Raw genomic sequence first — 227728 nt, 5'->3', positions numbered from 1 at the left:
GGCCAAAACGGTGACCGACGAGCTGGAGCAGCAGCTGCAGCTGTTGCTGCTGCCGAAAGATCCCGACGATGAGCGCAGCTGCTTCCTCGAAGTGCGCGCCGGCACCGGCGGTGACGAGGCGGCGCTGTTCGCCGGCGATCTGTTCCGCATGTACAGCCGTTATGCCGAGGCGCGCCGCTGGCGGGTCGAGGTGATGAGCGCCAACGAAGGCGAGCACGGCGGTTATAAAGAAGTGATCGCCAAAGTTTCGGGCGAGGGCGTATATGGCCTGCTGAAGTTTGAGTCGGGCGGCCACCGCGTGCAGCGTGTGCCGGAGACCGAATCCCAGGGGCGCATTCACACCTCGGCCTGCACCGTCGCGGTGATGCCAGAGGTGCCGGAAGCCGAACTGCCGGACATCAACCCCGCCGCTCTGAAAATCGACACCTTCCGCTCCTCCGGGGCCGGCGGTCAGCACGTTAACACCACCGATTCGGCGATTCGTATTACCCACCTGCCGACCGGCATCGTGGTGGAGTGCCAGGACGAACGTTCACAGCATAAGAACAAAGCGAAAGCGATGTCGGTGCTGGGCGCACGTATCCGCGCCGCCGAAGTGGCCAAGCGCCAGCTGGAGGAGGCGTCAACCCGTCGCAACCTGCTCGGCAGCGGCGACCGTTCCGACCGTAACCGCACCTATAATTTCCCGCAGGGCCGCGTGACCGACCACCGCATTAACCTGACGCTCTACCGGCTGGACGAGGTGATGGAAGGGAAGCTGGATATGCTGATCCAGCCGATCGTGCAGGAATATCAGGCGGACCAGCTGGCTGCGTTGTCCGCCGAGCAAGAGTGATGGATTATCAAGGCTGGCTGAAGGCCGCCGCCGCGCGGCTGACGGAGAGCGACAGCGCCCGGCGGGATGCGGAAATTCTGCTGGGTTTTGTCACCGGTCGCGCCAGAACCTATCTGCTGGCGTTTGGTGAGCGCAGCCTGACTTCGCAGGAGATCGCGCAGCTGGAGGCGTTGTTGATGCGCCGGGCGCGCGGCGAACCGATTGCCTATCTGGTGGGCGAGCGCGAATTCTGGTCGCTGCCGCTGTCTGTTTCCCCCGCAACCCTGATCCCACGGCCGGACACCGAGTGTCTGGTCGAACAGGCGTTAGCGCGCCTGCCTGCAGGCGGTTGCGCCATTCTTGACCTGGGCACCGGCACCGGCGCCATTGCGTTGGCGCTGGCCAGCGAACGTCCTGATTGCACGGTAACCGGCGTGGATTTCCAGCCCGAAGCTGTGGCGCTGGCGCGCCATAACGCGCAAAAACTGGCGATTGCCAATGCGCAGTTCGTACAGGGCAGCTGGTTTGCGCCGCTGGCCGGACAGCGTTTCCAGCTGATTGCCAGTAACCCACCCTATATTGACGCCGCCGATCCGCACCTGTCGCAGGGGGATGTCCGCTTTGAACCGGGCAGCGCGCTGGTGGCTGAAGAAAACGGCCTGGCAGACCTGCGTACCATCGTGCGTCAGGCGCCGGCGCACCTGTTGCCGCACGGCTGGCTGCTGCTGGAACACGGCTGGCAACAGGCGGCCAGCGTGCGTGAGCTGCTGGCCGAGGCGGGCTTTAGCGCCGTGGAGAGCTGCCGCGACTACGGCGGCAATGAACGCGTAACGCTGGGGCAGTATCTGCCGACGCAAGAATAATCACTGGAAACAAAAGGGAACGATTATGGCCGCCTACGCCGCGTTGAAAAATTTGCATCTGCTGACGGTAACCATCAGTATTGTTTTGTTTGTATTGCGTTTTTTCTGGAAATGGCGTGATTCGGCGATGATGAACCGGCGCTGGGTGAAAATAGCGCCGCATATTAATGACACCGTGCTGTTTCTGAGCGGTATTGCGCTGGTGGTGACGTTCCAGTTTTATCCGCTGCTGGGTATGGACTCCTGGCTGACCGAGAAGCTGTTTGGCGTTATTATCTACATCCTGCTTGGCTACGTCGCACTGAGCAAGAACGTCCGCAGCGCGGGGTTACGCACGTCGGCATTTATTCTGGCTTTAGGCTGCCTTTACCTGATTATTAAACTTGCCACGACGAAGATACCGTTTCTGATGGGATACCTATGAGTAGCATTGCTGATTTCGAATTTAATTCCTCAACGCTGAGCGCAGGCGTCATCTTGGTGTCTCAGCGTGTGCGGCGTGATTTCCCCGCCGTCGAGGTGGCGCGCCAGCTGCAGCGATTGTCGGAAGAGGCGCGGGCGGCGGTGCCGGACGACCTCAGCCAGGAGCAGCAATTAGAAGCACTCATTGAGCTGTTTTACCACACCTGGGGGTTTGGCGGGGCGAGCGGCGTTTACCGCCTTTCCGACGCCATCTGGCTCGATAAGGTGCTGGAAGGCCGTCAGGGTACGCCGGTATCGCTGGGCACCATCTTTTTGCACATCGCTCATCAGCTCGGTTTACCGCTGATGCCGGTTATTTTCCCGACCCAGTTGATCCTGCGGGCCGACTGGATGGATGATGAGATGTGGCTGATTAATCCGCTTAACGGCGAAACGCTCAGCGAGCATACGCTGGAGGCCTGGATTAAAGGCAATCTGGGGTTGTCCGCCGAACTGGAAGATGACGACCTGGACGAAGCGGAAAATAATATGGTGGTGCGCAAGATGCTGGATACGCTGAAGGCCGCCCTGATGGAAGAAAAGCAGATGGAAATGGCGCTGCGCGCCAGCGAAACGGTGCTGTGTTTTGACCCGGATGACCCCTATGAGATTCGTGACCGTGGTCTGATTTATGCGCAGCTGGACTGCAACCACGTGGCGATTTCCGACCTCAACTATTTTATCGAGCAGTGTCCGGAAGATCCGGTCAGCGAAGTGATCAAAGTACAGATCCACGCGATCGAACCCAAACAGGTGACGCTGCACTAATTTTGGCGACTTACCCTCAATAAAGGCGAAAGCATGAAACAGAAAGTGATTAGCATTGGCGACATCAACGTAGCGAACGACCTGCCGTTTGTGCTGTTCGGTGGTATGAACGTGCTTGAATCGCGCGATTTGGCGATGCGCATCTGCGAACACTACGTCACGGTGACGCAAAAGCTGGGTATCCCTTATGTCTTCAAGGCCTCGTTTGATAAGGCCAACCGCTCTTCCATTCACTCTTACCGCGGGCCGGGCCTGGAAGAGGGGATGCGTATTTTTGAAGAGCTGAAGCAGACCTTCGGCGTGAAAACCATTACCGACGTGCATGAGGCCGCCCAGGCGCAGCCGGTGGCGGAAGTGGTGGATGTGATCCAGCTGCCTGCGTTTCTGGCGCGTCAGACTGACCTGGTGGAAGCGATGGCGAAAACCGGCGCGGTGATCAACGTTAAAAAGCCGCAGTTCGTCAGCCCGGGCCAGATGGGCAACATCGTGGAGAAATTCAAAGAGGGCGGCAACGACCAGGTAATTCTGTGCGATCGCGGCAGCAACTTTGGCTATGACAACCTGGTGGTCGACATGCTGGGCATCAACGTGATGAAGAATGCCACCGGCGGTCATCCGGTGATTTTCGACGTGACCCATGCTCTGCAGACCCGTGACCCGTTTGGCGCGGCCTCCGGCGGTCGTCGCGCTCAGGTTACTGAGCTGGCGCGCGCCGGGATGGCGGTGGGTCTGGCCGGTCTGTTTATTGAGGCGCACCCGGATCCGAACAACGCGAAGTGCGACGGCCCATCGGCCCTGCCGCTGGATAAACTGGAGCCGTTCCTGGTACAGATGAAGGCGATTGACGATCTGGTGAAAAGCTTCCCGGAACTTGATACCAGCAACTGATTTTCAGCTGCCTGAATGGAAAAAGCCCGACATGACGTCGGGCTTTTTTATTGCTGGCGTTGAGCCGGATTCAGACCGCTGCCAAATGAGCACGCTGAGTGATACCTGCCAATCCTGTCGCGGGGGCTGGCAGGGGAATAGTTTTTAGGTCGCTGATGTTAAAACCCGCAGCTGATTTTCCCGGTAAATACAGATTCGGGTGTTGACCTTCGGCGCGCATCACGGGCTGCCGAACAAGGAGCCTGAGCCAGGGGCAACCGGACAGGGATGTCCGGTTGAGGCGGCACAGGCAGGGAAGCCTGTAGAGCCGACCCGCCCGGCGACGGTGACGCCGTGAGGGTAACCCGAAGGGCAGAACGTGCCTAAGCGCGGGCGCGGGTGAAGGGGCCGCGCCTACGGCCCCTTCAATTGCCGTTCTCCGTTATCGCAGAGAAGTACCGCGCGTGTACGGCAATTCTCATTACTCAGTGCTAACAGAAATTGTACATAACAAAAAAGCCCGAACGCGAGTTCAGGCTTTTTCTTGGAATAGGACGGTGAGGGAGGGATGCATTCGCTGCGCTCACCCTGCGGGCAGCCTTCGGCTGTGCAAAACGCTGCCGCGTTTTGTCGAACCCTGTCGAGGGTTCTCACCCTCCCGGAGCGGGGAATATAAAGCAAAAAAGCCCGAACGTGAGTTCGGGCTTTCTCTTGGAATATGGCGGTGAGGGAGGGATTCGAACCCTCGATACACTTTCGCGTATACACACTTTCCAGGCGTGCTCCTTCAGCCACTCGGACACCTCACCATATTGTCTGTCGTCAGCGCCTTGCGTTGTCGACGGGCGCTAATGTAGGAGAAACTGATCCCAGCGTCAACACTCTTTTTACGCTTTCCGTCCGTTTAGCCAAACTTACAGCAATTTGCTGATTTCACGCGCAATAATCAGCTATTTATTCTTCACCTGCATGCAGAACGTGGCTGATAAGGTGTTGATAAATGCTGGTGGTATATTATTTGAGCGTCCAGCGTATCGGTAGATTAATATTCCACCAGTTCGCGCCGATGCTTTGCCGATGTATTCATTAATACTGGATTATTAGTCAAATATGCCGCTAAATGGAATGGCGAGCGTACGGAGACTTTTGCAAGGAAATACCCACCTTCGAGACGCTTGCCGCGCGATTTATGCCGATTTCACCGGTTGCACCGGCTCTTTACCGAGCGCGGCGCCGGCGTAGGGCTAAGAGCGCAGACAGGGATAAAACCATCAAATAATAATGCGGTAGAGGTTTGCTTTGACTGACTCGGATTCCACACTGGCAGCGCCGTCGCGCTATGCCACCCCCTCCGGCGCGGGAGCGCTGTTCTTTATTCAAATCTTCGCCACGCTGGGCTTTGCCGTGCTGTACTCCACGCTGGTGCTGTATGCCACCAAGCGTCTGGGGTTCAGCGAAAGCAGCGCCAACGCCATGATGGGCGTATTCGGCGCCTTTAACTATGGCCTGCACCTGTTTGGCGGCTACCTGGGCGGGCGCTATCTCAGCAACCGCAACCTGTTTGTGCTGGGGATGGTGCTGCAGGTGGCGGGATGTGCGCTGATTGCGCTGGCCGGCGTCTGGGGGCTGTATTGGGGGCTGGCGATGTTCCTTACCGGCAGCGGGCTGAACGTCACCTGCATTAATATGATGCTGACACAGCGCTTTAAACCCGAGGACGACCGGCGAGAGTCGGCATTTTTGTGGAACTACGCCGCGATGAACCTGGGCTTTTTTGTCGGTTTCAGCGCCGCCGGCTATTTCCAACTGACGGAAAATTACCGTGCGCTGTTCCTGTTCGCCACGCTGGGGAATGCCGGGGCGATTATCGTGGCGGCGCTGCGCTGGCGCGTGCTGGGCGATCTCAACACCCCATTGCTCAATGCGACGCCGGCGCAGTATCGTCGGCGCCTGCTGGCCGGCCTGGCGGTTCTGGTGATTCTGGTGCCGGTGATTCGGCTGATGCTGACCCATGCCGAGTTCAGCGGCTACTTTGTGATTGGCGTGGGGTGCGCCGTTTTCCTGCTGCTGTGCCTGATTACCCTGCGTCACCATCCGCATGACGAACGCCGGCGGATGAGCGCCTACCTGATTCTGGCTCTGGGATCGCTGGTGTTCTGGATGCTGTATCAGCTGGCGCCGATGGGGCTGATGCTGTTTTCTGAACACAATATCAACCTGAACCCGTATGGCATTCATGTTGCTCCGCAGTGGATCCAGAATATCAACACGCTGGTGATCGTCATCGGCGGCCCGCTGCTGGCCTGGTGGTTTAACCGCCTGCGCGCCCGCGGCTGCAATATTGATATTCCCCTGCAGTTTTCCGGCTCACTGTTCTGCATGGGGCTGGGGATGCTGGTGTTACCGCTGGGCATCAGCCTGGCGGGCGGTGACGGGCTGGTGGCGTTTAAATGGATCGTTATCAGCTATGTGCTGCAGAGCATCGGCGAATTGCTGATCTCGCCCATCGGTTACGCGATGATCGGCAAGCTGGCGCCGGCGCGCTATCAGGGCGTGATGATGGGGTGCTGGATGATGGTGACCGGCGTCGGTTCGGTGCTGGCGGGTTATGTGTCCGGCCTGATGCCGGAAAACAGCGGCAGCACGCCGCTGCTGACCAATCCCGGCTATAGCCATATCTTCAGCCTGCTGGGCTGGGGAGCGGCCGGCGTAGGCGTGGCGCTGTTGATTCTGATCCCGCTGCTGCGCCGCCTGATCCAGCGCGCCTAAAGGCGCAGCGATGCTTTTCTGCGTGAAACAGCCCCACTGGTCGGGGCTGTTTTTATTTGTCGGTTTTACTCTTGCATCTTCTGCCGATTCGCGGAACCCTGAGGGGACAATAACAGCAACCCTGCAGGAGCCTCTCTTTTCATGAACATCATGTTTTACCATCCTACGTTTAATGCACAACAGTGGCAGGCCGGCATGCAGCAGCGTTTACCCGGTTCGACGCTGCGTATCTGGCAGCCGGGAGACGACCGCCCGGCGGACTACGCGCTGGTCTGGCTGCCGCCGTATGAGATGCTGGCCGGGCGCCATCAGCTAAAAGGCGTGTTCGCGCTGGGGGCCGGCGTTGACGCCATTTTACAGCAGGAGCGGCAGCATCCTGGCACCTTGCCGTCCGGCGTGCCGCTGCTGCGGTTGGAAGATACCGGCATGGCGCAGCAGATGCAGGAGTATGCCCTGAGCTACGTCCTGCGTTATTTTCGCCGTTTCGACGAGTACCAGCAGCAGCAACAGCAAGGGCTGTGGCAGCCGTTGGAGCCGCATCAGCTGCAGGATTTCACCATCGGCATTCTTGGCGCCGGCGTCCTGGGTAAAGCGGTGGCGCAAAAGCTGGTGGACTTCGGCTTTAACGTACGCTGTTGGAGCCGCAGCGCCAAGCAGATTGACGGCGTGAGCAGTTTTGCCGGTGAGGCGCAGCGGCCGGCATTTCTGGACGGCGTTAAACTGCTGATTAACCTGCTGCCCAACACGCCGGAAACGCAGGGGATCCTCAACGGTGAGATGTTTGCCCATTTAGCGCCGCAGGCGTACCTGATCAACCTGGCGCGCGGCGCGCATCTGGTAGAGGACGATCTGCTGGCAGCGCTGGAACAGGGGCAGATAAAAGCGGCGACGCTGGATGTCTTTGTGCAGGAGCCGCTGCCGCCGGCACACGCCTTCTGGCGTCACCCGGCGGTGACGATGACGCCGCATATCGCCGCGATTACCCTGCCTGAACAGGCGATGGATCGGGTGGCCCAGAATATTTTAGCGCTTGAGGCCGGGGAGACGCCGACGGGGATTGTGGATATTCACAGAGGTTATTAATGAGCCGGTTAACTGCTATGCTAAGGCGAAACTGCGTCAGCCGCTTGTTGCGCATGGCGGTTGACCCAAGAATAAGGAGAAACAATGTACCCCGTTGATTTGCACATGCATACCGTTGCCAGCACCCACGCTTACAGCACGCTGCATGATTATGTCGCCGAAGCCAAGCAGAAGGGCATTCAGCTGTTTGCCATTACCGACCACGGCCCGGACATGGCCGACGCGCCGCACTACTGGCACTTTATGAACATGCGCGTCTGGCCGCGTCTGGTGGACGGCGTCGCCATTTTGCGCGGCATCGAGGCCAATATTAAGAACCTGAACGGTGATATTGACTGCACCGGCCCGATGCTGGACGCCATTGATGTGATTATTGCCGGTTTCCACGAGCCGGTGTTTGCGCCGCAGGATCGCGCCGCCCATACCGAGGCGATGATCGCCGCCATGGCGCAGGGCGACGTGCATATTATCAGTCACCCGGGCAACCCGCGTTATCCGATTGATATCCCGGCGGTTGCCGCCGCCGCTGCGCGTTACAACGTCGCGCTTGAGCTGAATAACTCGTCGTTTACCCATTCACGTAAGGGCAGCGAAGCCAACTGTCGGGCGATCGCCGCCGCGGTGCGTGACGCCGGTGGCTGGCTGGCGCTGGGTTCAGATTCGCATATTGCCTTCTCACTGGGCGGTTTTGAGCACTGTGAACGCATCCTGGCCGAAGTCGAGTTTCCGCAGGAGCGCATCCTCAACGTCAGCCCGCGTCGTTTGCTGAATTTTCTTGAGCAACGCGGTAAACCAGCGATTGCGGAACTGGCCGATCTGTGACATCGTCACGGCAAAAATTTCGCCTTTGCATAGGATGTCATCATGAATGAGTTTTCCATCGTCTGCCGCGTGCTGGGGACGCTGTTTTACCGTCAGCCGCAGGACCCGCTGCTGGTGCCGTTGTTTAGCCTGATTAAAGAGGGCAAACTGCAGCAGCACTGGCCGCTGGAGCAGGATGAGCTGCTGCAGCGTCTGCAGCAGGGCTGCGAACCGCACCTGTTGGCCGCCGACTTCAACGCGCTGTTCGTCGGCAGCGAATGCAGCGTATCGCCGCTGCGTTCAAGCTATGTCGAGGGCGCGACGGAAAGCGAAGTGCGCAGCTTCCTGCAGCAGCGCGGCATGCCGCTTGGCGAGGCGCCGGCGGATCACTTCGGCTCGCTGTTGCTGGCGGCGTCCTGGTTGGAAGATCAGTCACAGGAAGATGAAGCGCAGGCGCAAATCACGCTGTTTGACGATTATCTGCTGCCATGGTGCGGACGCTTCCTCGGTAAGGTTGAAGCTCATGCGACCAGCGGTTTTTATCGCACGTTAGCAGCGATTACCCGCGACGCGCTGCAGGCGATGCGTGATGAGCTGGCGGAGTATGAAGAGCAGGACGGTTCTGACGACGAACAGCCGTAAACCATGTCGGGCGCAGCGGGCGCTGCGCCTTGATACGGTGAGTTAATCGGTAAACGGAATCACCAGTTCACCCGGCTTCACTTCCAGCCCTTTGGCCAGTTTGCGCGCCATGGCTTCGGTTTTACTCTTGTCCGGGTTCAGCACGTAGGCCGGCTTCTGGTTGAAGTAGCTTTTCAGCGACTGGTCCAGATAAGGCGAAATTGCCTTCATCACGGTATTCATTTTTTCCGGCTGTACTTTATAGTCGGTCAGTTCCATATCCTTGAGGAAAATGGCCCCTTTTTCGCGGTCATAGGTCGGCTGCGCCTTCAGCGTCAGCTGCATGTCCGCCTGCTGCGGCCCCAGGATCGAGGTGATGTCCACTTTGGCGTTGCCGGAAAGGGTAACCTTGCCCGGTTCGCTGCGGCCGATCTGGCTCTGCAGCTGCGTCAGCACGATATGCGCATCCACCAGTCCCGGCACGCCGATTTGTTTCTGGTAATCATTATGTTTCTGCAGGTAGTCGTTAACTTCCTGTTCGCTGAGCGTGTACTGGGTCAGCTTGTTGCAGCCGGCCAAAGCACCGACAAACATCAGGGCGGCTGCGCCCATAACCATCTTTTTCATACGTGCCTCATAACTACTGCTAATAAAAAATGCTGATAATGAATTGATTATCATTATAAACATGCGCATATCCGTAACCCAAGTGATAAACCCTGCGCGCGTTGATAGTGCGCGGGAATCGCCGGGACGCCTATCGGATAACGCCGAATCTCCCGCGGCTCAACGCCGCAGCCGCAGCGCCAGCAGGACGATGCCGCCAAGGCAGGCCAAACCGCCGAGCAGCGGAAACAGCGGCACGCCCCACAGCCGCGGCGAGGCCTGCATCAGGTAGGGCGCCAGGCCGAGCGCAAAGGCGGCGGTGACAATGGCGATGGCTAGCGTCAACGCCGACCGTTCCAGCGCCTTGCTCAGTTGGGCGAGGTTGCTGACGTTGATGTCGGCGTTAAGCTGGCCGCGCGTCAGGCGCCGCAGCAGCAGGCGCAGGCTTTGCGGCAGTTCGTCGCCGGCATCCAGCGCGTCGGCGCCCAGCGCCAGCATGCGCTGACGCAGCGCCTCCGGCGCGTAATGCTGCAGCATCAGCTGTTGCAGCATTGGCTGTAAGGTGCGGATGATATCGAAGTTCGGATCCAGCCGGTGCAGCACGCCGTCGGCGGTGATCAGCGCTTTAAACAGCAGCGCCAGATCGGGCGGCAGTGCCAGCCGGTGTTCGCGGGACATGGCCAGCAGGTCGGTCAGCGCCTTGCCAAGCGTTAAGGTGCCGAACCCCTGTTTATCCAGGAAGTTTTGCGCCGCCAGCTCCAGATCCTGTACGTCGGGGTTATGGCTGTCTGACCAGGCGAGCAGCGTGCTGACGATGCCTTCGCTCTGCCGTTCGGCAATCGCCTGCAGCACGCGCAGCAGCTGATTGCGCCGCGTTGACGACAGCTGTCCGACCATGCCGAAGTCAATAAAGCCGACGCGGTTGCCCTCCAGCGCCATCACGTTGCCGGGGTGCGGGTCGGCGTGATACAGCCGGTGTTCCAGCACCATGCGCATAAACGCCTGCGCGCCGCGCTGCGCCAGCAGCGGGCCGTCAAGGCCTGCCTCCGCCAGCTGCTGCGGGTTTTCCGGCGCGATGCCGGGTAAAAATTCCTGCACCAGCAGCCGCTTGCTCGACCACTGCCAGTAAATCTGCGGGATTTTTACCTCCGGCTGTTCGCTAAAGCGCCGGGCGACCTGTTCACAGTTGTGACCTTCGTGGGTCAGATCCAGCTCGTGATTCAGCGCGGTGGCCAGCGCCTGCACCATCTGCACCGGACGGTAGCGCGCCAGCGCCGGGCTTTGCTGCTCCACCGTTTCGGCCAGATAGCGCAGCAGGCGCACATCGGCCTGAATGGTTTTTTCCAGCCCGGGGCGCAGCACTTTGACGATTACCGCTTCGCCGCTGTGCAGCCGGGCGCGGTAAATCTGCGCCATGGAGGCCGCCGCCAGCGGTTGGCTGTCGAACAGTGCGAAGATCTGCTGCGGGTCGCCGCCGAGATCGGCATGCACCTGGGCGGCCAGCGTCTCCCAGGGTAGCGTGGATGCCTGACTGTGCAGCTTGTCCAACTCGCGGGTCCAGCCGGCGTCGAGCAGATCGGCGCGGGTTGCCAGTATCTGGCCGAACTTAACAAAGGTCGGCCCCAGCGCCTCCAACGCCGCACGCAGACGCTCGGGCAGTGAGAGCGCGCCGTCGTCCGCCTGCGGAGCGCCTTTGCCGCCGGCTAGCAGCGGGCTTAATCCCAGCAGACGCACCACATCCTGCAGGCCGTAGCGGATCAGCACGGCAGAAATCTCGGCCAGCCGCGCCCGATCGCGCGCGGTGACGAACACCATTTTCAACATCTGTGCGCTCCTCCTTTGACCGCAGCAGCGGCGCTTACTGTTCCATGTCCAGCAACAGTGGGATATCGCTGCGCTCGGCCATGCGGTTACGGTAGGCTTCAACCGGCTCCGGCAGCGTGACGCCGGCGACGATGGACAGTGAGCGCAGCAGCGGGAACAGGTGGATATCATCTTCCGACAGCGTGCCGTTGACCGCCTCCGGTGAGACGATCAGCGCCGCCAGTGCCGGCAGATCTTGTTCCAGCCGGGCGATCAGGTCGGCGCTGTTCGCCAGATGACGGGAGAAGTCGCCGATTGCCGCCTGCTTCTTATTAATAAAATACTGACGGGCGCTGTCGGTAGCGAACTCTTCAAAGTCGGCCTGGGCGAAGCGCGGCAGCAGCAGCTGCGGCGTATATTCCGCCGCCTGTGCCAGCCATTGGCCAAGGACCGGGTTGCCGGGGCCGGTCAGCAGCGGCTTACCGTCCAGCCGATCGATATAGTGCACGATGTCCATGCTTTCCGGCAGATAGCTGCCGTCGTCTTTTTGCAGAATCGGCGCCATCTTTTTACCAATCATGGTGGTCGGCGTGATTTCATCGTCGTTCAGCAGGGTGACTAGACGCACCGGTTTACCCTGCAGGCCGAAAATCATGCGCGCCTTAACGCAGAATGGGCAGTGATCGTAGATAAACAGTTTCATACTCGCTCCCGTTGTCAGGTGATTGCCGCAATAATTAGCACAGCTTACCGATGCTGTCGCACGCTATTCTTGCGGGAAGGTGCCTAATCCGGCACAGTCCACCGTACCACGGCAGATTGTGACCGGGGAGCGATTATTCCTCTTTGGCGGGAAGGGCATTGAACACGTCAATCAGATGCTGGCGCGCCTGTTCCAGGTCGACCTTATCGCGTTCGGTAGCGGCGTTAACCTGCTGCAGCTGTTCAATTACCTCGTTTTTCAACGCGCGGTTATCCGCCAGAATGCACGCCACGGCTTTTTCCATCAGCGTGGAGCGGGCATAGATCATACGCAGATTTAAAACCATATGTTCCAACAGCTGGGGCAGGTGATTATTTTCTTCGGACATGCTGACGACTCCTGAGGTGAATGTACTACCAGAATAGCAGCTGATATAAATATTGCTGATTTTCTGGTGACTTAGCGCGTTTTTACGCCTGGTTGCCGATACGTTGACCGGCAGTCGCGGCAGAAGAGTGATGCAATAACGGGAGCGAGCCGACAAAAGTGCGGGAAAAAAAGCTGACCGCTTATTTACTGAGCGCCTGGGGTTTTACCTGTGAGGCCGGCTACGGTTATATTCAATAACGGGGAAATTCGGCGTATGCCGTTTGATGCGTAGGGCGCAGTCCCGGCACTCTCTTTTTATCGAACCGTTCCGAATCGCGGGGGAAATGATGTTCGGCTATCGCTCTGCATCACCAAAAGTACGTCTTACCACCGACCGTCTGGTTGTCCGTTTAGTGCATGAACGTGATGCCTACCGTCTGGCGGACTATTACGCGGAAAATCGCGCGTTTCTCAAGCCCTGGGAGCCGGTGCGCGACGAGAGTTACTGTTATCCTTCCGGCTGGCAGGCGCGGCTCGGCATGATCATGGAAATGCAGAAGCAGGGGAGCGCCTACTACTTCATGCTGCTGGATCCGGATGAGCATGAGGTGCGCGGCGTCGCCAACTTCAGCAATGTTTTGCGCGGCTCCTTTCATGCCTGCTTCCTGGGCTACTCCCTCGGTGAGAAGTGGCAGGGGCAGGGATTGATGTATGAAGCGCTGCAGTCGGCGAATCGCTATATGATGCGTCAGCAGCGCATGCACCGCATTATGGCAAACTATATGCCGCATAATCAGCGCAGCGGCGCGCTGTTGGCGCGTTTGGGCTTTGAGCGCGAAGGCTACGCCAAGGACTATCTGCTGATCGACGGTAAGTGGCAGGACCACGTGCTGACTGCGTTAACCAACAAAGAATGGCTGCCGCCACGGTGAGAAAACGAGCATGAAATATCAATTAAGCGCGCAAGAAGCGCGGGTAATCGGCTGCCTGTTGGAAAAACAGGTGACGACGCCGGAGCAGTATCCGCTGTCGCTGAACGCCATCACGCTGGCCTGTAATCAGAAAACCAACCGTGAACCGGTGATGACGCTGAGCGAAAGCGAGGTTCAGGATGTGCTGGACGAACTGGTGAAAAAACACTTTCTGCGTACGCAAAGCGGCTTTGGCAACCGGGTGGTGAAATATGAACAGCGTTTCTGCAATTCCGAGTTCGGCCAGCTGAAACTGAGCGACGCGGAGCTGGCGCTGGTTGCCACCTTATTGCTGCGCGGCGCCCAGACGCCGGGCGAACTGCGCATGCGCGCCGCACGGCTGCATGATTTTAACGACGTCGCCGAGGTGGAGCAGCAGCTGCAGCAGTTGGCCGAGCGGGAAGACGGGCCGTTTGTCCGGCGTCTGGCGCGTGAACCCGGCAAGCGCGAAAGCCGCTTTGTGCATCTGTTCGGCGCCGAACAGGCCGCGCCGGAGGGCGTTGATGCGCCGCAAGAGCAGGAGGCGTCATTAAGCCAGCGCGTCAGCGCATTGGAACAGCAGGTAACGGTGCTGACGCAGCAACTGCAACAACTGATGGCGGAGCAACAGCATGACTAAATTACGTATCGGCGTGGTCGGCCTGGGCGGCATTGCGCAGAAAGCGTATCTGCCGATCCTCAGCCACGCCGCCGACTGGCAGCTGGTGGGCGGCTTTTCACCGAACCGACAGAAGGCGCAGCCGCTGTGCGACAGCTACCGGATGGCCTGCTTCTCGCGGCTGGATGAGCTGGCGCAGCAGTGCGATGCGGTTTTCGTACACAGCAGCACCGCCAGCCACTTTAGCGTGGTGAAAAGCCTGCTGGAGCAGGGCGTGCATGTTTACGTCGATAAACCGCTGGCGGAGACGCTGGAGCAGGGTGAGCAACTGCTGGAGCTGGCGCAGGCGCGCGGCAGGGCGCTGATGGTGGGCTTCAACCGCCGCTTTGCGCCGCTGTACGGGCAGCTGCAGCAGCAGATGCGCCAGCTGGCGTCGCTCCGCATGGAGAAGCACCGCGCCGACAGCGTGGGGCCGAACCTGCTGCGCTTTACCCTGCTGGATGACTATCTGCACGTGGTGGATACCGCGCTGTGGCTGGCCGGCGGCGATGGCCGGCTGCTGGGCGGCCGGCTGAGCGTCAATGACGCCGGTGAAATGCTGTATGCCGAGCACCATTTCCGCTGCGGCGAGACGCTGGTGACCACCAGCATGCACCGCCAGGCGGGCAGCCAGCGGGAAAGCGTGCAGGCGGTGACCCGCGGCGCGCTGTATCAGCTGGACGATATGCGCCGCTGGCGGCGTGAAGACCGCGACGGCGTGCTGGAGCAGCCGGCGCCGGGCTGGCAGACCACGCTGGCCCAGCGCGGTTTTGAGGGCGCGGTGCGCCACTTTATTCAGTCGGTGGCGAATCAGACGCCGCCGCAGACCGGCGGCGAACAGGCGATTTACGCCCAGCGGATGATTGAACAGATACTGCGCGACGCGGATTTTCCAGGTAACCCCATGTAACATATGGCGTTGGCTATTCTGCCGCGGATGCGTAAACTGAAGCCGTTTCTTGACTGACGCCTGCTGCCGCAGGCGTTGATATTTACACGTAGTACTCACCAGAAAAACCACATGAACCTACTAAAATCACTGGCAGCCGTCAGCTCGATGACGATGTTCTCCCGGGTGCTGGGCTTTGCGCGTGACGCTATCGTCGCCCGCGTTTTTGGCGCCGGCATGGCGACGGATGCCTTCTTCGTGGCGTTCAAACTGCCGAACCTGCTGCGCCGTATCTTTGCCGAAGGCGCGTTCTCACAGGCCTTTGTGCCGATCCTCGCCGAATATAAAAGCCAGCAGGGTGAAGAGGCGACGCGCACCTTTATCGCCTATGTCTCCGGCCTGCTGACGCTGGTGCTGGCGTTGGTGACGGTGGCCGGGATGCTGGCGGCGCCCTGGGTGATCTATATCACCGCGCCGGGCTTTACCGACACGCCGGACAAATTCGCGTTAACCTCGTCGCTGCTGCGCATTACGTTCCCTTATATTTTGCTGATCTCGCTGGCCTCGCTGGTGGGGGCGATCCTCAATACCTGGAACCGTTTCTCAATACCGGCGTTTGCGCCGACGCTGCTCAACGTCAGCATGATCGGTTTTGCCCTGTTCGCCGCGCCTTACTTCAATCCGCCGGTGCTGGCCTTGGCCTGGGCGGTGGTGGCCGGCGGCGTGTTGCAGCTGGGTTACCAGTTGCCGCACCTGCGCAAGATCGGCATGCTGGTGCTGCCGCGCATCAAGTGGCGCGATGCCGGCGTATGGCGGGTGATGCGTCAGATGGGGCCGGCGATCCTCGGGGTGTCGGTCAGCCAAATTTCACTGATTATCAACACTATCTTCGCCTCGTTTCTGGTCTCCGGTTCGGTGTCCTGGATGTACTACGCTGACCGCCTGATGGAGTTTCCTTCCGGGGTGCTGGGCGTGGCGCTGGGCACCATTCTGCTGCCGTCGTTGGCGAAGAGCTTCGCCAGCGGCAACCATGATGAGTATTCCCGCCTGATGGACTGGGGGCTGCGCCTGTGCTTCCTGCTGGCGCTGCCGAGCGCGATAGCGCTGGGTATTTTGGCTAAGCCGCTGACCGTATCGCTGTTCCAGTACGGCAAGTTCAGCGCCTTTGATGCGGCGATGACGCAGCGCGCGCTGGTGGCCTACTCCGTTGGCCTGATGGGGCTGATCGTGGTGAAGGTGCTGGCGCCGGGCTTCTACTCGCGCCAGGACATCAAAACGCCGGTGAAAATCGCCATTGTCACGCTGGTTATGACGCAGGTGATGAACTTGGCGTTTATCGGCCCGCTGAAGCACGCCGGGCTGTCGCTGTCTATCGGCCTGGCGGCCTGTCTGAACGCCTCGTTGCTGTACTGGCAGCTGCGCAAGCAGGATATTTTCCGTCCGCAGCCGGGTTGGGCGCTGTTCCTCACCAAGCTGGTGGCGGCGGTGCTGGTGATGTCGGCGGTGCTGGTCGGTATGCTGTGGCTGATGCCGGCCTGGGACAACGGCAATATGCTGGAGCGTCTGCTGCGTCTGGCGGTGGTGGTGGTGGCCGGCGTGGTGGCCTACTTCGGCGTGCTGGGCGTGCTGGGCTTCCGGCCGCGGGACTTTGCCCGCCGCGTTGCCTGACAGCGCCGCGTGCCAGAACAATAAAAAAGGGTCGCCTCTGGCGACCCTTTTGCTATGTGAGAACCGGCGATTACATCCGCTCGACGGTCTCGATCCCCAGCGTATCCAGACCGGTTTTCAGCGTTTTGGCGGTCAGCAGCGCCAGCTTCAGGCGGCTCTGACGCGCTTCTTCGCTGTCGGCGTTGAGGATCTGGCAGTGTTCATAGAAACCGGAGAACAGGCCGGCCAGGTCGTACAGGTAGCTGCACATCACGTGCGGGGTGCCTTCGCGCGCCACGACGGTGATGGTCTCTTCAAACTGCAGCAGACGGGTCGCCAGCGCAATCTCACGCTCTTCGGTCATCGCCAGCGGCAGCGTCAGGTCGCTTTCGTCGACGCCGGCGCGTTTGAATACTGAAGCCACGCGGGTATAGGCATATTGCATATAAGGCGCGGTGTTGCCTTCGAAGGACAGCATGTTGTCCCAGTCGAAGATATAGTCGGTGGTGCGGCTTTTCGACAGGTCGGCGTATTTGATCGCGCCGATACCGACGGCGTTGACCACCTTTTGCAGTTCATCGGCTGGCATATCCGGGTTTTTCTCGGCGATCAGCTTGCCGGCGCGCTCAATGGCTTCATCCAGCAGGTCGGACAGCTTGATGGTGCCGCCGGAGCGGGTTTTAAACGGCTTACCGTCCTTGCCCAGCATCATGCCGAACATATGGTGTTCGAGGGAGACCGACTCCGGCACGTAACCGGCTTTGCGCACGATGGTCCAGGCCTGCATCAGGTGCTGGTGTTGGCGGGAGTCGATGTAGTACAGCACGCGGTCGGCGCCCAGGGTTTCGTAGCGGTATTTGGCGCAGGCGATATCGGTGGTGGTGTACAGGTAGCCGCCGTCCTTTTTCTGGATGATGACGCCCATAGGATCGCCATCTTTGTTTTTGTATTCGTCCAGGAACACCACGGTGGCGCCTTCGCTTTCCACCGCCAGCCCCTTGGCCTTCAGGTCAGCCACGATGCCCGGCAGCATAGCGTTGTAGAGACTTTCCCCCATTACGTCGTCTTCAGTCAGCGTGACGTTGAGGCGTTGATAGGTTTTCTGGTTCTGCGCCATGGTGATATCCACCAGCTTGCGCCACATTTTCAGGCAGTAGTCATCGCCACCCTGCAGCTTGACCACGTAAGCGCGCGCACGCTCAGCGAACTCGGCATCTTCGTCGTAGTGACGCTTGGCTTCACGATAAAATTGCTCCAGATCCGACAGCTCCATTTCGTCGGCGTGCTCGTTCTGCACTTTTTCCAGATAGGCGATCAGCATACCGAACTGCGTGCCCCAGTCGCCGACGTGGTTGGCGCGGATCACCTTATGGCCGAGGAAGCTCTGAGTGCGGGCGGCAGCGTCGCCGATAATGGTGGAGCGCACGTGGCCGACGTGCATCTCTTTCGCCACGTTAGGGGCGGAGTAGTCGATAACGATGGTCTGCGGCGCTACCGGCGCAATGCCCAGTTTCGGCGCGCGCAGCACGGCGTCGGCCTGCTGGGCGACCCAGGCGGCGTCAAGGAAGATATTGACGAAACCCGGGCCGGCGATTTCGACCTTGCTGGCAATGCCGTCCAGCTGCAGCAGCGCAACGACTTTTTCTGCCAGCTGTCGTGGCGGCATGCCAAGCTTTTTGGCAACGGACATGACGCCGTTGGCCTGATAATCACCAAATTGCGCTTTAGCAGATTGACGGACCTGTGCTTCGCAATCGGCAGGTGCGCCTGCGGCAATCAGCGCCTGGCTGACTTTATCTGAGAGAAGTGCCTGAATATTCACCGGGATACCTTAAATAACAGATGCAAAGACGCCTGTTGCGCCTTTACGGATTCAACGGTGGCTCTGGGGGGACGTCACGTCCGCAGCCAACCACAAAACAGCCTGCAATTGTAACCGATTGATGACCTCGCGTCAGCAGTTGCGGCGGGGATGGGGGATAAAGTCTGAGAGGAACGATGGGCAACAAAGGGAGAACGTCACCCACTGTTTGCACAAGTGGGTGGCCGGATTCACAGGTCTTGTTATCGGGGGGATAAAAAGAGTACGGGAAAGCTTCCGTTACTTCTTGCGACGACGGCCATCGAACGCACTGCCACGGCGCGTTTTGAAATGGCGTAAAATTGCATAAACGGCAATAACGATGAGTACTACAGATATCGTTAAAAGAAACATAATCATTTTCTCAGCTATAACATGGTGTCAAGCTAACTTAATTACTATGCTGAATCAATTAATGAGGGGTTATTTAAGATAAGTCTCAGGAGTGTGTGTTGGAAAATGCCTTTTTAAACAGTGAGATGTATTAGTGTTGCGTGCAAATAATAAGCAATGACAGCGCATTGGAATACTTTATGGAAATGCTATTGTAGAACAGGGCTAGAACAAGTAAAAGTTATTTTTATTGTTTTAATTTGCATGCAAAATTCGAATATTGTGCTTCTGGGTAATTATACTATTTTTCTTATGGGAAAAATCCTAAAAAATATATGAAGCACGAATGGTTAATTGATGGGGAAATAATTCCTCCGGCGTGTTTTCTCTTGCCGGTCGCTGCCGTATTGCGCATTGGCGGCGGCGTGATGATTTCCGCGCCGGCAGATGTAGCTCTCGGCGCCCAGGCGCGGTAAATTACGCCCCTAAAAACAGCCTTAGCGGACAATAATGTTATGAATCCTTTATCCACCATCGCCGAGTTGCAGGACCTGGCGCAGGATTTACCTCGTTTTGAACAAACACTGACGCAGTTCGCCCAAACGCTGCAGCTTGATTTATCACAGTTTGAGGCTGACCATATTTCGGTACGCTGCCATCAAAACGCGACGGCCGAACGCTGGCTCCGCGGCTTTAAGCAGTGTGCCGAGGTGATGTCTGACGCGGTCATCAACGGGCGGCCGATTTACCTGTTTGATTTGCATCAGCCGTTACAATTGGGGCCATGGCGGATTGACTGCATTGAACTGCCGTTCCCCGGCGACAAGCGTTACCCGCATGAAGGGTGGGAACATGTTGAACTGGTGATCGCCGGGGACCCGAAAACGCTGTATGCGCGCGCGCTGGCGCTGTTGCCGGACGCCGCGTTGCTGACGCCGGGCATCAAGCTGAAACAGAGCGCGCCGCAGGGGGAAGGCGAACGCCTACCGAACCCGACGCTGGCGATTACCGACGGCAGCGTCACCATCAAATTTCACCCGTACGCCATTCGCGATATCGTCGCCAGCGAGCGCGACTAAGCGGACAGGGCGCGTACCGCACGCTCGATCCGCTCCAGCGCGCGTATCAGCAGCGCGCGCTGGCAGCCGAAATTCAGGCGTACGAAGCGGCGGTCGCCGAAGTCCAGTCCGGGGCTCAGGCCGACGCCGGCCTGCTCAAAGAAGGCATGCGGGTTATCGACCGGCAGCCCGCTGCAGTCAATCCATGCCAGATAGGTGGCTTCAATCGGCGCCAGATGCAGGCCCGGCAGGGCATTGATGCGCGTCATCACCAGATCGCGGTTGGCGCGCAGGTAATCGAGCTGCCGATCGAGCCACGGCTGTCCATCCTGATAGGCGGCCTGCGCGGCGACCAGCGCCAGCACGTCGACTTCCGGCACCATGCCGCGACGCGTACGGCACAGCGTGCGCCGTAGATGCTCATTGGGGACGATCGCCATTGACGCGCCAAGCCCGGCGATATTGAAGGTTTTTGACGGCGACATCAGCGTGACGCTGCGCTGGGCGGCGTCTTCGTTCAGGGCGGCGAAGGGAATATGCTGCAGGCCGGGTTCCAGCAGCAGGTCGCAGTGGATCTCGTCGGAACAGACAATCCAATCATGCTGTTGGGCAAACTGCTGCAGCGCCAGCAGCTCATCGCGGCGGTACACCGTACCGCCCGGATTGTGCGGATTGCACAACAGCAACAGCTTCTCCTGCCCCTGCAGTCGTGCGGCGAGCGTCGGCAGATCGGGCAGCCAGCGCTGGTTTTGCAAACGCATCGGTATCGACAGCTGGCTGCGTTCGGCAAACTGCGCGGCTTTACGAAACGGTGGATAAATGGGTGAAGGCGCAATGGTGCCCTGGTCCTCGCGGGTAAATGCGCGTACGCACAGATTCAGACCGCAGACCAGCCCGGGCAGAAATACCAGCCATTCAGGGCGGATGTGCCACTGGTAACGTTCCGCCATGCGTTGCACAAACAGCGTAATTAGCGCCGGGGAAGGACGCCCGTAACCGAATACGCCGTGGTCGACGCGCCGATGCAGCGCCTCGATCACCGCCGGCGGCGACTGGAAATCGGTATCCGCCACCCACAGCGGAATAATATCGCGATCGTGATATTTCTCCCATTTCACGCTGTCACTGTGACTGCGGTCTATCCATTGATCAAAATTGAATGCCATAGTTACTCCCTGAATGGTTTTTCGCTGATACTTGCAGCCTACGCGACAAGTAGGCGGATTAACAAGACGGGGAGTAAGTTGGCCGTCATCTGGAGGTGACCATGATTAAACTGGAAGTTTGTTGCTATAGCGTCGATTGTGCGCTGACGGCTGAACGCGCAGGAGCGGATCGGATCGAGTTGTGCTCCAGCCAGAGTGAAGGGGGCCTGACGCCCAGTTACGGTTCATTAACGCTGGCGCGGGAGAGGCTGGCGATTCCGGTGCATCCCATCGTCCGGCCGCGCGCCGGTGATTTCTGCTATAGCGCCGTTGATTTCAGCGTGATGAAAAACGACGTGGCACAGATGCGTGACCTGGGGTTCCCCGGCGTGGTGATCGGCATGTTGGACGAAGAGGGGCACATCGACCTGCCGCGCATGCGTGAGGTGATGGCGCTGTGCGGCGGTATGGCGGTGACCTTCCACCGGGCGTTTGATATGTGCCAAAACCCGATGCAGGCGCTGCAGCAGCTGACCGATTTGGGCGTGGCGCGTATTTTGACCTCTGGCCAGCAGCAGAATGCCGAGCTGGGATTGCCGCTGCTGCGAGATTTGCTGCAGGCCAGTCAGGGGCCGGTGATTATGGCCGGCGCCGGCGTGCGCTTAAGTAATCTGCATAAGTTTGTCGATATCGGCATTCGGGAGCTGCACAGCTCTTCCGGGCATACCGTACCGTCCACCATGCGCTACCGCAAAGCCGGCGTCACCATGTGTGCCGACAACGAGTTTGACGAGTTCAGCCACTATTGCGTTGACGGTGAAATGGTGGAAGCGATGAAAGGCGCCCTGGAGTTGGTCGATCCGCTGGCGCAGAGCGCATAGTTTTATCCTGGAGAAAACTGGTCAGTATGTATGTCGCCCGGCCTTTGCCGGGTTTTTTTATGCTCTATAAACGCTTAACTAAGATTTTTCCTGTGATATATTCCTGCCGCAACGTTAATTTTTACATTATTAGGCAATATGATTAACCCGATAGTCACGCAGTTGAAAATAGGGTGCGCGCGTTTGTGGCCGCATCCGTTAGTCGCAGGGAATAAAGAGATTGCGCTCGCCAGCCTTGGCGCCGGTCTGGGGCTGATGGTCGCCGGCTGGGTCAGCCACTGGATGCTGGGCAGCGTCAATTTATGGTTTGTCGCGCCGATGGGCGCCTCGGCGGTGCTGCTGTTTGCCGTGCCGGCCAGTCCGCTGGCGCAGCCGTGGTCGATTGTCGGCGGTAACCTGGTGGCGGCGCTGATTGGCGTCAGCTGCGGCAAGCTGATCGGCGATCCGGGTATTGCCTGCGGCGTGGCGGCGTGCCTGGCGATCGGCGTAATGTTTAAGCTGCGCTGCCTGCATCCGCCGAGCGGGGCGGTGGCGCTGACGGCGATCCTCGGCGGCGAAGGGGTGAAACAGCTGGGCTATGCGTTTGTCTGGTCGCCGGTGCTGCTTAACTCCGTGCTGATGGCGCTGCTGGCGATAGTGTTTAATAACCTGCTGGGCCGACGCTACCCGCATGCGTTAGCGCCCGACGAGGTTAAGCCGGAGCCGGTGCCGCTTGAGGTGCCGATTAGCCGCGCCGATCTGCACCAGGCGCTGATGGACGGCGATTTTCTGGATATTGACGAAGACGACCTGCAGGCGTTGCTGCAGCGTGCGGAACGGCTGGCGCAGCAGCGTCATCGCGCCGGCGCTTAATGCCTCAAAATACCCGGCGCTCGTCGGGTATTGAAATAGTGAATCCCGCATGGCCAAGCCATGCAGGGTTTTCCGACGGCGTTACGGCTTTCTCGCCACCAGCACGGCGCGGCGCGGCGCCGGGTAGCCTTCCCGGGTTTTCGTTGGATCGTCGGGGTCGAGGAAGTCGGCCAGCGATTCGCTGGTCATCCAGCCGGTGCGGCGCTGCTCCTCAAGGCTGGTGACGCAGACGTCGGCCACCTTCACATCGACAAAGCCGCATTTTTCCAGCCAGCCCTTCAGCGCTTCGGTGGACGGGATAAAGTAAACGTTACGCATCTGCGCGTAGCGGTCACCCGGCACCAGCACCTGATGGCGATCGCCTTCCACCACCAGCGTTTCCAGCACCAGCTCGCCTTCGCGCACCAGCTGATTTTTCAGCTGATACAGGTGATCCAGCGGCGAACGACGGTGGTACAGCACGCCCATCGAGAACACGGTGTCGAAGGCCGCCAGCTCCGGCAGCTGCTCAATGCCGAGCGGCAGCAGATGCGCGCGCTGGTCGCCGCCCAGCAGCTTGCGCACCGCCTCAAACTGGCACAGGAACAGCTGCATCGGGTCGATGCCCACCACAAACTGCGCGCCGGCGCCGACCATCCGCCACATGTGGTAGCCGCTGCCGCAGCCGACGTCGAGCACGGTGCGACCCGCCAGCGGCGAGATATGCGGCAGCACGCGGTCCCACTTCCAGTCGGAGTGCCATTCGGTGTCGATATCAATGCCGTACAGGGAGAACGGCCCCTTACGCCACGGCATCAGCGTGCGCAGCATGGTTTCAATGCCTTCGAGCCGGCCGGCGGACAGCGGCTGCTGCATGTCGGCCTGCACGCCGTGCAGCAGGTCAAGCCGATCCGGCGTCAGCAGCGGCAGGTGTTCCACCGCGTTAAACCACTGTTTGAATTTGCCGTGCAGCGATTCGCGCTGCCAGGCGCTGAGCTGCGCGGGCAGGGTATCCAGCCAGTGGCTGAGCGGGCTTTTGGCTATCTGCTGATAAAAGTCACCGAACTCGATCATGCGCTTTCTCCCGCTTTCAGGGCGATCAGCGAGCCGAAGTTAAAGCACTGGAACCACACTTCCGCGTGTTCAAAGCCGGCCTGCTGCAGACGCGCCTTATGGGCTTCAACCGAGTCGGTCAGCATCACATGCTCCAGCATGCTGCGCTTCTGGCTGATCTCCAGTTCGCTGTAGCCGTTGGCGCGCTTGAAGTCGTGATGCATATTGAACAGCAGTTCGCCGACCGGCGCGTCCTCAAAGCTGAATTTCTCCGACAGCACCAGCGCACCGCCCGGGCGCAGGCCGCGGTAAACCTGCTGCAGCAGGCGCAGGCGATCGGCCGGTTCGAGAAATTGCAGGGTGAAGTTCAGCACCACCATGGAGGCGTTTTCGATGTTGATATCGAGAATATCGGCCTCAATCACCTCGACCGGCGTCTCGGCGCGGAAGGCGTCGATATGGCGCCGGCAGCGCTCGACCATCGCCGGTGAGTTGTCCACCGCAATGATTTTGCAGTCCGCCACGCTGATATTCCGCCGCATCGACAGCGTGGCCGCGCCCAGCGAGCACCCCAGATCGTAGACCTGGCTGCTTGGCTGCACAAAGCGCTCCGCCAGCATGCCGATCATGGAAATAATATTGGAGTAACCGGGCACGGAGCGCTGGATCATGTCGGGGAACACTTCGGCAACGCGTTCATCAAAGGTCCAGTCGCCCAGTTTGTCGATAGGGGCGGAAAACAGAGTATCGCGGTTTGGCATAGCGGCAAAAAATCAGGTCAGAATTCGAAGGGGCGTATTCTAACAGATATCGCCGGCAGAGATCACATTATCGATGTGGAAACAGGCGGCGTCGCCGCCTGGAAAGGGGGGGATCAGTGCAGCGTGAAGATCAGCTCCCAGGGCAGATAGTAGGTATTCGCCAGCACCATCAGCACCAGGGAGATATAGGTAGCGATCATGCCTGAGGCGCGCCAGCGGGCTTCGCGGTTGCGCAGACCGTAGAAATGCACCAGACGTCCGGCGATCAGCAGCAGGCCGCTAAGGTGGATCAGCCACACTTCCGCGCCGTTCATTTCCATCAGCACCAGCAGTACGGCGGCGATAGGAATATATTCCACGGCGTTGCCGTGCACGCGGATGGCGGTCTGCAGTTCGTAAAAGCCGCCGTCGCCGTAGGCGACGCGGTACTGCATCCTGAGTTTGACTACGTCATAAGAGAGTTTGATCAACAACAATGCGCCGAGCACCACATAGAGCGCGCTTACCATTTTTAACTCCATTCCCTAACCAAAAACTGGCCCCTGCATAATAGCCGCCATTTGTACGACTGTCGCGGAGAAAAATCTGATGTAATACGCCAGATTAATTGGTTAAAACAGTGAGTCTTGTTCGGGCCAGTCGGGCGCGGCCGGTAGCGACGGGATGTTTTCCCGCAGACGCTGCCAGATTTTTTGCGCCTGCTGCGGGGAGTCGCCGTTATCCGGGGTATGGATAAACAGATAGGGCGTATGCTGCCGCCAGTCCGCCAGTTTATGTTGCCAGGCGTTGAACCAGCGCAGGTTGTCGTCCAGTACGTCGCCGCCGATAAAGCGCACCAGCGGATTGGTGGCGGTCACCAGGGCGTGTACCGGCAGCTTCGGCTTTTTTTGCTGGGCGTCGCGCACTGCCGCGCTGTGCGGCGCGGCGTGGTGCACCGGCCGGCTGTCGAGGATCACCCGGTTAATGCCGCGCTGGTGCAGCCCCTGATTCAGCAGGCGCTCTTCCTCCCCTTTGGCGAAAAAAGCGGGGTGGCGTACTTCGACGCCGTAGGTGAAAGCGCCGGGCAAGGCGTCGAAAAACGTCCACAGCGCCGGCAGCTCCGCCGGGCCAAACGCCGCCGGCAGCTGCAGCCACAACTGGCCGATACGCTGCTCCAGCGGCGCCAGACACTGGTAAAAAGCCTGTACGTCGGCGTCGCAGTGTCGCAACGCCGCCTTGTGACTGATTTCAGCGGGAAATTTAAAGCAGAAGCGAAAATCGTCGTGGGTCATCGCGCGCCAGCGCTGTACGATCTCTGCTTTCGGCAGGGCATAAAAGGTGGTGTTGCCCTCGACGCAGTTAAAATAACGGCTGTAGTCCGCCAGGTCCCGCAGTCCGATGCGGTTCCAGGCGGGGTGGTGCCATTGCGGTAATCCGATATACATCCGTTCCTTCGCCAGTTACCGGCTGCCCGGCGGGCAGCGCAAAAATAGAAAGCGTCTACGTTAACCCGTCGCTTACAGCGCGGCAAGAATTTCGCTGGTGCTGCGCACGCGCGCCAGGCGTGGGAAGATATACTTGAAGGCGAACTGGTGCATGTCCGCGTTCGGCGCGCTGCACATATCTTCGGCGACCACCAGTTCGAAGCCGCGCTCCCAGGCGTCGCGCGCGGTGGATTCCACGCCGATATTGGTGGCGATGCCGCCGAGCACGATGCTTTTGATGCCGCGGCGGCGCAGCTGCAGCTCCAGATCGGTGCCGTAAAACGCGCCCCACTGGCGTTTGGTGACCAGAATATCGTTGTCGCTGACCGCCAGCGTTTCCGGGAAGGTCCACCAGTTATCGGGCAGGCCGCCGACCGGCGGCGGAGACGGTTGGTCAACCGGCTGTTTCAGCGCTTCGTCGAAGCCAGCCGACCAGCCGACGCGCACCAGAATCACCGGCGCGCCCAGGGCGCGAAAGCGTCCCGCCAGATGGGCGGCGTGGGTGACCACCTGTTCAGCGCTGTGCGGGCCGCCGGCAAACGGCAAAATGCCCTGTTGCAGGTCAATCAGCACCAGCGCGGTGGTTGAAGTATCAAGTTTCAGCATGGTGTTGCCTCATATAGGAACGGGGATGGGGGCGGCTCAGCCGCATTCAAGCGTAAACCTAGGCTACGTGAATATTTGCGCCGCTGTTAACGGGAAATTTGTTAATCAATGTGTGGTTCGGACAAAAAGGCATCATTTAGTCGCAGAACAATACGCGCTTCGCACTTATCGGGCGGATGAATTTCCTTTATAATGGCCGCCTTTTTTCAACTCTCTTTAATCCAACGACCTATGCCGATTTACGAATATGCATGTGGTGCTTGCAATCATCGATTAGAGAAATTGCAGAAATTTTCCGATGCGCCGTTGACCGACTGTCCGGCGTGTGGGCAGCCTGCGTTGACAAAATTGATCTCCGCGGCCGGATTCCAGCTGAAAGGCACCGGCTGGTACGCGACTGATTTTAAACCGGGCAACAAGAGTTCATCAGATAACAGCGGCGCCCAGGGCAACACGTCCGGCGCGGCATCGGCTGAGTAAAAGGATAGCGTATGCGTACTGAATATTGCGGGCAGTTGAATCTGTCCCACGTGGGCCAGGAAGTGACTTTGTGCGGCTGGGTAAACCGCCGCCGCGATTTGGGTGGCCTGATCTTTATCGATATGCGCGATCGCGAAGGCATCGTGCAGGTGTTCTTCGATCCGGATAAAAAAGCAGCGTTCGACAAGGCGTTCGAACTGCGCAACGAATTCTGCATCCAGATCGTCGGCACCGTACGTGCGCGTCCAGACAGCCAGATCAATAAAGATATGGCCACCGGCGAAGTGGAAGTGTTCGCCCATGCGCTCGAGATTATTAATCGTTCCGAGCCGCTGCCGCTGGACGCCAACCAGACCAACAGCGAAGAAGCGCGTCTGAAGTACCGCTACCTGGATCTGCGTCGTCCGGAGATGGCCGACCGCCTGAAAACCCGCGCCAAGATCACCAGCTTTGTCCGCCGCTTTATGGACGACCACGGCTTCCTGGATATTGAAACGCCGATGCTGACCAAAGCGACGCCGGAAGGCGCGCGTGACTATCTGGTGCCGAGCCGCGTGCATAAAGGCAAGTTTTACGCGCTGCCACAGTCGCCGCAGCTGTTCAAACAGCTGCTGATGATGTCCGGCTTTGACCGTTACTACCAGATCGTCAAATGCTTCCGCGACGAAGACCTGCGCGCCGACCGTCAGCCTGAATTTACCCAGATCGATGTCGAAACCTCCTTTATGAGCGCCGAGCAAGTGCGCGCCGTGATGGAGCAGCTGGTGCGCGAGCTGTGGCAGGATGTGAAGGGCGTGGATCTGGGCGATTTCCCTATCATGACCTTTGCCGAAGCGATGCGCCGCTACGGTTCCGACAAGCCGGACCTGCGTAACCCGCTGGAGCTGACGGACGTGGCCGATCTGGTGAAAGACGTCGAGTTTAAAGTGTTCTCCGGCCCGGCCAACGACGCCAAAGGGCGCGTGGCGGCCATCCGCGTACCGGGCGGCGCGCAGCTGACCCGTAAGCAGATCGACGAATACGGCGCATTTGTTAACATCTACGGCGCCAAAGGGTTGGCGTGGCTGAAAGTGAATGACCGCGCTGCGGGGATGGACGGGGTACAAAGCCCGATCGCCAAATTCCTCAGCGCCGAGGTGCTGGAAGCGATGCTGGCGCGCACCGATGCGCAAAGCGGCGATATTCTGTTCTTCGGCGCCGACAGCAGCAAAATCGTCACCGATGCGATGGGCGCGCTGCGTCTGAAGCTGGGCCGCGATCTGCAGCTGACCAAGCTGGACGCCTGGGCGCCGCTGTGGGTGGTTGACTTTCCGATGTTCGAAGAAGACGGTGAAGGCGGCCTGGCGGCGATGCACCATCCGTTCACCGCGCCGCGCGACACCTCACCGGAAGCGCTGGCGCAGGCGCCGACCGACGCCATCGCCAACGCTTACGACATGGTGCTGAACGGCTATGAAGTGGGCGGCGGCTCGGTGCGTATTCACCGTAGCGAAATGCAGCAGACGGTGTTCGGCATTCTGGGCATCGACGAGCACGAACAGCGTGAGAAATTCGGCTTCCTGCTGGATGCGCTGAAGTACGGTACGCCGCCGCACGCCGGCCTGGCCTTCGGCCTGGACCGCCTGGTGATGCTGCTGACCGGCACGGAAAATATCCGCGACGTGATCGCCTTCCCGAAAACCACCGCGGCCGCCTGTCTGATGACCGACGCCCCGAGCTTCGCCAACCCGGCGGCGCTGCAGGAGCTGTCCATCAGCGTGGTTAAAAAGGGCGCGGCGGACGACGCTAACTCAGAGAACGCGTGATGAACTATAAACGCCCCGAGTCGGTTCTGGTGGTGATTTATGCGCGTTCCAGCGGCCGGGTGCTAATGTTACAGCGGCGGGACGATACCGAATTCTGGCAGTCGGTGACCGGCAGCCTGGAGGCGGATGAATCGCCGCTGCATGCCGCGCAGCGTGAAATCAAAGAAGAAGTCGGCATCGACGTGTTGGCGGAGAATCTGCCGCTGTTCGATTGCCAGCGCTGCGTGGAGTTTGAACTCTTTGTCCACTTGCGACATCGCTATGCGCCGGGAACCACGCGCAATAAAGAGCACTGGTTCTGTCTGGCGTTGCCCGCAGAGCGCGATCCGGTGATTACCGAGCATCACGCTTACCAATGGCTTGAGGCGGCGGACGCCGTAAAACTGACCAAGTCGTGGAGCAACCAGCAGGCGATTGAAGAGTTTGTGATTAATTCAGTCCAGTAGTTTTTTTTGGAGATTTTTTATGGCAGGTCATAGTAAGTGGGCCAACACAAAACACCGTAAAGCGGCGCAAGACGCCAAACGCGGTAAGATTTTCACCAAAATTATTCGTGAACTGGTCACGGCGGCCAAGCTGGGCGGCGGCGATCCTGATTCCAACCCGCGCCTGCGCGCGGCGATGGACAAAGCGCTGTCCAACAACATGACGCGCGACACCATGAACCGCGCCATTGCCCGCGGCGTCGGCGGTGAAGACGACAGCAACATGGAAACCATCATCTATGAAGGTTATGGTCCGGGCGGCACCGCCATCATGATCGACTGTCTGAGCGACAACCGCAACCGCACCGTGGCGGAAGTGCGCCACGCCTTCACCAAGTGCGGCGGCAACCTCGGCACCGACGGTTCCGTCGCCTACCTGTTCACCAAAAAAGGCGTGATCACTTTTGCGCCGGGCCTGGATGAAGACAGCGTGATGGAAGCGGCGCTGGAAGCCGGCGCGGAAGATATCGTGACCTACGACGACGGCGCCATCGACGTGTTCACCGCCTGGGAAAACCTCGGCGAAGTCAAAGACGCGCTGGCGAGCGCCGGCTTTACCGCCGAGGCGGCGGAAGTGTCGATGATCCCGTCGACCAAGGCCGATATGGATGCGGAAACCGCGCCGAAGCTGCTGCGCCTGATCGATATGCTGGAAGACTGCGACGACGTGCAGGAGGTTTACCACAACGGTGAGATCTCCGACGAGGTGGCGGCTACGCTGTAATGCGTGGTCAATCTGGCGCTGTGGCAACGCAGCGCCTGACGCCGTGGGCGGGCAAGACGGAGCGGACGATATAATGGCGATTATCCTTGGTATCGACCCCGGCTCGCGCATTACCGGCTACGGCCTGATTCGCCAGCAGGGGCGTCAGCTGTCGTATATCGCCAGCGGCTGCATCCGCACCGTGGTGGACGATATGCCGACGCGGCTGAAACTGATTTACGCCGGCGTCAGCGAGATCATTACGCAGTTCCAGCCGGACTTTTTCGCCATCGAACAGGTGTTTATGGCCAAGAATCCGGACTCGGCGCTCAAGCTGGGGCAGGCGCGCGGCGTGGCGATCGTCGCAGCGGTCAACCAGAACCTCGAAGTGTTTGAGTACGCCGCCCGTCAGGTTAAGCAAACGGTGGTCGGCACCGGCGCTGCCGAGAAGGCGCAGGTGCAGCATATGGTGCGTTCATTGCTCAAGCTTTCCGCCAGCCCGCAGGCGGATGCCGCCGATGCGCTGGCGATTGCCATCACCCACTGCCATCTCAGCCAGAACGTGCTGCGGATGAGCGAAGGGCGCTTAAGCATGGCGCGCGGACGTTTAAAATAAGCGTTATCCGGCTGCGGAGGGATAACGGGCGGATAACGAACGGGCTGGATATTCATCCAGCCTTTTTTATGTTATAAGCTTAGCAGCATGGCATGGCCGCGGGTCGTGAACAAGAATTGAAGCTGGAGGGTAAATGATAGGTCGTCTCAGAGGGAATATCCTGGAAAAACAGCCGCCGCTGGTGTTGCTGGAAGCGAACGGCGTCGGTTATGAAGTGCATATGCCGATGACCTGCTTCTACGAACTGCCGGAACTGGGGCAGGAAGCGATCGTATTTACCCATTTTGTGGTGCGAGAAGACGCGCAACTGCTGTATGGTTTTAACGATAAGCAGGAGCGCGCGCTGTTCCGCGAGCTGATCAAGGTTAACGGCGTGGGGCCGAAGCTGGCGCTGGCGATCCTGTCCGGCATGTCGGCGCAGCAGTTTGTCACCACGGTAGAGCGTGAAGAAATTACCGCGCTGGTGAAATTGCCGGGCGTGGGCAAAAAGACCGCCGAGCGTCTGGTGGTGGAAATGAAAGACCGCTTTAAAGGACTGAACGGCGACCTGTTCGCCAACAGCAGCGAAATCAACCTGCCGGCCCGCGCCGGCAAGGCGTCCGAAGCGGATATCGAAGCCGAGGCCGCGGCGGCGCTGGTGGCGCTGGGGTACAAACCGCAGGAGGCCAGCCGCATGGTCAGCAAGGTCGCCAAGCCGGGCGCCGATTGCGAAACCCTGATCCGCGACGCGCTGCGCGCGGCCCTGTAACCGTCGGGAAGGATAAAACATGATTGAAGCTGACCGCCTGATCTCAGCCGAGCCGATCACGGAAGAAGAGGTGATCGACCGCGCCATCCGCCCCAAAATGCTGGCGGAGTACGTGGGGCAACCGCACGTGCGCGAGCAGATGGAAATCTTTATTCAGGCGGCCAGGTTGCGGGGCGACGCGCTCGATCACCTGTTGATTTTCGGGCCGCCGGGGCTGGGCAAAACCACGCTGGCCAATATTGTCGCCAACGAGATGGGCGTCAACCTGCGCACCACCTCCGGCCCGGTGCTGGAGAAGGCCGGTGACCTGGCGGCGATGCTCACCAACCTTGAACCGCACGACGTGCTGTTTATCGATGAAATTCACCGGCTGTCGCCGGCGGTGGAAGAGGTACTGTATCCGGCAATGGAAGACTATCAGCTGGATATCATGATCGGCGAAGGGCCGGCGGCGCGCTCGATTAAAATCGATCTGCCGCCGTTCACTCTGGTGGGCGCCACTACCCGCGCCGGCTCGCTGACTTCGCCGCTGCGCGATCGCTTCGGCATTGTTCAACGGCTGGAGTTTTACCAGGTTGCCGATCTGGAGCATATCGTGTCGCGTAGCGCCAGCTGCCTGGGGTTGACGCTGTCGCCTGACGGCGCGCATGAGGTGGCGCGGCGCGCACGCGGCACCCCGCGTATCGCCAACCGCCTGTTGCGCCGGGTGCGCGACTTCGCCGAGGTGCGCGCCGACGGCCAGATGACCGGAGAGGTGGCGGCGCAGGCGCTGAATATGCTGAATGTGGATGCGGAAGGGTTCGACTATATGGACCGTAAGCTGCTGCTGGCGATTATCGATAAGTTCACCGGCGGGCCGGTGGGGCTGGATAACCTGGCGGCGGCGATTGGTGAAGAGCGTGAAACGATCGAAGACGTGATTGAGCCGTTCCTGATCCAGCAGGGCTTTATTCAGCGCACGCCGCGCGGACGCATGGCGACCAATCACGCCTATAAGCATTTTGGCATTGAGCGCGAAGAGTAAGCCAGCGGACGAACCGGCGGAAAACAAAAGGGTCGCGTTAAGCGACCCTTTTTACTGACTGTGACCCGTCCTAAATAACGTTGACACATTTTACTCACGTACAGAGGAAAATGTGATGAACCAGTATGTTAAACGCACACAACGCGATTACTCTCTATCCTTTAAGTTAGCCGTTGTCGAACAGGTCGAAAAAGGTGAAATGACTTGTCGTCAGGCCGCAGACCGTTATGGTATCCAAGGCAACGCAACCGTCATGAACTGGCTGCGCAAATACGGTCAACTTGACTGGCGGACTTCTCCTTCCCCCCAAAAGTGCGGAGGCAACATGCCCAAACTTCCCCTGACGCCCGAACAGCGAATTAAAGAACTTGAGCAGCAACTGGCTGAATCTGAAGTCAAAGCCCAGTTCTTCGAAGCCGTCGTCAAAGTGATGAATACCGACTTTGGTGCTACGCTGACAAAAAAGCAGTTAACCGCCTTATCGCGCAAACACAAGTACCGGGACTCACAGTAACGCGGGCCTGCCGATGGATGGGCATCAGCCGACAAGCGTGGTATCAGTCTCTGCAGCGAGAGGCAGGCAGAGAGGAGCAGGCCCGGCATCTCGTCGCACAGGTAACGGCTATCCGCTTGCATCAGCCCCGACTGGGGACGCGTAAGTTGCATCACCTGTTGCGGCAACGCCCGGAACCGGCGTTGCATGTGGGCCGCGACCGGCTGTTCAGTATCCTGCGCTGCGCGCGGTTACTGGTGATGCCTAAACGGGCATATCACAAGACGACGCACAGCCATCATCGTTTTTATCGCCATCCCAACCTGCTGAAAGCAGGAGACAATCAAGTAATAGCCAGCCGTCCGGAACAGGTGTGGGTGGCGGATATCACCTACCTGCCGCTGAGGACGGGAACGGCGTATGTCAGCCTGATAACGGATGCCTGGTCGAGAAAAATCGTGGGGTATCATGTACATGACAGTCTGCATACCCGACACGTCGCCTGCGCGTTCAAAATGGCGCTGGCCGGCAGACGCACGACGTTGCCGCTGGTGCACCACTCGGATAGGGGTATCCAGTACTGTTCGCAGGAATATCAGGCGTTACATCAAAGGTATGGTGTCACTTGCTCGATGACGGACGGGTATGACTGTTACCAGAATGCGCTGGCGGAACGGGTAAATGGGATACTTAAAACGGAATATCTGCTCGGCAGGCCAGAAGACATCGTACAGGCAAAAAAGATGGTCAGGGAGTCGGTGAACATCTACAACACACAGCGGCCGCACCTGTCGCTGAAATACAAAACGCCCGATGAGGTTCATCGGGCGTTATCCGGCTGAAAAGTGTCAACCTATATCAGGACTAGTCACTGCGCGGCGGTGATTACGCCTGCTGCTTTTTAGCCAGGCTGAAAACAAACAGCATGGCGGCGCACAGCACCACCGACGGGCCGGCCGGCGTATCGTAAAATGCCGAGAAAGTCAGGCCGCCGGTTACTGCCAGCATGCCGATCAGCACGGCGATGCCCGCCATCTGCTCCGGCGTGCGGGCAAAGCGGCGTGCGGTGGCGGCCGGAATAATCAACAGCGACGTGATAATCAGCGCGCCGACAAATTTCATCGCCAGACCGATGGTTAGCGCGGTCACCATCATCAGCACGATGCGCGTGCGCGCCAGATTCACGCCGTCAACGTGCGCCATCTCCGGGCTGATGGTCATCGACAGCAGATTACGCCACTGCCAGTAGAGCACCAGCAGAACGATCGCCACGCCGACGGCAATCATCATGATGTCATCCGTGGTGACCGACAGCAGATCGCCAAACAGGTAGGCCATCAGATCGACGCGCACATCGGACATCAGCGCCACCACCACCAGGCCAAGCGACAGCGCGCTATGCGCCATAATGCCCAGCAGGGTATCGAGGGAGAGCTGCGGACGCCGCTCCAGCCACACCAGCAGCAGTGCCAACAACAGGGTCACGGCGATAACCGCATAGAACGGATTAATATCCAGCAGCAGGCCGAAGGCGACGCCCAGCAGGGAGGCGTGCGCCAACGTATCGCCGAAATAGGACATACGGCGCCAGACGACAAATGAGCCCAGCGGCCCGGCGGCGGCGGCCAGCAGAATACCGGCCAGCCAGCCCGGTAATAACAGTTCGATCATGCGTCACGACTCCCGGTTTTCTTCAATACGATACGTCCCTTTAAATCGTGACGGTGGTTATGGTGGTGGCGGTAAATGGCCAACTGCTCTGCGCCGCGGTTGCCGAACATGGCGATAAATTCAGGGTGCGTTGACACCACTTCCGGCGTGCCGGAACAGCAGATATGCTGGTTCAGGCACAGCACCTCGTCGGTTTTTGCCATCACCAGATGCAGATCGTGGGAAACCATCAGCACGGCGCAGTCCAGCTCATGACGCAGCCGATCGATCAGATCGTACAGCGCCAGTTGGCCGTTGACGTCGACGCCCTGCGTCGGTTCATCCAGCACCAGCAGCTGCGGGCGGTTTAACAGCGCCCGGGCCAGCAGCACGCGCTGGGTTTCGCCGCCGGACAGCTTTTGCATCGGCTGCTCCAGCAGGTGCGCCGCCTGTACCCGTTTGAGCGCCGGCAGAATATCCGCCTTTTTGACCCCGGGCTTGAGGCGCATAAACCGGCTGACCGTCAGGGGCAGGGTGGCGTCCAGGTGCAGCTTTTGCGGCACATAGCCGATGCGCAGGCCCGGCTGACGCTCAATGTCACCTTTGGTCGGCGCAATCAGCCCCAGCACCACCCGCACCAGCGTAGACTTACCCGCACCGTTCGGCCCCAGCAGCGTCAGGATGCGGCCGGGTTGCAGGCTGAGAGACACGTTCGACAGCACGTTGCGGTTGCCGAACGAGACGGAGATATTTTTTAACGTTGTCAGTGTAGACATTTCTGATTACATCTTGCAGAACTTACCGAATGTTATAATATCACGCTTCGCTGACAAACACGACGGGATAACACACGATGATACAGAAAAAAAAATGGCTGCAGCGCGCGCTGCTGGCAAGCACCCTGATGATGGCCGGCAGTGCGACGGCGGCGGTGGTGACATCGATCCGGCCGCTGGGGTTTATTGCCTCCGCCATCGCCGATGGCGTAACGGAAACCGAAGTTTTACTGCCGAACGGCGCGTCGCCGCATGATTTCGCGCTGCGTCCTTCCGACCTGCGGCGCCTGCGCTCGGCCGACCTGGTGGTGTGGGTCGGCCCGGATTTAGAGGCGTTTCTCAGCAAACCGCTGCAGCCGATTGACGCGCAAAAGCAGCTGTCCGTCGCCGCGCTGCCGGCGGTGAAGCCGCTGCTGCAAAAAGATGCCGAAGGGGGGCACGACCATGAAGGCCACGGCGACGAGCACGAACACGATCATGGGCACCATCATGGCGAATACAATATGCACCTCTGGCTGTCACCGGAAATGGCAAAAGTGACTGCGATCGCGATTCATGACAGATTGTTGGAACTTATGCCGCAAAATAAAGACAAACTAGACGCGAACCTGCGTCAATTCGAGAATCTGCTGACGCAAACTGACAAAAATGTTGGTAAGATGCTTACGCCTGTGCAAGGTAAGGGATATTTTGTTTTTCATGATGCTTACGGCTATTTCGAAAAACACTACGGCTTGAGCCCACTGGGCCATTTTACCGTTAACCCTGAAATCCAGCCTGGAGCACAGCGCTTACACCAAATTCGAACACAGTTGGTTGAGCAGAAAGCAGTATGCGTTTTTGCTGAGCCACAATTCAGGCCGGCCGTAATCAATGCCGTTGCCAAGGGTACCAAGGTGCGTTCCGGAACGCTGGACCCGTTAGGTAGCGGCATCGCATTGGGGAAGGACAGCTACGGGAACTTCCTGACTGCGCTGTCGAACCAATACGTGAGCTGCCTGAAGTAAAGCTTATGAGGATATCCAAGAGTGCAGCAGATAGTCCGAACTATCGCTCTGGCGTATAACAACCTGCCACGGCCCCACCGCGTTATGCTGGGGTCGCTGACAGTCGTCACATTGGCCGTTGCCGTCTGGCGGCCTTTTGTTTATCACCCAGACCATAATCCCATCGTTAAAAACGTCGAGTTAGAATCCAGCCAGTTACATTCGCTGCTGCCTGAGGCCAGCGAACCCATCGATATTGATCAACCCACCCCGGACGATGACATCCCGCAAGATGAGCTGGACAAAAAGATCGCCGGCGAGGAAGGGGTGCATGAATACGTGGTCTCTACCGGCGATACCCTGAGCAGCATTCTGACGCAGTACGGCATCGACATGTCGGACGTCACGCTGCTGGCCTCGCAAAACCGCGACCTGCGTAATTTGAAGATTGGTCAGCAGCTCTCCTGGACGGTGAACGACACCGGCGATCTGCAAACGCTGACCTGGGAAGTTTCCCGCCGCGAAACCCGCACCTATGAGCGCGTTGGCAATAATTTCAAATCCAGCGAGGAAACGCAGGAAGGCGAGTGGAGCAACAAGGTCATCAGCGGCCGGTTGAACGGCAGCTTTGTCGCCAGCGCTTCCGCCGCCGGGCTGAGCCGCTCTGAAATCAGCGCGGTGACCAAGGCGCTGCAGTGGCAGTTGGACTTCCGCAAGCTGCGCAAAGGCGACCAGTTTGCGGTGCTGATGTCGCGCGAGCACTTTGAGGGCAAGCGTGAGCAGAGCCAGCTGCTGGGCGTACGTATGCGCACCGGCGGTAAAAACTACTATGCGATTCGCGCCGAAGACGGCAAGTTCTACGATCGTCAGGGCTCCGGCCTGGCGCGCGGCTTTATGCGTTTCCCGACCATCAAGCAGTTCCGTATCTCCTCCAACTTTAACCCGCGCCGCGTTAACCCGGTCACCGGACGCATTGCGCCGCATAAAGGCGTCGATTTTGCCATGCCGGTCGGTACGCCGGTGCTGGCGGTGGGCGATGGCGAAGTGGTTATCGCCAAGCGCAGCGGCGCAGCGGGCAACTATGTGGCGATCCGCCACGGCCGCCAATACACCACGCGCTATATGCACCTGAAGAAACTGCTGGTGAAGCCGGGTCAGAAAGTGAAACGCGGCGATCGCATCGCGCTTTCCGGCAACACCGGGCGTTCCACTGGGCCGCACCTGCACTATGAATTCTGGGTTGGCCAGCAGGCGGTTAACCCGCTGACGGCAAAACTGCCGCGTTCCGAAGGCCTGAGCGGTAAAGATCGCCGCGAATATCTGGCGCAGGTAAAAGAAGTGGTGCCGCAGTTGCAGTTGGACTAAGCCTGTCGTCACGCGTTATTTATTGGCCCGATCCGCGATCGGGCCTTTTCCGTATCTGGCGTTTCGCCGTGGCGAATTGCAAATTCATCATCTGCAATTATTATACCCAATAGCCTTTGAACGGCGCGCACGTGGGGAAACCGCAGCGCAGCGCGCATGTCTGGGATAATAGCCGAGCCGCTAAGTTAAGAGTTGGTGCATGCAAAACGAAAAAAAATCGAACGTAGAATTTATCCCGCAGTTTCAAAAAGCCTTCCTTCATCCGCGCTACTGGGGCGTCTGGCTGGGAACGGGGCTGATGGCCGGCGTATCGCTGGTACCTGCGCGAGTGCGCGATCCGCTGCTGGGCGGATTGGGGCGGGTCGCCGGCAAGCTGGCGAAGGGCGCCCGTCGTCGCGCCCGCATTAATCTGCTGTACTGCCTGCCGGAGGTGCCGGAAAGCGATCGCGAGCACATCATTGATGAAATGTTCGCTACCGCGCCGCAGTCGATGGTGCTGATGGCGGAGCTGGCCTGCACCAACCCGCAGCGGGTGCTCAAGCGCGTGCGCTGGCATGGCGAAGAAGTGCTGGATAAAATCCGCGAAGAAGGGCGCAACGTGATTTTCCTGGTGCCGCACGGCTGGGCGGTGGACGTGCCGGCGATGCTGATGGCGGCGCGCGGTCAGCCGATGGCGGCGATGTTCCATAACCAGCGCAACCAGCTGGTGGACTACCTGTGGAATGCGGTAAGGCGCAAATTTGGTGGCCGCATGCATGCGCGCAACGACGGCATCAAACCGTTTATCAGCTCGGTGCGGCAAGGGTACTGGGGCTATTACCTGCCGGACCAGGACCATGGCGCGGAGCACAGCGAGTTTGTGGATTTCTTCGCCACCTATAAGGCGACGCTGCCGGCGGTCGGGCGCCTGATGAAAGTGTGTCGCGCGGCGATCGTACCGCTGTTCCCGGTGTATGACGGTAAAACCAGCATGTTGGATATCTATATTCGCGAACCGATGGATGACCTGGCGCAGGCTGATGACCATCGCATCGCGCGGCGGATGAACGAAGAGGTGGAGAATCTGGTGGGGCCGAATCCCGAGCAGTACACCTGGATCCTCAAGCTGTTGAAGACGCGCAAGGAAGGGGAGATCGAACCCTATTCGCGCGATGATTTATACCGCTGATGTCGACGTAACCCTGATGTAAAAAGGCGCCATCATGGCGCCTTTTCATCATCGGTGGGGCGTAACCATCACTCGGATGGTGTTTGCTCGAAGATCACTCGATACGCAAGATACGGCTGGTATTGGTAGTGCCGACGGTGCCCATCACGTCGCCCTGCGTGACCAGCACCAGATCGCCGGACAGCAGGTAGCCTTTGTCGCGCAGACGGTTGATGGCGTCATTGGCGGCGGCAACGCCGTCGGTGTGGCTGTCGAAATAGACCGGCGTGACGCCGCGATACAGGGCCGCCAGGTTTAACGTATGCTCATGGCGCGACATGGCGAAAATCGGCAGGCCGGAGCTGATACGGGACATCATCAGCGCGGTGCGGCCGGATTCGGTCATGGCGATAATTGCGGTTACCCCTTTCAGGTGATTGGCCGCATACATCGAAGACATGGCGATCGCCTCTTCGATATTGTCGAACTGCACGTCCAACCGATGTTTGGAAACGTTGATGCTGGGGATTTTTTCTGCCCCGAGACAAACGCGCGCCATGGCGGCGACGGTTTCCGCCGGGTATTGGCCGGCCGCGGTTTCCGCCGACAGCATCACCGCATCGGTGCCATCCAGGACGGCGTTGGCCACGTCCATCACTTCCGCACGGGTTGGCATCGGGTTGGTAATCATCGATTCCATCATCTGGGTGGCGGTGATCACCGCGCGGTTCAGCGTACGGGCGCGACGGATCAGCGTTTTCTGAATGCCGACCAGCTCCGGATCGCCGATTTCGACCCCGAGGTCGCCGCGTGCCACCATCACCACGTCAGACGCCAGGATAATATCGTCCATCGCTTCTTCATCACAGACGGCTTCCGCCCGTTCAACCTTGGCGACGATTTTGGCATTACAGCCGGCATCGCGCGCCAGGCGGCGCGCATAGTGCAAGTCTTCGCCGGTGCGCGGGAAGGAGACGGCCAGATAGTCCACGCCAATCTTGGCGGCGGTGACGATGTCGGCCTTGTCTTTTTCGGTCAGCGCAGCGGCTGACAGGCCGCCGCCCAGTTTGTTGATACCCTTGTTGTTGGACAACGGGCCGCCGACGGTCACTTCGGTAAACACCTTCATGCCCTGAACTTCCAGCACTTTCAGCTGCACGCGCCCGTCGTCGAGCAGCAGCACATCGCCCGGTACCACGTCGGCAGGCAGGCCTTTATAGTCGATACCGACTTTTTCTTTATCGCCTTCGCCTTTCGCCATTTCGGCATCAAGCAGGAATTTATCACCGACATTCAGGAAGACCTTGCCTTCCTTGAAGGTGGATACACGAATTTTTGGACCCTGAAGATCGCCGAGAATAGCCACGTGTCGACCCAGCTTGGCGGCGATTTCGCGGACTTTATCCGCGCGCGCCAGGTGGTCCTCTGCACTGCCATGGGAAAAATTAAGCCGAACTACGTTGGCGCCGGCAGCAATGATCTTTTCCAGATTATTGTCGCGGTCGGTAGCCGGACCCAGTGTAGTAACGATTTTGGTTCTTCTGAGCCGTCTGGACATGTATTACTCCGTTGACTGGTGAAGCAAATAAAAAAGTGTTGCGATAAGCATCGGATAACGCGAACCGGCGCGAAACGTCATCATAGCCACGCTTCATGACGCCGGCGTCACACCCGGGTTATCCGCAGGAACGTGTTACACGGTACAACCTATAGTGCCGCCGATCAAATCGCCTCGCAGAGGCTGTCCGGCGGCGAATGAGGGCCGTTTCGATTATGACTCGAAACTGTTGGGAATCTCTACGTCTTTATCAAAGCGCGATTCTTTCAACGCTTCCTTGACGCGCTTCAAGTTATCTCTGAATTTATCCCCGCGGCGCAGGGTAAAACCGGTCGCCAGCACGTCAATCAGCGTTAACTGGGCGATGCGCGACACCATTGGCATATAGACGTCGGTATCCTCCGGCACGTCGAGCAGCAGCGCTAGAGTGGCTTCACGCGCCAATGGCGAATCGTGGGAGGTCACGGCGATCACCGCGGCATCGTTGTCGCGTGCAAGACGCGCCATTTCCACCAGGTTCTTGGTGCGGCCGGTGTGTGAAATCAGCACCACCACGTCGCCTTCACCGGAGTTCATGCAGCTCATGCGCTGCATCACGATGTCGTCAAAGTAGGCGACCGGGATATTGAAGCGGAAGAATTTGTTCATGGCGTCGTGCGCGACCGCCGCGGAGGCGCCGAGGCCGAAGAAGGAGATTTTTTTCGCCTGGGTCAACAGGTCAACCGCACGATTTATGGCGGCGATATCCAGATTTGCCTTTACTGTATCCAGACTGGCCATCACCGATTCAAAAATTTTACTGGTGTAGGCCTCAACGCTGTCGTCTTCCTCGACGTTGCGGTTGACGTAGGGCGTGCCATTCGCCAGGCTCTGCGCCAAATGCAGTTTAAAATCGGGAAAACCCTTGGTTTCAAGGCGGCGGCAAAAGCGGTTTACCGTCGGCTCGCTGACGTCGGCCATACGCGCCAGCGTGGCGATGCTGGAGTGGATCGCCGTTTGCGGCGATGCGAGGATCACCTCGGCGACTTTTCTTTCGGATTTGCTCAGTTGCTCTAAATGGCTCTGAATTTTTTCCAGCGTGTTCATATAACGGGTGTCACTCATGGGTTTTTACCCTGCAAATTTCCGGTTGCCGATACGCCAAAAACGCGTCTGATGCGCGGTGAGCGGCGTGCATTGCCGGCCGGCGTCAGGTTGCAACAAGAAATCAATTGGGTATATCGATTTCAATCAAAGGAGAAATCAATGCCAGTTTAATGAAAATATACTACGTGCTGGTAACCGTTGGCAGTCTCGACAGAGCGTTTGCTGGGATTTTTCACCAGAATATGAGCTGTGTCTAACTTTCATAATGGTAAAAGAGCGACAAAAAAGACAGAAAATTACAGTTGGTGTCAACGCGGGCGGTATCGACAGGCGTTTGGCATATAGCCATATGGTTTCTGGCGTTTTTCTGCTTTTAATCCGGGTTTACTGGCCGTAGGTAAAGAGAGTACATTAGTAATGTAAGAAAATTACAAATATCCTGCAACGAGGAGATGAACATGGCGGTAACCTCTACAGCCCAGGCGTGCGACCTGGTAATTTTCGGCGCGAAGGGGGATTTGGCGCGCCGTAAGCTGCTGCCTTCCCTGTACCAATTAGAAAAAGCCGGACATATCCACCCGGACACCCGCATTATCGGGGTGGGCCGTGCAGAGTGGGATAAAGACGCTTATACCAAGGTCGTCAAAGAAGCGCTTGAAACCTTTATGAAGGAAAAGCTGGATGACGAACTGTGGGCTACGCTCAGCGCGCGATTAGATTTCTGTAATCTTGATGTCAACGACAGCAAGAATTTTACCAAACTGGGCAAAATGCTGGATCAGGAAAGCCGCACCACCATCAACTACTTCGCGATGCCGCCAAGCACCTTCGGCGCGATCTGTAAGGGGTTGGGGCAGGCCAAGCTGAACAAGGAGCCGGCGCGCGTGGTGATGGAGAAGCCATTGGGCACCGACCTGGCCTCCTCACGGCTGATCAACGATCAGGTTGCCGAGTTCTTCAATGAGAGTCAGGTGTACCGCATTGACCACTATCTGGGCAAAGAGACGGTATTGAACCTGCTGGCGCTGCGTTTTGCCAACTCGCTGTTCGCTTCCAACTGGGATAACCGCACCATCGACTCGGTGCAGATTACCGTTGCGGAAGAGGTGGGCATCGAAGGGCGCTGGGGTTATTTCGACCAGGCCGGCCAGATGCGCGATATGATTCAGAACCACCTGCTGCAGGTGCTGACCATGATCGCCATGTCGCCGCCGGCGGATCTGACCACCGACCGCATTCGCGACGAGAAGGTCAAAGTGCTGCGTTCGCTGCGCCGCATCGACCAGCGCAACGTGCGTGAAACCACGGTGCGCGGCCAGTATACCTCCGGTTTTGTGCAGGGGCGCAAAGTGCCCGGCTATCTGGAGGAAGAGGGCGCCAACAAGAGCAGCAACACGGAGACCTTTGTCTCTATCCGCGTGGATATCGACAACTGGCAGTGGGCCGGCGTGCCGTTCTATCTGCGCACCGGCAAACGTCTGCCGGCCAAATGCTCCGAAGTGGTGGTGTACTTCAAGAACCCGCCGCTTAACCTGTTCAGCGACTCATACCAGCAGCTACCGCAGAACAAGCTGACCATTCGCCTGCAGCCGGATGAAGGGATTGAGATCCAGGTGCTGAATAAAGTGCCGGGCCTTGACCATAAGCACCATCTGCAAACCACCAAACTGGATCTGAGCTTCTCAGAAACCTTTAACCAGGAGCACGTTGCCGACGCCTACGAGCGTCTGCTGCTGGAGAGCATGCGCGGCATTCAGGCGCTGTTTGTCCGCCGCGATGAGGTGGAAGAAGCCTGGAAGTGGGTCGATTCCATTATGGACGCGTGGAAAGCCGACAACGAAGCGCCTAAGCCTTATCAGGCCGGCACCTGGGGGCCGGTGGCGTCGGTGGCGATGATCACCCGCGACGGCCGTTCCTGGAACGAGTTCGAATAAGTCGTGATGCCGGCAGCGAGTCTGCCGGCTTTTTTTTGCCTGTCGATCGGGCTGAGGGTACGGCCGGACTTTTCAGACCCTGGTCTGAAAGCCCTGTGGCAGGGGCGTGCCATACACTAACCTCAATGTGGAGAAGAAAACGATGAATCACTGGAAAACCAGCGCGCAGCAGATCCTGACCGCGGGCCCGGTTGTACCGGTTATTGTGATTAACAAGCTGGAGCATGCGGTGCCGCTGGCGAAGGCGTTGGTCGCCGGCGGCGTGCGGGTGCTGGAAGTGACATTGCGCACCGAGTGCGGGCTGGATGCCATCCGCGCCATTGCCAAAGAGGTGCCTGAGGCGATTATCGGCGCCGGTACGGTGATCAACCCGCAGCAGCTGCAGGCGGTGACCGAAGCAGGCGCGCAGTTTGCCATCAGCCCGGGGCTGACGGCCGATCTGCTGCAGGCGGCGACCGCCGGCACGATTCCGTTGATTCCGGGCATCAGCACCGTCTCGGAACTGATGCTGGGGATGGATTATGGTCTGCGCGAGTTCAAATTTTTCCCGGCGGAAGCCAACGGCGGCGTGAAGGCGCTGCAGGCGATCGCCGGCCCGTTCCCGCAGGTGCGCTTCTGTCCGACCGGCGGGATCTCGCCGGGTAATTATCGCGACTATCTGGCGCTGAAAAGCGTGCTGTGCATCGGCGGTTCCTGGCTGGTGCCCGGTGATGCGCTGGAACAGGGCGACTATGCGCGCATCACCGAACTGGCGCGCGAGGCGGTAAACGGCGCGCGCGGCTAAGCCTTGCCGCACCTGGATTTGCCGCAACGTTGAACAATGCCGTTCCGCTAAAGGCTCAACCATTTGTTGAGCCTTTATTTATTTTCAATTCATATAACTTTCTTATTTATAACCTATTTTTCCGCTGTTTTTAATGAAAATGGCGGTTTGCTTTATTTTTAAGCCTATGGTACAACTCTCTGCGTTAAACTTTTCCATATTGAGGGTATTGAGCAAACCGTACGAATTTTGTGATAGGTGCGGCTGAAGATAGCGAGATAACTATGATGACAACAAATAAAAACCCCCTTAGAACCTCTACCTGTCAGCTTTTTCTGTCTGCCATCCTTGCCAGTGAGCATCACTGGTGCAGTGAGCTATAGCGTCTTTCTCCCTTAACCGGTCGCGGTAAGGCTGGATTTTCCTGGCTTTATCTTCGCATCACCGGGCACTCTTTTTTTATAACGTTTGGGTCAGTTTATCCCCAGGGATCTCTGCGTCCTAATGCGGCCAAATGCCGCGCGGACGAGATAAATCGGGATAAATATGCCTTTGCGTGCGTTATTCGCCGTTTGGGAGAAAAATCATGATTTATTGGCTTTTTTTAGGGTTGGCTATCGCCACCGAGATTATCGGCACCTTGTCGATGAAATACGCCAGCGTCAGCGGGGGCGTAATGGGCCACATGGTGATGTATGTGATGATCACCGCTTCGTATATTCTGCTGTCCGTCGCCATCAAGCGCGTCGCGCTGGGCGTGGCCTACGCCTTATGGGAAGGCATCGGTATTCTGTTTATTACCCTGTTCAGCGTGCTGTGGTTCGATGAGCCGGTTTCCATGCTGAAGCTGCTGGGGCTGGCAACGTTGATCGTGGGCATTATGCTGGTGAAGTCCGGCACTCGTAAGGCGCCGCAGGCCGATGATGCGCGAGGTGAACATCATGCAACAGCTTGAGTGGGTTCATATCGGTTTTCTGGTGCTGGCGACCGCGCTGGAGATTGTCGCCAACATTTTTCTGAAAATGTCGGACGGCTTCCGCAAAGTATGGCTGGGCCTGCTGTCGTTGCTGTCGGTACTGGCCGCCTTTAGCGCATTGGCGCAGGCGGTTAAGGGGATCGACCTGTCGGTCGCGTATGCGCTATGGGGCGGTTTTGGTATCGTCGCCACCGTGGCTGCCGGCTGGATCCTGTTCGGTCAGCGTCTCAATGGCAAAGGCTGGCTGGGAATTATGCTGCTGCTGACGGGGATGGTGCTGATCAAACTAGCATAAAGGCGCCGCAGCGGCGCCATGGCCATCGTGCCGCGGTCTGAAAGGCCCGCGGCATAAGCATTACTGGGCGGCGATGATTTTGATTTCAACCTTGTATTTCGGGTTCATCAGCTTCGCCTGCACGGTGCAGCGCACCGGCGCGCTGCCGGGCACTACCCAGGCGTCCCAGGCGGCGTTCATGGCGGCAAAATCCGCCGCGTCGGCGAGAAATACGGTGGCGTCCAGTACGCGGCTTTTGTCTGAGCCGACGCGCGCCAACAGGACGTCAATCGCCGCCAGGGCGTTGGCGGTCTGTGCCGTCGCATCCTCATCCAGGTTTTCCGGCACGCTGGTGTAATAGACGGTTTCGTTATGCACTACGGCTTCCGACCAGCGCTGTTCAGGATCAATGCGTTCGATATTCATTCAGTTATCTCCATATTGTTGGCCCGCTTAGGGTAGCACAGCATGACGTCCGTTGCTGCCTCTGCACGGCGCGGCGGAATGTGTATATAATCACAGCTGAATTTTTTGGCGGTGAGGCAGCGTGGCAGACGATTTCGCAACAGACGGCGCATTGGCGCAGGCAATTACAGGGTTTAAACCGCGTGAAGCGCAGCGGCTGATGGCCGAAGCGGTCGCCGAGGCCATCAACTTTAAGCAGGAGCTGGTGGTGGAAGCGGGCACCGGTACCGGGAAAACCTTTGCCTACCTGGCGCCGGCGCTGCGTGCGAATAAAAAAGTGATTATCTCCACCGGCTCCAAGGCGCTGCAGGATCAGCTGTACGCGCGCGATCTGCCGAGCATCGCCAACGCGCTGCAATTCAAGGGTAAGCTGGCGCTGTTGAAAGGGCGCTCCAACTATCTGTGCCTGGAGCGTCTGGAGCAGCAGTCGCTGGCCGGCGGCGAACTGGCGGGCCAGACGCTGATCGATCTGGTGCAGCTGCGCGGCTGGTCGTCGCAAACCGTGGACGGCGATATCAGCAGCTGCAGCGACGTGGCGGAAGACAGCTTTGTCTGGCCTCTGGTGACCAGCACCAATGACAACTGCCTGGGTAGCGATTGTCCGCAATATCAGGATTGCTTCGTGGTGAAAGCTCGTCGTAAGGCGATGGACGCCGACGTGGTGGTGGTTAACCATCACCTGTTTCTGGCGGATATGGTGGTGAAAGAAAGCGGTTTTGCCGAGCTGATCCCCGAAGCGGACGTGATGATTTTCGATGAGGCGCACCAGATCCCGGATATTGCCAGCCAGTATTTTGGCAAGCAGCTGACCAGTCGCCAGCTGATGGATCTGTCCAAGGATATCACCATTGCCTATCGTACCGAGGTGCGCGACGTAGCCCAACTGCAAAAAAGCGCCGACCGTTTAAGCATGAGTACCCAGGATTTCCGGCTGGCGCTGGGGGAGCCGGGGTTCCGCGGCAACCTGCGCGACGTGCTGAACCAGCCCAACGTGCAGCGCGCCTTGCTGCTGCTCGATGATGCGCTGGAGCTGTGCTACGACGTGATGAAACTGTCGCTCGGGCGTTCGGCCTTGCTGGACGCTGCGTTTGAACGCGCAAGCCAGTACCGCACCCGCCTGAAGCGCTTGAAGTCGGTGAACGAACCGGGCTTTAGCTACTGGTATGAGTGTAACGCGCGTAACTTCGTGCTGGCGTTAACGCCGCTGACGGTGGCGGAGCGTTTTCGTGAACTGCTGGATGATAAGCCGGGCAGCTGGATTTTCACCTCGGCAACGCTGTCGGTGAATGAACAGCTGGGGCACTTTACCGAGCGGCTGGGGCTGAACAAGGCGAAGACGCTGCTGCTGCCCAGCCCGTTTGACTATGCCAACCAGGCGCTGCTGTGCGTACCGCGTTTTTTGCCATCGCCGAATCAGCCGGGCGGGGCGCGCCAGCTGGCGCGGATGCTGCGCCCGATGATTGAGGCCAACCAGGGGCGCTGTTTCTTCCTGTGCACCTCGCACCAGATGATGCGCGAGCTGGCGGAAGAGTTTCGTGCGTCGATGACGCTGCCGGTGCTGGTGCAGGGCGAAACCAGCAAGGGGCAACTGCTGGCGCAGTTCGTCGAGGCGGGCAACGCGCTGCTGGTGGCGACCAGCAGCTTCTGGGAAGGGGTGGACGTACGCGGCGATGCGCTGTCGTGCGTGATCATCGATAAACTGCCGTTTACCTCGCCCGACGATCCGTTGCTCAAGGCGCGCATTGAAGACTGCCGCCTGCGCGGCGGCGATCCGTTTAACGAGGTACAGCTGCCGGACGCGGTGATCACCCTCAAGCAGGGCGTCGGCCGCCTGATTCGCGATACGGACGATCGCGGGGTGCTGGTGATTTGCGACAACCGACTGGTGATGCGCCCCTACGGTGAAGTCTTTCTCAACAGCCTGCCGCCTACGCCGCGCACGCGCGATCTGGGTAAGGCGATCGCCTTTTTGCAGCAGGAATAACCGGCCCGCCGCGCCAGTGCGGCTGCGGCTATGCCGGTAATCCGGGCTGTGCTACAATACGCGCCCTGTAAAAATACTGATATTTCCCGCCTGAGGTTTGGCATGTCCACGCGAATTTTAGCGATCGATACCGCAACGGAAGCCTGTTCCGTTGCCCTCTGGAATCAAGGCGAAACCCACGCCCTGTTTGAACTGTGCCCGCGTGAACACACGCAGCGTATTCTGCCGCTGGTGCAGCAGGTGCTGGCCGAGTCCGGCGTAACGCTTGGTGAACTTGATGCGCTGGCCTTCGGGCGCGGCCCCGGCAGCTTTACCGGCGTGCGTATCGGCATCGGCATTGCGCAGGGGCTGGCGTTAGGCGCGGATTTGCCGATGCTGGGCATTTCCACCTTGCAGACCATGGCGCAGGGCGCGTGGCGAATGACCGGCGCGCAGCGCGTGCTGGCGGCGATCGACGCTCGCATGGGCGAGGTGTACTGGGGCCAGTTTGAGCGTCAGCCTGATGGTCAGTGGCTGGAAAGTGAAGGCGAGGCGGTACTGTCGCCGGAGCAGGCGCTGGCGCGCGCGCAACGCCTGCAGGGCGACTGGGCGCAAGCGGGTACCGGCTGGCAAACCTACCCGGAGCTGGTGGCCGGCGCGCCGATTACGCTGCATGACGGCCAGATGCTGTTGCCGCAGGCGGAAGATATGCTGCCGCTGGCGCTGCACGCCTGGCGGCAGGGAAAGGCCTGCCGCGTCGAGCAGGCGGAACCGACCTACCTGCGTAATGAAGTTACCTGGAAAAAACTGCCGGGGCGTGAATAGTCCGGTGTACGTTATGTGCGCTTTATTCGGCACAGGGAAGTAAGATTCTGCAACTTGCGGCGTAAATAACGGTCGAAGTGACAGAAATTTCAGGAGATTGCGATCATGTTAATCCGTACTGTCATTCAACGATGCACGCTGCCGGCGCTGGCCGGCGGCGTTTTGATGCTTTCCGGCTGCGTCACCGTTCCCGATGCGATTAAAGGCTCTTCGCCGACGCCGGTCACGGAACTGGCGTCGGTGCAAAATGCGCCGAGCCTGTTTAACGGCGCGGAGGCCCGTTTTGGCGGCAAAGTGGTGAACGTGGCGAATGAGCAGGGCAAAACGCTGCTTGAAATCGCCGCGGTGCCGCTGGATGACGGCGCCCGGCCGATCCTCGGTGAGCCGTCGCGCGGGCGGGTGCTGGCGACGGTCAACGGCTTCCTTGAGCCGACGGATTTCAAAGGGCACCTGGTCACGGTAGTCGGGCCGATCACCGGCGTGAAACCCGGCAAAATTGGCGCGACGCCGTATAAATTCGTCACCATGAACGTCAGCGGTTTTAAACGCTGGCGGCTGACGCAGCAGGTGGTGATACCGCCGGCGCCGATGGGGCCATGGGGCTGGCGCAGCGGCCCGTGGGGACCGGACTGGGGGCCAGGCTATGGTTGGTACAGCCCCGGGCCGGCGCAGGTGCAAACGATCGTTACCGAGTAAGTTACGCGAAAATTCAATAGATTCTGAAGGCGGCTTATTAGCCGCCTTTTCTTTTGGCGCAGGGAATCGCCGGTAATTAGTGACACGCATCGCAACCTGAAAATTGTTTAAAACCCAAACTGGTCTGCTGAGTTAAAATATTGTTATAACCTGGCTGGGCGTTTAGGGGATGCGATGATAATGAGAAATGATTTCGGGAGTAATACCTTGGAAAAGGTCTGGTTAAAACGTTATCCGGCAGATGTGCCAGCAGAGATTGACGCCGATCGCTATCCGTCATTGGTGGAAGTATTTGAAAATGCCGTGCGGCATTATGCGGATCAGCCCGCGTTTATCAATATGGGCGAGGTGATGACCTACCGCAAGCTGGAAGAGCGCAGCCGGGCATTCGCCGCCTATTTGCAAAATGAGCTGGGGTTGCAGAAGGGCGATCGCGTCGCGTTGATGATGCCAAACCTGCTGCAGTACCCCATTGCGCTGTTTGGCATTCTGCGCGCCGGCATGGTGGTGGTTAACGTGAACCCGCTCTATACGCCGCGTGAACTGGAGCATCAGCTCAACGACAGCGGCGCCAGCGCCATTGTTATCGTCTCCAACTTTGCCCATACGCTGGAAAAAGTGGTCTTCAAGACCCAGGTCAAGCACGTGATCCTGACGCGGATGGGCGATCAGCTCTCGGCGGCCAAAGGCACGCTGGTCAACTTTGTGGTGAAATATATCAAACGTCTGGTGCCCAAGTACGATTTGCCGGACGCCATCTCTTTCCGCACGGCGCTGCAGCGCGGCCGCCGCCTGCAATATGTCAAACCGGACATCATTAACAGCGATCTGGCCTTTTTACAGTACACCGGCGGCACCACCGGGGTGGCGAAGGGCGCGATGCTGACCCATCGCAATATGCAGGCCAATCTGGAGCAGGCCAAGGCGGCCTATGCGCCGCTGTTCCGCGCCGGACAAGAACTGGTGGTGACCGCGTTGCCGCTGTACCACATCTTTGCGCTGACGGTGAACTGTCTGCTGTTTATCGACCTGGGCGGTCGCAATCTGCTGATTACCAACCCGCGCGATATTCCCGGCCTGGTGAAAGAGTTGGCTAAATACCCGTTTACCGCCCTGAGCGGCGTCAATACCTTGTTCAATGCGTTGCTCAATAACGAAGAGTTCCTCAAGCTGGACTTCTCGACGCTGCGCTTCTCGGTCGGCGGCGGCATGGCGGTGCAAAAGGCGGTGGCGGACAAATGGGAGCAGACCACCGGCAAGCATCTGCTGGAAGGCTATGGCCTGACAGAGTGCGCCCCGCTGGTGGCCGGCAACCCGTACGATCTACAGCATTACAGCGGCAGCATCGGTTTACCGGTGCCGTCGACCGACGTACGTCTGGTGAATGACCAAGGCCAGGATGTTGCCCCGGGCGAGCCGGGCGAACTGTGGGTCAAAGGGCCGCAAGTTATGTTAGGCTATTGGCAACGTCCTGATGCCACGGATGAAGTGCTGAAAGACGGCTGGCTGGCGACCGGCGATATCGTTACGGTGGATGAGCAGGGCTTTATCCGCATCGTCGATCGTAAAAAAGATATGATTTTGGTGTCGGGTTTTAACGTTTATCCGAATGAAATTGAGGATGTCGTCAGCCAACATGCTAAAGTGCTGGAGTGCGCGGCGATTGGCGTGCCGAGCGACGCCTCCGGTGAAACCGTGAAAATTTGCGTGGTGAAGAAGGATCCTTCGCTGACCAAGGAAGAGTTGCTGACCCATTGCCGTCGGCACCTAACCGGGTATAAAGTGCCTAAAATTGTTGAGTTCCGCGACGAGTTGCCGAAGTCGAACGTCGGCAAAATTCTGCGACGAGAACTACGTGACGAGCAGACGAAGCCCAAGGCGGCTGACGCCGCCTGACGTTGTCTGGTCACACTTACTTATCAACAGCGCCGGTGAATGCCGGCGTTGTTGTGTTTGGCTCATGAAATAAGAGAATGAAGTTTTGAATTATACGTTGATCACTACCGATGCCGGATTGCAGCAGGTCTGCGAACAGGCCAGAACACATGCTCAGATCGCGCTTGATACCGAATTTGTCAGAACGCGCACCTATTACCCGCAGCTTGGCCTTATCCAGTTATACGATGGTGAACAACTCTCCCTGATTGACCCCTTGCCGATTACCCGGTGGCAGCCGTTTATTGACCTGTTGAGCGATAAGGCGGTAGTGAAATACCTGCATGCCGGCAGTGAAGATCTTGAAGTGTTCCTGAATGCGTTCCAAACCTTGCCGACGCCGCTGGTGGATACCCAGATCCTGGCGGCGTTTACCGGCCGGCCGCTGTCGTGCGGGTTTGCCACGCTGGTTGCCGCGTATATGCAGGTGGAGTTGGACAAAAGCGAGTCGCGCACCGACTGGTTGGCCAGGCCGCTGACCGAGCGCCAGTGCCAGTATGCCGCGGCCGATGTGTTTTATCTGCTGCCGATGGCCGGGCAATTGGTGCAGGAAGTGGAGCAGGCCGGCTGGACCGAAGCGGCGAGCAACGAATGCCTGCTGCTGTGCCAGCGTCGCAGCGAAACGCTGGCGCCGGAGCTGGCCTACCGCGAAATCAATAACGCCTGGCAGCTGCGTCCGCGTCAGCTGGGCTGTTTGCAAAAGCTGGCCGCATGGCGGCTGCAGCAGGCGCGCCAGCGCGATCTGGCGGTTAATTTCGTCGTGCGGGAAGAGAACCTGTGGGCGGTGGCGCGTCATATGCCGACCTCCATGGGAGAGCTGGATGCATTGGGCCTGAGCGGCCCGGAGATCCGTTTTCACGGGAAAACGCTGCTGGCACTGGTTGCCGAGGCCAACGCGCTGGATGAGGCTGCGCTGCCGCCTCCGGTCGCCAACCTGGTCGAGCATCCGGGTTACAAGAAGGTGTTTAAGGAAATCAAAGCGGCGATTGCCGTTGTCAGTGAGCAAAGCGGCTTAAGCAGCGAGCTGCTGGCGTCGCGTCGCCAAATTAATCAGTTGTTGAACTGGCATTGGAAACTGAAAAACAGCGACTGCCAGCCGGAATTAATCAACGGCTGGCGTGCGGGATTATTAGCCGAACCATTATTGGCAATCCTACAGAGTTATTAATCTAACGGAAACGGATGCGGGGCAGGGGAAAAGGAAACTGCTCCGTTATTGCGGGATGGATTTTATTTCAGATAATACTGGCGCCAGTATTAAGTTTAAAGAACATCACTACCAGATTAATTGGGATTAATCTCAAACGGTAAAAATAGCGCTTTTGCTGTTTTCCCGTGCAATGTCTGGACGCATATACAGTGTCCCCCTGCAAAAAATACAGGGGGAGATTTATTGTGTCGCGATCATTTAGCGGCTTCTTCTGACTCCGGCAACGTGACGTTGAGCTCCAGAACCGAAATATCGTCTCCTTTCTGCTCAAACTGAAGGTGCAGCATCTCCGGGTCAATCTGAATGTACTTACAGATGACGGCCAAGAGGTCACGCTTCATATCGGGCAGATACGGGGGTTCACTGTCCCCCTTGCGACGCTCTGCAACGATAATCTGCAGCCGCTCCTTGGCTACAGAGGCTGTACTTTTTTTGCGGGACAGAAAGAAGTCTAACAAAGCCATGGTTTATCCCCCAAAAAGGCGTTTCAGGAAGCCCTTCTTCTCTTCTTCGATGAAGCGGAATGGGCGTTCTTCTCCTAACAAACGGTTAACGGTGTCGTCGTATGCCTTGCCGGCATCGGACTCGAGATCCAGAATCACAGGTTCACCCTGGTTGGATGCGCGCAGTACGGACTGGTCTTCCGGGATAACCCCGACCAGAGGAATGCGCAGAATTTCCAGCACGTCTTCCATGCTCAGCATGTCGCCGCGGCTGACGCGGCCCGGATTGTAACGGGTCAGCAGCAGGTGCTCCTTGATCGGATCCTTGCCCTGTTCGGCGCGGCGCGATTTGGAGGACAGGATGCCGAGAATGCGGTCGGAGTCGCGTACCGAAGACACTTCCGGGTTGGTGGTAATGATGGCTTCATCCGCGAAGTACAGCGCCATCAGCGCGCCGGTTTCAATACCGGCCGGTGAGTCGCAGACCACGAAATCAAAATCCATCTCGCCAAGTTCGTTGAGCACTTTCTCAACGCCTTCGCGGGTCAGCGCGTCTTTATCGCGCGTTTGAGATGCGGGCAGAATGTAGAGGTTTTCGGTGCGTTTGTCTTTGATTAACGCCTGATTCAGCGTGGCGTCACCCTGAATTACGTTAACGAAGTCATAAACCACGCGACGCTCACAGCCCATAATCAAGTCAAGGTTACGCAGACCGATATCGAAGTCGATAACGACGGTTTTCTTGCCTTGCTTGGCCAGACCGGTCGCGATGGCTGCGCTCGAGGTGGTCTTACCAACCCCCCCTTTACCCGATGTAACAACAATAATGCGTGCCATGAAGTGGTTCCTTGTCAAAAGGGCTCAATTTAAAGGTTGTATGGTTAAAGCGTTATCCAACAGGCTGAGTCGTACTGCCTGCCCGAACGAATCGGACGGGATCTGGTCGCTCAACCAGTACTGCCCTGCGATAGAGACTAGCTCAGCGGCCAGATGGGTGCAAAAAATCTGACATGAGGCATCGCCCGATGCGCCAGCCAGCGCACGACCGCGCATCATGCCGTAGATGTGAATATTGCCGTCGGCAATCACTTCTGCACCGGCGCTGACGCTGCTGGTCACGATCAAATCGCAGTTGCGGGCATAAATCTGTTGGCCGGAACGGACAGGCGTACTGATGACGCGTGTTTTGGCGGGCGCGTTGTCGGCTGCCGGCTCGGGAGTCGGCGCCGGCGCTTCGGCGGCGGCCACCTTGTGGCCTTTGCCTTCACTCAGCAACGGCAGACCGGCACGGGCAACCGCCCGTTTTTGCCGTTCGTCTTTGCAACCGCTGATGCCAACTACCCGCAGACCTGCCGCTGCGACCGCCTGTTGGAGTTCTTTCCAGTTTGCGTCGCCGTTAAGCGCTGCAATGTTGATAACAACAGGGGCGTTTTTCAAAAAAGCGGGAGCTTGTTCCACCTTTTCTTGCAACGCCTCGCGAATTACCCCGGGTTCTGAATTATGCAAATGAACAACCGATAGGGTAAAACTGCTGCCTTTTAGCTCAATTGGCGATTGTGACATCTATCCTGACTCAGTTTCAGCAACTTTAAATCCCCGGAATTCCACTCGGGGTGCGATATTCCGATGTACTAGAAGCATGTTATAGTCAGAGTTATATCCAGGCAAGACACTGTCCCAATTAAATAGAGTTAAAAATATGCTTTGTGTGATCTATAGAAGTTCAAAACGCGATCAAACTTATCTTTATGTCGAAAAAAAAGACGACTTCTCGCGCGTGCCGGAGGATTTGCTGAAAAGTTTTGGCGTCCCGCAGTTCGCCATGTCGCTTAATCTGGACGAACGGAAAAGATTAGCCAATGCGAATATTGATAAGGTGAGAGAAGCCCTGAAGGACGAGGGGTTTTATCTGCAGGTGCCGCCGCCGGTAGAAAATTTATTGAGCCAGCATTTGAGCGGCGGAAAATAATTGTCGTTCGCCCCGCGGGTTGAGCGGGGCGGAATTGAATTGCAGAAAAGGACACCGCGATGAGATTGTCGACCACGGCGTTGACGCTGACTACCTTGATACTGGCCGGCTGCGCCAGCCACCACAACCCGGCGCAGGCGGCGTCTGCAGCCGCGCCGTCCGAGTCGGAACGGCTGCTGAAGCCCGGCGTCGCAACCCCTCAGGCGCCGGCCGCCAATACGCTGGCCGCAACCGGCCGCGATCCGGCGCAGTTTCCCGCCTATGTAGAGCAGCTCAGGAGCGAGGCGCTGGCGCAGGGACTGAGCCAGCAAACGGTCGACGGCGCTTTCGCCAATGTTCATTTTGTCGATCGGGTGATCAAATCCGATCGTAATCAGCTGGAAAAGAAAATCACCCTGGATGTTTACCTGCAGCGCGTGCTGTCGGCCGGTAAAACGCGGCAGGGGCGCGAGATGATGCGCAAGTATCAGCCGCAGCTGGCGCGGGCGACGGCGCGCTACGGCGTACCGGAGCGCTATATCGTGGCGCTGTGGGCGATGGAAAGCCATTTCGGCAAGATTCAGGGTAAGGAAGACGTGGTGTCCGCGTTAGCGACGCTGGCGTTTGAGGGGCGCAGAGAGGCGTTCTTCCGCAAGCAGCTGCTGGCGGCGTTGCAAATTATCGAACAAGGGCATGTGACGGCCGGGCAGCTAAAAGGCTCGTGGGCGGGCGCGATGGGGCAAAGCCAGTTTATGCCCAGCTCTTTCCTGACCTATGGTGCGGACGGCGATGGCGATGGACGCATTGATATCTGGAACAATGTTGATGACGTTTTCGCCTCAACCGCCAACTACCTGGCGACCGAAGGCTGGCAGGCGGGCAGCAGCTGGGGACGCGAAGTCAAGTTGCCGGCAGGCTTCAGCGCCGGCGATCTGGGGCTGAAGACCCGCGGCCGCACGGTTAATCAGTGGGCGGCAATGGGCGTTACGCAGCCTGACGGCGCTGCGCTGCCGGATGCGACGCTGCGCAGCTGGGTGATCACACCGGACGATGCGCAGGGGCGCGCGTTCCTGGTGTATGATAACTTCCGTACCATCATGCACTGGAACCGTTCATATTATTTTGCCATCAGCGTGGGTATGATGGCGGATGCCGTTGGGCAATAAGCCGCAGCGGCGGGCCGTCAGCGATACGGCGCTAACGTCACGACAACGGGCCTGGCCTGCGGGCCGAGCCCCTACATGATTTGTAGGGAGAAACGGAATGTATCAACATCGAGACTGGCAGGGGGCCTTACTGGATTTCCCGGTAAGCAAAGTGGTGTGCGTAGGCAGTAATTATGCTGACCATATCAAGGAGATGGGCAGCGCCAAGTCCGCGGAGCCAGTGCTGTTTATCAAACCTGAAACCGCATTGTGTGATATCCGCCAGCCGGTGGCGATCCCCAAAGATCTTGGCGCGGTGCATCATGAGGTTGAGCTGGCGGTACTGATTGGCACGCCGCTAAAGCAGGCGAATGAAGATCGCGTGGCGCGGGCGATCGCCGGTTACGGTATTGCGCTCGATCTGACGCTGCGTGACCTGCAGGCAGGGTTCAAGAAGGCCGGCCAGCCTTGGGAAAAGGCCAAAGGCTTCGACGGTTCTTGTCCTATCTCCGGCTTTATTCCGGTCGCTGAGTTTGGCGATGCGCAAAATGCCGAGCTGACGCTGAACGTCAACGGCGAGATCCGCCAGCAGGGCAATACGCGCGATATGATCACGCCGATCCTGCCGCTGATCGCCTATATGAGCCGCTTCTTCACGTTGCGCGCCGGCGACATCATTTTGACCGGCACGCCGCAGGGCGTCGGGCCGATGGCCTCGGGCGATATGCTGAGCCTCTCCTTGAATGACAAAACGCTGACCACGCGCGTGATTTGATCCCGTCGGCCGCCGTGTAAAAACGGCGGCAATGCTTGCATCTGCCGGCTAAAATGTCTATATAGTGCCCCTCGCAGTCTGTATGCAGGCTAAAATTCATTTACTTATCCTTAATGCCGAGCGCGCAGCCCGTCGGGCTTGCCGAGAGCATTAAGGGGTTATACCGGATTTCAACATGTCACAACGTCCTTTTTGGCAGAGCAAAACGCTGGCGGAAATGTCAGAAGAAGAGTGGGAATCGCTGTGCGACGGTTGTGGGCAGTGCTGTCTGAATAAACTGATCGACGAAGATACCGACGAAATCTACTTTACCAACGTTGCCTGCAACCAGCTGAATATTAAATCCTGCCAGTGCCGCAATTATGAGCGTCGCTTCGAACTGGAAGAAGACTGCATCAAACTGACGCGGGAAAACCTAGTGACGTTCGACTGGTTGCCGCCTACCTGCGCCTATCGTCTGATCGGCGAAGGCAAGCCGCTGTACTCTTGGCACCCGCTGATCAGCGGTTCCAAGGCGGCGATGCACGGCGAGCGCATTACCGTCCGCCATATTGCCGTGCGTGAAAGCGAAGTGGTGGATTGGCAGGACCATATCCTCAATAAGCCGGACTGGGCGCGCTGATTGTATTGAAAGAGGGCGGGAAATATGGGCGGCAGGAATGCCGTTCAGAACCGCCGGTAGCTCATCGCGCTGCCATTAGTGCGGAACAACTCAAATCAGCCGGATGTCCGTCGGTCTGCGCTAATCTCCCGCTTTTTTCTCACATGCCTCTCGCCGTAACGCAGCGGCTTTTTTGTCGCTTTTATAGCCATATTCAATGCGCCGGGTGTCAGCGGTATTATCGCCATGCAGTCGCTTTATTAGCGTAGTTTTATCCGCGAACTGTACACCGGCTCTTCGGCAACCACCTCATAACGACTTCTGCTGCGACGCATGACGTCACCCGATTTGGAAAACAGCAGGGTGGTGAGAATGATGCAGACCACCACCAAGGCAATTTCAATTCTGTTCATAGTTTCTGTTGCTGGATAACCAAGAGTTATGTGCTCGTCCGGCCCTGGCCCAGGCGCCAGTTACCCCGTTAAGGCAAGGTGCTTTCTGCCACTCTGGCAGAACCGATGGCGCAACATACCCGGCTAATCGGCAAGAGTAAACATGTTGTCGCAGCGGCAGGAAATGTGGTGGTCGATGAAAAAATGCACAAACCATTAACCAGCCTTATTAATAATGTTTCATTTTATGTGTGGCTATTGATGTGGGGGCCATCATTGCCTAAGTTTGAAAGGCGTACTTAACGAGGGGTGCAATAAGGGGAGTGAAGTATGTCTGATGAAAAACGTCTTAATCTGCTGGAAAAAGTAGCTATTGTGATGTTCGCAGCATTGATTGCCTATTTTGTGCTGACGTTTGGTCTGTCGCTCTCAGGGCTGGATCATTCTTGGCCCTATCCAATGAGATAGATGCTTACGTCTTTACCAGGGAAACATATAATAAATAGGCATATACACTATTACTTGCGCAGTAGATTCACCGCATTACAGGGGGGGACCTGCAATACGGTGAGGATCTAAGCTAGGTTTCATTCAGCGCGCATTTTCTACACATTGGCAGTGTGAATTTTCCCTGGCGCACTTCTTTGCGCAGCCGGCGAAAATCCTCACTGTGCCAGATCTCCAACAGACTTTGCTCCTTCACATTACCGAAGCTGTGGGTGATATGGTAATCGTTGGTGCAAACCACTTCGCCGGTATAGGTAATAGAAATCTCATCCGACACGTAATGGCAGTGCTTCATTTTCCGCTCTTTTTTGGGTTTAACCGTACCGCCGCGGTTAAATAGCGTCAGCCCGTCAAGCGAACGGATTTTGATCTCCCCATGTTTGACATAGTCGCTGTCTACCATGCTGGTCAGCTTCTTAGGCAAATTCTTGGTGTGTTTGGTAACCAGAAAACCGCTGACGCCGGCCTGCATACATCTGTCGTACAGTTCTTTATCCAACAATAATCCGTTGGTATGGATAATAATTTCGGCATTAGGCAGTTTTTTCCGGGCATAGGCCATCAGCTCTGGTAAGCGTTGATCCAGTAATGGCTCGCCAAAAAAGTGGGGGGAAATACGGCCTTTATAATTTATTGCCGACAGATCATCAATTGCCTTTCTGAAAACCTCCTCCGGCATATAATTAACCCCGCGTCCTCCGTTGAATGACGTCGGGCAGTAGCTACATTTGAGATTGCATTGTGAATTGATTTCAAAATCGAGTGCGGTGAAGATATCTCTGTTTTTATAGCCGTAAGTCAGCACCTTATTAAATGCGTTATACCATCCTCGCAGAGTAGGTTTAATCGGTTCTGGCATATTTTGCGCCATTAGCCGGTAGAATGAATTAAGAACCAAGGGTAACCGCATAATATTCTCCTGCCATTGCTCAAAATTTTAGGTATAGCAGATGAGATGAGGAAATCCAGGTGACGGGTATTTAAAGATGCAGGAAACCTTGCGGGGAGGAATATTTATTGTTGGATTGCTTGATGTTACTTTGTTGTTAAGATTTATCTTAAATAAAACATGGGCGCAGTGCGCCCATGTTTCAACGTGTTATGAATCTCCGCGTTTATAGAGCGTGTGGAATTTGGCCGTCATAAACAATATAGATCCCCCCGACGCGCCGAAGAGCAGCGGGTTAACCGAGCCGGAAAACAGCCACATAGCCAAGAAAATGAGCGGCATCATAAACGTGAAGGCGCCGCTGCTCTCTTTGGATACGGCCTTCAGACAGGTGAAGGCGATCAGCAACAGCAGGCCGGTGCAGCCAATGATGCCCAAGGACATCAGCATGGATAACGTTTGGCTTTCATAAAGATATTTCGTGGTTTCTGAACGCAGGGCGTTCGGAATGTAGTAACCGATACCATGACCAAAAATCGGCATTTCCATAAAGGAATTATAGAGCGATCTGTTCTGCCATTCACGGTAGGAGTCAGATACCGAGTTATTGGTGTTATTACCGAAGCGCGTTTCGATAACTTTGAACAGCATATCCCCAACTGGCGTGAATATAATAATAAAGGACAGGATAATTGCTGTAATGATGCTGATTTTAAATATTTTAGATGCCTTGGCCTCAATGAAAATGGCAGCAAACACCATGAATAATGTCTCCGCCCAGAAGGCGCGCGACAGTGTCAGGATCATGGAAATCATCAAGAGGACAAAGGTTATCGACGTTTTTAACTTGTTGTCTTCGTTATGAATCAGTTCACGGGTAACAAAGTATAAAAAAAACGGCACTGCGGAATCCAGTGGGATCTGCAGACGGGCAAGGACGGTATCTTCAACGCCCAGCGACATCATCTGAATATTCCACGTGTCACGCAACCAGGAGATAATATCATTAACGCTGATGCCTGCCACCACGGAAAGAACGATAATGAATATCTTGGCTATGGCGACATAAACAAAGCAGTACTTTAAGGTGCGGTATATCAGCGTTCTGTTAGCTTCGCTGATATCACTGCTGGCGAGCAGGAAGACGGCAACCACAATCGCCAAGAAAATATCTCTGGTCTGGCCAATAATATTGCCAAATTCATTACCCATAATAATGGAGTAAATATCTGCGGCTAACAGAAAGAGGATAAAAGGGACCAGTTTTAAAATTGAACGCTGTAACATCTCCTTGCGCGTGAGCATATATAGCGCCATGGTGACAATGATCAACGGGCTTCTCAATGCCATCAGATAGATTGACATCTTGATATAAATTGACTTGCTTATCTTCATATTTCCTTGCCAACCTGAATTTTGATTAACATATGCTGTTTTCGCCGTGAATTTTTCAGATTATCGCTACTCACCGGTGCTGTCTACAGGCGATGTGAGCATTTTGGAGCAGGCGAGCGCTGGACGGCCTGAGGCCGTTGACTGCGTATTTGCGGAAGCAACCCTAGCAATGTTGCTGGGCCGATCATGACAGGGAAAGTTGTTTTTATTCACTTGGTTAACCTATTGACGGTGTGAGCATCGTCGGAGCTCAGGTTGATCATCATGGTATTTTGGCATTCAACCATGATTGTTTCACGCTTTTTGCTGCAATTTAGAGTTTTCCGACTGACGAGTAATGAGTGACGCATAATCAGAAAAATTACGCTAAAACGTGCTGTATTGATACGAAAAAAGGCGCCGTCAGGCGCCTTTCAGATTGATGCCGATGCTTTATTCAGCGTTAACCTGGCTGACGTGAACGCATCGCCTGGCTGAGCAGTACGATCGCGGCGACCAGCAGATAGGCGGCGAAGATGCCGACCAGCCACTGCGGCATTTCCAGCGTCAGGAACTTCCACTGGCTGACTGAGCAGTCGCCGGAGGCATGAAATACGGCCGGCATCCATTTATCCAGCGGCAGCCAGGAAGGGAAGCTGACGAAAAAGTCGCAGGTATTGAATGGTGAGGGGTGCAGAATCAGCATGGTATGGTCCCATGCCAGCTTCACACCTTCCCAGGCGCTGTAGATCCACAGCAGAATAGCGGCATAGCGCAGCGGTGTTTTCGGCGCGATAGCGCCCAGCAGCGAGGCTCCCAGAATGCCAAACAGCGCACAGCGCTCATAAATACACATCACGCAAGGTTGCAGCAGCATAACGTGCTGGAAATAGAGCGCGGTCAGTTCCAGCGCCAGCGCGGTGATGGCCATCAGCAGCCATGCGCGGCGTCCTTGTGAGCAGCGCTTAAAGAATCGCAACATATCTTGAGTCTTCCATGCAGTAACCAATTGAACCGGCAGTGTAAACCAATTCAACCGCGTTGCCAGCCATCAGATACCCTTTTCGCGGTAACAAAGTATGGCTGGCAACGGGGACGGCGTACTGAATCAGTGTTCGACGGCATCCAACGGTGGCAGCGTGAGCCAGTGCCACTGCGTCAGCAGGTCGGTAACGGGCGCCAGGGTAAACTCGACGCACAGCAGTCCGACCAGCGCCAGTACAATGGTATACGGCAGCGCCATCCACACCATGCGGCCATAAGAAAGGCGCACCAGCGGCGCCAGCGCCGAGGTCAGCAGGAACAGAAATGCCGCCTGTCCGTTTGGCGTGGCGACCGACGGCAGGTTGGTGCCGGTGTTGATCGCCACCGCCAGCATTTCAAACTGCTTCAGCGAGATGGCGCCGCTGGTGAGGGCGGCTTTGGCTTCGTTGATGTACACCGTGCCGACGAAGACGTTATCGGAAACCGCCGACAGCAGGCCGTTAAACACGTAGAACAGCATCAGCTGCGCCGACGGCTCTGCCTGCAGCACAAACGCGATAACCGGACTGAACAGATGCTGTTCGATGATCACGGCGACCACGGTGAAAAATACCGTCAGCAGGGCGGTGAACGGCAGGGCTTCCTGGAACGCCTTGCCGATGGCATGTTCGTCGGTCACGCCGCACAGCGAGGTGGCGAGAATAATGACCGACAAACCAATCAGGCCGACTTCCGCCAGATGCAGGGCGAGCGCGGCGACCAGCCAGATGCCGATTAGCGCTTGCACCACCAGTTTGATTTTTTCCTGGCGGTTGCGCTTGGCGCTGGCCTGGCGGTCAAACTCGGTTAACACCTCGCGCACGCGTTCCGGCAGCTGCGCACCGTAGCCGAAGACGCCAAAGCGCTCTACCAGTAGGCACACCAGCAGCCCACAGACAAAGACCGGTAGGGTGACCGGCGCCATGCGCAGGAAGAAGTCAATGAATCCCCAGCCGGCGCTTTTGGCGATAATCAGGTTCTGCGGTTCGCCGACCATGGTCATCACGCCGCCGAGCGCGGTGCCGACGCCGGCGTGCATCAGCAGGCTGCGCAGAAAGGCGCGGAACTGTTCCAGCGTCTGTTTACGATCGTCGCCGTCGATGCCGCTGTCGTCGTTGACGTTATGCGCGTCTTCCGGCTGGTTGGAGGCGACATTATGGTAGATAGAGTAAAACCCGCTAGCGACGCTGATCACCACGGCGACGACCGTCAGGGCGTCAAGAAACGCCGAGAGTACCGCCGCCGCCAGACAGAACGCCAGCGACAGCAGCATCTTGGAGCGGATATTCAGCAACAGCTTGGTAAACACGAACAGCAGCAGCTGCTTCATAAAGTAGATGCCGGCCACCATAAAGATCAGCAGCAGCAGCACTTCAATATTATTGGCAATCTCTTCACCGACGTGCGCCGGGCTGGTCATGCCAATGGCGACCGCCTCCAGCGCCAGCAGGCCGCCGGGCTGCAGCGGGTAGCACTTAAGCGCCATCGCCAGGGTGAAGATAAATTCCGCCACCAGCAGCCAGCCGGCGGCGAAGGGGCTTACCAGGAAAAAGACCAGCGGATTAACCGCCAGAAATATCAGGATGGCTAACTTATACCAGTCAGGGGATTGGCCGAGAAAATTTTTCACAACGGCGCTGCGTGTTGTCATTTCCATATTATATCTTGCTACCTTGAATAAAAATTGCTGCTACCCTACCAACGCCGGCGGTTGCGATGCAACCACGGCAGAAATTTCAACCTAAAATTCATGGGTTTCGCCGTTTTCGGCTGTTTTTTGCCAGCTTATGCACACTTTCGTTTATAGTTTCCCACTCGTACTATGTCATACCAGCATGATCTGGTATGATCAGCTGACTACTATTAATTATATCGTTGCAACGGAACGTCAAACACATGGTCATTAAGGCACAGAGTCCAGCCGGTTTTGCGGAAGAGTACATTATTGAAAGTATTTGGAATAATCGCTTCCCTCCTGGCTCTATTTTGCCCGCGGAGCGTGAGCTATCTGAACTGATTGGTGTCACGCGCACCACATTACGCGAGGTTTTACAGCGTTTGGCGCGCGATGGCTGGCTGACGATTCAGCACGGCAAGCCGACCAAAGTGAATAACTTTTGGGAAACATCCGGCCTCAACATTCTGGAAACGCTGGCACGCCTCGATCATAACAGCGTCCCGCAACTGATCGACAACTTATTGTCGGTGCGCACCAATATCGCCTCTATCTTCATCCGTTCAGCGGTGCGTAACCACCCTGAGGAAGCGCAGGCCGTGCTGGCGAAGGCGTCGGAGGTTGAAGATCAGGCTGAGGCGTTCAATACGCTGGATTATGAAATTTTCCGCGGCCTGGCCTTTGTGTCCGGCAACCCGATTTACGGACTGATCTTCAACGGCCTGAAAGGGCTGTATACCCGCGTTGGTCGCTACTACTTCTCCAACCCGGAAGCGCGCAAGCTGGCGCGTACGTTCTACAGCAGGCTGTCGATGCTGTGCCATGAGAAAATGTACGACCAGGTGATGGAGACGGTGCGTAACTATGGCAAGGAGAGCGGTGCGATCTGGCAGAGTATGCAGGGCACCATGCCGAGCGATCTGACTGAAGTGCGCCGTTAACCACAACGTGGCGTAGGCAGATAACCAAAGGGCGCATTTTGCGCCCTTTTTGCTGCGCGCTAAAGCGTACTGGGGCGCGGCGGGCAGCGCTCCAGCAGTTCGACGCTGCCGTCTTCGTTCTGCTGCTCCAGGATTACGTCAAACCCCCACAGCCGGTACACATGCTTCATCACCTCACGGCGGCTTTTATCCAACGGCGCGCGCTCCTGCGGCACGTAGCGCAGCGTCAGCGAACGGTCGCCGCGCAGATCAACGTTCCACACCTGAATATTGGGTTCGTGGTTGCTCAGGTTGTACTGCGCCGACAGCTCCTGACGAATCGCCCGGTATCCCGCCTCATTATGGATGGCCGAGATTTCCAGGTAGTTGTTGCGGTCGTCGTCCAGCACGGTGAACAGGCGGAAATCGCGCATCAGCTTCGGTGACAGGAACTGGCTGATAAAACTTTCATCCTTGAAATCGCGCATGGCGAAGTGCAGCGTTTCCAGCCAGTCTTTGCCGGCAAAGTCCGGGAACCAGTAGCGGTCTTCTTCCGTCGGCGACTGACAGATGCGCTTGATATCCTGGAACATGGCGAAGCCGAGCGCATAGGGGTTGATGCCGTTGTAATAGGGGCTGTTATAGGGCGGCTGGTATACCACGTTGGTGTGGCTGTGTAAAAACTCCAGCATAAAGCGTTCGCTGACGCGCCCTTCGTCATACAGATGATTGAGAATGGTGTAATGCCAGAAGGTGGCCCAGCCTTCATTCATCACCTGCGTCTGCTTTTGCGGGTAGAAATACTGGCTGACCTTGCGCACAATGCGCAGGATTTCCCGCTGCCACGGCTCCAGCAGCGGGGCGTTTTTCTCCATAAAGTAGAGAATATTCTCCTGTGGCTCGCTGGGGTAGCGACGCTCTTGCTCCGGCGCATCTTCGCGCTCGACGCGCGGCAGCGTTTTCCACAGCGAGTTTACCTGGCTTTGCAGATACTCTTCCCGGCTTTTCTGGCGGGCTTTCTCTTCCTGCAGCGAAATCTTTTGCGGACGCTTATAGCGGTCTACGCCGTAGTTCATTAGCGCGTGGCAGGAGTCGAGCAGCTTCTCCACCTCTTCGACGCCGTAGCGTTCTTCACATTCGCTGATGTAATGGCGGGCGAACAGCAGGTAATCGACGATGGAACTGGCGTCGGTCCAGCTGCGAAACAGGTAGTTGTTCTTGAAGAATGAGTTGTGCCCATAGCAGGCATGCGCCATCACCAGCGCCTGCATGGTGATGGTGTTTTCTTCCATCAGGTAGGCGATACACGGGTTGGAATTGATGACGATTTCATAGGCCAGCCCCTGCTGCCCATGCTTGTAGAGCTGCTCGGTCTCGATAAATTTCTTACCGAATGACCAGTGCGTGTAGTTAATCGGCATCCCGACGCTGGAGTAGGCATCCATCATCTGCTCAGAGGTGATGACCTCGATTTGGTGCGGATAGGTATCCAGTTTGTAATGCTTGGCGACGCGGTCAATCTGATCCAGATAGACCTGCAGCAGCTCAAACGTCCAGTCTGGTCCATCGCTCAGACGTTTTTCATCCATAATTTGATCATGTGTTGAAGTTGTCATCAGCGCACCCTCATTGTGTACGGGCCATGCTCATTACGGCGGCCCTTCATCAATCGTAGCTCAAAAAAGAACAGGGCGAGGGGGTTATAAAGTCTAAAAATTCAACGTCCTGTCTGAGTTCGCCGGAGAGAGGGGGATGAAGGACGAGTTTTTTCTGCTGTTTCACTGCCGATCTCGTGTCGCATGATGTGTTGAGTTTTGCCGGTAAAAGCAGATTAATGCTCTGTTTTGTTTGCTGGGGTTGATTTTATATTCTGTTAACGAGCTGTTGCACATTAGGCCGGTTTTTAATGACTGCATTGCAGTCATTGATTGCGATCCTGGGCGGTATTCTCTCCCTAAACCGGCTTTTACCGCAGCTTATCGCTATTTAAATTCGGCTATTGCAAAAGGAAGCGGCTTGAACGATAAATTAATTGTGAAATCTGTCACGATTAAAAATTAATTTGTTGGATGGTTTTTTCCACTGAGTTAATTTGCCGTCAACAGAAGATTATGCTTTGTTAAGCCTCGGGCTGGAGTCAGTGATGCGAGTGTTGATTTTAGGTAGTGGAGTGGTTGGCGTCGCCAGCGCCTGGTATCTGGCGAAAGCCGGACATGAAGTGACGGTGGTCGATCGTCAGCCGGGGCCGGCGCTGGAAACCAGCGCTGCCAACGCCGGCCAGATCTCGCCGGGTTACGCTGCGCCGTGGGCCGCGCCCGGCGTGCCGCTGAAGGCCATCAAATGGATGTTCCAACGCCATGCGCCGCTGGCGATCCGCCTGGATGGCACTGGCTTCCAGATCAACTGGATGTGGCAGATGCTGAAGAACTGCAACACGTCACACTATGCGACCAACAAAGGGCGGATGGTGCGTCTGGCTGAGTACAGTCGCGACTGCATCAAGGCGCTGCGTCAGGAAACCGGTATCGAATACGAAGGGCGTCAGCGAGGCACGCTGCAGCTGTTCCGCTCGCAGCAGCAGTTTGAGAACGCGGCGAAAGATATCGCGGTGCTGGAAGACGCCGGTGTCCCTTACAAACTGCTGGAGTCCAGCCAGTTGGCCACGGCGGAGCCGGCGCTGGCGCAGGTGGCGCACAAGCTGACCGGCGGCCTGCAACTGCCGAATGATGAAACCGGCGATTGCCAGCTGTTTACCCAGCGTCTGGCCAAGATGGCGGAGCAGGCGGGCGTGACCTTCCTGTATGACCAGCACGTCGATCGTTTGCTGGTGGACGGCGATAAAATTACCGGTGTGCAGTGCGGTGGGCAGACTCTGACCGCGGACAGCTACGTAGTGGCCTTCGGTTCCTATTCGACCGCGCTGTTGCGCGGGCTGGTGTCGATCCCGGTATATCCGCTGAAAGGCTACTCGCTGACCATTCCGATTACCGATGAAGCGGCGGCGCCGTACTCCACGGTGCTGGATGAAACCTATAAGGTTGCTATTACCCGCTTTGATCAGCGTATTCGCGTCGGCGGCATGGCCGAAATCGTTGGTTTTAATACCGAGCTGGAGCAGAAGCGGCGCGAGACGCTGGAGATGGTGGTGCGCGATCTGTATCCCAACGGCGGTCAGGTTGAGCAGGCGACATTCTGGACCGGCCTGCGGCCGATGACGCCGGACGGCACGCCGATTGTTGGCCGCACCTCGTTAAAGAACCTGTACCTCAATACCGGCCACGGTACGCTGGGCTGGACAATGGCCTGCGGTTCTGGCCAATTGCTTGCCGACCTGATTTCCGGCATTACGCCGGCGATCCCGTTCGACGATCTCTCCGTGGCGCGTTACAGTGGTGGCATGACCCATTCGCAGCGCACACCGCTGAACGACGCGCATCCGGCGCGTTAACCCTCTCGGCCGGCCGCAGGGCAGACTGCGGCCGGCGTCAAAACGGCTGAAGGAGAGCCCATGCCCCGCCCAATTACCGCAACGCTGCACCTGGCGGCGTTCGACAACAACTTACAGGTTATTCGCCGTCACGCGCCCGGCGCGAAAGTGTGGTCGGTGGTGAAGGCGAACGCCTATGGCCACGGTCTTAAATACGTCTGGCGCAGCCTGGCGAATACCGACGGTTTTGCGTTACTGGACCTGGCGGAAGCGGTGCTGCTGCGCGAGTCCGGCTGGCAGGGGCCGATTCTGCTGCTGGAGGGTTTTTTTCAGCCGGAGGATCTGGCGCTGGTCGATCGCTATCAGCTGACCACCGCCGTACACAGCGACTGGCAGCTGGCGGCGATTGCCGATGCGCGTCTGACGGCGCCGCTGAATATCTATCTGAAGCTGAATAGCGGGATGAACCGGCTGGGCTTCGCACCTGACCGGATACGCAGCGTCTGGCAGCAGGCGCAGGGGATTGCCAATATCGGCGCCATGACGCTGATGAGCCACTTCGCCACCGCCGATGAGGCGCGCGGCGTGACACAGCAAATGGCGACCATCGACAGCGCGGCGGCGGATCTGCCGCTGCCGCGCTGCCTGGCCAACTCGGCGGCAACGCTATGGCACCCGGATACGCACGGCAGCTGGGTGCGGCCGGGCATTATCTTGTACGGCGCGTCGCCGAGCGGCAATTCGGCTGATATTGCCGCCACGGGGCTGCAGGCGACGATGTCATTGCGCAGCGAGATTATTGCCGTGCAGACGTTAAAATCCGGCGACTGCGTCGGCTACGGCTGGCGTTATACCGCCAGCGCGGTTCAGCGGATCGGCATTGTCGCCTGCGGCTATGCCGACGGTTATCCGCGTCATGCGCAAAGCGGCACGCCGGTTTGGGTTGACGGCGTACTGACGCGCACCGTCGGCACGGTATCGATGGATATGCTGGCGGTGGATCTGACGCCGTGCCCGCAGGCGGCCATCGGCGCGGAGGTAGAGCTGTGGGGCCGGCATTTGCCGGTGGACGACGTGGCCGCCGCAGCCGGTACGCTGGGATACGAGCTGCTGACGGCACTCACGCCGCGGGTGCCGGTGGAGGCCGGCGCATAACATTAACTGACCCGGTTTAACTGGCCTTTTAACTGTTTACTGCGCTGCCGGGCGTGCAGCGCCAGTAAACAGCCAGTCGCCATCACCAGCGCCAGCGCCATTTTCGGCTGCAGCGGCAGCGCCATCGCCAACAGTCCCAGCGCCGCGCCGCCGGCCATCTGCACAAAACCCACCAGTGCCGAAGCCACGCCGGCCTCATTGGAGTACGGCTCCAGCGCATAGCTGGTGGCCGGCCCCATCACAAACGCCAGTCCGGCGCAGCCGATGGCAACCGGCAGCATATAGGCCAGCCAGTGGGCTTGCGCCGCCGGTGACAGGAAGGCGATGTCAAACAGCAGGGCCGCACATCCCAGTCCCATCAGCACGCCGCCGGTCGCCAGGCAAAATGGCCGGCCGACCTTGCGGATCACCCGGTTGACGAAAAAACTCACCAGCATAATCCAGAAGCCATTGGCGCCGAACGCCAGGGAAAACTGCAGCGGCGTCAGGCCGGCGGTGCCCATCAGCACATTCGGCGCCAGCGAGACGTAAGTGAGCGCCATGCCCATGGCGCCCGAGTTGACCACGGCAAAAGAGACAAAGCGTGACTGACGCAGGATCCGTGCATACTGGCGTACGGGAAGACCTTTTACCGGCCGCGTATCCGCCGGTCGGGTTTCCGGCAGGCGCAGGGCGATCAGCACCAACACCAGCAGCGCGTAGAGGACCAGGAACCAGAAGGGGGCGCGCCAGCCGAATGCTTCCGCCAGCAAACCGCCCAGCAGCGGCGCCAGCGCCGGGATAATATTCAGCGTACCGTTGAGGAAGCCGAAGGCGCGCGCGGCGTCGTCGCCGTTCATGCGGTCACGCACGCCGCTAAACGCCACCACGGCGGTGCAGCAGACCGCGACGCCCTGCAGCAGGCGTGAGGCGATAAACAGCGTCGGGCTGTCGGCCAGCGCGGCCATTGCTGCGCCGATCATATACAGGATAATGCCGGCCAGTGCGACCGGCTTGCGGCCATAGTTATCCACCAGCGGGCCGGCGACGACCTGGCCCAGCCCCAGCACCAGAATAAACAGCGAAATAGTGGATTGGATCACCGCTTCGCTGCTGTTCAGGCCCAGTGCGATAGCCGGTATGGCCGGCAGATAGAGGTCGATGCCTAGCGGTCCCAGCAAGACCAGGCTCAGCAGGAGAAAGAGAAACTTTTGCATAATAAAAAAATAGCACATCCGGGTGGCAAAGTGGCTTAGGGTAGTGCCTCCGCGGGGAAATGGAAAGGGCGGCGCACCATGTTGTTATACCGTCAGCGCGACCACGGCGCTAACGGCCGTGCTTACGCGCCCGTCGTGGCTAGGGCAGCGGTGCGGCGTCGTGACGAAAATAGCAGTTGGCCACCACGTCGGCGACGTATCGGGCCTGATGCTTGGCATCGTCCAGCGCCCGGTGCGGCGTGCCTTCGAACGGCCGGCTCTTTTTAGGGTTAAAGCCGTGCAGATCCGCCAGCGTTACGAGGGTGCGAACGTCCTGCGTATGCCAGAACTTCCACGGGCAGGGCATCGCCAACTGCTGAAAAGCGTGCTCCAGAATGGCGCAGTCAAACTCTTTGCCGTTGCCCCAGACCTTGACCGTATCGGTGCTGTGCATATGCATAAAGCGGCTCAGGTTGGTCAGCACGCGTTTTAGGCTATCGCTGCCGTTAAAGGCGGCCTTGCGCGCCTCATCGGATTGTTTGGCCCACCAGGCGACGGTGTCCAGACCGATCGTTCTGCCGTCCTGTTCTTTTTGCGGGCTGACGGCCGCTTCAAATTCCTCGCCCAACTGACCGGTTTTCGGATCGAAAAATACGGCGGCAACCACCAGTATGACCGCGCTTGGCTTCACATCCAGCGTTTCTATATCCAACATCACATGGTGCATCAGGTTTCTCTGCTCGCCAAAACGTGATCACAGGATACTACAAAGCCGGCATGGTCGCGCAGCATCAATTCAGGGCAGGCGTAAAAGGGGGAATCACGCTATGATATGCCTAGATTTTGCTGGAGGTAGCCGCCGGAGTGAGAACGCTGATCTTTATTTGTTGCATGCTGGGGTATGCGCTGGTGCTGGGGTACCTGGGCACCTTTGTGGCAGACAAAGTCTGCGAGGGCTACAGCAACTACAGCAAAATCTGCCGTATGGTGGATATCTCCGAGCCGCATATTTCTGACGCGCTGCCGCCTCCGGCCAGATAATCGCCGATTTATCCCCTTTCTCTGCTGTTATCCACCGGATACCGTCGCCAGTTTTCCTGCTGGTGAACGCCGAGCATGCTTGAACTTCCCACCCATAAAAGATAATAATTATCATTGTTATTATCTTTACAGTTATTTCCACTTGCTTAACACCAGCGCACCGCATCTCGCACTGACCGGACGGTCATCGAAACCGTTTGGTCTCTTTGCGGTGTAAATTTTATGGCTTCCAATAGGAATTACGGCTATGTCTGGGATTTTTCCTGTCAAACGCTCCCGTTTGTTCTGCGCCATCGCGCTGTTTTTACCGCTCTCTTCCTGGGCGGAGGATACGCTGCTGGTGACCGCCGGGCCGGCGGACACGGCGGACTCCGCCACCCACGGCTACACCGCCGGTACCAGCCAGGGGGCGACGAAAACCGACCGTCCGCTGATTTTGACCGGGCAGGCGGTGTCGGTGGTGACGCGTCAACAGATGACCGACCAGAATGCATTAACGGTTAACGATGCGCTGAAGTATACGCCGGGGGTATTCACCAATTTTTCCGGCGGGGCGACGCGCTATGACACTATTGCGCTGCGGGGCTTTCATGGCGGCGATGTGAATAACACCTTTCTGGACGGGCTGCGTTTACTGAGCGACAGCGGCAGCTACAACGCGCTGCAGGTCGATCCCTGGTTCCTGGAGCGGGTTGACGTGATTAAAGGGCCGTCTTCGGTCATGTATGGCCAAAGTATCCCCGGCGGTCTGGTGGCGCTGACCAGCAAGCGGCCGCAGTTCGCCACGGAAGGGCATCTTAACCTGACGGGCGGCAATCACCATACCCAGGGCGGGGCGTTTGACGTGACCGGCGCGCTGTCGGATCAATGGGCATACCGGCTGACGGGCATGACGCGCAGCAGCGATACCATGTATGACCACCAGCGCGAAGAGCGCTACGCGATTGCGCCGTCGCTGCTGTGGCAGCCGAGTGAAGACACCTCGCTGCTGCTGAAAGCCTACCTGCAAAAAGATCCGTCCGGCGGCTATCACAGCGCGGTGCCGGCGGACGGCAGCCTGTATGCCAGCCAGGGCGACAAGCTGGGGCGGGGATTCTTTGACGGCGACAGCCGCCATAATGTGTTCAAGCGTTGGGAACAGATCTACAGCTACGCCTTCTCGCACCGGTTTAACGATATCTGGACCTTCCGGCAAAACGCCAGCTATACCCATTCGAACGTTGAACTGGAGCAGGTTTATCAGGCGGGCTGGAATGACGATCATACGCTGCTGAACCGCTACTACAGCGGATCTAATACCTCGCTGGACGCCTACGCCGTGGATAACCAGCTGGAAGCCGAGTTTGCCACCGGCCTGTTGGACCATAAGATGCTGCTGGGGCTGGACTATCAGCGCTTCCGCAATAATCTGTGGGATGAGGCCGGCGGCGCTTCGCCGCTGAACCCTTATACCGGCGAGGCGACGGAGCCATTGCTGACCGGCGTGGCGCGCACCGACTCGCGCCGCCGCTACCAGCAAACCGGCGTCTACCTGCAGGATGAGATCGCCCTGAATAACTGGTATCTCAACCTGGCCGGCCGCTACGATCGCCTGGAAAGCAAAAATACTAACCTGACCGCGGACAGTAGCGATTCGCGCAACGATCACCACTTCAGCGGTCGCGCCTCGCTGCTTTATCACTTCGACAACGGCTTCTCGCCGTATGCTAGCTACAGCACGGCGATCACCCCGGAAGCGTTGGCGGATAAGGACGGCCATATGCTCAAGCCCAGCACCAGCAAGCAGTATGAAGTCGGCCTGAAATACCAGCCGCCGGGCAGCACATCGCTGTACAGCGTGTCGCTGTACGATCTCACGCAGAAAGACGTGGCGAACCGGGTAGTGCAGCAGAGCTACTACGATCCTGCCGGGAAGGTGCATTCGCAGGGGATTGAACTGGAAGCACGCTCCCAGGTGACCGATCGCCTCAATGTGATTGCCGGTTACACCTATAACAAGGTGAAATTTAAAGACGCCATTGACGGCAATAACGGCAATACGCCGTATCTGGCGCCGGACCAGATGGCGACGCTGTGGGGACAGTACGATGCCGGTTACGGGCTGAACGTCGGCGCGGGCGTGCGTTATATTGGTAAACAGTGGGCGGATAATGAGAATACCCGGCGTATTCCGTCCGTGACCTTATTGGACGCTTCGGTACGCATGAATCTGGCGCAGGTGGCGCCGACGTTGAAGGGCGCCTACGTCCAGCTGAACGTGAATAATCTGGCGGACAGAAAGTACGTCGCGGCCTGTTACGGCACCAGCTACTGCTATTGGGGGCAGGAGCGCAGCGTTGTCGCGACGGTGGGGTACGATTTCTGACAGACGATCGCCGCGCCGGCATGGATGGACGGCGTGGCGATTTCAGCGGCGTTGGCCGGCTTCAGAACAGGGAGAACAGTAAAACGACCGGCAAACTAAGGGGCCAGGTGAGGCCGATGGTGAGGGCGCTGAGACAGCGAATTTTAATCGTATCCCGGCTGACCAGATAGGTAAAAACCACAGAGAATAAAAAGCCAAACAAATAAAAATATTGTGTTGCAACCCACAGCGACGACATGAAACTCATTCCAGTAATATTTCTCAGCGCGCATTCTAGGAGCATCGCCGCGTATAATCAACGACCAGCGCCGACTAATCACGTGGCTCGTTATTCCCTGACGTCATATACCCCCATTAAAAATAAGCGTTAAGCCGGCGTAAGACTACGCCGAAAAATAGGTGCAGCGCTGATAAACTTTTGGAATTATTAAGCAGATATAATAGGTTGACAGAGTACAAGCACACTGAGGAGGCATTATGGGCTTTTGGCGTATCGTATTTACCATCCTTATACCGCCGCTGGGCGTGCTGCTGGGCAAAGGGGTGGGCGGCGCATTTATTTTGAATATTATTCTGACGTTGCTGGGATATTTCCCAGGCCTGATTCATGCATTTTGGGTGCAGACCAAAGATTCCTGATAGAAGAAGGGCCGGGGGGATACCCGGCCCTGAGAAACGGCATTCAGGCGGTTTGAGTATGGAACAGCTCGCGGAATACCGGATAGATATCGTCCGGCTCACGAATGTGCTGCATGGCGAAGTTGTCGAACCTGGCCTGTAGGTTTTCATATTCACGCCACAGGGTTTGATGCGCCCGGCGGGTAATTTCGATATAGCTATAGTAGCGCACGATCGGCAGCAGTTTTTTCGCCAGCAGTTCGTGGCACAGCGGGGAGTCATCGGCCCAGTTGTCGCCGTCCGACGCCTGTGCCGCATAGATATTCCACTGCGCCGGGTTGTAACGTTCCTCCACCACCTCGCTCATCAGCTTCAGCGCGCTGGAAACAATGGTGCCGCCGGTTTCCTGCGAGTAGAAGAATTCCTGTTCGTCGACCTCCTTGGCCTGCGTATGGTGGCGGATATACACCACCTCGACGTTTTTATAGGTGCGGCTCAGGAACAGATAGAGCAGGATATAAAAACGTTTGGCCATATCTTTCGTTGCCTGATCCATCGAACCGGAAACGTCCATCAGGCAGAACATTACCGCCTGGCTGGACGGCTCCGGACGGCGTTCATAATTCTTGTAGCGTAAATCGAAGGTATCGATAAAGGGCACGCGTTCAATTTTCTGCCGCAGTTCGGCAATCTCCTTACGCAGCTGCTCCTCTTCCAGCAGCTGCACCGGCTCGGTGTTCTCCAGGGTGGTCAACTGCTCTTCCAACTGGCGCAGTTCGCGGCGTTTGCCGGCGGTCATCGCCGTGCGGCGCGCCAGCGAGTTTTGCAGGGAGCGCACGATGCTGATGTTGGCGGGCACGCCGTTGGCGGTAAAGCCGGCGCGATGGGTTTTAAACTCGGTAAGCTGTTTGTACTCATTCTTCTTCAGGTTCGGCAGCGCCAAATCCTCAAACAGCAGATCGAGATACTCATCTTTGGAGATTTGGAACACGAAATCATCCTGGCCTTCACCGTCCTGACTGGCGTTGCCCTGGCCGCTGCCGCCACCGCCGCCGCCCTGCGGCCGCTCGACACGGTCGTTTTGTACAAAGTGATCGTTACCGGGATGGACGCGATGGCGCGTGCCGCCACGGCCCTGATGGAACATCGGTTCGTTGATATCGGCGTTGGGAATCGATACGGATTCGCCACTCTCTATGTCGGTGACCGAACGCTTGTTGATGGCCTCGGCGATCGACTGTTTGATTTGCGACTTGTAGCGGCGCAGGAAGCGCTGGCGATTCACCATGCTTTTGTTTTTGCCGTTCAGCCGTCGATCAATGAAATAAGCCATAGTTCCCCCAACCATTGCCAACTTTCTATGCCCTGTAGCCCGCGAGCTGCAGCCCGCGGGCTATTAAGGCATCCCTCTACGACGTCACTCGCAGCGCGTTATCAGGAGGATTTTCTGACCCGCAGATACCATTCGCACAGTAAACGCACCTGCTTGCGGGTATACCCTTTTTCCATCATGCGATCGACAAAGTCGTCGTGTTTTTTCTGCTCGTCCGTTGAGGTTTTAGCGTTAAAGGAGATGACCGGCAGCAGCTCTTCGGTATTCGAGAACATTTTCTTCTCGATAACCGTGCGCAGCTTCTCATAACTGGTCCAGTTAGGATTGCGGCCGTTATTGTTCGCCCGGGCGCGCAGCACGAAGTTGACGATTTCATTGCGGAAATCTTTCGGGTTGCTGATGCCGGCAGGTTTTTCAATTTTCTCCAGTTCGGCGTTAAGCGATTCCCGGTCAAACAGCTGGCCGGTATCCGGATCGCGGTACTCCTGATCCTGGATCCAGAAGTCCGCATAGGTTACGTAGCGGTCGAAAATATTCTGGCCGTACTCGGAGTAGGACTCCAGATAGGCGGTCTGGATCTCTTTGCCGATAAACTCGGCGTATTTCGGGATCAGGTAGCCTTTCAGGTGCTCCAGATATTTTTCCGCCAGATCCTGCGGGAACTGTTCGCGTTCAATCTGTTGTTCCAGCACGTAGAACAGGTGCACCGGGTTGGCCGCCACTTCGGTATGATCGAAGTTGAACACGCGCGACAAAATCTTGAAGGCGAAGCGGGTCGACAGGCCGTTCATCCCTTCGTCCACGCCGGCATAGTCGCGGTATTCCTGATACGACTTGGCCTTCGGATCGGTATCTTTCAGGCTTTCACCGTCGTAAACGCGCATTTTCGAGTAGAGGCTGGAGTTTTCCGGCTCTTTCAGCCGCGACAGCACGGTAAAGCGCGCCAGCGTTTCCAGTGTGCCCGGCGCGCACGGCGCGTGGGTCAGCTCGCTGTGGTCCAGCAGTTTGTCGTAGATTTTGATCTCTTCCGACACCCGCAGGCAGTACGGCACCTTGACGATATATACGCGGTCCAGGAAGGCTTCGTTGTTTTTGTTGTTGCGGAACGTCACCCATTCCGATTCGTTGGAGTGGGCCAGAATAATGCCGTTGAACGGCAGGGCGGAGATGCCTTCGGTACCGTTATAGTTGCCTTCCTGCGTGGCGGTCAGCAGCGGGTGCAGCACCTTAATCGGCGCCTTAAACATTTCGACAAACTCCATCAGCCCCTGGTTGGCGCGGCACAGAGCGCCGGAATAGCCGTAGGCGTCAGGATCGTTCTGCGCGTGGTTTTCCAGTTTGCGGATATCGACCTTACCGACCAGGGCCGAGATGTCCTGGTTGTTTTCATCGCCGGGTTCGGTTTTGGCGATGGCGATCTGTTCGAGAATCGACGGACGTACTTTCACCACCTTGAACTTGGTGATGTCGCCGCCAAACTCATGGAGGCGTTTCGCCGCCCATGGCGACATTATGGTGCCGAGGTAGCGGCGCGGAATGTTGTACTCTTTTTCCAGAATCCCGGCGTCTTCCTGCGGATTGAACAGGCACAGCGGATGGTCATTCACCGGGCTGCGCTCGCCGTTGGCGCTTAACGTGTAGATAGGCACCAGCTGCATCAGCGCTTTCAGCCGTTCGGCCAGCGAGGACTTACCGCCGCCGACCGGCCCCAGCAGATACAGGATCTGTTTTTTCTCTTCCAGGCCCTGTGCGGCGTGTTTCAGGTAAGAGACGATCTGTTCGATAGCCTCCTCCATGCCGTAGAACTCTTCAAAGGCCGGATAGCGCGCGATCACGCGGTTGGAGAACAGGCGCGACATGCGGGATTCAAGCGCGGTGTCGACCATGACCGGTTCACCGATAGCCATTAGCAGTCGTTCTGCGGCATTGGCGTAGGCACTGCGATCTTCCCGGCAAATGGTAAGAAATTCCTGCAGTGTGAACTCTTCGTCCTTGGCAGCTTCATAGCGCTGGCGATAGTGGTCAAATATGTTCATGGCGATGCCCGTCCTTTCGTTATTAGCACAGGTTAAAGGGAGTGGGTGATAGACCCGTTGGGATTGAGACTGCGGCCGTAGCGCCGCAACTCAATAACATTGAGTACCTATTCCGGCCCCCGAAAGAAGAAGTTAAAACCTGAGTACAGCAACCCGTCTGCCAACCTGTTGCGCTTATTATCGCGAGTTGCGCTGTATTGCCACTGGGCTCAGGGTAATTTCAGCTTCTGATTTAAGCTTAGTTGGCATAGCGGAAAATTTCCTGTCAGCGAAAAAGCTTTTTTTAAGTCATATCAATGACTCAGTTATTTCAGGGAAAAAGGAGAGCCTTATTGGCTGCGGCCTGACGGGGGAAACGTCATGTTTCTGACATGCTTTATACATATTTCGGCATTAATGTGACCTATCCGGTGCGATTTAACATGTAAAGATAAAGCGCGTCACTAAAATTTCACCTAGAATATGGCGCTATTTTGACGACGCCGATCGGATAATGGTATGACAATGCCGCGTCTCGAGTGGCGTCAGCGGAGTTTGCATCGGGACGCGCGTTGCCAAGCCGGCGGCGTAACGTGTTTATACAAGAACAACGAAGGGGAATCGAACGGGTGAAAATTTTCAAATTCAAAACGTTGGCAATCGCCGGTACGCTGCTGTGCGCGCAGGGCGCTCAGGCTGGAACCTGGTCGCTGGGGGCATCGGCGCTGCTGACGCCGGACCCTTACAAGGGCAACAACACCCGCCTGTATCCGGTGCCGGTGATCAACTATGACAGCGAGGATTTTTACTTCCATACGCTGACCGCCGGCTACTACCTGTGGAACGATCAGGTCAATAAGCTCAGCGTGATGGCGTACTATTCACCGCTGCACTTCAGGCCGGGCGACAGCGACGACGATCGCATGAAGCGCCTGGATAAGCGCCGCGGCACGCTGATGGCCGGGCTGGCGTATTCGCACAACGCCGAATGGGGTACGCTGCGTGCGGCCTTCAGCGGCGATACGCTGGATAACAGCAACGGACTGGTCGGCGATCTGGCCTATCTGTACAAGTTCCAGCTGGGCGACTGGAGCCTGGCGCCGGGCGTCGGCGTAACCTGGAGCAGCAAAAACCAGAATAAATACTACTACGGCGTGAGCGACAATGAATCGCGTCGCAGCGGCCTGAACAGCTACAAGCCGAGCGACAGCTGGGCGCCATACCTGGAGCTGACGGCGAACTACCAGATCAACAAGAGCTGGAACGCCTTCTTTATGGGCCGCTACGTGCGCCTGTCTGATGAAGTCAAAGACAGCCCGATGGTGGACACCTCGTACGACGGCATGCTGTGGAGCGGTGTTACTTACACCTTCTGACGGCGGCTGTACGCCAAGAGAAAAGGGGCGCCTGCGCCCCTTTTGCTTATCTGCCGTCCAGCACGGGCTCAGGCGCCTTTGCGGCAGCGGAAGGTGACCGCCAGACGGGCCGGCTGTTCGCCCTGCGCCAGCAGCGGCTTGCTGAGCCGCCCGGTTTCAACGCACACCATGGTCTTGTAGCCGTCGTTGGCCATATCCGCCATGCTGCAGGATAGCTCCGCCCCCGGGTTCCAGGCGATCACATCGCTCATATGGTGGTGCTGCACTTCAATCGTGCGCTGCAGCGCCGGATCCTTGATCAGGCTGCAGGCCGCCGGCTGGGTGTAAATGCGGTCGGTCTGGCCGCTGAAGGTCACCTCGCCGCTCTGGCGGGCCTCGGCGCCGTTGGCCACTTTATCCAGATAGGTTTCCCCGAGCCCGGCAACGCTGACCCTGGCGATATCGCCGATTTGGAAATAGCTGTGCAGCGCCGCGGTAGCCTGATAGTCGCCGTGTGATTCCAGCTCGATCTCACAACTTTCCCCCAGCTTGAAGCGGGCGATCAGCATGAAAGCGTGCGGCCACAGCTTGCGGGTCTGTTCGTTATCCTGCAGCGTAAAGGTGAGGATAACGCCGTCCTGATCTTCGTCGTGGGCGGTCAGCCGCCAGGGTTGGTTACGTGCAAAGCCGTGCGACGGTTTGCCGGCCGGGCCGAACCATGGCCAGCAGATGGGTACGCCGCCGCGGATGGCACTGCCGGTTTTAAACGGGGTGTTATCGCTCAGCCAGATGACGGGCCGTTCGCCGCTCGGCTGCCAGCTGATTAAATGCGCGCCCTGCAGCGTCACCGCCGCGCGGACTTTGGGGTGAGATACCACCACCACGCTCAGTTCGTCCAGCTGCCGCTGGCTGATATACGGGGAGATCTGCTTGCTGATGGGCAGGGTGAAAACTTTTTCATTCATCGTGTCACCTTATCGATCGCCATTTGCTCTCGCTGAGCAGGGGAGAAAACCAATAAAAAAGGGCGACATGAATGTCGCCCTCATCAATCAGCTGTACATCACGCCATTATTTGGAGATGTGAGCGATCAGATCCAGTACTTTGTTGGAGTAGCCAGTTTCGTTGTCGTACCAGGAAACCAGTTTCACAAAGTTGTCGTTCAGTGCGATACCCGCTTTGGCATCGAACACGGAAGTCAGTACTTCACCGTTGAAGTCGGTAGAAACCACGTCGTCTTCGGTGTAGCCCAGAACGCCTTTCAGCTCGCCTTCAGCGGCTTCTTTGATGGCTTTCTTGATGTCTTCGTAAGTCGCGGATTTTTCCAGACGTACGGTCAGGTCAACCACGGACACGTTTGGCGTCGGAACGCGGAATGCCATACCGGTCAGTTTGCCTTTCAGCTCTGGCAGAACAACGCCTACCGCTTTTGCTGCGCCGGTAGAAGAAGGGATGATGTTCTGGGATGCGCCGCGGCCGCCGCGCCAGTCTTTGTGAGACGGGCCATCAACGGTTTTCTGCGTTGCAGTGGTAGCGTGAACGGTGGTCATCAGGCCTTCAACGATGCCGAACTTGTCGTTGATGACTTTAGCCAGCGGAGCCAGGCAGTTAGTGGTGCAAGATGCGTTGGAAACGATGTCCTGGCCAGCGTATTTTTCAAAGTTGGCGCCACGTACGAACATTGGGGTCGCATCTTTGGAAGGGCCGGTCAGCACAACTTTCTTGGCGCCTGCGGTGATGTGTTTACGTGCGGTTTCGTCGGTCAGGAAGATACCGGTTGCTTCAGCAACAACGTCAACACCCACTTCGTTCCACTTCAGGTTAGCCGGGTCTTTCTCTGCGGTAACACGGATGGTTTTGCCGTTAACAACCAGGTGGCCGTCTTTAACTTCTACCGTGCCGTTGAAACGGCCGTGGGTAGAGTCATACTTCAGCATGTAAGCCATGTACTCTGCGTCTAACAGATCGTTGATTGCAACGATTTCGATGTCAGAACGTTCCTGAGCGGCACGGAAAACAATGCGACCGATACGGCCAAAACCGTTGATACCTACTTTGATAGTCATATATTCCACCAGCTATTTGTTAGTGAATAAAAGGTTGGTTGTAAAATTACAAAAACCTTACCCAGCGTCAAGCGGAATCGTGTCAATTCTTGCGGCAAGTCAAAGCGGAGAGCTGAGTTTGCACGCTTATTGTACATTCCGTTTGCGTTCGGCCTCATTGGGCAAATGGGGGCAAACCGCCAAGTTTAAAGAGCGCTCGGGTCAGATATGTGATCCTTATCACATAACGCCCCGGCGTGGACTTTATGCGCTACAGTTTAGGCTAAAAAGGCCTGCAGCGCTGTTAATTTTTTGTTATCATTAATCATTGTTTTCGTTGACATTATCCATATTTTGGGAATCGCATCTATGAGCAAAGAGAACGCCCCCCACACCCCGGTCACGGAACTGAATGAAATACAACGTTATGTGACCCAGGAACGCGGTACGGAAGCGCCGTATTCCGGCAAATTGCTGCAGAACAAACGCGATGGTCTCTACCACTGCCTGTGCTGTAACGCACCGCTGTTTTATTCCGAAAGCAAGTATGACTCCGGCTGCGGCTGGCCCAGCTTCTATGAGCCGGTCTCCGACGATGCCATCCGCTATCTTGATGATAATTCGCATAATATGCAGCGGGTTGAGATTCGCTGCGGCAACTGCGACGCGCACCTGGGCCACGTGTTCCCTGACGGCCCGCAGCCGACCGGCGAGCGTTATTGCGTTAACTCCGCTTCGCTGAGCTTTACCGACGCGGCCAACGGCGAGAAGACGGCTGGCTGAGCGAATTTTGTCAGAAAAATCGATTCAGCTATTATTCAACGGCAGTAGGAATATGAGTGAAGGACGGCCCTGATGGACGTGAAGGATTTGGTTGCGGCGATGACGCCGGAGATCTACCAGCGCCTGGCGCAGGCGGTGGAGTTGGGTAAATGGCCGGACGGCGTGGCGCTGACGCCGGAACAGAAAGAGAACAGCCTGCAGGCGGTGATGCTGTGGCAGGCGATGCATAACCACGATCCGCAGCATATGAGCATCGGCACCGACGGCCAGATCGTGATGAAGAGCAAGCAAGAGTTGAAGCAGCAGTTTGCCGCAGAGCCGCTGATTAAGCTGAAGCCGCAGTAAGCGGCGGGCGGTGGGCGGGGTGCGGAATGAAAGCGGGCGACGTCAGGTCGCCCGCCGTTCGTCTAGCGTTGCAGGAATTGTGACAAGGTCACTAATTGCGCGCCGGCCTGTTGCATCGCCTGGAGCGCATGTTCGCTGTCGCCGGGCTGCAGATCGACGCCGCGGCAGCCGTCGGTAATCACCCGGACGGCATAACCCAGCTGCAGGGCATCCAGCACGCTGAACTTCACGCAGTAATCGGTCGCCAGCCCCATGATGGTCAATGCGCTGACGTTGCGCTCCCGCAGCCAGTCATCCAGCGCGGTTTTTGCCCGGTGGCCGTTATCAAAAAACGCGCTGTAGCTGTCGATGGCCGGATCCTGTCCTTTACGAAATACCGCATCGATTTGCCGCTGCTGCAGGCGCGGATGAAACTCGGCGCCGGCGCTTTCCTGCACGCAGTGCACCGGCCACCAGACCTGCGGCAGTCCCTCCAGTTCGCCCAGTTCCCCGATCCGCCCTGATGAATTTACGGCAAAACTGCGATGCTGCGCCGGGTGCCAGTCCTGGCTGGCGATCGTCCAGTCGCCGCGGTCACGGCAGGCGGCAATCGCCTGGTTAGCCACCGCGATGACGGCGTCGCCGTCCGCGACCGCCAGCGCGCCGCCGGGGCAGAAGTCGTTTTGCAGATCGATCAATAACAGGGCGCTGTTCATCGTTTCTCCCGGCGTATCAGCCTGCGGTCGTCAGTTCGCCGCGTAAATCCTGCTGCATCTGCCGGCGGATTTCCTCCGGCGTCAGCGGCAGGCTCAGCAGATAGTGCAGTTTCGTCAGGGCCGCCTCGACGGTCATATCAAAACCGCTGATGACGCCGGCGTGCGCCAGCGCGTTGCCGGTGGCGTAACCGCCCATATTTACCCGGCCGGACATGCACTGGGTGAGGTTGACCACCACGATACCGCGTTCGGACGCGGCGCGCAGCTCATCCACCAGTTCAGCCTTTTGCGGGGCGTTGCCGACGCCGTAAGAGCGCAGAATCAGCGCCTTGACCGGCTGCAGCAGGAAGTTGCGCACCACCGCGCCGGAGATGCCGGGGTAAATCGTCACCACGCCGATCGGTTGCGGCGTAATATTGTGCACTTTCAGTTCGCCGTGGCAGGCCGGTGAAGGGATGCCGCCTTGGCGGCGGATATGGATGCCGGCTTCCAGCAGCGGCGGCAGGTTGGGCGAGGCGAAGGCGTCAAAGCCGTCGGCATGCGCCTTGGTGGTGCGGTTGCCGCGGAACAGCTTGTTGTTGAAGAACAGGCTGACCTCATTCACCGGGTGATTGGCAGCCAGATACAGTGCGTTCAGCAGGTTGGTTTGCCCGTCGGAGCGCAGTTCCGCCAGCGGGATTTGTGACCCTGTCACAATAACCGGCTTATCCAGATTCTCCAGCATAAAGGAGAGCGCGGAAGCGGTGAACGCCATAGTGTCGGTGCCATGCAGAATCACAAAGCCGTCGTAGCGGTGATAGTTGTCTTTGATATCGTCGGCGATATGCTGCCAGTCTTCCGGCGTCATATCGGAGGAGTCGATCAGCGGCGCATATTCATGAATGGTGAAGTCAGGCATCTCCGGGCGATGGAATTCAGGCATCAGCGCCAGCTGGCGCTGTAAATGGCCGGAAGCCGGAATATAGCCCTGTTCGGAACGCTGCATACCGATGGTGCCGCCGGTGTAGGCGACGTAAATGGATTTTTTTTGCATGGCAGGGAATCGGTAAGTAATAAGATGGGCTGAATTATAGGACGATAAATCCAGAAAAAAAGCCCGGCGTGTGCCGGGCTGAAGATTAATTGTTTAACGGACCTCGCCGCAGGTCAGACAAATGGCGTAGCGGTTTTGCGGATCGTTCATATTATTGAACAGACCCGGCTGCTCTTTCATCGCCATTGCCACCGAGGCCAGCGGCGCCGGCAGCATCGACTGAATGGCGGCCGGCAGCATGGCGTGGATGGAGACGCCAAACTGGCTGAGCACCATATCCGCCATGCTCGGCGAATCGACGAACCAGTTCAGCTGCCACTGCTTCAGCTTGGCCAATTCGGCGGCTTTTTTCACCGCGTCATCGAAGTCGCCCAGTTGATCGACCAGCCCGTTGGTTTTGGCGTCGCTGCCGGTCCAGACGTGGCCCTGCGCGATTTTATCCACTTGTTCCGGCGTCATTTTGCGCGAGTCCGCCACCAGGCCGATAAAGCGCTTGTAGCCGTTCTCGATGTTGAGCTGCATCATCTGCGCAAACTCCGGCGGCAGCGCCTTGGTCACTGCCAGATCGGCCAGCGGCGAGGTCGCCACGCCGTCGGTGTGCACGCCGATGCTGCCCAGCGTGTCCTGATAGGTATTGATCACGCCGAAGATGCCGATAGAACCGGTCAGGGTGCTCGGGCTGGCGATAATGTAGTTCGCCGGCGTAGAGATCCAGTAACCGCCGGAGGCCGCCATGCCGCCCATTGATACCACCACCGGCTTGCCGGCGGCGCGTGCGGCAGCCAGTTCAGAGCGGATCACTTCGGAAGCGCTGACGCTGCCGCCCGGGCTGTTCACCCGCAGCACGATGGCTTTAACCTTCGGATCCAGGCGCGCCTGGCGCAGCTCCGCCGCGGTGGTGTCGCCGCCGACCGTGCCCGGCGTCTGCTGGCCGTCCATGATGGCGCCGCTGGCGAAGACTACGGCGATCTGGCCGCCCTGTTCCGGCGTTGGCGCAGGCTGGTAGTCATAAATGCTGATGGCGTTGAAGTCGTTGGTCTGTTTGTTCCAGCCGAAGGCCTTGGCCAGCTGATTCTCCATCACGGTGCGTGACGCCAGCTCATCCACCAGCTTGTTGTCGAGCGCGTATTTGGCGGTATCGCCCTGGGCGGCCTGCAGACCGCTGAGCACGCCGGCGGCGCCGGGGAACAGCTGCTGCGGCGTGATTTGGCGGTTGGCCGCCACGGTGTCCAGGTAGTTCTGCCACAGGTTGCCTATCCAGCGGCTGTCCGCCTCGCGCGCGGCCGGCGACATATCATCGCGCAGCAGCGGCTCGACCGCCGACTTGTAGGTGCCGACGCGGAAGATGTTGGTGCTGACCTTCAGCTTGTCGAGCAGGGTTTTGTAATACAGATTATTGGTGGCGAAGCCGTGCAGGTCGACGTTGCCCTGCGGCGACAGGTAGATCTTGTTGGCGTAGCTGGCCAGGTAGTACTGTGTCTGGTTGTAGCTGTCACCAATGGCGTAGATGGGTTTACCGCCGTCGCGGAATTCGCGCAGCGCCTTGCCGATATACTGCAGCGACGGCTGGTCGGCGCCGGCGAAATCATTCAGCTGCAGGACCAGCCCGGTAATGTTCTTGTCATCCTTGGCCTTGCGGATGCTGTCGACCAGATCGAACAGCGAGTTTTCCTGCAGTTCGCTGGCGGAGGCGCCGAGGAATTCGCGGCTGCGCTGCAGCAGACGGTTTTTCATGCTGGGCTGATCGACCACCACGCCGCTCAGGTTAACCAGCAGGGCGCCGCGGGTGGTTTCCGCCGGCGGGCTGCTCTGGAAGGCAAAATAGATGCCGACGCCGATCAAAATCAGCACGATTAAAAACAGATTGAGGATAAACTCTCTGACAAAATTCAGCAGACGCCATGTCCACCTGAACGTTCCGGCAATGATACGCCACAATGTATGCATGTTTTCTCCAAACATGGGCTGAGGATGTTCCGTTATCCTAATGAGCGGCCAGCCAAATGTCAGCTTTAAATCACCGTCGCTGCCGTTATTGTCAATGCTGTAACTTGCCGTTGAGCTATGCTACCGTGATGAAAATGAAAATTGTTATCAGGAGTTTGTGATGGATGCGCTGGATCTATTGTTGAATCGCCGTTCGGCTGCGCGTTTGGCGGCCCCGGCGCCTGAAGGCGAAGTGCGGCAGAATATTATCAATGCCGGATTGCGCGCCCCCGACCACGGCGCGCTGCAGCCGTGGCGCTTCGTATTGATTGAAGAGCAGGGGCTTGAGCGCTTCAGCCAGCTGTTGCAGTCCGCCGCACGGCAGGACGGGCTGGACGATGCGGCCATCGACAAGGCCCGGCAGGCGCCGTTCCGCGCGCCGCTGATTATTACCGTGATCGCCCACTGCAGCGACAGCCCCAAGGTGCCGCACTGGGAACAGGTGGTGTCCGCCGGCTGCGCGGTGCAGGCGATGCAGATGGCCGCGCTGGCTCAGGGGTTTAACGGTATCTGGCGTACCGGCGCCTGGACCGCGCATGCGCTGGTGCGCGAGGCGTTTGGCTGCCGGGAACAGGACGAAATCGTCGGTTTCCTGTATTTGGGCACGCCGCAGCTGAAGGCAGCCACCAAAGTTGTCGCGCCGGACAGCGCGCCGTTTGTCAGCTACTTCTGATTTTTCCGGGCAAGACGCAAAAAACGCGCAATATCCCGTAATTTTGTACTGTTTATGAGCAGGTCGACGCATTATCGTCGGCTTGCTCTTATCAATCCCTCCGGCAAGCGCTACCCTGTATTCCAATTGATTGAAGTTGTACCCAGGTGGCATATCAGTGCGCCTTCAGCCGGGTGACGCATCGGGCTGGCATCGCGGCAAATATGCTATCTTGAAGGCCGTTAACCGAAGGAAGTGGACTATGACATCGCCAACCATCCGTCTGACCCAGTACAGCCACGGTGCTGGCTGCGGCTGCAAGATTTCCCCGCAAGTACTCGAAACCATCCTGCACAGCGAACAGGCTAAATTCGTCGATCCGCGTTTGCTGGTGGGTAATGAAACCCGCGATGACGCAGCGGTCTACGATATCGGCAATGGCACCGGCGTGATCAGCACTACTGATTTCTTTATGCCGATCGTCGACGATCCGTTCGACTTCGGTCGTATCGCCGCGGCGAACGCCATCAGCGACGTGTATGCGATGGGCGGCAAACCGATCATGGCGATCGCCATTCTTGGCTGGCCGGTCGCCAAACTGCCGCCGGAAGTGGCGCAGCAGGTGATCGACGGCGGGCGTTACGCCTGCCAGCAGGCGGGGATTGCGCTGGCCGGCGGCCACTCCATCGATGCGCCGGAGCCGATTTTCGGCCTGGCGGTGACCGGCATCGTCAGCACCGAGCGGGTGAAGAAGAACAGCGCCGCGCAGGCCGGCGCCAAACTGTTCCTGACCAAGCCGCTGGGCATCGGCGTGCTGACCACCGCCGAGAAGAAAAGCCAGCTGCGGCCGGAACACGCTGGGCTGGCGACCGAGGTGATGTGCCGGCTGAACCTGCCGGGCGCGGAGTTTGCCGAGGTGGATGGGGTGAGCGCCATGACTGACGTGACCGGCTTCGGGCTGCTGGGCCACCTGAGCGAAATGTGTCAGGGATCCGGCCTGCAGGCGACGCTCTGGTTCGACCGGGTGCCGAAGCTGCCGGAGGTTGAACGCTATATCGCCGAGGGCTGCGTGCCGGGCGGCACCGGCCGCAACTTTGACAGCTACGGCCATCTGATTGGGCCGATGAGCGACGTACAGCGTCAGCTATTGTGCGATCCGCAAACGTCGGGCGGGCTGCTGCTGGCGGTGATGCCAGAGGGCGAAGCGCAGGTGCAGGCGATCGCTGCGCGCCACGGTCTGCAGCTGGAGGCCATCGGCGAACTGCACGGCGCGGTGGCCGGTAAGCCGATGATCGAGGTCCAGTAGCGGTGACGGTGCAACACAGGGCGGACAGCAACGACTACCGCCAGATTTTCCTGCAGGATGTGCCGCTGATTGACGTCCGCGCGCCGATCGAGTTCAACGCCGGCGCCTTTCCGCAGGCGGTAAACCTGCCGCTGATGAACGATCGGGAACGGCAGGCGGTGGGCACCTGTTACAAGCAGCATGGCCAGCAGCAGGCGATCGCGCTGGGCCACAGCCTGGTGAACGGCAAGGTCCGCCAGGCGCGCACCGAAGCCTGGCTGGCCGCCTGCGCCGAACGGCCGGCGGGTTATATCTATTGCTTCCGCGGCGGGTTGCGCTCACAGCTGGTGCAGCAGTGGCTGCGCGAGGCGGGCGTTGACTATCCGCGGATTGTCGGCGGCTATAAGGCGTTACGCCACTATCTGTTGAATATCCTTGAATACAGCGCCGAGCTGCCGATGGTGATCGTCGGCGGCAATACCGGCTGCGGCAAAACCCTGATGGTGAACGAACTGTCGAATGGCATCGATCTGGAAGGGCTGGCGCGTCACCGCGGTTCGTCATTTGGCCGTACGCTGGCCGGGCAGAGCGCGCAGATCGATTTTGAGAATCGTCTGGCTGTGTTATTGCTGAAAAAACAGCATGGTGGCTGCCGCCAGTGGGTGCTGGAGGATGAAAGCCGTCTGATTGGCGCCAATAGCGTGCCGCTGCCGGTGTTCAATCGTATGCAGCAGGCGCCGGTCGCGGTGATTGAAGATCCGTTCGAGGTGCGTCTGGCGCGCCTGCAGGCGGAATATATTGACGATATGCACCAGGCGTTTACCCGCGCCTACGGCGAGCAGGACGGCTGGCAGCGCTATGGCGAATACCTCCACCATGGGTTGTTCGCTATCCGGCGTCGTTTGGGTATGGAGCGCTACCAGCTGCTGACCCAGCGGCTGGAGTGGGCGTTGCAGTTCCAGCACGCCAGCGGCAGCAGTAACGCCCACCAGGAGTGGCTGGTGCCGCTGCTGCAGTACTATTACGACCCGATGTACCGTTTCCAGTTGGAAAAGAAAGCCCAGCGGATTGTGTTCCGTGGCAACTATGCTGAAGTAAGAGAATTCCTGATGACGTATAGCCAGAAAAACGGTGAATAATGCGACTGTTTATAGCCGAAAAACCGAGTTTGGCGCGCGCCATTGCTGATGTGTTACCCAAACCCCACCGCCGCGGCGATGGCTTTATCGCCTGCGGCAAGAGTGATGTGGTCACCTGGTGCGTCGGCCACCTGCTGGAGCAGGCGCAGCCGGATGCCTACGACAGCCGCTTTGCGCGCTGGTCGCTGGCGGATTTACCGATCATCCCTGAAAAATGGCAGCTGCAGCCGCGTCCGTCGGTCAGCAAACAGCTGAACGCGATTAAAAAGCTGCTGCAGGAGGCGGATGAAGTGGTGCACGCCGGTGACCCGGATCGCGAAGGGCAACTGCTGGTGGATGAGGTGCTGGATTATCTGGCGCTGACGCCGGAAAAGCGTCAGGCGGTGCGCCGCTGCCTGATTAACGATTTGAACCCGCAGGCGGTTGAGCGGGCGGTTGAGCGTCTGCGCGATAACCGGGACTTTATCCCGCTGTGCGTGTCGGCGCTGGCGCGCTCGCGTGCCGACTGGCTGTACGGCATCAATATGACCCGTGCCTATACGCTGCTGGGGCGCAACGCTGGCTACGATGGCGTTCTGTCAGTCGGGCGGGTGCAAACGCCGGTACTGGGGCTGGTAGTGCGTCGTGACGAAGATATTGAAAACTTCGTACCGAAAGATTTCTTCGACGTAAAAGCGCATATCGTGACGCCGCAGGAGGAGCGCTTTGTTGCCCTGTGGCAGCCGAGCGAATCCTGCGAGCCGTATCAGGATGAAGAAGGGCGTTTACTGCACCGCCCGCTGGCCGAGCACGTGGTTAAGCGCATCGAAGGGCAGCCGGCGCTGGTCACCGCTTATAACGATAAGCGTGAGTCTGATACCGCACCGCTGCCGTTTTCGCTTTCCACCCTGCAGATCGAGGCGGCGAAGCGCTTTGGCCTCAGCGCCCAGCAGGTGCTGGATATCTGCCAGCGTTTGTATGAAACCCACAAACTGATTACCTATCCCCGTTCCGACTGCCGCTATCTGCCGGAAGAGCATTTTGCCGGCCGCCATGCGGTGCTGAACGCCATCAGCGTTCACCAGCCGGATCTCTATCCGCAGGAAGTGGTCGACAGCGAACGCCGCAACCGCTGCTGGGATGATAAAAAGGTCGATGCGCACCACGCGATTATCCCGACCGCGCGCGCCAGTAAAGCTAATCTCAGCCCTGATGAGCTGAAGGTGTATGGGTTGGTGGCGCGGCAGTACCTGCTGCAGTTCTGTCCGGACGCGGTGTTCCGCAAATGCGTGATCGAACTGGATATTGCCGGCGGCAAGTTCGTCGCCAAGGCGCGTTTCCTGGCCGAGGCCGGTTGGCGCACCCTGCTGGGCAGTAAAGAGCGGGATGAGGAGAACGAGGGCGCGCCGCTGCCGGTGGTGGCCAAGGGCGATGAGCTGTTGTGCGAGCGTGGCGAAGTGGTGGAGCGGCAGACCCAGCCGCCGCGTCCCTTTACCGACGCCAGCCTGCTGTCGGCGATGACCGGCATTGCACGCTTTGTGCAGGATAAAGCGCTAAAGAAAATCCTGCGGGCGACCGATGGTTTAGGTACTGAAGCTACGCGTGCCGGCATTATTGAGCTGCTGTTCAAGCGTTCGTTTCTGTACAAAAAGGGGCGTTATATCCATTCGACGGAAACCGGGCGAGCGTTGATTCACTCCCTGCCGGAGCTGGCGGCGCGACCGGATATGACCGCACACTGGGAGGCGACCCTGACGCAGATTAGTGAGAAATCCTGCCGTTACCAGGACTTTATGCAGCCGCTGGTGGGAACGCTGCAGGAGCTGATTTATCAGGCTAAACAGAGCCGTGCCAGCATGGCGTTTCGCGGGTTGCCGCCGCCGGCCAATGCCGGCGGTAAAAAACGTAAAAAGAGCGCCGCCAAGGCGCGGGAGAAAAACGCATGAATCAGCGGATATCGCTGGCAATGGCCGCCGTTGGCCTGCTGTTTTCGGCCATGGCCGGCGCACACCGCGGCGACGTAGGCGTGCTGGTGCCGGTGGCGCCGGAGATCTGGGGCGCGGCAAAGAGTACGTCGGCGCCGGCGCCATGCTCGCGCTGCTGCGTGTATCAGGACAAGAACTACTCGGAAGGGGCGCTGCTGAAGGTTGAGGGCGAGCTACTGCAGTGTCAGAGTGATAAAACGCGGGTCGGCACCCAGCCGCTCATCTGGGTGCGCGTGAATAAGTGACCGTGTCACGCATGCCGGGGCATTATGTCGCGCAGGTAGTCGGCCAACAGCGGGATATCCGCCGGCGCCAGCGGGTAGGCGCCAGCCTGCTGCGGTTCGACCCATACCAACGCCGAGTGGCAGCGCTGTTGCAACTCGCCGCGGAACGTATCAACCTGCCAGGCGTGCAGGCGAATAAGGCGGTCGCCCGTTTGCCAGCTATTGCTGGCGACGTAACTACCGATCGCCGCTTCAATACCCAGTTCTTCCGCCAGCTCACGGGCTAGCGCCTGCGGTTGGCTCTCGCCGCTCTCCACCTTGCCGCCGGGAAACTCCCACAGGCCGGCCTGGTCGCTTTGCGCATCGCGCTGCGCCAACAGAATTTTACCGTCGCGCGCAATAATGGCCGCAACTACATCAATGGTTTTCATACTTTTATCTGAATAAAGCCCCGGCACGGCGGCCGGGGCGAGATAATTACAGCGAGAACTCGGCCCAGACGGGCGCGTGGTCGGACGGTTTTTCCATACCGCGAATCTGGTAATCAATGCCGGTTGCGACGCACTGTGCCGCCAGCGGCGTGCTGGCCAACAGCAGGTCGATGCGCAGGCCGCGGTTGTCATCGAACCCTTTGGAGCGATAGTCGAACCAGGAAAATTCGTCATTACGTTCCGGGTTGGCGTGGCGGTAGGTATCAACCAGACCCCAGTTCAACAGGCGCGCCATCCACTCGCGCTCTTCCGGCAGGAAGGAGCACTTGCCGGTGCGCAGCCAGCGTTTGCGGTTTTCATCACCGATGCCGATGTCATAATCGGTCGGGCTGATATTCATATCGCCCATAATAAGCACCGGATTTTCTACCGACAGTTGCTGCTCAAGGTAGTCCTGCAGATCCTGATAGAAACGGGTTTTGGCCGGGAACTTCACAGGATGGTCGCGACTTTCGCCCTGCGGGAAATAGCCGTTAATTACCGTCAAGGTGCCCTGAGGCGTGGCCAGGTCGGCCATGATAATGCGGCGCTGCGCATCGTCTTCATCGGTCGGAAAACCGCGACGTACGGCAATGGGCGCTTCTTTGGTCAGCAGCGCTACGCCGTAGTGGCCTTTCTGGCCGTGGTAGAACACGTGGTAGCCGTGCTTGCTGACTTCTTCCAGCGGAAACATGTCGTCATGAACTTTGGTTTCCTGCAGGCCGATCACGTCGGGCTGGTGCTGTTCGATAATTGCGGCCAACTGGTGGGGACGCGCGCGCAGTCCATTGATATTAAAAGAGACAAACTTCATGAGCGGTGCCGTTTTCACGAGAAAAATGTGTTGTGATAGTAGCAGAGTTTGGCGCTAAATGTAACGTAAGCCAGCGACGGTTGCCGCTGGCCATCAGCGATTATTTGGCCCAGCGGTCGTAATTTTTCGGCTGGTAGTCGTCGAACTGCTGCAGCAATACCGACGCTGAGTCACTGGTATGCAGGGTGCCGAGATAGTCATGGCGCATAAAGCCCTGATCGGCGACGTGCTGCAGGAAGTGATTTAGAGGGCGGTAGAAGCCGTTGACGTCCAGCAGCCCGACCGGTTTGTTGTGGTAGCCGATTTGGCCCCAGGTCCAGATTTCAAACAGCTCTTCCAGCGTGCCGATACCGCCCGGCAGGGCGATAAACGCATCCGCCTGTGCGGCCATGCGCGCTTTGCGGGTGTGCATATCGGGCACCACCTCCAGTTTGGTCAGGCCGCGGTGCGCGGTTTCTGCTTCGACCAGGCGCTCGGGGATAATGCCAATCACTTCGCCGCCGGCTTCCAGTACCGCATCTGCGACAATGCCCATCAAGCCTTTTTTGCCGCCGCCGTAGATTAAACGCCGCCCCTGAGTGGCTAACGCATGCCCGAGCGTGCGGGCGTGGTCGGCATAATCGGGGTTAACGCCTTCGCTGGCGCCGCAAAAAACGCAAATATTATGACGCATGCACTTATCCTTTCCTTACTGCATAAAAGAAGCATGTGGTATAGCTAATTGTGCCAGGGAGTTCAAGTTTGAGCGCTGAAAATGGGTTGGAATCGTGTTATTTCGCTATGTTTGTCGCGTAATCGGCATGAGGGATGGCGCCGTTGGAAATGATTGCAAGAGATGGTGGTGGGGGAAGGATTATTCGTCGCTGCGCTCCTCACCCTGCGGGCCGCGCTGAAGCGCGTTGTTTCGCTACGCTCAACCGAACCCTGTCGAAGCTTCTCATCCTTCCCCAGTGTGGAGAATTATGTGGCTTTTGAGGCGTTGGTATGTGTTGGGAACTTTGAAGAGATGGTGGTGGGGGAAGGATTATTCGTCGCTGCGCTCCTCACCCTTCGGGCCGCGCTGAAGCGCGTTGTTTCGCTACGCTCAACCGAACCTTGTCGAAGCTTCTCATCCTTCCCCAGTGCGGAGAATTATGTGGCTTTTGGTATGTTGGTGCGTTTTGGGAACTTTGAAGAGATGGTGGTGGGGGAAGGATTCGAACCTTCGAAGTCTGTGACGGCAGATTTACAGTCTGCTCCCTTTGGCCGCTCGGGAACCCCACCATGGTATGCACGGATTTACAAATTGTAGGTGCAGGATTAAAAATCCTGCCTCCCGCTCGGCGTTGATAGAAACTTTCCGCTCGGGTTAACCTGATTGCTCAGATTAAGAATGGTGGTGGGGGAAGGATTATTCGTCGCTTCGCTCCTCACCCTTCGGGCCGCGCTGAAGCGCGTTGTTTCGCTGCGCTCAACTCGAACCTTGTCGAAGGTTCTCACCTTCCCCGTACGGTGTCCATAGGGACTTTACCGTTCGGCTTAACCTGATTACTCAGATTAAGAATGGTGGTGGGGGAAGGATTCGAACCTTCGAAGTCTGTGACGGCAGATTTACAGTCTGCTCCCTTTGGCCGCTCGGGAACCCCACCACGAAATTCGTGGATTTTACGAATTTTAAACTACCAGGAAACTGACCGGCTTCCCGTGCTACCTCGGCTGCGTAAGCGCTGTCTCGGTAAGCGGGGCGCATCATATCAAATGAAGCGCCGGTGTAAAGCATTGAAATGCAGAAAATGAATTGTTTGCCGTTTTTTTATTCTTGGCGCTGCATCTGTGAACAGAGTGCGCCATTTTTGTGCCATCTCCTGCCGCCGGCAGTACGCCAGGAGATGACGGATGAACGGTTACAGAATAACGGTGCGGTTGCCGTAGACAAATACCCGCTGCGCCAAGACGTGATACAGCGCGCGGCTGAGTACGTTTTTTTCTACGTCGCGACCGGCGCGCATCATATCTTCGGCGGAATAGGTGTGATCAACATGGATCACGTCCTGCATGATGATCGGGCCTTCATCCAGATTGTCATTCACATAGTGCGCCGTGGCGCCGATAATTTTCACCCCGCGCTCATAGGCCTGGTGATACGGCCGCGCGCCGATAAACGCCGGTAGGAACGAGTGGTGGATGTTAATGACCTGGTTAGGGTAGTGCTGGACGAAAGCAGGTGTCAGTACGCGCATATATTTGGCCAGCACCACATAGTCGGGCTGATACTGATCGATTTGGGCAATCATTTGCTGGTCGTGCTGTTCACGCGTCAATCCCTCATGGCTAACCAGATGGAAAGGAATGTCGAAGCGTTCTACCAGCGTTTGCAGGGTGTCGTGGTTGCCGATCACCGCAGCAATTTCGACATCCAGGCCACCGTAGGCGCTTTTCATCAGCAAATCGCCCAGGCAGTGGGCCTCTTTGGTGACCAGCACCACGATGCGGCGACGTCCGGCGCTGTGCAATTCGCGCGCGGAGCCTTCCGGCAGCGCATCATCCAGGTCGGCCAGCAGCGTGGTGTCGTTGAAGATGCCTTCCAGTTCGGTGCGCATAAAGAAGCGCCCGGTGCGATGATCGACAAACTCATTGTTTTGCACGATGTTGAGCTGATGTTTGTAGCAAATATTGGTGATCTTGGCGATCAGGCCTTTCGCGTCAGGGCAGATGGTGCGTAATACTTTACGTTGTACATTTTGGTGTGGCATGGATGAGGATCCTGTCTGATACTGAAGCGCCGACCGTTACCGGCGTCAGCGTACTTTCCGCTGCGAACTTAACGCCCGCAGCATTTTTTATATTTTTTCCCTGAGCCGCAGGGGCACGGGTCATTTCGTCCCGGTTGCGGCCGGGTGCCGTCGATATAGTACCAGCGTTGCTCCAGACGAAGGAAGCGGGAGCGTTCATGCATCGCCTGCGGGCCGTCATGCCCAGCGTCAGTAAAGCGGGCGATAAACTCGACGAAGCCTTCATTATCGTCACGACCGTTTTGTTCCGCCACTATCGTCAGGCCCTGCCAGCGGGTGGTGCGAAAACTCTCGGTGATGGAGTCACGCCACTGCGCAGCGTGACAATCCGGATGCCAGCTGGCAATCAGGTAGTCAACCTGCTGTTTGACATAGGCCGTGTAGCGCGAACGCATCAGCTTGCCCGGCGTCGGTGCGGTTTCAGCACCGCTGATATATGGCTCGCAGCAGGCGTGATACTCGGCGCCGCTGCCGCAGGGGCATAATTCAGACAAAAATAACTCCTAAAACCTGCGGCCATTGTCAATACTGGCCGCTATTCAAACATATTGAGCGCATATGTTACCTAACAATATTGAGCGGTGACAATGTACCCTGACGGGACAGGGTGCAAAACCATTGACCGGCAGAAGGCGAACGAACATGCGACAAATCAAAATCGGGCTAGCGTTAGGGGCAGGATCGGCCAAGGGCTGGGCGCATATCGGCGTTATCAACGCCCTGAAGAAAATGGGGATTGAGCCTGATATTGTCGCCGGCTGCTCCGTCGGCTCACTGGTGGGGGCGGCTTATGCCAGCCACCGGCTGCCGGCGATGGAAAAATGGGTGCGTTCATTCAGCTACTGGGACGTGATTCGCCTGATGGATCTGTCCTGGCGGCGCGGCGGCCTGTTGCGCGGCGAGCGGGTGTTTAATGCGGTGGGGCAACTGCTGCGCGTTGACGATATTGAACAGTGTGCGCTGAAGTTCGGCGCGGTCGCCACCAACCTCAGCACCGGCCGCGAGCTATGGTTAACCCGCGGCGATATCCACCAGGCGGTGAGGGCATCGTGCAGTATGCCGGGGCTGCTGTCGCCGGTGTGGTTCGACGGTTACTGGCTGGTGGACGGTGCGGTGGTGAACCCGGTGCCCATCTCGTTGACCCGTGCGTTGGGGGCGGATATCGTCATTGCGGTTGATTTGCAGCATGACGCGCATTTAATGCAGCAGGACCTGTTTTCAGTACGCAGCGAAGCGGAAGAGCCGGCGGTGATGGCAGACAGTTGGCGCGGACGGCTGCGTGAGCGGATTAGCAAAATGCGCATCAAGAAAACCAATCTTACGCCGACCGCCATGGAAATTATGAGCACATCGATTCAGGTGTTAGAGAATCGTCTGAAACGCAACCGTATGGCGGGCGATCCGCCGGATGTCCTGATACAACCTTATTGTCCGCAAATATCCACGCTGGATTTTCATCGCGCGGAGGAGGCTATCGCCGCAGGAAGTATGGCGGTGGAAAAACAGCTTGAGCAGCTGTTGCCGTTGATAAAACAAAAATAGTTGCCGCTATTGACGGTAAAACGCCATGCCGGGCTGATTTCCGACAGGCGCAAGTGGCCATTTTGAGCCACTATTACAACATGAAAAGGGAAGAGGCTCGGCTAATGGCACTACCACTGACAGGCAAGCGCATTCTGATTGTTGAAGACGAGCAGGTCTTTCGTTCGGTGCTTGTCGGCTACCTGACATCGTTGGGCGCGCAATCGCATGAAGCCAGTAATGGCTTACAGGCGTTGAGCGCCGTGGAGGAGATTCAGCCCGATCTGATCCTGTGCGATCTGGTCATGCCGGAAATGGGCGGGATTGAGTTTGTTGAGCATCTGCGTCTGCAGGGCGACAAGATCCCGATCCTGGTGATTTCGGCCACCGATAAAATGGCGGATATTGCTAAAGTGCTGCGGCTGGGCGTGCAGGATGTGCTGCTGAAGCCGTTAACCGACCTTAACCGCCTGCGTGAGGCGGCGCTGGCCTGCCTGTATCCCAATATGTTCACCTCGCCGGCGTTAGAGGAGGCCGACCTGCTGCAGGACTGGGATGCGCTGAGCAAGAATCCTTCCGAAGCCGCCAGCCTGCTCAAGCAGCTGCAGCCACCGGTGCAACAGACGATCGCCCACTGCCGTATCAATTATCGCCAGCTGACTACGGGCGAAAACCCGGGGCTGGTATTGGATATCGCCGCGCTGTCAGAGAATGATTTGGCGTTTTATTGTCTGGATGTTACCCGAGCCGGTGATAATGGCGTGCTGGCTGCATTATTATTGCGCGCTTTATTTAATGGCTTGTTACAAGATCATTTAGCCAATCAGCGCCATCGCCTGCCGCAAATGTCAACATTGTTAAAACAAGTTAATCAATTATTGCGTCAGGGGAAATTGGACGGACAATTTCCCCTGCTGCTTGGTTACTACCATGCCGAATATAAAAACCTGATCCTGGTTTCCGCCGGCCTGCACGCTAATGTCAATACCGGTGACAATCAGATCCAGCTGAGCAACGGCGTGCCGCTGGGCACGCTGGGGGCGGCTTACATGAACCAGATCAGCCAACGTTGCGCCGCCTGGCAATGTCAGGTGTGGGGGACGGGCGGTCGCCTGCGGCTGATGCTCAGTGCGGAATAAATACGCGGTAATGCCCATATATTTGATATGATTTACTCCGCTATTAAGGGCGAATAATCATCACCAACCCAGGACTTGGGTAATTGTCCTAATTTCTCCCGATTTCATTGCGGGGTAATGCTCGTTGCTATTTAGCTGGTATACTCCGAGAGTTTTGTATAACGGATAAAAGCTCATAAACTGAGCGCTGTTTAAAGAGAGGAATAATGTCTGCTTTAAATCGGAAAGTCAGAAAAGCAGTGATCCCGGTGGCCGGATTAGGCACACGGATGTTACCGGCAACAAAAGCGATACCGAAAGAGATGCTGCCGCTGGTGGATAAACCACTGATTCAATACGTTGTTAATGAATGTATTGCCGCAGGGATCAACGAAATCGTTCTGGTGACGCACTCCTCTAAAAATTCTATCGAAAACCATTTTGATACCAGCTTTGAACTGGAAGCCATGCTGGAAAAACGCGTTAAGCGCCAGCTGCTTGACGAGGTTCAGTCCATTTGTCCGCCGGGCGTTACCGTGATGCAGGTGCGTCAAGGGGTTGCCAAGGGGTTGGGCCACGCGATCATGTGCGCTTATCCGTTAGTCGGCGATGAGCCGGTGGCAGTGGTGCTGCCGGATGTCATCCTGGATGAGTACAGCGCGGATCTGAGCAAAGACAACCTGCATGAGATGCTCACGCGTTTCGAACAAAACGGCACCAGCCAAATCATGGTTGAACCAGTGCCGCAGGAAAGCGTCGGTAGTTACGGCGTTGCCGATTGCAAAGGCTACGACCTGCAGCCGGGTGAAAGTGCGCCGATGGTCAGCGTGGTGGAAAAACCGTCTCCGGCGCAGGCACCGTCCAACCTGGCGATCGTTGGGCGTTATGTGCTGTCTGCCGATATCTGGGCGCTGCTGGCGCAAACTCCGCCGGGAGCGGGTGATGAAATCCAACTGACCGACGCTATCGATATGCTGATGCGTAAAGAACCGGTAGAAGCTTACCACCTGAAGGGTAAAAGCCACGATTGCGGCAACAAACTGGGCTATATGCAGGCGTTTGTTGAGTACGGGCTGCGTCATGCCAGCCTGGGCAAGGAATTTTCCCAGTGGCTGCAGCAGTTTGCTGCCGCTGAAAAGATCTGATCCATTTTCCGTCTTAATTTGAAAAACTAGGATTTCCCATGAAAGTAACCGTTTTTGGTATTGGCTACGTAGGCTTGGTACAGGCTGCGGTGCTGGCTGAGGTTGGTCATGACGTGATGTGTATTGACGTTGATGAGCGCAAGGTCGAAAACTTGAAGAAAGGGAACATCCCTATTTTTGAACCGGGCCTGACCCCGTTGGTGCAGCAGAACTATGAAGCAGGACGACTGCACTTTACCACCGACGCCAAGGCGGGGATCGAACACGGCATCATTCAGTTCATCGCCGTCGGTACGCCGCCGGATGAAGATGGTTCCGCCGACCTGAAATATGTGACCGCGGTAGCTCGTACCATTGCGGAACACATGGCCGATCATAAAGTGGTGATCGACAAGTCCACCGTGCCGGTCGGCACCGCGGATAAAGTGCGTCAGGTAATGGCAGAAACGCTGGAAAAACGCGGCAGTACGCTGACCTTCGACGTGGTTTCTAACCCGGAGTTCCTGAAGGAAGGAGCCGCGGTTGCCGACTGCATGCGTCCAGAGCGTATTGTTATCGGTACTGATAACAAAGACGTTATCGAGCCGATTCGCGAGCTGTATGAGCCGTTCAACCGCAATCATGACCGTATGATTCTGATGGATATCCGCAGCGCCGAGCTGACCAAATATGCGGCTAACTGCATGCTGGCGACCAAAATCAGCTTTATGAATGAAATCTCCAACCTGGCGGAGCTGTTGGGGGCGGATATTGAGAAAGTGCGTCAGGGTATCGGTTCCGACTCGCGCATTGGCTACCACTTTATCTATCCGGGCTGCGGCTACGGCGGTTCTTGTTTCCCGAAAGACGTACAGGCGCTGATCCGTACCTCTGAAAACATCGGCTACCAGCCAAAACTGCTGCAGGCGGTGGAGCAGGTGAACTACCAGCAGAAGAGCAAGCTGGTGCAGTTTATCAAACACTACTTCGGTGAAGATCTGCGCGGCAAAACTTTCGCGCTGTGGGGCCTGGCGTTCAAACCGAACACCGACGACATGCGCGAGGCTTCCAGCCGCGTGCTGATGGAAGCGCTGTGGGAGGCGGGTGCCAGCGTACAGGCTTACGACCCTGAAGCGATGAACGAAACGCAGCGCATCTATGGCGACCGTGACGATCTGAAACTGATGGGCACCAAAGAAGCGGCGCTGAAAGGTGCCGATGCGCTGGTGATCTGCACCGAATGGCAGAATTTCCGCGCGCCGGACTTCGACGTGATTAAAGGCGCGTTGAAGCAGCCGGTTATCTTCGATGGGCGTAACCTGTACGATCCGGAGCGTTTGCAAAGTCGTGGCTTCACGTATTATGCGATTGGCCGCGGCGCATCGGTGCAGCCGGTCATTTAAGAGGTGAGTATGAAATTTTTGGTTACAGGCGCCGCCGGGTTTATTGGTTATCACGTTGCCGAGCGTTTGTTGACTGCAGGGCACCAGGTTGTCGGTATCGACAACCTGAACGACTATTATGACGTTAGCCTGAAAGTCGCGCGCCTTGACCTTTTGGCCGGGAATCCGGCCTTTCAGTTTATCAAACTGGATCTGGCGGACCGTGAAGGAATCGCAGCGCTGTTTGCCGAACACCAATTCCAACGGGTCATTCACCTTGGCGCTCAGGCCGGGGTGCGTTATTCGTTGGATAACCCCATGGCCTATGCCGATTCTAACCTGATCGGCCATTTAAACGTGTTGGAAGGGTGTCGGCATAATAAGGTTGAGCATTTGCTTTACGCGTCTTCCAGTTCGGTTTATGGCCTTAATCGCAAGCTGCCGTTCTCTACGGAAGATTCTGTCGATCATCCGGTATCTTTGTATGCAGCGACGAAAAAAGCCAATGAGCTGATGTCACACAGCTATTCGCATTTATATGGCTTACCCACTACCGGCCTGCGTTTCTTTACCGTCTATGGCCCGTGGGGGCGCCCTGATATGGCGCTGTTTAAGTTTACCAAGGCGATATTGGCCGGCGACAGCATCGATGTATATAACCATGGCGAGATGCACCGTGATTTTACCTACATTGATGATATTGCCGAAGCCATCGTCCGTTTGCAGGATATTATTCCGCAACCGAACCCTGAGTGGAGCGTTGAGCAGGGCTCTCCGGCCACCAGTTCGGCACCGTACCATGTCTATAATATCGGCAATAGCTCGCCGGTTAAACTGATGGAATATATCAGTGCGCTGGAAAATGCGCTGGGCATTACGGCGCAGAAAAATATGCTGCCGATGCAGCCCGGAGATGTACTGGATACCAGTGCGGACACCAGGGAGTTGTATAGCACGATTGGCTTTAGGCCGACGACCAGCGTCGATGATGGGGTGAAACGTTTTGTCGATTGGTACAAGGCGTTTTATCACGTGCAGTAAACGAACAGTTTACTGGGAAAATTAAAGGGGCTATGGCCCCTTTTTCTATTTCCGCTGGTGTCATTATCTGACATTACGGTCTCATTTATCTCTCGAAATGGGATATTGGAGACGGGGAAGGCAGACAGCAAAAAGGCTCCCGTGGGAGCCTTTTTAGTGCGATTAAGCAGCGCTATTACAGCAGGAAATCATCCAGAGATTTGCCTTGCTCTTCGATAGCTTTTTTAATCACGGCTGGAGTACGGCCCTGGCCAGTCCAGGTTTTGGTTTCGCCGTTTTCATCTTTATATTGGTATTTAGCGGGACGTGCGGCACGTTTTGCTTTACCAGCGGATTTAGCCGCCATAGTCTGCAGCAGTTCATTAGGATCAATACCATCTGCAATCAGCATTTCGCGGTATTGCTGCAGTTTACGGGTACGTTCTTCGATTTCTGCTTGAGCCTGGCTGTCTTCTTCGCGACGTTCGTTCACAACAACTTCCAGTTTCTCAAGCATCTCTTCCAGAGTATCCAGGCTGCATTCTCTGGCTTGTGCGCGCAGAGTACGGATGTTGTTCAAAATTTTTAAGGCTTCGCTCATTGTCCTAGTCTCAATTTATATTGGTGGGGGGCGTCTGGATAATAATAGAGTGCTCTTTTCTTTTCTGCAATAGCCAAATTGCGAAGAGTACCCAAATATGCCATTTAAAAACCATTAGTCGGAACACGCCGGGTTATTACACCGCTTTATGTTCGGGTTTAATGGTGGGGTTTTTAAGTCAATTTTTCAACAGCTATTGTGCATGTTTGTGAGGCGAGGGCTTTCATTGCCGGGAAATAATTGCATTTTATATCGATATTAGCCTCTGTATTGGTGAGTCATCCCATCATGAAGGTATGTAAACAATGGGGGTATATACGTAAAGATTTTGTCAGGAAGTGATGTTTGAGCATGACCCACTATAAATGGTGAAGCGCCACCGGTGAGTAATTTATTTAGGTAACAATGATGGGACGGGACTATACGGCGCTACGCCTTAACATAATGGACATGGCGTCACTTTTATCTCCGGCTAAACCATTAGCATTAATTAATAGTGCGCAGGGCCACTCGCCGGTGGTAAATAGCCGAAAGGCGAACGGGGCGGCTGGGCGTTTTACGATGCCCGGTTATCGGTACTGGGCGGGCCGCCAGCTTATGATACACTTGATGCTCAGAATCGATGTCTGAATATTTCTTATACCACCTGGAATTGCTGGCTCATGGCTCAACTTTATTTTTATTACTCGGCAATGAACGCGGGGAAATCCACCGCGCTGTTGCAATCTTCATATAATTATCAAGAACGTGGTATGCGTACGTTGGTGTTCACCGCAGAGATTGATCACCGCTTTGGCGTCGGTAAGGTCAGTTCGCGGATCGGTCTCTCATCGCAGGCGCAGCTGTATAATAATGACACCTCGCTGTATGCCATGATTAATCAGGAACATCTGCAGCAGACTGTGCACTGTGTGCTGGTGGATGAGAGCCAGTTTCTGAGCAAAGCGCAGGTTGAGCAATTATGCGACGTGGTCGATCAGCTGGATATTCCGGTATTGTGCTACGGACTGCGTACCGATTTTCTCGGCGAGCTGTTTATCGGCAGCCAGTACCTGTTGGCATGGGCGGATAAGCTGGTGGAGCTAAAAACCATCTGTCACTGCGGCCGCAAGGCGAACATGGTGCTGCGGCTTGATGAGCACGGCAGGGCGATGCAGGCGGGCGCTCAGGTGGTGATTGGCGGTAATGAGAGCTATGTGTCGGTGTGCCGCAAGCATTACAAAGAGGCGATGCACACCGAGGTGTAAGCTGCGGCGTGATGACGCATAAAAAACCCGCCTGACGGCGGGTTTCAGACTGCTGACAAAGTCCGTTATTAGGGAGAGCGTGGCGATGGGGTCGTAGCGGCATCAGCCGCCGGAGCGCCCCTCGTTACGCTAGGCCCAGGTATCTCGAGCTACCAGACCACTTTGTCATCAACCTCAAACCCGCCTGACGGCGGGTTTTTGCGTTTAGAGCAGGGGGATTACTTTTTGGCTTTCTTTTCCGCTTTGGCAGCGGCCGGTGCTTTTGCTGTCTCTTCGGCTTCGCTGAACTCACGACCGTAGAAGGTATCCAGCATGATTTGTTTCAGCTCGGCAATCAGCGGATAGCGAGGATTGGCGCCGGTGCACTGGTCGTCAAACGCGTCTTCAGACAGCTTATCAACTTTCGCCAGGAAATCGGCTTCCTGCACGCCCGCTTCACGGATGGAAGCAGGGATACCCAGCTCGGTCTTCAGCTCGTCCAGCCATGCCAGCAGTTTCTCGATTTTCTGTGCGGTGCGGTCGCCCGGCGCGCTCAGGCCCAGGTGATCGGCGATTTCAGCGTAACGACGGCGCGCCTGCGGACGGTCGTACTGGCTGAAGGCCGTCTGCTTGGTTGGGTTGTCGTTGGCGTTATAGCGAATCACGTTGGCGATCAGCATGGCGTTGGCCAGGCCGTGTGGGATATGGAACTCGGACCCCAATTTGTGGGCCATGGAGTGGCACACCCCGAGGAAGGCGTTGGCGAAGGCGATGCCGGCGATGGTCGCCGCATTATGCACGCGCTCACGTGCCACCGGGTTCTTCGCGCCTTCCTTGTAACTGACCGGCAGATACTCTTTCAGCAGTTTCAGCGCCTGCAACGCCTGGCCGTCGGAGTATTCGTTCGCCAGTACTGACACATAGGCCTCCAGCGCGTGGGTTACCGCGTCCAGGCCGCCGAAGGCGCACAGCGATTTCGGCATATTCATCACCAGGTTGGCGTCGACAATCGCCATATCCGGGGTCAGGGCATAGTCCGCCAGCGGATATTTCTGGCCGGTTTCATCATCGGTTACCACGGCGAACGGCGTGACTTCAGAACCGGTGCCGGAGGTAGTAGTGACGGCGATCATTTTTGCCTTCACGCCCATTTTCGGGAACTTGTAGATGCGTTTGCGGATATCCATAAAGCGCAGCGCCAGATCCTCGAAGTGGGTTTCCGGATGTTCATACAGCACCCACATAATTTTCGCCGCATCCATCGGTGAGCCGCCGCCCAGCGCGATAATCACGTCCGGCTGGAAGGCGTTCATCTGCGCTGCGCCTTTACGCACGATGCTCAGCGTCGGGTCGGCTTCTACTTCGAAGAACACTTCGGTTTCGATGCCGTGGGACTTCAGCACGCTGGTGATTTGGTCGGCATAGCCGTTATTGAACAGGTAGCCGTCGGTGACAATAAACGCGCGCTTCGCGCCATCGGCCGCCACTTCTTCCAGCGCGATAGGCAGAGAGCCGCGACGGAAGTAGATAGATTTCGGAAGTTTATGCCACAACATGTTTTCTGCTCGCTTCGCTACGGTTTTCTTGTTGATCAAGTGTTTTGGACCGACGTTTTCCGAGATGGAGTTGCCCCCCCATGAGCCGCAGCCCAGCGTCAGCGAAGGCGCCAGCTTAAAGTTGTACAGGTCGCCGATGCCCCCTTGCGAGGCCGGAGTATTGATCAGGATACGGGCGGTTTTCATCTTGTCGCCGAAGAAGGCGATGCGCTCCGCCTGGTTATCCTGGTCGGTGTACAGGCAGGAGGTATGGCCGATACCGCCCATTGCCACCAGTTTTTCCGCCTTGTCGACGGCGTCGGCAAAGTCTTTGGCGCGGTACATGGCGAGCGTCGGCGAGAGTTTTTCATGAGCGAAGGGTTCAGATTCATCTACCAGCTTGACTTCACCGATCAGCACCTTGGTGTTGGCCGGCACGCTGATGCCCGCCATTTCGGCGATTTTTGGCGCGGATTGCCCGACGATGGCCGCGTTCAGGCCGCCGTTTTTCAGAATGATATCCTGCACCGCCTTCAGCTCTTTGCCCTGCAGCAGGTAGCCGCCGTGCGAGGCGAAACGTTCGCGTACCGCGTTATACACTTCATCGACGACGATCACGGACTGTTCTGAGGCGCAGATCACGCCGCTGTCGAAGGTTTTCGACATCAGGATAGAGGCGACGACGCGCTTGATATCGGCGCTTTCATCGACCACCACCGGAGTATTGCCGGCGCCGACGCCGATGGCCGGCTTACCGGAGCTGTAGGCTGCCTTCACCATACCCGGGCCGCCGGTGGCGAGAATCAGGTTGATATCCGGGTGATGCATCAGCTGGTTGGACAGTTCAACGGAAGGCTGATCGATCCAGCCGATGATATCTTTCGGCGCGCCGGCGGCGATCGCCGCCTGCAGCACGATATCGGCGGCTTTATTGGTGGCGTTCTTGGCCCGTGGGTGCGGTGAGAAAATAATGCCGTTACGGGTTTTCAGGCTGATCAGCGCCTTGAAAATCGCCGTAGAGGTCGGGTTGGTGGTGGGTACGATGCCGCAGATAATACCGATAGGCTCGGCGATGGTGATGGTGCCGAAGGTGTCGTCTTCAGACAGCACGCCGCAGGTTTTTTCATCTTTATAAGCGTTGTAGATATACTCGGAAGCAAAGTGGTTTTTAATCACCTTGTCTTCAACGATTCCCATACCGGACTCTTCAACGGCCATTTTAGCCAGGGGAATACGTGCATCGGCAGCGGCGAGGGCAGCAGCACGAAAGATAGCGTCAACCTGTTCCTGGGTGAAGTTGGCAAACTCGCGCTGGGCTTTTTTGACACGTGCAACAAGCTCGTTCAATTCAGCGATATTTGTTACAGCCATAATGCTCTCCTGATAATGTTAAACTCTTTCAGTAAATAAGCCGTGTAAGCAGCAAGTATAGTCAGGTCTTGGAATACCAGGGAAAACGTTGGTTTTCGCCCGCGCTCGGCCACCTATGATGCTGATTTGCTTAAAGAGCTTTGCTCAGGAACGGGTTGTCAGTCAGACTGCATTGCACTGTTCAGGCTGTCTGGCTACGACTAAGAGCTTAACTATTCTTGGGTAGCGTTTTTATGATTTAAATCACGAAAAGTGCAAGCTGACACCTTTCAGCTGGGCGTTATTGAGAATTTTCTTATCTAAGGCGTGATGCCGTTTTTTTTGAAACAAAAAAACCACCAAAAACACATGTTATTAACATGTGAATGGGAAGGTTATTACAAACATCAGTCAAACCAAAAATGCTGTCTTCAGCGGATGGATTAGCCGAACTATTTCCATTACATTAGCGCGCATGGGGCGGTGCGCCTGATACAGCGATTAATGCGGAGTTCTTGTGGGGCAATCATTGTTGGATTTTTCCGGCTATATCAAATTCTTTGTCGGCCTGTTTGCGCTGGTGAATCCGGTGGGGATTTTGCCGGTTTTTATCAGTATGACCAGCTACCAGGCGGAGGCGGGGCGTAATAAAACCAATCTTACCGCCAATCTTTCCGTGGCGATTATTCTGTGGACATCATTGTTTATCGGCGAAGGTATCTTGCGCCTGTTCGGCATCTCCATTGATTCGTTTCGTATTGCCGGCGGGATCCTGGTGGTGACCATCGCCATGTCGATGATCAGCGGCAAGCTGGGGGAGGATAAACAAAACAAGCAGGAGAAATCGGAAAGCGCTATCCGCGAAAGCATCGGCGTGGTGCCGCTGGCGCTGCCGCTGATGGCCGGCCCGGGGGCGATCAGCTCGACCATTGTCTGGAGTTCCCGCTACCACAGCTGGCAGAACCTGCTGGGGTTCACGCTGGCGATCGCGCTGTTTGCCTTCTGCTGCTGGCTGCTGTTTCGTGCGGCGCCGTTATTGGTGCGGTTATTGGGGCAGACCGGTATTAACGTTATCACGCGTATTATGGGGCTGCTGCTGATGGCATTGGGTATTGAATTTATTGTCACCGGTGTGAAGGCTATTTTTCCCGGTTTACTCTGACGCGGTAATTTGTGCCGTTAGCGCCATTAGCGGCTCAAATTATTTTTAAAGTTTAAACTTATTTATTAAATGCATGAATGAGGTGCAAAATACGTCTGTTTTTTATACTAATGCACCGTTTTGTGGCATAACTCTCACTTTATTTGGCGATAAAGCATTCATTCGTTAATTTTTTAACCTCTCCCTGCCGATTTTTCTCTATTTTTGCTTACCTTGTGAACGACTGTTGTTAATTTAGTCACATCATTCTGTGGGGCTTGTCTCGGCTTCATCCAGGTGATATTAGTGACTAGGCTCGCATTGCCAGATGTTTATTCTTTGAATGTTTTATTTGTTAATTTAATGTTTGTTTTTAGCGCGACGTGAAGCCGTGCTGGCAGGAATAACGGACTTTCTCTGCCATTTATTCAGTAAAATCATTGTGATACTCTGATTCCTCTCCGATGGCATCCGCAGGGATGCGTTGTGAACAGTGGCAATAAAAGAGAATTGCTTAACATTTTTATAAAATTTATTGGCGATGGATTTTGGCATCTGCTAATTTCCGAGCAACTTTCTTGCGCCGTTTAGCCGCGCTGCAGACAAACAGGAATGATTTTTGCTGGTATCCGTTTATTGAAAATACTTATAAGCATTTCACAAAAATCCCATAAGACATGCTTATTGATGATAGGGGCTTTGACTATGCAGCAAACCGTTACGCGCACGCCTTTAGCTATTTTTATTACCGGACTGTTTTTATCTGCGTTGAATGTCAGTCATGCCGCCCAGGTGCCTGCCGGCGTTAAACTGGCGCCGCAGCAAACCATTGTGGTGAATAACGGTTCGGAAGTGGCGTCGCTGGATCCGCATAAAGTCGAAGGCAATCCGGAAAGCAATATTATTCTCAATTTACTGGAAGGGCTGGTGAGCACCGACGCTGATGGCCACGTGGTGCCGGCGGTGGCGGAGCGCTGGGACCATGAACAGTTTAAAGTCTGGACCTTCCATTTGCGCAATACGGCCATCTGGAGCGACGGCTCACCGGTGACCGCCGACGATTTCGTCTACAGCTGGCGGCGTCTCGCGGATCCTAACGTCGCATCGCCTTACGCCAGCTACCTGCAGTACGCCAAAATCGCCAATGCCGATGCGATCCTGAGCGGTAAAAAACCACCGCAGACGCTGGGCGTCAAAGCCCTGGACGCCCATACTCTACAGGTGACGCTGAGCGAGCCGGTGCCTTATCTGGTCAGTATGCTGACGCATACCTCAATGAAACCGGTCAAGCAGTCGGTGGTGGAGAAATTCGGCGATAAATGGACGCTGCCGCAGCACTACGTCGGTAACGGCGCCTACCGGCTGAAACAGTGGGTGGTTAACGAGCGTATCGTACTGATGCGTAGCAGCAGCTATTGGAACAATGCGGCGACGGTGATAGAGAAGGCCACCTTCCTGCCGATTGCCTCGGAGGTCAGCGACGTTAACCGCTACCGCAGCGGCGAGATCGATATCAGCAACAGCGCCATTCCGCCGACGCTGTTTGGCAAAATGAAGCGTGAAATTCCTGAGCAGCTGCACGTAAACCCTTATCTGTGCACCTTCTATTACGAAATCAATAATCAGAAAGCGCCGTTTACCGACCCACGGGTACGTGAAGCGGTGAAACTGACGCTGGATCGCGACATCATCGCCAACAAAATTATGGGCCAGGGGCAGATCCCGGCCTACGGCTTTACGCCGACCTTTATCGAAGGCGGCCAGTTTACCCAACCCGAGTGGGCGAACTGGACGCAGGCACAGCGCAACCAGCGCGCCAGACAGCTGCTGAGCGAAGCCGGCTACGGCGCGGGTAAGCCGCTGAAATTCTCGCTGCTGTACAATACCTCCGATCAAAACAAGCAGCAGGCGATTGCCGCCGCCTCGATGTGGAAAAAGAACCTCGGCGCCGACGTCACCCTGAGAAATCAGGAGTGGAAAACCTCGCTGGAGAGCCGCCATCAGGGACAGTTTGACGTAGCGCGCGCCACCTGGTGCGGTGATTACAACGAACCCAGCGCCTTCCTGAATCTGGCGCTCTCCAACAGCAGCAACAACACCTTGTTCTATAAAAGCGCGCGCTATGATGCGCTGATGGCCGCCAGCCTGCAGGCAGCGGATGCTGCCGCGCGCGCCAAGGTGTATCAGCAGGCGGAGGCGCAGCTGGATAAAGACTCGGCGCTGGTGCCGGTGTACTACCGCGTCAGCGCGCGGTTGATCAAACCGACGGTCGGCGGTTTTACCGGTAAAGATCCGCTCGACTATATCGACGTAAAGAATCTGTACATCATCAAGCAGTAACACGGGTATTACACCGTACCGGTAACGGTGGGTAATACGGGGGAGAGAGGCCGGCCGCCGCAGTCGTTCCGCGGCGGCCGGACAACACGGCCCGCCTAACGGGCCACGCCGTCTCGGCATCGAGTCGGTGATAATAAAAAACTGGAGTGGATAATATGACCAACATCACAAAGAAAAGCCTGCTGGCCGCGGGGATTATGGCTGCGCTGGGCATCAGCGCCGGCGCGTTCGCCGCTGAGGTGCCGGCGGGCGTGCAGCTGGCCGACAAGCAGGAGATCGTGAAAAACAACGGCTCTGAAGTACAGTCGTTGGATCCGCATAAAATAGAAGGGGTGCCGGAAAATAACGTCACCCGCGATTTAATCGAAGGCCTGGCCAACAATACGCCGGACGGCGGCATCGAGCCGGGCGTGGCGGAAAGCTGGGATAACAAAGATTTCAAGGTGTGGACGTTCCACCTGCGTAAAGACGCCAAATGGTCGAACGGCAAGCCGGTGACGGCGCAGGACTTCGTGTATAGCTGGCAGCGCATCGTGGATCCGAATACCGCCTCGCCGTACGCCAGCTATCTGCAGTATGCGCACGTAGCAAACGTTGATGACATCATCGCCGGTAAAAAAGATAAATCGACCCTGGGGGTGAAGGCGCTGGACGACCATACCTTCCAGGTGACGCTGACCGAGCCGGTGCCTTATCTGGTGGAGATGACCCCGCACTACGGCATGAAGCCGGTGTATAAAGAGGCGGTGGAGAAGTTTGGCGAGAAGTGGACCCTGCCGCAGAACTATGTCAGCAACGGCGCCTATAAGCTGAAAGACTGGGTGGTTAACGAACGCATCGTGCTGGAGCGCAACCCGGAATACTGGAACAACGCCAAAACCATCATCAATAAAGTGACGTTCCTGCCGATTTCCTCCGAGGTGACCGACGTAAACCGCTACCGCACCGGCGAGATCGACATGACCTACAACAATATGCCGATCGAACTGTTCCAGAAGCTGAAAAAAGAGCGTCCGAAAGAGGTGCATGTCGACCCGTATCTGTGTACCTATTATTACGAAATCAATAACCAGAAAGCACCGTTTACCGATGTGCGCGTGCGCGAGGCGTTAAAACTGGGCCTCGACCGCGACATTATCGTCAATAAAGTGAAGAATCAGGGCGATCTGCCGGCCTACAGCTTTACGCCGCCATACACCGACGGGGCGAAGCTGACGCCGCCGGCGTGGTTCGGCTGGAGCCAGGAAAAACGCAATGAAGAAGCAAAAAAACTGCTGGCGGAAGCCGGTTACGGCCCGGGTAAGCCGTTGACCTTCAGCCTGCTGTATAACACCTCGGATCTGCATAAGAAACTGGCCATTGCCGCCGCCTCCATCTGGAAGAAAAACCTGGGCGTCAACGTCAAACTGGTCAACCAGGAGTGGAAAACCTTCCTTGATACCCGCCATCAGGGCAACTATGACGTGGCGCGCGCCGGCTGGTGTGCCGACTACAACGAACCGAGCACCTTCCTGAACATGATGCTGTCCGACAGCAGCAGTAACACGCCGCACTATAAGAGCGAAGCCTTCGACAAGCTGATGGCCAATGTGCTGACGGCGAAAAGCAAGGACGAACGCGCGACGCTCTATCAACAAGCGGAAGTGCAGCTGGATAAAGACTCAGCCATCGTGCCGGTCTATTATTACGTGAACGCCCGTCTGGTGAAGCCTTACGTTGGTGGTTATACCGGTAAAGACCCGCTTGATAACGTGTACGATAAAAATCTGTACATCATCAAACATTGATTGATACGGCAAGGGCTGGTGACGTTGTCACTGGCCCGGTCAAAATAATAAGCCGTTATCAGGCTGTAGCACAGGGTTAGGGCAATGCTGAAATTTATACTTCGACGCCTGTTAGAGGCGATCCCGACACTATTTATCCTTATTACCATTTCATTCTTTATGATGCGCCTGGCGCCCGGCAGTCCGTTTACCGGCGAACGCGCATTGCCACCGGAAGTGCTGGCGAATATTGAAGCCAAATATCATCTCAACGATCCGATCTGGAAACAGTACGGCAATTATCTGCTGCAGCTGTCGAAGGGGGATTTTGGCCCGTCGTTTAAATACAAAGACTATTCGGTCAATGATCTGGTGGCCGGTTCATTCCCGGTGTCCGCCAAACTGGGGGCGGCGGCGTTTCTGCTGGCGGTGATCCTGGGCGTCAGCGCCGGGGTGATCGCGGCGCTGAAGCAAAATACCAAATGGGACTATACGGTGATGGGGTTCGCCATGACCGGGGTGGTGATACCCAGTTTCGTGGTGGCGCCGCTGCTGGTACTGATCTTCGCCATCACGCTGAAGTGGCTGCCGGGCGGCGGCTGGAACGGCGGCGCCTTCAAATTTATGATCCTGCCGATGGTGGCGCTGTCGCTGGCTTATATCGCCAGCATCGCGCGTATTACCCGCGGCTCGATGATTGAAGTGCTGCACTCCAACTTTATCCGCACGGCGCGCGCCAAAGGCCTGCCGATGCGGCGCATTATCTTCCGCCACGCGCTCAAGCCGGCGCTGCTGCCGGTGCTGTCCTATATGGGCCCGGCGTTCGTCGGCATTATTACCGGCTCGATGGTGATTGAAACCATTTACGGCCTGCCGGGCATCGGGCAGCTGTTTGTTAACGGCGCGCTGAACCGCGACTACTCGCTGGTGCTGAGCCTGACGATCCTGGTCGGCGGTCTGACCATTTTGTTCAATGCGATTGTTGACGTGCTGTACGCCGTTATCGATCCGAAAATTCGCTATTAATCGGAGCACGCCAATGATGTTGACGAAAAAGAACAGCGAAGCTCTGGAAAACTTCAGCGAGAAGCTGGAGGTGGAAGGGCGCAGCCTGTGGCAGGACGCCCGCCGGCGCTTTATGCATAACCGCGCGGCCCTGAGCAGCCTGGTTGTGCTGGCGCTGATCACCCTGTTTGTGATTATCGCGCCGTGGCTGTCGCAGTTTGCGTATGACGATACCGATTGGGGGATGATGTCGGCGCCGCCGGATATGGAATCCGCCCACTATTTCGGCACGGACTCCTCCGGCCGCGATCTGCTGGTGCGCGTGGCCATCGGCGGGCGCATCTCCCTGATGGTTGGCGTGGCGGCGGCGCTGGTGGCGGTGGTGGTCGGCACCCTGTACGGCTCGCTGTCCGGCTATTTGGGCGGCAAGGTTGACTCGGTGATGATGCGCCTGCTGGAGATCCTCAACTCCTTCCCGTTTATGTTCTTCGTGATCCTGCTGGTGACCTTCTTTGGTCAGAATATTTTCCTGATCTTCGTGGCGATCGGCATGGTGTCGTGGCTGGATATGGCGCGTATCGTACGCGGCCAGACGTTGAGCCTGAAGCGTAAAGAGTTTATTGAAGCGGCGCTGGTGTGCGGCGTCTCCACCCGTAACATCGTGCTGCGCCATATCGTGCCGAACGTGCTGGGGGTGGTGGTGGTGTATGCCTCGCTGCTGGTGCCCAGCATGATCCTGTTTGAATCCTTCCTCAGCTTCCTCGGGCTGGGGACGCAGGAGCCGTTAAGCAGCTGGGGTGCCTTGCTCAGCGACGGCGCCAACTCGATGGAGGTTTCACCGTGGCTGCTGCTGTTCCCGGCCGGTTTCCTGGTGGTCACCCTGTTTTGTTTCAACTTTATCGGCGATGGCCTGCGTGACGCCCTCGACCCGAAAGACCGTTAAGGAGCGCCATCATGACTACCCTTGAATATCCGCAGGCTGCTGCCGCACAGGCGGCCGACGGCGCGCCGCTGCTGGACGTGCGCGATTTGCGCGTGACCTTCTCGACGCCGGACGGCGACGTGACGGCGGTTAACGATCTCAACTTCGATCTGCGCGCCGGCGAAACGCTGGGCATCGTCGGTGAATCCGGCTCCGGCAAATCGCAGACCGCGTTCGCCCTGATGGGGCTGTTGGCGGCCAACGGCCGTATCGGCGGTTCGGCGCGCTTTAACGGCCGGGAAATTCTCAACCTGCCGGAGAAGCAGTTAAACCGGCTGCGCGCCGAAGAGATTTCGATGATCTTCCAGGACCCGATGACCTCGCTCAATCCTTATATGCGCGTGGGCGAGCAGCTGATGGAAGTGCTGATGCTGCATAAGAACATGAGCAAAAGCGAGGCGTTTGAAGAGTCGGTGCGGATGCTGGATGCGGTAAAAATGCCGGAGGCGCGCAAGCGCATGCGGATGTATCCCCATGAATTTTCGGGCGGGATGCGTCAGCGGGTGATGATCGCCATGGCGCTGCTGTGCCGGCCGAAGCTGCTGATCGCCGACGAACCGACCACCGCGCTGGATGTCACGGTGCAGGCGCAGATTATGACCTTGCTGAACGAGCTGAAGCACGAGTTCAATACCGCCATTATTATGATTACCCACGACCTGGGGGTGGTGGCCGGTATCTGCAATAAGGTGCTGGTGATGTACGCCGGCCGCACCATGGAGTACGGCAGCGCCCGCGACGTGTTCTACCACCCGAGCCATCCGTACTCGATCGGCCTGCTCAACGCAGTGCCGCGCCTTGACGCCGAGGGCGAATCGCTGCTGACCATCCCCGGTAACCCGCCAAACCTGCTGCGGCTGCCGAAAGGCTGCCCGTTCCAGCCGCGCTGTCCGCATGCCATGGATCAGTGCGCGAGCGCTCCCGCGTTGGAGCCGTTTGGTGAAGGGCGCCTGCGCGCCTGTTTCAAGCCGGTGGAGGCGTTGGTATGACTACAGCAACCGAAAAGAAAGTGCTGCTCGAAGTGGCCGATTTAAAGGTGCACTTTGATATTAATGATGACAAACGGTGGTTCTGGCAGCCGTCAAAAACCCTGAAGGCGGTAGACGGCGTAACGCTGCGGCTGTTTGAGGGGGAAACGCTGGGCGTGGTGGGGGAATCCGGCTGCGGCAAGTCCACCTTCGCCCGGGCGATTATTGGCCTGGTCAAGGCCACCAGCGGCAGGGTAGCCTGGCTGGGCAAAGATCTGCTTGGCATGAGCGACGCGGACTGGCGTCAGGCCCGCAGCGATATCCAGATGATCTTCCAGGACCCGCTGGCGTCGCTGAACCCGCGTATGACCATCGGCGACATCATCGCCGAACCGCTGCGCACCTACTACCCGAAGATGCCGCGCCAGGAAGTGCGCGACAAGGTGCAGGCGATGATGATGAAGGTCGGTCTGCTGCCGAACCTGGTCAACCGCTATCCGCACGAGTTCTCCGGCGGCCAGTGCCAGCGCATCGGCATCGCCCGCGCGCTGATTCTGGAGCCGAAGCTGGTGATTTGCGATGAGCCGGTGTCGGCGCTGGATGTCTCGATTCAGGCGCAGGTGGTCAATCTGCTGCAGCAGCTGCAGCGTGAGATGGGGCTGTCGCTGATCTTTATCGCCCACGATCTGGCGGTGGTGAAGCATATCTCCGATCGCGTGCTGGTGATGTACCTTGGCCATGCGGTGGAGCTGGGCACCTACGACGAGGTGTACCATAATCCGCAGCACCCTTATACCAAGGCGCTGATGTCGGCGGTGCCGGTGCCCGATCCGGATAAAGAGCAGGATAAGCAGATCCAGCTGCTGGAAGGGGAACTGCCTTCGCCGATTAACCCGCCTTCCGGCTGCGTTTTCCGTACGCGCTGCCCGATCGCCGGGCCGGAGTGCGCCAAAACGCGTCCGCTGCTGGAGGGCAGCTTCCGCCATGCGGTCTCCTGTCTGAAGGTTGACCCGCTGTAACCGGAGGCGCTAAAACAAAAAAACCTGCCGCGGCAGGTTTTTTTATGCTTACCTTGTGGTTACTCTTTCCACAGGATATGGCACAGCTTGTGGTCTTTTTCGCGGCAGATCAGCACGCGGGCAAACACGTCGTTGATCGGCTCGCCGTCGCTTTCCGCCAGGCCAATCACCACTTCTGCGAAGAAGTCCGGGTTCAGGTCGTAATCGACGTGCTCCTGCCAGTCTTCCGCCGGATCGTACAGCTCGGCGCCACCGCGCTCCTCAAACTGCAGGTTGAACAGCAGAATATCCGCCGGATCCAGATTGTCGCCGGCCAGTTCGAGGAAAATATCGTATGCCTGTTCCAGCGTTTCGTCTTCGGTAAGGCGGTTATTCAAATCCATAAAAAATTCCAGTCATAGATGATGAAGCTGATAGTAAACCATGCCCGACGCTAATTACAGCAGCGGGCTGAAAAAGTAAAATACGCGCTCAAGAATGCGGTGCCAGAACGGCCGCTTCTGCCACTCTCTGGCCTCCAGCAGCTGGGAGCGGGCGATATAGTCATCCTGGACGCAGGCCAGATCGCTGCCGAAGCCGTCATCATCGATCACCAGCGTGATTTCAAAATTCAGCCACAGGCTGCGCATATCCAGATTCACCGTGCCCACCAGGCTCAGTTGGCCGTCGACCAGCACGCTCTTGGTATGCAGCAGGCCGCCTTCGAACTGGTAGATTTTCACCCCGGCTTCCAGCAGTTCGGAGAAGAAGGCCCGGCTGGCCCAGCGCACCATCATCGAGTCGTTATCGCGCGGTACGATAATGCTGACCTCCACGCCGCGCAGCGCGGCGGTGCAGATGGCGTGCAGCAGGTCGTCGCTCGGCACGAAGTAGGGAGTGGTCATAATCAGCTGTTCACGGGCGGAATAGACCGCCGTCAGCAGCGCCTGGTGGATCATTTCCTCCGGGAAGCCGGGGCCGGAGGCGATCACCTGAATGGTGTGGCCGCTTTCCTGCTCGAACGGCATGATATTCATATCCGGCGGCGGCGGCAGGATGCGTTTACCGGTTTCAATTTCCCAGTCGCAGGCGTAGACAATCCCCATGGTGGTGGCGACCGGGCCTTCCATGCGCGCCATCAGATCGATCCACTGGCCGACGCCGGCGTCCTGCTTGAAATAGCGCGGATCCACCATATTCATGCTGCCGGTATAGGCGATGTAATTGTCGATCAGCACCACCTTGCGGTGCTGGCGCAGGTCCATACGGCGCAGGAAGACGCGGAACAGATTCACCTTCAGCGCCTCGACCACTTCGATGCCGGCATTGCGCATCATGTTCGGATACGGGCTGCGGAAGAACTGCAGGCTGCCGGCGGAGTCGAGCATCACGCGGCAGTGGACGCCGCGGCGTGCGGCGGCCATCAGCGATTCGGCGACCTGATCGGCCAGCCCGCCGGGCTGCCAAATATAGAACACCATCTCGATATTGTGCCGCGCCAGCTCAATATCGCGGATCATTGCCTTCAGCGTGGCGTCGGTGGTGGTCAGCAGCTGCAGCTGGTTGCCCTTGACGCCGTCGATGCCCTGACGCCGGTGGCAGAGCTGGAACAGCGGCCGCGCCACCTCGCTGTATTGCGTGGCGAAAATACGGCGGCTTTCCTTCAGCTCATTCAGCCAGCGTGCGGTAGAGGGCCACATGGCCTTGGCGCGCTCGGCGCGTCGTTTCCCCAGATGCAGCTCGCCGAACGAGAGATAGGCGACGATGCCGACCAGCGGCAGAATGTAGATAATCAACAGCCAGGCCATGGCAGAAGGCACGGCGCGACGCTTCATTAAAATACGCAGGGTAACACCGGCGATAAGTAGCCAGTAGCCGAACACCAGCAGCCAACTGATTACGGTATAAAATGTTGTCATAAAGGCGAAAAATCCCGTTCGCAAACCACCAACGATGAGTGTACGCACAGATCACGCAAGGGGAAACCTTTTCCCGGATCTTAGGTGACATAAATATGGCGAATGAAACCAGAATGGCAAGCGGGGAAATAACTTTTTATTTGCCATAGGGCGTCGTTTATTACTGTTTCGTTGCATCACGGGCGGCCGGACGGGGTGCAGGCGAGGGGGCGAAAGGTATATAATGCCCGGCGTTTGGCAATGACGTATAAGTGGTAAAATTATGAGACGCAGTAGAAATGAAGTGGCCCGTTGGCGGATGATGCGACAGAATCAGCGGCGCAGACATCGCTGGCTGGAGCGCCAGTCGCGGGGGTATCGGCATATTATGCAGGTGCGCCGTCTCCTGGATAATCAGCACCGGCGTTCCTTGTTGTTTACTGTGTCTTGCGAATGGTGAAACGCCGGCGAGACCGCTGAAAAAACAGTCCCTGACGGGACTGTTTTTCGTTGGGGCTAGGGCTTCATCGCGCGGGCAAGCGCCGCGGCGCCGACGGCCATCAGCGCCGCGGCGGCGGCCAGCACGGCAATAAAGGCCTGATCAAAAGAGGCGCGCGCCAGATTAATCAGCGTCGCCCCCTGAGCCGCACTCAGTTCACCGGCCTGGCGCAATGCCTCGTCCAGACTGTCATAGGCCAGCGGCGTGACCGGCAGATCGGCGGGCAGCAACAGGCTGTAGCTGTAAACCACGGTCATCAGGCCGCCCAGCAGCGTGATGCCCAGTACGCTGCCCAGCTCATAGGCCACGTCCTCAATCGACGCCGCCATACCGGATTTTTCCTCCGGCGCATTAAGCATAATGGCGGTGGAGGCGGCGGTAATGGCGCCCCCGAGGCCAAAGCCGGCGGCGAATAACAGGGTTAGCTGCCACAGCGGCGCGCCGTGATAACAGCCGATCAGCCCGGCGACGGCCAGCGTGGTCAGCAGCAGACCGCCCAGAATCAGACGGCGCTCCCCCCAGCGCGGCAGCAGCAGCCCCGCCAGCGGGCCGGAAAGGGCGGAGGCTAACGGAATAGGCAGGATAAACAGCCCGGCCTGCAGCGGACTCAGACCGTTGACCAACTGCAGTCGCTGGCTCAGCACCAGTTCAATGCCCACCAGCGCGACCATCGAGATCACCGCCACGGCGACGCCGCTGGCGAATAGCCGGTTGCTGAACAACGTGAAATCAATCATCGGCGATGTCGCCCGGCGCTGGCGCCGCGCGAACAGCGTTAAAAACAGCAGCCCCAGGGTGGCGGAAAGCGCCAGAATCGGCAGCGACGGCTGGGTCTTGCTCAGCTCTTTCAGCGCATAAATACTGCTGACCAGCCCCACCATAATTTGCAGCGAACCCGCTATGTCAAAGGGGCGCCGGCTATTGCCGCCGCACTGGGGAATCAGCCGCCAGGCCAGCGGCAGCACCACCAATACCACCGGGACGTTGATCAGAAATACCGAACCCCACCAGAAATATTCCAGCAGGATACCGCCGACCACCGGCCCGACCGCAGCGCCGCCGGAGGCGACCGCCGACCAGATGCCGATTGCCAGCGCCCGTTCGCCCGGCTCGGTAAACACGTGGCGCACAATGGAGAGCGTCGCCGGCATCATCATGGCGGCGCCGATGGCTAAAAAGGCGCGCGCGGCAATCAGGATGGCGGCGCTGGGAGCAAAGGCGGCGCACAAGGAGGCGACGGCAAACGTCGGCAGCCCGGCGATAAACATTTTTTTGTGGCCGATGCGGTCGCTGAGCATGCCGGCGCCCGGCAACAGACCGGCGACCACCAGCGGATAGGCGTTAACGATCCACAACTTCTCCGATGCGCTGGCTTCCAGCGCCGTCGTCAGACGCGGCAACGCGGTATACAGCACGGTCATATCAATAATAATTAAAAAAAGCGCGCTGGAGATCATTGCCAGGATCAACCAGCGGTTATTTGCGTGCATAATGACATCCTAAACAGAGCCGAGACGGCATAACGCCGCCGTAACGTATCCCCAAAATGTTGTGGGGTTAATGCGCATACTATAAATCCGTACGTTCGTATTGAAAAGGGGAATGTAATGGGGCGACAGCGAAGTATCGATCGTGACCGTGTATTGGATGCGGCGGAAGAAATCATTGCGACGCAGGGGGCATCCGGCCTGACGATTGATTCGGTGGCGAAGGCCATGGGGATTTCAAAGGGCGGCGTGCAGTACTGCTTCGGCAGTAAGGATGCGCTGATCGACGCCATGTTTGACCGCTGGGGCAAGGCCTATGACAACGTCTTCAACCAGATTGCCGGCGACGATCCTGCGCCGCTGACTCGGGTGCGGGCGCATATGCTGGCGACCTGTAATTCCGATCATACCTCCAGCGCCAAGGCGGCGGGCCTGATGGCCACCCTGATACAAACGCCGGAACACCTGCAGAGCAGCCGCGAGTGGTACCGCGAGCGGATTGAGGGCCTTGATCTGGAGAGTGAAGAGGATAAACGCGCCCGGCTGGCGTTTCTGGCGACCGAAGGGGCCTTTATGCTGCGTTACTTTGGCCTGATGGAGATCTCCGAGCAGGAGTGGGCATCCATGTTTGCTGATATGCAGCGCTATATCCTGGATGCACAGTCAGAGTCATAAAAGTGCCGGCATCGCCTATCGCACTGATAGATGGCGATGCCCGGTGCGGCGGAGTATGTTTACAGCACACAACATATTCCCTCGAAGAACCCACTTGGCCAGCGACTCCGCGCTGGCTTTTTTTTGCTTAAAACACCTGTTTGAACGGTTTGACCACGACCTCACCGTACACGCCGGCGGCCACGTAGGGATCCTGCTGCGCCCACTGCTGCGCCTCGCTCAGCGAGGCGAACTCGGCGATCACCGTTGAACCGGTAAAGCCGGCGCTGCCGGGATCGTTGCTGTCGATGGCGGGGTTTGGTCCGGCCACTACCAGACGGCCCTCATCGCGCAGCGCCTGCAGGCGGGCGAGGTGCGCCGGGCGTACCGACAGACGGTTTTCCAGCGAGTCGGGCAGATCCTGCGCATAGATCAGATACAGCATGTTTCACCTTTAAAATCATCGTTATATCGGGGAAAACCAAAGTAGCCTAAAAGCGTCGGCAAAGAAATGATTTTTGCGGGGGCTGGCGTTAATGCCTTGAAGGCGCTAGTTTTTATTCGTATAGTGCGCCCGCATCAGGGTGAAGAGAAGCATTAAGGTGAAAGTATGACGGAATTTGTGCGGGAAAAACTCAATCTGCCGGCGGGGAAAAGCAGGCTGCTGCTGCACTCGTGCTGCGCACCCTGTTCAGGCGAGGTGATGGAGGCGATTCAGGCTTCCGGCATCGATTATGCCATCTTCTTTTACAACCCCAATATCCATCCGCAGAAAGAGTATCTGTTGCGCAAAGAGGAGAATATTCGGTTCGCGCGGCAGCACGGCGTGCCGATCATTGATGCGGATTATGACACTGACAATTGGTTCGCCCGCGCCAAAGGGATGGAGCACGAGCCGGAGCGCGGTATCCGCTGCACCATGTGCTTCGATATGCGCTTCGAACGTACGGCGCTGTACGCCCATGAGCACGGCTATGACGTTATCTCCAGCTCGTTGGGTATCTCGCGCTGGAAGAATATGCAGCAAATTACCGACTGCGGCATCCGCGCCGCGCAGAAATATCCTGAACTGACGTATTGGGATTATAACTGGCGTAAGAAGGGCGGCGCATCGCGCATGATCGACATCAGCAAGCGCGAACGTTTTTATCAGCAGGAGTATTGCGGCTGCGTCTATTCGCTGCGCGACACCAACCTGCACCGTAAAGCGCAGGGGCGTCCGTTAATCAAGCTGGGCGTGCTGTATTACGGTGATGAGGAGGAGTAATCCTGCTCTGCCAGGCCGAATGAAGTGCGGGTAACCGCGAATTATCTCTTCGCCGCAAAGGCGGAAGGCGGTTGTCCGAATTGTCGACCGAACGCCGTGGTGTAGGCGCTGTGGCTGTCGTAGCCGCTCGCTAGCGCCACCTGCGTTATCGGCATTCCCTGCATCAATAGCGTCAGCGACGACATCAACCGCAGTTGCTGACGCCATTTGCCAAAGGTCATGCCGGTCGCTCGGAGAAAGCGCCGGTGGAAGGTTTTATCCCCCATCGCCAGCCTGCCGGCCCACTCAACGGCGCTGGCCGTATCGCCAGGATTATCCAATAGCGCCCGGCACACGTGCTGTATCGGGCTGTCAGCATCGCCCGCAGGCCACGGCAGATGAAGCGGCAGAGCCGGCTGGGCGTGGAGCTCTTCGACCAACAGTTCACCGAGCAAATGCAGGCGTTTAGCGGCGATGGTCTGGTGGTCGGCTTGCGCCAGCGCCATGATCAACTCGCGCAGCAGGCCGGAGACGTGAACCACGCAATCATGCGGCGGCAGGCGGGCGCAAACATCATCGCGCACGAACAGGCCGTACGCCTGGAGCGCCACGGGAACAGCCAGACCGTGCGCCACGCCGGAGCGCAGCCAGACCGCCGCCGTGGGGGGCACCAGCCATTGCCCGCTTTCCGCTTCCACGCGTAATAGGCCTTGATTGGCATAGATCAGATGGCCGTACGCATGCCGGTGCCGGGGCACGATATGGCCTGCCGGGTAGCGTACGGCGACACCGAATACCGGCAAACCACGGGCATCTTTTGCGCTCAGGTCGAGCGCCTGACCGCCGTCCTCAGGAGAGTAAAAACCCATGCCGCCGCACTTTGTCCAAATAAATAAAGAATATGTCTATTTTTATGTAGATGGACGCCAGGCGCAAGCCTAATATCGAAGGCAGACGATCTACTGGGGCTATTCAATGATGTGCACACTTGGGCTTTGGCAACGGCTACTTACTCTGGCTCCCGGTCGGGGTCTGCGCGCGCCCGTTCGCGCCATGACCCATCCTGATTCCCCCTGACCCCGACCACCGTCAGCTTGTTCCGAGCCAGGGGAATCGGGTGCTAACGATTCCCCAGGAGTATTTTTATGCTGACCGATCCTTCCCAGAAATATCGTCCCATCCCACCGATCGCTATTGCCGATCGTCAATGGCCATCGCGTACCCTGACGCAGGCCCCGATCTGGCTGTCCACCGATTTGCGCGACGGCAACCAGGCGCTGTTCGAACCGATGAATCGCGAGCGCAAGCTGCGCCTGTTCCATAAACTGGTGCAAATCGGCTTCAAAGAGATTGAAGTGGGTTTCCCCGCCGCTTCGCGCACTGATTTCGAGATTGTGCGCCATCTGATTGACGCAGACCAGATTCCCGCCGACGTGACCCCGATGGTGATGACGCAGCTGCGTGACGATCTGATTGCAGAGACGGTGCGCAGCGTGGCAGGCGCACGGCGGGTGATTGTGCATTTCTACAATGCCATCGCTCCCGCCTGGCGCGAGATTGTGTTCGGCATGAGCGTGCCGCAGATTATCGACATGGTAGAACGCCACATTGCGCTGTTCAGGCAACTGACGGCCGCTCACCCGGAAACCGAATGGGTCTTGCAATACTCGCCTGAAACGTTCTGCATGGCCGAGCTGGATGTTTCACTGGCCGTCTGCAACGCCGCCATTCGCGCCTGGGATGCCGGGCCGCAGCGGCCGATGATTGTCAACCTGCCGAGCACGGTCGAAGTCGCTACGCCCAACGTCTTCGCCGACCAGATTGAATGGATGCACCGGCGGCTGGAACGGCGCGAGCACCTCGTGCTGTCCGTACATCCGCACAATGATCGGGGAACCGGTGTGGCCTGCGCGGAACTGGCGATGCTGGCCGGCGCGCAACGGGTTGAAGGTTGCCTGTTTGGCAATGGCGAGCGCAGTGGCAACGTCGATGTGGTGACGCTGGCGCTGAATCTGTATACGCAGGGCATCGCGCCTGGATTGGATTTTTCCGACATCGCGGCGATTGCCCGCGTGGCGGAGGAGTGTACCGCGCTGCCTATTCACCCGCGACATCCGTATGTCGGCGATCTGGTATTTACGGCGTTCTCCGGCTCGCATCAGGATGCTATCGCCAAGGGGCTGAGTGCGCAAAAGGGGGATGCGCTTTGGCGCGTGCCTTATCTGCCGATTGACCCCAAAGACCTGGGCCGCACCTATGACAGCATCGTGCGCGTCAATAGCCAGTCAGGAAAGGGCGGTATCGCGTTTTTACTGCAGCGCGACCACGGTATCACCATGCCGCGTCGCATGCAGGTGGAGTTCAGCGCTATCGTCCAGGCCTTGGCCGACGCCAGCGAAACGGAGCTGACCAGCGAGCAAATTTGGGCGCTGTTCGAACGCACTTACCTGAGCCCGGTGCGGGAACGCTCCGGCTTCATCTATCGCGGCCATCGCCTGTTCGAACATGCACACGGGCAAGGCATCACGCTGGAGATGGCGGATGCGGATGGCAACATCAGGAGCATCGAGGGGATAGGCAACGGCCCGATTGCCGCGACGGTGGCGGCGTTGGGCCAGTCGTTACGCATCGACAGTTATGAGGAGCGCAGCCTGGGCGCGGGGTCCGATGCGACGGCGTTGGCGATTGTGGAGGCGGCGATGCCCGGCGTGCCAGGCGCGCGTTTTGGCGTGGGCCGGCACGGGAACATAGTAACGGCTTCGGTACTGGCGGTGTTGAGCGCGGCGGCCCGGTTCTCGACGATGGATGACGCGGCTGACTGACAGGCCTCCCATCGCGTGGCATCTTTTTGCATACGGTAAACATCGTGCTTGCATAGCATCTCAAGCCTTGCGTGATTGATACGCAGGGCTTTTTTGTGCCCGACAGGAGAACAACAGGTTAAAAAAACGTGTAACGGCGGCACAGAAAGGCTAACGGCGGGTTAAGCATTTGGCGTTTTTGGCAGCGGAAGAGGCGAATCATGCCGATTACAGCGATAGTTTGCCGTTCGTTATTGAATATGATTGCTATTTGCATTTAAACTTGGCGAATCAGAGGAAACTGAACCATTATGCTGCTAAAAAAGATGTTCCCAATTCGCCGTTTGTCAGTGCCGATTGTCCTCTCCGTTGGCTTACACAGCGCCCTGGTGGCCGCTTTACTCTATGCTTCCGTTAAGGAAGTGGTGATGCCGCCTAAACCTGAGGATGCGCCAATCAGCGTCATGATGGTCAATACCGCCGCGCTGGCGGAACCGCCGCCGCCGGCGCCCGCCGAGCCGGAGCCCGAGCCGCAGGTGGAGCCGGAACCGGAGCCAGAACCGATCCCGGAACCGCCGCCGGTGCCAAAAGCGATTCCCAAGCCGGAACCGGTGAAGCCGAAACCGAAGCCTAAGCCAAAACCTAAGCCGAAGGTGGAAAAAACGGTTAAGCGCGAACCGAAAAAAGTCGAGCCGCGTCAGCCTTCGCCGTTTGAAAATGATGCGCCGTCCAAGCCGGTTGATAAAGCGCCGGTGAAGCAGGCGCCGTCCGCGCCGGTGCAGGGGCATTCAACCGATACCGGGCCGAAGCCGCTCAGCCGCGTTGCGCCGTCCTACCCGCCGCGCGCCCAGGCGCTGCAGATTGAAGGCAAGGTCAGGGTGCAGTTTGACGTTGACAGCGATGGCCGCATCAGCAACGTACGCATTTTGTCGGCCCAGCCGCGCAATATGTTTGAGCGCGAGGTGAAGCAGGCGATGCGTAAGTGGCGCTATGAGCCAAAAGCCGCGAAAGACCGTATCGTTAATATTCAGTTCAAGCTGGACGGCACCGCCTCGCTGAATTGATAGCGGACGCGCCGACAAAGAAAAAGGGTCGCTCTAGAGCGACCCTTGTTGTTTCTGCAGTGGCTGCGGCTTACTCTTCAAAACCGACGCGAAAGTTCATCTTGCCGTCCGGCAGCGCGCGCGGGTTGCCTTCATCATCCACCGCCACATAGGTAAACAGCGCCTCGGTGGCGCGATAGCGTTGGCCAATCGGTGAGGTGGACACCTTCTTCACCCACACTTCAACATTGATGGTAATCGAGCTGCGCCCGGTACGGATACAGTGAGCATAGCAGCACACCACATCACCGACGGCGACCGGCTTAAGAAACGTCATGCCGTCGACGCGCACCGTTACGACGCGGCCTTCGGCGATCTCTTTGGCCTGAATCGCGCCGCCGATATCCATCTGCGACATCAGCCAGCCGCCAAAAATATCGCCGTTGGCGTTAGTATCCGCCGGCATGGCCAGCGTACGGAGCACCAGCTCCCCGCTGGGTAATGGTCGTTGTTGTTGTGTCATAGTCGTTTATTTTTTTGAGAATTGGATCACATTATACTGCCCGCAGTTGTCGCCACGGGCATTAACAATTTTGTAACTATTTTTTCTGTTCTTCCGGCATATGCTTATAAATATAGACGCCGCTCAGCAGGGTGAACACCAGCGTCAGCGCGGTTAGGCCAAAGACTTTAAAGTTGACCCATACGCTCTGCGGCAGCCAGAAGGCCACGTAGATATTGGCCAGCCCGCAGGCGAGGAAGAACAGCGCCCAGGCCAGATTGAGATTGCTCCAGATGCGATCCGGCAGCGTCAGCTCTTTACCCAGCATCCGCTGGATCAGCGGTTTTTTCAGCACCAGCTGGCTGACCAGCAGCGCGATGGCGAACAGCGCGTAAATCACCGTGACTTTCCATTTGATAAACAGATCGCTGTGGAACACCAGCGTCAGCGTGCCGAAGACTGCCACCATCAGGAAAGTGATCAGCGTCATTTTTTCTACCTTGCGGTATTTCACCCAGGTGAACACCAACGCCAGCGCGGTCGCCACGATCAGCGCGCCGGAAGCGACGTAAATATCGTAGAGCTTATAAAACGCAAAAAAGACAATTAACGGGAGAAAATCAAGAAACTGCTTCATAAATCAATCCATCATCTGTTCGTCGGCCGACTATACCGGATTCGGCCGGATCTGTGTACCGCCGGGGGGTGCTGATTATCGGCGTTTTGTCCGCGGATTTCCGCTATCCGGGCAAGAATTTGCATAACATTACCAACGTGCGTTCCGGCCATGTTACCCACCCGACGCAATAGCGTCCGTTAATAATTTACCATGGAAAGCGGTCAGCGCCAGCGCGGCCGGATAAGCAGGGCGTTATTTAGTGACGCTGTCACCTATTGGCGCGCGACGAACCGGGAAAATAAAAGGGCACGCTGAAGCGTGCCCTTGATTGTTTGCTGTGACCCGTCCTAAATAACGTTGACACATTTTACTCACGTACAGAGGAAAATGTGATGAACCAGTATGTTAAACGCACACAACGCGATTACTCTCTATCCTTTAAGTTAGCCGTTGTCGAACAGGTCGAAAAAGGTGAAATGACTTGTCGTCAGGCCGCAGACCGTTATGGTATCCAAGGCAACGCAACCGTCATGAACTGGCTGCGCAAATACGGTCAACTTGACTGGCGGACTTCTCCTTCCCCCCAAAAGTGCGGAGGCAACATGCCCAAACTTCCCCTGACGCCCGAACAGCGAATTAAAGAACTTGAGCAGCAACTGGCTGAATCTGAAGTCAAAGCCCAGTTCTTCGAAGCCGTCGTCAAAGTGATGAATACCGACTTTGGTGCTACGCTGACAAAAAAGCAGTTAACCGCCTTATCGCGCAAACACAAGTACCGGGACTCACAGTAACGCGGGCCTGCCGATGGATGGGCATCAGCCGACAAGCGTGGTATCAGTCTCTGCAGCGAGAGGCAGGCAGAGAGGAGCAGGCCCGGCATCTCGTCGCACAGGTAACGGCTATCCGCTTGCATCAGCCCCGACTGGGGACGCGTAAGTTGCATCACCTGTTGCGGCAACGCCCGGAACCGGCGTTGCATGTGGGCCGCGACCGGCTGTTCAGTATCCTGCGCTGCGCGCGGTTACTGGTGATGCCTAAACGGGCATATCACAAGACGACGCACAGCCATCATCGTTTTTATCGCCATCCCAACCTGCTGAAAGCAGGAGACAATCAAGTAATAGCCAGCCGTCCGGAACAGGTGTGGGTGGCGGATATCACCTACCTGCCGCTGAGGACGGGAACGGCGTATGTCAGCCTGATAACGGATGCCTGGTCGAGAAAAATCGTGGGGTATCATGTACATGACAGTCTGCATACCCGACACGTCGCCTGCGCGTTCAAAATGGCGCTGGCCGGCAGACGCACGACGTTGCCGCTGGTGCACCACTCGGATAGGGGTATCCAGTACTGTTCGCAGGAATATCAGGCGTTACATCAAAGGTATGGTGTCACTTGCTCGATGACGGACGGGTATGACTGTTACCAGAATGCGCTGGCGGAACGGGTAAATGGGATACTTAAAACGGAATATCTGCTCGGCAGGCCAGAAGACATCGTACAGGCAAAAAAGATGGTCAGGGAGTCGGTGAACATCTACAACACACAGCGGCCGCACCTGTCGCTGAAATACAAAACGCCCGATGAGGTTCATCGGGCGTTATCCGGCTGAAAAGTGTCAACCTATATCAGGACTAGTCACTGACGCGGCGATCAGTGGCGCAGCAGCATATACAGACGGAACAGGTACACCAGCAGCAGCGCGGTCACCAGGTTGCTCAACGCGGTCAGCACCACGCCGGCGACGCTTGGCACCAGCGCCGAGAGGTGGCTGACCAGCAGCAACACCAGCAGCTTGGCCGCCAGCCACAGCATCATGGCCGGTACGATCAGCCGGGCGTTGGCAAAGGCCAGCTTGGCGCTCTGACGCAGTGAGGCGAACACCCCTTGCTTATCCGCAGAGCAGATCACCGGCGCCAGCGAAAAGGCGATGGCGATAATCACCCCGGGCACGACAAACAGCGTCAGGCCGAGCTGAATCAGCAGGGTACAGATAAACAGCAGCAGCAGCAGGCGCGGCAGCTCCGGCGCGGAAGCGCCAATCGCCCGCAGCGCGCTGACCGGCTGACCCTGAGAAACCAGGCGGATCAGCGTCAGCATCCCGCCGACCAACAGCAGATTCCCCACCAGCGCGGCAAAGGTGGCGGCCGCTGATTTCTTCAGCATCACCACTTGCTGTTCCGGGGTCATCTGCGCCACAAACTCCTGCAGCCCCATCCCGGCGGATGAGGAGAGCTCTGAAAACGCGGCGTCCAGTATCTTGAGCTGCTCGGCGTCGGGCTGGAATGCCTGATCGAGCACGATCGAAATAAACGCGGTCAGCAGCGACAGCAGCAGGATTGTGGCCAGCTGGTTGCGGAAAAAGTTAAAACTGTCACGGTACACAGTGTTAGCCGTGATAGACATGCAGACTCCTTGACGTCGGGAACAGAGATAATCAGTGGTGGATTGTACCTTGTTCCGGCTCGCTGTGGCACCCCGCAAGCGCTATGGCGCTGATTTCTTCAGCGATTATCGTCTCCGGCAGCGTAAGCGGCAGGGCAACGGGCAGCGGCGGCAGGCCGTAGCGTTCGCGTGCGCGGTCACAGGCCTCATTACGCAGGCCGTTTTCGCCGGAGGCGTCAAACTCGCGGCACGGCGTCGGCCGGTTCAGATAAATAGAACAGGATACGGCCCGGCCGATTTCACCGTCGAGCGCGGTGCAGCGCGGGGACTTGCTGTTGGTCCCCTGCATACAGCGCAGGAACGGAGTTAACGGCTCGGTAAGCGCACTTGGCACTATGCCGCCGCCGTCATCGCCTTCAGCCCAATAAAACGACACGCGAAAATAGGCGCAGCACGCGCCACAACTTACACAGGGATTGAGAATTTCGCTCATCTTGATTGCCACCATCTCCTAACGGCCACCAACCAAAACCAACAGGGAGCGGAAAAATTACTCAGCGCCATCTGTTTCCGCAACTGAAATTTCACGTGTTTACATTTTTCGCAACAAATGGCCTTTTTTGACCTAGATCAATTCTAGATTTATTAATCGCTTAGCTAACCCTGATTTTTGTGCGAATTAATATTTTTACACATAAGATGTGATCTCCGTGCGATCAAAAATACCTTGTAATAGGTATATTCGGCAGGGCTAGAAACCACACATATGGAATGGATAATGATGAAGAAGACTACTTTAGCAGTGGTATTGGCGGCGATGGTTGCGCCAATGGTGCCAATGGCGGCAAGTGCGCATCAGGCCGGGGATTTCCTGCTGCGCGCCGGTGCGGCGACGGTGCGTCCGACCACCGGTTCGGATGACGTGCTGGGTCAGGGGTCGTTCAGCGCCAGCAACAATACCCAGCTCGGGCTGACTTTCGGCTATATGGTGACGGACAATATCGGCGTTGAATTACTCGCGGCAACCCCGTTCCGTCATAAGGTGTCGCTCAGCGGCCAGGCGGTCAGCGGCGATATCGCCACGGTGCATCACCTGCCGCCGACGCTGATGGCGCAATATTACTTTGGCGATCGCCAAGACAAACTGCGTCCTTACATGGGCGTGGGCGTCAACTACACCACCTTCTTTGATGAGAAATTCAATCAGAAAGGCAAGGACACCGGGCTGAGCAACCTGAGTCTGAAAGATTCCTGGGGCGTCGCCGCGCAGGCCGGTCTGGACTATAACCTGGATGAGCACTGGATGCTGAACATGTCAGTGTGGTGGATGAACATCGAAACCAAAGTGCGCTTTAACGATGCGGACGGCGGCAATCACAGCATCGATACGCGCCTGGATCCTTGGGTGTTTATGTTCGGCGCCGGTTACCGCTTCTAAGCCAAAACCGATGTCTTCTGATGGGGAGGCGCCCTGCAGCGCCTCCTTAGCGTTTACTTCAACTGCATCACGTTTTCTACCGATTTCACGCCGGCGACGCCGCGGGTAACCTGCACCGCACGGTCGGCGTCTGCGCTGGAGCTGACAAAACCGCTTAGCTGTACGCGTCCTTTAAAGGTTTCCACGCCGATCTCCCGCGATTTGATATTTTTATCCGCCAGCAGCGCCGACTTCACCTTGGTGGTGATGACCGTGTCGTCAATATAGCCGCCCGTTCCTTCTGATTTCGCCGTCGGCGCGCAGGCCGTTACCGCCAGCGCCACTACGCCGGCCATACACAGAGCTGCAAGGGTTTTAAATAGCTTCATAGTTACTCTCCATGCCATGTTATTTTTTTTACCACAGATTATCTTGGTCTGCGGGGAGCAGACATCACAAGTGTGAAACAACGGGCGGATTAGTCAATCAGATAACGGGAAATATAGTGAGGTTATTCTTAAATATACCGGGCGCGTGGGGCGCACCCGGTAAAGTCAGGGCTTAGCCGCGGGTGGCGGCCTTCATCTCACTGACGAACTTGCCCAGCCTGGCAAGCATCTCTGCCGGCTGTTGCTGATGCTGTTCAATGATTTTCACGATGGCGGAGCCGGAAATCGCCCCGGCGGCGCCAGCCTGCAAGGCGTCACGCACCTGAGACGGCTCCGAAATACCAAACCCCTGCAGCGCAGGTGCAGCATGGTATTCACGCAGCGTATTGACCAGGTGGCTCAGCGGCTGCTGGGCGCGGCTTTCGGTGCCGGTGACACCGGCGCGGGACAGCAGATAGGTGTAACCGCGGCCGTGCGACGAAATCTCCCGCAGCAGATCGTCATTGGCGTTCGGCGGGCAAATAAAGATCGGCGCAATATCGTGACGCAGCGCGGCGGCGCGGAACGGCGCGGACTCTTCAAACGGCACGTCGGCCACCAGCACCGAATCCACGCCGACGTCGGCGCAGCGCTGATAAAAATTATCAATGCCCTTATGGAACACCAGGTTGGCGTACATCAGCAGGCCGATAGGAATATCGGGGTGCTTCTGCCGGATGACCGCCAGCATCTCAAAGCACTGGCTTGGTGTCACGCCGGCAGCAAAGGCGCGCAGCGTGGCGTTCTGAATCGTCGGGCCGTCCGCCAGCGGATCGGAGAAGGGTATGCCCAGCTCCAGCGCGTCCGCGCCGTTTTCAATCAGCGTATCGATAATCTGCAGCGACAGCGTCGGGTTGGGGTCGCCCAGCGTGACAAACGGCACGAAGGCGCCTTCCTGCCGGCTTGCCAGGCGTTTGAACAGTTGCTGATAACGTTCCATCACATTTCTCCCCGTGCTTTCAGAATATCGTGAACGGTAAATATGTCTTTATCTCCGCGGCCGGATAGGTTCACCACCAGAATTTGCTCTTTCTGCGGCGTTTCACGGATCATTTTCAAGGCGTGCGCCAGCGCGTGGGAGGATTCCAGCGCCGGGATGATGCCTTCGTGGCGCGAGAGCGCCTTAAAGGCCTCCAGCGCTTCGTCATCGGTGACGGAGACATAGTCCGCCCGGCCGATACTGTTCAGATGGGCGTGCTGCGGCCCGACGGACGGGAAGTCCAGCCCGGCGGAGATCGAATAGGACTCTTCGATCTGGCCTTCCGCGGTCTGCATCATCGGCGACTTCATGCCAAAGTAGATGCCGACGTGGCCGTGTTTCAGCGGTGCGCCGTGCTGGCCGGTTTCGATACCCAGCCCGGCAGGTTCTACGCCGATCAGTTTGACGCTGGTTTCATCGATAAAATCAGCGAACATGCCGATGGCGTTGGAGCCGCCGCCGACGCAGGCCAATACCGCATCCGGCAGGCGACCTTCGCGTTCCTGCACCTGGGCCTTGGTCTCTTCGCCGATCATGCGCTGGAATTCGCGGACGATGGTCGGATAGGGATGCGGGCCGGCGGCGGTGCCTAACATGTAGTGCGCCTTATCATAGCTGGCGGACCAGTCGCGTAGCGCTTCGTTACAGGCGTCTTTCAGCGTGGCGGAGCCGCTGTGCACCGGAATCACCTCGGCGCCCATCAGCCGCATGCGGAAGACGTTCGGCGACTGGCGCTCAACGTCTTTGGCGCCCATATAAACCCGGCACTTCAGTCCCAGCAGCGCGCTGGCCAGCGCCGACGCCACGCCGTGCTGGCCGGCGCCGGTTTCGGCGATAATTTCGGTCTTGCCCATGCGTTTCGCCAGCAGCGCCTGTCCCAGCACCTGGTTGGTTTTGTGGGCGCCGCCGTGCAGCAGGTCTTCACGTTTCAGATACAGTTTGGTGTTAGTGCCGGCGGTCAGGTTTTTACACAGCGTCAGCGCGGTAGGGCGCCCGGCGTAGTTTTTCAGCAGGTCGATAAATTCGGCCTGAAACTCTGGATCGCGCTGGGCGCTGACAAAGGCTTCTTCCAGTTGGATCAAAGCCGGCATCAGAATTTGCGGCACGTACATTCCGCCAAATTCACCAAAGTAGGGGTTAAGCAGCGTCATGGAGATTCCCGTCCTATGCGTTAATTCGTTAAAAATGTCTGTCGTTCAATACGCGCGCAGAGTCTGGAAGACGGCACTCAGGCGCTGTGCGTCTTTGATGCCGGGTTCGCTCTCTACCCCGGAATTGAAATCCAGACCGGCGCAGCCGAGCTGTGCGGCTTCGATACAGTTGTCGGCGCTCAGGCCGCCGGCCAGCAGCACGTTATCCAGCGTTTCGCCGTGCAGTACGCTCCAGTCGAAGCGCTGGCCGGTGCCGCCGGCGCCGTTATCCAGCAGGTAACGGTCGACGTGCTGCAGATTGCGCGCCGGCACCTGCGTTTTGACGCTCAGGGCTTTCCAGATCTGGCAGCCGGCGGGCAGGCGTGCGCGCAGGGCGCTGATATAGTCCTGATCTTCGGCGCCGTGCAGCTGTACGGCGCGCAGGCCCAGGCGTTCAACGGTCTGCACCACGGTGTCGACCTGTGCGTCGCAGAACACGCCGACGTATTTCAGCGGCGCGCCGGCGATCACTTCGCGCGCGCGGCTGATGTCCACATAACGCGGTGAGCGGCCGACAAAAATCAGCCCGCCATAGTTGGCGCCGGCCTGATAGGCCGCAGCGGCGTCCTGCGGACGGGTCAGGCCGCAGACTTTATTGTCGCCGAGGATCACGCGGCGCACCGCCGCGTGCAGATCCGGCTCAGACATCAGCGCGCTGCCGATCAGAAAACCGTTGGCAAAGCGGCTGAGCTCGCGGATCTGGCCGTAGTTATTGATGCCGGATTCGCTGATCACCGTGACGCCGTGCGGCACCTGCGGCGCCAGCGTGCGGGTGCGGTCCAGGTCGATACTCAGGTCGCGCAGATCGCGGTTGTTGATGCCGACCACCTTGGCGCCGAGCGCAATCGCCCGCTGCAGCTCTTCCTCGCTGATCACTTCGGTCAGCACGCCCATCTCCAGGCTGTGCGCGACGGCCGCCAGCTGGCGGTACTGCTCGTCGCTGAGCACTGAAAGCATCAGCAAAATGGCGTCGGCCTGATAGTGGCGCGCCAGGTAAATCTGGTACGGATCGATGATAAAGTCTTTGCACAATACCGGCTGGCTGACGGCGTTGCTGACCAGCGGCAGGAAGTCAAAGCTGCCCTGGAAGTACTTTTCATCGGTCAGTACGGAAATGGCCGAGGCGTACTCTTTATACACGCCGGCGATCTCCGCCGGATTAAAATCTTCCCGAATCAGCCCCTTGGAGGGCGAGGCTTTCTTGCATTCGAGAATAAACGCCGTTCTGGTGCCTTGCAGCGCATGATAAAAACTGCGTTTGCTGGGCGTCAGCTGGTGCTGAAAGCTGTCCAGCGGCTGCTGTTGCTGTCGTGCTGCGACCCAGTGCGCCTTATCACGAACAATCTTGTTGAGCACGGTTTCCTGCATCATTTATCCTCTTGCTGCCAGCGCGATCACGCGCTCATAGGCTTGGCCGCTGTCAATCATCGCTAATGCCTGCTGCGCGTTTTGGCGCAGATCTTCCTGTCCGAACAATTTCAGCAGTAACGCGACGTTAGCCGCGACTGCTGCGGCGTGAGCAGGCTCGCCTTTACCTTGTAACAACCGCGCCAGAATGTCACGGTTTTCTTCCGGCGTACCGCCCAGCAGCGCCTCCAGCGGGTAGCTCGACAGGCCGAACGATTCCGGCGTCAGGGTATAGGTGGTGATGTCGCCGTTATTCAGTTCCGCTACCTGCGTGCTGGTGTGGATCGCCACTTCGTCCATGCCGCCGCCGTGCACCACGGCGGCGCGCTGATAGCCCAGCACTCGCAGCGTTTCAGCGATCGGCAATACCAGTTCGGGGCTGTAAACGCCGATCAGCGCCAGCGGCGGCCGCGCCGGGTTAATCAGCGGCCCCAGCACGTTGAACACCGTGCGGGTTTTCAGCTGCTGACGCACCGGCATCGCGTGGCGGAACCCGGTGTGGTACTGCGGGGCGAACAGAAAACAGACGCCCAAATCATCCAGCGCCTGCCGCGCCTGTTCGGCCGGCAGATCCAGACGGATGCCGAAGGCCGCCAACAGATCGGAAGAGCCCGAACGGCTGGAGACGCTGCGGTTGCCGTGTTTGGCCACCCGGGCGCCGCACGCCGCCGCGACAAAGGCGCTGGCGGTGGAGATATTGATGCTGTTGGTGCCGTCGCCGCCGGTGCCGACGATATCGGCAAACGGGTAATCCGGGCGTGGGAACGGCTCGGCATCCGCCAGCAGCGCCTTGGCCGCGCCGGCAATTTCCGCTGGCTGCTCGCCGCGCACCTTCATGCTGATTAGCGCGGCGGCCAGCTGGCTGGCTTCCAGTTCGCCGCGCACGATGGCGCTGAACAACTGCTGACTTTCCTGCTGGTTCAGCGATTCGGCGCGGTACAGTTTTTCAAGAATAGGCTGCATTATTCTGCCCCCCTTGGCGGCTGCGCCAACGCCCAGGTCAGCGTTTGTTCCAGCAGGCGCGCACCATCGGTAGTTAAGATCGATTCCGGGTGAAACTGGAAGCCGCAGACGCGATCGGCGTCGTGCCGCACCGCCATCACCATATCGCCAAATTGGGCGTTGACCGTCAGGGCGGTGGGGATATTGCTGCCCACCAGCGAATGGTAGCGCGCGACCGGCAGCGGGTTTGCCATGCCGGCAAACATCGCGTCATCGTCGTGGCGAATGGCCGAGGCTTTGCCGTGCAGGATCTCGCCGGCCTGACCAACGTGGCCGCCGTAGGCCTCCACGATCGCCTGATGCCCCAGACAGATACCGATAATCGGCAGCCGGCCGCGCAGGCGCTGCAGCAGTTCCGGCATACAGCCGGCGTCGGCCGGTGCGCCAGGCCCCGGCGACAGCATCAGCACCGGCTGTTCCAGCTGATTCAGCCGGTCGATAATCACCTCGGCGGCGATCTGATTGCGGTAAATCACCACCTGATGACCGCTGGCGCGCAGCTGGTCCACCAGGTTGTAGGTAAATGAGTCGACGTTGTCGAGCAGTAAGATATCGGCCATCAGAACACCTCCTTGGCATGATGCGCGGTGGCGATGGCGCGCAGCACGGCGCGTGCTTTGTTGCGGGTTTCGTCGGCTTCCGCCTGCGGAACGGAATCGAGCACCACGCCGGCGCCGGCCTGCACGGTGGCGATGCCGTCCTCCACATAGGCGGAACGAATGACGATGCAGGTATCCAGATCGCCGGTAGCGGTGAAGTAGCCCACCGCACCGCCGTAGCTGCCGCGGCGGCTGCCTTCACTGTCGGCAATCAGCTGCATGGCGCGCACCTTCGGCGCACCGCTCAGCGTGCCCATATTCATGCAGGCCTGATAGGCGTGCAGCACGTCCAGATCCTGACGCAGCGTACCCACTACCCGCGACACCAGGTGCATCACGAAGGAGTAGCGGTCCACTTTGGTCAAATCGGCCACGTAGCGGCTGCCGGCCTGGCAGATGCGCGCCAGATCGTTGCGCGCCAGATCGACCAGCATCAGGTGCTCCGCCAGCTCTTTATGGTCGGTGCGCATCTCCAGTTCAATGCGGCTGTCGAGATCCCGATCCAGCGAGCCGTCTTTTCTGCGGCCGCGCGGGCGGGTGCCGGCAATCGGGTAAATTTCTATCTGCCGGTTGCTCGCGTCATATTTCAGCGCGCTCTCCGGCGAAGCGCCGAACAGCGTGAAGTCGTTGTCCTGCATATAGAACATATACGGGCTGGGGTTGTTGTCCTTCAGCGTCTGGTAGGCGGCGAGCGGCGCCGGACAAGGCAGAGAGAAGCGGCGCGACGGCACCACCTGGAAGATTTCCCCGTGGCGGATCGCCTGCTGCATCTCGCTGACCACCGCGCCGTACTGTTCATCGCTCTGGTTGCAGCTTAGCTGCATCGTTTCCAGCGTCTGATGCGGGATCGGCTGCGGCGTTTGCTTCAGCTGCTGCTGTACCTGCTGCAGACGCTGTTGCAGACGCTGCTGCTCAGCATCGTCGCCGGTGAATACGCTGGCCTGCAGGCGGGCGACGCCGTGCTGGTGATCCAGCACCAGCAGCGTTTCCGCCAGATAGAAGCAGAAGTCCGGGCAGCGCTGGTCCTGGCGCAGCTGCGGCAGATCTTCAAAACCGGCCACCAGATCGTAGGCGAACAGGCCGCCCAGCATCATCGCCTCGCGTTCGTCGGCCGGGGAGTCGACCAGCTTGAGCAGCGTGCGCAGCGCGTCGAATACCGACAGCGAACGCAGACGCGCGTCTTCATCCTGCACCGCATCAATCGGCGGGAAGGTCAGTTCACGGCCGTAGGGGCGCACCGCAATCTGCACCTCGTCCGGCAGCGCCTCATCCAGCAGCGGCAGCAGCGCGGCGCCGTTGGCGGTCAGCGCCTGCAGGCTGACCTGGCGTCCCAGCGCGGTAATGCGCAGCGCGCTGTCGATCACCAGCAGGCTCTGCAGATCCTGTTTGCTTTCAATTTCCGCCGACTCCAGCAGCAGCGTAGCCGGCCGGGCGCCGCACAGTTGGTGGAACAGGGTGGTGGGGTCGCCCCGGTAGCTGGCCTGCGCCTTGAGTAATGTCAGTTGTGGTTTGCTCATTGACTGTACTTCCCGTTAAATCTTGTCCAAAAAAAAGCCCGCATAACGGCGGGCCTGGAGAATCTGCATTGTCGGATGACAGGTATGCGTGATTACACCGCCCGCGAAAGGGAGGTACGCCACCAACGAAGAAGAGAGAGCTGCGGTTTGTTCATTGTCGTATTCTCGCTAATTATCATCCAACACGGGGATTGCCGTGAACTTGTGTACTAGTTAACTGGTTCGTGCTGGCGATGTCAACCCCTTTTAACGGGGAATGTTTTTATCCGCGTGGTGAATTATTTTCAGCCAACCGCACCGTCGGGGCGGGAGAATAGATTTCCGTCCGGGTGGCATTAGCGGTTATGATAAAAAGCTAAGCCATTGCAGGATATTTCTTTTGACTGACAGCACATCGCCATCCTCCGCCTTTACCCTGTACGATCTTCATAGCCATACCACCGCCTCAGACGGTTCCTGCACGCCAGCGCAGCTGGTGCTGCGGGCGGCGGAAATGCGCGTCGGGGTACTGGCGATTACCGACCACGACACCACCGACGGGCTGGCGGCGGCTGCGGCGGCCATTGCCCAGCATGCGCTGCCGCTGCAGCTGGTCAACGGCGTGGAGATCTCCACCCTGTGGGAAAATCACGAGATCCATATCGTCGGTCTGGGCATCGATCCGGCCCATCCGGCGATGGTGCAGCTGTTGGCGGAGCAGATTGCACGGCGCCAGCAGCGCGCGCAGGAGATCGGCGTACGTCTGGCCAAGGCGCGTATTGACGGCGCCTTCGAAGGCGCGCAGCGGCTGGCAGACGGCGGGGCGGTGACGCGCGGACACTTTGCCCGCTATCTGGTGGAGGTCGGCGCCGCTGACAATATCGGCCAGGTGTTTAAAAAATATCTGGCCAAGGGGAAAACCGGCTACGTTCCGCCACGGTGGTGTACAATAGAACAAGCTATTGATGTGATTCATCAATCCGGCGGACAGGCGGTGGTCGCCCACCCCGGCCGCTATGATTTAACGGCGAAATGGCTAAAACGCCTGCTGGCGTATTTTGCCGAGCACGGTGGTGATGCGATGGAGGTCGCACAGTGTCAGCAGGCGCCGAACGAACGCACGCAGCTGGCGCAGTACGCCCGGGATTTTCAGCTGTTGGCGTCGCAGGGCTCGGATTTTCACCGGCCCTGCTCGTGGATTGAACTGGGGCGCAAGCTGTGGCTGCCCGCCGGCGTTGAGCCGGTGTGGCGCGACTGGCTGCCGGCGCGGCAATGATTGGTTAGCCTGACGCATCAGGCATGAGTGCGGGCGGCGGCGTCCGCGTTGCAGTACCTTTAGGAGTAACAGATGAGCCAGCTTTTTTATATTCACCCGGACAACCCGCAACCGCGTTTAATTAATCAGGCGGTTGATGTGCTGCGTAAAGGCGGGGTTATCGTCTATCCGACCGATTCCGGCTATGCGTTGGGCTGCCGACTGGAAGAGAAGTCGGCCATGGAGCGTATCTGCCGCATCCGCCAACTGGACGGGCACCATAACTTTACGCTGATGTGCCGCGATCTGTCGGAGCTGTCGACCTATGCCTATGTCGATAACACGGCATTCCGCCTGATCAAGAATAATACGCCGGGCCATTACACGTTTATCCTCAAGGCGACCAAGGAAGTACCGCGCCGCCTGATGAACGACAAGCGTAAAACCATCGGCCTGCGCGTGCCGTCCAATCCGATTGCCCTGGCGCTGCTGGAAGCGCTCAATGAGCCGATGATGTCGACCACGCTGATGCTGCCGGGCAATGATTTTGCCGAATCCGATCCGGAAGAGATTAGCGATCACCTGGGCAAGCAGGTCGATCTGGTGATCCACGGCGGCTTCCTGGGACAGCAGCCAACCACGGTGGTTGACCTGACCGAGGACGCGCCGGAAGTGGTGCGCGAAGGCGCCGGCGACCCGGCTCCGTTCCGCTGATAACTCTATAGAAATTCTGAAAATCGGCTTTCATGCCCGCAAATGTGGTGAAAACCGCTATCCTACGATCACAAAATAAGTAATGGCAGGACGCGTAACAATGATAAAACAGACTTTGCTGGTCGCTTCCTTACTGGTTTCGGCGGCGGCGAACGCCGGTTTTTATTCTGGCAGCGCGCTGCTGGCGGAAAGTGATGGCTATGTGAAGAATAAAAACGGCGTAGCCACCGTTGCCGAGGCGTTGAACGGCGGCATGTTTATGGGCTATGTCGCCGGGGTGTTCGACACCTACTCGATGCAGGGCAACCGTAATATCTGCCCGGATGCCGGCATGAGCGTCGGCACCGCGTCCGATGCGGTAATGCAATACCTGAATGACCACCCTGAACAGCTGCACTACTCGGCGCCGTCGGTGATTATGCTGGCGCTGGCCGCCGCGTATCCTTGCGAACGCCACTAAGTCACCAGGGCCGGCGCGCGCCGGCCCTGATTTTCCCCGCGATGTATTGCGACTCCCCGCCTTTTGTCACCTCAGCAGGCCGATACCATCGGTGCTGGCGGCGCTTATCGGCTTCGCCCCCAACATTTTTCCGTTCACTGCAGAACGTTTGCTGTCGCCGGCAGACTGAAAGCGACCAACAGGCCGTCAGTGTTGAACGAAAAACGAACACTCTTTTTAGAATCATTAATTCTAAAATTTGTGTAGAATGTGCGGCCACGTTGCATTGAGCGTGGCGGTTTGCGTGGCGCCGAGTTTGCCATGCTGCGCGCCAAAAATGTGCAAGATTATAGGGTTATGGCATTAATTGCCGTAACTGACTGAACGTAAAGTATACGCAGACGCCTGTGAAGGCGACGCAAGAGGTTGCTCCATGAGCGAAAAATTACAGAAAGTTTTAGCGCGCGCCGGCCACGGTTCGCGTCGTGAAATTGAAGGCATGATTGAAGCCGGGCGCGTCAGCGTCGACGGTAAAGTGGCGACGCTGGGCGATCGCGTGGAAGTAAACCCGGCGATGAAAATTCGTATCGACGGCCATGTGGTCTCGGTAAAAGAGTCTGAAGAGGCGGTGTGCCGCGTGCTAGCGTATTACAAGCCGGAAGGCGAGCTGTGCACCCGCAGCGATCCGGAAGGGCGCCCGACGGTGTTCGACCGTTTGCCGAAGCTGCGTGGTTCGCGCTGGGTGGCCGTAGGCCGTCTGGACGTCAATACCTCAGGGCTGCTGCTGTTCACCACCGACGGTGAGCTGGCCAACCGTCTGATGCACCCGAGCCGGGAAGTGGAGCGTGAGTATGCGGTGCGCGTCTTCGGCCAGATTGATGACGAAAAGGTAAAACAGCTGAGCCGCGGCGTACAGCTGGAAGATGGCCCGGCGGCGTTCCGCACCATCAAATTCCAGGGCGGGGAAGGGTTGAACCAGTGGTACAACGTGACGTTGACCGAAGGGCGCAACCGCGAAGTGCGTCGTCTGTGGGAAGCGGTTGGCGTACAGGTCAGCCGTTTGATCCGCGTGCGTTATGGCGATATCGACCTGCCGAAAGGCCTGCCGCGCGGCGGCTGGACCGAACTGGACCTGCCGTCGATCAACTACCTGCGCGAGCTGGTGGAACTGAAGCCGGAAACGGTCAGCAAGCTGCCGGTCGAGCGTGAGCGCCGCCGCGTGAAGGCGAACCAGATCCGCCGTGCGGTGAAGCGCCACAGCCAGGTGTCCCCGGGGCGTCGCGGCAACGGCGGCGGCAGCAAGCCGGGCGCCAAATCCGCCGCCAAACCGGCGCGTAAACGCAGCTGATCCGCTGTCCGCGTAGCCGCCGATTGACGGCTACGCGGATGATTACCAGTCGATGCCCTGTTGGGCCTTAATGCCGGCGTCAAACGCATGTTTGACCGGGCGCATCTCCGTCACCGTATCCGCCAGCTCCAGCAAATCGCGATGGCAGCCGCGGCCGGTCACGATCACCGTCTGATGGGCAGGACGCTGCGCCAGCGCCGTCATCACCTCTTCCAGCTCCAGATAGCCGTACGCGACCATATAGGTCAGCTCATCCAGCAGCACCACGTCCAGCGACGCATCGGCCAGCATACGTTTACCGTGCTGCCAGACCGCCTGACAGGCCGCCGTATCACTCTCTTTGTTTTGCGTCTCCCAGGTAAAGCCGGTGGCCATCACCTGAAATTCCACGCCGTGCTGCTGCAGCAGGTTCTTTTCACCGTTGGGCCATTCGCCCTTGATAAATTGGATCACGCCGGCCTGCATGCCGTGGCCCACGGCGCGGGTGACCGTGCCGAAGGCCGCGGTGGTCTTCCCTTTACCGTTGCCGGTGAAGACCAGCAGTAAACCCCGGCTCTCCTGCGCGGCGGCAATACGCGCGTCGACCTGCTCTTTTAACCGCTGTTGACGTTGCTGGTGACGATCTTCAGCCATGAGGCATGCTCCTATTCGGCGGCGCCGGGTTTACGGTTGGGCTGGGCGTCAAAGCTCATACCGGTTTTCCGACGGCTGTCATCGCCCATCAGATACAGGTACAGCGGCATAATATCCGCCGGCGTTTTCAACTTGTTCTTGTCTTCATGCGGGAAGGCGGAGGCGCGCATACTGGTGCGCGTTCCGCCCGGATTGATGCAGTTTACCCGCAGATGGCGACTTTTATACTCTTCCGCCAGCACCTGCATCATGCCCTCGGTGGCGAACTTGGAGACCGCATAGGCGCCCCAGCTGGCGCGGCCCATGCGGCCGACGCTGGAGGTGGTGAAGATCAGCGAGCCGGCCGGGGACTTCAACAGCAGCGGCAGCAGTGCCTGGGTCAGCATAAAGGTGGCATTAACGTTCACCTGCATGACGTCATGCCACATTGCCATATCGATCTCGGCCATCGGCACGATGTCGCCCAGCAGGCCGGCGTTGTGCAATACGCCGTCCAGCCGCGGCAGTTTATCCGCCAGATCGGCGGCGACTTGGCGGCACTGCTCCTGCGTGGCGTGCAGCAGATCCAGCGTAACGGTCAGCGCCGGCACGCCGCCCTGCGCGGCGATTTCGTCGCGGACCGCCAGCAGTTTGCTTTCGGTGCGGCCCAGCAGCACCAGCTGGGCGCCAAAGCGTGCGTAGGTGAGCGCGGCTTCACGGCCGATGCCGTCGCCTGCACCGGTGACCAGAATGATGCGTTGATCCAGCAGATCGTGTTTAGGGTTGTAGTGCACAATAATTCCTCGCGCCGTGACGGGCAATTTCCACCGTTTCGGGGAAATGCAGTGGGTGTGGGAGGCCGGCGGCGGGCGTGTCGACCCGGCCCCGCAGCGAATGCGACGATCACATTGATAAATAATGCGTGTTATATGCCTGAAACGGATCGCATTTTCAATGACAAGCCGGGCGAAACGGCATTCTTTTGTAACAAAAACGGAACAATCCCAGCGCGGCGGCGCTCGTTGTCCCCGTTTGTGCGCAGCGTATTCCAGGAATGGTGATTTGCCGCGACAGCCGGGGGGACAGTTGGCTAGAATGATCGACAGACGACTAACAACCTGTTATCAAGGCGGAATCTGTGGAGTTTATATCTGTTTACGGCCTGTTTTTGGCCAAGGTCGCAACGGTGGTCATCGCTATTGGCGCGCTGGCGCTGCTGGCGGTGAGCCTGGGGCAGCGCAAGAGTCAGCAAAAAGGGGAGCTGCGGCTGACCGATCTCGGCGAACAGTATCGCGATATGCAGCGCGATATGCGTCTGGCGCGCATGGATGCGGCAGAGCAAAAAATCTGGAACAAGCAGTTTAAAAAGCAGACCAAGGCCGACGATAAGCTCAAAAAGCAGCGGGCGAAGGCGGGGGCGGTGGAAGCCGGCAAGCCGTGCCTCTACGTGCTGGATTTCAAGGGCAGCATGGATGCGCATGAGGTCTCCTCGCTGCGCGAAGAGGTCTCTGCGGTGCTGGCGGTGGCGACGGCGCAGGACGAAGTGCTGCTGCGTCTGGAAAGCCCCGGCGGCGTGGTGCATGGCTACGGCCTGGCCGCTTCGCAGCTGGAGCGCCTGCGCAACGGCGGCATCCGCCTGACGGTAGCGGTGGATAAGGTCGCCGCCAGCGGCGGTTATATGATGGCCTGCGTGGCGGATCGCATTGTGGCGGCGCCGTTCGCCATTATCGGTTCCATCGGCGTGGTGGCGCAGATCCCCAACTTCCATCGCCTGCTGAAAAAGAACAACGTGGACGTCGAACTGCACACCGCCGGCCAGTTCAAGCGTACGCTGACGCTGTTTGGCGAAAACACCGACGAAGGGCGCGAGAAGTTCCGCGAGGAACTGAATGAAACCCATCTGCTGTTCAAACAGTTCGTCCATCAGCAGCGTCCCTCGCTGGATATCGACAGCGTGGCGACCGGTGAACACTGGCTGGGCACGCAGGCGCGGGAGAAGGGCCTGGTTGACGCGGTAGGCACCAGCGACGACCTGCTGATTGCCGAAATGGAAACCCATGAGGTGATCGGGGTGCGCTATACCCGCCATAAACGGCTGATCGATCGCTTTACCGGCAGCGCGGCGGAAAGCGCCGATCGTCTGCTACTGCGCTGGTGGCAGCGCGGGGAAAAACCGCTGCTGTAAACAGAACGCTGACGCGGGGGCTTTGGCCCCCGCTTTTTTATCAGCAATTCAGTCGATCAGGTGGTATTTTTCCGAAAGTCGGTGGGCGAGATGTTTAAACATATTAAATACCGCCGTGGTTTTTGCCGTAGGCAAACCGTCCGGATCTAAAAAGTATTCGCCGCGAAATATCAGCACACCGTTTTTTTGTTCGACATCGGTGGCGACCATACCGTGAAGATAATCTTCATGCTGGCGAATGATGTTATTTGCTTCTTCGAGTAACGCTTTACGGTTAATCGGTAAAGTCGTGTTGTTCATTTATTGCACTCCGGATAACTTTACTGCGCATATACTAGCGCCGCTTTCCATTTATCCGCAAATAAACTAAGGTTTAGTTGCCGTCTGGACGGCTGGCAGGCTGTGGAAGTTGGCGAAAAAGCGTTTTCCGTGCTAATTAGGTTGCGTGGCGCTTTTTATCAGGTACAGTGTGGGATTTTGCGGCCTCGGGTGGAAATTTTTGTTTACGCCAACGGCACGCCATAGACGGCCATACCTCTGGAGCTTGGCTGAAAGGCGGGGGCGATCAGCAACTTGCGGTCAGGTTGAGCAGTTAAACAGCCAACGGCAAAAAACAGGTTGATCTCCGGCCAGACTGCCGCAATATAAAAAAGAGATGTGAATTGCCGCGGCACGGCGAGATAAAAGACTTCTTTTCGGAAGAAATAAATTAGGTAAAGGTAAATATGGGTAAAGCTCTTGTAATAGTTGAGTCCCCGGCAAAAGCCAAAACTATTAATAAATATTTGGGTAATGACTACGTGGTGAAGTCCAGCGTCGGTCATATCCGTGATTTGCCGACCAGTGGCTCAGCCAGCAAAAAGAGCGCGGACTCAAGCGAAGATAAAACCAAAGCCAAGAAAAAAGTTAAAAAAGATGCAACGACGGCGCTGGTCAACCGTATGGGCGTCGACCCTTACCACGGCTGGAAAGCGCAGTATGAAATACTGCCAGGTAAAGAAAAAGTTGTCGCAGAGTTAAAATCGTTAGCGGAAAACGCCGACCATATTTATCTCGCAACCGACTTGGACCGCGAAGGGGAAGCCATTGCCTGGCACCTGCGGGAAGTGATCGGCGGCGACGACCAGCGTTTTAGCCGCGTGGTGTTTAACGAAATCACCAAAAACGCCATCCAGCAGGCGTTCAGCGAGCCGGGCGAACTGAATATCGACCGGGTTAACGCCCAGCAGGCGCGCCGCTTTATGGATCGCGTCGTGGGCTATATGGTATCACCGCTGCTGTGGAAGAAAATTGCCCGCGGCCTGTCCGCCGGCCGCGTACAGTCGGTGGCCGTCCGTCTGGTGGTGGAGCGCGAGCGCGATATTAAAGCCTTCGTGCCGGAAGAGTACTGGGAACTGCGCGCCGACCTGCTGGCGCAGGGTGAAACCGCGCTGCAGATGGAAGTAACCCATGCGCACGGCAAACCGTTCAAGCCGGTCAACCGCGAGCAGACCCACGCGGCGGTGGCGCTGCTGGAGAAAGCGCGCTACACGGTGCAGGATCGTGAAGACAAGCCGACCAGCAGCAAGCCGGGCGCGCCGTTTATCACCTCCACGCTGCAACAGGCGGCCAGCACGCGTCTGGGCTTCGGCGTGAAGAAAACCATGATGATGGCGCAGCGTCTGTATGAAGCGGGCCACATTACCTATATGCGTACCGACTCTACCAACCTGAGCCAGGATGCGCTCAATATGGTGCGTGGCTATATCGGCGACAGCTTTGGCGAGAAATACCTGCCGAAAGCGCCGAATCAGTACAGCAGCAAAGAAAATTCTCAGGAAGCGCACGAGGCGATTCGTCCTTCGGACGTGAATGTGGTGGCCGAACAGCTGAAAGATATGGAAGCGGATGCGCAGAAACTGTATCAGCTGATCTGGCGCCAGTTTGTCGCCTGCCAGATGACGCCGGCGAAGTACGATTCCACCACGCTGACGGTGAAAGCCGGCGACTACCAGCTGCGCGCCAAGGGCCGCACCCTGCGTTTCGACGGCTGGACCAAAGTGATGCCGGCGCTGCGTAAGGGTGATGAAGATCGCACCCTGCCGTTTGTAGAAATCGGCAGCGATTTGGATCTGCAGCAACTGCTGCCGAGCCAGCACTTTACCAAGCCGCCGGCGCGTTACAGCGAAGCATCGCTGGTTAAAGAGTTGGAAAAACGCGGCATCGGCCGTCCTTCCACCTATGCGTCGATCATCTCCACCATTCAGGACCGCGGCTACGTGCGGGTGGAAAACCGCCGTTTCTACGCGGAAAAAATGGGTGAGATCGTGACCGACCGGCTGGAAGAGAACTTCCGCGAGCTGATGAACTACGATTTTACCGCCCGTATGGAAGATGGCCTCGACCAGGTGGCGAATAACCACGCGGAGTGGAAAGCGGTACTGGACGAATTCTTTGCCGAGTTCAGCGAACAGCTGGAGACGGCGGAAAAAGATCCTGAAGAGGGCGGCATGCGCCCGAACCAGATGGTGCTGACCAGCATCGCCTGTCCGACCTGTGGCCGCCAGATGGGCATCCGCACCGCCAGCACCGGGGTATTCCTCGGCTGTTCCGGCTATGCGCTGCCGCCGAAAGAGCGTTGCAAAACCACCATCAACCTGGTGCCGGAAGCGGAAGTGCTGAACGTACTGGAAGGCGATGATGCGGAAACCAACGCGCTGCGCGCGCGCCGCCGCTGCCAGAAGTGCGGCACCGCGATGGACAGCTACCTGATCGATAACCAGCGCAAACTGCACGTGTGCGGCAACAACCCGGCCTGCGACGGTTATGAGATTGAAGAGGGCGAATTCCGCCTGAAAGGCTATGACGGTCCGGTGGTGGAGTGTGAGAAGTGCGGTTCCGAGATGCACCTGAAGATGGGGCGCTTCGGCAAGTACATGGGCTGCACCAACGAAAACTGCAAGAACACGCGTAAAATCCTGCGCAGCGGCGAAGTTGCGCCGCCGAAGGAAGATCCGGTGCCGTTGCCGGAGCTGCCGTGCGCCAAGTCAGACGCCTATTTCGTGCTGCGTGACGGCGCGGCCGGCGTGTTCCTGGCGGCCAATACTTTCCCTAAATCGCGCGAAACCCGTGCGCCGCTGGTGGAAGAGCTGCAGCGCTTTAAGGACCGTCTGCCGGAGAAACTGCGTTACCTGGCCGATGCGCCGGTCGCCGATCCGGAAGGCAACAAAACCCTGGTGCGCTTTAGCCGCAAGACCAAGCAGCAGTACGTCTCTTCGGAGAAAGAGGGCAAGGCCACCGGCTGGACCGCGTTCTTCGTGGACGGCAAATGGGTTGAAACCAAAAAGTAACCGTTGCTGACGGCAGCAATCTTAAAAAACCAGCTCATGCGGCTGGTTTTTTTATGTCCGCCGGTGGGGGAAGACGCCCATTCCGGCGCGGCATAATCACTGTGACGTGGCGCTGCGCATTGATAGTAATGCGAAATAATCGTTATCATAGTGTGACGTGGATCTATACTTGAAGCTGTAGCGTGATATAGTGGTTATATAAAAATATGTATTTATGATTAAAGCTTATTAACAACGGCGTTTTCTGCAGCATCTGGGTGAACACTGTGTTATGGCTCTCTACCTTTTCAGCATACCGGGAAACACCGATATACCTGAATGCGGCCTGGCCGCAGTGTTTAACCTAGGATGGTATAAGATATGAAATTGCAGCAGCTTCGTTACATTGTGGAAGTGGTGAATCACAACCTGAATGTGTCATCGACAGCGGAAGGACTCTATACCTCTCAGCCCGGCATCAGCAAACAGGTGCGCATGCTGGAGGACGAACTGGGGATCCAGATCTTCGCCCGCAGCGGCAAACACCTGACGCAGGTGACGCCGGCGGGTCAGGAGATTATCCGCATCGCGCGCGAGGTGCTGTCCAAGGTTGAGGCGATTAAAGCGGTAGCCGGTGAGCATACCTATCCGGATAAAGGTTCGCTGTACGTCGCTACGACTCATACGCAGGCGCGCTATGCGCTGCCTAACGTCATCAAAGGCTTTATCGAACGCTACCCGCGCGTCTCGCTGCATATGCACCAGGGCTCGCCGACGCAGATTGCTGAAGCGGTATCCAAAGGCACCGCCGACTTTGCCATCGCCACCGAGGCGCTGCACCTGTACGACGACCTGATTATGCTGCCGTGCTACCACTGGAACCGCGCGGTGGTTGTGAAGCCCGATCACCCGTTAGCCGGCAAGAGCCACATCACCATTGAAGAGCTGGCCGAATACCCGATCGTGACCTACACCTTTGGGTTTACCGGCCGTTCGGAGCTGGACACCGCCTTTAACCGCGCCGGACTGACGCCGCGCATCGTGTTCACCGCCACCGATGCCGACGTCATCAAAACCTACGTGCGTCTGGGGCTGGGGGTTGGGGTGATCGCCAGCATGGCGGTCGATCCGGTGCAGGATCCGGATCTGGTGACCGTCGATGCCCGCGATGTGTTCACCTACAGCACCACCAAAATCGGCTTCCGCCGCAGCACCTTCCTGCGCAGCTATATGTACGATTTTATCCAGCGCTTTGCGCCGCACCTGACGCGCGACGTGGTGGATACCGCGGTGGCGCTGCGTTCGAATGAAGAGATCGAGGCAATGTTCAAGGACATCAAGCTGCCGGTGAAATAGGGCGTAAAATTAACGACTTATAGCAGGATCAATACTCCGGTGTTCGCTCGCCTGTTTTGATCCTGTTGATTGAAACAGGCGGTAAAGCCAGGCTTACCGGGAGGGAACATTTATCCCTCCCGTTTTCATATTTCCTCAGAGCGCAGCGCCAAGGCGATATTGATTCACGTTACACGCTAACCCCCCCCCCTTCTAAAGTGTCCTCGACTATCATCTATAGAACTGAGTTATGGTCTGATAGCTTTTTACTGACATGGGAGTGGGTCACGCATTCAAAAGTGCCATCGTGGCGATTCACTGTAAATTTACTCTAGACCTAGGTCACATCTTTTTTTGTTTATACCCTTAAAATACTCTGCAGATTTTCCAGTATGTAGGCACTAATAATTGATATAAAAAGCAATATGTTAACCTGAAAGGATATAGGTTATGAGTACAAGACGGGATATACAGGATGGGGCGAAATTTGAACGGCTGACAAGCGGGCTTGTTTACACAGAGGTCTTGGGGTGGCTTGATATGGGGCACGCTCGCGGTGAGGATATCATTACCCTGAAACGCCAGTTCTTGACAGGTGAGAATAGCGGAAAAGATTTTTATACCGTGATGTACCGCCAAGATATGCGCGTTGCCAGATTTGGGAGCCGGTTTGGCGTCGGGAAATTTTCACGGTGGCGGATCAAGCGAGGACGTAACAGCAGTGATATTAATCGTATTATGCTGGCGATGATGTTAAACACATCGCTTTTTTTTGAGGCTTTACAAAGCCGACGTGTTTTTTCGTGGTATACAGACAGCGGTTATAGTGGTGAAGATCTCGTTTCTAACCTGTTTGGCTTTTATCGTTATATGATTCCTGGCCGATATGACTATCGAGTCAGGCCTGTGAGTTATGCTGCGGCTGTGTGTCGATGGGATTACTACGGTGCCATTGGTACCTACAAAAATAGTGGTTTTCGGCCGATACTTTTTCCCGACCCAAGAGATCCTTGTGTTAGACATCTACCGTATAAGGTGAATCTTCCACACTTTATGACTTGGATGCGTCCGTGGGATGACTTCACGTCCGGGATTGTCAAAGTTCTTGCAGATAATGGAACAACATTTGAGTTCAAAGGAGCAAGGTAACGGTGAGTACGTTGTTGAAGTGGGGCAGTTTGACGCTGATTAGCGTGCTTCTCCTTGGCGGCGTGTTTATCTACGTCGTTGCAACCGGCATTAATGACGTGACTAAATACACGGAAAGCGATTTTTTCAACTACCGCATCCTGACGGATAAAGAGATCGCGCAAGCGCCACGTATTTCACCAGACTACGTTTTTGTTTCGCAGCCCGGGGATGGGCATGCGCCATCAAATGCCATTATTTTCCAACGTGTCGCTGATGTCGAGCCGCTCAGGGCTTATCTGCAAGGTTTGGGTTACCATCGGGATAAGCGGCGCCTTGGCGCTAATGAAGTTTGGTTACAGCAGGAACGGGATGGCGGCGCGATTTTTTATCTCTCTTTTGATCGAGGTACCGGTGAAGCGGTATTGACCAAAGTGCAGAACGACTAATTCCTGCCGAATCCCTGCGTCACTATTTGCTCGCCGTTGACTCGGTATTTTCCTGTTTCTTATCGTGCGCGGCGTCCACAATCCTTGCCGTTCATGCGGTTATTTATTGCTTGTTACCTGACGAGTTTTTCCCTAACCCTTTGACTTAATTAGCGCATATCGGCGCACCATCGCTTTTGCCTATCGCTGTGATCAAAACGTGTTGTTATCAAAACGTTACATCCTGTTTGTGTTATCTTTAAACAAGACCTCAGTAATTACCCTGTTTTTGACATAAGAAAAATGGAGGAGCTATGTCGTCGAATCTGAAAGATACAAGTATGGATAAGCTGGTTGCGCGCAATAGCGAGTATCACTATTACAGCCTGCCGCGGGCGGCCAAACAGCTCGGGGAGATCGACCGGCTGCCGAAGTCCATGAAAGTACTGTTGGAAAACCTGTTGCGCCATATCGACGGCGATACGGTGCAGGTTGAGGATTTACAAGCGATTGTCGACTGGCAGCGCGCAGGGCACGCCGAGCGTGAAATCGCCTACCGACCGGCGCGCGTGCTGATGCAGGACTTTACCGGCGTGCCGGCGGTGGTCGATCTGGCGGCGATGCGTGAGGCGGTGCAGCGGCTGGGCGGCGATGTCGACCAGGTCAACCCGCTGTCGCCGGTGGATCTGGTGATTGACCACTCGGTAACCGTCGATGAGTTTGGCGACCAGCAGGCGTTCGGCGATAACGTGCGTATTGAAATGCAGCGCAACCACGAACGCTATACCTTCCTGCGCTGGGGACAGCAAGCCTTTAACCGCTTCCGCGTGGTGCCGCCGGGCACCGGGATCTGTCACCAGGTCAACCTTGAATATCTGGGCCAGACGATCTGGCATGAGGAGCGGGACGGCAAACGCATCGCCTATCCGGATACGCTGGTGGGCACCGACTCCCACACCACCATGATTAACGGCCTGGGCATCCTCGGCTGGGGCGTCGGCGGCATCGAAGCGGAAGCGGCGATGCTGGGGCAGCCGGTATCAATGCTGATCCCGGACGTGGTGGGCTTTAAACTGACCGGCAAGCTCAGCGAAGGCATTACCGCCACCGACCTGGTGTTAACCGTCACGCAGATGCTGCGTAAGCACGGCGTGGTCGGCAAGTTCGTTGAATTTTACGGTGACGGCCTGGCGCAACTGCCGCTGGCGGATCGCGCCACCATCGCCAACATGTCGCCGGAATATGGCGCCACCTGCGGCTTCTTCCCGGTGGATGAGGTGACGCTCGGCTACCTGAAGCTGAGCGGCCGCAGCGACGAGCAGATTGAACTGGTGGAAAACTACGCCAAAGCGCAGGGCATGTGGCGCCACCCCGGCGATGAGCCGGTGTTCACCAGCTCGCTGGCGCTGGATATGTCGACGGTGGAAACCAGCCTGGCCGGGCCGAAACGGCCGCAGGACCGGGTGGCGCTGTCGGCGGTGCCGCAGGCTTTTCAGGCCTCGACCGAGCTGGAAATCGGCGGGCAGCCGAACAAGGCGGACGCCGTGTCCTTTACGCTGAACGGCGAAACGCACCCGCTCAGCAATGGTGCGGTGGTGATTGCCGCCATCACTTCGTGCACCAATACCTCTAACCCCAGCGTCATGATGGCCGCCGGCCTGCTGGCGAAAAATGCGGTGGAGAAAGGCCTGCAGGTCAAGCCGTGGGTGAAAACCTCGCTGGCGCCGGGTTCCAAGGTGGTGACCGATTATTTCGCCAGTGCCGGGCTGATGCCTTATCTGGAGGAGCTGGGCTTTAACCTGGTGGGCTACGGCTGCACCACCTGCATCGGTAACTCCGGCCCGCTGCCGGAGCCGATCGAGCAGGCGATCAAGAGCGGCGACCTGACCGTCGGCGCGGTGCTGTCCGGCAACCGTAACTTTGAAGGCCGCATCCATCCGCTGGTGAAAACCAACTGGCTGGCGTCGCCACCGCTGGTGGTCGCCTATGCGCTGGCCGGTAATATGCAGCTGGATCTGGCCAAAGATGCGTTGGGAGAAGGGCGTGACGGCCGGCCGGTGTACCTGAAGGATATCTGGCCGAGCAATACCGATATCGCCAAGGCGGTGGAAGAGGTGCGCACCGAGATGTTCCGCAAGGAATACAGTGAAGTGTTTAACGGTGACGACGACTGGCGGGCGATCGAGGTGACGGCCTCGGCGACCTATGACTGGCAGGAAGACTCCACCTATATCCGCCATCCGCCGTTCTTCAGCACCATGCAGGAAAAACCCGAGCCGGTGCAGGATATCAACAATGCGCGCCTGCTGGCGATCCTGGCGGATTCGGTCACCACTGACCATATCTCGCCGGCGGGCAACATCAAGCATGACAGCCCGGCGGGGCGCTACCTCAGCGAGCACGGGGTGGCGGACAGCGACTTCAACTCCTACGGTTCACGCCGTGGTAACCATGAGGTGATGATGCGCGGCACCTTCGCCAACATCCGCATCCGCAACGAAATGGTGCCGGGGGTGGAAGGCGGCTATACGCGGCATATTCCGTCGCAGGAAGAGATGGCGATTTATGACGCCGCGATGCGTTATCAGCAGGAGCAGGTGCCGCTGGCGGTGGTTGCCGGTAAAGAGTACGGCTCTGGCTCCAGCCGCGACTGGGCGGCGAAAGGGCCGCGCCTGCTGGGGGTACGCGTGGTGATCGCCGAATCGTTCGAACGGATCCACCGCTCGAACCTGATCGGCATGGGGATTTTACCGCTGGAGTTCCCGCAGGGCGTGACGCGTAAAACGCTGGCGCTGAGCGGGGATGAAAGCATCAGCGTCGGCGGCCTGCAGAGTCTGCAGCCGGGGCAGACGGTGCCGCTGCATATCACCTATGCTGACGGCCGCGAAGAAGTGGTGGATACCCGCTGCCGCATCGATACGCAAACCGAGCTGACCTACTACCAGAACGACGGCATCCTGCACTACGTCATCAGGAAAATGCTGTAATAAAAAAGGGCGCCTGCGGGCGCCCTGATAGTTTATTGGCTGCGGATTACTTCTGGTCCAGCAGATGGCCCATCTTGGCCGCCTTGGTCGCCAGGTAACGCTCGTTTTTCGGGTTGCGGCCGACGATCAGCGGCACCCGCTCAACGATATTGATCCCGGCTTCGCTCAGAATCTCCACCTTTTTCGGGTTATTGGTCAGCAGGCGCACCGCATCTACGCCCAGCAGTTTAAACATGTCCGCACACAGGGTGAAGTCACGCTCGTCCGCCGCGAAGCCCAGCTGGTGGTTGGCTTCTACAGTGTCGGCGCCCTTGTCCTGCAGCGCATAGGCGCGGATTTTGTTCAGCAGGCCAATGTTGCGGCCTTCCTGGCGGTGATACATCAGGATCCCGCGGCCTTCTTCGGCAATATGCTCCAGCGCGGCTTCCAGCTGGAAACCGCAGTCGCAGCGTAGGCTGAACAGGGCGTCGCCGGTCAGACATTCCGAATGTACGCGCGCCAGCACCGGCGTGTCGCCGCTGATGTCGCCGAAAACCAACGCCAGATGATCGTGCCCGGTGGCGAGTTCTTCAAAACCCACCATCAGGAAATCGCCCCAAGGTGTCGGCAGTTTAGCCTCTGCCACCCGTTTAAGCTGCATGTTACTCTCCAACACTTTCGATTCAATCGCTGCAACGCATGGTACGTCCGACTTAAACGCCTGACCAGCATTAAACGCGTCGCTGCAGATTCCAATGGCTTATTATCGACTATTCTGCCATAACTTCTTGCCCAGCGGTGCTCAGCAAACCAGCATCCGGCGTCGTGCGCCGACTATTAATGCAATCGGGGCGCCCCAGGCTTGGCGCCGGCGTCGTTTGCCATGTTCTTGAGATTACAAGATTGTTACACTGCGCTCTGAACCATAACCGGGATGATAAAATGTTTGATATTGCAAAACGCACCGCCGGCGGAACCCTGTTGCTGTTATTCATTCCGTTAGCCGTTTGGCTGACCGGCTGGCAGTGGCAGCCCGGCGGCGATAACGCGCTGCTGAAAGTGATGTTCTGGATGACGGAAACGGTCACCGCGCCGTGGGGCGTGCTGACCAGCGTGCTGCTGTCGGCCTGGTTTTTGTGGTGCCTGCGCTTTCGCCTGAAGCCGGCGATCGGGCTGCTGGTGCTGTTGCTGGCGTCGATCCTGGTGGGCCAGGGGGTCAAATCGCTGATTAAAGAGCAGGTGCAGGAGCCGCGGCCGTTCGTGCTGTGGCTGGAGCGGCAGCACAATATCAGCGAAGAGCATTTTTACTCGCTGAAGCGTAAACAGCGCGCGGCGCTGGTGAAGGAACAGCTGCAGGATCAGCCGCTGGTGCCGGCGTGGCTGCGCAAGCACTGGCAGTTTGAAACCGGTTTTGCTTTCCCTTCCGGCCATACCACCTTCGCCGCCACCTGGGCCTTGCTGGGCGTCGGCCTGCTGTGGCCGCGTCGGCATTATAAAACCGTGGCGGTGCTGATGGTCTGGGCGGCCGGCGTGATGGCCAGCCGTCTGCTGCTGGGCATGCACTGGCCGCGTGATTTGGCGGTGGCAACCTTAATCAGCGCCTTGCTGGTAGCGATTGCCTGCTGGCTGGCGCAGCGCTGGTTCGGGCCGCTTGCGCCGCCGCCGGAAGAGCAGCGGGAGATCGCCCATCGCAGCCACCGGGAGTAGGCTGCCGTTGTCACAGTGTCACGTTGGCGGCGCCGCCCGTCGCCAACGCCATCCCGCGCCTCCGCCTTGTATTTGGCGCATTCGCCCCCATTTCATTACTAATTCATTATTTTGAGACAGGTTCTCATCTGCGAGTTCAATAATGCCATTATTGCCGAATATACCAGCGTCTTTATGTATTTATCGCACGCCAGGGTTTCCCTGCTGCGGCGGGAAATGCTAACTTAATGTATTACGGACGCCACACTTGGGCATAATTCATCCGATAAACTCGGCATCGCGGGAAAGAATGTGAAATATTTACTTATTTTTTTGCTGGTTCTGGTGATCTTCGTTATTTCCGTAACGCTCGGCGCGCAGAACGATCAGGTTGTGACGTTTAATTATCTGGTGGCGCAGGGCGATTACCGGGTATCCACACTTCTGGCGACGCTGTTCGGCATCGGTTTCGTACTTGGCTGGATTATTTGCGGTCTGTTTTACCTGCGTACGCGCCTTGCCCTGAGCCGCGCCGAGCGGAAAGTGAAAAGGCTGGAGTCGCAGCTGGAAACGCCGGCTGAACCGGTGACTCAGCCCGTTGTCAGCAAGGAATAATCTTCTATGTTAGAGCTGCTGTTTCTGTTGCTGCCCGTGGCTGCCGCCTATGGCTGGTACATGGGGCGCAGAAGTGCTCAGCAGGATAAACAGCAGGAAGCCAACCGCCTGTCGCGTGAGTATGTGGCCGGGGTCAACTTCCTGCTTTCCAACCAGCAGGACAAAGCGGTCGATCTGTTCCTCGATATGCTGAAAGAGGACAGCAACACCGTGGAGGCCCACCTGACGTTGGGTAACCTGTTCCGTTCCCGCGGTGAAGTCGACCGCGCAATTCGTATTCACCAGGCGCTGATGGAAAGCTCGTCGCTCACCTTTGAGCAGCGCCTGCTGGCAGTGCAGCAGCTGGGGCGCGACTATATGGCCGCCGGGCTGTATGACCGCGCCGAAGATATGTTCAGCCAGCTCACCGATGAGCAGGACTTTCGCCTGGCGGCGCTGCAGCAGCTGCTGGTGATTCATCAGGCAACCAGCGACTGGCAGAAGGCCATCGAAGTGGCCGAGCGTCTGGTCAAGCTGGGTAAAGACAAACAGCGCGGTGAAATCGCGCATTTCTATTGTGAACTGGCGCTGCAGGCGATGGGCAGCGACGATCTCGACAAGGCGATGTCGCTACTTAAGCGCGCCGCCTCGGCGGACAAACAGTGCGCGCGCGTATCGATCATGGTTGGCCGTATTTATATGGCGCAGGCCGAGTACGCCAAGGCGGTGGAGTCGTTCAAGCGGGTGCTGGATCAGGATAAGGATCTGGTGAGCGAAACCTTGCCGATGCTGCAGGAGTGCTATCAGCATCTGCCGCAGCAGGAGGCCGCCTGGGCCGAGTTCCTCAAGCGCTGCGTAGAGGAAAACTGCGGCGCCACGGCGGAGCTGATGCTGGCCGAGGTGATCGAACAGCACGAAGGGCGCGATGTGGTGCAGGTGTATATCAACCGTCAGTTGCAGCGTCACCCGACCATGCTGGTGTTCTACCGCCTGATGGACTATCACCTGGCCGATGCGGAAGACGGCCGTGCGAAGGAGAGCCTGCTGCTGCTGCGCGATATGGTCGGCGAACAGATCCGCACCAAGCCGCGCTACCGCTGCCATAAGTGCGGCTTTACCGCGCATTCGCTCTATTGGCACTGTCCGTCATGCCGCTCCTGGGCATCGGTGAAGCCGATCCGCGGGCTGGATGGTCAATAAAAAACGGGGCAAATATTTCGCCCCGTTTTTGTCAGGTTCGCCTATTTCTTCTTGCCGTTTTTCCCGTTGACCTTCAGCAGCTGACGCAGCTTTCTCAACTCTTTCTGGCTTAGCGGCGCCTCCACCACTTCTGTGGTTTCCGGGCTGTCGATCTCAACCGCCTTGCTCTGCCCGGCGGCCGGTGCGGCGAAGCTGTCCGCCAGACGTCGGCAGACTTCCGCGCTCAGCGAGCATTCGCCGGTCATCGCCGCCGCTCTGACTTTTTCTTTCAGTTCAAGAGGGATTTTTATCGTTAGGGTAGATAGCTCGCTCATGTGACAGCCTTGTATGGGATAGGGAGGCTTCACGCTAATCCAGCCCGGTGACGCCGTCTAGTGCGTCACAAAAATTTAATATTGGCGCGGTAAGGCAAAGCGGCGGCAGAGCAAAAAAGTATGGCCCAGATGCCCAGACATCGTGCAGTTGACGCCTTGCGGCTGGGATTTCCGGCGGTCGGCATGTAGAATGCGGCGTGCCGTTTTTGCTGGTTCGCCCCGCGGAGTGCTCAGGGGGCAGGTTGATGTCCATTTTACAAAGGGTAAAAGCAATGAGTTCTGAAAGTAACGTTAATAACAATGGGTTAAAATCATCTCCAATCGTTGTTGCGCTGGATTATGCCGATAAGAACGCCGCGTTAGCCTTTGTCGACCGCATCGACCCGCAAGACTGCCGCCTGAAAGTGGGCAAAGAGATGTTTACCCTGTTTGGCCCGCAGCTGGTGCGCGATTTGCACCAGCGCGGCTTTGACGTGTTCCTCGATTTAAAATTCCACGATATTCCCAACACCACGGCGCATGCGGTGGCGGCGGCGGCGGAGCTGGGCGTATGGATGGTTAACGTCCACGCCAGCGGCGGCGCGCGCATGATGAACGCGGCAAAAGAGGCGCTGCTGCCGTATGGCAATCAGGCGCCGCTGCTGATTGCCGTCACGGTGCTCACCAGCATGGAGGCGGAAGACCTGCGTGCCATCGGCATCGACATCAGCCCGGCGGAGCAGGCGGAACGTCTGGCGCGCCTGACGCGCGACTGCGGCCTGGACGGCGTGGTGTGCTCCGCACAGGAAGCACAGCGGCTGAAGGCCGCCTGCGGCAGCCAATTCCAGCTGGTCACGCCGGGCATTCGCCCGCAGGGCAGCGCGACCGGCGATCAGCGCCGCGTGATGACGCCGGTTGAGGCGCAGGCCGCCGGCGTCGACTATATGGTGATCGGCCGCCCGATTACCCAATCTGCCGATCCGGCTGCCACGCTGGCCGCTATCCGCGCGTCACTGCGCTAATTCGGAGGCTGAGGATGAAAGACAGCAACAGCCGGCTGGTGTACTCCACCGACGGCGGCCGGGTGAAGGAAGAAGAGGCTAAACCGCAGCGTCCGCGCGGCGACGGCATCGTACGTATTCAGCGCCAGACCAGCGGCCGTAAGGGCAAGGGCGTGTGTCTGATATCCGGCCTCGATCTGGACGACGGTGCGCTGGATAAACTGGCGGCGGAGCTGAAGAAGAAGTGCGGCTGCGGCGGTTCGGTCAAAGACGGCGTCATCGAGATTCAGGGTGACAAGCGTGATTTGCTCAAACAGCTGCTGGAAGCCAAAGGTATGAAGGCCAAACTGGCGGGCGGTTAAGCGTTTTAATAGCCATGCCGCGTGATGCAGTGCGGCATGGCCGATCGTATGTTTGGGCGGTGAACCCGGTGACTGCAGGAAAAGCCACAGACAAATAAAGCGACCTGAAATTATTTTTTTCGTTATCTATAACCTTGCCGCTTTTGCCGGTTTACCGGCAGCGGTCTTTGCCATCCGTCGGGTTATTTCCCAACCTGATGACCGATGATCCCACCTACTGCCGCACCGCCCAGCGTGCCTAACGCGCTGCCGTCGGTCAGTACTGCGCCGCCGACTGCGCCGGCGCCAGCGCCGATCGCGGTGTTACGGTCACGTTTGGACATGTTGGAGCAGGCGCTCAGCGAAAATGCCAGCGTAATCGCCAGAGCGGCGGTAGCAAAACGTTTATTAATGATCATCATAATGACTTCTCCTTAGCATGGGCTATATGGAAGTGCCTTAAGTAAGTATATACCCGTTATACTTCAAGTCACGGGGGGTGGCTGCGCTCAGTCACCCGAATCACTGACTCGTGTAAGCTCATCGGGACTCCTTCCCTTGCCGCCTACCCGTAACTCGAATTATTTAGGCTATACCCTGTCACTTTCCTGCCGCTTTTTTGTTGCCGCAGAAAGGGACCGGGCACAGGCGTAAACCCTACATCAAGCCCGCTATTCACGCCCATACAGTAGCAAATAAACCGCCGGCGCCAGGCCTGCGGATAAAACTACGGCAAACTGCGCCGCAGCATTTAAGTATAAATAGTTACATTTCCATTTGCAGGTAAATATTCTGAAATCATTGCGAATGATCCGGTTTTAGCCGGTCGCCGCTGCGCGAGCGCACGCTTTGCCTGCGTCAGCAGAAAGCTGCCTGTCTTTAGCCAATTTGCCCATACCCGTTGCCGCCGACGCCTTCGACAATAGCGGCAAAGCCGGTGAATTGAGGAAAGACGATGCTTAACGCGTTAAAACAGCAGGTTCTGGAGGCGAATCTGGCGCTGCCGCGCCACCGCCTGGTGACGTTTACCTGGGGCAACGTCAGCGGCGTGGATCGTCAGGCGGGGCTGATGGTGATTAAACCGTCCGGCGTCGAATATGAGGTGCTGTCGCTGGAAGATATGGTGGTGGTGGAGCTGGAGAGCGGCAAGGTGGTGGAGGGCGGCAAGAAACCGTCATCCGATACCGAAACCCACCGCGCGCTGTACCTGAATTTTGACGGCGTCGGCGGCGTGGTGCATACCCATTCCCGCCATGCCACCATCTGGGCGCAGGCCGGTCTGGATCTGCCCGCCTGGGGCACCACGCATGCCGATTACTTCTACGGCGAGATTCCCTGCACCCGTAAAATGCACGACGCCGAGATTGCCGGGCGTTATGAGTGGGAAACCGGCCAGGTGATCGTGGAAACCTTCCGCCAGCGTCAGCTGGACGCCGCCGCGCTGCCGGCGGTGCTGGTGCATTCGCACGGCCCCTTTGTCTGGGGGACGGACGCCGCCAATGCGCTGCATAACGCCGTGGTGCTGGAGGAGATCGCCTATATGGGCATCTTCTCGCGTCAGCTGTCGCCCGGGCTGCCGCCGATGCAGCAGACCCTGCTGGATAAGCACTACCTGCGCAAACACGGCAAGCATGCCTACTACGGCCAGTAAGCGCGCCGGGCGCTATTCGCCCACCATATCGAGCTGTAGGCCCTGACGCTGCAGTAACTGCTGATAGTCCGGCGGCAGCCGCGTGTCGGTGATCACCCGGCTGATTTGCTGCGGCGTCGCCAGCGGGTTGGGCTGTATCTGGCCGAATTTAGAGGCGTCGGTCAGCACGATATTTTCCACCCCCTTCGCCAGCACCGCATTGACCACGTCGGCGCGCATCATGTCGCGGCCGGTAAAGCCGGTATCGGCGTGATAGCCGTCGATGCCGATAAACGCCTTGCTGAAATGCACCTGCTGAATGCACAGCCGCGTCAGCGGGCCGACCACGGTTTCGCTCTGCTTCTGATACATGCCGCCGAGGACAATCACCTCACAGTCGCTCTCTTTCAGCAGATGGGCGATGTAATGGCTGACGGTAATCAGCGTGATCTGCCGGCGTTCCGCCAGGTAGCGGGCCAGCAGGGCGTTGGCGCTGCCGCTTTCGATAAAGATGGTTTCGCCGTCGTTGACCAGCGACGCGGCATAGCGCGCCAGCTGCTGCTTCAGCGTGAAGTTGGACATCATGCGGGCGTCGACGTCATCGCTTTCCAGCGCTACGGCGGCGCCGTGGATGCGCTTGAGGTAGCTGCGTTTTTCCAACAGATTCAGATCCTGCCGGATGGTGACTTCCGAAACGCCCGATGCGCGCGCCAGTTCGCTGACGCTGATGCGGCGTCGCTCGTTGACCCATTGCAAAATGCTCTGTTGTCTTGCGTTCATAGGCTCCTGATGGGGCGGAGTGCGCCTGTTTTCAACGAGATAGTCGATGCGGCAGATAATAACACGCCGCGCCGGCGCGGCAATGCGCTAAAGCCCTGCGCATCGTCAGCGGCGGGCTTTTGGTTTAGCATAGGGCCAACGGTGTTTGAATCAGCAGATAACGATGCAGGAGTCCGACATGGAAATTTACCTCGATAGCGCGGATGTCACGGCGGTAAAACGTCTGGCGCGGGTGTTGCCGTTACAGGGCGTCACCACTAACCCGAGCATAGTCGCCAAAGAGGGCAAGCCGCTCTGGGAAGTGCTGCCGGCGCTGCGCGATGCGTTGGGCGGTACCGGTAAGCTGTTTGCCCAGGTGATGGCGAACGACGCGGAGCGGATGGTGGCGGAAGCGGTGCTGCTGAACCAGCGCGTGCCGGGGCTGATAGTGAAGATCCCGGCGACGGGCGAAGGGCTGGCGGCGATGAAAAAGCTGCAGTCGATGTCGATCCCGACGCTGGGTACGGCGGTATACGGCGCCACGCAGGGGCTGCTGGCGGCGCTGTCCGGCGCCGAGTATGTTGCGCCCTACGTCAATCGCGTCGATGCGCAGGGCGGTGATGCGCTGGCTATGGTGCGGGAACTGCAGCAGCTGCTGACGCTGCATGCGCCGCAGGCCAAGGTGCTGGCCGCCAGCTTTAAAACGCCGCGTCAGGTGCTGGCATGCATGCTGGCAGGCTGCCGCGCGGTCACCTTGCCGGTTGAGGTGGCTGAACAGCTGATCGCCACGCCGGCGGTGGATGCCGCGCTGGCGACGTTTGAGCAGGACTGGCAGGCGGCGTTCGGCACAACGCTACTGAGCTGAGCACGGCGGCGTTTCACCATCAGGCGGCAGAAGCCGCCTTTTTTGTGCGCTGCGTTTTATTTTGGAATGACAGACCCTTAAAAATAAAACAACGTTTTAATTTTATGCATGCGATCACTTTTATTCACGTTGTGAACCGTTAGCGTGGATGCTCCAATCGTTTTACCGCGGCCCGGGAAGGCGGCAGTCGACGATGCGTTGCTATAACCAGTTGATCCAGACGGAGTGAGTGATGCAGATAAAACGTGCGATAGACAAGATCCCGGGCGGCATGATGTTGGTGCCGCTGTTCATCGGTGCGGCGTGCCACACCTTTGCGCCGGGGGCAGGAAAATATTTCGGTTCTTTTACCAATGGGTTGATGTCCGGCACGGTGCCGATCCTGGCGGTATGGTTCTTCTGTATGGGGGCGGCGATCAAACTGAGCGCCACCGGCACCGTCCTGCGTAAATCCGGCACGCTGGTGGTGACTAAGATTGCCGTGGCCTGGGTGGTGGCGGCGCTGGCGTCGCGTCTGCTGCCGGAGCATGGGGTGGAAGCCGGTTTCTTCGCCGGGCTGTCGACCCTGGCGCTGGTGGCGGCGATGGATATGACCAACGGCGGCCTGTATGCCTCGATCATGCAGCAGTACGGCAGCAAGGAGGAGGCCGGGGCGTTTGTGCTGATGTCGCTGGAGTCCGGGCCGCTGATGACCATGATTATTCTCGGCACCGCCGGCGTCGCCTCGTTCGAGCCTCAGGTGTTTATCGGCGCGGTGCTGCCGTTCCTGGTGGGCTTTGTGCTGGGCAACCTCGACCCGGAACTGCGAGATTTTTTCGGCAAGGCGGTGCAGACGCTGATCCCGTTTTTCGCCTTTGCGCTGGGCAACACCATCGATCTGAGCGTCATTGCCCAGACCGGCCTGCTGGGGGTTCTGCTGGGCGTTGCGGTGATCGTGGTTACCGGCATTCCGCTGATCGTCGCCGACCGGCTGATCGGCGGCGGTGACGGCACCGCCGGCGTGGCGGCCTCCAGTTCGGCCGGCGCCGCCGTGGCGACCCCGGTGTTGATTGCCGAAATGGTGCCGCAGTTCAAACCGGCGGCGCCGGCGGCGACCGCGCTGGTGGCGACCTCGGTGATTGTCACTTCGATTCTGGTGCCGATCGTGACCGCCGTCTGGTCGCGGCGGGTGAAGGCCAGGGCGGCGATGCGGGAACAGATCTCGCTGGTGAAGTGAGCGCCCGGCGTCCGCCGGACGGGACAGCGCGGCCCTGGGTGGGGCCGCAGCCTCAGCGCATTACCGGCGGTTCAGCTGGTAATACACCTCGTTCCAGCGCAGCGCATCCTTAAAGGCCGGCAGTGTCGTCTCATTATCAATCAGCAGAAACTCAATATTGTGCATCTCCGCATACAGCCGCAGATAGTCGGCATTCAGCGCCTGTGAGAACACCGTATGGTGTGCGCCGCCGCCGAGGATCCAGGCTTCGGCGGCGGTGGCGAGCGACGGCTGCGCCCGCCAGATGGCGCGCGCCACCGGCAGCTTCGGCAGCGGATGCGGCTGTTCAACGGTATCAACCTGATTCACCAGCAGGCGGAAGCGATCGCCCATATCGATCAGGCTGGCGTTTACCGCCGGCCCCGCCGGGGTGGAGAAGATCAGCCGCGCCGGGTCGGCCTTGCCGCCGATACCGAGCGGCTGTACGTCCAGCAGCGGCTTTTGTTCGGCGATCGACGGGCAGACCTCCAGCATATGAGAGCCGATCACCAAATCATTACCCGGCTGGAAGTGATAGGTGTAATCCTCCATAAACGAGGTGCCGCCTTCCAGGCCGCTGGCCATCACCTTCAGAATGCGCAGCAGCGCGGCGGTCTTCCAGTCGCCTTCGCCGCCGAAGCCGTAACCCTGCTGCATCAGACGCTGTACCGCCAGCCCCGGCAGCTGCTGCATGCCGTGCAGGTCTTCGAAGTTGGTGGTGAAGGCGTGGTAGCCGCCCTGTTGCAGGAAGCGTTGCATCCCCAGTTCGATGCGCGCGGCGTCCAGCAGGTTCTGCCGTTTGGTGCCGTGCAGGGCGACCGCGTCGCTCAGCGTGTAGCTGGCTTCATAGTCGTCGATCAGCGCATCCACCTCGCCGCTGCCGACCTCATTAATCACGCTGACCAGATCGCCGATGCCGTAGGCGTTAACCTCATAGCCGAACTGAATCTGCGCGCCGACCTTGTCGCCCTCGGTGACGGCCACCTGGCGCATATTGTCGCCGAAGCGCGCCACCTTCAGCTGCCGGCTTTCCTGACGCGCGACGGCGACGCGCATCCACTGTGCAATGCGCTGCTGGGCCTGCCGATCCTGCCAATGGCCGGTGATAACGCTGTGCTGCTGGCGCATGCGCGCGCCGATAAAACCGAACTCGCGGCCGCCGTGTGCGGTCTGGTTCAGGTTCATAAAGTCCATATCCATACTGTCCCACGGCACGGCGGCGTTGAATTGGGTATGGAACTGCAACAGCGGCTTGCTGAGAACCGACAGGCCGGCGATCCACATTTTGGCCGGCGAGAAGGTGTGCAGCCAGGTGATAATACCGATACACGCCGGCTGATAGTTGGCGTCGCGGCAGACGGCGCTGATTTCATCCGGCGTGGTGACCAGCGGCTTGAGCACCAGTTTGACCGGCAGGCCGGCCTCCTGATTCAGGCCGTTAACCACCTGTTCGGCGTGTTGTTTCACCTGCTGCAGGGTTTGCGGTCCATACAGATGCTGGCTGCCGATGACAAACCAGACTTCGCGTTGTGTAAATACGTCCATCAGAAACTCCAGGTCGGTTGGCGGTTATTGGGCGTGGTCAGTACTCGGCGCGGCATAGCGCGGTTCGGCGGCCTGACACCACTGTTGATAGCGTTGATAAAGCTGTTGGTAGCGCGCTACGCGCTGCGGGTCGGGCTGCAGGGTGCGCTCCAGGCCGCAGGCCATATGGTGCTGTGCCGTCGGGATATCGGCGTGCCGGCCGGCGGCGACGGCGGCGAAAATCGCCGCCCCCAGCGCGCAGCACTGATCGGAGGCGACAATCTGCAGCGGGCGGTTCATCACGTCGGCGCAGGCCTGCATGATGGTCGGCGATTTACGCGCGATGCCGCCCAGCGCCAGCACGTTGTCCACCGGAATATCCTGCTGCTCAAAGCACTCCATAATGGCGCGCGCGCCGAAGGCGGTGGCGGCGACCAGGCCGCCGAACAGCGTCGGGGCGTCGGTGCCGAGATTAAGATCGCCGATCACTCCCTGCAGGCGCTGATTGGCGTACGGCGTGCGGCGGCCGTTGAACCAGTCCAGCACCACCGGCAGATGTTCCAGCGAGGGATTGGCGGCCCAGGCGTCGGTCAGCGTTGTCAGCAGCCGCTGCTCAATGTGCGCCAGCTGCGGCTGCAGTTCCGGCCGGCTGCGGGCGGCTTCGCGCAGCGGCCAGCTCAGCAGGCGGCCGAACCAGGCGTACATATCGCCGAACGCCGACTGGCCCGCCTCCATGCCGATCAGGCCGGGCACCACGCTGCCGTCGACCTGGCCGCAGATGCCGGCGATCGCCCGCGTGCCGACGCGCTGGCGCTCGGCCAGCAAAATGTCGCAGGTGGAAGTGCCAATCACTTTGACCAGCGTATGAGGGCGGGCGCCGGCGCCGACCGCGCCCATATGGCAGTCGAACGCGCCGCCGGACAGCACCACCTGCGGCGACAGGCCGAGCCGCTGCGCCCACTCGGCGCTCAGCGTGCCGACCGGCTGCTCGGCGGTCTGGCTGGCTTCAAACAGCGGATAGGGCAGATCGTCGACCAGCAGCGGATCCAGCGCGGCGAAGAACGCCCGCGGCGGCAGTCCGCCCCAGTCCGGATGCCACAGCGTCTTGTGGCCGACGCTGCAGCGGCCGCGCATCAGCCGCTGCGGCGCCGTGGTGCCGGACAACAGCGCCGGCACCCAGTCGCACAGTTCCACCCAGGAGGCGGCCGCCCGGCGCACCGCCGCATCCTGACGCGAGACGTGCAGGATCTTGGCCCAGAACCACTCGGATGAGTACACGCCGCCGATATAGCGGGTGTAATCGGTAAACTCGCCGCTGCGGCACAGGCGGTTGATCGCTTCCGCTTCATCGATCGCCGTATGGTCCTTCCACAGCACAAACATGGCGTTCGGGTTATCGGCGAACTCCGGCCGCAGCGCCAGCACCTGGCCGTGCTCGTCGATCGGCGCCGGGGTGGAGCCGGTGGAGTCGACGCCGATGCCGACCACGCTCTGGCGCTGATGCGGCGTCATGCGCTGCACCAGCGCGACGATCGCCTGTTCCATGGCGTCAATATAGTCGCGCGGATGATGGCGGAACTGATTCTGCGCCGCGTCGCAGTAGTCGCCGCGCTGCCAGCGCGGGTAGTAGGCCACTTCGGTATCCAGTTCTTCGCCGCTGCGGCAATCCACCGCCAATACGCGCACCGAGTCGCTGCCGAAGTCCAGTCCCAGGGCGATTGCGTCTGCCGTCATGATAGAGACTCCTGATTAAAAAGGACGGCTATCACCATAAGAGCGCGCCGGGCGGGGCGATGAGGATACGTTGGCTGGATGTATGCACAATTCTGCTTCCCGCAGCGATTTTGTGATGGCTATCAAAAGTTGGCGGCAGACCGAATTGGCTAAATATATGGACTTACCTGCTGTTATCTCTGGATGTGATAGCGCTCTACATTTCATTAACAAATAACCGCTAAAACTTACCCGGTCTGCATGCCGACGTCGGGCAGGGCGCGCCAATAAGCGCCTTACCGACACGGTAACCGAACATACCCTAATGAGAACGTTTTCACTGCGCGAGATTTTCAGCGCCGGGGAGAACCACACAGCGGAGAGCACTATGCATAAATTCACTAAGGCGCTGGCGGCGATAGGGCTGGCGGCGGTTATGTCACAATCAGCTATTGCCGAAACCATGAAACTGGGTTTTCTGGTCAAGCAGCCGGAGGAGCCGTGGTTCCAGACCGAATGGAAATTTGCCGATAAGGCCGGCAAAGATCTTGGCTTCGAGGTGATAAAAATCGCGGTGCCGGACGGCGAGAAAACCCTGAACGCTATCGACAGCCTGGCCGCCAGCGGCGCCAAAGGATTTGTCATCTGTACGCCGGATCCGAAACTCGGTTCGGCGATCGTCGCCAAGGCGCGCAGCTATGACCTGAAAGTGATCGCCGTCGACGATCAGTTTGTGACCGCCAAAGGCAAGCCGATGGACAGCGTGCCGCTGGTGATGATGGCCGCCAGTAAAATCGGCGAACGTCAGGGGCAGGAGCTGTGGAAGGAGATGAACAAGCGCGGCTGGAACGCGGCGGAGACCGGCGTGATGGCGATTACCGCCAATGAGCTGGATACCGCGCGCCGTCGCACTACCGGCTCGATGGACGCGCTGAAGGCCGCCGGCTTCCCAGAAAAGCAGATCTATCAGGTGCCTACTAAATCCAACGATATTCCCGGCGCCTTTGACGCCGCCAACTCCATGCTGGTGCAGCATCCGAACGTGAAACACTGGCTGATTGTCGGCATGAACGACAACACCGTGCTGGGCGGCGTGCGCGCCACCGAAGGCCAGGGCTTCAAGGCGGCGGACGTGATCGGCATCGGCATCAACGGCGTTGACGCGGTCAGCGAACTGTCCAAGGCGCAGGCCACCGGCTTCTACGGCTCGCTGTTGCCAAGCCCGGATATTCACGGCTACAAGAGCATCCAGATGCTGCATGACTGGGTAGCGAAAGACGTCGAACCGCAGAAGTTTACCGAAGTGACCGACGTGGTGCTGATCACCCGCGACAACTTTAAAACCGAACTGCAGAAAAAAGGCCTGATGTAACCCCTGAGCCGTCCGGCCCGCGCCGGGCGGCGTGTTTTCGCAAGCCATGAGGAACGCATTATGACCGCCAGCACGCCTTATCTGGCCTTCCGCGGCATCGGCAAAACCTTCCCCGGCGTCAAGGCGCTGGACGATATCAGTTTTAGCTGTCAGGCCGGGCAGATTCATGCGCTGATGGGAGAGAACGGCGCCGGCAAATCCACGCTGCTGAAGATCCTCAGCGGCAACTACGCCCCCAGCCAGGGGGACATCCTGCTGCAGGGGCAGCCGGTGCGTTTTAACGCTACCACCGAGGCGCTGGACGCCGGCGTGGCGATTATCTACCAGGAGCTGCACCTGGTGCCGGAAATGACGGTGGCCGAGAATATTTATCTGGGGCAGCTGCCCAGCAAGCGCGGCCTGGTGGATCGCAAACTGCTGCGCTATGAGGCGCGGTTGCAGCTGGAGCATCTCGGGCTGGATATCGATCCGGACACGCCGCTGAAATACCTCTCCATCGGCCAGTGGCAGATGGTGGAAATCGCCAAGGCGCTGGCGCGCAACGCCAAGATTATCGCCTTCGATGAACCGACCAGCTCGCTGTCGGCGCGCGAGATTGAACACCTGTTCCGGGTGATCCGCGAACTGCGCGCTGAAGGACGGGTGATTCTGTATGTCTCCCACCGCATGGAGGAGATTTTCGCCCTCAGCGACGCCATCACGGTATTTAAAGACGGGCGCTACGTGCGCACCTTCGACGATATGAGCCAGGTGGATCACGAGCGGCTGGTGCAGGCGATGGTCGGCCGCGAGCTGGGGGATATTTATGGCTACCAACCGCGCGAGCACGGCCCGGTGCGGCTGCAGCTGGATAACCTGCAGGCACCCGGGGTGAAAACGCCGATCAGCCTCAGCGTGCGCGCCGGCGAAATCGTCGGCCTGTTCGGGCTGGTGGGCGCCGGGCGCAGCGAGTTGATGAAGGGCATCTTCGGCGCCACGCGGGTCGGCGGCGGCCGGCTGACGCTGGACGGCGCGCCGCTGACGATCCGCTCGCCGATCGACGCCATCCGCGCCGGCATCATGCTGTGCCCGGAGGACCGCAAGGCCGACGGCATCATCCCGGTGCACTCGGTGCGCGACAATATCAATATCAGCGCGCGGCGCAAAAGCCTGCGGGCGGGCTGCCTGATCGACAACGCCTGGGAGAACCGCAACGCGCAGCAGCATATCCGCGCGCTCAATATCAAAACCCCCAGCGCCGAGCAGCTGATTATGAACCTCTCCGGCGGCAACCAGCAGAAGGCGATCCTTGGCCGCTGGCTGTCGGAGGAGATGAAAGTGATGATGCTCGACGAACCGACGCGCGGCATTGACGTCGGCGCCAAGCATGAAATCTATAACGTGATCTATCAACTGGCGCAGCAGGGCATTGCGGTGCTGTTCGCCTCCAGCGATCTGCCCGAAGTGCTGGGGCTGGCGGACCGCATCGTGGTGATGCGCGAAGGCGAGATCTCCGGCGAACTGGCGCACGACGAGGCCAGCGAAGAGCTGGCGCTGAGCCTGGCGATGCTGCGCACCCCCGATATTACCCCTGATGCCGCGGCGGCGGTGGCCTGACCGTGGAGGAGAAAAAGATGTCGACCCTAACGACCCATTCGGAAAAAAAACGCGGCAGCCTGGGGCTGTCGCGCATCTGGGACAGCTACGGCATGCTGGTGGTGTTTGCGGTGCTGTTCCTGGCCTGCGTGCTGCTGGTGCCCAACTTCGGCTCGTTTATCAATATGAAAGGGCTGGGGCTGGCGATCTCCATGTCCGGCATGGTGGCCTGCGGTATGCTGTTCTGCCTGGCCTCCGGCGATTTTGACCTGTCGGTGGCGTCGGTTATCGCCTGCGCCGGGGTGACCACCGCGGTGGTGATCAATATGAGCGAAAGCCTGTGGATCGGCGTCGCCGCCGGGCTGCTGCTGGGCGTGGTCTCCGGCCTGATTAACGGCTTTGTGATTGCGCGGCTTAAAATCAACGCGCTGATCACCACGCTGGCGACCATGCAAATTTTTCGCGGTCTGGCGTATATCATTTCCGACGGCAAGGCGGTGGGGATTGAGGATGAACGCTTCTTCGCCCTCGGCTACGCCAACTGGCTGGGCGTGCCGGCGCCGATCTGGATCACCATCGGCTGTCTGATCCTGTTCGGCTTCCTGTTGAATAAAACCACCTTCGGCCGCAATACGCTGGCGATCGGCGGCAATGAAGAAGCGGCGCGCCTGGCCGGGGTGCCGGTGGTGCGCACCAAGATCGTGATCTTCGTGCTGTCCGGGCTGGTGTCCGCCGCGGCGGGCATTATTCTGGCGTCGCGCATGACCAGCGGCCAGCCGATGACCTCAATCGGCTATGAGCTGATCGTGATTTCCGCCTGCGTGCTGGGCGGCGTCTCGCTGAAGGGCGGCATCGGCAAGATTTCCTATGTGATTGCCGGGGTGCTGATTCTCGGCACGGTGGAAAACGCCATGAACCTGCTGAATATCTCTCCGTTTGCGCAGTACGTGGTGCGCGGGGCGATCCTGCTGGCGGCGGTGATTTTTGACCGCTATAAGCAGCAGGCTAAACGTACCGCCTAGGACGCGTTATCGCGTTGCCGGCGTGGGGCCGGCAACGCGGCAGGATAACCGAGTATTACGGAGGCCGAATGTACCATCGTATGGCGCAGGAATCTCAGTCGGACCCGCTGTTGCCGGGTTACAGCTTTAACGCCTACCTGGTGGCCGGGCTGACGCCGATTATGGCGGAGGGGCCGTTGGATTTCTTTATTGAGCGGCCGGGCGGCATGAAGGGTTATATCCTTAATCTGACCATCAAGGGGCAGGGCAAGGTGTTTGACGGCGAGGAGACGCTGTACTGCAACCCCGGCGATCTGCTGCTGTTTCCGCCGAAGGCGGCGCACCATTACGGCCGTTCGCCGGACAGCGACTGCTGGCACCACCGCTGGGTCTATTTCCGCCCGCGCGCCTACTGGGCCGACTGGCTGGAGTGGCGCAGCAAAAACCACCAGGTCGGGCGGCTGACGCTGCCCGGCGGCCAGCTGCTGCAGGAGTTTGACCGCCTGTTCGCCAGTATCGAGCAGACCCAGCGCTCCGGCCGGCGGCTGGCGGAGGAGATGAGCATGAACCTGCTGGAGCGCCTGCTGCTACGCGCGATGGAGGAAGACCCGCTCAGTCCGCAGAAGATTATGGATCCGCGGGTGATCGAAGCCTGCCAGTTTATTACCGGCAACCTGGCGGGGGAGCTGCGCATTGAGGAGGTGGCGCGCCACGTTTGCCTGTCGCCGTCGCGGCTGGCGCACCTGTTCCGTGAGCAGGTGGGCATCAATATTCTGCGCTGGCGCGAAGATCAGCGGGTGATCCGCGCCAAACTGCTGCTGCAGACCACCCAGGAGTCGATCGCCGCCATCGGCCGCGTGGTGGGCTATGACGACCAGCTCTACTTTTCGCGGGTGTTCCGCAAGCGCGTAGGGGTCAGCCCCAGCGATTTCCGTCGCCGCAGCGTAGAGATTAACTATCCGGCGCAGCGGGGCCGTGAGCGGGCCTGGAACAACCCGGGCGTTGCGGCTGCGGATTAACATTTAATTTACTTCTTGTTCCGTTCGGCATCATGGTGTCAAATCACAGGGTGATAACTGGCCTTGCAGAGGAAACACCATGGCTGAAACTCTTCGCGTTGGGCTGGTGGGCTACGGCTACGCCAGCAAAACCTTTCATGCGCCGCTGATTGCCGGCACGCCGGGCCTGGAACTGGCGGCGGTGGTCAGCAGCGACGCCGGCAAGGTGCACGCCGACTGGCCGGCGCTGCCGGTGGTCAGCGAACCCCAGGCGCTGTTCAACGACCCTACGCTGGATCTGATCGTCATTCCCACCCCGAACGATACCCACTATCCGCTGGCGCAGCAGGCGCTGGCGGCGGGCAAGCACGTGGTGGTGGACAAACCGTTTACCGTGACGTTGTCACAGGCGCGCGCCCTGCAGCAACAGGCGCAGCAGCGCGGTCTGCTGCTGTCGGTATTCCACAACCGCCGCTGGGACAGCGACTTCCTGACGCTGAAAACGCTGCTGCAGGAAGGCTCACTGGGAGAAGTGGTCTACTTTGAATCGCACTTCGACCGGTTCCGGCCGCAGGTGCGCCAGCGCTGGCGCGAACAGGGCGGCGCGGGCAGCGGCATTTGGTACGATCTGGGGCCGCATCTGATCGACCAGGCGCTGCAGCTGTTCGGCAAGCCGCAGACGCTGTTTGTCGATCTGGGCCAGCTGCGGCCGGGTTCGCAGTCGGTCGACTACTTCCACGCGCTACTGCAGTACGGCAAGCGCCGCGTGGTGCTGCACGCTTCGATGCTGGCGGCGGCCGAAGGTCCGCGCTATATCGTGCACGGCACCCAGGGCAGCTACATCAAATATGGCCTGGACCCGCAGGAAGACCGGTTGAAGGCCGGCGACCGCCTGCCGCAGGCCGACTGGGGCTATGATATGCGCGACGGAGTAGTGACATTGTCACGTGATGACGTGCTGGCGGAGCAGCCGCTGCTGACGCTGCCCGGCAACTATCCGGCCTACTATGCCGCCATCCGCGACGCGATTAACGGCGACGGCGCCAATCCGGTACCGGCCGCCGAGGCGATCGCGGTGATGGAAATGATTGAGCTGGGGATTGAGTCGGACAAACAGCAGGCCGCACTGCCGGTCAGCTAATTCGCACCTCTTTTTTTCGTTACGGGCTCAGGCGCTGGGCCCGTTTTTTGGCAAGGAATTTTGATTGATGTCCTGGTTGCAACGTCTGCGTATCGATAAGTTTTTACTGGTTTTGATTTTGGTGGTGGTGGTGGCCTCGCTGTTCCCGTGTGAAGGGGTGTGGCAGGTATTTTTTGAGCGGTTGACCACCGCGGCGATCGCGCTGCTGTTCTTTATGCACGGCGCCAAACTGTCGCGTCAGGCGATTATCGCCGGCATGGGCCACTGGAAGCTGCATCTGGTGGTGTTTCTCAGCACCTTTGCGCTGTTCCCGCTGCTGGGGCTGGCGATGAACCTGCTGGTGCCGAACTTTATGACGCCGACGGTGTACCTCGGCTTCCTGTATCTGTGCGCGCTGCCGGCGACGGTGCAGTCGGCGATCGCCTTCACCTCTGCCGCCGGCGGCAACGTGGCGGCGGCCATCTGCAGCGCGTCGGCCTCCAGCATCCTCGGCGTATTCCTGTCGCCGCTGTTGGTCGGGGCGTTGATGCACACTCAGGGCGGCAATACTGACGTGCTGCATGCCATCGGCGCGATTATCCTGCAGCTGATGGTGCCGTTTGTCATCGGCCATCTGGCGCGTCCGCTGATTGGCAAGTGGATCGACCGGCACCGCAAGCTGATTAACCTGACCGACCGCTCCTCGATTCTGCTGGTGGTGTATACCGCCTTCAGCGCCGCGGTGGTAGAAGGCATCTGGCATAAAATCGACGGCATGTCGCTGTTGACGATCGTGGTGATGTCGCTGGTGCTGCTGACGGTGGTGCTGGTGATCAATACCTACGCCGCGCGCCTGCTGGGCTTTAACACCGCCGATGAGATCACCATCGTGTTCTGCGGTTCGAAAAAGAGTCTGGCGAACGGCATTCCGATGGCGAACGTGCTGTTCCCGGCCGCGGCGGTGGGGGCAATGGTGCTGCCGCTGATGATTTTCCACCAGATCCAGCTAATGATTTGTGCGGTGCTGGCGCAGCGCTACGCGCGCAAAACGGCGCGTGAACAGCAGACGACGGCCGAGGCGAAATAAGCGCAACCGGCCGGCGGGGGATTAACGGAACCATGCCGGCCATGTGCGCTGAGCGGCGCGGTGCAGTTCGGCGGCCTGTCGGCGGCAGACCGTCAGCAGCAGCTGCCGCAGCCACTGATGCGCGGGGTCGGCTTTTCTGCGCGGGTGCCACATTTGGGAGACGGTGATCTCCGGCGTGGCGACCGGCAGCCTGAGCCCCTGCAGCCTTTCTCCGCCGCCGCAGCGCATTTTCTGGATAAAAAACGACGCCGGCACCAGCGCCACCAGATCGGACTGGGCGGCGATGGCCAGCGCGGCGGAAAAATCCGGCGTCACGGCGGCGATGCGCCGCGTCAGCCCCTGTTGGGCCAGCGCCTTATCCACCGGGCCAGTACGCTTTCCCTGCCGCGAGGCGATCACGTGCTGACAGGCGGCGTAGCGCTCGGGCGTGACGGGCGTCTGTGCGGCCAGCGCATGTCCCTGCCTGACGGCGACAATAAATCGATCCCGGAACAGCGTCTGGAGATGAATCTCCGGCCCCATGCCGTGTAATACCCCGACCTCAATATCAATATCGTCCTCGCGCAGCGAGCGCGGGCTTTTCTCCGGCTTCGGCACAAAGCGCAGACACACCTCCGGCGCCGCCTGCGCCGCCGCCGTCACCAGCGCGGCGCCGAACGTTTCGACAAACCCTTCGTTAGTGCGCAGGCGGAACGTTTGCCGCAGCGTCTGCAGATCCAACCCCGAGGCCGCCGGCAGCAACAGGGAACGCGCCTCGGCCAGCGTCTGCCGGGCGCGATCGTGGATCTGTTCGGCGTGCGGGGTCAGCACCATGCTGCGGCCGGCTCTGACCAGCAGCGGGTCGCCGGTCACCTGGCGCAGGCGGCTGAGGGTCCGGCTCATCGCCGAGGCGCTCAGCCCCAGGCGGCGCGCCGCGCCGGCGACGCTGCCTTCGGCCAGCAGCGCATCGAGGGCGGCCAGTAGGTTAAAGTCCGGGTCGTTCATGATGGCTCCCTGATTTGGTATGGCGTCTGCTGCACTTTATCAATGCAAATGCTGCGTCTTCCGCCTTATATCATGGAAGCCTATATTGTCTGAACAGTTTTTAGCTACGGCAATAACAGAGGTGAACGATGACGGACAACACACACAACGGCAGCCTATTGATCGTCGGCGCATCACGTGGCCTGGGCCACGCCATGGCGCAGGAATTTCTCCGCCATGGCTGGCAGGTGACCGGCACGGTGCGCGGTGACAACACGCCGCTGCACCAGCTGGCGTGGGAGTATGGCAACCGTCTGCAGCTAGAGCGGTTGGATATCTGCGAAGAGACGCAGCTGGACGCCTTACGGCAGCGCCTGGCGGGCCGCCGCTTCGATATGCTGTTTGTGAATGCGGGCATCACCAATCGCGATCCCACCCAGACAATTGGCGAGGTGAGCACGCAGGAATTTATGCAGGTGATGCTGACCAATGCGCTGGCGCCGATGCGCGTCATTGAGCGGTTGGCTGAACGGGTGGCGGACGACGGCCTGATTGGCGTGATGTCCTCCGGCCAGGGCAGCGTGGCCAACAACCATACGGGGCAGCGCGAACTGTATCGCGGGAGCAAGGCGGCGCTGAATATGTTTATGCGCAGCTTTGCCGCCCGCCAGCACGGCAGTGCCCGCGCGCTGGTCACTATGGCACCGGGATGGATCAATACGGAACTGGGCGGCGCGGACGCGCCCTTAACGATTGAGCAGACAATCCCGCAGCTGGTCAGAGTGCTGCTGGCCAAACGGGAGCGGCCGGGGTTGGAATACCTGGACTACCTTGGGCGTACGGTGCCGTGGTAAAGGCAACAGCGGCGGGACGCCGCTGTTGCGGTAAACCGGCTCAGCCGGCCACTTTGGCGCGCAGCGCCTGTTTTTCCTGCTCGCTGAGAAACGCCATGGTCAGGCCGTTTTCCTGCGCGCGGCGCATCTCTTCCGGCGTCAGCCCCGCCTGCGGCGCGGCCACGCGGTATTCATGCTCAATCTCGATGCCCTGTACGGCGGGATCGTCGGTATTGATGGAGGCCGTCACGCCGTGGCGCAGGAAGGTTGCCAGCGGATGCTGCGCCAGCGCCGCGATGGTGCTGGTCTGGATATTGGAGGTCAGGCAGGACTCAATGCCGATGCCGTGCTCGGCGAGATAATCCATCAGCGCCGGATCCTCCACCGCTTTCACCCCGTGGCCGATACGTTCGGCGCCCAGCTCGCGAATCGCCTGCCAGATGCTTTCCGGCCCGGCGGCTTCGCCGGCGTGAACGGTAATGCGCAGCCCGGCGTCACGCGCGCGGTTAAAGTGGGACAGGAACAGGCTGCCGGGGAAACCCAGCTCGTCGCCGGCCAGATCCAGCGCGGTAATCGCCTCGCGGTGCGCCAGCAGGCCTTCCAGCTCTTGCAGACAGGCCGCTTCGCCGAAAGTGCGGCTCATAATGCCGATCAGGCGGATATCAATATCATGGTCGCGACAGCCGGCGCGAATGCCGTCGGCTACCGCTTCAACCACGCCGGCCACCGGCAACTGGTGCTGCAATGCCATATAGTAGGGGGAAAAACGCAGCTCGGCGTAGTGCAGGCCGGCGTTGACCGCATCCTCGACGTTTTCATAGGCGACGCGGCGGCAGGCGTCCAGCGAACCAAGCACCGCCACGCCCCAGTCCAGTTTCTGCAGGAAGCTGACCAGATCCGGCTCGGTATGGGTGATTTGCACGTGCGGGCGCAGGTTCTCCAGATCGTTTGCCGGCAGGTCGAGGTTGAACTGGCGACCCAGCTCAAGAATGGTTTGCGCACGGATGTTGCCGTCAAGATGGCGGTGGATATCGGTAAGCGGCAGGCGTGGGTCAATCATGTTGTGCACTCGCTGATGAAGGTAGGGAAAGTGCATAACAGTATAAAAACAATTTGATGAAAATAGCCATGTTGTTACATAAAAAAGTGATTTCAATCACATTAAGTCGCAATGACGGTCGGTTTCCTGATCGCGTCAGGCCTTAATCACGCTGATGCCCGCCTGTTGCAGCGGAGAGATCAGCGCCTGGTCGGTGTCGCGCTCGACAATAATGGACTGCGCCAGCGTAATATCGCCGATAGCGTATTGTGAGGCGGCGTTGAGTTTGGCGGCCGAAGCCAGCACCACGGTTTCCGCCGCGCGCGCCGCCAGCGCGCGTTTGATATAGGCTTCTTCCAGATCGCCGGTGCTGAGACCGGCGCTGGGGTGGACGCCGGTCACGCCCATAAAGTACAGGTCGGCGCGGATGTACGACATCGCCTCCACCGCGGCCGCGCCCACGGTAACGATCGAATGCTTGTACAGCCGGCCGCCGATCAGGATCACCTCGATTTGCGGGTGATCCACCAGCCCGACCGCCACGCTGGGGCTGTGGGTGACGATGGTGGCCTGCAAGGATAGCGGCAGCTGCTTCACCAGTTCGGCCGAGGTGGTGCCGCCGTCCACGATCGCCACCTGGCCCGGTAAAATCATGGCGGCGGCGGCGCGGGCAATGGCGCGTTTGGCGCCGGATTCCTGCTGGTTACGTTCGGCAAACGGGGCGATGGCGGGAGAGACCGGCAGCGCACCGCCGTGTACGCGCTGGAGCAAACCTTCGCTGTCCAGTTCGCGCAGGTCGCGGCGGATGGTGTCTTCCGACAGCCCGAACGTCTCGCTTAACTGTTTGGCCAATACCTGGCCTTCACGGGCGAGTTTCTCCAGGATAAGTTTTTTGCGCTGGCTGGTCAGCATGGGTTCCCATCAATTCTTTGTCTGCACGAATGATCTTGATCATACACGAAACTGCACGCTAGTATCAATGCAGGCCCTCAACCCTTTTGGAGCAGACAAGATGATACCGACCAAAGATCGCGTACGTATGGTGGCAACCCAGGTGCTGTCCGATGATTGGTACGTGCTGAAAAAGAACACCTTTGATTTTCTGCGCCGCGACGGAAGCTGGCAGCGGCAGAGCCGTGAAACCTACGACCGGGGCGACGGCGCGGTGATTTTACTGGTAAACCGGGCGGCGCAGACGGTGATCCTGACGCGCCAGTTTCGCTTCCCGGTATTCGTCAACGGCCACGACGGCATGCTGATTGAAGCGGCGGCCGGGCTGTTGGATAACGCGTCCCCGGAACAGCGTATTCGTGCAGAGGCGGAAGAGGAAACCGGCTATTTCGTGCAAAACGTGCAAAAAGTCTTCGAGGCCTATATGAGCCCCGGCTCGGTCACCGAAAAGCTGCATTTCTTTATCGGCGAGTATACTGCTGCGGCGCGCGTGCATCAGGGTGGCGGCCTTGAGGAAGAAGGCGAAGACGTGGAAGTGCTGGAGATGCCGCTGCGCGACGCGCTGCAGGCCATCCGGCAGGGGACGATTGTTGATGCCAAGACCATCATGCTGTTGCAGTTTATCGCACTTAATCCTGATTGGGGGACGCGTTGATGAAGGCACAACGATCCTGATTGCCGAGCCTTATGCCGCCGACAGGCGGAGATCTCCGTGGTGGCTTAACCGATCACGGCGGGCGTTGGCCCGCCGCGGCGCGTCAGGCCTGCGGGCTAACAAACCGCAGGCCGGCGATCAGCCGGTTCATGCCGTCCTCCAGCTTGCTGCGCGGGCAGCCGGCGTTGAGCCGGACAAAACCGCGCCCCTCTTCGCCATAGGTAAAACCGGGCATGATCGCCACCTTTTCCCGTTCGATCAGCGCCTGTTGCAGCTCATGGTCGTCAATATTTAACGGACGCAGATCGATCCACGCCAGATAGGTGGCCTGCGGCGGCTGCCACGCCAGCTGTGGAAAAGCCTGATTGAGCCGTTCGGCGACGTAGCGCAGGTTGTCCTGCAGATAGCCGCGCAGGGCGTCCAGCCAGGGGGCGCCGTGGCGGTAAGCGGCGATATGCGCCACGATGGCCAGCACCGCCGGGGAAGAGAGCCCGTCACGCCCTTTGAGCTGCTGCAGAAAGGCGTCGCGCGACGCGGTATCGCTGATAAAGCCGTAGGCGCCGGTCAGCGCCGGAATATTGAAGCTTTTTGAACCGGAGGTCAGCAGCGCCCACGGCGTTGCGGCCACCTGGCTCCACGGCAGGTGACGTTGCTTGCCCCAGGTCATATCCATATGGATCTCGTCGCTGATGACCCGCACCTGATGGCGTTCGCACAGCGTCGCCATCTGCTGCAGTTCTTCGGCACTCCACACTTTACCGGTCGGGTTGTGCGGGCTGCACAGCAGCAGGATTTTGCTTTGCGGACGGGCCAGCAGCGCTTCCAGATGGGCCATATCGCAGCGCCACTGGTCACCGACCTTTTGCAGCGGGCAGGCCAGCAGCTGGCGCTGATTGCCGAGCACCGCCTTGTAAAAGGCGTCGTAGGCGGGAGTATGGGTGACGACATATTCCCCCGGCGCCGACCACTGGCGGATCAACTGGGAAACCATATAAATCACCGATGGCCCGTATACGGCGCTGGCGGTGTCGATCGCCGTATTGAAGCGTTGTTGATACCAGTGACGCAGCGCGCCGAGGAAATCTTCATGCTGCCAGCGGCTGTAGCCCAGTACGCCGTGCTGCAGCCGCTGCTGCAGCGCATCCAGAATACAGGGCGCGGTGGCGAAATCCATATCCGAGATGGTGAACGGCAGCAGGTCGGCGCTGCCGAAGCGGTCGGCGATGTAGTCCCACTGGGTGCACCAGGTGCCGTGGCGGTCGATCGGGGTGGAAAAATCAAACATGGGTGGCTCCAGACAGTTCCGTGGCAGGCCGGCTTGCTGCTATTAATGAGTCTAATTCATCTTTGACCGACTGCACCTGCGGGCCGATCACCACCTGCAGGCTGTGCGCGTTGAGCCGCACCACGCCGATGGCGCGATGCTCTTTCAGCGCCGCGTCGTTCACCTTGTCGATATCCGCCACCGACAGGCGCAGGCGGGTAATGCAGTTGTCCAGCGAGGCAATATTGCCGGCGCCGCCCAGCGCGGCGAGGATGGCCGGGGCGTTATAGCCCGACTGACCAACCGTCCCGGCCGGCGCGTGTGCGCTGCTGCCGGCGGCGGCGTCGCTGTCGCGGCCCGGCGTCTTGATGTTGAAGCGCAGGATCGCAAAGCGGAAAATGGCGTAGTAGGCGGCGAACCAGACGGCGGCCACCAGCGGCACCAGATACCACTTGGTGGCGGTGCCGTGCAGAATGCCGAACACCACAAAATCGATGATATTGCCGTCGGTATTACCGATGGTGACCCCCAGCAGCGCCATCACGGTAAAGCCGAGGCCGGTGAGGATCGCGTGGATCAGGTACAGGAACGGCGCGACGAACAGGAACAGAAACTCGATCGGCTCGGTGGTGCCGCCCACCACGCAGGCGACCACGCCGGAGATCAGCAGCCCTTTGATCTTGTGGCGGTTCTCCGGTCGGGCGCAGTGGTACATCGCCAGCGCGGCGCCCGGCAGCCCGCCGAGGAAGGCCGGCATTTTGCCCTGCGACAGGAAGCGGGTGGCGCTTTCCGCAAAGCCTTGGCTGGTCGGACAGGAGAGCTGGGCCTGGAAAATGGTCAGCGCGCCGCTGACGCTGTGGCCGCACACGTCCAGCGTGCCGCCGGCGTCGGTAAAGCGGATCAGCGCCACCAGAATATGGTGCAGGCCGAAGGGCAGCAGCAGACGTTCGCCGCTGCCAAAGATCATCGGGCCAAAGGCGCCTGCGCCGTTGATCACCCAGCCCAGGCCGTTGATGCCGGCGGCGAACCATGGCCAGATCAGCGGCACCACCAGCCCGCAGACGCCGAGCGTCAGGGTGGTGATAATCGGCACAAAGCGCGTGCCGCCGAAGAACGCCAGCGCGTCCGGCAGGCGGATGGTATGAAAACGCTCATGCAGCAGATAGACAATAATGCTGACCAGCACCGCGCCGAGAATGCCGGTATCAATCGACTGAATGCCGAGCACGTTCTGGATATTGTGGGCCTTGAGCACCAGCGGGTCGCTGCTGGGCAGTACGCCGCTGGCGGTCAGATAGAAATTGGTGGCCAGATTGAGCACCGCGAAGCCGACAAAGCCGGAGAAGGCGGCTACGCCTTTGTTATCCCGCGCCATGCCGAGCGGAATGGCGATGGCAAACATCACCGGCAGGAAGCTGAAGGCGAAAGAACCCACCTTGCTCATCCAGGTGAACAGCAGCTGACAGGCGGGATGGCCGAGGAACGGCAGCAGGGTGATGACGTCGCGGCTGCTGAGCGAACTGCCGATACCGAGCATAATGCCGCAAAACGACAGCAGCGCGACGGGCAGCATAAAGGTTTTGCCCAGGCTCTGGAAAAACTCCCAGAGGGTGATTTTGGGTTTTTGGCTTGCGGACATTACCGGTGACTCCTGGCGAGTGAAGATGAGCAGGCAAAGCGCGCCCGCCTAAGGTAAAAATAAGATAAAACGTTTTACCTATTAAAAATGCGCCGTTTATCACAATTAAACGGTGAACTTTTCACCGCTATACGCCTGGCCGGTAAATCGTTTTACTGCATCGGGCGAATGGGTATACATTGACTGCCATGGCTATTGTTTGCTGAGGCTGACACCATCAAAAAAATCACCATCACCGATGTCGCGCAGCACGCCGCCGTTTCCGTCAGCACGGTTTCGCTGGTGCTGAGCGGCAAAGGACGTATTTCTTCGGCGACCGTGGCGCGGGTGCATCAGGCGATTGAACAACTGGGCTATGTGCGCAACCGCCAGGCGGCGACCCTGCGCGGCGCGGCCTCCGGCGTGATTGGCCTGATCCTGCGCGATATCGGCGATCCCTTTTATGCGGAGATGACCGCCGGCCTGAGCGAAGCGCTGGAAGCGCAGGGCAAGGTATTGTTCCTGACGCAAAGCGGGCGCGACGGCGCCGGGCTGATGCGCTGCTTTGACACCCTGCTGACGCACGGCGTCGATGGGCTGGTGTTGGCGGGCGGCGCGCGCGCCGCCGACGATCTTCAGGCGCAGGCGGCCGAGCAGGGCGTGCCGCTGGTGTGCGCCGCGCGCTCCGGCGGCGTGGCGGAGGTGGACGTGGTGCGGCCGGATAATATGCAGGCGGCGCAGATTGCCACCGAGTTTCTGATTAAGCGCGGCCACCGGCAGATTGCCTATCTGGGCGGGCGCAGCGACTCGCTGACCCGCGCCGAACGGCTGGGTGGCTTTTGCGCCACGCTGGTGCAGTACGGCTTGCCCTTCCGCAGCGAGTGGATAATCGAATGTGAGAGTCAGCAGCAGGCGGCGGCGCTGGCCGCTGAGAACCTGCTGCGGCAGCATCCCAATATCAGCGCCATGGTCTGTGACAAAGCTGCGGTGGCGCTGGGCGCCTATTTCGGCATTATCCGCAGCGGGCGCGGGATCGGTTCGGACGGAATCGACAGTTTTCTCAGCCAGCAGGTGGCGCTGATCGGCTTTGGCGACGCGCCGGAGGCGGCATTGAGCGAACCGCCGCTGACGCTGGTATCCACCTCGGCGCGTGAGGTCGGGCGCAGCGCCGCCGCCCGTCTGCTGCTGCGGATTGAATCCCCCGATCTGCCGCCGCAGGATGTGATTCTGGCGGCGAAACTGATAGAACGGGCGTCGGCGTAGCGGCCGGTTTTGCCGGCTTCAGAAGTAATAGCCGATATTGACGTTGGTGCGAAAATACCATTTGTTGCTGCCGGAAGAGTGTGTACTCGTCCAGCCGGTGGCGTTTTCCGCGCCGCCCCACGGATTGGCGTTTTGCGCCCAGGTCAGGTCAACCCACAGCATGACCGGCAAGGCGAAAACCTGCACTCCGAGCGTATTCATTTTCGAGTCCGAGCCGCCGTCAGCATCCTTCCACAGTACGCTGTAGTCATTATAAAACCGCAGTTTTTGCACCGGTCCCCACTCCAGCGCCACGTCGCGCGCCAGGTTGAGCGACGCCGTGGTGGCCTGCGCCGGGATCAGGTAGGACGGGGTCAGACCGTTGCCGCCCATCAGGATCGTCGAGTTGTCGGCGCCGGCCGGCCCTTTGGCGGAGTAGGAATAGCGGATAATCTGGCCGGATAAATGCCAGGGATCGTTATTCAGCAGCGTATGCAGGCCTGCCGCCCAGAAGCTGCCGTTATCGCCGGTGGCCTGATTGTACAGGCGGGAGGCCGCCAGCGAAGCGCCCAGCTCATTGTGCCATCCGCCGGGCCGGAAGGCGCGCGTCAGGCGCAGGTTGATCTGATCGCGTTTCTCATTCAGCTGTAAGCGCTGTGTGCCGGCATTGGTATTTTTTAAATCATCGTAGCTGCCCACGTCGGGCGCATAGCGAACGCCGGCCGGCATCATGCGAGGGTAGTAGGCTGCATCAAACCCCCAGTCGCTGTTGTGGTACTGGTATTTAGCCCCCAGCCCGGCGTTGACACCGAAGCCGAGATAAAACGGAATGCCGTAGGACCAGCCGAACTGTGGATAGGGCATCAGACCAAAGGGTTTGAAGGGGGCGCCCAGCTGAATATCTGAATGGCGGCTAAGATGGTAGCCGATATAAGCACGGTCAATGGCATATTTGCGCTGGTCCTGAAACCAAAACCCGGCATCGAAAAATGTCTGCTGATAATTGCCGCTGGCGTCAATGCGAAAGGCATCAAAGCGTAAATGCGGTGGATTACGATAATTACTGCTGCCCCAATCTTCGTAGCGATAATTAGCGCGCAGCGCGCCGCCGATATCCAGGTTGTTTTTATTATCTGCGCTTTGCCAGTGCAGATGGGGAAATGGCGGCTGTTTTTTCTCTGCAGGCATGATCGCGGCAGGCTTAGCGCCTTTCGGTACGTGCTGTGCAGCATAACTCATTGGTGAGAGAAGTAAAATTAAGGCTATCGATTTGCGCATATTGTCCCCTGAAAAATAGTCGGCATTTTATTGGTTATTGGTGCGAGCGCGTTCGGCCATCAAATAATGATGGCTGGTGGTTTTATCTGTGAAACGGACTATTTATTTTGTTTCATATATTAAATTGGTTTTAAATATGAAACGCTGTTTCTTATATTATTTAAAAAACTACAGTTCTGATGGCGGACAAGTCAAGAAATAAATAGCTGGCAGAAAGTAATATATGCGCTCGCGCATATTGGCGCTTTCTTGTGCAGAACGTGGAGAATATCTTCAGAGGGATAACGGAACGGGGGCTGAGTCGGCGGACATAAAAAGGGGGCTTAACAGCCCCCGTAGTGTGATTATTGTGCCGGAGCCGGAGCCGGAGCCGGAGCCGGAGCCGGAGCCGGAACTGGCATTGGTGCCGGCGGCACGCCCTGTTCCGGGCCGGCCAGCATACCGAACATGCCGAGGAATTCCTGCAGCGACATCTTGTTGCCGTTCAGCTCTACCTGGTTATCGGCATAGTGGAAGCGGGAAGCAATCACGTCGTCCTTCAGCGTGGTCAGCTTAAACATCTGCCCCATGGCCGCCAGACCCTGCACCTGCTGCTGCGCCAGTTTCTGCGCTTCTTCGGCGTTGTAGCCCTGCAGTTTGGCGGTTTGCGCGGTGGCTTCCGTCGCCATCGGCACCGGAATGTTCAGGCTGGCGTCGATCTTCTTCACCGCACGCGCCAGCAGCAGATCGGCCGGTTCCTGCGCAGCGGTGCCTTTCGCCGGATCAACCAGGTCCAGATTCAGCGTAAAGGTGCTTTCTCCTTTGCCGTTTTTCCAGCTCAGCGGCGCGATGTTGATGGTCGGGTTGCCTTTCAGCAGCAGCGGCAGGTTCTGCATCACGATGGCGCTGGCCTGCTCCTGATAGGCTTCCGGCGGCAGAGACTGGCTCTGCTGCAGCAGGGCGGTCATCTGCTGGTTGTAGCGGTCGGCGAACTCTTTCAGCGATTTACCGTCCAGCTTGTCGATTTTCATCGTCAGCTTGCCGGAGCCGAAGTCGGCGCCCTGCAGTTTCAGCGCGTCCATGGTGTAGTCGATCTGGCCGTTCAGGTTACCGTCCTGCTCGCCAAATTTGCTCGCCAGATTGAAGCCGTCCAGCGTCAGCGCCTCTTTGTTATCAACCGTGACTTTTAGCTGCTTGATGTTCAGCGCCTGATCGCCCAGGCTCAGGTCGAACTGGCCGTTGCGGGTGTCGGTTTTCAGCGTCATGCCCTGCAGGGTGATCTGCTCGGTCTGGCCGAACTCGGTGCGGCCGGACAGCGTGGCGCTGTCGCTACTGCCTTCCACCTGCACCGCCTTCAGATCGCGGGCGACGTCGATGGTCAGATCGGCACCGGCGAAGTTCAGCGTGTTGCCGTCTTTCTGATAGTTCAGCGGCAGTACGTTGAGCGCAGTGGAGGTATCGCCGTTATAGGCGATGCGTGAATCGGCGATAAACGGCGATTTGCCTTTGGCGATCTCGAACAGCGTTTTCACCGCCGGCGTATTGGCCAGCTCGGTGCGCACCGATGCCATGCTCGGGATCAGGTTCAGGCGCTTCAGCTGGGCGAACGGGAAGGGGCCGTGGTCGATCACCTCCTGCAGTACCACCTCTTCACCCGGCTGCAGCGCCGCTTGTTCGCCGCTGGCGGTGCCGTCCGGGCGGATGACAAAGCGCAGATGGCTGCTGAACAGGCCGCGCTGATAATCTTCATAGCTCAGTTTGATGCCGGCCTGGGGCAGGTAGCTCTCCAACTGGCTGTTGGTGCTGTTCACCACTTCGCCCATGCGCTGCTCAATGAGTTTGCCGGTGTACCATGAAGCCCCGGTCCATGCTGCGCCAAGAATCGCAATAACGCCGACGGCGACGACTGACTTTTTCATCGTTCTCTCATCCTGTTGTAAAGGGTTTGGCATTCCTGTGGCGCTTAACGCTGCGCGTAAGCGGTGGCTGCACGGTCGCAAGGGCGAACAGGGCCAACAAAAAAACGCCCTCAGGCGTTTAATTGTGAAGGCATGCGCCCGCTTTTAGCAACCCATTTGCTGAAATTTACCAAATGGTTACGGCAAAAGGTTATAAACCCGCGCGATGCGGCCGCTGCCGCTGACGCTCACCGGCGACTCGCAGGCGGGGATAAAGCAGGATTCGCCCGGCTGCAGCCGCAGCTGCCGATCCTGTCGTTCCAGAATGGCTTCGCCGTCCACGCAGAACACGATGGCCGCGCTCTGCTGCGCCAACTGCTGCGCCGCGGCGGACAGCGCATGCAGCGAAAAGGCGAAATCGTCTACCGGGATCGGGAAGAACAATTCGTCGCCGCGCGGCTCCGGCCGCGTCAGCAGCGCGTCGGCGGACTGCGGGCGGAACTGCAGGTTGGCCAGCAGCTCCGGGATATCGATAAACTTAGGTGTCAGGCCGGCGCGCAGCACATTATCCGAGTTGGCCATGACCTCCAGCGCCACCCCTTGCAGATAGGCGTGCGGCGTTTCCGCGTACAGGAACATCGCCTCGCCCGGCGCCAGCTGCACCACGTTCAACAACAGCGGTGAGAACAGGCCGTTATCGTCCGGGTAAAAACCGGCGATAAAGCGGATGGTGTTCCAGGGTTCGCCCTGCTGATTGTTGAGCGCCGCTTTCAGCACGCCCAGCGCCCGGGCTTTTTGTTCACCCTGCATGCTGAGCAGGCCGGCGAACAGCTGGGCCAGGCGTTCGACGCTCGGCTGCTGCAGGAAGGCGGCAATATCATGGTGGGCGGCGGCGACGGGCTGCAGCAGGGCGGCGATATCGTCCAGCTGACGGAAACCGTTCATCGCCAGGAACGGCGTCAGGGCAAACACCAGCTCCGGCTTATGGTTCGGATCCTTGTAGTTGCGTTCGGCGGCGTCCAGAGGGATGCCGGCAGCGTTCTCTTTGGCAAAGCCGGCCTCCGCGGCGGATTTGCTGGGGTGCACCTGGATCGACAGCGGCTGATCGGCGCACAGCACTTTAAACAGGAACGGCAGCTCGCCAAAGCGCTCGGCAACCTGGCGTCCCAGCTGCTGCTGCGGGTTTTCATCAATGACGTCGCGCAATGAACGCAGCGCGCCCGCGGCGTCCGCCACCTGCGAACTGCTTTTGGGGTGCGCGCCCATCCACAGTTCCGCCATCGGTTTTCCCTGCGGGTTGGCGATGCCGTACAGTTTGGTCAGCGCGTCGTGGCTGCCCCAGGCGTAGTGTTGTACCGCATTGGTCATTTTTTGCATGATGACTCCCTGAGTAAGAAATGAATTGCCGCAAGTAAACAACGCCGTTCGAGGGCTTGCAAGCGGATAAGTCACAAAGCTGGCCGACATCATTCGCCAAATGCGAATAATTATTATATCGCTATACTGGAGTGGTGGGTTTTTAGACGATGTACTAAGGAGAGAAGGTAATGGCAGTCATGCGTAGTGAAAAAGACTCGATGGGGGCGATTGAGGTTCCGGCCGATCGCCTGTGGGGCGCCCAGACCCAGCGCTCGCTGGAACATTTCCATATATCGACGGAAAAAATGCCGACCGCGCTGATCCACGCGCTGGCGCTGACCAAGCGCGCCGCCGCCGAAGTTAACCGGCAGCTCGGCCTGCTGGCGGACGACCGCGCCGCGGCGATTATTCAGGCGGCGGACGAAGTGCTGGCGGGGCAGCATCCCGATGAATTCCCGCTCTCCATCTGGCAGACCGGCTCCGGCACCCAGACCAATATGAATATGAACGAGGTGCTGGCGAACCGCGCCAGCGAACTGCTGGGCGGCGAACGCGGCGAGGGGCGCCGGGTGCACCCTAATGACGACGTCAATAAAAGCCAAAGCTCCAATGACGTGTTTCCCACCGCGATGCACGTTGCCGCCGTGATTGCGCTGCGTCAGCAGCTGATCCCGGCGCTGCAGACGCTGCAGCGCACGCTGAGCGACAAGGCCGAGGCGTTTCACGACATTGTCAAAATCGGCCGCACCCATCTGCAGGACGCTACGCCGCTGACGCTGGGGCAGGAGATCTCCGGCTGGGCGGCGATGCTGGCGCACAGTCTGCGGCATATTGAAGCCAGCGTGCCGCATATTGCCGAGCTGGCGCTGGGAGGCACCGCCGTCGGCACCGGGCTGAACACCCATCCGGAATATGCGGTGCGGGTTGCCAAAGCGCTGGCGGAGTTGACCGGCGAACCGTTCGTCACCGCGCCGAACAAGTTTGAGGCGCTGGCCACCTGCGACGCGCTGGTGCAGGGGCACGGCGCGCTGAAGGGGCTGGCGGCCTCGCTGATGAAAATCGCCAATGACGTGCGCTGGCTGGCCTCCGGCCCGCGCTGCGGCATCGGCGAGATCGCCATTCCGGAGAACGAGCCGGGCAGCTCGATTATGCCGGGGAAGGTCAACCCCACGCAGTGCGAGGCGATGACCATGCTGTGCGCGCAGGTGCTGGGCAATGACGTGGCGCTGAATATCGGCGGCGCATCGGGGAACTTTGAGTTGAACGTCTTCCGCCCGCTGGTGATCCACAACTATCTGCAGTCGATCCGCCTGCTGGCCGACGGCATGAACGGTTTCAATACCTACTGCGCCGCCGGCATCGAGCCGAACCGCGAGCGCATCGCGCAGCTGCTGAACGAATCGCTGATGCTGGTGACCGCGCTGAATACCCATATCGGCTACGACAAGGCGGCGGAAATCGCCAAAACGGCCCACAAGGAGGGGCTGACGCTGCAGGCCGCGGCGCTGAAGCTGGGCTACGTGACGGAGCAGCAGTTCGGCCAGTGGGTACGGCCGGAAAATATGGTCGGCAGTATGAAGCCGTAGTTTGTGTTGTGTGGTGTAAAATAGACCTGCCGGTGCCGCGCCGATTGATAAAGGCGCGGACATCCGCTCCGATCGCATTGTATTGAGGGCTGAGTCGATGCGCTGTAGCCGCCATACAAACGCGGCTTACGCCCTCAACGCGTAGGCGCATCGGTATACAGATGCAGACGCTTGACCACCAGCCGCAGCGGTTTGGCCTGCGGTTTGTGCTTATGCTTCACCGCGTTGGCGTCATAGTTGAGCAGCTCGCCGATTTTCGGCACCGCGGCGCCGCGCTCCTGCTGACACAGCGCCAGCAGCGGCAGCGGGCAGGGGTGTTGCACCTGTTTTTGCTGCTGCTGATACCATACCCGGGCGATGGGCTGCACCTTGACCGGGCGCTTGATCTTCAGCGTCGCCTGCTGCGGCAGACGGCTGACATCATCAATTTCCCGCTCGACCAGCTCCGCCCACTGTTGGCGGTTATACGGCGGCACCGCACGTCCGGCCTTCAGGCTCTTTTCCAACTGCTGCAGCACGTCGTCGCGCTTAACCTTCTTGATAATATGCTTATTGGCCCAGCCGAACCGCACCGAGTCGGGGTTGGTGAGCAGGGTGAGGGTGCGGTAGGCGCTGAGGGTGATCAGCCCGTGCAGATGGGTATGGACGAAGTCGAAGCGCTGTTCCGGCGCCAGGCCGGACTCGACGGTGATGATATGCTCCAGTTCTCCCTTCAGGCGGTTGATCAGCGCGACCTGCTGCTGCAGGGCGCTATACTGTGCCGGTTCCGTCGCCAGGCAGAGCACGCCGGGCAGTCGCACCGCCGCCTTGCTGCTGACGTGCTGTTTATGGTGATGAATAAACAGCCGCTGATAGTGCTCCAGCGCCAGGTCGCGCGCCGCCTGGCCGAGATGCTGCTCAACGGCGATCTGCTCGATGGCCTGATGCTCTTTGCCTTTTTCAATCTCCGGCAGGCTGAACACCCGCGCGGCCAGCAGGCGCAGCGGCATTATCTGCTGGTGGAGTTCCGCCAGCGCCGCTTCCAGCTGGTTAAAGCACTGGTTCATACGGCCAATCAGATCGTAGTTACCCATCACCGCCTCCCATTTTAGTTACAACATACATTGTAGGGCAGGCCAACCGAGGGGGCAACCTCAGCAAAGGTAAATAGGGGAGATAACGGTGTAGTCCAGGCCGGACAGGGCAGACAGGCGCGGCGAGGGCCGCGCCCGCAGCGGCAGGGTTAAACGCGCGCAGCCTCCGGCAGTTTGCGCAGGTAGTGCACCACCAACAGCGACAGCAGCAGCATCACGCCGATAAAGGCCACGACGCCGCTCCAGCCGAAACTGTGCCAGAACACGCCGCCGAGCGTACCGGCGACGCTGGAGCCGGCGTAATAGCTGAACAGATACAACGAGGAGGCCTGGCCTTTGGCGCGGCGTGCGCGGCGGCCGATCCAGCTGCTGGCCACCGAGTGGGCGGCAAAGAAACCGGCGGTAAACAGCATCATCCCGACGAAAATGACCGTCACCGGCGCCAGCGCGGTCAGCAGAATGCCGCTCAGCATAATCAGAATCGAGCCCAGCAGCACCGGCCCGCGGCCAAAGCGCGCCGTCATCGCGCCGGCCTTCGGCGAACTGTAAGAACCGGTGAGATACACCACCGACAGCAGACCGACAATCGCCTGGCTCAGGTGGTAAGGGTTCGCCAACAGCCGATAGCCGATGTAGTTGAACAGGGTGACAAAGCTGCCCATCAGCAGAAAACCTTCAGCAAACAGCAGCGGCAGCCCTTTATCATGCCAGTGCAGTTTGAAGTTGATCATCAGCGTGCGCGGGCGCAGCGAGCTGGCGCGGAAGTGTTTGGAAGCCGGCAGAATACGCCAGAACACAAAGGCCGCGATCAGCGCGAACAGGCCAATCACCGCCAGCGACACGCGCCAGGAGAAGAAGTCGGTCAGAACGCCGGTCACCAAACGGCCGCTCATGCCGCCGATGGAGTTGCCGCTGATATACAGCCCCATGGAGAACGCCACAAAGCTGGGGTGGATCTCTTCACTCAGGTAGGTCATGCCTACCGCCGCCAGCCCGCTCAGCGACAGCCCGATCAGCGCGCGCATCAGTAAAATACCATGCCAGCTGGTCATCACCGCGCAGATCAGCGTACACACCGCCGCCAGCAGCAGCGCCACCACCATTACCGATTTACGGCCGATGGCGTCGGAAAGCGGGCCGGTAAACATCAGGCCGATTGCTAGCAGGCCGGTGGAGAAGGAGAGCGACAGGCTGCTTTCCGCCGGGGAGATGCCGAAGTCCTGCGACAGTACCGGCAGAATCGGCTGTACGCAGTACAGCAGCGCGAAGGTGGCCAGCCCGGCGGAAAACAGCGCCAGCGTCACGCGCATAAACTGCGGCGTACCGCGTTCAATATAAGGGAGTTTGTTCAACGAAGAGCGTTGGGTTTTTGGCGCAGCGGCCGCCGTTTCGTCATTGGCGGCCCGCGTCGACGGCGTCTTGGCCGCAGAACGCATTGGGGAGTTCACACAGGTTCCTTACCGGACTTCGGAAATACACAGCGATGGTTACTGCATAAAATCATAGGGAGCGGCGATTTTTTTGTCTAATATATTAATAATTAATATTGAGACGTTTTAGATATGAATATTGAACTGCGCCACCTGCGCTACTTTATCGCCGTTGCGGAAGAGCTGCACTTTGGCCGCGCCGCCCAGCGGCTGCGGATCTCACAGCCGCCGCTCAGCCAGCAGATTCAGGCGCTGGAAGAGATGGTCGGCGCGCGGCTGCTGGCGCGTAACAACCGCAACGTCAGCCTGACGCAGGCCGGCGAGATGTTTCTGAAAGAGGCCTGGCAGGTGATCGACCAGGTGAACCGCGCGGCGGAAAAGGCGGCGCGGCTTGAGCGTGGCGAATCGGGGGAACTGACCATCGGCTTTACCTCGTCGGCGCCGTTTATCGGCGCGGTGTCGCGTAATCTGCGCGCGTTCCGCCAAAGCCATCCCGACGTGCATATCAAAATGCGCGAAATCAACACCAAACAGCAGCTGGAACCGTTACTGAACGGCGAACTGGATCTGGGGGTGATGCGTAACACCCGGCTGCCGGAAGCCTTACAGCACACGCTGCTGCTGCGCGAGCCGATGCTGGCGGTGGTGCCGGAAGGGCATCCATTGGCGCATCTGGCGCCGGACGCGCTGCGCTTTCACCATCTGGCGCAGGAGCCGTTTGTGTTTTTCTCGCGTGAGGTCGGCACCGCGCTGTACGATGAGACACTGCTGCTGCTGGAAAACGCCGGCATCACGCCGTATATCACGCAGGAAGTGGGCGAGGCGATGACCATTATCGGCCTGGTGTCCGCCGGGCTGGGGGTCTCCATCCTGCCGGCCTCGTTTGGCCGGGTGAAGCTCGACGGGGTAAAATACCTGCCGCTGGCGGAACCGCAGGCGCAAACCGAAGTCTGGCTGGTGCACCATCGCCAGCGGCCGTTGACCGCCGCCGCCCGCACGCTAATGCAAATGATGCTGACCGGATCCGCAGCGGCGGTTTAAGCGGCGAAATTGCGCTGAACCGCACGGAAATAAACAGGAATTTGTGCTGCTAATCACATAACGAATCAAATAGTTGACGCTTTATTATAAAAGCTCCACCATACCCTTTAGTCTTTATTTAGCAGCGCGAAAAATAGTAGGAGCCGGTTTGTGATAGCGGACGCTCAGCCTGGGCATATTGATCAAATCAAACAAACAAATGCAGGGGCAGTGTACCGACTGATCGATCAGCACGGGCCGATTTCGCGGATTGAACTGTCAAAGCGCGCCCAGCTGGCGCCGGCCAGCATCACCAAAATCGTGCGCGAGCTGTTGGAAGCGCATCTGGTCAGAGAAACCGAATATCAGGAAATTGGCAGCCGCGGCCGTCCGGCGGTCGGACTGGTGCTGGACACCGAGGCCTGGCACTACCTGTCGGCGCGCATCAGCCGTGGCGGCATCACGCTGGCGCTGCGCGATCTCAGCAGCAAAATGGTGGTGGAAGAGCAGCTGCCGCTGCCGGCAGAGCATGACGAACCGCTACTGACGCGCATTCTGACGGAAGTGGACCAGTTTTTCAGCCGCCATCAGCGCCGTCTGGAGCGGCTGACGGCGATTGCCATCACGCTGCCGGGCATGATTGACGCCGCCAACGGCATCGTTCACCGCATGCCGTTTTATACGGTGGAGGATATGCCGCTGGGGCCGGCGCTGTCTTCACGCACCGGCCTGCCGGTGTTCCTGCAGCATGACATCGGCGCCTGGACCATGGCCGAGGCGCTGTACGGCGCTTCGCGCGGCTGTCAGAACGTCATTCAGGTGGTGATCGACCATAACGTCGGCGCGGGGGTGATTACCGGCGGACGGGTGCTGCACACCGGCAGCCAACGGGTGGTGGAGATTGGTCATACCCAGGTCGATCCCTACGGCAAGCGCTGTTACTGCGGCAACCACGGCTGCCTGGAAACGGTGGCCAGTACGGAAAGCATGTTGGAAATGGCCCAGCAGCGCCTGCAGGTCTCGCTGAATTCCACGCTGCACGGCCAGCCGCTGACGGTGGAAGCCTTGTGTGACGCCGCGCTGACCGGCGATCAGCTGGCAAAAGACATTATTTTAAGCGTCGGACACAGCGTCGGGCGCATTTTAGCGATTATGGTCAATCTGTTTAATCCGGAAAAGATCCTGATCGGCTCGCCGCTCAACCGCGCGGCGGAAATACTGCATCCCGCCATCGTCTCCTGCATTCAGCAGCAATCCTTACCAATCTACAGCCAGGCGCTGCAGGTGGAATCCACGCAGTTTTTTAACCAGGGCACCATGCCCGGCGCCGCGCTGGTGAAAGAGGCGCTGTATAATGGTTCGCTGCTGGTGAAACTCTTGCAGGGCTAACGCTTTGACCGCGGTTTTACCGGCTTGCATCAGAACTTGTTATTGTTTAACGACAAAATATTGAGCTATCTCAAGCTGCCCGCATGTTGTATCCCCTAGAATTTCACCGTTCTACCTTCCGCCGCCGTGGTGGCATTTCTTTTGGTTAACGGAGCATTCCGGGGCATTTTATTCATGTTAAAGCGTTTATTTGTTACAGGTACGGATACCTCAGTGGGTAAAACGGTGATTTCCCGTGCTTTACTGCAGGCTTTCGCCGCGCAGGGGCGCAGCGCCGTAGGCTATAAGCCTATTGCGGCAGGGTGTCAGGAAACCAGCGAGGGCATTCGCAATAAAGACGCTTTGGTGCTGCAGGCTTCTTCCTGCGTGCCGCTGAGCTATGAGGAAATCAACCCGATTACCTGCCTGGATGAGGTCTTTCATGCCCACGCCAGCGACGGCGTCAACTACGCGATGATGAGTCGCGGCCTGACGCAGGTTGCGGAAAAGGCCGAGGTGGTGGTGGTTGAAGGCAGCGGCGGTTGGCAGGTGTTGATGAGCGATCTGCGTCCGTATGCCGACTGGGTGGCGCAGGAACAGCTGCCGGTGGTGTTGGTGGTGGGCATCAAGGAGGGCTGCGTCAGCCATGCGCTGCTGACCGCGCAGGCGATTGCCCACGCCGGTCTGCCGCTGCTGGGTTGGGTTGCCAACCGTATCAACCCGGGGCTGGCGCACTATGCGGAAACCATCGATGCTCTACAGCAGCGGATCGCCGCGCCGCTGCTGGGGGAAATTCCCTACCTGCCGCGCGCGGAGCAGCGCGATTTGGCCCATTATCTGGACATCAGCACGCTGCTTGAGCGCTAAGCGTTGTGGTAGACCGAGACCGGGCGCAGCCCGCGGGAGATGGTGGTGGCGATCACGCAGGCCAGCAGGATGCCGGGCAGCAGGGTGTATTCACCGGTCATCTCAAACACCATCAGCGCCGCCATAATCGGCGCATGGGTGGTGGCCGCCAGCAGGGTCGCCATGCCGGTCAGCGCCATCAGCAGTGGGATGGCGCTGCCCAGCTCCGGCCACAGGGCGCACAGCTGGCCGACCAGTGAGCCGAGCGCCGCGCCGACGAACAGCGTCGGCGTAAATACGCCGCCGGGTGCGCCGGAGCCGCTGCTGGCCAACACCGCCAGTAATTTGCAGATCAGAATCGCGCCGACCAGCAGCACGCCCGGCGGCGCGCTAAGCAGCGCCTGTACCACGCTATAGCCATTCCCCCATACCTCAGGAAACAGCAGCGACAGCAGCCCGACGATCAGTCCGCCCAGCGCCAGCTGCAGCGGCGGCGGCAGGCGTAACGAGCGGAAGGCGTAGCCGGTGGCGGACATGGCCGACAGAAACAGCGGCCCGCAGATGCCGGCCAGCACGCCAAGCAGCGCCATCAGCAGATATTGCAGCGGCAAAGGGGCCGGCAGCGGTTCGACGATATACAGCGGCGCCTGGCCGCCGCTCAGCAGGTTAGTCACCAGCAGGGCGCTGACGGCGGCGATCACCACCGGCCCCAGCGACGCCAGCATCAGCGTGCCGAACAGAATTTCCGCAATAAACAGGCTGCCCGCCAGCGGGGCGTGGTAGGCGCTGGCCATACCGGCGGCGGCGCCGCAGGCCACCCACAGTTTCCACTCGCTTTCGCGGGTAAAGCGCTGGGCGAACACCGACGCGATCAGCGCCGCCAGCAGGATCATCGCCCCCTCGCGGCCGATGGCGCTGCCGCTGGATACCACCAGCAGCGAGGCCAGACACTTCACCAGGCTGGCCTTAACGTCCAGCCGGCCGTCGCCGGTTTCAATCGCTTCCATATAGTCGGTCGGCGCGGCGGGGTGCTGATGCTGATAGCGCTGATAGATCCACAGCAATAAACCGGCCGCCAGTCCGCCCAGCGCCGGCGTCAGTACGCGCCGCCAGGCGGGCAGCGCGGCGGCGGCGGCCACCAGGCTGCCGTCTTCATGGTCGAGCAGCAGCCACTCCAGCCCCAGCATGGCGCGGTGAAACAGCCAGACCACCAGGGCGGCGGCAATACCGAGGAAGACCGCAATGAACAGGCGGCGCAGCAGGGCGCGGTAGTGGCGCAGATGAACCAGTCTTTTCATGCGTCCGTCAAAATAAAATCGTCAATAAAATGAATGAGGCAGGAGGGCATTGTGCTTGTCTGACGGCGGGAAAACCAGCGAATCTTTGCAGATCCGCTGGTGAGGCGACATTCGTGCTTAGTTCGCCGGCGGGGCCGACGGCTGATATTTGCCGGTCATGCCGTCCAGCAGCGCGACCAGGTCGTCGACGTCGCTGTCAGGCAGCGTTACGCCGACCTGGTACTTCAGCATATCCTTCACCGCCTGGTGCAGGCTGGTGACGCTGCCGTCGTGGAAGTACGGGGCGGTCAGCGCGACGTTGCGCAGGGTCGGCGTCTTGAAGCGGTGGCGATCGGCTTCATTTTTAGTGACGTTGTAACGACCGTTGTCGGCCTCGGTCAGGTTGCCGCGGTCGGCGAAGTAGTCGGCTTTCAGGCCCATCACTTCATACGACTGGCCACCGAGGTTCTCGCCGGTATGACAGGTGCCGCACTTGTTGTCGCGGAACAGCTGATAACCGCGCTTTTGCTGGGCGGTCAGCGCGCTGTCGTCGCCTTTCAGGTAGCGGTCGAACGGGCTGTCCGGCGTCAGCAGCGTTTTTTCAAACTCGGCTATGGCGTCGGTAATGTTATCGCCGGAGAAACCGTCGGCGTAAACGCGTTGGAAATCCGCCTTCAGGCGCGCGTCCTGGTCCAGCTTGCCAATAATCTGCTCCCAGGAGGTGGAGGCCATCTCAATCGGGTTGAGCGGCGGTCCGCCGGCCTGCTGCTGTAAATCCGCGGCGCGGCCGTCCCAGAACTGAGAGAAGTTCAGCGCGGCGTTAAACACCGTCGGCGCGTTGATCGGGCCGTGCTGATCGTTGACCCCGAGCGAGGTGACGCGGCCGTCAACGCCGCCGGCGCCCAGTTGGTGACAGTGGGCGCAGGAGATGCTGTTATCGGCGGACAGACGCGGGTCGTGGAACAGGCGGAAGCCCAGCGCTACCTTTTGCGCGTCGGTCGGCAGCGATTCCGGCAGCGGCTGCAGCGCCTGACCGCGCAGCGCTTCCGGCGTGCCCGGACGCGTATAGAAGCGTTCACGCTGGGCGCGGATCCAGTTCAGCAGGGTCTGCCGGTCGGCATCGCCCAGCTCACCGGACCAGTGCACCGCTTTATAACGCAGCGGCGGCATTTCGCCGCTTTGCAGCACCGCTTCCATTTTCGCCAGGTCCACTTCCGGCACCGCACCGTCCTGGCGCAGCGCGTTCAGGGTCGGGTTCAGGTCGAAATGACGCGAACCGGTTTTGATATCGTACTGCATCAGCTGCTTGGCCACCGGCAGGCTGGCGTAGAAGGGCAGTTCGGCGGATTGGGTGTGGCAGTAATCGCAGCCGTGTTTGGTGAGAATGGTGTTGATGTCACTATCGGCAGTTGCCGGCTGACGCTGCTGATCGTAGTGATAGATATAACCGACGATGCCAAGATACCCCGCGATCGCCAGGATCGCACACCCCAAAATAATTTTCTTCATCTTGCTCTCGCTCCATTGAGTTTGCTTACAGTGATTGCCGCGCCTGCCAACGGGAAGGCGAAAAAAACGGCAGTCTGGATTGTCGGAGGACGGGCGCGGATGATACTTGATTGATATCAAGCAATTATACAGTAATCGGCTATCGCTGAGATAGGTTTTGGCAATGGTTCAGGGATACGGCGGCCGAAGCCGCCAAATTTCAGAATTTACTGAGTATTCAAGGCTCTACGGGTGCGGCCGGAACTCAGATAATCAGCGATGTAATCTTGCGAAATTTCCCCGCTGTAGCGGCCGTCTTCATCGACGATCGGCATCCATGAGGTGTTGTGCTCATACAGCTTCGACAGCACCACGCGCAGGTTCTCTTCGGCTTTGCCGTGCACGCGGAAGTGGTGAATGGCGTCGGCGCAGACGCCCTCTGCGCCGCGCGCCTCGCGGCGTTTGACGTAGCCCAGCGGCTTGCCGTCGTCGTCCACCACGGTCACCGAACGCGCATCGTTATCATCCATCAGGGCAAACGCGTCGGCCAGCGAGGTGGATTTACGCACCGTCACGGTGGGCTGCTGGTCGGTGACGTCGCCGGCCTGCACCAGCAGCAGACGCTTCAGCGTGCGGTCCTGGCCGACGAACGAGGCGACAAACTCATTGGCCGGGCGCGCCAGCAGCTCGTCCGCGCTGGCGTTCTGCACGATTTTACCCTGGCGGAACACGGCGATGCGGTCGCCCAGTTTCAGCGCCTCATCAATGTCGTGGCTGACCAACATCACGGTTTTTTTCAGCTGGCGCTGCATGTCGAGAAACTCATTCTGGATAGTTTCGCGGTTAATCGGGTCGACGGCGCCGAACGGTTCATCCATCAGCAGCACCGGCGGATCGGCCGCCAGCGCGCGGATCACCCCGATACGCTGCTGCTGGCCGCCGGACATCTCTTTCGGGTAGCGGCTAAGAAAACGCTTCGGATCCAGCGCCACCATGCTCATCAGCTCTTCGGCGCGCGCGCGGCAGCGCTGTTTGTCCCAGCCCAGCATGCGCGGCACCACGGTGATGTTCTCCTCAATGGTCATATTGGGGAACAGGCCGATTTGCTGGATCACATAGCCGATATTGCGTCGCAGGGTAACGGTGTCCAGCCCCTCGGTGTCTTCGCCGTTAATCAGGATTTTACCGCTGGTCGGCATAATCAGGTGGTTGATCATCTTCAGCGTGGTGGTTTTGCCGCAGCCGGAAGGGCCGAGCAGCACGCAGATTTCGCCGGCCGGCACTTCCAGATTGACGTTATCGACGGCGTTGAACGCTTTACCGTTCTTCTGCACGAACTGTTTGGTCAGGTTTTCTAATTTAATCATCAGCGGATCCCCTTGGGCGTGAGGGCAATTTGTAAGCGGTGCAGCAGCCAGTCAAGCACGATCGCCAGCAGGCTGATCATGACGGCGCCGGTAATCAGTTGGCGGATATCGCTGCCGCTGATGCCGTTAAGCAGCAGCAGACCGAGGCCGCCGGCGCCGATAACGGCGGCAATGGCCATCACGCCGATATTCATCACCACGGCGGTGCGGATACCGCCGAAAATCACCGGCAGCGCCACCGGAATTTCCACCCAGCGCAGCCGCTGCCAGAAGGTCATGCCGATGCCCTGGCCGGCCTCACGCAGGCCGCCGGGCAGGTTGTCCAGCGCGGTGTGGGTGTTGCGCACGATCGGCAGCAGCGAATAGAGGAACACTGCGGTGATTGCCGGCAGATAGCCGATACCGTGACCGATCAGCGAAAACAGCGGAATCATCAGGCCGAACAGCGCAATGGACGGAATGGTCAGCACGATGGTGGCCAGGCTGAGGATCGGCGTCGCCAGCCACTTATAGCGCACGATCAGCACGCCGAGCGGGACGCCGATCAGGATGGCCAGGCCGACGGCCAGCCCGACCAGCATCATATGTTCCAGCGTCAGACCGGCGATGTAGCCCCAGTTCTGCCATACATAGATTAAGGTTTGCATCATCTCTCCTTAAATCAGGCCCCGCTGCTGCAGGAACTCGCGGGCGACCTGCTGCGGCGTCTGATAGTCGATATCAACCTTGGCGTTCAGGCTGGTGATCACCGGGTTGGTCAGCTGCTGCGACAGGGTGTTGAGCGCTTTTTCCAGCCCCGGGGTGTTTTTCAGCACGTCGGCGCGCACCACCGGGGTGACCGCGTAGCTGGGGAAGTAGCCCTTGTCGTCGTCCAGCACCTGCAGATCGAAGCCCTGCACCCGGCCGTCGGTGGTGTAGATCAGGCCGGCGTCGACAAAGCCGTCGCGGATGGCGTTATACACCAGCCCCGGATCCATCTGACGGATCTGCGGGCGGTCGAGCGGCATGTTATACAGCGCCTGCAGCGGCTTCAGGCCGTCGGAACGCCCGGCAAACTCCAGGTCCAGTCCGAGCAGCCAGTTATGATCGGGGTCATCCCGCCGCACCTGCTCGATTTTGGCCACCAGCTGCGACATGGTATGGATATTTTCCTTTTCGGCGCGTTTACGCTGCATGGCGAAGGCGTAGGTGTTGTTCATATCCGCCGGCTGCAGCCAGACCAGGCCGAGTTTGGCGTCGAGCTTTTTCACCGTGTCGTAGGTCTGCTGCGGTGTCATGCGCTCCTTGATATGGTTAAAGATAATCAGCGAGGTGCCGGTGTACTCCCAGGTCATATCGATCTGCTTATTGATCATCGCGTTGCGGGTGATGGTCGTAGCGAGGTTGGTTTTCGGCTCCACCTGGAAGCCTTTTGCACGCAGGTACTGCACCGTGATTTCCGACAGAATGCGCTGTTCGGTAAAGTTTTTGCTGGCCAGCACCAGCGGGGCGGTCCAACCGGCGCCGCTCAACAGCAGCAGCGTGCCGAGCAGCGCCGCTTTTAGCCAAGGGGTCATGGTGTTCTCCTTCAGGATGCGGTGTGCGGACTGAGCCAGCGGCCCAGTCCGGCCAGCGCCAGATCGAGCAGCAGCGCAATCAGCGCGGTGGCGGCGGCGCCAAGGATCAGGGTCGGGAAATCGTTGAGATAGATACCCGGGAAGATCAGTTCGCCGTAGCTGCTGGCGCCGATCAGGAAGGCCAGCGGCGCGGTGCCGACGTTAATCGCCATCGCAATGCGGATACCGGCCATGATCACCGGTAGCGCGTTGGGCAGCTCAACCCGGCGCAGGCGCTGGGCGGTCGTCATGCCGATGCCGTTAGCCGCTTCCAGCAGCGGCGCCGGCACGGAAATCAGCCCGGAATAGGTATTGCGCACGATGGGCAGCAGCGACGCCAGAAACAGCGCTACCACCGCCGGCTTGTCGCCGATGCCGATGATCACCATCGCCAGCGCCAGCACCGCCAGCGGCGGCAGGGTGTTGCCGACGTTGAAAATCTGCATCACGTATTCAGCCCAGCGGCGGGCGAAGGGGCGGCTGAGCACAATGCCACTGGGAATGCCGACCAGCAGCGCCAGCAGCATGGAGCAGAACACCAGGAACATATGCTGCTCGCCGAGATAGATCAGATCGACCTGACGCGCTTTTATCGTCTGCCAGCCGATGCCGTAGATCAGCAGGGCGATCACGGCCAGCAGCAGCAGGCTGCCAAGAACAAAGCGCCGTTGGTGCGCTGAGGTAGTCATGTGGTGCGTCCTCCGTAGTGCGTAACGCCGGTAATAGGGCGCAGTGACGCGCGAGTGCGACCCACACGACGGTGGGGGCCAAACGGGCGTATCGCATTAAAAATGGTGTTATTGGGCAGAAGGCGGCCTCGTCCATGCATTACGCAGAGTGCTGTCCCAATAAGGCTTTAAAATCAATTGCTAATACTGATTTTAAACATTACGAAAGTTGCCGAAACGCACGGCGTCCGGCTGATTCAAGGTATAACATCCTGTTGTTTTGCTTGACAAGTTTTGCCAGCGAAATCAGGCGATTGAATTTAACAATTTTTTTACCTTAGCCCGCATGACAGCTAGCCGCAGGCGTTAATGAAAAAAATTACCCCGATTTATGTTACGCTGTCACAAACTGTCCAATTGATGCCTTTTTAACCCACCGAGATCGCAGAGCTGACAGCCCGTCGGTAGGTTGCCGTTTTGCGCTGATATACTTGACCCTTATTGCCTCACACTTGCGGATTAACTGACTGAATAATGACCAACGACCTCTTTGCCACCAGAGTGGCGCACCGACCGCTGATTCTGATCGCCTGTATGCTGGCGATGTTTATGTCGGCGATTGAAGCCACCATTGTGGCGACCGCCATGCCGACCATTATCGCCGATCTGGGCGGCTTCTCGCTGCTCGGCTGGGTGTTTGCGGTCTATCTGCTCACCCAGGCGATCACCATCCCGATTTATGGCCGGCTGGCCGACCTCTACGGACGCAAACGGGTGTTTTTCTTTGGCGCCGCGCTGTTTCTGTTAGGCTCCATCCTGTGCGGCTTCTCGCCGAATATGTACTGGCTGATCGGCTTCCGCCTGTTGCAGGGGCTGGGCGCCGGGGCGGTGATGCCGATTGCCACCACCATCATCGGCGATGTCTACGGCCCGGACGAACGGCCGAAAGTGATGGGCTACCTGTCCAGCGTGTGGGGCTTTTCCGCCATTATCGGCCCGCTGCTGGGGGCGTTTATCGTCGAACATCTGCCGTGGGCGCTGGTGTTTTGGGTCAATCTGCCGATCGGCCTGTTGGCAATGGCGCTGCTGGCGCGCTATCTGCCCTCCGGCGAGCGGGTGCGCAACCATGCGCTGGACTGGGCGGGCACCGCCTGGATGACGCTGTTCGTCGCCAGCCTGCTGCTGGCGCTGCTGCAGGCGGATACACTGGGGATTTGGGTGGCGCCGATGCTGCTGCTGGCGGCGCTGTCGCTGTGGCTGCTGGTGCGTCAGGAACGGCGCGCGCCGGAGCCGCTGTTTCCGCTGGCGCTGTGGCGCAGCCGGGTGATCGTCGCCGGCAACGTCGGCGGTCTGGCGATCGGCGCGGCGATGATGGGCATCAGCGCCTTCCTGCCCACCTTTATTCAGGGGGCGATGGGCGGCTCGCCGCTGCAGGCCGGCACCACGCTGGCGCTGATGTCGATCGGCTGGCCGCTGGCCAGTACCTTCAGCGGCCGGCTGATGCTGCTGACCTCCTACCGCACCACGGCGCTGCTGGGGGCCGGGCTGCTGGTTGCCGGCGGGGCAATTTTGCTGCTACTGCAGCCGGACGGCGGCTTGCTGTGGGGACGGGTGGCGGCGTTTATGGTCGGCGCCGGGATGGGGCTGTGCAACACTACCTTTCTGGTGTCGGTGCAAAACGCCGCGCATCACAGCATTCGCGGCATCGCCACCGCCTGTACGGTGTTTACCCGCATGATGGGCTCGGCGATCGGCACTGCGATTCTCGGCGCGACGCTGAATATCAACCTACAGCTGCGCCTGCCGCAGGTGGCCGATCCGGTACAGCAGTTGATGGATCCGGCGCGGCGGGCGGCGCTGGACGCCGAGGCGCTGGGGGCGTTAAGCCATCAGGTGGCGCTGTCGCTGCACTGGGTATTTTTGGTGTCGGCGCTGGTGTCGCTGTGCGCATTGGGCGCCGCGCTGCTGGTGCCGGCGCATCAGCGGCCGCAGAGCGAAGAGGGAGAGGCGGAGCAGGTATAACGGGAAGCGGGCGCAGCATGCTGCGCCCGTAAGCGGTTATTGCGGTGCGTTGGCATCCTGGCTGGTGCCGGTGGCCGCCGCCTCGCTGCCGTCATCGCCGTTGGCGAGGCGGGTGTAGACAATTTTCTGTGTGTCGTTTTCGCAATGGCCGACTACCTGACCACCGGCCTGGTCAGCCTGATCGTTAGGGACGATATCCAGCTTGAAGCCGGATTCCGGTACGCCGTTGGCGATAATTTTCTGCGAAATGTCCGCCTTCACGCTTTCGCATGAGGCAAGGGCCACCAGCGGTGCCGAGGCCAATAACAGTGCACTCAGTATCAGCGCTTTTTTCATCATTCTGTCCTTGGTTGAGAATGAATTTCCTTTATCAGGATAGCAGTTGCCGCTGCGAAACTTAACGCCTAACCCGCGGTGGCGGGCGGTTTAAGGATTAATCCGACGGCCGGTGGTGCGGTCAAGGCATTTCAGCGTTGACGGCTCCCAATAGGCGTTGACGTTCAGGCTGTCGTTGCAGCGATCTTCATCGTCCGCCGCGCGGTCCAGCTTGTCGAAGTCTTTCTCCACGCGGGTATTCACCTTATGGCGCAGGCTGCGGGTGTCGTTCCACTGCTCTTTGCTCTGACGTGCGTTTTCGTTGGACATGGCGGCGCCGCCGTTGCCGTCAACGGTGACGCAGGTACTGCCCTGGGTGCAGCTGGCGGCCAGCGCCGGCAGCTGCCAGGCGCCAGCCAGCGCCAATGCCGCGACCGGCAGCATCCTGCGCAGCAGTCGTTGGGAGAAAAGTGATTTCATCTTGTTATCCTTATGAGTTAGTGTTGTGACGCCGGGCGATCCGGCACCTGACACGCGCTCGATGAGCGTTTGGTTAATAATAACACTGCGCGCTTGTCAGACACCAGCCAGGCGCACTTTTCGTTTACCTTTCGGAGAGCTCAGCACGCCATGTTAAAAACCACCTTGCTCTTTTTCGCCACCGCGCTGGCGGAGATCGTCGGCTGCTTCCTGCCGTATTTATGGCTGAAAAAGGGGGCGAGCGCCTGGCTGCTGCTGCCGGCGGCGTTGAGTCTGATGGCCTTCGTCTGGCTGCTGACGCTGCATCCGGCGGCCAGCGGGCGGGTGTATGCGGCCTACGGCGGCGTATACGTGGCGACCGCGCTGCTGTGGCTGCGGGTGGTGGACGGCGTAAGGCTGACGGCGTTCGACTGGCTGGGAGCCGGAGTGGCGCTGGCGGGAATGCTGATTATCGTGGCCGGCTGGCGGGCGGCCTGAGGAACGGCGGCAGGCAGCGCCTGCCGCGTGAGGATCAGACGTCGCGGTGGACGCTCAGCCCGGCGAAGGACTGGCTGACCGGCATCATTTCCAGCGTGTTGATATTGACGTGGGACGGCAGCGTCGCCACCCAATACACCGACTCGGCGATATCCTGCGGCGTCAGCGCATTGGCGCCCTGATAGGTGCGATCCACCTTGTCATCGTCGCCTTTAAAGCGCACGTTGGAAAACTCGGTGCCGCCCACCAGGCCCGGCTCGATATCGGTTACGCGCAGGCGCGTGCCCTGCAGGTCGGCGCGCAGGCCGAGGCTGAACTGTTTAACGAATGCCTTGGTGGCGCCGTACACGTTGCCGCCGGCGTACGGCCAGTTGGCGGCAGTTGAGCCAATATTTATCACGTGGCCGACGTTGCGCTCCACCATCGCCGGCAGCAGTTCACGGGTCATATTGACCAGCCCTTTGGCGTTGGTGTCGATCATGGTTTCCCAGTCATCGGCGTTGGCCTTGTGCGCCGGTTCCAGACCCAGCGCCAGCCCGGCGTTATTCACCAGCACGTCCACCTGACGCCACTGCGGCGGCAGGGCGGCGATGGCCTGGTGGATGGCGGCGCGGTTGCGCACGTCAAGCTGTACGATATGCAGGGCGTCGCCCAGCTCATCCTTCAAGCTTTCCAGCCGGTCGATGCGGCGGCCGCTGGCAATCACCTGATGGCCCTGTTGAACAAATTTACGTGCAATCGCCTCGCCAAAACCGGCGGTGGCGCCGGTAACAAAAATAATCATCCCACTGTTCCTCAACTGTTTTTACCCATGTCTGTACGTATGATTAGCATATTCCACACCGCCACGGCAAAGGAAGATGACGCGATGGCGTGCCGCGCATTATTCGCTGGACGGCGGGATATGGTAGACCAGACAGTCGTACTTGATATTTTCGCGGCGGCCGTTGAGTTGGCCGCCCAGCGATTCGGCCAGTCGCCGGCTGGGGAGGTTTTGCTCCGCCACCGGATAGATAAAGTAGTGGGGCCGGTAGCGTTCGCCGGCCCAGCGGGCGATCGCCTGCAGCAGTTCGCGGCCGTAGCCCTGATGGTGCTGCTCTTCTTTGATCCACAGACCCAGCTCCGGCGTCGGCGAGCGCAGATTGTGCACGCCGCCCATGCCGACAAAGCGCTTGTCTTCGCGCCGGCGGGCGACAAAAAAGATCTCTTCCCCTTCACGCATCAGCGGCAGCCAGCCCTGCCAGACCTCGGCAAACGCCTCGGCGGAGGGTTCCGGCTCAAAACTCATAAAGCGGGTCAGGGTCGGTGTAATTGCCTGGTAAACCTCATCGGCGTCGGCTGCGCTAAAAGGGGTAAGCAACAGTCGTTCGCTGTTTACGCGGCACTGAGAAAGGTCACTGTGAATCATTATTCTTACCTCGCTTTTCAGGCCTGAATGGCAAACAATCCGCCGGGCTGACGCCGGGCGGATTGTCGATACTACGTGGATTATCAGCCGATGCGAACCCTTTTTGACCGGCGACGGGATAAAAGGGCACAAAGCGTGCGGTTAACCGCGTTTGGCGCTCTCCGGCGCCGCAACGGGCGGCGTTTGCCGGCGGATTTCATTACCGGCTTCGGCCGTCAGGCCGAAGCTGTCAACCACCGACAGCAGCGCAATGCCGCCGATCACCACAAACGCCAGCTGGAAGTTGGCCAGCGGAATCGCGTCGCCCGCCGGCGGGAACCAGATCTCCGCCAGCCGCAGAACCAGCGCTCCCACCGCAATGCCTAGGCCGCCGCCCATCTGCTGCGCTACGTTGAACAGCGTATTGGCGTCGTTCATTTTGCTTTGCGGCACTTCAGAGAACGCCAGCGTATTGAGCGCGGTGAACTGCATGGAACGCGTCAGGCCGCTGACGAACAGCAGGGCGATAATCATCCACACCGGCGTCGCCGGCGTCAGCAGCGCGCAGCCGAAGATGGCGGCGGCGTTGAGCAGGCCGTTGACCATCAGGGTGGTGCGGAAATTGAAGCGGTACAAAATGGCGGAGGTAAAGGGCTTCATCGCCAGATTGCCGGCAAACACCGCCAGCACCAGCAGGCCGGCCTCAAAGGCGCTCAGGCCGAAGCCGATCTGGAACAGCAGCGGCAGCAGGAAGGGCACCGCGCCGATCGCCAGCCGGAACAGCGTGCCGCCCCATATAGTGACGGCGTAACTTTTCACCCGCATCGCCCACAGACTGATCAGCGGGGCGGCGTGCCGTTTGGCGTGGCGCACCGCCAGCGCGCCGACCGCCAGGCTGGCGGCGATACACAGCAGAGGCACCAGCCAGGACAGCTGCGGATGGTTGATCAGATCCAGGCCGAACATCAGGCCAAAGCAGGCAATGCCGGTCAGCACAAATCCCAGGCCGTCAAACGGCGCGCGCGTCTGCTGCGCCTCATCCGGGATCAGCCGCCAGGCCAGCGGCAGCGCCAGCAGTCCCAGCGGCAGGTTGAGGATAAAGATCCAGTGCCACGAGGCGTAGGTGGTAATAAAACCGCCGACCGGCGGCCCGAGGATCGGCGCCACCAGTCCGGGCCAGGTAATGGTGGCGATAGCTTTAATCAAACCGCTTTTGTCGGTGTTGCGCAGCACCGCCAGCCGGCCAACCGGCACCATCAGCGCCCCGCCGAAGCCCTGCAGGATACGGGCGGCGGTAAAGGTAATCAGGTCCGCGCTCAGCGCGCACAACACCGAGGCCAGCGTAAAGATGACAATCGCTGCCGAAAAGACGCGGCGCGCGCCAAAGCGGTTGGCGATCCAGCCGCTGGCGGGGATAAACACCGTCAGGGTGAGGATATAGGCGACAATGCCGATATTCATATCCACCGGTTGTACGCCGAACGCGGCCGCCATCTGCGGCAGCGCGGTGACAATCACCGTACCGTCGAGGTTCTCCATAAAAAATGCGCCCGCCACCAGCAGCGGCAGTGCGCCGACGCGTGAAAAAACGCTCATGGCAGAGCATCCTGTGTAGAACAGCGGTGATTCGGCATAACGACAACCCAGTGGCGTAGACATTGGTACAGACAAGAGGGTGAGCATAGCGCAATGCGCCATTGTTAAAAAGTGGTTAATAAAGTGAAGGCATATTTTGAGAATTACCGTAAATTCGCGCGCAGGATCGCAGACGAACAAGCGCATGGGGAGCCTGCCTGCGCCAACGTTTTGGCCTCTGCCTGCTGATGGTGCAGCACGGTGTGAATCGCGGTTGACTGAGCAGAAACGTTAACGCGTCGGATAAATGACAATACCCGGAGCCGCTGGTCGCACGGTGAAAATAATGGTTGCGCAACAATGGTGCAGCGCAATATTTAACAAATAAAGGCAAACGGTTGCTATTTAACCGCAACCGTTTGCCTGGGCGGGTGATATTTAGACCGTTTTTTCATTCAGCATTGGATCTAATTTAATTGCTTGTTTTATCTGCTTTTATTCTATTTTCGGCATGCTGGCATGGCGATTGCTATCTTTAATTTATCGCCTGTAATTGATGATAAATGCGCCATGTATTAGCCGGTGAAATACTTTTGCCGCCGGTTGCGCCGTGCGCGCCAGAAAAATAGGAACGGCATTATGAGCATGCAATTTACCCACGCCATTCGTGGCAATTTTTTCGATATCGCCGCCTGCGTGGAACAGCCGGATCAACTCGGCTCCCAGCTGCGCCATCGGCCGGACGGCCTGCTGCTGCTGAATCAGGGGCGCATCGCGTGGTTCGGCGAGTGGCAGCAGGGCGCAGCGCTGCTGCCGGCCGGCACGGCGGTGACGGATTACCGCGATAAACTGGTGGTGCCGGGGTTTGTCGACTGCCACATCCACTACCCGCAAACTGAAATGATCGGCGCCTACGGCGACCAGCTGCTGGGCTGGCTGCAGCGCTATACCTTCCCGGTCGAGGGGCGTTTTGGCGACGCCGAGCATGCCGAGAATATCTCCGCATTCTTCCTGCAGCAGCTGTTAAGCAACGGCACCACCACGGCGCTGGTGTTCGCCACCGTGCATCCGCAGTCGGTCGACGCGCTGTTCAGTCAGGCGGCGGCGCTGAATATGCGGCTGATTGCCGGCAAGGTGATGATGGATCGCCACGCGCCGGAGGGGCTGCTGGAGACGCCGGAACAGAGCTACCGGCAAACCCGGGCGCTGATCCGCCGCTGGCACGGCAGGCAGCGGCTGGGCTATGCCCTGACGCCGCGTTTCGCGCCCACCTGTTCCCCGCAGCTGCTGGCGCAGGTGCAGCGCCTGCGCCAGGAGTTTCCCGACGTCTGGCTGCATACTCACCTGAGCGAGAACCGCGATGAAGTGGCCTGGGTAAAAGAACTGTTTCCGCAGCATCGCAACTATCTGGATGTTTACCACCATTACGGGCTGACCGGCGAGAAAAGTGTCTTCGCCCACTGCCTGCACCTGGAAGACGCAGAGTGGCAGTGCCTGTGCGATAGCCGTTCGTCGATCGCCTTCTGCCCGACGTCCAACCTGTTCCTCGGCAGCGGGCTGTTTAAGCTGCAGCAGGCCTGGCGGCGGCGGGTCCGGCTCGGCATTGGCAGTGACGTCGGGGCCGGCACCACCTTTAATATGCTGCAGACGCTGGGCGAAGCCTACAAGGTGGCGCAGCTGCAGGATTACCAACTGGCGGCCGGCGAAGCCTTCTATCACGCCACGCTGGGCGGCGCGCGCGCGTTGGCGCTGGACGACCATATCGGCAACTTTGACGCCGGTAAAGAGGCGGATTTCGTGGTGCTTGATCCGGCGGTGTCGCCGCTGCAGCAGCTGCGTTACGCCAACAGCCGCACGCTGGATGAAGTGCTGTTTATGCTGATGACGCTCGGCGATGACCGCAACCTGTATCGCACCTATGTGGACGGCAAGGTGGTGTTTCAGGCGCCGCAGCGGCAGGAGGCGGCATGATCCAGTTTCTGCTGAACGACACGCTGAAAAGCGAACGGCTCGATCCGAATACCACGGTGCTACAGTATCTGCGCCGCCATCTGCGGCGCTGCGGCACCAAAGAGGGCTGCGCCTCCGGCGACTGCGGGGCGTGCACCGTGGTGCTGGCGGAGGCCGACGGTGAGCGGCTGCGCTACCGCAGCGTCAACGCCTGTCTGACCTTTGTCAGCGCGCTGCACGGCAAACAGCTGCTGACCGTTGAGGATCTGCGCGAGAAGGGACAGCTGCACGCGGTGCAGCAGGCGATGGTGGACTGCCACGGCTCGCAGTGCGGCTTTTGTACGCCGGGGTTTGTGATGTCGCTGTTCTGCCTGCAAAAGAACAGCGACGGCTACCGGCGCGAGCAGGCCCTGCAGGCGCTGGCGGGCAACCTGTGTCGCTGCACCGGCTACCGGCCGATTATGGCGGCGGCGCAGCAGGCCTGTACGACCAGCGCGCCGGACCAGTTCGACGCCCGTCAGGCAGCAACGCTGGCGCGTCTGCGGCAGATCCCCGCCGCCGCGGAGACGGTCTGCGACGGCAAACGCTGCCTGATGCCGCAGACGCTGGACCAGCTGGCGCAGTGCTATCTGCGGTATCCGCAGGCGAAACTGCTGGCCGGCGGCACCGATCTGGCGTTGGAGGTCACGCAGCGCCATCAGGATCTGCCGCTGATCATCGCCATCGGCCAGCTTGCCGAACTGCGGCAGATCGAACGGGGCGAGCGGCTGCGCATCGGCGCCGGCGTTACGCTGAGCGAACTTTACCGGGCGCTGGCGGAGGAACAGCCGGCGCTGGGAGCGCTGCTGCAGCGTTTCGCCTCGCAGCAAATCCGCAATCAGGGCACGCTGGGCGGCAATATCGCCAACGCCTCGCCGATCGGCGACGGCGCGCCGCTGCTGCTGGCGCTGGATGCGGTGCTGACGCTGCGCCGCGGCGCGCAGCGTCGCGATCTGCCGCTGGACGATTTCTTCCTCGGCTACCGGCAGACGGCGCTGCAGCCGGGGGAGTTTATCGAAAGCATCCAGCTGCCGGCGTCGTTCCCGGCGGATCTGCGCGTCTGGAAGGTCTCGAAGCGGCTGGAAGATGATATCTCCGCGGTGTGCGGCGCTTTTAACCTGCAGATTGAAGACGGCAGGGTGCGGACGGCGCGCATCGCCTTCGGCGGCATGGCCGCCACGCCGAAACGGGCCGCAGCCTGCGAGCGGGCGCTGCTTGGCGCACGCTGGGAGCACGACAGCGTGGAGCGGGCGGCGCAGGCGCTGACGCAGGATTTCACCCCGCTGAGCGACTTCCGCGCCAGCGGCGCCTACCGCATGTTGGTGGCGCAAAACCTGCTGCGCCGCTATTTCATCGCGCTGAGCGCGCCGGCCACCGCCATTGAGGTAACCAGCCATGAGTAACCGATCACAGACAGAACGCAGCCAGGCCGAGCTGGCCGCGCTGTTCGGCGGCGCGGCGCGCGGCGTCGTTGGCCGCAGTCAGCAGCATGAAAGCGCCGACAAGCACGTCAGCGGCGAGGCGCAGTACATTGATGACCGGCTGGAGTACCCACGCCAGCTGCATCTGGCCGCGCGGCTGAGCGACCGCGCGCATGCGAAGATTCTGGCGCTGGACAGCAGCGCCTGCGCGCAGTTTCCCGGCGTGGTGCGGGTGATGACCTGGCAGGACGTGCCGGGAGAGCTGGATATCGCCGCGCTGACCGAGGGCGACCCGCTGCTGGCCAGAGATCGGGTCGAATACGTCGGTCAGGTGGTAGCGGTGGTGGCGGCGGAGGATGAAGAGACCGCCTGGCGCGCGGCGCAGGCGATCGTTATCGATTATCAGGATCTGCCGGCGCGGCTGGACGTTGAGCAGTCATACCGCAATGGCTGGTTGGTGCAGGAGAGCCACTGCCACCGCCGCGGCGACGCGGAGGCGGCGCTGGCGCGCGCCCGGCACCGGCTGCAGGGCGAGCTGCGTATCGGCGGCCAGGAGCATTTTTATCTGGAAACCCAGATCTCCGCGGTGGTGCCCGGCGAGGACGGCGGCATGCAGGTCTACTCTTCCACCCAGAACCCGAGCGAAGTGCAAAAACTGGTGGCGTCGGTGCTGGCGCTGCCGCTGCATAAGGTGACGGTCGATACCCGGCGCATGGGCGGCGGCTTCGGCGGTAAGGAGACGCAGGCCGCCGGGCCGGCGTGCCTGTGCGCGCTGGCGGCGCACCTGACCGGCCGGCCGGCGAAGATGCGCCTTAACCGCCGCGACGACATGATGATCACCGGCAAGCGCCACCCGTTCTATATTCACTATGACGTCGGGTTTGACGATCGCGGCCTGCTGAGCGGCATTAAAATCGACCTGGCGGGCAACTGCGGCTATTCACTCGATCTCTCCGGTTCGATCGTCGATCGTGCGATGTTCCACGCCGATAACGCCTATTTCCTGCAGGACGTGGTGATCGTCGGCCACCGCTGCCAGACCCACACCGCATCCAATACCGCCTACCGCGGCTTTGGCGGCCCGCAGGGCATGATGGCGATTGAGAACATTATGGACGTCATCGCCCGCCATCTGGCGCTGGACCCGCTGACGGTGCGCAAAACCAACTATTACCGGCAGAAAACGCGCAATGTGACCCACTATCAGCAGCCGGTCGGCCAGAACCTGCTGGCGGAGATCACCCGGCGGCTGGAGCACAGCGCCGACTACCGGGCGCGCCGCGCGGCGGTGCGGGAATTCAATGCGCGCAGCCCGCTGCTGAAGAAGGGACTGGCGCTGACGCCGGTGAAGTTCGGCATTTCATTTACCGCCAGCTTCCTCAATCAGGCCGGGGCGCTGCTGCTGATCTATACCGACGGCAGCATGCAGCTGAACCACGGTGGCACGGAAATGGGCCAGGGCCTGAACACCAAGGTGGCGCAGATCGTGGCCGAGGTGTTCCAGGTGGATATCGCGCGGATTCAGATCACCGCCACCGACACCGGCAAAGTGCCGAACACCTCGCCGACGGCGGCGTCGTCCGGCACCGATCTGAACGGCAAAGCGGCGGAGAACGCCGCGCTGACCATCAAACAGCGGCTGATTGACATGCTGGTGCAACACTATCGGGTGCCGGCGCGGCAGATCGCATTCAGCAACGGCCAGGTGCGGGTCGGCGAGCGCTATTTCAGTTTTGAACAGGTGGTGCAGCTGGCCTATCTGCAGCAGGTTTCCCTGTCCAGCACCGGCTATTACCGCACGCCGCAGATTTTTTACCATCGCGAGGCCGGCGTCGGGCATCCATTTTATTATTTCGCCTACGGCGCGGCCTGTTCAGAAGTGTTGATCGATACGTTGACCGGCGAATATCAGCTGCTGCGCGCCGATATTCTGCATGACGTCGGCGACTCGCTGAACCCGGCGATTGATATCGGGCAAATCGAAGGGGGATTCGTGCAGGGGATGGGCTGGCTGACCTGCGAGGAGCTGGTGTGGGATGAGCAGGGACGGCTGCTGACCAACGGGCCGGCCAGCTACAAGATCCCGGCGATTGGCGACGTGCCGGCCGACCTGCGGGTGTCGCTGCTGGAAAACCGCCGCAATCCGCAGCAGACGGTCTTTCGTTCCAAAGCGGTGGGCGAGCCGCCGTTTATGCTGGCGATATCGGTCTGGTGCGCCATCAAGGATGCGGTCGCCAGCCTGAGCGATTACCGGCGTCAGCCGGATATCGATGCGCCGGCCACGCCGGAGCGGGTGCTGTGGGGCGTACAGCAGATGCTTTCATGTGACAGTGTCACTCATGATCGGCGGGAGGGCGACGATGGAACACTGGATTGATGCGTTGGCCGCGCTGCGGCGGCGCGGTGAACCCTGCGTGTTGGTCACCGTGATTGATGAACATGGCTCCGTACCGCGCAACCGCGGTGCGAAAATGTTGGTGACCGCCGAACAGGCGCTGGACACCATCGGCGGCGGCCATCTGGAGTTTCAGGCGCTGGAAATTGCCCGCGCCATGCTGCAGCGCGGCGAGTCGGCGCTGCGGTTGGAAAGCTTCCCGCTGGCCGCGCGGCTGGGGCAGTGCTGCGGCGGCCACGTCCGCGTGCTGTTTGAGCCGCAGAACGCGGCGCGGCCGCTGGTGGCGTTGTTTGGCGCCGGCCACGTCGGCTGCGCGCTGGCGCAGATCCTGGCGACGCTGCCGCTGCAGGTGCGCTGGCTCGACAGCCGTGCGCAGCAGTTTCCGCCGCAGGTGGCCGCCAATATTACGCCGCAGGCGTGTGAGGATCTGCCGGCGGCGGTCGATGACATGCCGCCGGGTTGCTTCTATATTGTGATGACCCACGATCACGGCCTGGATCTGGCGCTGGCGGAGCGTATTCTAAAGCGTAACGATGCGGCCTATTTCGGCCTGATCGGTTCCCTGACCAAGCGCAGGCGTTTCGAGTATCAGCTCGGCATGCGCGGCGTGGCGCCCGCGGCGCTGGCGCAGATGCGCTGCCCGCTGGGGCTGGCGGAGGTGAAGGGCAAACTGCCGGCGGAAATCGCCGTGGCGGTGGCCGGCGAAGTGATCGCCCATTACGCCAGTGCGCAGCGCTAATCAGTTGTTTTTGCTGAATCTGCCAACTGCGCCTAAGCTTGGATGGCATTGGGGACGTATGCTTCCCCGCACCTTACATGGAGGAGTTTGAATTGATGCGTTTATCCACATTAGTGTTAGCGATGAGCATGGCGTTAGGCACGCAGGCGCAGGCCGAGGAGAGCAAAACCACCTCTGAACATGCGGCGCTGCCGAGCGGCCAGGCGAAGGAGGCGACGGTGACCGGCGAAGCCAACCAGCACGAGAACCAGAAAAGCGACAACCCGTTCTTCTACCAGAGCCGTCTGCCGTATCAGGCGCCGCCTTTCGACCAGATTAAGGAAAGCGACTACGCGCCGGCGATTGATGAGGGCATCAAACAGAAACTGGCGGAAGTGGAAAAAATCGCCAACAACCCGGCCAAGGCGGATTTTGACAATACCCTGGTGGCGCTGGAAAAAACCGGCGCGCTGCTGACGCGGGTGATGAGCGTGTTCGGCGCCATGACTTCGGCCAACACCAGCGACGCGCTGCAGAAGCTGGATGAAGAAGTCTCGCCGAAACTGGCGGCGATGGATGACGCCATTATGCTCAACAGCAAGCTGTTTGCGCGTATTAAGGCGGTGTATGAGCAGCGCGACGCGCTGAAGCTGGATGCGGAATCCCGCCGTCTGCTGGAGGTGGCCTACCAGAGCTTTGAACTGGCCGGCGCCAACCTGTCGGACGCCGACAAAACCAAACTGAAGGCGCTGAACCAGGAAGCGGCGACCCTCAGCACCCAGTTCACCAATAAACTGCTGGCGGCGGCGAAGAACGGCGCGCTGGCCATCAGCGACAAGAGCAAGCTGGACGGCCTGTCCGCCGGCGAGCTGGCGGCCGCGGCCCAGGCGGCCAGCGAGCGCAAACTGGACAAGCAGTGGCTGCTGGTGCTGCAGAATACCACCCAGCAGCCGGATCTGCAGACGCTGACGGATCGCGATACGCGCAAGGCGCTGTTCGACGCCTCGTGGACGCGCGCCGAGAAGGGCGACGGCAACGATACCCGTCAGACCATCGCCCGACTGGCGAAGATCCGCGCCGAGCAGGCCAAGCTGCTGGGCTTCCCGGACTACGCCTCGTGGAAACTGCAAAATCAGATGGCGAAAACGCCGAAGGCGGCGCTGAGCTTTATGCGCGATATCGTACCGGCGGCCACCGCGCGCGCACAGCGTGAGGCGAAGGATATCCAGGCGGTGATCGACCGGCAGAAAGGCGATTTCAAACTGGCGGCCTGGGACTGGCAGTACTATGCCGAGCAGGTGCGCAAGGAGAAGTACGATCTGGATGAATCACAGATCAAACCTTACTTTGAGCTGAATAACGTGCTGAACAACGGCGTGTTCTACGCGGCTAACCTGCTGTACGGCATCAGCTTTAAACAGCGCAAGGATATTCCGGTGTATCAGCCGGACGTGCGGGTGTATGAGGTGTTTGATAAGGACGGTAAATCGCTGGCGCTGTTCTATACCGACTACTTTAAGCGCGACAACAAGGGCGGCGGCGCCTGGATGAGCAACTTCGTCGAGCAGTCGAAACTCAACGGCACCAAACCGGTGATTTACAACGTCGCCAACTTCACCAAACCGGCGCCTGGCCAGCCAGCGCTGCTGTCGTATGACGATGTGATCACCATGTTCCACGAGTTCGGCCATGCGCTGCACGGCATCTTTGCCGATCAGCAGTACCCGAGCCTGTCCGGCACCAATACCGCGCGCGATTTTGTTGAGTTCCCGTCGCAGTTTAACGAGCACTGGGCGCGCGACCCGAAAGTCTTCGCCCACTTCGCCAAGCATTACCAGACCGGCGCGGCGATGCCGCAGGAACTGGTCGACAAAATCAACAAGGCCGACAAGTTCAACAAGGGCTACGACATGACCGAACTGCTGGCGGCGGCGCTGCTGGATATGCACTGGCATATGCTGAGCGCCGACCAGCCGCAGCAGGATGTCGACCAGTTTGAGGCGCAGTCGCTGCAGAAAGATAACATCGATCTCAGCTATGTGCCGCCGCGCTACCGTTCCAGCTACTTCCAGCATATCTGGGGCAACGGCTACGCCGCCGGCTATTACGCCTATCTGTGGACTGAAATGCTGGCGGACGACGCCTTCCAGTGGTTCAGTGAACACGGCGGCCTGACGGCGGAGAACGGCCAGCGCTTCCGTGATATGGTGCTGTCGCGCGGCAACAGCGAAGATCTGGAAAAGCTGTATGAAACCTGGCGCGGCAAAGCGCCGAGCATCGAACCGATGCTGATTAACCGCGGCCTGAAAGAGCAGTGATTTATCTCTAGAGAGTGTCCGGGCAACGAGCCGTCTTCCTACTGGGAAAGACGGCTCGTTTATTATAGCGGACCAATCAGACGGAGCGGGTGACGCCGCCATCGACGCGGATATTCTGGCCGGTGACGTAGCCTGCGCCTGCCGACAGTAAAAAGGCTACGGTGTCGGCGATCTCTTCGACGGTGCCATAGCGTCCCATCGGCACGCTGTTGCGGCGTTCTGCGACTTCGGGCAGGCTGTCGATCCAGCCGGGCAGCACATTGTTGATGCGAACATTCTTCGCCGCATAGCCATCCGCAAAGAGTTTGGTGAAGCTGGCAAGACCCGCCCGGAACACCGCCGAAGTCGGGAACTCGGCGGACGGCTCGAACGCCCAGGCCGTCGAAATGTTGACAATGGCGCCGCCGCCTTGCGCTGCCATGATCGGCGCGACCAGACGGATCGGGCGCACGGCGCTCAGCAAATAGACATCCATGCCCTGGTGCCACTGTTCATCAGTGATATCGAGCAGCGGCGCACGCGGGCCGTGACCTGCGGAGTTGACCAGCGCGTCGATTTGCCCCCACGTCGCCATCGTCAGATCCACGATTTGCTTCACGTCGTCGAGTGACTGGTTTGAGCCGGTGACGCCGACGCCGCCCAACTCTTTGGCCAGCGCCTCGCCCTTGCCCGACGAGGAGAGGATGGCGATACGATAGCCATCCTGAGCCAGTCTGCGTGCGGCCGCGGCCCCCATACCGGATCCTCCGCCCATGATAAGCGCAACTTTTTCTTCAGCCATGACGGCCTCCTTTGGTTAGGTTCTGCCGCCATTGTGTCAGGTGACAGCCGAAGTTGCGTGTGATAAATAAACGTCTCAGACTGTAGAAAAACTATAGGGCATCGCCATGACGCCATCCCGCCGTAAACTTCCTCCGCTCAATGCCCTGCGTGCATTCGAGGTCTCGGGGCGCCGGTTGAGTTTTCGGGCCGCCGCCGAGGAGCTGGGCGTCACCCAGGGCGCCGTTGCGCAGCAGGTGCGCGCGCTGGAAGAGCATCTGGGCCAGGCCCTGTTTCAGCGCTTGCCGCGCGGCCTGGCCCTGACGCCGCAGGGCGCAAGCTACCTGACGGAGGTGACGCGCGCTTTTGATACGCTGGGTGACGCCACCGGACGGCTTCTGGAGCGGCCGGACACCGTTACCATCAGCGTGACGCCAACCTTCGCCGCGAAGCTGCTGATCCCCCGTTTGGCCGAGCTGAACGCCGCGCTGCCGGGCGTGGAGCTGCGTACGGTCGCCACCGAAGCGCTCTGCGATTTTGAGCGCGATCAGGTGGACATTGCCATACGGTTAACCTGTCCTCCGTTCCCGTCCGGGCTGGAGGCCAGGCTGCTGTTCCACCAGGAGCTGGTAGCGGTCGCCAGCCCCCATCTGGTCAAAGAGTTACCGCTCCCGCTGTCTCCTGAACAGATTGGGGCGTTTCCGCTGTTGCATGATTCGCAGGGCCACTGGCCGCTGTTTCTGCGTGCCGGCGGCAAGCTGCCCGGCGCGGTATTTAACCAGACGACGCTGGCGCTGGATGCGGCGCTGGCTGGGCAGGGGATCGCCCTGGCATGCCGGGCGTTTGTGGCCGGCGATCTCAAGGCCGGGCGTCTTGTACAGGTCGCGGAGGAGAGCATGATCAAAGAGCCCAGCTATTTCCTCGTCCGCAAGCGCTCATCCTTACCGCGCGCCCAGCGCGATGCGGTATGGGACTGGTGCGTGGATCGGCTCTCGCTGGCTGGCGGTTAGCGCGGCCGGCCGGTGCCCGCTGATGACTACGGCGCTAATATTCTCACCCGCCGCCAATCTGAATAGACGCGGTGATATCAATCCGTCAACCGCCTGATTCGGTCATTATTAAATAGTTAACTTCCGATAATAATATCTTGTTGCCGGCGGCTTGCTAACTTTTAAACCTGGCCTCGTATTCTCCGTATGGGAACGTTTATTAAATGGCGTATCAGAAAGGGGCGTTCGTATTATGAGCGGCAAAGCATCGCGCTGGCGATGATGATGACGCTCGCGCGCAAGTTTGAAGCGTTTCAGGCATCATTCCCTGTCAATTTGGTTACCGATAGCGGTTTTAGCGGTGAAGATCTGGTTTCCGATTTACTCGGGTTTTACCGCGTAATGTCTATTGAAAATCCGTTTCCTTTTCTGCGTCCTGTTAGTAAAGTTGAGGCCTTAAGACGTTGGGACCATTATGGCCCGATTGGTTCGTTCAAGAACGAGAGTTTTTTACCCATACTATTTCCCGATCCGGCCAGATTTCCCCATGCTAAACCACGTAGAGGAGAGCTACCGCCCTTTATGAAAACCATCAGACCCTACAGTGATTTTAACTCTGGGAATGTTGCTGTTGCTACTCGGAATGGCTCTTTTATGCAGGGTGGAAGAGGTGCTCCTCTCGTATGAAAAAGGTACAGAAGATCATTGCTGTTATTGGCTCTATTGTTATCGTTGCTGTGGCCGCTGTATTTGCGTATTTGTGGCCGACGATGAAAACAGAGTTTGCAGGCAGCGCGCAATATACCGAGCAAGATTCTCGCCTGTATAATTTCTACACGCCAGAATTGTTCAAAAATATGCCGCGTATTTCCGACCACTATGATTTCAATTACGCAAGCATCTCAGGTCCAGAAGCGCAGGCTTTCGCGGTGACATTTTATGGCACGACTGACATCAGTAATGTGAACGCGTATTTGGCAAACATGGGCTACCAACCGCAGGTTACCTGTACGGTTGAGGCCAAATGTTGGCGCACCACAGAGTCGAAAGATGTGGTGATGGTCGCACAGTTGCCGAAACCGGAAAGGGTGTTTATCCAGATTTATCGCAGGCCTTAAGAGAATTAGTCATGTTTAAGCACAAGTTGCCAGTTGAGATATCTTTTTTCTCCTTACATAAAAAACGGCCAGGCTTTCGCCTGGCGCGTAATCAGTAATGTGCTCTTTATTGGCTACAGCCTGGCGCGATATGCCTCTTCGGCCTGCGTCAGCGTGGCCCAGAACGGCCGCGGCGGCTGGTTGTTCAGCAGGTCGAGCAGAATATCCAGATGGGTGTGCCAGCCGCCGGCGACGCTCAGCATCTGGCTGCGGTCGGCCAGGCGGCGGTGGGTGACGGTCAGCAGCACGTTGTCGCCTTGCTCGGTCAGCTCAAAGGTGACCTCTGACGGGCGCTCCTGGCCTTTCTCTTCCCAGGTGATGCTCAGCACCTGCGGCGGAAACAGGCAGATAATATGCCCCGGGTTGGTCACCGGGCCGCTGTATGCCTTGTATTCCGCCGGCGCGGGTTCATCTTTGCCCGCCAGTTCGCCGTTGTTGAATACCAGCTCGAACGGCGCGCCGCGCTCCAGCTGCATGTCGCCCGCCGCCAGCCAGGTGGCGCGCTTGTCGGATTCGGTCAGGTAGGCCCAGACGCGTTCAATCGGGCCGGGCAGCAGGCGCTGGATCCTCAACGTGCCGGTTTCAATCACCATACCGTAATCATTCATCGTTCACTCCTTGGGAGTGGACGGCTCCGACTGCCGCAGCGCCTGTTCCAGCGCATCGAGTCGTTCCGCCCAGAAATGTTCATAGGATTGCAGCCATTGCATGGCCTGCGCCATCGGCTCTGGTTCGAGTCGGCAAATATGGTTTCTTCCCTGCACGGTGCGCTGCACCAGGCCAGCCAGTTCCAGGGCTTTGATGTGCTTGGAGGCGCCGGCGAAACTCATGTTCAACGGCGCGGCCAGCTCGCCGATACTGCGCTCGCCCTGCGACAGTCGCGTCAGGATCGCGCGTCTTGTCGGGTCGGCCAGCGCGTGAAAAACGGCGTCCAGCTGAGAGTGCGGTAATTTAACCATATGGTTGAATATAGAACGATGCGTCGGATATTCAATCTCTTTTTGTCTGGTTTTTTCTGGCGACGTGATGCAGGTGACAAAAAGAGGATAAAGGCAGGAAACGTGACGAATAGCGCTATTTTTGGCATAAATACGCTATTTTTTCGCCATAATCCTATATTTTCAGCCACCGCTGTCGGCAATGATCTGCCGTTATGGGAGAATTTTCGGAGAAAACGCATGGAAACCATAGAGCAACGGGTGCTCGGCGCGCTGGCCAGACTGCAGGGGATCAACAAATCCAATATGTCGATTGACGCGGATTTCTTTTTCGATCTGGAAATGGACTCGCTGGATCGGGTGGAGGCGCTGACGCTGCTGGAGCAGGAGTTCGCGCGGGTCATTCCGCTGGCGGATGCCGCCAAATTCAACCGGGTGCGCGACGTGGTCGATTACCTGACGCCGCCGCGCGCCTGAGGAGCCTGGCGCGTCAGCGCATCGCCTTCATCAACGCGTCAAGAAACACGCCGACCGCGCGCTGCTCGGGCCGATCGCCGATATCAAAGAGAGCGAGCTGCGACTGGCGTAATGCGACTTCCCTGTCGCGGTGCGGCTACAGCTACAGCCAGCCCTTGATCTGCCGGATAATTTCGGCGGTGGAGATACCGTAACGGTCGTGCAGGGTCGGCAGCGCGCCGGCCAGCAGGAAGGCGTCCGGCAGGGCGATCTGCCGGAACGCCGGCGTCACGCCGTTGCGCAGCAGGGTTGACGCCACGGCTTCCCCCAGACCGCCGATCTGCGAATGGTTCTCCGCGGTGATCACCAGGCGGCCGCTTACGCCGGCCTCGCGCAGAATGGTCTCCTCATCCAGCGGTTTGATCACCGGCGAATGCACCACCGCCACGCTGACGCCGCTTTGTTCCAGCTGTTCCGCCGCCTCCAGCGCGCGCATGGTCATCAGGCCGCTGGCGATAATCACCACATCTTTGCCGTCGCGCAGCCGCTGGGCCTTGCCGTGGCGATACTGATAATCATAGCGGTCGAGCACCAGCGGCACCTTACCGCGCAGCAGGCGCATATACACCGGCCCCTGATGTGCCGCCACCGCCGGCACCATCTGGCTCAGCTCCAGCGCGTCGCAGGGGTCGATCACCGTCAGGTTCGGCATGCCGCGGAAGATCGCCAGATCTTCGGTCGCCTGATGGCTGGGGCCGTAGCCGGTGGTGAGCCCGGGCAGCGCGCAGGCGATTTTAACGTTCAGGTTCTCTTCGGCGATCGCCATACAGATAAAATCATAGGCGCGGCGGGCGGCGAACACCGCATAGGTGGTAACGAACGGCGTAAAGCCTTCGCGCGCCATGCCGGCGGCGGCGCTCATCAGCAGCTGTTCCGCCATCCCCATCTGATAAAAACGTTCGGGAAAGGCCCTGGCGAACAGGTGCAGATCGGTGTATTTGCTCAGATCGGCGGTCAGGCCGACGATGTCGTCGCGCTGCCGGGCCAGCGCTACCAGCGCTTCGCCGAACGGCGCGGACTGCGTCGGCTGGCCCTCGGCGGCGATGGAGGCGATCATCGCCGAGGTGGTTAAACGCTTTTTGCCGCCGGCGGCCGTGGTGGTGGTCTGGTTCATGGTTGTTCTCCGATTTCCAGTGCGGTCAGCGCCTGATCCCATTCATGTTCATCTACGCGGATAAAGTGCGTTTTTTCCCGCGCCTCAAGGAAGGCGACCCCTTTGCCCATGCGGGTATCGCACAGGATCACCCGCGGCTGCGGCTGGTCGTGGCGACGCGCGGCGTCGAAGGCGGCCACCAGCGCCGCCAGATCGTTGCCGTCCACCCGCTGCACATGCCAGCCGAACGCCTGCCAGCGGTCGGCCAGCGGTTCGAAGGACAGGATCTCCGACGAGTGGCCGTCCGCCTGCTGATTATTGACGTCCACCAGCGCAATCAGGTTATCCAGCCGCCAGTGCGCGGCGGACATCACCGCCTCCCAGGTGGAGCCTTCGTTGAGTTCGCCGTCGGACAGCAGGTTGTAAATAAACGCCGGGTTGTTTTTGCGCTTCAGCCCCAGGCAGGCGCCCACCGCAATGCCCAGCCCGTGGCCCAGCGAACCGCCGGTGATCTCCATGCCGGGGGTGTAGGCGGCCATGCCGGACATCGGCAGGCGGCTGTCGTCGGCGCCGTAGGTTTCACGCTCATCAAGCGGCAGAATGCCGGCCTCCAGCAGCGCGGCATAGAGCGCGATGGCGTAGTGGCCGATCGACAGGTAGAAGCGATCGCGCGGCTCCCAGTCGGGCTCGTCCGCGCGGTAGCGCAGGGCGTGAAAGTAGCTGACCGCCAGCAGGTCGGCGGCGCCGAGCGCCTGGCCGATATAGCCTTGCCCCTGCACCTGGCCCATAATCAGCGCGTGCCGGCGGATGTTGTACGCCCGCTGTTGCAGCGACGGTGCGGCGGAATGCGGTAAATCAGTGCTATTCATCGTTTAACTCCGTGTTTATCGGTTAACCTGCGCGGCCGGGATGCGGAACACCAGCAGCGAGCCGGCCAGCAACACCAGCGTAATCAGATACATGCCCCACGCCGGCGAGCCGGTGATGCTGCTGATGCCGCCGATCAGGTAAGGCGAGAAGAACCCCGCCAGGTTGGCGAAGCAGTTCACCGCGGCAATGCCGGCGGCGGCGGAAACGCCGCCCAGCAGATTGGTAGGCAGCATCCAGAACAATGAGGAGGCGGAGAGGATGCCTGCCGCCGCCAGGCAGAGGAAGGCGATCGACAGCGCGACGTAATGGCCAAACTGGGTGGCCAGCAGCAGCGCCGCCGCGCCGACCAGCATCGGGATCGCCAGATGCCAGCGCCGCTCACGTCGGCGATCGCCGCTGCGCCCGGCCAGAATCATCGCCACGATGGCGCACAGATACGGCAGGCTGCTGAGCAGGCCGATCTGCAGCGGTTCGCTGATGCCGGCGTTGCGCACCAGCGTCGGCAGCCAGAAGGTGAGCGCATACTGGCCCATCACCACGCAGAAATAGATCAGCGCCAGCAGCCACAGCCGCCTGTCGCCGATAAACGCGGCGATGGTGCCGTGCTGGTGTTTATGCTGGTCGTCGGCGTCGAGATCGGCGCGCACCAAGCGTTTCTGGTGCTCATCCAGCCACGGTGCGTCTTCCACCCGGTCCTTCAGCGCCATCAGTACCACCAGCCCCATCAGCAGCGTCGGCACCGCCTCCAGCGCAAACATCCACTGCCAGCCGGCCCAGCCGTGCACGCCGGCAAAGCGCTCCATAATCCAGCCGGAGATCGGGCCGCCGATCATGCCGGACAGCGGAATGGCGATAAACCACAGCACCGTCATGCGCGCGCGCCGCGCCGCCGGGAACCAGTAGGTGAGATACAGCAACAGGCCGGGCGCCAGGCCGGCTTCCGCCACGCCGAGCAGAAAGCGCAGCAGGTAAAACTGCCAGGCGGTTTCCACCAGGGCGAACAGGCCGGAAATCAGCCCCCAGGTGATCATGATGCGGGCGATCCAGCGTCTGGCGCCCACCCGGTGCAGAATCAGGTTGCTCGGCACCTCAAAAAAGAAGTAACCGATAAAGAAAATGCCGGCGCCGAGGCCGTAGACGGTTTCGCTGAGCGCCAAATCGTCCATCATCTGCAGCTTGGCGAAGCCGACGTTTACCCGATCAAGGTAGGCGCACAGGTAGCACAGCATCAAAATCGGCATCAGCCGCCAGGCGATCTTGCGGTATGCGCCGTCGCGCGCGCCGGCAGCGGCGGTCAGGTTAAGCGTTGTCATGATATCCACTCCTGAAACAAACAGGCGATCCCCCGCAGCGCGCGGGGGCCGTAGGGTGACGCGGCCCGATCAGTGAATCAGCATGCCGCCGTTCACGTCCAGCGTAATGCCGGTCAGGTAGCTGGAGAGATCGCTGGCCAGGAACAGCGCGGCGTTGGCGACGTCCTGCGCGTTGCCCAGCCGGCCGAGCGGAATGCCGTCGATAATGGCGTGCCGGCGCTCGTCCTGCATCAGGCCGCCGGTGATATCGGTCTGGATCAGGCCGGGGGTGATGCTGTTGATGCGGATCTGCTCCGGGGCGAACTCGCGCGCCATCGCCTTCGCCAGCCCGAGCACGCCGGCCTTGGCGGCGCTGTAGTGCGGGCCGCCGAAGATGCCGCCGCCGCGCTGGGCGGACACCGACGACAGGCAGACGATGCTGCCGCCGCCGTTGGCGCGCATCGCCGGGATCACCGCCTGCGACATCAGCAGCGTACCGCGCAGGCTGACGTCCAGCACGCGGTCGTAGTCCTGCATGCCGATCTCCAGCGTTTTTACCGGCTGGGTGATGCCGGCGTTGTTGACCAGCACGTCGATGCGGCCGTAATGCTCGAGGATTTGCGCCACGGCCTGATTGACCGCCTGCGGGTCAGCGACGTCAACCGCCAGTCCCAGATGGCCGTCGCCAAGCTGCTGCGCGGCATGGGCCGCCGCGTGGCGATCCAGATCCAGGATCGCCACCCGGGCGCCCTGGGTGGCAAAGCAGGCGGCGGTGGCGCGGCCGATGCCGCGCTCGGAGGCGGCGCCGGTGATTACGGCGATTTTATTGTTCAGTAACATCTGCGACTCCTGAGTATTTTTATGTTTTTACGGCCATCGCGGCCGGTAGGGTGTGTTCAGCATTGGAGGAGACGCACTTTTCGGCAATGCAAAAAAATTCAGTCGATGCTGAATTAAACTTATGTTTTGATCGGCTTAACGTTTTCAGCCTCGGCGACGTGACAGGCTGTGACAAACCACCCTAAGCGGAGGTACGGCGGTTGGAAATACAAAAGGCGGCGATCCCCTCAATTAAGGCGCTGCAGGTGTTTGAGCAGGTGGCGCATTTCGGCAATGTAGCGCGCGCGGCGGAAGAGCTGAATATCACGCCCTCGGCGGCCAGCCACCAGTTGGCCAAGCTGGAGAAACTGGTGGGCAACTCGCTGTTTAACCGCTCGGCCAAAGGGGTGAGCCTGACGCTGGCGGGGGAAACCTACCTGCGTGAAATCAGCCAGCTGCTACTGAACCTGGCCCAGGCCACGGCGCAGATCCGCGACCAGAAAGAGAACAACGCCCTGCGCATTCACTGCGCTCCCAGCTTCGGCCTGCTGTGGCTGCTGCCGCGGCTGAAACAGCTGCATGAAGCCTGCCCGGAGCTTAACGTGACGCTGTCGTGTTCGTATGAAAACCTGTCGTTCAGTCGCGACAATATCGACGTGGCGATCCGCCACGGCTTTCCGGACTGGTCGCCGTTTGACATCAAAACGATCCGCGATGAATTTATTACCGCCATGGCGTCGCCGGACTATCTGCGGCGGCATCCGGCGCCGACGCCGGCGGCGCTGGCGGAGCACCGGCTGATTTTGTCGGAAACGCCGCTGATCCAGTGGCCGCAGTGGTTTGCCGCCCACCATCTGCCGCAGCCGGAACGCCCCTGGGTGTTCAGCTTCGATCGCTCCTATATGAGCCTGCAGGCCGCGCGTCTGGGACATGGCGTGGTGCTGGAGAGCGAACTGCTGGCGCAGGACTACCTGCGCGACGGTTCGCTGGTGAGGCTGTTTCCACCGGCGCTGAGCCTGCCGGTCAGCGCCCATCATCTGGTCTATCCGCGTGGTTTTGGCCAGCTGGCGCGGGTGAAGCGTTTTCTGCACTGGATGCAGCAGGCGCTGGACAGCGACAAGGTGTGCTGATCGCGCAGCTGCGTCAACAGCCGAGCGACGGCGATCGGGCTTTTGCAACATATGCTGCGGGGGGCTTTGTTCTGAGCGTGCGGCAGGCGGCCTGGCTGGCGCTGGATGAGCAGGGCGTTGCGACCCACGCACCGCAGCCCGAGAATTGCTGCCGCCAAACCGGCGGCGCAGAAACGTCCTGGAATTCTTCTATGACTTGCTGTGGCCGTGGGTATGAGGCAACGGTCATTGCTAATCTGCTTCATATTGATGCAAATGTGCATCTTGTTATCGTGGCCGACGCCATCTGGCAGATAAGTCTGAGTTGATCGTCAACGCCAGTGGAATACCCAGCCTTTTGTTTCCATTTTAGTGTTTTATGTCAAAAAAATTGCAAGTTATTTTTTTGACATAAGGATATAACGCTTACGCCGTGAAATGGCGCATTGTAAAAGGGAAAAAATCTGTTAAATATATTCACCGGATTTTTAACGAAACGGTCAATTTAAAAGACGCTATTATTTTCCATCAGATATTGTTGCACAAAAAACGATCCGTGAAATATGTGTTCCCAGCATGAAAAAATAACCGCACGATGACTGTTTCGGTCGTGCCGCTGCGATATAAATATAGGATGTATTTCCCTGTGTTTTTTATTTCTCTATTTAAATAACGGAATGGGTTTATGGAGTTGGAGCGTTATACGGTAAACCAGAGACAGAGCGTCAATATTATTTTTATGGCGGTAGCCTTAATATTGGGGATGGCGGGCGCGTTACAAATGCCGGTTGTCAGCCTGTTTCTGACGCGGGAAATCGGCGCCAGTCCGTTTATGGTGGGGATGTTTTATACCGTTAACGCGTTGGCCGGCGTAGGCGTCAGCCAACTGATGGCGCGAAAGTCGGATGCGGGCGGTCATCGCCGCCGTCTGATCCTGCTGTGTTGCTCGGTTGCCATTGCCAATGCCTTGCTGTTCGCGTTTAGCCGGGATTATCGCATTCTGGTGTCGGTAGGCGTAATGCTGTCGGCGCTGGCGACAACGGCGATGCCGCAACTGTTTGCTTTGGCGCGTCAGTATTCGGTCGGCGCCGAGTTTGACGTTATCAAATTCACCACCCGGATGCGTGCCCAGATTTCGATTTCCTGGGTGATCGCACCACCCGTCGCTTTCTTTATCATCGCGCACTTCGGTTTTACCGTTTTGTATCTGCTAGTGGCTCTGTTGTTTGTATTGGGCGGACTTTTCGTTCTGTCTTCGCTGCCTGCGGGGGACGTGCAGCCTCGTTCAGCGACGCCGGCGACGTCCGCTACCCCGACCACCACGGGCCGGTCGCAAGAAGCCTGGCTGCTGTTTGCCGCTTTGGCGCTGCTGTGGGGCGGCGATACGATGTACCTGATCGATATGCCGATATATATCAGCAGCCTGCCGGGCATGAACGGTAGTTTCGCCGGCTGGCTGTTGGGCGGCGCAGCAGGTCTGGAAATTCTGATCATGCTGTTCTGCTCACCGGTAATCAAGCGCGTTGGCCCGCGCCCTATGATGCTGCTGGCCGCCGGTTGTTCCGCGCTGTTTTACCTGGGCATGACGCAGGCAGTTTCTCCGTGGGCGCTGGCGGCGATTCAGGTGCTGAATGCCGTTTTTGTCGGTATCGTCGGCGCACTGGGTATGCTTTATCTGCAAGAATTGATGCCGGAGAGTCCGGGAACGGCCAGTACGCTGTACAGCAACAGTATTGCCACCGGGGCGATTTTTGCCGGTTTGCTCCAGGGCGCCATTAGTCAGCATTGGAATCATCAGGCCGTTTATTTTGCGGCGCTGTTATTGTCGCTGCTGGCATTACTGTTTTTGTTGAAGGTTAAAGACGCCTAGACGATATTCGCAAGAACATAATGGTCAGATATCAGGAATAATATAACGGCCGTTATTTTTGGCAGGGGATGCCTGCCTTTACTTTCTGATAAATAATTAACACACCGCCGCCGAGATCCCGTCAGGTAATGGCGTGGGAATCTCCGTGTCGTTTTTTTGGGGTGTTTTTTTGCTGATTTTATTTTTATGCAAGACAGGAGTGATGGGTGAAAAATACGATTGTTATTATCGACGCGCTATCAACGGGAAATGAACTTGCGGCGGCATTTATGTCGCGCGGCTGCGACGTGGTGCATATCTGGCAAGATTTTTCGCGTCAAACGCGTACTCAGGGATTTGTCGAAACCATTAATTATTCCGGATCGTTGGATGACCTTATCCAGCAACTGAGGCCGTATGACATTCGTTATGTGATTGCCGGTGCGGACAGCGGCATTGCATTGGCGGATATGCTGGCGTCAGCCATGGGGATACCGGCGGCAAATGACCCTGAAACCACCGACTGGCGACGGAATAAGTTTATTTCGCAGCAAAAGCTGGCGGAAAAAGGCATTCGTTCAATCAGGCAGTGTAAAGCCTCTTCGGCCGCGGAATTGGTGTCCTGGGCCGAGTTGAACGGTTATCCCGTGATTGTAAAACCGCTGAACAGCGGCGCCAGCGACGGCGTAATACTGTGTGAGAGCGGGGAAGACGTGCGACGTGCGGCAGAACAACTGCTGGGCAAAGAGAATCTGCTGGGTTATGTAAATGATGAAGTGTTGATCCAGGAACTGATTGACGGCACCCAGTATTTCGTCAACACGCTGAGCTGGCAAGGACGGCATTATGTGACGGACATCTGGGAGCAAGTGCGCAGCCGGGTGAGCGGCGGCGCTTACAATTTTGAAGGGATGCATCTGATCGATGCGCAGGAAGCGTACGCCAGAGCGCTGGCGACGTATACCCTTGAGGTATTATCCGCCTTGGGCGTCGATTATGGCGCAGCGCACAATGAGGTGATCCTGACGGCGGAAGGGCCGGTGCTGATTGAAACCAATGCCCGTCTGATGGGGGCCTCTATCAATGACGTGACATTCAGCGCCTGCCTCGGCTATACCCAGGTCAGCCTGTGTGCGGCCATGTATCTGGCGCCGCAGGATTTTATCGACCGTTACGTGGGCACTGATTACCGCATGCATGCCTATGTGTCTGAAATCTCCTTTTTGTTCAAGCGCGACGGCGTACTGGAGGCGATGCCGGGGAAACGCGCGATAGAGCGGCTTCCTTCCTTCTCCAATTTCTTTGCGCTACCGCGTTTGGGACAGCGCGTCACCCGTACGGCGGACACCAAGGGATTGCCCGGATTCGCTTATTTACTGCATCAGGATCAATCCCAGCTAGTGCGCGATTTTAATCAGATCCTGGCATGGCAGCAGCGGGATGATATTTATCGCATTGTCGATGAATAAATAACATGCGGCACGCCGGCGACGAGCGTGTGACAGGCAACGCGTCTGGCCGGCCTTATTTGGGCCAGTCATCACTATCTACATGAATCAACGGATGTTTGTATGCCAACTCAGGAGAGTGTTTTATCCATTGTGGGCGCGCTTAACCAGCGCTACCCACATGCCTGTTCACTGTCATTAGGGCGTCCCAACCCTGATATTTACGCCAAACTGGATTTTGAACGTTATGCGCAGGTCTATCAGGCGTTTTTACGGACAGAAAAGCACTATGACAACGCAAAAATCAGAGAGAATCTTTACACTTACGGGCCCAGCCAGGGGATGATTACTGCCCATCTCGCCAAATGGTTGGCGAATGATGAGGGGATCCACGCTGGCGAGAAGGAGATTCTGGTGACCAATGGTTGCCAGGAAGCCTACAACCTGGTGTTACTGCACGAATTACGTCAGCCCGAGGATTGCGTGCTGATTATTGAACCCAGCTACTTCGGATTTACCGATTGCGTCGCGGTCCTGGGGAAGT

General features: G+C 58.8%; 214 protein-coding genes, 3 tRNA genes, 3 other RNA genes, 4 pseudogenes and 1 other annotated feature (2 of these 225 cut by a window edge). Of the genes and pseudogenes, 123 read left to right on the top strand and 101 right to left on the bottom strand.

The window, feature by feature from the left end:
* The 5 genes in view from prfA to kdsA are tightly spaced (at most 33 nt apart) and all read left to right on the top strand, a layout consistent with a single transcriptional unit that may run on beyond the window.
* Positions 1-835 carry the 3' portion of a peptide chain release factor 1 gene (gene prfA, locus D781_RS12270; protein ID WP_015672650.1) on the top strand. 251 nt of this gene lie to the left of the window's left edge, so only the last 835 of its 1086 coding nucleotides appear in the window; its start codon lies off the left edge, out of view; the stop codon is at positions 833-835.
* Positions 835-1677 (top strand): peptide chain release factor N(5)-glutamine methyltransferase, encoded by an 843-nt coding sequence (prmC, locus tag D781_RS12265; RefSeq protein WP_015672649.1) that lies wholly within the window; start codon positions 835-837, stop codon positions 1675-1677. The genes prfA and prmC overlap by 1 nt, the downstream gene beginning before the upstream one ends.
* A gap of 22 nt (positions 1678-1699) precedes the next feature.
* On the top strand, positions 1700-2101 hold the full coding sequence (locus D781_RS12260; protein ID WP_199557162.1) for a SirB2 family protein: 402 nt from the start codon (positions 1700-1702) through the stop codon (positions 2099-2101).
* Positions 2098-2907 carry an invasion regulator SirB1 gene (gene sirB1, locus D781_RS12255; RefSeq protein ID WP_015672647.1) on the top strand — a complete coding sequence of 270 codons (810 nt, stop codon included), beginning with the start codon at positions 2098-2100 and terminating at the stop codon, positions 2905-2907. The genes D781_RS12260 and sirB1 overlap by 4 nt, the downstream gene beginning before the upstream one ends.
* A 33-nt stretch (positions 2908-2940) precedes the next feature.
* The gene (kdsA, locus tag D781_RS12250) at positions 2941-3795 is read left to right on the top strand and encodes a 3-deoxy-8-phosphooctulonate synthase (protein WP_015672646.1); all 855 of its coding nucleotides are present in this window, start codon (positions 2941-2943) and stop codon (positions 3793-3795) included.
* 698 nt (positions 3796-4493) lie between these two features.
* Here kdsA and D781_RS12245 read toward each other — a convergent pair.
* Positions 4494-4583, bottom strand: a tRNA-Ser gene (locus tag D781_RS12245).
* A gap of 490 nt (positions 4584-5073) precedes the next feature.
* Here D781_RS12245 and D781_RS12240 point away from each other — a divergent pair.
* The 4 genes from D781_RS12240 to D781_RS12225 all read left to right on the top strand — a co-directional run bounded on the left by D781_RS12240 (position 5074) and on the right by D781_RS12225 (position 9069).
* A complete protein-coding gene (locus tag D781_RS12240) occupies positions 5074-6543 on the top strand; it encodes an oligopeptide:H+ symporter (protein ID WP_015672645.1) in 1470 nt (489 codons plus the stop codon).
* A gap of 141 nt (positions 6544-6684) precedes the next feature.
* A complete protein-coding gene (gene ghrA / locus D781_RS12235; protein WP_015672644.1) occupies positions 6685-7626 on the top strand; it encodes a glyoxylate/hydroxypyruvate reductase GhrA in 942 nt (313 codons plus the stop codon).
* 84 nt (positions 7627-7710) lie between these two features.
* Positions 7711-8448, top strand: a complete 738-nt coding sequence (locus D781_RS12230) for a phosphatase (protein ID WP_015672643.1) — start codon at positions 7711-7713, stop codon at positions 8446-8448.
* Between the two features lie 42 nt (positions 8449-8490).
* Positions 8491-9069, top strand: a complete 579-nt coding sequence (locus D781_RS12225) for a molecular chaperone (RefSeq protein ID WP_015672642.1) — start codon at positions 8491-8493, stop codon at positions 9067-9069.
* A gap of 42 nt (positions 9070-9111) precedes the next feature.
* Here the strand turns inward: D781_RS12225 and D781_RS12220 are convergent, their stop codons facing one another.
* The 4 genes from D781_RS12220 to D781_RS12205 form a co-directional block, all read right to left on the bottom strand.
* Positions 9112-9675 carry a lipoprotein gene (locus D781_RS12220; RefSeq protein WP_015672641.1) on the bottom strand — a complete coding sequence of 188 codons (564 nt, stop codon included), beginning with the start codon at positions 9673-9675 and terminating at the stop codon, positions 9112-9114.
* Between the two features lie 159 nt (positions 9676-9834).
* On the bottom strand, positions 9835-11478 hold the full coding sequence (locus D781_RS12215; protein WP_015672640.1) for an AarF/UbiB family protein: 1644 nt from the start codon (positions 11476-11478) through the stop codon (positions 9835-9837).
* Positions 11479-11512: 34 nt separating this feature from the next.
* A complete protein-coding gene (gene grxB / locus D781_RS12210; RefSeq protein WP_015672639.1) occupies positions 11513-12160 on the bottom strand; it encodes a glutaredoxin 2 in 648 nt (215 codons plus the stop codon).
* 133 nt (positions 12161-12293) lie between these two features.
* Entirely contained in the window at positions 12294-12548 is a 255-nt protein-coding gene (locus D781_RS12205; RefSeq protein WP_015672638.1) for a hypothetical protein, read from the bottom strand.
* A gap of 328 nt (positions 12549-12876) precedes the next feature.
* On the opposite strand from D781_RS12205, the gene rimJ reads away from it, so the two are divergent.
* From rimJ to murJ, 4 genes are all read left to right on the top strand, one after another.
* Positions 12877-13461, top strand: coding sequence for a ribosomal protein S5-alanine N-acetyltransferase (gene rimJ / locus D781_RS12200; protein ID WP_015672637.1), 585 nt, complete (start codon positions 12877-12879; stop codon positions 13459-13461).
* A gap of 10 nt (positions 13462-13471) precedes the next feature.
* The gene (locus tag D781_RS12195) at positions 13472-14119 is read left to right on the top strand and encodes a DUF480 domain-containing protein (protein WP_015672636.1); all 648 of its coding nucleotides are present in this window, start codon (positions 13472-13474) and stop codon (positions 14117-14119) included.
* Positions 14112-15047 (top strand): Gfo/Idh/MocA family oxidoreductase, encoded by a 936-nt coding sequence (locus D781_RS12190; protein WP_015672635.1) that lies wholly within the window; start codon positions 14112-14114, stop codon positions 15045-15047. The genes D781_RS12195 and D781_RS12190 overlap by 8 nt, the downstream gene beginning before the upstream one ends.
* A 111-nt stretch (positions 15048-15158) precedes the next feature.
* A complete protein-coding gene (gene murJ / locus D781_RS12185; protein ID WP_015672634.1) occupies positions 15159-16694 on the top strand; it encodes a murein biosynthesis integral membrane protein MurJ in 1536 nt (511 codons plus the stop codon).
* Between the two features lie 70 nt (positions 16695-16764).
* Here murJ and argS read toward each other — a convergent pair whose 3' ends face one another.
* The gene (gene argS / locus D781_RS12180; protein WP_015672633.1) at positions 16765-18495 is read right to left on the bottom strand and encodes an arginine--tRNA ligase; all 1731 of its coding nucleotides are present in this window, start codon (positions 18493-18495) and stop codon (positions 16765-16767) included.
* 887 nt (positions 18496-19382) lie between these two features.
* Here argS and D781_RS12175 point away from each other — a divergent pair.
* The gene (locus D781_RS12175; protein ID WP_015672632.1) at positions 19383-19946 is read left to right on the top strand and encodes a VOC family protein; all 564 of its coding nucleotides are present in this window, start codon (positions 19383-19385) and stop codon (positions 19944-19946) included.
* On the opposite strand, the gene D781_RS12170 is transcribed toward D781_RS12175, so the two are convergent.
* Complete coding sequence (locus tag D781_RS12170) at positions 19943-21091, bottom strand: PatB family C-S lyase (RefSeq protein WP_015672631.1); 1149 nt, start codon at positions 21089-21091, stop codon at positions 19943-19945. The genes D781_RS12175 and D781_RS12170 overlap by 4 nt on opposite strands.
* Before the next feature lie 101 nt (positions 21092-21192).
* Between D781_RS12170 and cutC the strand changes: the two genes are divergently transcribed.
* Positions 21193-21951, top strand: coding sequence for a copper homeostasis protein CutC (gene cutC / locus D781_RS12165; RefSeq protein WP_015672630.1), 759 nt, complete (start codon positions 21193-21195; stop codon positions 21949-21951).
* Positions 21952-22089: 138 nt separating this feature from the next.
* Complete coding sequence (locus D781_RS12160) at positions 22090-22803, top strand: HPP family protein (RefSeq protein ID WP_015672629.1); 714 nt, start codon at positions 22090-22092, stop codon at positions 22801-22803.
* A gap of 81 nt (positions 22804-22884) precedes the next feature.
* Here the strand turns inward: D781_RS12160 and cmoB are convergent, their stop codons facing one another.
* The 5 genes from cmoB to D781_RS12135 form a co-directional block, all read right to left on the bottom strand.
* Positions 22885-23856: a tRNA 5-methoxyuridine(34)/uridine 5-oxyacetic acid(34) synthase CmoB gene (gene cmoB / locus D781_RS12155; protein WP_015672628.1), complete on the bottom strand. Its 972-nt coding sequence runs from the start codon at positions 23854-23856 to the stop codon at positions 22885-22887.
* The gene (cmoA, locus tag D781_RS12150; RefSeq protein WP_015672627.1) at positions 23853-24596 is read right to left on the bottom strand and encodes a carboxy-S-adenosyl-L-methionine synthase CmoA; all 744 of its coding nucleotides are present in this window, start codon (positions 24594-24596) and stop codon (positions 23853-23855) included. Before cmoA ends, cmoB begins: the two co-directional genes overlap by 4 nt.
* 113 nt (positions 24597-24709) lie before the next feature.
* Positions 24710-25105 (bottom strand): MAPEG family protein, encoded by a 396-nt coding sequence (locus tag D781_RS12145; protein WP_015672626.1) that lies wholly within the window; start codon positions 25103-25105, stop codon positions 24710-24712.
* A gap of 102 nt (positions 25106-25207) precedes the next feature.
* Positions 25208-26020, bottom strand: coding sequence for a DUF72 domain-containing protein (locus D781_RS12140; protein WP_015672625.1), 813 nt, complete (start codon positions 26018-26020; stop codon positions 25208-25210).
* Positions 26021-26092: 72 nt separating this feature from the next.
* Positions 26093-26665 carry a hydrolase gene (locus D781_RS12135; protein ID WP_015672624.1) on the bottom strand — a complete coding sequence of 191 codons (573 nt, stop codon included), beginning with the start codon at positions 26663-26665 and terminating at the stop codon, positions 26093-26095.
* Between the two features lie 192 nt (positions 26666-26857).
* Here D781_RS12135 and D781_RS12130 point away from each other — a divergent pair, with 192 nt between their 5' ends.
* The 8 genes and pseudogenes from D781_RS12130 to D781_RS12090 all read left to right on the top strand — a co-directional run bounded on the left by D781_RS12130 (position 26858) and on the right by D781_RS12090 (position 33887).
* A complete protein-coding gene (locus D781_RS12130) occupies positions 26858-27145 on the top strand; it encodes a zinc ribbon domain-containing protein (protein WP_225365585.1) in 288 nt (95 codons plus the stop codon).
* A gap of 11 nt (positions 27146-27156) precedes the next feature.
* Complete coding sequence (aspS, locus tag D781_RS12125; RefSeq protein WP_015672622.1) at positions 27157-28950, top strand: aspartate--tRNA ligase; 1794 nt, start codon at positions 27157-27159, stop codon at positions 28948-28950.
* Positions 28950-29396: a dihydroneopterin triphosphate diphosphatase gene (nudB, locus tag D781_RS12120; RefSeq protein ID WP_015672621.1), complete on the top strand. Its 447-nt coding sequence runs from the start codon at positions 28950-28952 to the stop codon at positions 29394-29396. Before aspS ends, nudB begins: the two co-directional genes overlap by 1 nt.
* A gap of 19 nt (positions 29397-29415) precedes the next feature.
* Positions 29416-30159, top strand: a complete 744-nt coding sequence (locus D781_RS12115) for a YebC/PmpR family DNA-binding transcriptional regulator (RefSeq protein WP_015672620.1) — start codon at positions 29416-29418, stop codon at positions 30157-30159.
* Between the two features lie 73 nt (positions 30160-30232).
* Positions 30233-30754, top strand: a complete 522-nt coding sequence (gene ruvC / locus D781_RS12110) for a crossover junction endodeoxyribonuclease RuvC (protein WP_015672619.1) — start codon at positions 30233-30235, stop codon at positions 30752-30754.
* A 133-nt stretch (positions 30755-30887) separates the two neighbouring features.
* Positions 30888-31502 carry a Holliday junction branch migration protein RuvA gene (gene ruvA, locus D781_RS12105; RefSeq protein WP_015672618.1) on the top strand — a complete coding sequence of 205 codons (615 nt, stop codon included), beginning with the start codon at positions 30888-30890 and terminating at the stop codon, positions 31500-31502.
* 19 nt (positions 31503-31521) lie between these two features.
* Positions 31522-32526, top strand: a complete 1005-nt coding sequence (gene ruvB, locus D781_RS12100) for a Holliday junction branch migration DNA helicase RuvB (RefSeq protein ID WP_015672617.1) — start codon at positions 31522-31524, stop codon at positions 32524-32526.
* A 115-nt stretch (positions 32527-32641) separates the two neighbouring features.
* Positions 32642-33887 (top strand): annotated as a pseudogene (locus tag D781_RS12090) (IS3 family transposase).
* Between the two features lie 17 nt (positions 33888-33904).
* On the opposite strand, the gene znuB reads toward D781_RS12090, so the two are convergent.
* Positions 33905-34690, bottom strand: coding sequence for a zinc ABC transporter permease subunit ZnuB (gene znuB, locus D781_RS12085; protein WP_015672616.1), 786 nt, complete (start codon positions 34688-34690; stop codon positions 33905-33907).
* Entirely contained in the window at positions 34687-35445 is a 759-nt protein-coding gene (gene znuC / locus D781_RS12080) for a zinc ABC transporter ATP-binding protein ZnuC (RefSeq protein ID WP_015672615.1), read from the bottom strand. The genes znuB and znuC overlap by 4 nt, the downstream gene beginning before the upstream one ends.
* Positions 35446-35522: 77 nt before the next feature.
* On the opposite strand from znuC, the gene znuA reads away from it, so the two are divergent.
* From znuA to lpxM, 3 genes are all read left to right on the top strand, one after another.
* Complete coding sequence (gene znuA, locus D781_RS12075; protein ID WP_015672614.1) at positions 35523-36452, top strand: zinc ABC transporter substrate-binding protein ZnuA; 930 nt, start codon at positions 35523-35525, stop codon at positions 36450-36452.
* Between the two features lie 21 nt (positions 36453-36473).
* Positions 36474-37796, top strand: coding sequence for a murein DD-endopeptidase MepM (gene mepM / locus D781_RS12070; RefSeq protein ID WP_015672613.1), 1323 nt, complete (start codon positions 36474-36476; stop codon positions 37794-37796).
* 199 nt (positions 37797-37995) lie between these two features.
* A complete protein-coding gene (gene lpxM / locus D781_RS12065) occupies positions 37996-38964 on the top strand; it encodes a lauroyl-Kdo(2)-lipid IV(A) myristoyltransferase (RefSeq protein ID WP_015672612.1) in 969 nt (322 codons plus the stop codon).
* Positions 38965-39058: 94 nt separating this feature from the next.
* Here the strand turns inward: lpxM and pyk are convergent, their stop codons facing one another.
* Complete coding sequence (gene pyk, locus D781_RS12060) at positions 39059-40501, bottom strand: pyruvate kinase (RefSeq protein WP_015672611.1); 1443 nt, start codon at positions 40499-40501, stop codon at positions 39059-39061.
* 213 nt (positions 40502-40714) lie between these two features.
* Positions 40715-41587 (bottom strand): MurR/RpiR family transcriptional regulator, encoded by an 873-nt coding sequence (locus D781_RS12055; RefSeq protein ID WP_041412127.1) that lies wholly within the window; start codon positions 41585-41587, stop codon positions 40715-40717.
* Between the two features lie 458 nt (positions 41588-42045).
* On the opposite strand from D781_RS12055, the gene zwf reads away from it, so the two are divergent.
* From zwf to mdtI, 4 genes are all read left to right on the top strand, one after another.
* A complete protein-coding gene (zwf, locus tag D781_RS12050) occupies positions 42046-43521 on the top strand; it encodes a glucose-6-phosphate dehydrogenase (protein WP_015672609.1) in 1476 nt (491 codons plus the stop codon).
* 142 nt (positions 43522-43663) lie between these two features.
* Positions 43664-44305: a bifunctional 4-hydroxy-2-oxoglutarate aldolase/2-dehydro-3-deoxy-phosphogluconate aldolase gene (locus D781_RS12045; RefSeq protein ID WP_015672608.1), complete on the top strand. Its 642-nt coding sequence runs from the start codon at positions 43664-43666 to the stop codon at positions 44303-44305.
* A gap of 565 nt (positions 44306-44870) precedes the next feature.
* Positions 44871-45239, top strand: a complete 369-nt coding sequence (mdtJ, locus tag D781_RS12040) for a multidrug/spermidine efflux SMR transporter subunit MdtJ (RefSeq protein ID WP_015672607.1) — start codon at positions 44871-44873, stop codon at positions 45237-45239.
* Positions 45226-45555, top strand: a complete 330-nt coding sequence (gene mdtI / locus D781_RS12035) for a multidrug/spermidine efflux SMR transporter subunit MdtI (protein WP_041412126.1) — start codon at positions 45226-45228, stop codon at positions 45553-45555. The genes mdtJ and mdtI overlap by 14 nt, the downstream gene beginning before the upstream one ends.
* Positions 45556-45615: 60 nt before the next feature.
* On the opposite strand, the gene D781_RS12030 is transcribed toward mdtI, so the two are convergent.
* A complete protein-coding gene (locus D781_RS12030) occupies positions 45616-45960 on the bottom strand; it encodes a RidA family protein (RefSeq protein WP_015672605.1) in 345 nt (114 codons plus the stop codon).
* Positions 45961-46081: 121 nt separating this feature from the next.
* Here D781_RS12030 and D781_RS12025 point away from each other — a divergent pair, with 121 nt between their 5' ends.
* The 5 genes from D781_RS12025 (at position 46082) to rnd (ending at position 52586) form a co-directional block, all read left to right on the top strand.
* Positions 46082-47983 (top strand): ATP-dependent DNA helicase, encoded by a 1902-nt coding sequence (locus D781_RS12025; RefSeq protein WP_015672604.1) that lies wholly within the window; start codon positions 46082-46084, stop codon positions 47981-47983.
* A 102-nt stretch (positions 47984-48085) separates the two neighbouring features.
* Positions 48086-48787 (top strand): tRNA (adenosine(37)-N6)-threonylcarbamoyltransferase complex dimerization subunit type 1 TsaB, encoded by a 702-nt coding sequence (gene tsaB, locus D781_RS12020; protein ID WP_015672603.1) that lies wholly within the window; start codon positions 48086-48088, stop codon positions 48785-48787.
* Positions 48788-48892: 105 nt separating this feature from the next.
* A complete protein-coding gene (locus D781_RS12015) occupies positions 48893-49483 on the top strand; it encodes a Slp family lipoprotein (protein WP_015672602.1) in 591 nt (196 codons plus the stop codon).
* 207 nt (positions 49484-49690) lie between these two features.
* Entirely contained in the window at positions 49691-51379 is a 1689-nt protein-coding gene (gene fadD / locus D781_RS12010; protein ID WP_015672601.1) for a long-chain-fatty-acid--CoA ligase FadD, read from the top strand.
* 85 nt (positions 51380-51464) lie between these two features.
* Positions 51465-52586, top strand: a complete 1122-nt coding sequence (gene rnd, locus D781_RS12005) for a ribonuclease D (protein WP_015672600.1) — start codon at positions 51465-51467, stop codon at positions 52584-52586.
* Between the two features lie 236 nt (positions 52587-52822).
* Here the strand turns inward: rnd and minE are convergent, their stop codons facing one another.
* Genes minE through minC form a run of 3 tightly spaced genes read right to left on the bottom strand, consistent with a single transcriptional unit; the run spans position 52823 to position 54634 of the window.
* Positions 52823-53092 (bottom strand): cell division topological specificity factor MinE, encoded by a 270-nt coding sequence (minE, locus tag D781_RS12000; RefSeq protein WP_015672599.1) that lies wholly within the window; start codon positions 53090-53092, stop codon positions 52823-52825.
* A gap of 3 nt (positions 53093-53095) precedes the next feature.
* Entirely contained in the window at positions 53096-53908 is an 813-nt protein-coding gene (gene minD, locus D781_RS11995; RefSeq protein WP_015672598.1) for a septum site-determining protein MinD, read from the bottom strand.
* 24 nt (positions 53909-53932) lie between these two features.
* Positions 53933-54634: a septum site-determining protein MinC gene (gene minC, locus D781_RS11990; protein ID WP_015672597.1), complete on the bottom strand. Its 702-nt coding sequence runs from the start codon at positions 54632-54634 to the stop codon at positions 53933-53935.
* 136 nt (positions 54635-54770) lie between these two features.
* Here minC and D781_RS11985 point away from each other — a divergent pair, with 136 nt between their 5' ends.
* The 4 genes from D781_RS11985 to D781_RS11970 all read left to right on the top strand — a co-directional run bounded on the left by D781_RS11985 (position 54771) and on the right by D781_RS11970 (position 57561).
* Entirely contained in the window at positions 54771-55040 is a 270-nt protein-coding gene (locus D781_RS11985; RefSeq protein ID WP_015672596.1) for a YcgL domain-containing protein, read from the top strand.
* A gap of 59 nt (positions 55041-55099) precedes the next feature.
* On the top strand, positions 55100-56185 hold the full coding sequence (locus tag D781_RS11980; protein ID WP_015672595.1) for a lytic murein transglycosylase: 1086 nt from the start codon (positions 55100-55102) through the stop codon (positions 56183-56185).
* A gap of 97 nt (positions 56186-56282) precedes the next feature.
* Positions 56283-56939 (top strand): fumarylacetoacetate hydrolase family protein, encoded by a 657-nt coding sequence (locus tag D781_RS11975; protein ID WP_015672594.1) that lies wholly within the window; start codon positions 56283-56285, stop codon positions 56937-56939.
* A 175-nt stretch (positions 56940-57114) separates the two neighbouring features.
* The gene (locus D781_RS11970) at positions 57115-57561 is read left to right on the top strand and encodes a YcgN family cysteine cluster protein (RefSeq protein ID WP_015672593.1); all 447 of its coding nucleotides are present in this window, start codon (positions 57115-57117) and stop codon (positions 57559-57561) included.
* Between the two features lie 239 nt (positions 57562-57800).
* Here D781_RS11970 and D781_RS23880 read toward each other — a convergent pair whose 3' ends face one another.
* A complete protein-coding gene (locus tag D781_RS23880; RefSeq protein WP_158497483.1) occupies positions 57801-57953 on the bottom strand; it encodes a hypothetical protein in 153 nt (50 codons plus the stop codon).
* A 105-nt stretch (positions 57954-58058) separates the two neighbouring features.
* Between D781_RS23880 and D781_RS23875 the strand changes: the two genes are divergently transcribed.
* Complete coding sequence (locus D781_RS23875) at positions 58059-58235, top strand: hypothetical protein (protein WP_158497482.1); 177 nt, start codon at positions 58059-58061, stop codon at positions 58233-58235.
* Positions 58236-58262: 27 nt separating this feature from the next.
* Positions 58263-58400, top strand: a complete 138-nt coding sequence (locus D781_RS24015; RefSeq protein ID WP_015672592.1) for a hypothetical protein — start codon at positions 58263-58265, stop codon at positions 58398-58400.
* A 112-nt stretch (positions 58401-58512) separates the two neighbouring features.
* On the opposite strand, the gene D781_RS11965 is transcribed toward D781_RS24015, so the two are convergent.
* The 4 genes from D781_RS11965 to nhaB all read right to left on the bottom strand — a co-directional run bounded on the left by D781_RS11965 (position 58513) and on the right by nhaB (position 63382).
* Positions 58513-59349: a radical SAM/SPASM domain-containing protein gene (locus D781_RS11965; protein ID WP_015672591.1), complete on the bottom strand. Its 837-nt coding sequence runs from the start codon at positions 59347-59349 to the stop codon at positions 58513-58515.
* A 189-nt stretch (positions 59350-59538) separates the two neighbouring features.
* Positions 59539-60723, bottom strand: a complete 1185-nt coding sequence (locus D781_RS11960; protein ID WP_015672590.1) for an O-antigen ligase family protein — start codon at positions 60721-60723, stop codon at positions 59539-59541.
* A gap of 442 nt (positions 60724-61165) precedes the next feature.
* Positions 61166-61684: a disulfide bond formation protein DsbB gene (dsbB, locus tag D781_RS11955; protein ID WP_015672589.1), complete on the bottom strand. Its 519-nt coding sequence runs from the start codon at positions 61682-61684 to the stop codon at positions 61166-61168.
* A 126-nt stretch (positions 61685-61810) separates the two neighbouring features.
* Positions 61811-63382 carry a sodium/proton antiporter NhaB gene (gene nhaB, locus D781_RS11950; protein WP_015672588.1) on the bottom strand — a complete coding sequence of 524 codons (1572 nt, stop codon included), beginning with the start codon at positions 63380-63382 and terminating at the stop codon, positions 61811-61813.
* A gap of 239 nt (positions 63383-63621) precedes the next feature.
* Here nhaB and fadR point away from each other — a divergent pair, with 239 nt between their 5' ends.
* On the top strand, positions 63622-64341 hold the full coding sequence (gene fadR / locus D781_RS11945) for a fatty acid metabolism transcriptional regulator FadR (RefSeq protein WP_015672587.1): 720 nt from the start codon (positions 63622-63624) through the stop codon (positions 64339-64341).
* Between the two features lie 59 nt (positions 64342-64400).
* Here fadR and D781_RS11940 read toward each other — a convergent pair whose 3' ends face one another.
* Positions 64401-65936, bottom strand: coding sequence for a SpoVR family protein (locus tag D781_RS11940; protein WP_015672586.1), 1536 nt, complete (start codon positions 65934-65936; stop codon positions 64401-64403).
* Positions 65937-66463: 527 nt separating this feature from the next.
* Here D781_RS11940 and D781_RS11935 point away from each other — a divergent pair.
* Positions 66464-67768: a D-amino acid dehydrogenase gene (locus D781_RS11935; RefSeq protein ID WP_015672585.1), complete on the top strand. Its 1305-nt coding sequence runs from the start codon at positions 66464-66466 to the stop codon at positions 67766-67768.
* 60 nt (positions 67769-67828) lie between these two features.
* Entirely contained in the window at positions 67829-68902 is a 1074-nt protein-coding gene (gene dadX / locus D781_RS11930) for a catabolic alanine racemase DadX (RefSeq protein ID WP_015672584.1), read from the top strand.
* A 2-nt stretch (positions 68903-68904) separates the two neighbouring features.
* Here dadX and D781_RS11925 read toward each other — a convergent pair whose 3' ends face one another.
* Positions 68905-70098 carry a Bcr/CflA family efflux MFS transporter gene (locus D781_RS11925; RefSeq protein WP_041412125.1) on the bottom strand — a complete coding sequence of 398 codons (1194 nt, stop codon included), beginning with the start codon at positions 70096-70098 and terminating at the stop codon, positions 68905-68907.
* Positions 70099-70237: 139 nt separating this feature from the next.
* Positions 70238-70804 carry a 3'-5' exonuclease gene (locus tag D781_RS11920; RefSeq protein WP_015672582.1) on the bottom strand — a complete coding sequence of 189 codons (567 nt, stop codon included), beginning with the start codon at positions 70802-70804 and terminating at the stop codon, positions 70238-70240.
* Between the two features lie 137 nt (positions 70805-70941).
* On the opposite strand from D781_RS11920, the gene D781_RS24010 reads away from it, so the two are divergent.
* Both D781_RS24010 and D781_RS11915 read left to right on the top strand, forming a co-directional pair.
* Positions 70942-71118 carry a hypothetical protein gene (locus D781_RS24010; protein WP_015672581.1) on the top strand — a complete coding sequence of 59 codons (177 nt, stop codon included), beginning with the start codon at positions 70942-70944 and terminating at the stop codon, positions 71116-71118.
* Between the two features lie 247 nt (positions 71119-71365).
* Entirely contained in the window at positions 71366-73483 is a 2118-nt protein-coding gene (locus tag D781_RS11915; protein WP_015672580.1) for a TonB-dependent siderophore receptor, read from the top strand.
* 61 nt (positions 73484-73544) lie between these two features.
* On the opposite strand, the gene D781_RS22775 is transcribed toward D781_RS11915, so the two are convergent.
* Entirely contained in the window at positions 73545-73721 is a 177-nt protein-coding gene (locus D781_RS22775) for a GhoT/OrtT family toxin (protein ID WP_015672579.1), read from the bottom strand.
* A 239-nt stretch (positions 73722-73960) separates the two neighbouring features.
* Between D781_RS22775 and D781_RS22770 the strand changes: the two genes are divergently transcribed.
* Positions 73961-74122, top strand: coding sequence for a YqaE/Pmp3 family membrane protein (locus D781_RS22770; protein WP_015672578.1), 162 nt, complete (start codon positions 73961-73963; stop codon positions 74120-74122).
* A 43-nt stretch (positions 74123-74165) separates the two neighbouring features.
* Here D781_RS22770 and D781_RS11900 read toward each other — a convergent pair whose 3' ends face one another.
* Together D781_RS11900 and yeaG are read right to left on the bottom strand one after the other, a co-directional pair.
* Positions 74166-75434 (bottom strand): YeaH/YhbH family protein, encoded by a 1269-nt coding sequence (locus tag D781_RS11900; protein WP_015672577.1) that lies wholly within the window; start codon positions 75432-75434, stop codon positions 74166-74168.
* Positions 75435-75535: 101 nt separating this feature from the next.
* Positions 75536-77470 (bottom strand): protein kinase YeaG, encoded by a 1935-nt coding sequence (yeaG, locus tag D781_RS11895; protein WP_015672576.1) that lies wholly within the window; start codon positions 77468-77470, stop codon positions 75536-75538.
* Between the two features lie 578 nt (positions 77471-78048).
* Between yeaG and D781_RS11890 the strand changes: the two genes are divergently transcribed.
* Positions 78049-78825 (top strand): MipA/OmpV family protein, encoded by a 777-nt coding sequence (locus D781_RS11890; protein ID WP_275450141.1) that lies wholly within the window; start codon positions 78049-78051, stop codon positions 78823-78825.
* Between the two features lie 68 nt (positions 78826-78893).
* Here the strand turns inward: D781_RS11890 and D781_RS11885 are convergent, their stop codons facing one another.
* Together D781_RS11885 and gapA are read right to left on the bottom strand one after the other, a co-directional pair.
* Complete coding sequence (locus D781_RS11885) at positions 78894-79769, bottom strand: D-hexose-6-phosphate mutarotase (RefSeq protein WP_015672574.1); 876 nt, start codon at positions 79767-79769, stop codon at positions 78894-78896.
* Between the two features lie 106 nt (positions 79770-79875).
* A complete protein-coding gene (gapA, locus tag D781_RS11880; RefSeq protein ID WP_015672573.1) occupies positions 79876-80871 on the bottom strand; it encodes a glyceraldehyde-3-phosphate dehydrogenase in 996 nt (331 codons plus the stop codon).
* Between the two features lie 348 nt (positions 80872-81219).
* On the opposite strand from gapA, the gene msrB reads away from it, so the two are divergent.
* Together msrB and D781_RS11870 are read left to right on the top strand one after the other, a co-directional pair.
* On the top strand, positions 81220-81633 hold the full coding sequence (gene msrB / locus D781_RS11875) for a peptide-methionine (R)-S-oxide reductase MsrB (protein WP_015672572.1): 414 nt from the start codon (positions 81220-81222) through the stop codon (positions 81631-81633).
* 72 nt (positions 81634-81705) lie between these two features.
* Positions 81706-81978 carry a DUF1315 family protein gene (locus D781_RS11870; protein ID WP_015672571.1) on the top strand — a complete coding sequence of 91 codons (273 nt, stop codon included), beginning with the start codon at positions 81706-81708 and terminating at the stop codon, positions 81976-81978.
* 62 nt (positions 81979-82040) lie between these two features.
* On the opposite strand, the gene pncA is transcribed toward D781_RS11870, so the two are convergent.
* The 3 genes from pncA to sppA form a co-directional block, all read right to left on the bottom strand.
* Complete coding sequence (gene pncA, locus D781_RS11865) at positions 82041-82673, bottom strand: bifunctional nicotinamidase/pyrazinamidase (protein ID WP_015672570.1); 633 nt, start codon at positions 82671-82673, stop codon at positions 82041-82043.
* A gap of 16 nt (positions 82674-82689) precedes the next feature.
* Positions 82690-83706: an asparaginase gene (gene ansA / locus D781_RS11860; RefSeq protein ID WP_015672569.1), complete on the bottom strand. Its 1017-nt coding sequence runs from the start codon at positions 83704-83706 to the stop codon at positions 82690-82692.
* A 93-nt stretch (positions 83707-83799) separates the two neighbouring features.
* Complete coding sequence (gene sppA / locus D781_RS11855; protein WP_015672568.1) at positions 83800-85653, bottom strand: signal peptide peptidase SppA; 1854 nt, start codon at positions 85651-85653, stop codon at positions 83800-83802.
* A gap of 160 nt (positions 85654-85813) precedes the next feature.
* Between sppA and D781_RS11850 the strand changes: the two genes are divergently transcribed.
* The 5 genes from D781_RS11850 to D781_RS11830 all read left to right on the top strand — a co-directional run bounded on the left by D781_RS11850 (position 85814) and on the right by D781_RS11830 (position 90977).
* Positions 85814-86365, top strand: coding sequence for an NAD(P)H nitroreductase (locus tag D781_RS11850; RefSeq protein ID WP_015672567.1), 552 nt, complete (start codon positions 85814-85816; stop codon positions 86363-86365).
* Positions 86366-86606: 241 nt separating this feature from the next.
* Positions 86607-87650, top strand: a complete 1044-nt coding sequence (gene selD / locus D781_RS11845) for a selenide, water dikinase SelD (protein ID WP_015672566.1) — start codon at positions 86607-86609, stop codon at positions 87648-87650.
* Positions 87651-87652: 2 nt separating this feature from the next.
* Positions 87653-88768, top strand: a complete 1116-nt coding sequence (mnmH, locus tag D781_RS11840) for a tRNA 2-selenouridine(34) synthase MnmH (protein ID WP_015672565.1) — start codon at positions 87653-87655, stop codon at positions 88766-88768.
* A complete protein-coding gene (locus D781_RS11835) occupies positions 88768-90693 on the top strand; it encodes a DNA topoisomerase III (RefSeq protein WP_015672564.1) in 1926 nt (641 codons plus the stop codon). Before mnmH ends, D781_RS11835 begins: the two co-directional genes overlap by 1 nt.
* On the top strand, positions 90690-90977 hold the full coding sequence (locus D781_RS11830) for a DUF1496 domain-containing protein (protein ID WP_015672563.1): 288 nt from the start codon (positions 90690-90692) through the stop codon (positions 90975-90977). Before D781_RS11835 ends, D781_RS11830 begins: the two co-directional genes overlap by 4 nt.
* A gap of 5 nt (positions 90978-90982) precedes the next feature.
* Here the strand turns inward: D781_RS11830 and D781_RS11825 are convergent, their stop codons facing one another.
* The 10 genes from D781_RS11825 to D781_RS11795 all read right to left on the bottom strand — a co-directional run bounded on the left by D781_RS11825 (position 90983) and on the right by D781_RS11795 (position 95505).
* The gene (locus D781_RS11825; RefSeq protein ID WP_015672562.1) at positions 90983-91387 is read right to left on the bottom strand and encodes a pyrimidine (deoxy)nucleoside triphosphate diphosphatase; all 405 of its coding nucleotides are present in this window, start codon (positions 91385-91387) and stop codon (positions 90983-90985) included.
* 46 nt (positions 91388-91433) lie between these two features.
* Positions 91434-92240, bottom strand: coding sequence for an exodeoxyribonuclease III (gene xthA / locus D781_RS11820; protein ID WP_015672561.1), 807 nt, complete (start codon positions 92238-92240; stop codon positions 91434-91436).
* 100 nt (positions 92241-92340) lie between these two features.
* Positions 92341-92913 carry a TIGR00730 family Rossman fold protein gene (locus tag D781_RS11815; RefSeq protein ID WP_015672560.1) on the bottom strand — a complete coding sequence of 191 codons (573 nt, stop codon included), beginning with the start codon at positions 92911-92913 and terminating at the stop codon, positions 92341-92343.
* Between the two features lie 163 nt (positions 92914-93076).
* Positions 93077-93202: non-coding RNA, RtT sRNA (locus D781_RS22760), on the bottom strand.
* Positions 93203-93247: 45 nt separating this feature from the next.
* Positions 93248-93373, bottom strand: a non-coding RNA gene (locus tag D781_RS22755) — RtT sRNA.
* A 45-nt stretch (positions 93374-93418) separates the two neighbouring features.
* Positions 93419-93503: transfer RNA gene (locus D781_RS11810), tRNA-Tyr, on the bottom strand.
* A 110-nt stretch (positions 93504-93613) separates the two neighbouring features.
* A non-coding RNA gene (locus tag D781_RS22750) (RtT sRNA) lies at positions 93614-93739 on the bottom strand.
* Between the two features lie 44 nt (positions 93740-93783).
* A tRNA-Tyr gene (locus tag D781_RS11805) sits at positions 93784-93868 on the bottom strand.
* 255 nt (positions 93869-94123) lie between these two features.
* Complete coding sequence (gene purU / locus D781_RS11800) at positions 94124-94972, bottom strand: formyltetrahydrofolate deformylase (protein ID WP_015672559.1); 849 nt, start codon at positions 94970-94972, stop codon at positions 94124-94126.
* Positions 94973-95040: 68 nt separating this feature from the next.
* Entirely contained in the window at positions 95041-95505 is a 465-nt protein-coding gene (locus D781_RS11795; protein ID WP_015672558.1) for a YchJ family protein, read from the bottom strand.
* A 148-nt stretch (positions 95506-95653) separates the two neighbouring features.
* Between D781_RS11795 and rssA the strand changes: the two genes are divergently transcribed.
* From rssA to D781_RS11770, 5 genes are all read left to right on the top strand, one after another.
* Positions 95654-96553, top strand: coding sequence for a patatin-like phospholipase RssA (rssA, locus tag D781_RS11790; protein WP_015672557.1), 900 nt, complete (start codon positions 95654-95656; stop codon positions 96551-96553).
* 104 nt (positions 96554-96657) lie between these two features.
* The gene (gene rssB, locus D781_RS11785; protein WP_015672556.1) at positions 96658-97671 is read left to right on the top strand and encodes a two-component system response regulator RssB; all 1014 of its coding nucleotides are present in this window, start codon (positions 96658-96660) and stop codon (positions 97669-97671) included.
* A 206-nt stretch (positions 97672-97877) separates the two neighbouring features.
* Positions 97878-98795, top strand: coding sequence for a UTP--glucose-1-phosphate uridylyltransferase GalU (gene galU / locus D781_RS11780; protein ID WP_015672555.1), 918 nt, complete (start codon positions 97878-97880; stop codon positions 98793-98795).
* A 38-nt stretch (positions 98796-98833) separates the two neighbouring features.
* Positions 98834-100177 (top strand): UDP-glucose/GDP-mannose dehydrogenase family protein, encoded by a 1344-nt coding sequence (locus D781_RS11775; RefSeq protein WP_015672554.1) that lies wholly within the window; start codon positions 98834-98836, stop codon positions 100175-100177.
* A 9-nt stretch (positions 100178-100186) separates the two neighbouring features.
* Positions 100187-101197: an NAD-dependent epimerase gene (locus D781_RS11770; protein ID WP_015672553.1), complete on the top strand. Its 1011-nt coding sequence runs from the start codon at positions 100187-100189 to the stop codon at positions 101195-101197.
* Positions 101198-101372: 175 nt separating this feature from the next.
* On the opposite strand, the gene hns is transcribed toward D781_RS11770, so the two are convergent.
* Positions 101373-101777, bottom strand: a complete 405-nt coding sequence (gene hns / locus D781_RS11765) for a histone-like nucleoid-structuring protein H-NS (RefSeq protein WP_015672552.1) — start codon at positions 101775-101777, stop codon at positions 101373-101375.
* A 662-nt stretch (positions 101778-102439) separates the two neighbouring features.
* Between hns and D781_RS11760 the strand changes: the two genes are divergently transcribed.
* Complete coding sequence (locus D781_RS11760; protein ID WP_015672551.1) at positions 102440-103024, top strand: thymidine kinase; 585 nt, start codon at positions 102440-102442, stop codon at positions 103022-103024.
* A gap of 218 nt (positions 103025-103242) precedes the next feature.
* Here D781_RS11760 and adhE read toward each other — a convergent pair whose 3' ends face one another.
* Entirely contained in the window at positions 103243-105909 is a 2667-nt protein-coding gene (gene adhE, locus D781_RS11755; RefSeq protein WP_015672550.1) for a bifunctional acetaldehyde-CoA/alcohol dehydrogenase, read from the bottom strand.
* A 496-nt stretch (positions 105910-106405) separates the two neighbouring features.
* On the opposite strand from adhE, the gene D781_RS11750 reads away from it, so the two are divergent.
* From D781_RS11750 to oppF, 7 genes are all read left to right on the top strand, one after another.
* Positions 106406-107050, top strand: coding sequence for a YchE family NAAT transporter (locus D781_RS11750; protein WP_015672549.1), 645 nt, complete (start codon positions 106406-106408; stop codon positions 107048-107050).
* Between the two features lie 684 nt (positions 107051-107734).
* On the top strand, positions 107735-109369 hold the full coding sequence (locus D781_RS11745; RefSeq protein WP_015672548.1) for an ABC transporter substrate-binding protein: 1635 nt from the start codon (positions 107735-107737) through the stop codon (positions 109367-109369).
* 155 nt (positions 109370-109524) lie between these two features.
* Positions 109525-111156 (top strand): oligopeptide ABC transporter substrate-binding protein OppA, encoded by a 1632-nt coding sequence (oppA, locus tag D781_RS11740; protein ID WP_015672547.1) that lies wholly within the window; start codon positions 109525-109527, stop codon positions 111154-111156.
* 84 nt (positions 111157-111240) lie between these two features.
* Positions 111241-112161: an oligopeptide ABC transporter permease OppB gene (oppB, locus tag D781_RS11735; RefSeq protein WP_015672546.1), complete on the top strand. Its 921-nt coding sequence runs from the start codon at positions 111241-111243 to the stop codon at positions 112159-112161.
* Positions 112162-112174: 13 nt separating this feature from the next.
* On the top strand, positions 112175-113083 hold the full coding sequence (gene oppC, locus D781_RS11730; RefSeq protein WP_015672545.1) for an oligopeptide ABC transporter permease OppC: 909 nt from the start codon (positions 112175-112177) through the stop codon (positions 113081-113083).
* 11 nt (positions 113084-113094) lie between these two features.
* On the top strand, positions 113095-114111 hold the full coding sequence (locus D781_RS11725) for an ABC transporter ATP-binding protein (RefSeq protein ID WP_015672544.1): 1017 nt from the start codon (positions 113095-113097) through the stop codon (positions 114109-114111).
* The gene (oppF, locus tag D781_RS11720) at positions 114108-115109 is read left to right on the top strand and encodes a murein tripeptide/oligopeptide ABC transporter ATP binding protein OppF (RefSeq protein ID WP_015672543.1); all 1002 of its coding nucleotides are present in this window, start codon (positions 114108-114110) and stop codon (positions 115107-115109) included. The genes D781_RS11725 and oppF overlap by 4 nt, the downstream gene beginning before the upstream one ends.
* 59 nt (positions 115110-115168) lie before the next feature.
* On the opposite strand, the gene D781_RS11715 is transcribed toward oppF, so the two are convergent.
* Both D781_RS11715 and cls read right to left on the bottom strand, forming a co-directional pair.
* Positions 115169-115492 carry an HI1450 family dsDNA-mimic protein gene (locus tag D781_RS11715; protein ID WP_015672542.1) on the bottom strand — a complete coding sequence of 108 codons (324 nt, stop codon included), beginning with the start codon at positions 115490-115492 and terminating at the stop codon, positions 115169-115171.
* A 54-nt stretch (positions 115493-115546) separates the two neighbouring features.
* Positions 115547-117007 carry a cardiolipin synthase gene (gene cls / locus D781_RS11710; RefSeq protein WP_015672541.1) on the bottom strand — a complete coding sequence of 487 codons (1461 nt, stop codon included), beginning with the start codon at positions 117005-117007 and terminating at the stop codon, positions 115547-115549.
* 262 nt (positions 117008-117269) lie between these two features.
* Between cls and D781_RS23655 the strand changes: the two genes are divergently transcribed.
* On the top strand, positions 117270-117446 hold the full coding sequence (locus D781_RS23655; RefSeq protein WP_015672540.1) for a YciY family protein: 177 nt from the start codon (positions 117270-117272) through the stop codon (positions 117444-117446).
* A 56-nt stretch (positions 117447-117502) separates the two neighbouring features.
* Here the strand turns inward: D781_RS23655 and D781_RS11705 are convergent, their stop codons facing one another.
* Entirely contained in the window at positions 117503-118975 is a 1473-nt protein-coding gene (locus D781_RS11705) for an MFS transporter (RefSeq protein WP_015672539.1), read from the bottom strand.
* Positions 118976-119092: 117 nt separating this feature from the next.
* Here D781_RS11705 and D781_RS11700 point away from each other — a divergent pair, with 117 nt between their 5' ends.
* Entirely contained in the window at positions 119093-119647 is a 555-nt protein-coding gene (locus D781_RS11700) for a TetR/AcrR family transcriptional regulator (protein WP_015672538.1), read from the top strand.
* 127 nt (positions 119648-119774) lie between these two features.
* Here the strand turns inward: D781_RS11700 and D781_RS11695 are convergent, their stop codons facing one another.
* Complete coding sequence (locus D781_RS11695; protein ID WP_015672537.1) at positions 119775-120071, bottom strand: YciI family protein; 297 nt, start codon at positions 120069-120071, stop codon at positions 119775-119777.
* Between the two features lie 165 nt (positions 120072-120236).
* Here D781_RS11695 and D781_RS11690 point away from each other — a divergent pair, with 165 nt between their 5' ends.
* Complete coding sequence (locus tag D781_RS11690; protein ID WP_015672536.1) at positions 120237-120893, top strand: epoxyqueuosine reductase QueH; 657 nt, start codon at positions 120237-120239, stop codon at positions 120891-120893.
* A 41-nt stretch (positions 120894-120934) separates the two neighbouring features.
* On the opposite strand, the gene D781_RS11685 is transcribed toward D781_RS11690, so the two are convergent.
* Positions 120935-121741, bottom strand: a complete 807-nt coding sequence (locus D781_RS11685) for a helix-turn-helix transcriptional regulator (protein ID WP_015672535.1) — start codon at positions 121739-121741, stop codon at positions 120935-120937.
* A 276-nt stretch (positions 121742-122017) separates the two neighbouring features.
* Here D781_RS11685 and D781_RS11680 point away from each other — a divergent pair, with 276 nt between their 5' ends.
* Together D781_RS11680 and tonB are read left to right on the top strand one after the other, a co-directional pair.
* Positions 122018-123694 (top strand): 2-isopropylmalate synthase, encoded by a 1677-nt coding sequence (locus tag D781_RS11680; RefSeq protein ID WP_015672534.1) that lies wholly within the window; start codon positions 122018-122020, stop codon positions 123692-123694.
* A gap of 290 nt (positions 123695-123984) precedes the next feature.
* Positions 123985-124737: a TonB system transport protein TonB gene (gene tonB / locus D781_RS11675; RefSeq protein WP_015672533.1), complete on the top strand. Its 753-nt coding sequence runs from the start codon at positions 123985-123987 to the stop codon at positions 124735-124737.
* 70 nt (positions 124738-124807) lie between these two features.
* Here tonB and yciA read toward each other — a convergent pair whose 3' ends face one another.
* Together yciA and D781_RS11665 are read right to left on the bottom strand one after the other, a co-directional pair.
* Positions 124808-125239, bottom strand: a complete 432-nt coding sequence (yciA, locus tag D781_RS11670) for an acyl-CoA thioester hydrolase YciA (protein ID WP_015672532.1) — start codon at positions 125237-125239, stop codon at positions 124808-124810.
* A 76-nt stretch (positions 125240-125315) separates the two neighbouring features.
* Positions 125316-125855 carry a septation protein A gene (locus tag D781_RS11665; protein ID WP_015672531.1) on the bottom strand — a complete coding sequence of 180 codons (540 nt, stop codon included), beginning with the start codon at positions 125853-125855 and terminating at the stop codon, positions 125316-125318.
* Between the two features lie 374 nt (positions 125856-126229).
* Here D781_RS11665 and D781_RS11655 point away from each other — a divergent pair.
* Positions 126230-127475 (top strand): annotated as a pseudogene (locus D781_RS11655) (IS3 family transposase).
* Between the two features lie 15 nt (positions 127476-127490).
* Here the strand turns inward: D781_RS11655 and D781_RS11650 are convergent.
* A complete protein-coding gene (locus D781_RS11650; RefSeq protein WP_015672530.1) occupies positions 127491-128243 on the bottom strand; it encodes a YciC family protein in 753 nt (250 codons plus the stop codon).
* A gap of 31 nt (positions 128244-128274) precedes the next feature.
* On the bottom strand, positions 128275-128715 hold the full coding sequence (locus D781_RS11645; RefSeq protein WP_015672529.1) for a YkgJ family cysteine cluster protein: 441 nt from the start codon (positions 128713-128715) through the stop codon (positions 128275-128277).
* Between the two features lie 288 nt (positions 128716-129003).
* On the opposite strand from D781_RS11645, the gene ompW reads away from it, so the two are divergent.
* Positions 129004-129660: an outer membrane protein OmpW gene (ompW, locus tag D781_RS11640; protein WP_041412123.1), complete on the top strand. Its 657-nt coding sequence runs from the start codon at positions 129004-129006 to the stop codon at positions 129658-129660.
* 53 nt (positions 129661-129713) lie between these two features.
* Here the strand turns inward: ompW and D781_RS11635 are convergent, their stop codons facing one another.
* The 6 genes and pseudogenes from D781_RS11635 to D781_RS11605 form a co-directional block, all read right to left on the bottom strand.
* Positions 129714-130028, bottom strand: coding sequence for a BON domain-containing protein (locus D781_RS11635; RefSeq protein WP_015672527.1), 315 nt, complete (start codon positions 130026-130028; stop codon positions 129714-129716).
* 172 nt (positions 130029-130200) lie between these two features.
* Positions 130201-131007 (bottom strand): tryptophan synthase subunit alpha, encoded by an 807-nt coding sequence (gene trpA, locus D781_RS11630; protein WP_015672526.1) that lies wholly within the window; start codon positions 131005-131007, stop codon positions 130201-130203.
* On the bottom strand, positions 131007-132197 hold the full coding sequence (trpB, locus tag D781_RS11625; protein WP_015672525.1) for a tryptophan synthase subunit beta: 1191 nt from the start codon (positions 132195-132197) through the stop codon (positions 131007-131009). The genes trpA and trpB overlap by 1 nt, the downstream gene beginning before the upstream one ends.
* A gap of 45 nt (positions 132198-132242) precedes the next feature.
* Positions 132243-133604, bottom strand: coding sequence for a bifunctional indole-3-glycerol-phosphate synthase TrpC/phosphoribosylanthranilate isomerase TrpF (trpCF, locus tag D781_RS11620; protein ID WP_015672524.1), 1362 nt, complete (start codon positions 133602-133604; stop codon positions 132243-132245).
* Between the two features lie 3 nt (positions 133605-133607).
* Positions 133608-135205, bottom strand: a pseudogene (gene trpD, locus D781_RS24135) (bifunctional anthranilate synthase glutamate amidotransferase component TrpG/anthranilate phosphoribosyltransferase TrpD).
* A complete protein-coding gene (locus D781_RS11605) occupies positions 135205-136761 on the bottom strand; it encodes an anthranilate synthase component 1 (RefSeq protein ID WP_015672521.1) in 1557 nt (518 codons plus the stop codon). Before D781_RS11605 ends, trpD begins: the two are co-directional and overlap by 1 nt.
* Before the next feature lie 28 nt (positions 136762-136789).
* Positions 136790-136892, bottom strand: a sequence feature (Trp leader region).
* 248 nt (positions 136893-137140) lie between these two features.
* On the opposite strand from D781_RS11605, the gene D781_RS11600 reads away from it, so the two are divergent.
* The 4 genes from D781_RS11600 (at position 137141) to rluB (ending at position 140496) form a co-directional block, all read left to right on the top strand.
* Entirely contained in the window at positions 137141-138016 is an 876-nt protein-coding gene (locus tag D781_RS11600) for a PHP domain-containing protein (protein ID WP_015672520.1), read from the top strand.
* A gap of 72 nt (positions 138017-138088) precedes the next feature.
* Complete coding sequence (locus D781_RS11595; RefSeq protein ID WP_015672519.1) at positions 138089-138709, top strand: L-threonylcarbamoyladenylate synthase; 621 nt, start codon at positions 138089-138091, stop codon at positions 138707-138709.
* Positions 138710-138809: 100 nt separating this feature from the next.
* The gene (locus tag D781_RS11590; RefSeq protein ID WP_015672518.1) at positions 138810-139169 is read left to right on the top strand and encodes a Rap1a/Tai family immunity protein; all 360 of its coding nucleotides are present in this window, start codon (positions 138810-138812) and stop codon (positions 139167-139169) included.
* A 412-nt stretch (positions 139170-139581) separates the two neighbouring features.
* Complete coding sequence (gene rluB, locus D781_RS11585; RefSeq protein ID WP_015672517.1) at positions 139582-140496, top strand: 23S rRNA pseudouridine(2605) synthase RluB; 915 nt, start codon at positions 139582-139584, stop codon at positions 140494-140496.
* A 42-nt stretch (positions 140497-140538) separates the two neighbouring features.
* Here the strand turns inward: rluB and cobO are convergent, their stop codons facing one another.
* The gene (gene cobO, locus D781_RS11580; protein WP_015672516.1) at positions 140539-141129 is read right to left on the bottom strand and encodes a cob(I)yrinic acid a,c-diamide adenosyltransferase; all 591 of its coding nucleotides are present in this window, start codon (positions 141127-141129) and stop codon (positions 140539-140541) included.
* An 11-nt stretch (positions 141130-141140) separates the two neighbouring features.
* On the bottom strand, positions 141141-141902 hold the full coding sequence (locus tag D781_RS11575) for a YciK family oxidoreductase (protein ID WP_015672515.1): 762 nt from the start codon (positions 141900-141902) through the stop codon (positions 141141-141143).
* A 344-nt stretch (positions 141903-142246) separates the two neighbouring features.
* Here D781_RS11575 and sohB point away from each other — a divergent pair, with 344 nt between their 5' ends.
* On the top strand, positions 142247-143293 hold the full coding sequence (sohB, locus tag D781_RS11570; protein WP_015672514.1) for a protease SohB: 1047 nt from the start codon (positions 142247-142249) through the stop codon (positions 143291-143293).
* Between the two features lie 48 nt (positions 143294-143341).
* Here the strand turns inward: sohB and D781_RS11565 are convergent, their stop codons facing one another.
* Together D781_RS11565 and D781_RS24005 are read right to left on the bottom strand one after the other, a co-directional pair.
* A complete protein-coding gene (locus tag D781_RS11565) occupies positions 143342-143593 on the bottom strand; it encodes a YciN family protein (protein ID WP_015672513.1) in 252 nt (83 codons plus the stop codon).
* Positions 143594-143796: 203 nt separating this feature from the next.
* The gene (locus D781_RS24005) at positions 143797-144117 is read right to left on the bottom strand and encodes a hypothetical protein (protein ID WP_199557176.1); all 321 of its coding nucleotides are present in this window, start codon (positions 144115-144117) and stop codon (positions 143797-143799) included.
* Here D781_RS24005 and topA point away from each other — a divergent pair.
* The 5 genes from topA (at position 144019) to acnA (ending at position 152479) form a co-directional block, all read left to right on the top strand.
* Positions 144019-146622, top strand: coding sequence for a type I DNA topoisomerase (gene topA, locus D781_RS11560; RefSeq protein WP_015672512.1), 2604 nt, complete (start codon positions 144019-144021; stop codon positions 146620-146622). The two genes, D781_RS24005 and topA, sit on opposite strands and share 99 nt — an antisense overlap.
* Before the next feature lie 360 nt (positions 146623-146982).
* Positions 146983-147957, top strand: coding sequence for an HTH-type transcriptional regulator CysB (gene cysB / locus D781_RS11555; protein WP_015672511.1), 975 nt, complete (start codon positions 146983-146985; stop codon positions 147955-147957).
* Positions 147958-148386: 429 nt separating this feature from the next.
* Positions 148387-149085, top strand: a complete 699-nt coding sequence (locus tag D781_RS11550; protein WP_015672510.1) for a hypothetical protein — start codon at positions 148387-148389, stop codon at positions 149083-149085.
* A gap of 2 nt (positions 149086-149087) precedes the next feature.
* Entirely contained in the window at positions 149088-149513 is a 426-nt protein-coding gene (locus D781_RS11545) for a hypothetical protein (protein ID WP_015672509.1), read from the top strand.
* A gap of 293 nt (positions 149514-149806) precedes the next feature.
* Positions 149807-152479, top strand: a complete 2673-nt coding sequence (acnA, locus tag D781_RS11540) for an aconitate hydratase AcnA (protein WP_015672508.1) — start codon at positions 149807-149809, stop codon at positions 152477-152479.
* A gap of 46 nt (positions 152480-152525) precedes the next feature.
* On the opposite strand, the gene ribA is transcribed toward acnA, so the two are convergent.
* Complete coding sequence (gene ribA / locus D781_RS11535; RefSeq protein WP_015672507.1) at positions 152526-153119, bottom strand: GTP cyclohydrolase II; 594 nt, start codon at positions 153117-153119, stop codon at positions 152526-152528.
* A 281-nt stretch (positions 153120-153400) separates the two neighbouring features.
* Here ribA and pgpB point away from each other — a divergent pair, with 281 nt between their 5' ends.
* From pgpB to lapB, 3 genes are all read left to right on the top strand, one after another.
* On the top strand, positions 153401-154165 hold the full coding sequence (pgpB, locus tag D781_RS11530) for a phosphatidylglycerophosphatase B (protein ID WP_015672506.1): 765 nt from the start codon (positions 153401-153403) through the stop codon (positions 154163-154165).
* A gap of 291 nt (positions 154166-154456) precedes the next feature.
* Complete coding sequence (locus tag D781_RS11525) at positions 154457-154759, top strand: LapA family protein (RefSeq protein ID WP_015672505.1); 303 nt, start codon at positions 154457-154459, stop codon at positions 154757-154759.
* Between the two features lie 6 nt (positions 154760-154765).
* The gene (gene lapB, locus D781_RS11520) at positions 154766-155938 is read left to right on the top strand and encodes a lipopolysaccharide assembly protein LapB (RefSeq protein WP_015672504.1); all 1173 of its coding nucleotides are present in this window, start codon (positions 154766-154768) and stop codon (positions 155936-155938) included.
* Between the two features lie 41 nt (positions 155939-155979).
* Here the strand turns inward: lapB and D781_RS11515 are convergent, their stop codons facing one another.
* On the bottom strand, positions 155980-156252 hold the full coding sequence (locus D781_RS11515) for a hypothetical protein (RefSeq protein ID WP_015672503.1): 273 nt from the start codon (positions 156250-156252) through the stop codon (positions 155980-155982).
* 272 nt (positions 156253-156524) lie between these two features.
* On the opposite strand from D781_RS11515, the gene pyrF reads away from it, so the two are divergent.
* Complete coding sequence (gene pyrF, locus D781_RS11510; RefSeq protein ID WP_015672502.1) at positions 156525-157253, top strand: orotidine-5'-phosphate decarboxylase; 729 nt, start codon at positions 156525-156527, stop codon at positions 157251-157253.
* A gap of 14 nt (positions 157254-157267) precedes the next feature.
* The gene (gene yciH / locus D781_RS11505) at positions 157268-157594 is read left to right on the top strand and encodes a stress response translation initiation inhibitor YciH (RefSeq protein WP_015672501.1); all 327 of its coding nucleotides are present in this window, start codon (positions 157268-157270) and stop codon (positions 157592-157594) included.
* A gap of 182 nt (positions 157595-157776) precedes the next feature.
* Here yciH and osmB read toward each other — a convergent pair whose 3' ends face one another.
* Positions 157777-157995, bottom strand: a complete 219-nt coding sequence (gene osmB, locus D781_RS11500; RefSeq protein ID WP_015672500.1) for an osmotically-inducible lipoprotein OsmB — start codon at positions 157993-157995, stop codon at positions 157777-157779.
* A gap of 533 nt (positions 157996-158528) precedes the next feature.
* Between osmB and araD the strand changes: the two genes are divergently transcribed.
* Positions 158529-159224 carry an L-ribulose-5-phosphate 4-epimerase gene (araD, locus tag D781_RS11495; RefSeq protein ID WP_015672499.1) on the top strand — a complete coding sequence of 232 codons (696 nt, stop codon included), beginning with the start codon at positions 158529-158531 and terminating at the stop codon, positions 159222-159224.
* Between the two features lie 12 nt (positions 159225-159236).
* On the opposite strand, the gene D781_RS11490 is transcribed toward araD, so the two are convergent.
* The gene (locus D781_RS11490; protein ID WP_015672498.1) at positions 159237-159983 is read right to left on the bottom strand and encodes a DNA-binding transcriptional regulator YciT; all 747 of its coding nucleotides are present in this window, start codon (positions 159981-159983) and stop codon (positions 159237-159239) included.
* A 178-nt stretch (positions 159984-160161) separates the two neighbouring features.
* Between D781_RS11490 and fsa the strand changes: the two genes are divergently transcribed.
* Both fsa and kdgT read left to right on the top strand, forming a co-directional pair.
* The gene (gene fsa, locus D781_RS11485) at positions 160162-160827 is read left to right on the top strand and encodes a fructose-6-phosphate aldolase (RefSeq protein ID WP_015672497.1); all 666 of its coding nucleotides are present in this window, start codon (positions 160162-160164) and stop codon (positions 160825-160827) included.
* A gap of 232 nt (positions 160828-161059) precedes the next feature.
* A complete protein-coding gene (kdgT, locus tag D781_RS11480) occupies positions 161060-162043 on the top strand; it encodes a 2-keto-3-deoxygluconate transporter (RefSeq protein ID WP_015672496.1) in 984 nt (327 codons plus the stop codon).
* 60 nt (positions 162044-162103) lie between these two features.
* Here kdgT and araA read toward each other — a convergent pair whose 3' ends face one another.
* On the bottom strand, positions 162104-163606 hold the full coding sequence (araA, locus tag D781_RS11475) for an L-arabinose isomerase (protein ID WP_015672495.1): 1503 nt from the start codon (positions 163604-163606) through the stop codon (positions 162104-162106).
* 24 nt (positions 163607-163630) lie between these two features.
* Positions 163631-165319 (bottom strand): ribulokinase, encoded by a 1689-nt coding sequence (locus tag D781_RS11470; RefSeq protein ID WP_015672494.1) that lies wholly within the window; start codon positions 165317-165319, stop codon positions 163631-163633.
* Positions 165320-165686: 367 nt separating this feature from the next.
* On the opposite strand from D781_RS11470, the gene D781_RS11465 reads away from it, so the two are divergent.
* The 6 genes from D781_RS11465 to D781_RS11440 all read left to right on the top strand — a co-directional run bounded on the left by D781_RS11465 (position 165687) and on the right by D781_RS11440 (position 172451).
* Complete coding sequence (locus D781_RS11465; RefSeq protein ID WP_015672493.1) at positions 165687-166670, top strand: arabinose ABC transporter substrate-binding protein; 984 nt, start codon at positions 165687-165689, stop codon at positions 166668-166670.
* A 60-nt stretch (positions 166671-166730) separates the two neighbouring features.
* Positions 166731-168266 (top strand): L-arabinose ABC transporter ATP-binding protein AraG, encoded by a 1536-nt coding sequence (gene araG, locus D781_RS11460; RefSeq protein WP_015672492.1) that lies wholly within the window; start codon positions 166731-166733, stop codon positions 168264-168266.
* A gap of 17 nt (positions 168267-168283) precedes the next feature.
* Complete coding sequence (araH, locus tag D781_RS11455; protein ID WP_015672491.1) at positions 168284-169267, top strand: L-arabinose ABC transporter permease AraH; 984 nt, start codon at positions 168284-168286, stop codon at positions 169265-169267.
* A gap of 68 nt (positions 169268-169335) precedes the next feature.
* Positions 169336-170265, top strand: a complete 930-nt coding sequence (gene araC, locus D781_RS11450; protein WP_015672490.1) for an arabinose operon transcriptional regulator AraC — start codon at positions 169336-169338, stop codon at positions 170263-170265.
* Positions 170266-170344: 79 nt separating this feature from the next.
* The gene (locus D781_RS11445) at positions 170345-171385 is read left to right on the top strand and encodes an oxidoreductase (RefSeq protein ID WP_015672489.1); all 1041 of its coding nucleotides are present in this window, start codon (positions 170345-170347) and stop codon (positions 171383-171385) included.
* 67 nt (positions 171386-171452) lie between these two features.
* Entirely contained in the window at positions 171453-172451 is a 999-nt protein-coding gene (locus D781_RS11440) for a bile acid:sodium symporter family protein (protein ID WP_015672488.1), read from the top strand.
* A 21-nt stretch (positions 172452-172472) separates the two neighbouring features.
* Here D781_RS11440 and D781_RS11435 read toward each other — a convergent pair whose 3' ends face one another.
* Positions 172473-173435 carry a LysR family transcriptional regulator gene (locus D781_RS11435; RefSeq protein ID WP_015672487.1) on the bottom strand — a complete coding sequence of 321 codons (963 nt, stop codon included), beginning with the start codon at positions 173433-173435 and terminating at the stop codon, positions 172473-172475.
* A 128-nt stretch (positions 173436-173563) separates the two neighbouring features.
* On the opposite strand from D781_RS11435, the gene D781_RS11430 reads away from it, so the two are divergent.
* Positions 173564-174268 carry an SDR family NAD(P)-dependent oxidoreductase gene (locus tag D781_RS11430; protein WP_015672486.1) on the top strand — a complete coding sequence of 235 codons (705 nt, stop codon included), beginning with the start codon at positions 173564-173566 and terminating at the stop codon, positions 174266-174268.
* Positions 174269-174308: 40 nt separating this feature from the next.
* Here D781_RS11430 and add read toward each other — a convergent pair whose 3' ends face one another.
* Positions 174309-175307: an adenosine deaminase gene (add, locus tag D781_RS11425; protein WP_015672485.1), complete on the bottom strand. Its 999-nt coding sequence runs from the start codon at positions 175305-175307 to the stop codon at positions 174309-174311.
* Positions 175308-175442: 135 nt separating this feature from the next.
* A complete protein-coding gene (locus D781_RS11420; protein ID WP_015672484.1) occupies positions 175443-176198 on the bottom strand; it encodes a DeoR/GlpR family DNA-binding transcription regulator in 756 nt (251 codons plus the stop codon).
* Positions 176199-176298: 100 nt separating this feature from the next.
* On the opposite strand from D781_RS11420, the gene D781_RS11415 reads away from it, so the two are divergent.
* A complete protein-coding gene (locus D781_RS11415) occupies positions 176299-176892 on the top strand; it encodes an NUDIX domain-containing protein (RefSeq protein WP_015672483.1) in 594 nt (197 codons plus the stop codon).
* Between the two features lie 103 nt (positions 176893-176995).
* On the opposite strand, the gene D781_RS11410 is transcribed toward D781_RS11415, so the two are convergent.
* On the bottom strand, positions 176996-178177 hold the full coding sequence (locus D781_RS11410; RefSeq protein WP_015672482.1) for a MalY/PatB family protein: 1182 nt from the start codon (positions 178175-178177) through the stop codon (positions 176996-176998).
* Positions 178170-179795, bottom strand: coding sequence for a maltose/glucose-specific PTS transporter subunit IIBC (gene malX / locus D781_RS11405; RefSeq protein WP_015672481.1), 1626 nt, complete (start codon positions 179793-179795; stop codon positions 178170-178172). The genes D781_RS11410 and malX overlap by 8 nt, the downstream gene beginning before the upstream one ends.
* A gap of 195 nt (positions 179796-179990) precedes the next feature.
* Here malX and malI point away from each other — a divergent pair, with 195 nt between their 5' ends.
* Positions 179991-181037: a Mal regulon transcriptional regulator MalI gene (malI, locus tag D781_RS11400; RefSeq protein WP_015672480.1), complete on the top strand. Its 1047-nt coding sequence runs from the start codon at positions 179991-179993 to the stop codon at positions 181035-181037.
* An 18-nt stretch (positions 181038-181055) separates the two neighbouring features.
* Here the strand turns inward: malI and D781_RS11395 are convergent, their stop codons facing one another.
* The 3 genes from D781_RS11395 to manA all read right to left on the bottom strand — a co-directional run bounded on the left by D781_RS11395 (position 181056) and on the right by manA (position 185548).
* On the bottom strand, positions 181056-182255 hold the full coding sequence (locus D781_RS11395) for a hypothetical protein (protein WP_051032584.1): 1200 nt from the start codon (positions 182253-182255) through the stop codon (positions 181056-181058).
* 383 nt (positions 182256-182638) lie between these two features.
* Positions 182639-184192 carry a YdgA family protein gene (locus D781_RS11390; protein WP_015672478.1) on the bottom strand — a complete coding sequence of 518 codons (1554 nt, stop codon included), beginning with the start codon at positions 184190-184192 and terminating at the stop codon, positions 182639-182641.
* Between the two features lie 177 nt (positions 184193-184369).
* A complete protein-coding gene (gene manA, locus D781_RS11385) occupies positions 184370-185548 on the bottom strand; it encodes a mannose-6-phosphate isomerase (protein ID WP_015672477.1) in 1179 nt (392 codons plus the stop codon).
* Between the two features lie 170 nt (positions 185549-185718).
* Here manA and fumC point away from each other — a divergent pair, with 170 nt between their 5' ends.
* Complete coding sequence (gene fumC / locus D781_RS11380) at positions 185719-187116, top strand: class II fumarate hydratase (protein ID WP_015672476.1); 1398 nt, start codon at positions 185719-185721, stop codon at positions 187114-187116.
* Positions 187117-187250: 134 nt separating this feature from the next.
* Here the strand turns inward: fumC and tus are convergent, their stop codons facing one another.
* Both tus and D781_RS11370 read right to left on the bottom strand, forming a co-directional pair.
* Complete coding sequence (gene tus, locus D781_RS11375; RefSeq protein WP_015672475.1) at positions 187251-188189, bottom strand: DNA replication terminus site-binding protein; 939 nt, start codon at positions 188187-188189, stop codon at positions 187251-187253.
* 149 nt (positions 188190-188338) lie between these two features.
* Entirely contained in the window at positions 188339-189625 is a 1287-nt protein-coding gene (locus tag D781_RS11370) for an MFS transporter (RefSeq protein ID WP_199557160.1), read from the bottom strand.
* 126 nt (positions 189626-189751) lie between these two features.
* Here D781_RS11370 and D781_RS11365 point away from each other — a divergent pair, with 126 nt between their 5' ends.
* The 3 genes from D781_RS11365 to bioD all read left to right on the top strand — a co-directional run bounded on the left by D781_RS11365 (position 189752) and on the right by bioD (position 192874).
* A complete protein-coding gene (locus tag D781_RS11365; protein WP_015672473.1) occupies positions 189752-190660 on the top strand; it encodes a LysR family transcriptional regulator in 909 nt (302 codons plus the stop codon).
* Between the two features lie 150 nt (positions 190661-190810).
* The gene (locus tag D781_RS11360; RefSeq protein WP_015672472.1) at positions 190811-192028 is read left to right on the top strand and encodes an ROK family transcriptional regulator; all 1218 of its coding nucleotides are present in this window, start codon (positions 190811-190813) and stop codon (positions 192026-192028) included.
* 174 nt (positions 192029-192202) lie between these two features.
* The gene (gene bioD, locus D781_RS11355; protein ID WP_015672471.1) at positions 192203-192874 is read left to right on the top strand and encodes a dethiobiotin synthase; all 672 of its coding nucleotides are present in this window, start codon (positions 192203-192205) and stop codon (positions 192872-192874) included.
* Here bioD and clcB read toward each other — a convergent pair.
* The 6 genes from clcB to D781_RS11325 all read right to left on the bottom strand — a co-directional run bounded on the left by clcB (position 192871) and on the right by D781_RS11325 (position 199269).
* Positions 192871-194151, bottom strand: coding sequence for a voltage-gated ClC-type chloride channel ClcB (gene clcB, locus D781_RS11350; protein ID WP_015672470.1), 1281 nt, complete (start codon positions 194149-194151; stop codon positions 192871-192873). The genes bioD and clcB overlap by 4 nt on opposite strands.
* A gap of 117 nt (positions 194152-194268) precedes the next feature.
* Positions 194269-195639, bottom strand: coding sequence for a cytochrome-c peroxidase (locus D781_RS11345; RefSeq protein ID WP_015672469.1), 1371 nt, complete (start codon positions 195637-195639; stop codon positions 194269-194271).
* 206 nt (positions 195640-195845) lie between these two features.
* Positions 195846-196985: an osmoprotectant ABC transporter ATP-binding protein OsmV gene (osmV, locus tag D781_RS11340; protein WP_015672468.1), complete on the bottom strand. Its 1140-nt coding sequence runs from the start codon at positions 196983-196985 to the stop codon at positions 195846-195848.
* Positions 196985-197632: an osmoprotectant ABC transporter permease OsmW gene (gene osmW / locus D781_RS11335; protein WP_015672467.1), complete on the bottom strand. Its 648-nt coding sequence runs from the start codon at positions 197630-197632 to the stop codon at positions 196985-196987. The genes osmV and osmW overlap by 1 nt, the downstream gene beginning before the upstream one ends.
* A 9-nt stretch (positions 197633-197641) precedes the next feature.
* Positions 197642-198541, bottom strand: coding sequence for a glycine betaine ABC transporter substrate-binding protein (locus tag D781_RS11330; protein ID WP_015672466.1), 900 nt, complete (start codon positions 198539-198541; stop codon positions 197642-197644).
* Positions 198542-198552: 11 nt separating this feature from the next.
* Positions 198553-199269, bottom strand: coding sequence for an ABC transporter permease (locus tag D781_RS11325; protein ID WP_015672465.1), 717 nt, complete (start codon positions 199267-199269; stop codon positions 198553-198555).
* A 513-nt stretch (positions 199270-199782) separates the two neighbouring features.
* Between D781_RS11325 and D781_RS11320 the strand changes: the two genes are divergently transcribed.
* Positions 199783-201270: an MDR family MFS transporter gene (locus D781_RS11320; RefSeq protein WP_015672464.1), complete on the top strand. Its 1488-nt coding sequence runs from the start codon at positions 199783-199785 to the stop codon at positions 201268-201270.
* A gap of 36 nt (positions 201271-201306) precedes the next feature.
* On the opposite strand, the gene D781_RS11315 is transcribed toward D781_RS11320, so the two are convergent.
* The gene (locus tag D781_RS11315; protein WP_015672463.1) at positions 201307-201606 is read right to left on the bottom strand and encodes a DUF1161 domain-containing protein; all 300 of its coding nucleotides are present in this window, start codon (positions 201604-201606) and stop codon (positions 201307-201309) included.
* Between the two features lie 90 nt (positions 201607-201696).
* Positions 201697-202065: a DUF1283 family protein gene (locus tag D781_RS11310; protein WP_015672462.1), complete on the bottom strand. Its 369-nt coding sequence runs from the start codon at positions 202063-202065 to the stop codon at positions 201697-201699.
* 150 nt (positions 202066-202215) lie between these two features.
* On the opposite strand from D781_RS11310, the gene D781_RS11305 reads away from it, so the two are divergent.
* On the top strand, positions 202216-202542 hold the full coding sequence (locus D781_RS11305; RefSeq protein WP_015672461.1) for a YnfA family protein: 327 nt from the start codon (positions 202216-202218) through the stop codon (positions 202540-202542).
* A gap of 34 nt (positions 202543-202576) precedes the next feature.
* Here the strand turns inward: D781_RS11305 and ydfG are convergent, their stop codons facing one another.
* From ydfG to D781_RS11290, 3 genes are all read right to left on the bottom strand, one after another.
* A complete protein-coding gene (gene ydfG / locus D781_RS11300) occupies positions 202577-203326 on the bottom strand; it encodes a bifunctional NADP-dependent 3-hydroxy acid dehydrogenase/3-hydroxypropionate dehydrogenase YdfG (protein ID WP_015672460.1) in 750 nt (249 codons plus the stop codon).
* Positions 203327-203425: 99 nt separating this feature from the next.
* Complete coding sequence (locus tag D781_RS11295; RefSeq protein WP_015672459.1) at positions 203426-203950, bottom strand: GNAT family N-acetyltransferase; 525 nt, start codon at positions 203948-203950, stop codon at positions 203426-203428.
* 141 nt (positions 203951-204091) lie between these two features.
* The gene (locus D781_RS11290) at positions 204092-205525 is read right to left on the bottom strand and encodes an MFS transporter (RefSeq protein WP_015672458.1); all 1434 of its coding nucleotides are present in this window, start codon (positions 205523-205525) and stop codon (positions 204092-204094) included.
* Between the two features lie 618 nt (positions 205526-206143).
* Between D781_RS11290 and guaD the strand changes: the two genes are divergently transcribed.
* The 5 genes from guaD to dcp all read left to right on the top strand — a co-directional run bounded on the left by guaD (position 206144) and on the right by dcp (position 214345).
* The gene (guaD, locus tag D781_RS11285; RefSeq protein WP_015672457.1) at positions 206144-207475 is read left to right on the top strand and encodes a guanine deaminase; all 1332 of its coding nucleotides are present in this window, start codon (positions 206144-206146) and stop codon (positions 207473-207475) included.
* The gene (gene xdhA / locus D781_RS11280; protein WP_015672456.1) at positions 207472-208896 is read left to right on the top strand and encodes a xanthine dehydrogenase small subunit; all 1425 of its coding nucleotides are present in this window, start codon (positions 207472-207474) and stop codon (positions 208894-208896) included. The genes guaD and xdhA overlap by 4 nt, the downstream gene beginning before the upstream one ends.
* A complete protein-coding gene (gene xdhB, locus D781_RS11275; RefSeq protein ID WP_015672455.1) occupies positions 208889-211291 on the top strand; it encodes a xanthine dehydrogenase molybdopterin binding subunit in 2403 nt (800 codons plus the stop codon). Before xdhA ends, xdhB begins: the two co-directional genes overlap by 8 nt.
* Positions 211275-212048, top strand: a complete 774-nt coding sequence (xdhC, locus tag D781_RS11270; RefSeq protein ID WP_015672454.1) for a xanthine dehydrogenase accessory protein XdhC — start codon at positions 211275-211277, stop codon at positions 212046-212048. Before xdhB ends, xdhC begins: the two co-directional genes overlap by 17 nt.
* A 95-nt stretch (positions 212049-212143) precedes the next feature.
* A complete protein-coding gene (gene dcp / locus D781_RS11265) occupies positions 212144-214345 on the top strand; it encodes a peptidyl-dipeptidase Dcp (protein WP_015672453.1) in 2202 nt (733 codons plus the stop codon).
* A gap of 76 nt (positions 214346-214421) precedes the next feature.
* Here the strand turns inward: dcp and D781_RS11260 are convergent, their stop codons facing one another.
* On the bottom strand, positions 214422-215126 hold the full coding sequence (locus tag D781_RS11260; RefSeq protein ID WP_015672452.1) for an SDR family oxidoreductase: 705 nt from the start codon (positions 215124-215126) through the stop codon (positions 214422-214424).
* A 106-nt stretch (positions 215127-215232) separates the two neighbouring features.
* Here D781_RS11260 and D781_RS11255 point away from each other — a divergent pair, with 106 nt between their 5' ends.
* From D781_RS11255 to D781_RS11250, 3 genes and pseudogenes are all read left to right on the top strand, one after another.
* The gene (locus tag D781_RS11255; protein ID WP_015672451.1) at positions 215233-216114 is read left to right on the top strand and encodes a LysR substrate-binding domain-containing protein; all 882 of its coding nucleotides are present in this window, start codon (positions 215233-215235) and stop codon (positions 216112-216114) included.
* A 177-nt stretch (positions 216115-216291) separates the two neighbouring features.
* Positions 216292-216780 (top strand): annotated as a pseudogene (locus D781_RS22740) (hypothetical protein); the annotation flags it as partial.
* Entirely contained in the window at positions 216777-217211 is a 435-nt protein-coding gene (locus D781_RS11250; protein ID WP_015672449.1) for a hypothetical protein, read from the top strand. The pseudogene D781_RS22740 and the gene D781_RS11250, both read left to right, overlap by 4 nt.
* A 113-nt stretch (positions 217212-217324) precedes the next feature.
* Here the strand turns inward: D781_RS11250 and D781_RS11245 are convergent, their stop codons facing one another.
* Both D781_RS11245 and D781_RS11240 read right to left on the bottom strand, forming a co-directional pair.
* Positions 217325-217858 (bottom strand): SRPBCC family protein, encoded by a 534-nt coding sequence (locus tag D781_RS11245; protein WP_015672448.1) that lies wholly within the window; start codon positions 217856-217858, stop codon positions 217325-217327.
* Between the two features lie 3 nt (positions 217859-217861).
* A complete protein-coding gene (locus D781_RS11240; RefSeq protein WP_015672447.1) occupies positions 217862-218209 on the bottom strand; it encodes a metalloregulator ArsR/SmtB family transcription factor in 348 nt (115 codons plus the stop codon).
* A gap of 219 nt (positions 218210-218428) precedes the next feature.
* Here D781_RS11240 and D781_RS23870 point away from each other — a divergent pair, with 219 nt between their 5' ends.
* Positions 218429-218665 carry a phosphopantetheine-binding protein gene (locus D781_RS23870; RefSeq protein WP_015672446.1) on the top strand — a complete coding sequence of 79 codons (237 nt, stop codon included), beginning with the start codon at positions 218429-218431 and terminating at the stop codon, positions 218663-218665.
* A gap of 142 nt (positions 218666-218807) precedes the next feature.
* Here the strand turns inward: D781_RS23870 and D781_RS11230 are convergent, their stop codons facing one another.
* The 4 genes from D781_RS11230 to D781_RS11215 form a co-directional block, all read right to left on the bottom strand.
* Positions 218808-219818, bottom strand: coding sequence for a transketolase family protein (locus D781_RS11230; RefSeq protein ID WP_015672445.1), 1011 nt, complete (start codon positions 219816-219818; stop codon positions 218808-218810).
* On the bottom strand, positions 219815-220666 hold the full coding sequence (locus tag D781_RS11225) for a transketolase (protein ID WP_015672444.1): 852 nt from the start codon (positions 220664-220666) through the stop codon (positions 219815-219817). The genes D781_RS11230 and D781_RS11225 overlap by 4 nt, the downstream gene beginning before the upstream one ends.
* Before the next feature lie 15 nt (positions 220667-220681).
* Positions 220682-221980 (bottom strand): MFS transporter, encoded by a 1299-nt coding sequence (locus D781_RS11220; RefSeq protein WP_015672443.1) that lies wholly within the window; start codon positions 221978-221980, stop codon positions 220682-220684.
* Between the two features lie 69 nt (positions 221981-222049).
* Positions 222050-222799: a glucose 1-dehydrogenase gene (locus D781_RS11215; RefSeq protein WP_015672442.1), complete on the bottom strand. Its 750-nt coding sequence runs from the start codon at positions 222797-222799 to the stop codon at positions 222050-222052.
* A 200-nt stretch (positions 222800-222999) separates the two neighbouring features.
* On the opposite strand from D781_RS11215, the gene D781_RS11210 reads away from it, so the two are divergent.
* The 5 genes from D781_RS11210 to D781_RS11190 all read left to right on the top strand — a co-directional run.
* On the top strand, positions 223000-223908 hold the full coding sequence (locus tag D781_RS11210; protein WP_015672441.1) for a LysR substrate-binding domain-containing protein: 909 nt from the start codon (positions 223000-223002) through the stop codon (positions 223906-223908).
* On the top strand, positions 223902-224216 hold the full coding sequence (locus D781_RS11205) for a hypothetical protein (protein WP_041411808.1): 315 nt from the start codon (positions 223902-223904) through the stop codon (positions 224214-224216). The genes D781_RS11210 and D781_RS11205 overlap by 7 nt, the downstream gene beginning before the upstream one ends.
* 356 nt (positions 224217-224572) lie before the next feature.
* Positions 224573-225757 carry a sugar efflux transporter gene (locus D781_RS11200; RefSeq protein WP_015672440.1) on the top strand — a complete coding sequence of 395 codons (1185 nt, stop codon included), beginning with the start codon at positions 224573-224575 and terminating at the stop codon, positions 225755-225757.
* Positions 225758-225963: 206 nt separating this feature from the next.
* Complete coding sequence (locus tag D781_RS11195) at positions 225964-227205, top strand: ATP-grasp domain-containing protein (RefSeq protein WP_015672439.1); 1242 nt, start codon at positions 225964-225966, stop codon at positions 227203-227205.
* Between the two features lie 102 nt (positions 227206-227307).
* Positions 227308-227728, top strand: the 5' end (the start) of a protein-coding gene (locus tag D781_RS11190; protein ID WP_015672438.1) for a PLP-dependent aminotransferase family protein. Its footprint extends 833 nt past the window's final position; 421 of the gene's 1254 nt are visible here — the first part of the coding sequence; it begins with the start codon at positions 227308-227310; the stop codon falls past the right edge of the window.

This window comes from Serratia sp. FGI94 (assembly GCF_000330865.1).
GTDB classification, from domain to species: domain Bacteria; phylum Pseudomonadota; class Gammaproteobacteria; order Enterobacterales; family Enterobacteriaceae; genus Serratia_B; species Serratia_B rubidaea.
This window is presented reverse-complemented; position numbering and strand designations above follow the sequence as displayed.

Coding starts and splice junctions, on each gene's coding strand:
- prmC (WP_015672649.1), top strand. CDS start 835: ATGGATTATCAAGGCTGGCTGAAGGCCGCCGCCGCGCGGCTGACGGAG.
- sirB1 (WP_015672647.1), top strand. CDS start 2,098: ATGAGTAGCATTGCTGATTTCGAATTTAATTCCTCAACGCTGAGCGCA.
- kdsA (WP_015672646.1), top strand. CDS start 2,941: ATGAAACAGAAAGTGATTAGCATTGGCGACATCAACGTAGCGAACGAC.
- ghrA (WP_015672644.1), top strand. CDS start 6,685: ATGAACATCATGTTTTACCATCCTACGTTTAATGCACAACAGTGGCAG.
- D781_RS12230 (WP_015672643.1), top strand. CDS start 7,711: ATGTACCCCGTTGATTTGCACATGCATACCGTTGCCAGCACCCACGCT.
- D781_RS12225 (WP_015672642.1), top strand. CDS start 8,491: ATGAATGAGTTTTCCATCGTCTGCCGCGTGCTGGGGACGCTGTTTTAC.
- D781_RS12220 (WP_015672641.1), bottom strand. CDS start 9,675: ATGAAAAAGATGGTTATGGGCGCAGCCGCCCTGATGTTTGTCGGTGCT.
- D781_RS12215 (WP_015672640.1), bottom strand. CDS start 11,478: ATGTTGAAAATGGTGTTCGTCACCGCGCGCGATCGGGCGCGGCTGGCC.
- grxB (WP_015672639.1), bottom strand. CDS start 12,160: ATGAAACTGTTTATCTACGATCACTGCCCATTCTGCGTTAAGGCGCGC.
- D781_RS12205 (WP_015672638.1), bottom strand. CDS start 12,548: ATGTCCGAAGAAAATAATCACCTGCCCCAGCTGTTGGAACATATGGTT.
- rimJ (WP_015672637.1), top strand. CDS start 12,877: ATGTTCGGCTATCGCTCTGCATCACCAAAAGTACGTCTTACCACCGAC.
- D781_RS12195 (WP_015672636.1), top strand. CDS start 13,472: ATGAAATATCAATTAAGCGCGCAAGAAGCGCGGGTAATCGGCTGCCTG.
- D781_RS12190 (WP_015672635.1), top strand. CDS start 14,112: ATGACTAAATTACGTATCGGCGTGGTCGGCCTGGGCGGCATTGCGCAG.
- murJ (WP_015672634.1), top strand. CDS start 15,159: ATGAACCTACTAAAATCACTGGCAGCCGTCAGCTCGATGACGATGTTC.
- D781_RS12175 (WP_015672632.1), top strand. CDS start 19,383: ATGAATCCTTTATCCACCATCGCCGAGTTGCAGGACCTGGCGCAGGAT.
- D781_RS12170 (WP_015672631.1), bottom strand. CDS start 21,091: ATGGCATTCAATTTTGATCAATGGATAGACCGCAGTCACAGTGACAGC.
- cutC (WP_015672630.1), top strand. CDS start 21,193: ATGATTAAACTGGAAGTTTGTTGCTATAGCGTCGATTGTGCGCTGACG.
- D781_RS12160 (WP_015672629.1), top strand. CDS start 22,090: ATGATTAACCCGATAGTCACGCAGTTGAAAATAGGGTGCGCGCGTTTG.
- cmoB (WP_015672628.1), bottom strand. CDS start 23,856: ATGATCGAGTTCGGTGACTTTTATCAGCAGATAGCCAAAAGCCCGCTC.
- cmoA (WP_015672627.1), bottom strand. CDS start 24,596: ATGCCAAACCGCGATACTCTGTTTTCCGCCCCTATCGACAAACTGGGC.
- D781_RS12145 (WP_015672626.1), bottom strand. CDS start 25,105: ATGGTAAGCGCGCTCTATGTGGTGCTCGGCGCATTGTTGTTGATCAAA.
- D781_RS12140 (WP_015672625.1), bottom strand. CDS start 26,020: ATGTATATCGGATTACCGCAATGGCACCACCCCGCCTGGAACCGCATC.
- D781_RS12135 (WP_015672624.1), bottom strand. CDS start 26,665: ATGCTGAAACTTGATACTTCAACCACCGCGCTGGTGCTGATTGACCTG.
- D781_RS12130 (WP_225365585.1), top strand. CDS start 26,858: ATGGCCGCCTTTTTTCAACTCTCTTTAATCCAACGACCTATGCCGATT.
- aspS (WP_015672622.1), top strand. CDS start 27,157: ATGCGTACTGAATATTGCGGGCAGTTGAATCTGTCCCACGTGGGCCAG.
- nudB (WP_015672621.1), top strand. CDS start 28,950: ATGAACTATAAACGCCCCGAGTCGGTTCTGGTGGTGATTTATGCGCGT.
- D781_RS12115 (WP_015672620.1), top strand. CDS start 29,416: ATGGCAGGTCATAGTAAGTGGGCCAACACAAAACACCGTAAAGCGGCG.
- ruvC (WP_015672619.1), top strand. CDS start 30,233: ATGGCGATTATCCTTGGTATCGACCCCGGCTCGCGCATTACCGGCTAC.
- ruvA (WP_015672618.1), top strand. CDS start 30,888: ATGATAGGTCGTCTCAGAGGGAATATCCTGGAAAAACAGCCGCCGCTG.
- ruvB (WP_015672617.1), top strand. CDS start 31,522: ATGATTGAAGCTGACCGCCTGATCTCAGCCGAGCCGATCACGGAAGAA.
- znuB (WP_015672616.1), bottom strand. CDS start 34,690: ATGATCGAACTGTTATTACCGGGCTGGCTGGCCGGTATTCTGCTGGCC.
- znuC (WP_015672615.1), bottom strand. CDS start 35,445: ATGTCTACACTGACAACGTTAAAAAATATCTCCGTCTCGTTCGGCAAC.
- znuA (WP_015672614.1), top strand. CDS start 35,523: ATGATACAGAAAAAAAAATGGCTGCAGCGCGCGCTGCTGGCAAGCACC.
- lpxM (WP_015672612.1), top strand. CDS start 37,996: ATGCAAAACGAAAAAAAATCGAACGTAGAATTTATCCCGCAGTTTCAA.
- pyk (WP_015672611.1), bottom strand. CDS start 40,501: ATGTCCAGACGGCTCAGAAGAACCAAAATCGTTACTACACTGGGTCCG.
- D781_RS12055 (WP_041412127.1), bottom strand. CDS start 41,587: ATGAACACGCTGGAAAAAATTCAGAGCCATTTAGAGCAACTGAGCAAA.
- zwf (WP_015672609.1), top strand. CDS start 42,046: ATGGCGGTAACCTCTACAGCCCAGGCGTGCGACCTGGTAATTTTCGGC.
- D781_RS12045 (WP_015672608.1), top strand. CDS start 43,664: ATGAATCACTGGAAAACCAGCGCGCAGCAGATCCTGACCGCGGGCCCG.
- mdtJ (WP_015672607.1), top strand. CDS start 44,871: ATGATTTATTGGCTTTTTTTAGGGTTGGCTATCGCCACCGAGATTATC.
- mdtI (WP_041412126.1), top strand. CDS start 45,226: ATGCAACAGCTTGAGTGGGTTCATATCGGTTTTCTGGTGCTGGCGACC.
- D781_RS12030 (WP_015672605.1), bottom strand. CDS start 45,960: ATGAATATCGAACGCATTGATCCTGAACAGCGCTGGTCGGAAGCCGTA.
- tsaB (WP_015672603.1), top strand. CDS start 48,086: ATGTCCACGCGAATTTTAGCGATCGATACCGCAACGGAAGCCTGTTCC.
- D781_RS12015 (WP_015672602.1), top strand. CDS start 48,893: ATGTTAATCCGTACTGTCATTCAACGATGCACGCTGCCGGCGCTGGCC.
- minE (WP_015672599.1), bottom strand. CDS start 53,092: ATGGCTTTGTTAGACTTCTTTCTGTCCCGCAAAAAAAGTACAGCCTCT.
- minD (WP_015672598.1), bottom strand. CDS start 53,908: ATGGCACGCATTATTGTTGTTACATCGGGTAAAGGGGGGGTTGGTAAG.
- minC (WP_015672597.1), bottom strand. CDS start 54,634: ATGTCACAATCGCCAATTGAGCTAAAAGGCAGCAGTTTTACCCTATCG.
- D781_RS11985 (WP_015672596.1), top strand. CDS start 54,771: ATGCTTTGTGTGATCTATAGAAGTTCAAAACGCGATCAAACTTATCTT.
- D781_RS11980 (WP_015672595.1), top strand. CDS start 55,100: ATGAGATTGTCGACCACGGCGTTGACGCTGACTACCTTGATACTGGCC.
- D781_RS11975 (WP_015672594.1), top strand. CDS start 56,283: ATGTATCAACATCGAGACTGGCAGGGGGCCTTACTGGATTTCCCGGTA.
- D781_RS11970 (WP_015672593.1), top strand. CDS start 57,115: ATGTCACAACGTCCTTTTTGGCAGAGCAAAACGCTGGCGGAAATGTCA.
- D781_RS23880 (WP_158497483.1), bottom strand. CDS start 57,953: ATGAACAGAATTGAAATTGCCTTGGTGGTGGTCTGCATCATTCTCACC.
- D781_RS23875 (WP_158497482.1), top strand. CDS start 58,059: ATGGCGCAACATACCCGGCTAATCGGCAAGAGTAAACATGTTGTCGCA.
- D781_RS24015 (WP_015672592.1), top strand. CDS start 58,263: ATGTCTGATGAAAAACGTCTTAATCTGCTGGAAAAAGTAGCTATTGTG.
- D781_RS11965 (WP_015672591.1), bottom strand. CDS start 59,349: ATGCGGTTACCCTTGGTTCTTAATTCATTCTACCGGCTAATGGCGCAA.
- D781_RS11960 (WP_015672590.1), bottom strand. CDS start 60,723: ATGAAGATAAGCAAGTCAATTTATATCAAGATGTCAATCTATCTGATG.
- dsbB (WP_015672589.1), bottom strand. CDS start 61,684: ATGTTGCGATTCTTTAAGCGCTGCTCACAAGGACGCCGCGCATGGCTG.
- nhaB (WP_015672588.1), bottom strand. CDS start 63,382: ATGGAAATGACAACACGCAGCGCCGTTGTGAAAAATTTTCTCGGCCAA.
- fadR (WP_015672587.1), top strand. CDS start 63,622: ATGGTCATTAAGGCACAGAGTCCAGCCGGTTTTGCGGAAGAGTACATT.
- D781_RS11940 (WP_015672586.1), bottom strand. CDS start 65,936: ATGACAACTTCAACACATGATCAAATTATGGATGAAAAACGTCTGAGC.
- D781_RS11935 (WP_015672585.1), top strand. CDS start 66,464: ATGCGAGTGTTGATTTTAGGTAGTGGAGTGGTTGGCGTCGCCAGCGCC.
- dadX (WP_015672584.1), top strand. CDS start 67,829: ATGCCCCGCCCAATTACCGCAACGCTGCACCTGGCGGCGTTCGACAAC.
- D781_RS11925 (WP_041412125.1), bottom strand. CDS start 70,098: ATGCAAAAGTTTCTCTTTCTCCTGCTGAGCCTGGTCTTGCTGGGACCG.
- D781_RS11920 (WP_015672582.1), bottom strand. CDS start 70,804: ATGCACCATGTGATGTTGGATATAGAAACGCTGGATGTGAAGCCAAGC.
- D781_RS11915 (WP_015672580.1), top strand. CDS start 71,366: ATGTCTGGGATTTTTCCTGTCAAACGCTCCCGTTTGTTCTGCGCCATC.
- D781_RS22775 (WP_015672579.1), bottom strand. CDS start 73,721: ATGTCGTCGCTGTGGGTTGCAACACAATATTTTTATTTGTTTGGCTTT.
- D781_RS22770 (WP_015672578.1), top strand. CDS start 73,961: ATGGGCTTTTGGCGTATCGTATTTACCATCCTTATACCGCCGCTGGGC.
- D781_RS11900 (WP_015672577.1), bottom strand. CDS start 75,434: ATGGCTTATTTCATTGATCGACGGCTGAACGGCAAAAACAAAAGCATG.
- yeaG (WP_015672576.1), bottom strand. CDS start 77,470: ATGAACATATTTGACCACTATCGCCAGCGCTATGAAGCTGCCAAGGAC.
- D781_RS11885 (WP_015672574.1), bottom strand. CDS start 79,769: ATGAATGAAAAAGTTTTCACCCTGCCCATCAGCAAGCAGATCTCCCCG.
- gapA (WP_015672573.1), bottom strand. CDS start 80,871: ATGACTATCAAAGTAGGTATCAACGGTTTTGGCCGTATCGGTCGCATT.
- msrB (WP_015672572.1), top strand. CDS start 81,220: ATGAGCAAAGAGAACGCCCCCCACACCCCGGTCACGGAACTGAATGAA.
- D781_RS11870 (WP_015672571.1), top strand. CDS start 81,706: ATGGACGTGAAGGATTTGGTTGCGGCGATGACGCCGGAGATCTACCAG.
- pncA (WP_015672570.1), bottom strand. CDS start 82,673: ATGAACAGCGCCCTGTTATTGATCGATCTGCAAAACGACTTCTGCCCC.
- ansA (WP_015672569.1), bottom strand. CDS start 83,706: ATGCAAAAAAAATCCATTTACGTCGCCTACACCGGCGGCACCATCGGT.
- sppA (WP_015672568.1), bottom strand. CDS start 85,653: ATGCATACATTGTGGCGTATCATTGCCGGAACGTTCAGGTGGACATGG.
- D781_RS11850 (WP_015672567.1), top strand. CDS start 85,814: ATGGATGCGCTGGATCTATTGTTGAATCGCCGTTCGGCTGCGCGTTTG.
- selD (WP_015672566.1), top strand. CDS start 86,607: ATGACATCGCCAACCATCCGTCTGACCCAGTACAGCCACGGTGCTGGC.
- D781_RS11835 (WP_015672564.1), top strand. CDS start 88,768: ATGCGACTGTTTATAGCCGAAAAACCGAGTTTGGCGCGCGCCATTGCT.
- D781_RS11830 (WP_015672563.1), top strand. CDS start 90,690: ATGAATCAGCGGATATCGCTGGCAATGGCCGCCGTTGGCCTGCTGTTT.
- D781_RS11825 (WP_015672562.1), bottom strand. CDS start 91,387: ATGAAAACCATTGATGTAGTTGCGGCCATTATTGCGCGCGACGGTAAA.
- xthA (WP_015672561.1), bottom strand. CDS start 92,240: ATGAAGTTTGTCTCTTTTAATATCAATGGACTGCGCGCGCGTCCCCAC.
- D781_RS11815 (WP_015672560.1), bottom strand. CDS start 92,913: ATGCGTCATAATATTTGCGTTTTTTGCGGCGCCAGCGAAGGCGTTAAC.
- purU (WP_015672559.1), bottom strand. CDS start 94,972: ATGCCACACCAAAATGTACAACGTAAAGTATTACGCACCATCTGCCCT.
- rssA (WP_015672557.1), top strand. CDS start 95,654: ATGCGACAAATCAAAATCGGGCTAGCGTTAGGGGCAGGATCGGCCAAG.
- rssB (WP_015672556.1), top strand. CDS start 96,658: ATGGCACTACCACTGACAGGCAAGCGCATTCTGATTGTTGAAGACGAG.
- galU (WP_015672555.1), top strand. CDS start 97,878: ATGTCTGCTTTAAATCGGAAAGTCAGAAAAGCAGTGATCCCGGTGGCC.
- D781_RS11775 (WP_015672554.1), top strand. CDS start 98,834: ATGAAAGTAACCGTTTTTGGTATTGGCTACGTAGGCTTGGTACAGGCT.
- D781_RS11770 (WP_015672553.1), top strand. CDS start 100,187: ATGAAATTTTTGGTTACAGGCGCCGCCGGGTTTATTGGTTATCACGTT.
- hns (WP_015672552.1), bottom strand. CDS start 101,777: ATGAGCGAAGCCTTAAAAATTTTGAACAACATCCGTACTCTGCGCGCA.
- D781_RS11760 (WP_015672551.1), top strand. CDS start 102,440: ATGGCTCAACTTTATTTTTATTACTCGGCAATGAACGCGGGGAAATCC.
- adhE (WP_015672550.1), bottom strand. CDS start 105,909: ATGGCTGTAACAAATATCGCTGAATTGAACGAGCTTGTTGCACGTGTC.
- D781_RS11745 (WP_015672548.1), top strand. CDS start 107,735: ATGCAGCAAACCGTTACGCGCACGCCTTTAGCTATTTTTATTACCGGA.
- oppA (WP_015672547.1), top strand. CDS start 109,525: ATGACCAACATCACAAAGAAAAGCCTGCTGGCCGCGGGGATTATGGCT.
- oppB (WP_015672546.1), top strand. CDS start 111,241: ATGCTGAAATTTATACTTCGACGCCTGTTAGAGGCGATCCCGACACTA.
- oppC (WP_015672545.1), top strand. CDS start 112,175: ATGATGTTGACGAAAAAGAACAGCGAAGCTCTGGAAAACTTCAGCGAG.
- D781_RS11725 (WP_015672544.1), top strand. CDS start 113,095: ATGACTACCCTTGAATATCCGCAGGCTGCTGCCGCACAGGCGGCCGAC.
- oppF (WP_015672543.1), top strand. CDS start 114,108: ATGACTACAGCAACCGAAAAGAAAGTGCTGCTCGAAGTGGCCGATTTA.
- D781_RS11715 (WP_015672542.1), bottom strand. CDS start 115,492: ATGGATTTGAATAACCGCCTTACCGAAGACGAAACGCTGGAACAGGCA.
- cls (WP_015672541.1), bottom strand. CDS start 117,007: ATGACAACATTTTATACCGTAATCAGTTGGCTGCTGGTGTTCGGCTAC.
- D781_RS23655 (WP_015672540.1), top strand. CDS start 117,270: ATGAGACGCAGTAGAAATGAAGTGGCCCGTTGGCGGATGATGCGACAG.
- D781_RS11705 (WP_015672539.1), bottom strand. CDS start 118,975: ATGCACGCAAATAACCGCTGGTTGATCCTGGCAATGATCTCCAGCGCG.
- D781_RS11700 (WP_015672538.1), top strand. CDS start 119,093: ATGGGGCGACAGCGAAGTATCGATCGTGACCGTGTATTGGATGCGGCG.
- D781_RS11695 (WP_015672537.1), bottom strand. CDS start 120,071: ATGCTGTATCTGATCTATGCGCAGGATCTGCCCGACTCGCTGGAAAAC.
- D781_RS11690 (WP_015672536.1), top strand. CDS start 120,237: ATGACGGAATTTGTGCGGGAAAAACTCAATCTGCCGGCGGGGAAAAGC.
- D781_RS11685 (WP_015672535.1), bottom strand. CDS start 121,741: ATGGGTTTTTACTCTCCTGAGGACGGCGGTCAGGCGCTCGACCTGAGC.
- D781_RS11680 (WP_015672534.1), top strand. CDS start 122,018: ATGCTGACCGATCCTTCCCAGAAATATCGTCCCATCCCACCGATCGCT.
- tonB (WP_015672533.1), top strand. CDS start 123,985: ATGCTGCTAAAAAAGATGTTCCCAATTCGCCGTTTGTCAGTGCCGATT.
- yciA (WP_015672532.1), bottom strand. CDS start 125,239: ATGACACAACAACAACGACCATTACCCAGCGGGGAGCTGGTGCTCCGT.
- D781_RS11665 (WP_015672531.1), bottom strand. CDS start 125,855: ATGAAGCAGTTTCTTGATTTTCTCCCGTTAATTGTCTTTTTTGCGTTT.
- D781_RS11650 (WP_015672530.1), bottom strand. CDS start 128,243: ATGTCTATCACGGCTAACACTGTGTACCGTGACAGTTTTAACTTTTTC.
- D781_RS11645 (WP_015672529.1), bottom strand. CDS start 128,715: ATGAGCGAAATTCTCAATCCCTGTGTAAGTTGTGGCGCGTGCTGCGCC.
- ompW (WP_041412123.1), top strand. CDS start 129,004: ATGAAGAAGACTACTTTAGCAGTGGTATTGGCGGCGATGGTTGCGCCA.
- D781_RS11635 (WP_015672527.1), bottom strand. CDS start 130,028: ATGAAGCTATTTAAAACCCTTGCAGCTCTGTGTATGGCCGGCGTAGTG.
- trpA (WP_015672526.1), bottom strand. CDS start 131,007: ATGGAACGTTATCAGCAACTGTTCAAACGCCTGGCAAGCCGGCAGGAA.
- trpB (WP_015672525.1), bottom strand. CDS start 132,197: ATGACGCTGCTTAACCCCTACTTTGGTGAATTTGGCGGAATGTACGTG.
- trpCF (WP_015672524.1), bottom strand. CDS start 133,604: ATGCAGGAAACCGTGCTCAACAAGATTGTTCGTGATAAGGCGCACTGG.
- D781_RS11605 (WP_015672521.1), bottom strand. CDS start 136,761: ATGAGCAAACCACAACTGACATTACTCAAGGCGCAGGCCAGCTACCGG.
- D781_RS11595 (WP_015672519.1), top strand. CDS start 138,089: ATGAGCCAGCTTTTTTATATTCACCCGGACAACCCGCAACCGCGTTTA.
- D781_RS11590 (WP_015672518.1), top strand. CDS start 138,810: ATGATAAAACAGACTTTGCTGGTCGCTTCCTTACTGGTTTCGGCGGCG.
- rluB (WP_015672517.1), top strand. CDS start 139,582: ATGAGCGAAAAATTACAGAAAGTTTTAGCGCGCGCCGGCCACGGTTCG.
- cobO (WP_015672516.1), bottom strand. CDS start 141,129: ATGGCTGAAGATCGTCACCAGCAACGTCAACAGCGGTTAAAAGAGCAG.
- D781_RS11565 (WP_015672513.1), bottom strand. CDS start 143,593: ATGAACAACACGACTTTACCGATTAACCGTAAAGCGTTACTCGAAGAA.
- topA (WP_015672512.1), top strand. CDS start 144,019: ATGGGTAAAGCTCTTGTAATAGTTGAGTCCCCGGCAAAAGCCAAAACT.
- D781_RS24005 (WP_199557176.1), bottom strand. CDS start 144,117: ATGACCGACGCTGGACTTCACCACGTAGTCATTACCCAAATATTTATT.
- cysB (WP_015672511.1), top strand. CDS start 146,983: ATGAAATTGCAGCAGCTTCGTTACATTGTGGAAGTGGTGAATCACAAC.
- D781_RS11550 (WP_015672510.1), top strand. CDS start 148,387: ATGAGTACAAGACGGGATATACAGGATGGGGCGAAATTTGAACGGCTG.
- acnA (WP_015672508.1), top strand. CDS start 149,807: ATGTCGTCGAATCTGAAAGATACAAGTATGGATAAGCTGGTTGCGCGC.
- ribA (WP_015672507.1), bottom strand. CDS start 153,119: ATGCAGCTTAAACGGGTGGCAGAGGCTAAACTGCCGACACCTTGGGGC.
- pgpB (WP_015672506.1), top strand. CDS start 153,401: ATGTTTGATATTGCAAAACGCACCGCCGGCGGAACCCTGTTGCTGTTA.
- lapB (WP_015672504.1), top strand. CDS start 154,766: ATGTTAGAGCTGCTGTTTCTGTTGCTGCCCGTGGCTGCCGCCTATGGC.
- D781_RS11515 (WP_015672503.1), bottom strand. CDS start 156,252: ATGAGCGAGCTATCTACCCTAACGATAAAAATCCCTCTTGAACTGAAA.
- pyrF (WP_015672502.1), top strand. CDS start 156,525: ATGAGTTCTGAAAGTAACGTTAATAACAATGGGTTAAAATCATCTCCA.
- yciH (WP_015672501.1), top strand. CDS start 157,268: ATGAAAGACAGCAACAGCCGGCTGGTGTACTCCACCGACGGCGGCCGG.
- osmB (WP_015672500.1), bottom strand. CDS start 157,995: ATGATGATCATTAATAAACGTTTTGCTACCGCCGCTCTGGCGATTACG.
- araD (WP_015672499.1), top strand. CDS start 158,529: ATGCTTAACGCGTTAAAACAGCAGGTTCTGGAGGCGAATCTGGCGCTG.
- D781_RS11490 (WP_015672498.1), bottom strand. CDS start 159,983: ATGAACGCAAGACAACAGAGCATTTTGCAATGGGTCAACGAGCGACGC.
- fsa (WP_015672497.1), top strand. CDS start 160,162: ATGGAAATTTACCTCGATAGCGCGGATGTCACGGCGGTAAAACGTCTG.
- kdgT (WP_015672496.1), top strand. CDS start 161,060: ATGCAGATAAAACGTGCGATAGACAAGATCCCGGGCGGCATGATGTTG.
- araA (WP_015672495.1), bottom strand. CDS start 163,606: ATGGACGTATTTACACAACGCGAAGTCTGGTTTGTCATCGGCAGCCAG.
- D781_RS11470 (WP_015672494.1), bottom strand. CDS start 165,319: ATGACGGCAGACGCAATCGCCCTGGGACTGGACTTCGGCAGCGACTCG.
- D781_RS11465 (WP_015672493.1), top strand. CDS start 165,687: ATGCATAAATTCACTAAGGCGCTGGCGGCGATAGGGCTGGCGGCGGTT.
- araG (WP_015672492.1), top strand. CDS start 166,731: ATGACCGCCAGCACGCCTTATCTGGCCTTCCGCGGCATCGGCAAAACC.
- araH (WP_015672491.1), top strand. CDS start 168,284: ATGTCGACCCTAACGACCCATTCGGAAAAAAAACGCGGCAGCCTGGGG.
- araC (WP_015672490.1), top strand. CDS start 169,336: ATGTACCATCGTATGGCGCAGGAATCTCAGTCGGACCCGCTGTTGCCG.
- D781_RS11445 (WP_015672489.1), top strand. CDS start 170,345: ATGGCTGAAACTCTTCGCGTTGGGCTGGTGGGCTACGGCTACGCCAGC.
- D781_RS11440 (WP_015672488.1), top strand. CDS start 171,453: ATGTCCTGGTTGCAACGTCTGCGTATCGATAAGTTTTTACTGGTTTTG.
- D781_RS11435 (WP_015672487.1), bottom strand. CDS start 173,435: ATGAACGACCCGGACTTTAACCTACTGGCCGCCCTCGATGCGCTGCTG.
- D781_RS11430 (WP_015672486.1), top strand. CDS start 173,564: ATGACGGACAACACACACAACGGCAGCCTATTGATCGTCGGCGCATCA.
- add (WP_015672485.1), bottom strand. CDS start 175,307: ATGATTGACCCACGCCTGCCGCTTACCGATATCCACCGCCATCTTGAC.
- D781_RS11420 (WP_015672484.1), bottom strand. CDS start 176,198: ATGCTGACCAGCCAGCGCAAAAAACTTATCCTGGAGAAACTCGCCCGT.
- D781_RS11415 (WP_015672483.1), top strand. CDS start 176,299: ATGATACCGACCAAAGATCGCGTACGTATGGTGGCAACCCAGGTGCTG.
- D781_RS11410 (WP_015672482.1), bottom strand. CDS start 178,177: ATGTTTGATTTTTCCACCCCGATCGACCGCCACGGCACCTGGTGCACC.
- malX (WP_015672481.1), bottom strand. CDS start 179,795: ATGTCCGCAAGCCAAAAACCCAAAATCACCCTCTGGGAGTTTTTCCAG.
- D781_RS11395 (WP_051032584.1), bottom strand. CDS start 182,255: ATGAGTTATGCTGCACAGCACGTACCGAAAGGCGCTAAGCCTGCCGCG.
- D781_RS11390 (WP_015672478.1), bottom strand. CDS start 184,192: ATGAAAAAGTCAGTCGTCGCCGTCGGCGTTATTGCGATTCTTGGCGCA.
- manA (WP_015672477.1), bottom strand. CDS start 185,548: ATGCAAAAAATGACCAATGCGGTACAACACTACGCCTGGGGCAGCCAC.
- fumC (WP_015672476.1), top strand. CDS start 185,719: ATGGCAGTCATGCGTAGTGAAAAAGACTCGATGGGGGCGATTGAGGTT.
- tus (WP_015672475.1), bottom strand. CDS start 188,189: ATGGGTAACTACGATCTGATTGGCCGTATGAACCAGTGCTTTAACCAG.
- D781_RS11370 (WP_199557160.1), bottom strand. CDS start 189,625: ATGCGTTCTGCGGCCAAGACGCCGTCGACGCGGGCCGCCAATGACGAA.
- D781_RS11365 (WP_015672473.1), top strand. CDS start 189,752: ATGAATATTGAACTGCGCCACCTGCGCTACTTTATCGCCGTTGCGGAA.
- bioD (WP_015672471.1), top strand. CDS start 192,203: ATGTTAAAGCGTTTATTTGTTACAGGTACGGATACCTCAGTGGGTAAA.
- clcB (WP_015672470.1), bottom strand. CDS start 194,151: ATGAAAAGACTGGTTCATCTGCGCCACTACCGCGCCCTGCTGCGCCGC.
- D781_RS11345 (WP_015672469.1), bottom strand. CDS start 195,639: ATGAAGAAAATTATTTTGGGGTGTGCGATCCTGGCGATCGCGGGGTAT.
- osmV (WP_015672468.1), bottom strand. CDS start 196,985: ATGATTAAATTAGAAAACCTGACCAAACAGTTCGTGCAGAAGAACGGT.
- osmW (WP_015672467.1), bottom strand. CDS start 197,632: ATGCAAACCTTAATCTATGTATGGCAGAACTGGGGCTACATCGCCGGT.
- D781_RS11330 (WP_015672466.1), bottom strand. CDS start 198,541: ATGACCCCTTGGCTAAAAGCGGCGCTGCTCGGCACGCTGCTGCTGTTG.
- D781_RS11325 (WP_015672465.1), bottom strand. CDS start 199,269: ATGACTACCTCAGCGCACCAACGGCGCTTTGTTCTTGGCAGCCTGCTG.
- D781_RS11320 (WP_015672464.1), top strand. CDS start 199,783: ATGACCAACGACCTCTTTGCCACCAGAGTGGCGCACCGACCGCTGATT.
- D781_RS11315 (WP_015672463.1), bottom strand. CDS start 201,606: ATGAAAAAAGCGCTGATACTGAGTGCACTGTTATTGGCCTCGGCACCG.
- D781_RS11310 (WP_015672462.1), bottom strand. CDS start 202,065: ATGAAATCACTTTTCTCCCAACGACTGCTGCGCAGGATGCTGCCGGTC.
- D781_RS11305 (WP_015672461.1), top strand. CDS start 202,216: ATGTTAAAAACCACCTTGCTCTTTTTCGCCACCGCGCTGGCGGAGATC.
- ydfG (WP_015672460.1), bottom strand. CDS start 203,326: ATGATTATTTTTGTTACCGGCGCCACCGCCGGTTTTGGCGAGGCGATT.
- D781_RS11295 (WP_015672459.1), bottom strand. CDS start 203,950: ATGATTCACAGTGACCTTTCTCAGTGCCGCGTAAACAGCGAACGACTG.
- D781_RS11290 (WP_015672458.1), bottom strand. CDS start 205,525: ATGAGCGTTTTTTCACGCGTCGGCGCACTGCCGCTGCTGGTGGCGGGC.
- guaD (WP_015672457.1), top strand. CDS start 206,144: ATGAGCATGCAATTTACCCACGCCATTCGTGGCAATTTTTTCGATATC.
- xdhA (WP_015672456.1), top strand. CDS start 207,472: ATGATCCAGTTTCTGCTGAACGACACGCTGAAAAGCGAACGGCTCGAT.
- xdhB (WP_015672455.1), top strand. CDS start 208,889: ATGAGTAACCGATCACAGACAGAACGCAGCCAGGCCGAGCTGGCCGCG.
- xdhC (WP_015672454.1), top strand. CDS start 211,275: ATGGAACACTGGATTGATGCGTTGGCCGCGCTGCGGCGGCGCGGTGAA.
- dcp (WP_015672453.1), top strand. CDS start 212,144: ATGCGTTTATCCACATTAGTGTTAGCGATGAGCATGGCGTTAGGCACG.
- D781_RS11260 (WP_015672452.1), bottom strand. CDS start 215,126: ATGGCTGAAGAAAAAGTTGCGCTTATCATGGGCGGAGGATCCGGTATG.
- D781_RS11255 (WP_015672451.1), top strand. CDS start 215,233: ATGACGCCATCCCGCCGTAAACTTCCTCCGCTCAATGCCCTGCGTGCA.
- D781_RS11250 (WP_015672449.1), top strand. CDS start 216,777: ATGAAAAAGGTACAGAAGATCATTGCTGTTATTGGCTCTATTGTTATC.
- D781_RS11245 (WP_015672448.1), bottom strand. CDS start 217,858: ATGAATGATTACGGTATGGTGATTGAAACCGGCACGTTGAGGATCCAG.
- D781_RS11240 (WP_015672447.1), bottom strand. CDS start 218,209: ATGGTTAAATTACCGCACTCTCAGCTGGACGCCGTTTTTCACGCGCTG.
- D781_RS23870 (WP_015672446.1), top strand. CDS start 218,429: ATGGAAACCATAGAGCAACGGGTGCTCGGCGCGCTGGCCAGACTGCAG.
- D781_RS11230 (WP_015672445.1), bottom strand. CDS start 219,818: ATGAACCAGACCACCACCACGGCCGCCGGCGGCAAAAAGCGTTTAACC.
- D781_RS11225 (WP_015672444.1), bottom strand. CDS start 220,666: ATGAATAGCACTGATTTACCGCATTCCGCCGCACCGTCGCTGCAACAG.
- D781_RS11220 (WP_015672443.1), bottom strand. CDS start 221,980: ATGACAACGCTTAACCTGACCGCCGCTGCCGGCGCGCGCGACGGCGCA.
- D781_RS11215 (WP_015672442.1), bottom strand. CDS start 222,799: ATGTTACTGAACAATAAAATCGCCGTAATCACCGGCGCCGCCTCCGAG.
- D781_RS11200 (WP_015672440.1), top strand. CDS start 224,573: ATGGAGTTGGAGCGTTATACGGTAAACCAGAGACAGAGCGTCAATATT.